Raw genomic sequence first — 174,193 nt, 5'->3', positions numbered from 1 at the left:
GTGCGAATGGGTGTCTGCGCAGGGGCTACTGCCCCATCTTTACGGCGCCGGGGGGGGGGGGGTGGTGTCCGGACGCCACCCCCGCCCGCCGCCCCGTCCCGCTCACCCCTGCGTGTCCCACGCGAACACCGACCCCGTCCGTGCCGCCATCACGCACGGGTTGGGGAAGGCCTGCGTGTACTCCACCGGCTGTCCCCGCCACTGCCCGCGCGCGTGGGCGGTCACCGGGGCGTAGATCATCGGGCAGTGGGTGTCCCGCAGCGGGATGTCGGCGATGCGGCCGTCCGTCGCGTCGAGTTCCGCGCAGGCGCGGGCCGCGCGGGCGTGGCCCTGGGGCGGGTCGCACAGCAGGAGGGCGCCGCGTGTGGCGCCGGACGGGACACCTGACGGGGCGCCGGGCCGGGCTCCTGACTGGGCGTCGCCTTGGGTGACCGTGAGCAGGAGCCAGTCGTTCGCCGGTTCTTGCGCCGCGGTGGCCTGCGCCGGAGCCGCGCAGGTGAGGAGGAGTGCGGTCGCGGCCGTCAGGAGGCCGGCCCGGGCCGCTCGGGACGTGATGGTGTGGGTCATTCCCGGTGCATCGGCACCGCGGCCCCTGAACCCCAGCCCGGCTCACCCGAACGGGAGCCCGCGGCGGGGCGCCGCCCGGCCAGTTCGAACGCGGCGAGTACGACCCGCGTCTGGTACTCGACCTGGCGTGCGACCGGGATCCAGCGGGCCGCGCAGCCGTCGCGGTAGTCGGCGCAGCCTTCGTCGACCAGCCGGTCCAGCTCGGGCAGGACGCCCGCCGGATCGCCTCCGGTACGGGTCACCAGCTGGTGCAGCAGCCCCGCGGTCCGCAGGGCCAGGCGCCGTCCGGCGAGGCGCAGGGCGACCAGGTGGGCGGTGCTCATCGGCGGCAGGGAGCGCCCCGATCCGTCGTCGGTGTCGGGGTCCCACGCGTCGGCGAGCCTGGGGCAGACCAGCAGGTAGTCGTCGACCGGCGCGAGGAGGTGCGCCGCCTCCGGCACGGTGGCGAGGTGCGGCCGGACCCGGGCCAGGACGCGGTGCAGACGCCGGGTGTCGTGACGCAGGGTGCGGCTCACGGAGCGCAGTACCCCGTCCCGGTCCGCCGGGGACGAGCCGTCCGCCACGGCGGCGACGCCCCACATGGGCGCCTCGACGACCGCGGTGACGGTGCCGTGCCGCCCCGGGTGACACCACGTCGACTCGACGGCGGCCTCGGTGATGGCCGCCGTGAGGTCGCCGCGCCGGGGTGGCGGGATGCGGTAGACGGCGGGACCGAGGTCGGGCCAGTACAGGGTGTCGTAGGCGCCGAGTTCACGGGGGATGCCGAGCCTGGCCGCGGTGTGGGCGATGCGCTGGGCGATGCCCGGCAGGTCGTGGGTCAGCTCGACGAAGCCGCCGCCGACGTCGACGCCGTGCAGGGAGCACTGCAGGAAGGGGCGCAGTTCGTCCTGGAGCGCGAGCAGGGTACGGGTCTCCGGGAGCGCGGCGTGGTCCGGGCCGTGGGGCAGCCATTCGGGCTGCTCCAGGAAGCCGGGCCGGAAGAAGTTCCGGGCATAGCGGCCGAGGGTGTACGGGCCGGACAGCCAGCCCTCGTTGCGGCGCAGCCCGTCGGGGTCGACGCACAGCAGCAGGTTCCAGGTGGCGTCGGCGCCCTCGGTGAGCCGGGCGTCGGCCAGGGCGCGCTCGGCCAGCCGCAGGACCGTGGCGCCGCCCACGGGTTCGTTGGCGTGCGGCCCGGCGACGACGAGGGCCTGGCGGCTGCCGTGGCCGACGGACAGCAGCCACAGCGGGGTGCCCGCGCGGGACGTGCCGACGCGGCGCAGCCGTGCGCGTCCGGGATGACGGGCGACGAGAGCGGCGGCCCGGGCGCCCAGCTCGTCCACGGTCGGATAGCGCAGGAGGGGCGGCAGGGCACACCTCCACGATGCGGACTGACGGTTCACCTGGCGTCCTCGGTGTACGCACAGTCAGTCACGACTCGACGGGTACGTCAACACCATGAAAAGCAACGGGGTTTGCCTCACGGAACAGCACCCCGGACACCGAACCGAACACTGAACCGGACACCGCGCCGAATACCGCACGGAAATGCACAACCCCGAGTGAACCCCAGGCCAGAGCTGTGCTCCCTCCCTTCCTCCGGCTCAGTTCACCGCGAGGCGGAAGGCCATCTGGCCGAAGCCGATCTGGTCACCCTCGCGGACGACGGCCGCGCCGATGACCCGCCGCCCGTTGACGGTGGTGCCGTTGGCGGAGCCCAGGTCGCGCAGCACCCACATGCCGCCCTGACGGCTCAGTTCGGCGTGCACGCGGGAGACCGTCTCGTGGGTCAGGCGCAGCCCGCTCGCCGGGTCGCGCCCTATGCGCAGCGGATGTCCGGCACCGGGGTGCGGCAGCAGCAGCTTGGGCAGCCGCTCGGCCTGCCAGGCCCTGCGCAGCCGTACGCCGAACCCGGACACCGCCTCGACGGTGCCGAACACCAGCCGCGACACCCGCCCCTCGGTGGGCAGGTCGGCGGTGAGCAGGGCGAGATCCTCCAGGCGGCGGGCGGCGAGCGCCAGCTCCATCCTGCGGATGAACGTGTCGTGCGACAGCCGACCCATGGCGACACCGTCCCGGAGCACCTTCAGCGCCTTGTCGCGCTCCGCGTCGGACAACCGCGCGGGGTACGTGTTGAACTCGAAGGACGACGTCACGCTGGTGATTGTCGGTCAGCCGGGCCGGAGTGTCCAGAAAACGGGAAACGGCCGCCACGCGCGCACCGCGCACGCCCTCGCCCTCGCCCGCGCCCTCGCCCTCGCCCGCGCCCTCGCCCTCGCCCGCGCCCTCGCCCTCGCCCTCGCCCTCGCCCGCGGAGCGCAGCACGACATGCGCCGCAATCGGGGACTTTCAGCAGCGCAGAGATCACTTTTGCAGGACCATGGACGGGCTACATCACGGTGAGCAGACGAAGGGGAACCGTCCGTGCAGTTCGAGGTGTGGGCACCGCAGGCCGGCCAGGTGACGCTGACGTGCGACGGCGTCACGCGCGCGTTGGAACGCGATCCGGAGCGGCCGGGGTGGTGGTGCGGTCGGGCCGAGGCGCGCGACGGCTCGCGGTACGGCTTCGCGGTGGACGACGGCCCGGTTCTGCCGGACCCGCGTTCGCGCAGGCAGCCGGACGGACCGGACGGGCTCAGCGCGGTCGTCGACCACGGACGGTACGCGTGGCGTGCCGAGTGGGGCGGGCGGCCGCTGCCCGGCGGTGTGCTCTACGAGCTGCACGTGGGCACCTACACGCCCGAGGGCACGCTCGACGCCGCCGCCGAGCGGCTCGGCCACCTGGCCGGACTGGGCGTCACGCACGTCGAGTTGCTGCCGCTGTGCCCGTTCCCGGGCCGGCACGGCTGGGGGTACGAGGGTGTCTCGTTGTGGGCGGTGCACGAGCCGTACGGCGGGCCCGAGGCGCTGAAACGGTTCGTCGACCGGGCCCACGAACTGGGCCTGGGCGTGATCCTCGACGTGGTGCACAACCACCTGGGCCCGTCCGGCAACTACCTGCCCGCCTTCGGCCCGTACTTCACCGACACCCACCACACGCCCTGGGGCGTCGCCGTCAACCTGGACGCCCCCGGCTCGGACGAGGTGCGGGCCTATCTGGTGGACAGCGCGCTGGCGTGGCTGCGGGACTACCGGGTCGACGGACTGCGGCTGGACGCGGTGCACGCCCTGGTGGACACACGCGCGTGCCACTTCCTGGAGGAACTGTCGACGGCGGTGGACGGCCTCGCCGCCGACCTGGAGCGCCCGCTGTTCCTGATCGCTGAGTCCGACCTCAACGACCCGCGGATCATCACCCCGCGCGCGGAGGGCGGCCTGGGCGTGCACGCGCAGTGGAACGACGACTTCCACCACGCCCTGCACGCCGCGCTCACCGGGGAGTCGCAGGGCTACTACGCCGACTTCGCGCGGGTTCCGCTGGCGGCGCTCGCCAAGACGCTGACGCGGGGCTACTTCCACGACGGCACCTACTCCAGTTTCCGGGGCCGCGGTCACGGCCGCGCGCTGGACCGCGGCCGGGTGGCCGCCCACCGGCTGACCGGCTACAGCCAGACCCACGACCAGGTCGGCAACCGCGCCCAGGGGGACCGTTTGGCCGCGCTGGTCTCCCCGGGCCTGGCGGCCTGCGCCGCGACGCTGACGCTGACCGCCCCGTTCACACCGATGCTGTTCATGGGTGAGGAGTGGGCGGCCGGCACCCCGTGGCAGTTCTTCACCGACCACACCGATCCGGAACTCGCCCAGGCGGTACGGAGCGGCAGGCGGCGTGAGTTCGCCGCGCACGGCTGGAAGGAGGAGGACGTGCCCGACCCGCAGGACCCGGCGACGCGCGAAAGGTCCTGCCTCGACTGGTCCGAGCCGGAACGCGAGCCGCACGCGCGCGTACTGGACTGGTACCGCCGGCTGATCGCGCTGCGGAGCCGGCAACCGGACCTGACCGACCCGGACCTCGCCGACACCCGGGTGGCGTACGACGCCGAGGCGCGCTGGCTGGCGTTCCGGCGCGGCGACATCCGGGTGGCCGTCAACCTGGGCGCCGAACCGGCGGCGATCCCGCTGGGCTCCCGCCCCGCGCGCGTGCTCGCCGCGTGGGAGCCGGTGCAGGCGCCGGGGGCGGACGGGGTGCTGCGGGTACCGGGCGAGTCGAGCGTCGTGCTCGTACAGGAGTGACGGGCGCTCAGGACGGCTCGTCGTCCGTGCCGTCCCCGCGCAGCTCCGTCACCCGTTCCAGCATGATCGGCTCCCAGGCGCGCCGCAGCCGGGTCCTGAGCAGGGGCAGTGACCCGGCCGCCGGCGCGGAGGCCCGGCCGGAGAGGGCGGCGGCGAGGCGGACGAGGGTGTCGCAGCGGGCCAGCCACAGGCCGCGCAGGCACGGCCGGGCGCCGTAACCGGCGAGGGTGGCGGCGCGGACGGCGGCGGGCGAGCCCACGGAGAGCGCGAGCCCGGCGATGTCCTCGGCCGGGTCGCCGAGGACCGCGTCGGTCCAGCCGAGGACACCGCGCACCCGGCCGTCGGCGTCGACCACGAGGTGCTCGCCGGCCAGTCCGTGGTGGACCAGGACCGCCGCGCCGGGCTGGGCGCCCAGCTGGACCGTCGCCGACCGGGTGAGCCGCTCCGGCCTCGCGGGGTCGAACTCGTCGGCCTCGGCGAGGCGCCGGGCGGCGCGCTCGGCGGCCTCCCGCAGCGTCTCCAGGGAACGCGGGGCGGCCCGGGGCACACCGAGGGTCTCGGCCTGGCGGACCGGCACCTCGCGCACCCCGGTGAGCAGCGCCGCGAGGTCCGCCTCGCCCAGGGCCGACACGTCGTGGTCCTCGCCCGACCCGCCGGGCACCTTGGCGTCCAGCGTGTAGGTCAGGCCCGGCGCCCACTCGCCGTGCGCGACACTCGCCGGCACCGCGACGGGGACGTACGGGCGGACCAGCTCGCGCAGGCGCAGTTCGCGTCGCCGCCGTACCGCGGTCTCGCGGTCCGGGGCCAGGCGCAGCACATGCCGGGTGCCGACCCACCAGGTGGCGGGTCCGGCGCCCTCGGCGACGGGCCGCACGTCGGGTTCCGCGTTCTCCCCCAGCAGGGAACGGACCAGTCGGCGGACGGTGTCCGCGGTGGGTGTCGGTGCCTGGGTCATGGTCGCGCCGTCGTCTTCCGGGTCTGCCGGGGCGTGGGGTCCGTCTGGGCCGGTCACTCCACTGTGACCATCTCCCGGGTGGTGTCGTTGAGGCGCCGGCCGCCGTCCTCGGTGACCGTCACGATGTCCTCGATGCGTACCCCGAAACGGCCGGGCAGATAGACGCCGGGCTCCACGGAGAAGCACATGCCGGGCACGAGGTGCCGCTCCTCGCCCTCGATCATGTACGGCGGCTCGTGCGTGGTGACGCCGATGCCGTGCCCGGTGCGGTGGATGAAGTACTCCCCGTACCCGGCGCCGGCGATGACCGCGCGGGCGGCCCGGTCGACCTCCTGGCAGGCGACGCCGGGCCGCACGGCCCCGAAGCCCGCCTCCTGCGCCTCGCGGACGAGGTCGTGCACCCGTCGCTCCTCGTCGGTGGGCGCGCCGACGTGGACGGTGCGCGAGGTGTCGGAGCCGTACCCGTCCTTCAGGCCGCCGAAGTCGAGGACGATCATGTCGCCGTCCTCGATGACGCGGTCGCCGACCTCGTGGTGCGGGTTGGCGCCGTTCGGGCCGGAGGCGACGATGGTGAAGTCGACCTGGGAGTGCCCGAACCGCCGCAGCAGATGGGCGAGGTCGGCGGCGACGTCGGACTCGCGGCGTCCGCCGAAGCGCACCTTCCGGATCTCCTCGAACGCGGCGTCCGCGGCCGCTCCCGCCGCCGCCAGCAGTTCCAGCTCCACCGCGTCCTTGACGGCGCGCAGCATGGGCAGCGCGTCGGTGAGCGAGGCGTACGAGGTGCCGGGCAGCGCCCGCTGGAGGGCCAGCAGGTGCATCGCCCAGGCGTTGTCGCTGATGCCGAACCGTCCGGAGCCGTCGAGGAGGGCGGCGGTGGCGGCGTAGGGGTCCTTGCCGTCGGTCCAGTCGCGCAGGGTCAGGGCGGGCGCGCCGGCGGCCTTCGCGGCGTCGGGGGCCTCCAGTGCCGGGACGACGAGGACGGGGTCGCGGTCGGCGGCGAGGACCAGCAGGGTGAGCCGTTCGGTGGCCGCGGTGGGCGCGTAGCCCGTGAGCCATACGAGGTCGGGCCCCGGCGCCACCAGCAGCCCGGCCAGTCCGGCGTCGGCGGCCGCCCGCGCGGCACGCTCCATCCGGGCCCGGTAGTCGTCGGCGGTGAAGGGAGCAGCGGGCGCGCTGCCGGTCATCCGGGCCTCCCGGGGCAACAGGGGTGAAGGGACTACGGGCAGCATCCTGCCCCCGGCGAGGGAGCGACGCGAGCCGATTGGCGTTGATCAACCACTGTCACTAATGGTTGGATACAGTCCAAGCGTTAGACCCAGGCGTCGGACAGCGGCGTCGGATGCAGACGGGGACAGCGGCGTCGGAGACAGACGGTGGATACGAACGTCGGACACGAGGTGCCCTTCGGCACCCGGAGGGGGACTGCACCGTGCTCGTACTCGCGCACATCAGCGATCTGCACCTGGACGGGAGCGCTCGGGCGCTCGGGCGCGCCGAACGGGTGCGCGACCGGCTCTGGGGACTGCCGGGGCGGGTGGACGCCCTGCTGGTGACCGGGGACATCGCGGACCACGGCACGGAGGCGCAGTACGAGGAGGCCGCCCGCGTCCTGGGGCTGCGCGACGGCACCGCACCGTTCCCCGTGCTCACCTGCCCCGGCAACCACGACAGCCGCGGTCCCTACCGCAAGGCCCTGCTGGGGCGGCCCGCCGCGGACGGGCCGGTCAACGAGGCGCGGGTCTTCGACGGCGGTGCGGTGCTGATGTGCGACTCCAGCATCCCGGGGAGCGACGAAGGTGAGCTGGACGAGGAGACGTACGGCTGGATCGAGGCAACCCTCGACGGACTCGGCGGCGACCGTCCGGTCCTGCTCGCCTTCCACCACCCGCCGACGGCTCTGCACCACCCCCAGCCCGACTCCTGCCGGTTGGGCCGCCCCGAGCGCCTCGCCGCGCTGCTGGACCGCCGGCCGGAGATCGCCGGGCTGATCACGGGACACGCACACACGCCCGCCTCCACGGTGTTCGCCGGACGGCCGCTGGCGGTCGGCCCCGGGGTGACGTGGACCCTGCGGCTGCCCTGGGAGGGCGAGCAGGCGGCGGACCGGGACGCCCCGGTCGGGCTGGCCTATCACGTGCTGGACGACACCGGACGGCTCACGAGCCACTTCCGTACCGTCGCGTGACGGCGGGGCGGGGCGGGCGACACGGGTCAGGTGAGCCGGATCAGGTGAGCCGGATCAGGTGAGCCGGATCAGGTGAGCCGGGTCAGGTGACCACGCCCGGAACGGCCGTCAGCTGCTGGTAGCCGCCGCTCTCGTGGCGCACGGTCACCTTGACCTCCTTGCCCGGCCGGGCGCGGGACACGGCGTCGGCGAGGTCGGCGGCCGAGTCGACCCGGGTCGTGCCGAACGCCAGGAGCACGTCGCCCCTGACCAGGCCCGCCGCGTACCCGGGGCCGGGCACGTGGACGCCCACGACCAGGGCCCCCGGCTTCTCGTCGTCCACGGCCTCCACACCGAGGGTCGCGGCGGCCGGCGCCGGCGGCGGGAGTGCACCGGCCGACGGTCGCGCCGAGGCGGCCCGGCTGTCCGTCGGCGTCCCCGCTCCCTGTCCCGGGGCGCCCGCCTGTCGTTGCAGTTCGGCGAGTCTGCTCATGCCGATCACCGTGGCGCCCATCATGCCGAGTCCCACGCCCGCCAGAAGCAGGACCGTCGCGGCGAACACCCCGAGCGATAGGGTGGTGAGCCGCCGCCGCCGCCGGCGTCGGCGCCCGGGGTGCGGGCGCCGGACGCCGTCGGGCGCGGTGCCGGGCCCGGGTTCCCGACCGGGCATCGGCTTGGGTCGCAACGCTGTCTGTTCCATGGATCGCCTCCGGCAGGTGCTCTACCCGGCGCACCGGCGCGTGACGAGCCACGAACGAGTGAGACTGACCGACGGTCAGCCGAGCACGGGCAGCGCGGAGCACCTCGGAACGGGAACGGCCGGGACCCGGCCCGGTACGAAGCCGTGAGTGCGCCCGGCCAGGTACTCGGCCTTGTACCGCGGCACCTCCCGGTGCCAGTTGAGGATGCCCGCCATCCAGTTCTGCAGGTCGGTCACATAGCCCTGCATGACGGCCCGCGCCTCGTCCGACAGCTGGAAGTCGTCGTAGACGATGGGCAGTTCGTGCGCGACGACGTGCTCGAACTGGCGCATGCGCTGGTTGATCAGGTCCTGGACGACGCCGAGGGCGGCCGGGTAGTCGACGCCGAAGAAGTTCTGCACCACGAGGATCGCGTTGTGGATCTCGCCCTCGTACTCGATCTCCTTCTGGTAGGAGAAGACGTCGTTGAGGAGGCACGCGTAGTCGATCGCCGCGTTCTCCAGGGAGCGGACCGGACCGCTGCGGTAGACCTCGGGCGGTACGGCCGGGCCGTGTCCGGCGCGGCACAGGCCCAGGGTGAGGTCGGAGCCGAAGGTGGCGCGCCGCATCTCCAGGTAGTCCACCGGGTCGGGGACCCGGTTCTGGATCTGGTTGGCCAGCTCCCACACCCAGGCCTCGGTCATCTTGTCGACGGCCACCTTCAGCGGGCGTCGCTCCTCGGGTGTCATGCCGGCCGTCGTACGTGCCCACAGGTCGATCAGGGAGCGCTCCATGGCGTTGACGGGCGGCGGGACCGGCTCGGCGTCGAGCGGCATGCAGGCCGACAGCCGGGCCGTGGTCAGCCGGGCGGCGGCCAGGTCGCGCCGGTGACCGTAGACGAGCGGGTAGTAGTCGTCGCCGTAGGTCCCGAAGGCCAGCCAGTCGGAGGCGAGGTTCAGCTGCTCCTGGGTGGCGTCCGGGTCGAGGCCCGCGGCGCACAGGGGGAGGTCGCAGCTCGCGAGCTTGTCCTGGTCCCAGACGCCCTCGCTGAGGATACCGATCGCCTGCGACCACTCTGACAGGTGCCGTCGCGCCCCGTCGAGGGCCGGGCTCAGCTCCAGCGGGTACGGCATGCGGATGTCGGGGATGATCGAGGGCCCGACCTTCTGGTACGGCACGTACGTGTACGGGCGCGCCCGCTCGGCACCGGCCGCGGCGAGCAGCGCGCCGACGTCCGCGGCGGAGGTGCCGGGGCCGGTCAGCGCCTGCCAGCCGGCGGTGGGGCGGGCGCCCTTGTTCATGTACCGGCTGGAGCGCATGTGCCATTCGTGGCCGCCGGACTGCCAGTCCTGGAGGCCCTTGGCGTACAGCCCGACGGCGGTGACCTCGGCCGGGGTCAGGCCGTTCTCCAGGGCCGCCGCCGGCACCTCGGTGAACGCGGTGTGCTCGAACTGGTGCAGCCGGGAGGTGAGGACGTCGTTGACCAGTTCGGCGGCCTCCTGGGTGGTGCAGCCGAAGAAGGTCTCCAGGACCAGCACCCCGTTGCTCAGCTCGCCCTCGTCCTCGACCTCCCGCTGGTAGGAGAAGAGGTCGTTGCGCAGGTGCACGGCGTCGGAGAAGGTCTCCATCAGCACCCTGAGCGGCCGGGACCCGGCGACGGCGGCGGGCACCTCGGCGGTCGCGTACTCCACCAGCCCGGCCGACCAGGGGGCACCGCCCACCTTGCGGCGCATCTCGATGTACTCGACGGGGTTGGCGATCCGCCCCTCGTTGATGTTGGACAGCTCCCAGAGGGACTCGTTGAGCAGGTGCTCGGTGGCGACGGCGAAGCGGTGGCGCCAGTCGGCCGACATCGCCGGCACCGTGCGCCTCCAGAGGTCGGCGAGGCCGGCCTCGACCGGGTTCTCCGGCTCGGGCATGTCGGTGGTGAGGTCGAGCGGCATGAACAGGGGGAGCCGGTCCAGGTGGGCCTTGCCGCCGACGCGGTCCTGGCTGCGTTTGAACTTCTCCAGGAAGTGGTCGTCGAAGAAGAAGACCCACACGTACCAGTCGGTGATGAGGGAGAGCGCCGGCCCGTCGCAGTCGGGGTGGGTGTAGGCGCAGAGCAGGCCGTAGTCGTGAGCGTCGAGGTCGGACTGCTCCCAGACCCCGGAGCCCTCCAGCATGCCCATCTCGCGCGCCCACGTCGCCGAGTGGGCGCGGGCCTCGTCGAGATGCGGATTCAGCCGCGCGGGATGCGGCATGTAGAAGTGTGGGAGTTCGAAGGGCTGTTGCGTCATGGCCGGGCACTACCCACGGCCCTCCGGGGGCATCCGCGGGTTGGGACATGATCACACCATCGCGTGAATCCGGGCGGAACGCGGGAACTTTCGCCCGCTCGTCCTCTCGGGGGCGCGGGCGGGGTTTCGCCGCCTCCCGACGCGGACGCTCAGCGCCGGACCTGGATCAGCGCGTGCGTCCCACTCGTCCGCCAGCGCTGCTCCCCGCTCGCCACCAGCGCCGCCTCCGTGTCCGCGGACAGGCCGGTGACGACGTCGGACTTCAGGGTGCGCAGTGCGGCGACGGGGCCCGGGAAGTAGGCGGTGGCGTCCGCGAAGGACGTGGTCGGGGGCCACCAACGGTCACCCACCAGGCGGCGGTAGTTCAGGTCGCCCTTGAGGACGGTGACCGTGGCCGCCGCGAACTCCCCGCGCAGGTCGTCGGGCATGTCCGCGTACGGCAGCGGGGCGCAGGCGAAGGGGTGGGCGCGGACGGTGACGCGGCCGTCGGTCAGCGCGGTCCACAGCCGCTCACCGTGGACGGCCGCCGCGCCACCCGCCCCGATGAGCCGCCGCAGCGCGTCGAGCAGGTCGGCGGGCGTGGCGTCGGAGACGTAGTACGGATACGGCTTGAGGTGCAGGACCGCCCGGTCGACGCGGCCCTCGTCGAGTAGGTGCGAGACGAGGAGCAGGTCGGGGACGAGTTCACGGCCGGCGTTGTCGGCGACCAGGCACAAGGTCCTCGGGCCGGGCGTGCCCCGTCCGGCGGGCGGGAGCAGCGACCAGAGCGTGTCGCTGTCGTCCGCGACCAGGGCGGGTACCCGGTCGTCGGTGTCGGTACCGCTGTCGGAGAGGCGGAAGCCGAGGTCCGCGCGATTGCCCCAGAGCGAGCCGTGCAGCAGGGCACGCGTGCGGTCGTCGGCGGGCAGGTCGGCGAGGCCGTCGAGCGCGGCGAGTTCCTCGTCCGTCTCCGGCGCGTCGAGTTCGGCGAGCTTGGCGGGCCGGAAGGGGTCGACGCCCTGCCAGGTGCCGGGGGCGAAGTGGCCGACGGCGTCGAGGAGCCGGCGGTAGAAGTGGCTCTCGGCCCACAGCCAGGGCACGTCGAACCAGGAGCGGCCGGCGTACGCGTCCATTCCCCAGTCCGCCCAGCGGTCCCGGTCGCGGGCGTCGGCACCGGCGGGCAGTGGCTCGATCACACCCTCCAGGCAACTCGTGAGCAGGGCGTCGAGCGCCCGTTGCCGTTCGGGGCCGTAGGGGAACGCCTCCCGGACCTGCCGGATGATGGCGGGGTGCCGCTCGGCCAGCACGCCGTGGGGGAAGGACCCGGGCTCGTCGCCGACGATGACGGGGGCGGGCTCGGGCGGGGTGTCGGGCATGCGCCTCACCGTATCGCGCGGCCTGGGGCGGGAGGGCGGACCCGGCCGTGTCCCGGCCGGGGGCCGGCCACACACTCCGGCGGGAGCCGCACCGCGCCCCGCCAGGGCCCGGCCGAACCCCCCGGCGGGAACCGCACCGCGCCCCGCCCCGCCAGGAGCCGGCCACGTCCCGGCCGGCCACTACCGCCGGGTCAGAGCCCGCCCGTCTCCCGCTCCAGGCGGGCCGCGAGCGTGAGGTAGCGGGCGCGTCGGGTCACCGGCACCGTGCCGCGGATCAGGAGGTGCCACATCCCGGCCAGGCGGCGGGGCTGTCGCGCGGCCGGTTCGAGGGTGCCGCCCACGACGCGGGTGCCGACGATGGAACAGACGAGGGTGTGGGCCACGGAGTCGACGTCGATGTCCGGATGCAGGTCGGACTGGCGGACGGCGTCCACGAGGCGGGAGGAGGCGATCTCCCGCCACTCGGTGAAGGGGTGCGGCAGCGGCGGCCGTACCGGCACGCCCCCGGTGGCGAGCCGCAACCCGGCGCGCAGGACCGGCCCCTCCTCGCAGAGCCTGGCCATGCCGAAGGTGAGGCGCATCAGCGCCTCCAGGGAGGTGTAGCCCCGGCCGTCCAGCTCCTTCGCCAGTCCGCGCGAGGTCAGGGACTGGAGCTCCATGATGGCGTGGGCGAGGTCTTCCTTCGCCGCGAAGTGGAAGTACAGGGCGCCCTTGGTGACTCCGGCGTGGGCCACGATCTCGCTCAGGCTGGTCGACTCGTAGCCGTGACGGTCGAACAGGTCGGCGGCCGCCCCGAGAATCGTCGCGCGGGTCTGTTCGGCGCGTAGCTGCCTCGCCATCGGCTGAACTCTCCTGGGCTGGAACTCAACAGGCCGTGCCGCCTGTATTAACCCCCTGTACACGATAACTCACCGTCAGGTCCGCCTTCTTCGCGACCCCGCCGACAACGGCCCGGCCGGCCTTTCGAGGCGCGGTCCGGGCCGCCGTACGGCTCAGTCGCCGGTCGCGATGATGCTGTGCGGTGGTCGACCCCTCCCAGCGGCTCTTCTGCTCGCTCATCGGCGGCCCGGCCTCCCCGGGCACACGGGCCACCTCCAACCTGGGCGGGTTCCTCGTCGGGCTGCTCCTCGGTTGCGTCGGCAGCTGCCTGGTCTCCGGCCGACGGCCCGACCAGGAGCCGCGCCGCGACCGCCGACGCCGCAGGAAGGAGGCCCGGGCCGGGCGTACGGCCCCTCGGCCCCTCGGCCCCTGGAACAGCGGGCGGGCGGACCCGGCCGGCACCGAACCACCGGCGTCCGCCCCGGCACGCGCCCGGGGCCGGACGCCGGCCTTCCGTACGCACTCGCGCTTCCACCACACCTCACCGGTGCTTCGCCCGCCCCGTTCATCACGATGCGGCACCGACAACTCGCACCTGATCGCTGATCACTTGACTACCGGCCGTCACTCACGATTTGCTCCGGCCAGGCGAGATTCACCCGGTTGGCGTACCGAAACACGGCTCCGGTCCACCTCGCCCCGTTCCTCCTGCTCGGCCGCACAGCGAGGTGCCCCAACCCCCATGAGTACATCTCCCCCGCCCACCCACTCCCCCGGACGCCTCCGTGCCGCGGCCCTCGCCGCGGCCGTCTGCCTGCTGGCGGCCGGCTGCTCCGCCCTCGGCGGGGAGGAGGACGGCTCGGCCGCGGACGGCGCGAGCGGGTCCGGTGCCGACCGGATGAAGATCGTCATGGTCACCCACGGCGGTGAGGGCGACGCCTTCTGGGACCGGGTGCGCAAGGGCGCCCAGGCCGCGGCCGACAAGGACGGCGTCGACCTGACGTACGCCGGCGACGCCGACACCACCGACCAGGCCGACCTGGTGCGGGACGCGATCCGCGACAAGGCCGACGGCATCGCCGTGACCCTGGCCAAACCGCAGGCGATGAAGGGGCCGGTCGCCGAGGCCAAGGCGGCCGGCATCCCCGTGGTCGGCCTCAACTCCGGCATCGACGCCTGGCGGTCCACCGGGCTCCTGGGGTACTTCGGGCAGGACGAGAGCGTCGCCGGCCGGGCCGTCGGCGACAAGCTCAACGACCTCCGGGCCCGGCACGCCCTGTGCGTCATCCACGAGCGGGGCAACGTCGCCCTGGAGGCCCGCTGCGCCGGCGTGAAGAAGACCTTCGAGGGCGAGACCGAGATGCTCTACGTCGAGGGCACCGACATGAAGGCGGTCGGCGCGGCCGTCACCGCTCGGCTGCGGCAGGACTCCAGCATCGACGAGGTCGTCATGAACGGCGCGGCGTTCGCCCTCACCGCCGTCGAGTCGGTCGACGAGGCGGGCAGTAGCGCCCATGTCGCCACCTTCGACCTCGACGAGGACCTCGTCGCCGCGGTCAAGCGCGGGGACGTGCAGTTCGCGGTGGACCAGCAGCCCTACCTCCAGGGATATCTCGCGGTGGACGCGCTCTGGCTGTACCGCACCAACGGCAACGTCAGCGGTGGCTCAGTGGCACCCGTACTGACCGGCCCGGCGTTCGTGACCCGGACGAACGCCGACGCGGTCGCGAAGTTCGCCGCCGGGGGCACCCGGTGACCGGGCACCGCGGCCGCCGGCGCCCGCGCACAACCGCCACCCTCCCCCACTGATCGCCTAGGACGACGATGTCTGCACGGACAGGTGCCCGGCGCCGCCTCGGCTCCATACGTCTCTCCCTGATCCTCCTGGCCCTCGTCCCCGGCGTCACCCTCGCCGCCGTGTGGGGGGTGACGACGATCCAGATGTTCTCGGAGGGCCTGCGGCTGCGCGCGCAGACGGAACTGAACCGCGACACCGGAGCCATGGGCACCGAGGCGGCGCTCGCGCTGCAGAAGGAGCGCAGTCTCTCGGCCGCCCATCTGGCCGAACCCGGCGGCGACCGGGCGGAACTGGACGCCCAGCGGAAGAAGACGGACGAGGCCGTCGCCCAGCTCGTCGGCCAGTCCGACGCGATCGAGAGCGCGCCCGCCCGCGTCTCGGACCGGCTCTACTCGGTGCTCGGCTCGGTGGGCAGCCTGGAGTACTACCGCAATCAGGTGGACGACCCCAGCGACATCACCTCCGACCAGGCGCTCGACCAGTACGCCTCGATCATCGACGAGCAGATCCACGCCTTCCAGGAGCTCTCCCAGGTCGACGACGGCGACCTCACCTCGCAGGCCGGACCGCTGGTCGCCCTGGAGCACGCGGCGGAGCTGGTGTCCCAGGAGGACGCCCGGCTCACCCTGGCCTGGCCGTCCGGCCGGATGGACGAGGAGGAGTGGGCGCAGTTCGCGCAGTTGGTCCACACCCGGCGCTGGCTCGTCCAGGACCAGATCGTCCCCTCCCTGCGCGGCAGCGCGAAGGCGCAGACCGAGCGGATCCTCGCGAGCCCCGAGTGGCAGACCCTCGGGGCCGTCGAGGACCAGGTGCTGGCGGCCCGCGCGGCGGACGGCGACGACCGGATCGACCTGCCGGACGCACGGCATCGCTGGACCGCCGCCCTGGACAAGGTCTCCGACCAGTACGCGGCGCTGATCCGGCAGCAGACGGACGGGCTGCTCGACCGCAGCGCCGACGAGGCACGCGGGCTGCTGATCACGGCCGCCTCGCTCAGCGCGGGTGGTCTGATCGCCCTGGTGCTGAGCGTCGCCATGTCCTGGCGCATCACCCGCTCACTGTCCCGTCGGCTGCGCGGTCTGCGGCTGGCCACCCTGAGCCTGGCCGAGGAACGGCTGCCCGACGTGGTGGCCCGGCTGGAGCGGGGTGAGAAGGTCGACGTGGAGTCGGCGACCCCGCCGCTGGACTACGGGCGGGACGAACTCGGGCAGGTCGCGCAGGCGTTCAACACGGCGCAGCGCACCGCCGTGCACACCGCCGTCGAACTCGCCGACACCCGGCGCGGCTTCCAGAAGGTCATCCTCGGCATCGCCCGGCAGAGCCAGAACCTCGTCAACATGCAGCTCGGCAAGCTGGACGCGCTGGAGCGCGAGCACACCGACCCGGAGATCCTCAAGGGCCTGTACGAACTGGACTCCACGGCCAGCCAGTTGCGCCGCTACGAGGAGAACCTCGTCATCATCAGCGGCGAGCAGCCCCGGCGCACCTGGCGCGAACCCGTCGCGCTGGTCGACATCCTGCGCAGCGCCGTAGGCGAGGTCGCCGAGTACCAGCGGGTGGAGCTGCACACGGACGAGGAGGTGGCCCTCGCGCCACCCGCGGTGGCCGACGTGATCCACCTGCTCGCCGAACTCATCGACAACGCGACCGCCTACTCCCCCGCCCCTCATCCGGTCGGGGTGCGGGCGGCGCTGGTGGCCAAGGGCCTGGCCGTGGAGATCGAGGACCGCGGGCTCGGCCTGTCGGAGGAGGACTACGACTCGTTCAACGCCCAGTTGGCGGTGCCCCCGCAGTTCGACGTGGTCGCGCTCGCCGACGACCTCCGGCTCGGCATGTTCGTCGTCGCCCGGCTCGCGCACCGGCACGGCATCACCGTCACGCTGCGCTCCTCCCCGTACGGCGGGACCACGGCGATCGTGCTGATCCCGCACGAGGTCGTGGTGCGCGAGCCGCTCGACGCAGCCCACGGGCCCGACCGCACGGCGGCTGCGGAAGCACCCGAAGCCGCTGCGTCCGGCGTGCCCGAGGCGTCCTCCGTGACTGGGACGTCGTCCGTGTCCGGGGCGGACCCCGCTCCCGCGAAGCGGCCCGCACGACCGGTGCGGCCCGTACCCGCGAGCCGGCCCGGCGACACCGCCCCCTCCGCGTCCTCCGCTTCCTCCGCGTCCTCCGCCCCCTCCGCCCCCTCCGCCCCCTCCGCTTTCGAGCGGCACGGCCTGGCCCCGCTGCCCCGCCGGGTGCCGCAGACCAGCCTGGCCGCCGAACTGCGCGGCGAGGACGCCGTGACCGGCCGGGACGGACCGGAGGGCACGTCCGACGACGACGGCGACTTCACCGCCGAGCGCGCCGCCTCGTCCCTCGCCGGTTTCCGCAGCGGCACCCTGCGGGCCCAGGCCGATGACGCCGAAGCGGGCGCCACCGGCACCGAACCCGACGAGCAGGTACTCTCCTCCGCCGCCCCCTCGACCCCGACCGCAGACCGCCGACCGCCGACGAAGGACCCGCGATGACCCGACCCTCCCCCGCCACGCACACCGAGCTGGACCAACTGCTCACCGGACTCGTGGAGCGGGTCGCCGACGTCAACCAGGCGGTGGTGCTCTCCGAGGACGGACTGGTCGTCAGCAAGTCCACCGGCTTCCTGCGCGACGACGCCGAGCGGCTGGCGGCCACCGCGTCCGGCCTGATGAGCCTCAGCAAGGGCGTCAGCATGGACTTCCGCGGCGGCCCCGTGCGCCAGGCGCTGATCGAGATGGCCAACAGCTACCTGATCCTCACCTCCGCGGGCGCGGGCGCCCACCTCGTCGTGCTCACCGGCCCGAACGCCGACGTCGGCGTGGTGGCGTACCAGATGAACATGCTGGTGAAGAAGATCGGCGAGCACCTGAGCGCGGCACCGCGGGCCACCGCCGGCCCCGGCGAGTGACGTGACCGGAGGCGACGCGGGCGGCCGGCTCGTACGGCCGTTCACCCTGACCGGCGGCCGGACCCGGCCCAGCCGCGCCGACTTCACCCTCATCACCACGGTGACCGCGATCGACCCGCAGCCCACGCGGGCCGCGCGGCCGCAGCCCGAGCATCTGCGGATCCTGCGGGTGTGCGCCGAGCCCGTCGCCGTGGCCGAGGTCGCGGCCCGCCTGGACCTGCCGGTGAGCGTGGTCGTCATCCTGCTCTGCGACCTGCTGGAGGCCGACCGGATCACCGCCCGGCCTCCGCACCCGGTCTCCCGAGCCACCCCGGACCTGGACCTGCTGCAGAAAGTGAGGGACGGCCTTGGCCGGCTCTGACCGCGCCGCTGAGGCGCCCACGGCACCCGCTCCCCCGGCTGCCGCCCCCGAAGCCGTGAAGATACTGATCGCCGGCGGTTTCGGCGTCGGCAAGACCACCATGGTCGGCTCGGTCAGCGAGATCGCCCCGCTGCGCACCGAGGAACCGCTGACCGCGGCGGGACTGGACGTCGACGACCTCGCCGGCATCGAGGAGAAGCGGGCCACGACCGTGGCCCTGGACTTCGGGCGGATCGGCATCGGCCGGGAACTGGTGCTGTACCTCTTCGGTACGCCCGGTCAGCAGCGGTTCTGGTTCATGTGGAACGACCTGGCGATCGGTGCCCTCGGCGCCGTGGTCCTGATCGACGTGCGCAGGCCCGAGTCGAGCTTCGCGGCCATCGACTTCTTCGAGCGGCGGGGCATCCCGTTCGTCGTCGGCGTCAACGGCTTCCACGGACGGCACCCGTACCCGGCCGAGGAGATCCGGGAGGCCCTGGCACTGCCGGAGCACGTGCAGGTGCTGTTGTGCGATGCGCGGGAGCGGGCCTCCTGCCGGGACGTCCTCATCGCCCTGATCGACCAGCTGATCGACGCCGCGGCCGGGGCCGCGGCGTCGTGACCGGCGTACGGCGGGTCAGACCAGACCCGCCGACCCGAGCCACTCCTTGGCCACGTCCAGCGGGTCCTTCTTGTCCAGCTGCACCTGGGCGTCCAGGTCGAGGAGGGTCTCCGTGTCCAGCTTGGCGGAGACCGCGTTGAGTGTGTCGACGCCCTCCTGGGAAAGCCCTTCCTTGTGGACCAGCGGTGTCACGTTCGCGTATCCGAAGAGGTTCTCCGGGTCCTTCAGGACGACGAACTTCTCCTTGATGATGGTCGGGTCGGTGGTGAAGACGTCCGCCGCCTGCACGGTGTTCTTCGTCAGCGCCGACTGGGTCAGCGGACCGCCCGCGTCGAGCGCCTTGAAGGACTTGAACTTCAGCCCGTACACGGACTCCAGGCCCTTCAGCCCCTGCTGCCGGGTCTGGAACTCGGGCGAACCGCCGATCACCAGGTCCGGCGCGATGTCCTTGAGGTCGGCGAGGGTCGACTCGGCCGTGAGCCCGTGCTTCCTGGCGGTCTCGGCGTTGACGCTGACCGAGTCCTTGTTCTCGGCCGGCGACGACTCCAGCAGCGTCAGCTTCTTGTCGAGCTGGGCCTTGGCCGCGGTGTTGACCGCCTCGGTGGACTTCTGCTCCGCGTCCGGGTCAAGGTAGGCCAGCAGCGCGCCGTTGTACTCCGGCAGCACCGTGACCGAGCCGTTCTTCATCAGGCCGTACGTCGTCTCGCGGCTGCCGATGTTGTGCTTGTAAGTGACCTTGAGGCCCTTGGCCTTGAGCGCCTCGCCGTAGATGTCGGCGAGAAGGGTGCTCTCGGCGAAGTTGTTCGAGCCGACGACGACGGTGCCGGCCTCCGCCTTCTCCCCGGCGAGGGGGTTGTCGGAGGTGTCGTCGGAGGAGGAACAGCCCGCGAGCAGCGCCGCCGCGGCGGTGAGCGCGACGGCCGCCGCGCCGGTGTGCCTCGTCCTGGACCTGCTGCTCTTCGCGGTAGAAGTCATCCATCGATCCAAACGAGCCACTTGTCGGTCAGTCAAGAACGGCCTGGTTACGGTTTCTTTCACAACGGCGTTCGATACCGCGTTCGAGGTCATGTTCCGGCGTCAGCGCCTGCGCACCCCCGGCGACACGGCCAGCCGTTCCGCCGCCCAGAACACGGCGAGCGTGACGAGCGCCAGGAGCGCCACCAGGGTGGCACCGCCGACCACCTTCTCGTAATCGCGCTGGTAGAGCCCGTCGATGATGTACCGGCCGATCCCGCCGAGACTGACGTACGCGGCGATGGTCGCCGTCGACACGACCTGGATGGCCGCCGAACGCAGACCGCTGAGGACCAGCGGCAGGGCGACGGGCAGTTCGACCCGCAGGAGGATGCTCGACTCGTGCATGCCCATGCCGCGCGCGGCGTCCACCGGGGAGGGGTCGACCGAGCGGACCGCCTCGTAGGTGGTCACCAGGATCGGCGGGACCGCGAGTACGACCAGCGGGACCATCACGGGCAGCAGGCCGATACCGACCACGACGGCGATCAGCACCAGCAGACCGAAGCTGGGCAGCGCGCGGGCGGCGGTGGCGACGAAGGCGACGGCGTTGCCGCCGCGTCCGGTGTGCCCGGTGAGCAGCCCGAGGGGCAGGCCGATCGCGGCGGCGAGCCCGAGGGCCATCAGCGTGTACTGGACGTGTTCCAGCAGGCGCTGCGGGATTCCGTCGTAGCCGTGCCACTGGGCACCGTCGCTGAAGAAGGCGTTGACGAAGTGGAGAACGTTCACCGGGCGACCGCCTCCTCCGGCGTCCTGGGCGACTCCGCTCTCTCCGGCTCGGACCGCTCCTGCCGCACGGCGGCCTCCTTCGGGCGCCTGCCCTTGCCGCGCGGCATCCAGGGCGTCAACAGGTTGCGGACCAGCACGAGCGCCGCGTCGCACAGGATCGCCAGTACGGCGGTGGTGAGGACGGAGTTCACCGCGAGTTCGGGACGGCCGTACTTCTGGGCGTCGGCGAGCAGGTTGCCGAGGGCGCCCTGGTTGCCGATGAGGGCACCGACGCTGACCAGGGAGATGCTCGCCGACACGGCCACCCGGAGCCCGGCGAAGATCGCGGGCACGGCGATCGGCAACTGCACCTCGAGATAGCGCCGTACGGGCCCGAAGCCCATCGCGGTGGACGCGGCCAGGGTCTCCTCGGGCACCGACCGCACGCCGTCGACGATCGCCGGAACGAGCACCACCAGGCTGTACACGGCCAGCGGGATCATCACGGTCAGCTCGGTCTGGCCGGTGTAGTCGATGAGGACGACGAAGACGGCCAGTGACGGGATGGCGTAGAACACGGTGGTCACGCCGAGCACGGGCGGGTACAGCCAGCGGAAGAGCACACAGAGCTGGGCGATGGGCAGCGCGAGCAGCAGCCCGGCCAGCACCGGCAGCAGCGCCTCGCGCAGGTGCAGCCCGATCAGGCCGAAATAGGTGTTGCCGAGGTCGCTCGGAATGTCGAAGAAGCCGTTCACGGGCCGACCTTCGTGACACCGGCGGGCCCCGCCTGCGGCGCGTCGCCCATCTGCGCGTCGCCGGTGTCCCCGGCGCCGTGGGCGGTGCGGATCGCCTCGCCGATGGTCTGCTGGGAGACGACGCCGGTCACCCGGCCGTCGGCGTCCACGGCGACGGCCCAGCCGGTGGGCGAGAGTACGGCGCAGTCGAGCGCGGCTCGCAGTGAGTCGGCGCCGGGCACGAACGGCCGCCCGTACGACAGCAGCCCCTCCACCGCGATGTCCCCGGCGGTCAGGTCCCGCGGTTCGGCCCAGCCCAGCGGCCTGCCCTCCGCGTCGGTCACCAGCAGGTAGGGAGCGTCCGGCGCGGCGAGTTGCTCGGCCGTGGCGTCCACGCCCACGACCCGGTCGCTCGTCAGCTCCAGACCGGCCGACGGGAAGAAGGACAGCCGCCGGATGCCGCGGTCGGCACCGAGGAAGTCCTCGACGAAGTCGTCCGCGGGGTCCGACAGCAGCTCGGCGGGGGGCGCGAACTGGGCGAGCCGGCCACCGGTGCGCATCACGGCGACCATGGTGCCCAGCTTGATGGCCTCGTCGATGTCGTGCGTGACGAAGACGATGGTCTTGCCCAGCTCCTCCTGGATGCGCAGGAGTTCGTCCTGGAGCCCCTTGCGGACCACGGGGTCGACGGCGGAGAACGGCTCGTCCATGAGCAGCACGGGCGGGTCGGCGGCGAGCGCCCGCGCCACGCCGACGCGCTGCTGCTGGCCGCCGGAGAGCTGGTACGGGTACCGCTTGCCGAGTGAGGCGTCGAGTCCCACCCGCTCCATCAGCTCCACCGCGCGTTCGCGGGACGCCTGTTTGCCCCAGCCGATCATGCGGGGAACGGTGGCTATGTTGTCGATGATCGTCCGGTGCTGGAAGAGCCCGGCGTTCTGGATGACGTATCCCATCGACCGGCGCAGCGTGGTGACCGGCTGCTGCTGGAGGTCCGCGCCGTCGAGGAGGATGGTGCCCTCGGTGGGCTCGACCATTCGGTTGATCATCCGCAGGGTCGTCGTCTTGCCACAGCCGGACGGCCCGACGAGGACCGTGATCGAGCGATCCGGTATCTCCAGCGACAGCCTGTCGACCGCCACGGTGCCGTCCGGGTACCGCTTGGTGACTGATTCCATCCGTATCAAAACGCCGAATACCCTTCGGTGGGGCGGAAAGTTCTGGCCAGGTCGCTACGGGTCGTTGCCGGAAGAGTCTAGACGTCCGATGTCGCGGACCCGTGGTGACCGTGTGAGACCCCGCCCCAGGCCGCCACGGGCAGCCCCGCCGTGCGCAGCACCCGGCGCTCCGCGTCCACGGCGAACACCTCGCACCCCTCGCGCGCCGCGGCCCACGCGACGCCCTCGGCACCCACCGCGAACGCCGCCGTGGCGACCCGGCCCGGGCACGCCCAGTTCGCGCAGGGTGCGGAGGACCGCGCTGGTCATGCCGGGCGGCCCGCAGACGTGGACGTCCCGTTCGGCGATGTCGGGGACGAGCGCGGCGAGGTCGCGGGGGCCCAGTCGGTCGGGGACGGCCGGTCCGGTGACCAGGTGCAGTTCGGCTCCCTTGGCGTGGGCGAGGTCGCGCAGCTCGTCGTAGAGGACGGCGTCGCGGTCGGTGGCCACCCGGTGCACGAGGACCGCCCGGCCGGGCAGTTCCTCCAGCAGGGCCCGGACCGGGGTGATGCCGACGCCGCCGGCGATCAGCAGCGTGTCCGGGCGGGTGCGGTACAGGGCGGTGAAGGCGGGTGGGGGGCGCTCGGGACTGTGGTCACGGCATCGAGCTTCACCCGCCCGACCTGTCGTTTACCTGTCGGGCGACTTTCCAGTACTTATCGATCACGGTACGGCGGCCCCCGCCCTCTGGGGTGCGGGCGGCCGGTGGCGCAGTATGAGCGGGTGGAAAAAGTACGACTCCTCGTGGTGGACGACGACCCGCCCATCGCCGACCTCGTGGCCACCGTCGCCCGCTACGAGGGCTGGGAGGCGGTCACCGCCAACTCCGGCGAGCAGGCGCTGCGGCTGGCCGGTGGCTTCCGGCCGGACATCGTGGTGCTGGACCTGATGCTGCCGGACGTCGACGGCTTCGGCGTCCTGGAGCGGTTGCGCCGCTCGGGCACGATGGTGCCGGTGGTGTTCCTCACCGCGCGCGACGGCGTGGCCGACCGGGTGGCGGGGCTGACCCGGGGCGGAGACGACTACCTGGTCAAGCCGTTCGCGGTGGAGGAGCTGATGGCCCGGCTGCGGACCGTGCTGCGGCGCAGCGCGGGGCCCGGTTTCCAGCGGTCGGTGCTGCGGGTGGCGGACCTGACGATGGACGAGGACACCCGTGAGGTGCGCCGGGGCGAGCGGCGGGTGGCGCTGACGCCGACCGAGTACGAGGTGCTGCGCTATCTGATGCGCAAGTCACCGACCGTGCTGACCAAGGCGCAGATCCTCGACCACGTGTGGGAGTACGGCTTCGGCGGCCGGTCCAACGTCGTGGAGCTGGTCGTCAGCCGACTGCGCCGCAAGCTCGACGACACGGACGACACGGACGAGTCCGGTGAGCCACTGATCCGGACGGTGCGGGGCTTCGGGTACGTGATCCGGCAGGCGGCCCGGTGATACGACGGTGGTGGCACGCCTACCGCGGGCTGCGGCTCGGGACCCGGCTGGCGCTGGGCCTCGGGGTGCTGTCGCTGGTGGTGTTCGCCGTGGTCGGCACGGTGCTGACCGCGTACATGCGGGACTATCTGGAGCGGCAGCTCGCCGACCAGATGAAGCTGGTGCAGGTCGTGCAGTCCAAGGACGCGGCGGAGCACGGCACGGTGCGGCGCAAGCCGTACTACGGCTGGTACACGGCCGTCTACGACGTCTCCGGTGCCTCGGCGGACCTGCGCACGCCCGCCGAGGTGCCGGCCGACAGCCGTGCGCTGACCGCCCTCGCGCAGACCATGGCCCGCTCCGACGAGGACCTCACCCGCACCGTGCGGATCGACGGGCACGGCCCCTACCTGCTGCGGGCCTGCGAGGTGGAGCCCGGAGTGGTGCTGGTGAGCGCCGCGCCCATGGGGGACGTCGAGGACACCGTGGAACAGCTGATCACGGTGCAGGTCATCGCCTTCGGCCTCGCGCTACTGGCCCTGGTGGTGCTCGGGCGGCGGATGCTCCGGCGCGGGCTGAAACCGCTGAGCGACATGGCGAGCACGGCGCACGGCATCGCGTCGCACAACCTGACCGAGTCGGCCGCCCGGCTGCCGCTGCGCGTGGCCGGGCGGGACGGCGGCCAGGAGGTGGCGGAGCTGCGGACCGCGTTCAACACGATGCTGGAGCACATCGACGACTCGCTGGCGGTGCGCGCCGAGGCCGAACAGCGGCTGCGCCGGTTCGTCGCGGACGCCTCGCACGAGCTGCGCACCCCGCTGATGTCCGTACGCGGCTACGCAGACCTGTTCCAGTACGCGGCGGCCGACGCGCCCGGGGAACGGGAGCGGCATCTGGCCCGTCTGCGCGCCGAGGCGGCCCGGATGGGTGTGCTCCTGGACGACCTGCTGCTGCTCGCCCGGCTGGACGCGGCCGAGGTGGAAGCGCCGCTGCGCTGGGAGGACGCGGATCTGACGGAACTGGTACGGCAGGCGGCCGACGCCTTCCGCGCCGGTCACCCGGAGCACCCGCTGGCGGTGACGGCCGGTCCCGCGGTGGTGAAGCTGCGTCTGGACCCGCGGCGGATCCGGCAGGTGCTCGACAACCTGCTGACCAACGCGGCCGTGCACACCCCGGCGGGCACGAAGGTCTCGGTCGCCGTGGCCGTGACGGCCGACGCGGTCCGGGTGGCGGTCGCCGACACGGGGCCGGGCATCCCGGCCGCCGACCGGGAAAGGGTCTTCGACCGCTTCTACCGCGTCGACAAGGCCCGCAGCCGCGACCGCGGGGGCAGCGGACTGGGCCTCGCCGTGGCCGGTTCGCTGGTGCGGGCGCACGGCGGGACGATCGAGCTGGGCGGCGAGCCGGGCACGACGGTGTTCACCGTGACGCTCCCGGCCGCCGCGCCCTGAACCGCGGGTTCAGCCCTCCGCGGGCGCCAGCCGCAGCGCGATGCTGTTGATGCAGTACCGCTGGTCCGTGGGGGTCGGATACCCCTCACCCTTGAACACGTGCCCGAGGTGCGAACCGCACCGTGCGCACCGCACCTCGGTGCGCACCATGCCGTGGGACCGGTCCTCGATCAACTCGACCGCGTCGGTGTCCTTCGGGTCGAAGAAGGACGGCCAGCCGCAGTGCGACTCGAACTTGGTGGTGGACGTGAACAGGTCCGCACCGCAGGCGCGGCAGGAGTAGACGCCCTCGGTCTTGGTGTCGGTGTACTCACCGGTGAAGGCGGGCTCGGTGCCGGCCTGGCGCAGGACGGCGTACTCGGCCGGAGCCAGCTCCGCGCGCCACTGCTCGTCCGGCTTCTCGACGTCGTACGGCATGAATCCTCAGCCCCTTACTTACCCGTGCTCGACAGCTGGTCCAGGATGCGCGGTCCGAGGTCCGTGACGTCGCCCGCGCCCATGGTGAGAACGAGATCACCGGCCTTCGCCATTCCCGCGACCACCGCGGGCGCCCCGTCCTTGTCGTGGACCGGCGTGACGTCCGCGCCCGCGGCGCGGGCCGCCTCGATGATCAGCTCGCTGGTGATGCCGGGGATCGGGTCCTCGCGGGCCGGGTAGATGTCGAGGACCACCGACGCGTCCGCCAGCGCCAGCGCCTGGCCCATCTCCTTGCCCAGCTCCTGGGTGCGGGAGAACAGGTGCGGCTGGAAGAGGACCAGGATGCGGGCGTCGCCGACCGCGGCGCGCATGGCCTCCAGGTCCGCCGTCATCTCGGTGGGGTGGTGCGCGTAGGAGTCGACGACCTGGACGCCGGCCGCCTCGCCCTTGAGCTGGAGGCGCCGCTTGACGCCCGTGTAGGCGGCCAGCGCGGGGGCCAGCTCGGCGGCGGGGATGCCGAGGGCCACGCCCGCCGCGAGGGCGGCGACCGCGTTGTGGGCGTAGTGGCGGCCGGGGACGGAGACCGCGAAGGTCAGCTCCGTGCCGTCCATCACCACGGTGACCTCGCTCTTCAGGCCCTGCGGGACGACCGACAGGATCCGCACGTCGGCGTCCTCGGACTCCCCGTACGTCACCGTCCGCACCGACCCGGCCAGCCGCCGCGTCAGCTCCCGGGCGCCGTCCTGGTCGGCGGCGATCACCAGGGTGCCGCCGGGGACGATCCTGTCGGCGAAGGTCTCGAAGGACGCGTAGATCTCGTCCATCGACGCGTAGTTGGCGTGGTGGTCGAGTTCGACGTTGAGGACGATGGCGACCTCGGGGGCGTACTTGTGGAAGCTGCGGTCGCTCTCGTCCGCCTCGGCCACGAAGATCTTGCCGTCGCCGTGCAGGGCGTTGGAGCCGGGCGCGTCCAGGTCGCCGCCGATCGCGTACGACGGGTCCAGGCCCAGCTCGGACAGGGAGACCGCCAGCATGGAGGTGGTGGTGGTCTTGCCGTGCGTGCCGGCGACGGCGATCGGGCGCAGGCCGTTCATCAGCGCGGCGAGGGCGTCGGAGCGGTGCACGACCGGGATACCGCGTTCGGCGGCGCGCGCCAGTTCCGGGTTGTCCCCGCGGATCGCCGACGACACGACCACGCAGCTGGCGTCGTCGGCGAGGTGCTCCGCCGCGTGCCCGACGTGCACGGTGGCGCCGAGCGCGCGCAGGGCCTCGGCGGTCGCGGACTCCCGGGCGTCGCTGCCCGCCACCTCGGCGCCGCGCTGGGCGAGGATCTTGGCGATGCCCGACATTCCGGCGCCGCCGATGCCGATGAAGTGCGGTCGGTCCATGGCGGTAGGAAGGCCGGGTGCCATGCGCTGTTCTCCCCAGAGGTGCGGCGGGTGGTACGAGAGGTGGTGCTTGCGAGCGGTGGTCGTGCTGGTGGGCGCGCCCCCGGCGCGAGTCCTGGAGCGCGGCCCCAGCCTATGCCTTGCTGTGGGAGAACAGTTTCAGGACCGGTACGCCGACCTTGTGCCGGGCCCGCGAGGCCCAGTCCCGGTGGAAGAACTCCTCCACATAGTGCGGATCGGTCAGGACGATCACCTCGTCGGCGCCGATCTCCAGGACCAGGGACTTGAGCTCGTCGAGCGGGTGGTCCTCGATCAGGCGGCCCTCGGCCTCGGCCCCGGACGCGCGCAGGGCGGTGAGGGACACCTCCAGTGCGCGCTGCCCGACGCTCTGCGCCTCGTGGCCCTCGGGCGTATCCCCCTCGCGCACCGCGTCGTCCAGCTCGCCGAGCGCGACGTCGTCGATGGCTCTCAGCAGCCTGTCCGCCTGATCGCCTCGCGGCTGGAGCAGCACGTGGAAGGCGACCGCCTCCTCCCCGTGCAAGGTCGTGACGAACTCCACGTCGGCGGACGTCAGGGCCTTCTCGATCATCAAAACGCTTGTGAACACTCTGGCGCCCCTTCTCCTTCGAGAGACCGTCGGGCCCACCCTCCGTAGGCCCTACCGGTCCCTGCGGAAACCATCCTGCCCCGTGATCGCACGGGTACTGCCGGATTCAGTGTGCCCGGCGCGGACTAAGCGGAACGAGAGAGTCCACCGATTCCCTCAGTCACGCCGGTACCGGGTGAAGAGAAAGCCCTCCTCCTCGAGCAGTGACGCGAGCGCGAACCGCCGCGGAACCTCGACCGAGGGCCCGCCCGCGATGCGCTGCGCGTCACCCGCGGTGAGCATCGGCGAGACGGTCAGACACAGCTCGTCGAGCACTCCGGCCGTGACGAACTGCCCCAGCAGCCGTGGACCGCCCTCGGTCAGCAGCCGGGTGTGACCGAGGGCGACGAGCGCGTCGACGGCACGGGCTGGGTCCACGCCGACGCCGTCACCGGCGATCACCACCCGGGCGCCGGCCTTCTCGGCGGCCGCGATCCGGTCCGGGGCCGCGGCCGCGCCGGTCAGGATCAGGGTCGGCACCAGCGGCGAGGTGAACAGCGGCAGGGAGAAGTCCAGCTCCAGACTCGCGCTGACCACCGCGATCGCCGGCGCGGGGCTCTGCCCGGCCGCCCGCCGCAGCTCCGCGAACTCCGCACGCGAGCGCGCCGGGCGGTACCCCTCCTGACGTACGGTCTCGGCGCCGGCGACCACCACGTCCGCCAGGGCGCGCAGAGTGCCGAAGACGCGCATGTCGGCCGCGCTGGAGATGGGCTGGGACCGGCCGTCGTGCTGGGCGGCGCCGTCGAGGGTGGAGACCATGTTCGCCCGCAGCCACGCCCCCGGCCGCCCGTCCTGCCCGGGATAGGCGTAGGCGGCGGCCAGCTCGGCGAGGCTCCACTCCCGATCGGTCCCGTCGGGGCCCGGGCCGACTGTCTGATCGGTCACAGGGGTCACGGGTGGCACAGGTGTCACGGGGAACAGGCGTCGCATGCCGTGCAGTGTTCCACGCGGCCGGAACCCGAACCGCGCGGTCGGCGACCGCGCGACCGCGGGCAGTCGTGCCGCCAGGGGCGGGCACGGGTGGGCGCGGCGGCACCCCGGAGCGCCGGGCCGCGCACCCCACTCCCGCCCAGCCCCCGCACCGGGCCACCGAACGACGCACGGACCGCGCACGCCCAACCGTGCACCCCACCACCCCCGCACCCGACCCCCGGCCCCCGGCCCCTGCACAGACACCATCGCCCCGACCCACGTCACACCCCGCACGGCGACCGCCACCCCCCGGACAGGCCCTACCATGGACCCCCGTGTCGTCCTCCTCCCCCGCCCCCGGTTCCGCCCCCTCCGGTCGCCCCCCGATAGCCGGGACGGCGCCCGCCGCCGCCCCGCTGTCCCTGTGCGCCCGTGAGCCGCACGTCCCCGCGGACCGCCTGGTCGCCGAGATGGTGCCCCCGCCCCGCTTCGACTCGGTGCGCTTCAGCACCTACATCCCGGACCCGAACCAGCCCAGCCAGAGCGAGGCCGTACGCGTCCTGGAGGACTTCGCGACCGGACTCGACGGGGCCCCCGCCGCCACCGGCAGGCGCGGCTTCTTCGGTCTCGGCCGGAGCAGGGCCCCGAAGCCCCCCGCCGGCCCCCGCGGCGTCTACCTCGACGGCGGCTACGGCGTCGGCAAGACCCACCTGCTGGCCTCCCTGTGGCACGCCACCCCCGCCGAGCCCTCCCGCAAGGCGTTCGGCACCTTCGTGGAGCTGACCAACCTCGTCGGCGCCCTCGGCTTCCAGCAGACCGTGCGGACGCTTTCCGGGCACCGTCTCCTGTGCATCGACGAGTTCGAGCTCGACGACCCCGGCGACACCGTCCTCGTCTCCAGCCTGCTCGCCCGGCTCGTCGAGGCGGGCGTGGCGCTCGCCGCCACCTCCAACACGCTGCCGGGCAAGCTCGGCGAGGGCCGCTTCGCGGCGGCCGACTTCCTGCGCGAGATCCAGGGTCTGTCCGCCCACTTCCGCGCCCTGCGCATCGACGGCGAGGACTACCGCCACCGCGGTCTGCCCGAGGCACCGGCGCCGCACTCCGACGAGCAGGTGACCCGCGCGGCCCAAGCGACCGAGGGCGCCTCCCTGGACGGCTTCCCCGCGCTCCTCGACCACCTCGCCCGCGTCCACCCCAGCCGCTACGGCGCCCTGACCGACGGCCTCTCGGCCGTGTGCCTCACCGGGGTGCGCCCGGTGCCGGACCAGTCGACGGCGCTGCGCCTCGTGGTGCTCGCGGACCGGCTTTACGACCGTGAGGTGCCCGTCCTGGCCTCCGGACTGCCGTTCGACCGGCTCTTCAGCGAGGAGATGCTGAAGGGCGGGTACCGCAAGAAGTACTTCCGGGCGATCTCCCGGCTCACCGCGCTGGCCCGGGACGCGGCACGGCTCGTCGACACGCCCTGAGAACGGCCGGAACGGCCTGTTCCCGCCAATTCACCCGCCAATTTCAGGCTCTCTTCAGCTAGTAACGCTACGTTAACCCTGCAAAGCTCTTTGCAGGGTTAACGTAGTTCTTGACCGTGCATTGACCATGCGTTGGGATCGCATTGACCTTGCGCCGGCCACGTGTCGGCACATGCCAGTGGCGTGAACTGCCTGGAGGGGGGCGTATGTCGCGACGCACGACGGCCCGGACCGTGGTTCCGCTCCTCGCCGCCGTCCTGATCGCCCTGGTGGTCTTCGCACACAGCGCACCCTTCGCATCCGCGCATACAAGCCGTGATGCCGTGGCCAATGCCCACCCCGGAGCCACCCTCTCCGGCATGGGACCGCACGACGAGATCGTCACCTGCCACGACGCGGGCCGGTCCGGGAACCCGAACGGTTCCCCGCGCGTCCGCGACCGGCACCGCACTGCCACGGCGCCCCAGCCCGACGCTCCGGAACGCCCGATCCTGCGGGAGCGTGGCTCGGCGGTGCCCGAACCCGCCCTGTCCGGCCGTGCGGCCGGACACCGGCCGAGACCGGCTCCGGACCACTCCCCGGCGGCACTCCAGGTCTTCCGCTGCTGAGGGACCGGAACACATCCCCACCTCTGTCCTGCCCATCCGACGCGCCCCCCACAGCGCGCCAGGAGGAATCACCGCATCATGCAGCCCCTCATCGACAACGCCCGCACGTACGGACAGCGCCCTGAGGAGTTCGCCGGGCACGCCCAAGGCCAGTCGCCCGAAGTCCTGTTCATCACCTGCTCCGACTCCCGCGTCGTCCCCGCCCTGATCACGGGCGCCGGTCCCGGCCGGCTCTTCGAGCTGCGCACCGCGGGCAACATCGTCCCGCCCCACGGCGCCGAGCGCCCCTCCGGCGAGGCCGCCACCATCGAGTACGCCGTGGAAGTGCTCGGCGTCACCGACATCGTGGTCTGCGGCCACTCGCACTGCGGCGCCGTCGGCGCGCTGGTACGCGGCGACGACCTGAGCGCCGTACCCGCCGTGCGCGACTGGCTGACGCACGCCGCGGACGAGCCGAAGCCCTGCGACCCCGCCGACCCCACGGTCGCCGAGGCCGTGCAGCACCACGTCCTGGCACAGCTGCTGCGACTGCGCTCCTACCCCTGTGTCGAGCGGCGGCTGACGGACGGCCGGCTGCGGATGCACGGCTGGTACTACGAGGTCCACACCGGGGTCGTACGCGAACACCACGCGGACACCGACACGTTCGAGACCCTGTGAGCACCGGCATGAAGGTCATATCCGAGAACCCGCGATCCGGGAACTCCCGGAAGTTCCCCCATCTGCGGCAGGACTTCGCCGCCTCGCTCGTCGTCTTCCTGGTCGCCCTCCCGCTGTGCGTGGGCGTCGCCGTCGCCTCCGGTGTCCCGGCCGAACTCGGCCTCGTCACGGGCATCGTGGGCGGCATCGTCACCGGCCTCCTGCCGGGCAGCAGCCTTCAGGTGTCCGGTCCGGCCGCGGGCCTGACGGTGCTGGTCTTCGGCGCGGTCGACGAGTACGGGCTGCCCGCGCTCGGCGTGATCGTGCTGGCCGCCGGTCTGATCCAGCTCGCGATGGGCGCCCTGAAGCTGGGGCGCTGGTTCCGGGCGATCTCCCTTTCGGTCGTCGAGGGCATGCTGGCCGGCATCGGCCTCGTGCTCATCGCCGGCCAGCTGTACTCGGCGGCCGGTCTCGACGCCCCCGCCTCCGGCCTCGACAAGATCATCGGGCTGCCCGGGGCCGCCGCCGACGCGCTGGGCAGCAGCGAGGCGCTCGTCTCGCTCGCCCTCGGGGCGGGCACCGTCGCGGTGATGGTGCTGTGGAAGCGGCTGCCGAAGCAGGTGCAGACCGTGCCGGGCGCGCTCGCGGCGGTCGGTCTGGCCACGGCGGTCACGGCGGTCTTCGGACTGTCGGTGGCGACCGTCGAGGTGAACGGCCTGCTGGGCGTGATCCAGCCGCCCGGTGCCGACGCCTTCGGCGAGCTGGCGAGCGTGGGCATCCTCGGCACGATCGTCGCCTTCACCCTGATCGCCTCGGCGGAGAGCCTGTTCAGCGCCGCCGCGGTGGACCGGCTGCACAACGGCCCGCGCACCGAGTACAACAAGGAGCTGATGGCGCAGGGCGCGGGCAACACGGTGTGCGGCCTGCTCGGCGCGCTCCCGATGACCGCCGTCATCGTGCGCAGCTCCGCCAACGTGGGCGCGGGCGCGCGCACCAAGGCGTCCCGGGTGCTGCACGGCGTGTGGCTGCTGCTGTTCGCCGCGCTGCTGCCGTCCGTGCTGGCCCTGATCCCGCTGCCCGCACTGGCGGGCATCCTGGTCCACGCGGGCTGGAAGCTGATCCCGTTCCGCGGCATCGTGTCGCTGTGGCGGGGACACCGGGGCGAGGCGCTCATCCTGGTGGTCACGGCCGTGTCGATCGTCGCGGTCAACATGTTCGAGGGCGTGCTGATCGGTCTGGCCCTGTCCGTGGTCAAGACCGCCTGGGAGGCTTCCCACCTCAAGCTGGAGGTCGTCGACAAGGGCGCCGGCCCCATCCAGGCGCACCTGTCGGGCAACGCGACCTTCCTGCGGCTGCCGAAGATCCTGGAGAGCCTGGAGGCGCTGCCGCAGGACCGCCCGGTCGAGCTCGACCTGTCCGGGCTGCACCACCTGGACCACGCCTGCCGCACCGCGCTGGAGAACTGGGCCGAGCGGCACAGCGCCACCGGCACGGACCCGGTGAAGGTCACCGAACCGACGACGGCGGCCGTGTAGCCCATCGAGCAGTCCCGTCGATGCGCGGGAGGCCCGGTCCGGGGCATGGCCTCGGACCGGGCCTCCGGCATATCGTGACAGGAGTAGGCGAAACGGCCCTCTGGGCGAGGAGGTCGCCATGCTCCAGGAACTGCTGACCGCGGCTGCCGCCGCCGGAAGCGCCGGAGTGCTGTACTTGGCGTCGGCGGCGCGGATCGTCAAGCAGTACGAGCGCGGGGTCGTCCTCCGGCTCGGCCGGCTCGCCGGTGAGGTGCGGCAACCCGGCTTCACCATGATCGTCCCGGTGGTGGACCGGCTGCACAAGGTCAACATGCAGATCGTGACGATGCCGGTGCCCGCCCAGGAGGGCATCACCCGGGACAACGTGACCGTCCGCGTGGACGCGGTCGTCTACTTCAAGGTGGTCGACGCCGCCTACGCCCTCATCCGCGTCGAGGACTACAAGTTCGCCGTGTCCCAGATGGCCCAGACATCGCTGCGGTCCATCATCGGCAAGAGTGACCTGGACGACCTGCTGTCCAACCGGGAGAAGCTGAACCAGGGCCTGGAGCTGATGATCGACAGCCCGGCCATCGGCTGGGGCGTGCAGATCGACCGCGTCGAGATCAAGGACGTGTCGCTGCCCGAGACCATGAAGCGCTCGATGGCCCGGCAGGCCGAGGCCGACCGCGAGCGGCGGGCCCGGGTCATCAACGCCGACGCCGAGCGCCAGGCGTCCAAGGTGCTCGCCGAGGCGGCGCGGGAGATGTCGGAGACGCCGGCCGCGCTGCAACTGCGGCTGCTGCAGACGGTGGTGGCGGTGGCCGCCGAGAAGAACTCGACACTCGTGCTGCCCTTCCCGGTGGAGCTGCTGCGGTTCCTGGAGAATCCGCAGCGGGCCCCGCTGGGCGGGACCCCGGAGCGGCCGGCCGGCATGTGACGCGTGTAGCGCGCGTGGTTCCCGGGAAACGTGCCAGGTGATAGACACAGCGGGGTCACAATCCTGTCCGCCAGCAGGAAGGCCGCCCCATGTCCAGTTCCCTGTCCGGTCGCGACACGACCCGACGTCAGGTACTCGCCCGCACCGGCGCGCTCGGCGCGGGCATCGCCTTCACCGGAGCCCTCTCCGAACTCTTCGCCGGCACCGCCGCCGCGCAGTCCCCGGGCCACACCGGCTACGGCCCTCTGGTCCCCGACCCCGACGGCCTGCTCGACCTGCCCAGAGGGTTCCGCTACCGGGTCCTGTCCCGCGAGGGCGACGAGCTGCGCTCCGGCGAGGGGCAGGTCCCGTCCAACCACGACGGCATGGCGGCCTTCGCCGCGCGCTCCCGGGGCCGCCACGGCGGCGTCCACCTCGTGCGCAACCACGAGAACCGCGCCAACGGCAGGATCCCCGTCCCGACGGTGCGGGGTCTGACGTACGACCCGGAGGGCAAGGGCGGCTGTACGACCCTGACCCTGGACTCCCGCAACCACGTCCGCGACGAGCGGGTCGCGATCGCCGGCACGGCGGTGAACTGCGCGGGCGGTCCCACCCCCTGGCACACGTGGCTGACCTGCGAGGAGACCGAGGAAAAGGCCGGCACCAACGGCTACACCAAGGACCACGGCTTCATCTTCGAGGTCGACCCCGTCGATCCGCACCGCACCGGCGCGGTGCCGCTGACCGCGATGGGCCGCTTCCAGCACGAGGCGGTCGCCGTGGATCCGCGGCGGGGCGTCGTGTACGAGACGGAGGACGCGTTCGAGCGGCCGTTCGGTCTCTTCTACCGGTTCCTGCCCGAGAAACCGCTGGGCGGTACGGGCTCGCTGCGGGCCGGCGGCCGGCTCCAGGCGATGCGTGTGCCGGGCGTGCCCGACCTGTCCTCGATCCAGGAGACGGGCGCCTGCTTCGACGGCATCGAATGGGTGGACGTACCCGACCCGCTGGCCGTCGAGACCCCCATCCGGCACCAGGACTTCGGCCGGGGCGGCATCACCCACGCGCAGAAGCTGGAGGGCTGCTACTGGGGCGGGCGCAGCGTCTACTTCGTGTCGTCCTTCGCCCACAGCGACGAGGGCTCGGCGGGCGACCACTACGGCCAGATCTGGCGCTACGACCCCGAGCGGCGCCGGCTGACCCTGGTGATCGTCTTCGGCCCGGACACCGACGTGCAGCTCCCCGGCGAGTCCCCGGACAACATCTGCCTGGCCCCCAGCGGCGGCCTCATGGTCTGCGAGGACGGCAGCGGCGCCCAGCACGTCTACGGCGTGACCAGGCGCGGCGAGGTGTACGAGATGGCCCGCGGCGCCCAGAACACCGGAACGCCGGAGGAACCGGAGTGGGGTGAGTTCGCCGGGGTCACCTTCTCCCCCGACGGCGACACGATGTACGTCAACTGCTACACGCCCGGGACGACGTTCGCGGTGACCGGCCCCTGGCGCAGGTAGGCGCGGGCGACCAGAGGCGCACCGCCCGGTCACTGAAGCCGCAGCTACGGGGTACTCGGGGCCACATGACGGAGAACCCGCAGGTCAACGGCTCGTACTGGCTTCAGACGGCACCGGGCGGTGCGCCGCGCCCCGCCCTCGCGGAGGACCTCGACGTCGATGTCGCCGTCATCGGCGCCGGCGTCGCCGGTCTCAGCACCGCCTGGGAACTGGCGCGGGCCGGGCGCAGTGTGGCGGTGCTGGAGGCCGGGCGGGTCGCCGCCGGCGTCACCGGCCACACCAGCGCCAAGCTGACCGCCCAGCACACGCTGATCTACGACAAGCTGCGCCGCACCCGCGGCCCCGAGGGCGCCCGCCTGTACGCCCGCTCGCAGTCCGAGGCGATCGAGCACGCCGCCGGGATCGTGGCCGAGCTGGGCATCGACTGCGACTGGGAGACCCGCAGCGCCTACACGTACGTCCGCGACGCCGGCCGCGTGGACGAGCTGCGGGCCGAGGCGGCCGCCGCGAAGGAGGCGGGGCTGCCGGCGTCGTTCGTGACGGAGACGGCGCTGCCGTTCCCGGTCGCGGGCGCGGTCGAGGTCACCGGACAGGCGCAGTTCCATCCGCGCAAGTACCTGCTGGCCCTCGCCGAGGACCTGGAGGCGCACGGCGGGCGGATCTTCGAGAACACCACGGTCCACGGCCTGGACGAGGGCGAGCCGTGCCGCGTGTCGACCGTGGCGGGAGCGACGGTCACCGCCCGGGACGTCGTGGTCGCCACCCACTACCCGATCTTCGACCGGGCGCTGCTCTTCGCCCGCCTCTCCCCGCGCCGGGAGCTGGTCGTCGCCGGGAGCATCGAGGCGGACCGCGACGTCGACGGCATGTACATCACGCCGGACGAGAACACGCGCTCGGTCCGTACGGCGCCCCTGGACGACGCGGGCGACGGCACGGGCCGCCGGCTGCTGGTCGTCACCGGGGAGCACTTCACGCCCGGCACGGGCGACACCCGGGAGCGCTTCGACCGCCTGTCCGCCTGGGCCGGCGAGCACTTCCCCGGCGTCGACCTCACCCACGCCTGGGCGACGCAGGACATCGACCCGACCGACACCGTGCCGATGGTGGGCCCCCTGCACCCGGGCGCGCACCACACGTACGTCGCCACCGGCTTCGGCGGCTGGGGGCTGAGCGGCGGCATGATGGCGGGCCGGCTGCTCACCGCGCAGATCAGCGGCGAGGAGTGCGCGTGGAGCGAGCTGTACGACCCGCGCCGGCTGCGCACGGCGGTGCGTGAGGCGCCGGCGTTCCTCAAGACGCAGGCCGAGGTCGCCCGCCACTTCGTCGGCGACCGGCTCAAGCCTTCCCCGCCGGTGGACGCCCTGCCGCCGGGCGAGGGTGCCGTCGTCCGGGCGGGCGGTGACCGGCTGGCGGTCTACCGGGACGAGGCCGGCGCGCTGCACGCCGTCTCGCCGCGCTGCACCCACCTCGGCTGCCTGGTCAACTTCAACGCGGCGGAACGCGCCTGGGAGTGCCCCTGCCACGGCTCCCGCTTCGGCACGGACGGCAAGGTGATCGAGGGCCCGGCGACGAAGCCGCTGGAGCAGCGGGACATCTGACCGCCGCCGAGGGGTCCTGACCCGAGAGGGTGACCCCTCGGGCACGTCACTCCCCATAGTCATACATACAGAACAACGCACTCATACGTTCGTACGGTGATCACTCTCGTACGACGTGCAACCACCCTGTGTGCCCTGGGCGCCGTCCTCGCCGCCTGCGGGACCGCCGAGGCCCCGCAGATCCCCCGCCCGGCCCCGGCCGCGTCCTCCGCCGCACCGTCGAAGCCGGCCCCGTCCCGGCCTCCGACGCTCGCCCCCGGCCCCGCGGGCCTGACCCCCGTCTTCGAGCACGGGCCGCGCGTGGACGGCAGGACGGTCGCCCTCACCTTCGACGCCGACATGACCGCCGACCAGGGGCCGCGTGCGGCGGCGGGCGAACGGTTCGACAATCCGCAGCTGATCGCGACCCTGCGGGAGCTGAAAGTGCCCGCCACGGTCTTCATGACCGGCCGGTGGGCCGAGGAGTACCCGGACCAGGCCCGGTCCATCGGCCGGGACCCGCGGTTCGAGATCGCGAACCACTCCTACAGCCACTACGCCTACACCGACGACTGCTACGGCCTGCCGAACGTGTCCGAGGAGCGGATGCGCTCGGACGTGGAACGGGCGTACGCGGCCTTCCGCGAGGCCGGGGTACGGAACGCGATGCCGTACTTCCGCTTCCCCGGCGGCTGCTACGACAAGGCTGCCCTCGGGGAACTGACCGCCACCGGCGTCACCGCCGTCCAGTGGGACGTGGTGAGCGGCGACGCGTTCGCGACGGACGCCGACGCGGTGGCCCGGCAGGTGCTGGACGGGGTGCGGCCGGGGTCGGTCGTCGTCATGCACTGCACCCGCAGTGCCGCCCCGGTGACCGAACAGGTGGTGCGGAAGGTCGTGCCCGAGCTGCGCCGCCAGGGCTACCGCTTCGTGAAGGTCTCGGAGCTGATCGGCGCCGCGAACGGCCGCGCCTGACGGTCCTACCCTGGAGAGATGAGCAGCGACGAGGACACCGGTCTTGACGACTACTGTCTGATCGACGCGACCCGGCCGCCCAAGGCCGACGGCCCGCCGTACGCGATGGGGGTCCCCCCGCTCGAGCGCAGTCGAGAGTGGGGGAGCGTGCTGTGCCGGGAGCCGACGGAGTACCCCGAGTCGTACAAGGGCATCACCTTCTGCCCGGTCTGCGAGTGGCAGGAGGCCCAGCGCACGGCCTGCTCAGGCTGATCTGCGCGAGCAGTACCCAGGGCCCGCGCAGACCGTACCGACGGCCGACGCCGTCCAGCCGTAGCTCGCGTTGCATGGGGTCATCCTCTCGTGCGCCCGGGACTTGGCAGACTGGTGGGCGTGAGCAACGAGCCGACGACTCCCGTCCCCGACAGCCCCTTCCGCCCCGAACCCGGCGACCGCGACCTCGCGCCGCAGTTCGTACTGCCCCTGGTCGTGCGCATCGAGCGGGCGGCGCCGCCGCCCCGTACCGACGCGTTGGAGACCGCGGCCCGGGCGGTGCTGTCGATGCTCGGCGACGAGCGGTCGACCGGCGACGGCGCGTGGGCGCGGGTGATGCGGGACTGGCAGGACGCGCGTATCCGCAAGGTCGTGCGGCGGGCGCGGGGCGCCGAGTGGCGGCGGGCCGAGGCGCTGCCCGGCATCACGGTCACCGGCAAGACGGCCCAGGTGCGGGTCTTCCCGCCGGTCCCGCTGGACGGCTGGCCCAAGGACCTGGCCCGGCTCCAGGTCTCCGGCACCGACCTCGACGACCCGGAGCCGCCGGTCGACGCCGGCCTCTCCGCGCCGGTGCTCTGGATGAGCCCCGACCTGGACATGTCGGCCGGCAAGGCGATGGCCCAGGCCGGACACGGCGCGCAGCTCGCGTGGTGGCAACTGTCGGACGGCGAGCGGGCGGCGTGGCGCGACGCGGGCTTCCCGCTGGCGGTGCGCACGGCGGACCCCGGCCGCTGGCGCGGTCTCACGACGAGCGGCCTGCCGGTGGTCCGCGACGCCGGGTACACGGAGATCGCACCGGGGTCGTGCACGGTGGTGGCGGACCATCCGGCGCTGCGGTAGACGGCTGGTCCGTCGAGACGGGCGAACAGCGGCGTCGGCCTGTGCGCCGTGACATCGTGGTGCCATGACCATCGACGTTCGCCCGGCCTCGGTCTTCGAGGACGTCCGGACCCTGCTCGGTCCGAAGTCGCCGACGTCCAACGTCTGCTGGTGCCTGAGCTACCGCGTCCCCTCCAAGGTCAACAACGAACTGCGCGGCCCGGCCCGAGGAGCCTACGTCGCCGAGCTGTGCCGTACGGGCCCCCCTCCGGGGGTGCTCGCCTACGACGGTGCCGAGCCGGTCGGCTGGGCCGCGGTCGCACCACGTGCGGACACCTCCTTCGCCCGCAACCGCAAGATCCCGCACGTGGACGATCTGCCGGTCTGGTCGTTGTGGTGCGTCCGCGTACGGCCCGGTCACCGGAAGAAGGGGATCTCCCACTCCCTGATCGCCGGGGCGGTCGACTTCGCCCGCGCCCAGGGCGCGCCGGCGATCGAGGCGTATCCGCTCGACAACGGGGACGCCAGGGTCGACGTGACCATGGCGTACGCCGGGCTCCGCAGGAACTTCGAGCGCGCGGGGTTCGTCCACGCCGCCGACACCACGTCGGTGCTGGCCGGCCATCCCCGGGTGCTGATGCGGCTCGCCCTGCGCTGACGGTCCGGCGCCGCCGCGAACCTCAGATGTTGCTCTGAACATGCCGGGCCCGGGGTTCGGGCCGGGCCCGGTGGGCGATATCCCCGTCATGTTCGCAGGAGGGGGACGAACCATGGAGCGGATGACGGGTACGGCGCGTACGGCGCGACTGGGAACGGGTATCGGGTGGCGTCCGGAGATCGCGGACGTCGTCGAGCGGATGCGCGGCATCGACTGGGTCGAGGCCGTGGCCGAGAACCTCTGCCCCGGGCATCTGCCCGACTCGCTGCTGCGGTTGCGCGAGCGCGGGGTGACCGTCGTGCCGCACGGGGTCTCGCTCGGGCTCGGCGGCGCCGAGCGGCCGGACGCGGGACGGCTGGCGGCGCTGGCCGAGCGGGCGGAGGTGCTGGGGTCGCCGCTGGTCACCGAGCACATCGCGTTCGTCCGGGCGGGCGGGCCGCTGACCGCCTCCCCGCTCCTGGAGGCGGGGCACCTGCTGCCCGTGCCGCGCACCCGCGACGCCCTCGACGTGCTGTGCGAGAACGTGCGCATCGCGCAGGACGCGCTGCCCGTGCCGCTCGCCGTGGAGAACATCGCCGCGCTCGTCTCCTGGCCGGACGAGGAGCTGACGGAGGGGCAGTTCCTGTACGAGCTGGCCGACCGGACCGGGGTGCGGCTGCTGATCGACGTGGCGAACCTGCACACCAGCCACGTCAATCTCGGTGCGGACCCGGCCGAGGCGCTCGGCGAGCTGCCCCTGGAGGCCATCGCGTACGTCCATGTCGCGGGCGGCTTCGAGCGGGACGGCGTCTGGCACGACAGCCACGCCCACCCCGTTCCGCAGCCGGTGCTCGACATCCTGACCGACCTCGCCTCGCGCGTGGCGCCGCCGGGCGTGCTGCTGGAGCGCGACGAGGACTTCCCCGAGGGCGAGGAGCTGGCGGCGGAAGTGGAGGCGATCCGCGGCGCCGTGGAGAAGGGACGGGCGGCGGGTACGGCGCCCACCGCCTCGCCGCGGCAGGTGATGGCTACGGCGCCCACCGCCTCCCCGCAGCAGGTGATGGGCACGGCGCCCACCGCCTCCCCGCAGCAGGTGATGGGCACGGCGCCCACCGCCTCCCCGCAGCAGGTGATGGGCACGGCGCCCGCCGGAGGCGGTGCGGCGGCGTCGCGAGCCGCGCGTGACGGGGCCGGTGCCGGTGACGCCGTACGGCAGCGGCTCGCCCTCGCACAGGCCGCGCTGCTGTCCGCGCTGGTCGCCGGGACGCCCGTGCCCGAGGGATTCGACCGGGTGCGGCTGGGGGTGCAGGCGCGGGCGCTCGCCGGGAAGCGGGCCGACGTGGTCGCGAAGGTCGCGCCCGAGCTGCCGGTGATTCTCGGCGCGGGGTACCGGCCGTCCTTCCTCGCCTATGCGCGGAAGCGTCCGATGACCGGTGGCTACCGGCGGGACGCCCTCGACTTCGTCGAGCACCTGGTGCGGGCCGGCCGGCCGCTGGACGCCGAGGTGCGGATCGAGTTGCGGGAGTGGTGGCTGGAGCGGTCGGGGCCGGTGCCGCGTTCGGAGCGTCCCGGGGTGCGGTGGGCCCGTGCGACCAGGCGTGTTCTGCTGCGCCGGTGATCCGGTGGCGGATCCGCCGGGGCAGCACCAAACGGAACGTCACATACCCACAACACTGCGTCCCGAAATGTGAACAGGGCATGGCGCCGGCGAAGGCCCTTGGCATAGAAGTACGGCATGTTCTGGGTCCTTCTCCTCCTGTCGGCCTGGGCCGTCGCCGGTCTGGCGTGCCTGCGGCTGTGTCTCGCCGCCGTGCGCGCGGCGGCCGTCGACGCGCACGCCGTCGGCCGGGAACACGCGCTGACGCTGTACGAGGCGGCGTTCCTGTCCGGTGGCCCGCGCAGGGTCGCCGACCTGACGCTGGTCTCCATGGCGCGCCAGCGCCGGCTGCTGCTCGCGCACACCGGCTGGGCGACCGTCGTGGACCCGTGCGGGCGGGACGAGATGGAGCGGTCGGTCATAGGGGCGATAGGGCCCGGGGGGCAGTCCCGGATAGCGCCGGTACGGGCCACCGCGGCGACCGCGGACCCGGTGCGGAGCCTGGCCGACCGGCTGGTCGGCGCGGGCCTCGCCGTGCCGGACGGCGCCCGCGGTGTCGCCACCGGGGTCCGGCGGGTGCGGGTCGCCGCGGTGGCCGTGTGCGCGCTGGGCGCCGCCGCCCTGGCGCTGCCGCTGCCCGCGGACCAGCCACGCCTGCTGATCGCCCTGTGGTTCGCGCTGCCGCTCACCCTGACCCTGGGGTGCCTCGCCATCACGCGGATGGAGGTCCACCCGTACTCGCACTGGGCCTCCCCGGCCGGCCAGCGGCTGATCGGCGCCCTCGTCCGGCACGCCGACGGCTCGGCGGACGACCGTACGTACCTCACCTCGGTCGCCGTACGGGGCGTCCACGCGATCGGCGAACCGGACCTGCGCGCGGCCTTCGCCCACCGCGAGGAGTACGCCGTCGAGGACCACTGGGAGCGCCGGGCCTGACCCGCCGGGGGGCGTACGGAGGCACTCGGCGCCGACACCCGCGGGCGGTGCTTGCCCTGACCGGTCGCCGCACCAAACATCCCTTGTGTCACACCGTGCACCGAAGGGATACGCGATGCGAGCTGCCGCCCTCTACTCGGCCGCCGGGTCCTTGCTGCTGACCACCCTCGCGGCCGCGCCGGCGGAGGGGACTCCGGGCGGGCCCGGGGACGCCGAGGCGCGCGGCACCGCCGTGGCCGCCGAGCGCGCGGCGGCGGCCGGCGTCGACTTCGGCGGATGCCCGGAGGCGGAGGACCTGCCGGGCGGCATGCGCTGCGGCACGGTCGCCGTGCCCCTGGACTACGCGCGTCCCGACGGGAAGCGGATCCGGCTCACCGTCAGCCGGGTGCGGGCCACGCACAAGGACCCGGACAACAGCAAGCGCAAGGTGCCCGGGCAGGGCGCGCTGCTCTACAACCCGGGCGGTCCGGGAGCCTCGGGGCTGTACTTCCCGCTGGTCGGCATGGTCCCCCAGTGGAAGCGGATCGCGGCGGCGTACGACCTCGTCGGGTACGCCCCGCGCGGGGTCGCGCCCTCCGCGCCGCTGTCCTGCCAGGACCCCGGGAAGTTCTTCAAGGGCCCCCGGCCGGCGCCCACGCGGCCCTCGGACGCGTACAAGAAGGAGCGTGCCGCCGAGGCCGAGGAGTACGCGCGCGGCTGCGCCGAGCGGCACGGGGACGCGCTGCGGCACTACCACTCCCTCAACAACGCCCGTGACCTGGAGGTCGTACGGGCCGCGCTGGGCGAGAAGCGGCTCACGTTCATGGGCGCGTCGTACGGCACCTACCTGGGGGCGCTGTACGCCGATATGTTCCCGTCGCGCGTGCGGCGGATGGTGTTCGACTCGGTGGTGAACCCGGACCCGGAGCAGGTCTGGTACCGCAACAACCTGGACCAGTCGGCGGCGTTCGAGGACCGCTGGACGGACTTCAAGGAGTGGACCGCCGAGCACGACGCCGTGTACGGGCTCGGCACCACGCCGCGCGAGGTGCAGAACAGCTACGAGGAGGCGAGCGCGCGGCTCGCGGCGGAGCCCGCGGGCGGGACGGTGGGCCCCGCGCAGTTGCAGGGGGCGTTCCTGAAGGCCGGGTACTACGACGACTACTGGCCGCACCGGGCCGAGGCGCTGTCGGCGTACCTGAAGGGCGATCCGCAGCCGCTGGTCGACCAGGCGGGGACGCGGACCGAGGAAGGGGCGGTCGGGGCGGAGAACTCCAACGCCGTGTACACGGCCGTCGAGTGCAACGACGCGTCCTGGCCGACCGACTTCGAGGTCTGGGACCGGGACAATACGCGGCTGGCGCGCCGGGCGCCGTTCGAGACGTGGGACAACGTGTGGACGAACCTGCCGTGCGCCTACTGGCAGGCGCCCCGGCAGCGCCCCCTCGACGTGCGCACGGGGCCGGGTGAGCTGCCGCCGACGCTGGTGCTGGCCGCCGAGCGGGACGCGGCCACTCCGTACGACGGCGCGCTGGAGCTGCGCCGGCGGCTGTCGGGCTCGGTGCTGGTGACCGAGCGGGACGCGGGGACGCACGGCGTCGCCGGCGGCCCGAACGCCTGCGTCAACGGCCACCTGGAGGCGTACCTGCTGGACGGCCGCCTCCCGGCGCGGGACACGTCGTGCGCCCCGCGCCCGGAACCGGAACCGAGGCCGGCGGCCGAGCCGCAGGCCGGATCACCCGCGGCGCCGGCGGCCTGATCGGGCGAGCCCGGCCACCAGCTCCGCGACGTCGTTACGGCGCCCCGTGCCGCATCTCCCAGGGGGCGACCCCGGACCCCCGGCCGACCCCACGGCAACGTCCGCCGATCAGGCGAGCCCGGCCACCAGCTCCGCGACGTCCTTGCGGCGCCCCGTGTAGAACGGGACCTCCTCTCGGACGTGCATCCGGGCCTCGGAGGCGCGCAGGTGGCGCATGAGGTCGACGATGCGGTACAGCTCGTCGGCCTCGAAGGCGAGGATCCACTCGTAGTCGCCCAGCGAGAAGGAGGCGACCGTGTTGGCGCGCACGTCCGGGTAGCCGCGGGCCATCTTGCCGTGGTCGGCGAGCATGCGGCGGCGGTCCTCGTCGGGCAGCAGGTACCAGTCGTAGGAGCGCACGAACGGGTAGACGCTGATGTAGTCGCGGGGTGTCTCGTCGGCGAGGAACGCCGGGATGTGCGCGCGGTTGAACTCGGCGGGGCGGTGCAGCGCCATGTTCGACCAGACCGGCTCCAGGGCACGGCCCAGCCTGGTGCGGCGGAAGAGGTTGTACGCGTCCTGGAGCTGGTCGGCGGTCTCGGCGTGCCACCAGATCATGAGGTCGGCGTCGGCGCGCAGACCGGACACGTCGTACGTGCCGCGGATCGTCACGTCCTTGGCGGCGAGCTGGTCGAACAGCTCCTGGACCTCGTCGGCGTAGCCGGCGCGGTCCTCGGGCAGCACGTCCTTGAGCTTGAAGACGGACCAGAGCGTGTAGCGGATGACCTCGTTGAGGTCCTTGGCCAGCTTGCCCTTGTTGGGGATCCGGTCGGCAGCGGGGGTGGAGGCGGCGTCACTCATGACCCTATTCTCCCGCTCCGCCGTGCAGGCTCCGCACCGGGTGGGCGGTGAGCCGCTCCACACCGCGCGGGTCACCCCGGAGCTGGTCCACGGCCGCGTACGCGCTCGCGATGCTCGCCGGGATGCCGACGCCGTCGTACGCCGCGCCGCACACCGCGAGGCCCGGGAGCCTCGCGACGTGTTCGCGGACGCGGGCCACGCGCGCGTGGTGGCCGACGGGGTACTGGGGCAGGCCGTCCTGCCAGCGGGTGACGCGGGTGGCGACGGGCTCGGCGGTGAGGCCGGTGGCCTCCCCGAGGTCGTGCCGGGAGACGGCGACCAGGCCGGCGTCGTCGCGGCCGAGGATCTCGGTCTCGCCGTACCGGCCGACGGAGGTGCGCAGGACGACCAGGTCCGGGTCCTCGTCGGCGATCCAGCCCCACTTGCGGGAGGCGAAGGTGGACGCCTTGATGGTGCGCCCGTCGACCGGCGGCACGAGGAAGCCGCTGCCCTCGGGAAGCGCGGCCGTGTCGGAGCGGCGGTAGGCGAGGGAGATCAGGGCCATCGAGGCGTACTCCACCGCGGACAGCTCGGCCGCGGCGGCGGGCGCCTCGGCACGCAGCAGTTCGGCGGCGGGGCGGGCGGGCACGGCGACGACGACCGCGCCGGCGTGCAGCACCCGGTCGCCGGTGACGATCCGCCAGCCGTCGGGGCCGGTGCGGCGCAGCTCCGTCACCGGCGCGTGGGTGACGATCTCGGCGCCCCGCGCGCGCAGCGACTCCGCGACCGCGAGCGGGAGGGTGCCGATGCCGCCCTCGATGCCCATGAAGACGGGCCCGCTCGCAGGGGAGGTGGCCGTCCGGCCCTGGAGGGCGCGCACCGCCTCGGTGAGGGAGGTGTGGGTACGGGCGGCCTCGAAGAGCTGGGGCACGGCCGAGCGCAGGGAGATGCGGTACGCGTCACCCGCGTAGACGCCGCCCAGCAGTGGTTCGACGAGGCGGTCGACGACCTCGCGGCCGAGGCGCGCCGCCACGTACTCCCCGACGGCCACGTCGTCGCCGACCTCGGTGCGGGGCAGTTCGGCGTCGCGCTCGATGCGGGCGAGGCCCTCCTCGGAGAGGACGTCGACCAGAGCGGCGGCGGTGCCGGGGACGCCCATGACGTGGCCCTTGGGCATGGGGCGCAGGGCGCCGCGGGTCCACAGGGAGGCCGACGCGGTGGACGGTGGCTGGAGGCGGTCGGCGAGACCGACCTCGCGGGCCAGGCCGACGGCCTCGGGGCGGCGGGCCAGCATCGACTCGGCGCCGAGGTCGACGCGCACTCCGGCGATCTCACCGGGCAGCAGCTTGCCGCCGACGCGGTCGGAGGCCTCCAGCACGGTCACCCGTGCGCCGAGCTCCAGCAGCCGGTGGGCGGCGGCCAGTCCGGCGATTCCGGCTCCGATGACGACGACATGCCCCGTGTCCGCGGGAAACTCACCCGCGGGGCTCTCGCTTGCGCACATGCTCCCCAGCGTCTCAGACGGCACCGACACCGCCGCCGGGCCGGGTGGCCCGGCTGCCCGGCTGCCCGGCGGCCCGGCTGCCCGGCTGCCCGGCCAAGGGGCCCGGAGCAGGTCGCGCGGGTCGAGACCGTGACCTCTTCGGAACCGTTCCGCGCCAACGTCCGTGCCCCTCCCCACGTCCAAGGAGCGTCAGTCGCCACGACCCTCGGGGGTACCCGCCATGCACGCACGACGATCAGCACGACGACCAGCACCGCGATCGGCACGACGTTCCGCACCGCCCGCCCGCGCCCTGGCGGGCCTGCTGCTGGCCGCGGCCCTCGCCCTCACCGGATGCACCGGGGCGAGCGGCGGCTCCGACTCGGGAGGCGGCGCCAAGGAGGCCGCGGCCCAGGGTGGCTCGCGGGCGGACGGCCCGGCGGCCGGGGACCGGGCCGGTGCCGCGGGCGGCGGGGCCGACGGCGCCGAGGCGACCGCGCCGCCGAAGCCCGCCCCGGCCCACATCATCCGCACCGCCTCCCTGACCGTGCGGGTCGAGGACGCCCCCGAGGCCCTCGACGCGGCCCGCACCGCGACCGAGAACGCCGGCGGCTATGTCGGTGACGAGACCACCACCCGGGACGAGGAGGGCCACGAGCGGACCGAGGTCGTGCTGCGCGTGCCCGTGGAGCGCTACGAGGAGGTGCTCGACGAGCTGGAAGGCGCCGGAGAACTCCTCGAGCGCAGTGCGAAGGCGGAGGACGTCACCGACCAGGTCGTGGACGTGGACAGCCGCGTCAAGTCGCAGCGCGCCAGCGTGGCCCGCGTCCGCGAGCTGATGGACCGGGCGACGAAGCTGAGCGACGTGGTGACGCTGGAGGGCGAGCTGAGCACCCGCCAGGCGGAGCTGGAGGCGCTGCTCGCCCGGCAGGCGGCCCTGAAGGACCGCACGAGCCTGGCCACCATCACCCTCTCCCTGTCCGAGACGCCGGTCGAGCGGGCGGCGGAGGACGACGACCCCGGGTTCACGGACGCGCTGGCAGGCGGCTGGGACGCGTTCGTGACGATGCTGCGCTGGCTGGCGGTGGCGCTCGGCGCGGTGCTGCCGTTCGCCGCGGTGGCGGCGCTGCTGGTGCTGCTGTGGCTGCGGCTGATACGGCCCCGGCTGCCGCGCCGCCCGGCACCGGTGGCGGCACGCGGTGAGGAGCCCGGTGGGCAGGACTGAGATGCCCCGCCCCCGTAGCGTGTTCGCATGGGAATGAGCGCTGCGAGTGGCACGAGCGGTACGGCACGGGCGAGGGAACGGCTGGTCGTGGTCGGCGGTGACGCCGCGGGGATGTCCGCGGCGTCACAGGCACGGCGGCTGAAGGGACCGGACGAGCTGGAGATCGTGGCGTTCGAACGCGGCCACTTCACTTCGTTCTCGGCGTGCGGCATCCCGTACTGGGTCGGCGGCGACGTGACCGACCGGGACCAGCTGATCGCCCGGACGCCCGAGGAGCACCGCGCGCGCGACATCGACCTGCGGATGCGCACCGAGGTCACGGAGATCGACGTCGCCGGCGGGCGGGTGCGCGCGCGTGACGTCGATTCGGGGGCGGAGTCCTGGACGCCGTACGACAAGCTCGTGATCGGGACCGGTGCCCGCCCGATCCGTCCGGAGCTGCCGGGCGTCGACGCGCCCGGCGTGCACGGGGTGCAGACGCTGGACGACGGGCAGGCGCTGCTCGACACGCTGGCGCACACGCGCGGCCGTCGCGCGGTGGTCGTCGGCGCCGGGTACATCGGCGTGGAGATGGCCGAGGCGCTCATCAACCGCGGCTACGCGGTGACCGTCGTCAACCGCGGCCGGGAGCCGATGTCCACGCTCGATGCGGACATGGGCCGCATGGTGCACGAGGCCATGGAGGGACTCGGCATCACCATGGTGAACGGCGCCGAGGTCACCAAGGTGCTCACCGGGGACGACGGCCGGGTGCGCGCGGTGGCCACCGAGGACGCCGAGTTCCCGGCGGACGTGGTGGTGCTCGGCATCGGCGTACGGCCCGAGACCGGGCTCGCCGAGGCCGCCGGGCTGCCGCTGGGCGCTCACGGCGGGCTGCTGACCGACCTGGCCATGCGGGTGCGCGGGCACGAGAACATCTGGGCGGGCGGCGACTGCGTGGAGGTGCTCGACCTGGTCTCCGGGCAGGAGCGGCACATCCCGCTCGGCACCCACGCCAACAAGCACGGCCAGGTCATCGGCACCAACGCGGGCGGCGGCTACGCCACCTTCCCGGGTGTGGTCGGCACGGCGGTCAGCAAGGTCTGCGACCTGGAGATCGCGCGGACCGGGCTGCGCGAGAAGGACGCGCTGCGGGCGGGGCTGCGGTTCGTGACGGTCACCATCGAGTCCACCAGCCGCGCCGGCTACTACCCGGGCGCCTCCCCCATGACGGTGAAGATGCTCGCCGAGCAGCGCACCGGGCGGCTGCTCGGCGTCCAGATCGTCGGCCGCGAGGGCGCGGGCAAGCGGGTCGACATCGCCGCGGTGGCCCTCACGGCCGGGATGACGGTGGAGCGGATGACGGTCCTGGACCTGGGCTACGCGCCGCCCTTCTCACCGGTGTGGGACCCGGTACTGGTGGCCGCCCGGAAGGCGGCGCGGGCGGTGCAGCGGCAGGCGTGAGCACGTCTCCGGCCTGAGCAGACCCCAGGGGCTCCAGGCCTGAGCAGACCCCAGGGACCCCCGCCTGAGCAGGCCCTGGCCCGAGCAGCCCCCCGCCTGAGCAGGCCCCGGTCCGCAGAAAGGCCCGCCACGCCGCCCGCCACGCCGCCCGCCACGCCGCCCGCTACGCCGTGCCGTTGATCCGGTCGATGGCCTGCCGGGCCTGCTCGGCGGGGGGCCGCGCCGGCAGGGACGACACCGACGCCGGGGTGGTGACGCGTGCCGGGGCGGTGGCCGCGGGCCCCGGAGCGCTCACCGCGGGCGGCTGCTCACCGGCCGGCCTGGCGTGTGCCGCGCCCCGCGCGGAGCGCAGCCGGTGGCTCACCGCCTCGTCGAGTGTCACCGGCCGCTGCATCTGCGCGGCCAGCCGCCCGGCCTCCTCACCGAGCCGGGCGACGTCCTCCCACGGCAGGCGCAGCACGAGGGCGACCTCGGCCTCGCCGTCGGGCAGGGCGTGCATCGCCGGAGCCGGTGTGACCCGTTCGTTCATCGCCTGTTCCTCACGTCGTCCCCGCGTCCCGCCTTCCCCGGGCCGCGGGCGGTTGAGAGGACATACGCAGACCCGGACGCGGGCGTTCAGGGGACGTACCGATTCACCGTCCGGCAGACGGGCAGTAGTGTCTCGTGGTCATCCCCGTCCATGACGTGAATCCGGCGCGCCGTACGCCCTGGGTGACGTACGCCCTGATCCTCGCGAACGTCCTCGTCTTCCTGTTCACCCCCGGTACGGCCGGTTCCCTGACGGGCGAGGGCAGTCTCGCCCAACTGTGCCGCCTGGAGGCCTTCCTCGACCAGTACGCGGCGGTGCCGCAGGAGTTGCTCCACCACCGGTTGCCGCGGCTGGTGCCGACGGGTGACACCGGAGTCGGCCCGCGGGGGCCGGGCTGCGTGATCGGGCCGCCCGACTACGACAAGTCCCCCGAGCTGAGCGTCCTGACGGCGATGTTCCTGCACGGCGGCTGGCTGCACCTGCTGGGCAACATGCTCTTCCTCTGGATCTTCGGCAACAACGTCGAGGACCGGCTGGGCCACGTGCGCTACCTGCTCTTCTACGGCGTCTGCGGCTACGCGGCGACCTACGGCTTCGCCCTCCTCAACTCCGGCTCGGGCGCCCCGCTGATCGGCGCGTCGGGCGCGATCGCCGGGGTGCTCGGCGCCTATCTGGCGCTGTATCCGAAGGCCCGCGTCTGGGTCCTCGTCCCCTTCCTCATCTTCCTGCCGCTGCGTCTGCCGGCCTGGATCGTGCTGGGTTTCTGGTTCGGGCTCCAGGCGGTCTACTCGTCCGGCGGGGCCGTCTCCGACGCGGGCACCGTGGCGTACGTGGCCCATGTCGTCGGCTTCGTCGTCGGCATGGTGATCGCCTGGCCGCTGCGGCGCGGCACCCCGCCCCCGCCCGAACCGCGCGGGCTGCTGTTCGGGCGGCGGGCGCGGCCGGGGTGGTGACCACCGTCGGTGTCGCGGTCAGGCGTGGGAGGGCTCTTCCGTGACCACGGGCTCCGGGGACCAGCGGATGCGGGTGCTGCACAGCGACACGGCGACCGCCGACGCGGCGACGGCGCCCATGCCCCACGTCAGGTTGCTCGCGCCCGCGATGAAACCGATGAGCGGCGGGCCGGCCAGCAGACCGGTGGTTCCCATCGCGGCGACCAGGGTCAGCGCGTCCGAACCCTGCCGCGCGGCGGCGGCGTAGACGCAGGGGGTCACGGCCGCGATGCCCAGACCCATGCACGCGAAGCCGGCGAGGGCGGGTGCGACGCCGCCGCTGACCAGGGCGACGGCGAGCCCGGAACCGGCCACCGCGCTGCCCAGGAGAACGACCCGGCCGTCTCCCCAGCGGGCCCGCCAACCGTCGGCGAAGAGGCGGGCGACGACCATCATTCCCGAGACGACGGCGATGCCCAGGGGGGCGAGTTCCGCCGACGCCTCGGCGACGTCCTTCAGGTAGAGGGCGGACCAGTCGTTCATGGCGCCTTCGGCGACCGTGCCGAAGACCATGGCACAGCACATCCACAGGGCCGGGCGGGAGGGGACGGTCCAGCGGCGGCGGCCCGGCCGCTTCTCCGTCCGCTCGGCGGGAACGGTGGGATCGGCGCGTGCCTCGTCGTCGAGCAGGCCCGTCCGCGCGGACGCGCCCAGTACCGCGAGAAGGACGGCGGCCACGCCGAAGTGCGCTGCGACCGACCCGGTCGCGGCGGTCATGCCGGAGGCGAGCAGCGCCGCGAGCAGCGATCCGGCGCTGAACGTCGCGTGCAGCTTCGCCATGGTGTTGCGCTCGTGCCGTGCCTCCAGGGCCGCGCCCTGCGCGTTCATGGCCACGTTCAGGCAGCCCACGAGGACGCCGTCGACGCACATCACCAGCAGGGCCACCGGGTAGTTCGGGGCCGCCGCCAGGGCGAGCAGCAGCAGGGCCAGGCCGGACTGGGAGAGAAGGGCGAGCCGCCGCGCGCCCAGGCGTCGCATCAGCCACGCCACCACCGGGAAGGACACGGCCGCGCCGACCCCCGCGGCCATCAGCAGCACCCCCACCTCGGCCGCGGTCAGGTCCAGGTCGGACTTGACGGCCGGGATCCGGGCGGCCCAGGTGGCGTACTGGAAGCCGAGGGACAGGAACAGCGCGGCGATCGCCAACTGGCCGCGGAGGAAGGGGTCGTGAAGACGGGACACGCGCATCAGCTCACTTCGCGCAGGGACGGGGATGCGGGCGGGGAGGAGGGCTGGGGCGCGAGCGGTACCGGCCTGGACATGTAGACGGCGTCCGCGCCGTAGTCGCCGGCGGCCACCACGCCGGGTCGGGGTACGAAGCCGCGCGCCGACCAGAACCGGTCGGTGCCGCCGACGGCGACCAGGGAGATCCGCTCGTCCCCGCGCGTGCGGGCGGTGCCGGTGAGGTGGTGCAGGAGGTGCCGCGCCAGCCCTCTGCGGCGCAGGCCGGGCGCCACGACGATGTCGTGCAGATGGAGGTTCCCGGGCGGGAAGGCGGCCGCGGTCTCCTCCACCCGCTCCAGGTTGGGGTAGCGGTGGAGCGGGTAGGGCAGGGCCAGCACGTAGCCGGCCGTACGGGGGCCGACGTCCACGACGAAGCACGTGCCCGGCGACGCCGCCGCCCGGGACTGCAGCGCCGCCCGGCCCTCCGAGAGGCCGAGTCCGCTGTAGGCGTCCCGTTCCAGCGCCACGACGGCGTCCCAGTCCCGGTCGGCGATCCGGCGGACGCGCACGGTGTCATCCATCGGCCGCGCCCCCGTCCGGGCGGCCCGTCCAGGCGTACGGGAGCGGGGCGAAGCCGTTGAAGCCCAGGGTGGTGTAGCTGGTCGCGTAGGCGCCGCTGGACAGCACCCAGACCGGGTCGCCCGAGGTCAGCGCCTCGGGCACCTGGACGAGTGCCTCCTCGTGGGAGTAGGCGTCGTCGCTGTCGCAGGTGGGTCCGGCGACGACGGCCGCCACCCGCGGGCCGTCGGTGTGGCCCGGGAAGACCAGCCGGTACTGCAGCGCGTCCATCTCGTACAGGCCGTTGAACTTGCCGCAGCTCAGGTACAGCCAGTACTGCCGCTCGCCGTCCGCCCCGCGGCGCCGGGTGAGGCGGGCGACGTGCGCGCGGATCGCCCCGTGGTCGGCGACCAGGTGCCGTCCGGGTTCGATGACGAAGTCCAGGGGGCCGCCGTGGATCCGGCGCAGTTCGTCCGTCCCCTCCCGGATCACCGCGAAGATCTTGTCCAGCGGTGGGTCGAGGGGCGTGCCGTGGCGGTCGCGGTAGCCGAGCGCGGGCAGGCCGCCGCCGAGATTGACGTGGTCGACGCGGATGCCGCGCCGGCTCAGGGCGCGCAGGGTGTCGCCCAGGTCCTCCAGGGCGGTGTGCCACGCCTCGCCCGTCATCTGCTGCGAGCCGACGTGCACGGACAGTCCCGCCGGGACCAGCCCCGCGTCCCGGGCCCGCTCCATGACGTGCACGGCGTCGCCGGGTGGGCAGCCGAACTTGTGGCTCAGTCCCCACACGGCGCCCGTCCCGCCGGTCGCCACCCGGCAGAAGACGCGGGCGCCCGGGGCGTGGACGGCCAGGGCGGCCACGTCCTGGAGGCTGTCGGTCGCGAAGGTGCGGATGCCGAGCCGGTGGGCGTCGGTGATGTTCCGGTCGGACTTGACGGTGTTGCCGTAATGCACGCGCTCGGCCGGCACCCCGGCCCGCAGCGCCTGTTCCACCTCGCCGGGGCTCGCCGCGTCGGCTCCGGCGCCCCTGCGTGCCAGGGCGCCGAGGACCTCGTCGACCGGGCAGGCCTTCATGGCGAACCGCACGTGTACGCCGGGCAGTTCGCGGCACAGGCTGTCGTAGCGCCGCTCGATGCCGGTGAGGTCGTAGACGATCCGGTCGTCGGTCGCGGCGGCGAGGGCGGCGGCCAGGGGCTCGCTGAGATCCGCTCTCATCTCCGTGCTCATCGCGGCGCTCACCCCTCCCGCCCGGGCGGGAGGGCGAGAGGCGTGGCCTTGGCCGCGCCGACCAGGCCCTCCCACGCCTCCGTCAGGAGCGCGAAGTCCGCCATGTCGCCGCGCGCCTCGTCGAGGAGGCGCTCTCGCCGGGTGGCCAGGAGGTCGGCGATGTCGGTGTACCGGCCGCCGAGGCGCCGGTAGGCGGCGTCGAGGGTGTCGAGCCGGCGGACGTTCTCCGCCGGGTCCAGGCCGGTGCTCCGGCGGGCCAGGGCGGCGACGGCGGCGGGGCGGGCCCTGCCGTGCCGGTCCAGCAGCGTGTCGCCCGCCTCGGCCATGCGGCCGTAGACGAAGTGGAAGTGCAGCATCGACAGGAGGAACTTGGCGAAGCGGGTCTGGTAGGCGAGGAAGCCGGGTCCGGTCCTGCGTTCGCCCGTGTGGTAGTTGACGATGTTCCGGTTGTGCAGCACGCCGGGCAGACCGGCGTCGTGCACGAGGTGGATGAGGAAGTAGTCGCTGCCGATGGTGTCCCGGGCGGGCGGCAGCGGCACCCGCTCGCTGACGCTTTCGCCGTGGAAGGCGATGTTGCACATGTCAACCCGCATGGGGTCGACCAGCGTCAGCAGCGAGTGGTCGGCCACGAAGGGGGCGGTGCCCGCGCCGCGGAAGGAGTCCTCGACCAGCTCCCGTTTCTGCTCGGCGGACCAGTGTCCGGGCGCCCAGAGGGAGACGACGTCGTGGTAGACGCCGGGGTCGGTCTCGCGGATCTCCGCGATGTCCACGGAGAGTTCGCCCACGAAGGAGCTGCCCACCATGGCGACCCGCCGGTCCATCAGGGCCGCCGGCAGGGTCGACTCGGTGACGACGGGTACGGCGTCCGCGGCCCGTCTGCCGATCGACAGCAGCTCGTGGTGGACGGGGAAGACCGTACGGCCGTCCACGCTCTGGTACCGGCTGTCCGAGTCCCTGCGGTGGACGGACTCGCAGCCGAGCGCCGCCGCGATCAGGAAGGCGCGGTTGGTGCAGGCGCCGTAGGACAGACCGTCCGGGAGCATCAGGTCGAGGAGCAGGCCGGGTTTGGCACTGCCGGAGTGCGCCGTGACCCGTTCCAGGAAGTCGCGCTGGGCGGCCTCGTCGAGGTGGTGCGCCGTGATCCGGGGGTGCGCTGGCAGGCGCCGTACGGCCTCGGCGTGGGCGGCGTGGACCGGGGGCGGGCAGGAGTCGAGGACCAGGAGGTGGACATCGATGTCGAAGTGGTCGGCGGCGTAGGCCGCTTCCTCACCGAGGGCGGAGATGGTGTCCGGGCAGGGCCGGTTGGTGGGAAGGGTCAGGCAGACGCTGCGCATGCGGCATCCCCGGTGGCCTCGTCGGTCGCCTCTTGCGTGGCCTCTTCCGGCGCCTCGGTGCTGACGGCGCCGGTGTCCGCGTGCCAGGACTTCAGGCCAAGCAGCCTGGCCCCGAGTCCGTTCAGCTCGGCGGGTTCGTAGCGCTCGGACTCGTGCCGGTGGGCGTCGCCGAGGAGCGTGGCGTTCCAGTCGGGGGTGGCGAGGGTGCGCCAGGAGTCGACGCGGGAGTCGCGCAGCTTCCGGTGGGTCTCCAGCGCGGGCATCATCGACAGGTACTGGACGGCGCGCACGCCCTCGCCGGAGACGTTGGGGGCCACGCCGTGGGCCAGCAGACCGTTCCAGATGAGCAGGTCGCCGGCTTCCAGGTCGGGCCGTACGACGGGCATGTCCTCGCGGTCGATCGCGGGGCGGATCGGGTCGCGGTCGTCGGGCTGGAGGGCCTTCCAGCGGTCGAAGTGCCGGAACAGGTCGGGGCAGCACTGGAAGCCGCCGTGGTCCGGCTTGGTGTCGTTGAGAGCGATGATGCCCTGGACCCGCTGGGGCAGGACGCCGAGGGAGGTGTCGACGTCCCAGTGGAGTTCGATGTCGAAGCCGCGGTCCGGCTTGTCGATGAGGGCGCGGTCGCGGTTGCCGGTGTTGGGCGGGTTGAGGTTGAGCCGGTCGAGGGTGACCCACAGCTCCTCGCAGTCCCAGACGTCGACGAAGGCGTCGTAGACGCGCTGGGTCTGGCGGCTGTCCCAGATGAGCTGGTGGTGGTACGCCTCGACGAAACCGTAGATGTGCAGCTCCCGGTCGAGGTCGGAGCGGTAGGGACGCTCCTGGTACCAGGTGTCGGGGCGGTCGGGGTCGAGTCCCTGGAACTCCCAGGCGAAGTCGAGCAGTCGACGGGCGGAGGGGGCGGGTATCGCCTCCTTCACCACTACGTATCCGTAGGTCTGCCAGTGGGCGAAGTCCTCCTCGGACAGCACCCGCAGCGGACGCGTCTTGCGCAGGTCGCGCAACTGGGTGCGGGCCAGGTAGGTGTCGGCGTCCGCGCTGAAGTAGGGGAGGTCCGACGGGGCTCGGTGGAAGTAGGAATCGGGCGTCGCCATGTGGTGCTCCAGATCCTCGCCGTCGCCCCGTGCGGGCAACGGCGGTGTGCGCGACGGAGGTCGGGCCGTCGCACATGAGGTCGGTGGGGGCAGCTGAGGGCCGCTCGCGGGCGGAGCGGGGCGACGGGGGCGGCTCGGTGGGACGGGCTCCCTGGTCAGGGGATCGCCCGGTCCGCGCCCCCGTCCGAAACGGTCGTCTCGTCCGGGGTGGTCGTCACGGAAGCGGAAGTCGCCCGGCGTACGAACGGGGCATCACATGTGCCCCTCGCCGAACTCGTGTCTCACAATGGACTAGACCAAGGAAAGGTGTCAACACCCGTTTCCGTACGCCCAGTTGTTACTTCCGAGTTCGAAAACGCCCCTCTTGACACGCCTGGTTAACCTGAGCGCGCACCCATTTGGTCTATACCAAGAGCCACCATCTGAAAGGCGCGATCGATGGCCTCCAGCAAGCACAGCGGCGGCGAGTTGCGCCGGCTCGCGCTCTCCGTCCTGCAACCGGGCTTCGTGGGCACCGAGGCACCCGACTGGGTCCTGCGCGCCATCGGGGACGGACTGACCTCCGTCGTACTCTTCTCCCGCAACATCGTCTCCGTCGAGCAGGTCGCCCGGCTCACCGCGCGACTGCGCGCGGAGAACCCGGAGTTGATCGTCGCCATCGACGAGGAGGCGGGCGACGTCACCCGCATCGAATCCGCGACCGGGTCGACCCGGCCCGGCAACTTCGCCCTCGGCACCGTCGACGACACGGAGCTGACCGAGGCCGTCGCCGCCGACCTGGGCCGGCAGCTGCGCTCCGCCGGGGTGAGCCTCGACTACGCGCCGAGCGCGGACGTCAACTCCAACCCCGACAACCCGATCATCGGCGTACGTTCCTTCGGCACCGACCCGGACGTGGTGTCCCGGCACACCGCCGCGTGGATCCGAGGGCTCCAGTCGTCCGGCGTCGCCGCCTGCGCCAAGCACTTCCCCGGTCACGGGGACGTCGCCGTCGACTCCCACCACGACCTGCCGGCCTACGGCGCCGGGCGGGACGAGATCGCCGCCCAGGCGCTGCCTCCGTTCCGGGCCGCCGTGGCCGCGGGGGTCCGCGCGGTCATGAGCGGCCACCTGCTGGTGCCGGCCCACGACCCCGACCTGCCCGCCACGCTCAGCCGCCGCATCCTGCAGGGCCTGCTCCGCGACGAGCTGGGCTTCGACGGCCTGATCGTCAGCGACGCCATCGAGATGGGCGCCGTCACGGCCCGCCACGGCATCGACGGCGCCACGGTGAAGGCCGTCGCCGCCGGGGTGGACGCCGTCTGCGTCGGCGGCGAGAGCGCCGAGGAGACCACGGTCGACCTGCTGGTCAAGGGGCTGGTCACCGCGGTGACCGCCGGGGAGCTGCCGGCGGAGCGGCTGGCCGAGGCGGCGGGCCGGGTGAGGGAGTTCGCCGACTGGTCGGCCGGGCTGCGGGCGGCCGGGTCCGCCGTGGAGACGGCCGGGGACGGTATCGGTCAGGTCGCCGCGCGCCGCGCCGTCCGGGTCGCCGGGGCCGTACGGGACGCCCTGCCGCTGACCGCCGCGCCGCACGTGGTCGAGCTGGCCCCGGTCACCAACATGGCCATCGGCAAGGAGACCCCGTGGGGCGTCGCGGTCCCGCTGCGGGAGCGGCTGCCGGGCACGACCTCCGTGCGGGTGCGCGGCGAGGAACTGGAGCAGGGGACGGTCGCGTTGGAGAGCTGCGCCCTCGAACCGGCCGCGGGGCGCCCCCTGGTGATCGTCGCCCGCGACGCGGCCCGGCACGCCTGGATGGACCGCGCCGTCACCGGCCTCACCAGCGCCCGACCGGACGCGATCGTGGTGGAGATGGGCCTGCCGGGCGCCACCATCGCCGGCGCGGTCCGGATCTTCACCCACGGCGCGAGCGCCGCCTCCGGAACGGCCGCGGCGGAGGTCCTCACCGGCACGCCCTCGCGCTGAGCCGGGCCGCCGCGCGGCCCGACGTGCACCGAAGACCGGCTCCGGACGCCCGGCCGAGGTGGCGCCCCTCGCAGCGGGGCGTGGGACGGGAGCCGGCCGTGGCGCCGCTGCGGGACGGCACTGGCGGCCGTCCCGCACCGGGGCTTCACCCACGGCCGGTTCAGCGACGTACTGCTCGCCGAGACGGGACCCGGGCCGGCCCGCCTCCTACGCCCCCGGTGTGGTGCCCCGGCGTGCCCCGGCGCCTCGGTGGCCCGCACCGCTCCGGGCGTCCGGCGACCCGCACCGCGTCGGCGACCGTGGGCGAGCTGCCGGACTCGCCGGTGGGGCCGGCCGGTGGCGCGGAGGCGGAGGCGGCACCTGGCGTCGGGCGTCGGGCGTCGGGTGAGACGCTCGGCGCCCGTGGGCGCCGGGCGGCCCGGCGTCGGCGCACCGGCGGCCGTGGGCGGGCTGCTCTACCCGCCGGTGGAGACGACGGCCCCGCGAAGTGCGAAGGCGGCGCCGGGCGCCGGGTGAGACACTCGGCGCCCGTGGGCGCCGGGCGGCCCGGCGGTCCGAGCGCCGGGGGGTGGTCAGCGCGCGGTCTGCGTGTGCACGTACTCCACGAGGCGGGTCAGCGCGTCCGGGTCGGTGTCGGGCAGGACGCCGTGTCCGAGGTTGAAGACGTGGCCCTCCAGGTCCGCCGCGGCGTCCAGGATCTCGCGGGCCTTGGTCTCGACGGCCTGGGAGGTGGAGAAGAGGATCGCCGGGTCCAGGTTGCCCTGGAGCGCCTTGCCGGGGCCGACGCGGCGGGCGGCCTCGTCCATCGGGACGCGCCAGTCGACGCCGACGACGTCCGCGCCGGCCTCGCCCATGAGGCCGAGGAGTTCGCCGGTGCCGACGCCGAAGTGGATGCGCGGCACGCCGTACCCGGCGACGGCCTCGAAGACCTTGCTGGAGGCGGGCATCACCGAGCGGCGGTAGTCCGCGGGGGACAGCGCGCCGACCCAGGAGTCGAAGAGCTGGACGGCGCTCGCGCCCGCCTCGATCTGCACCTTGAGGAAGGCGGCGGTGATGTCGGCGAGCCGGTCCAGGAGGTCGGCCCACAGCTGCGGGTCGCCGTACATGAGCGCCTTGGTGTGCTCGTGGTTGCGGGACGGGCCGCCCTCCACGAGGTAGCTCGCGAGGGTGAACGGCGCACCCGCGAAGCCGATCAGCGGGGTGGCGCCCAGCTCCTGGGTCAGCAGGCCGAACGCCTCGGTGACGTAGGAGACGTCCTCGGGGGTGAGGTCACGCAGCTGTGCCAGGTCCGCGCGGGTGCGGATCGGCTTCTCGACGACCGGGCCGACGCCCGGCTTGATGTCGAGGTCGATGCCGATGGCCTTGAGCGGGACCACGATGTCGCTGAAGTAGATGGCCGCGTCCACGCCGTGCCGGCGCACCGGCTGGAGGGTGATCTCCGTGACCAGTTCCGGTCGAATGCAGGACTCGAGCATCGGGATGCCCTCGCGCACCTTGCGGTATTCCGGCAGTGAGCGCCCGGCCTGCCGCATGAACCACACGGGGGTGTGCGGCACCGGCTCACGCCTGCACGCCTTGAGGAAAGCGGAGTCGTACGTGGCGGTCGGCTGCTTGCCCGCGGGGCTCTGGTTGGCACTCACACCGGCAAGTCTCGCATGTCGCCCCGACAGCGCCCGACCTCGGGTGGGGCGGCTCCCGCGCGCCCCGCGGGACCGCGTGATCCGGACATCGCGTCCGCACGCGGGTGTCCCTCCCTGCGCCGAGGCGCCGTTCCCTTTAATCTTCCCCGCATGGCTGCGGCTCAGGGACGACTGTCGGACGACGCTGGCGGAATGGACGAACCGAAGGGTACCGAGGAGGAGGCCCGGCATACGGGGAGCACGGCACCGCCGGCCTTCACGGCCGCCGTCGACGCGCTCAGGGCCGCGCGGCTCCGGCCGCAGATCGAGGTGGAGGCGGTGCCCCCGCCGAAGCGGCTCGCCCCGTACGCGTACGCCCTGGAGGCCGCGGTCGTCGACGGGGACGACGACCTGGCGGACGGGCGGCTGGTGCTGCTGCACGACCCGGCCGGGCACGACGCCTGGCACGGCTCCTTCCGGCTGGTGACGCTGGTGCGTGCCGAGCTGGAGCCGGAGATGGCCGCGGACCCGCTGCTGCCGGACGTGTGCTGGTCCTGGCTCACCGGCGCGCTCCAGGCGCGCGGGCTGACGTACGGGGAGCCCAGTGGCACGGTCACGCGGGCGAGCTCCCACTACTTCGGGGGGCTCTCGGCGCGCCCGTCCGCCTCGCAGATCGAGATCCGGGCGTCCTGGACGCCGCGTGAGGGGCTGGGCGGCGTACCGGACACGGCGGCGCACCTCGCCTCGTGGTGCGATCTGCTGGCGCAGGTCGCGGGCCTGCCGCCGGCCGCGCCGGGCGACGCGTCGATCGTGACGCTGCCGCAGCGGCGCGGACCGCAGTCGCGCTGAGCTCTCCCCGACCCCTTACCGCTTGCTCCGTCACGGCGCCCGTCCGGCTCGGGAAACGTTCCGTCACTTTGTCGACACGGCCACTTTCGGCCTCGTATCGACAAAGTGTGAAACCGTTCGGTCTTCGAATGATCGACCGCGTGTCCGAATTGCTCGGATTGTTACTCACCAGATCGTGATCATTCTCTAAAGGCGGACGGGTTCGGTGCCGAAGACGACTGTGACCTTGAAAGCACGGTTCGTCCCGGCTTCACCCCCACGAGCCGGCCCCGTCCCGCCCCCCAGGAGGCCTGGTGTCCGTTCTCCTCGAGCAGCCTGCAAGCCTGGTCGCCTACCGCCCGAACAAGCCGACCGCCATGGTGGTCGTGGCCGACCCGCGCGTCCGTTCCACCGTCACCCGCCATCTGTGGGCCCTCGGTGTGCGCGACGTCATCGAGGCCTCGTCCGTCGCGGAGGCTCGTCCCCGCATCGGCAACCCCCGCGACATCTGTGTCGCTGACGTCCATCTCCCCGACGGCTCCGGTCTGACCCTGCTGTCGGAGACCCGCGCCGCGGGCTGGCCCAACGGCCTCGCCCTGTCCGCCGCCGACGACATCGGCGCCGTACGCAACGCCCTCGCCGGCGGCGTCAAGGGCTACGTCGTCACCGGCACCCGTACCAACGTCGGGCTCCCCACCCGGCCGGGCGCCGCCCCCATCGGCGCCGCCGCCGCCCGCCTGCACCGCCGCCCCCCGGGTGCCCCGAGCCACCCGGGCGGCTACCGCGAGCTCTCCGGCCGCGAGGTGGAGGTGCTGCGACTGGTCGCGGAAGGCCAGTCGAACAAGGCGATCGGCGTCTCGATGGGCCTGTCCGCCCTGACCGTCAAGAGCCACCTGGCCCGCATCGCCCGCAAGCTCGGCACCGGCGACCGCGCCGGAATGGTCGCCGTGGCCCTGCGCACCGGCATCATCCACTGACCGCCGCCGATCCCGACCGCTCCCCCACCCTCCCCGCCTTCTTCCCCGCCTCCCCGCTCACCTCCCTCGCCTCCGCCCCAGTCGATCTTTCACCGACCTGACTGGTTTACGACCCCCCGGCGCCCGCCGACGGAACGTTCCGTCGGCGGGCGCCGTCGATCCACCGATACCCTTGACAGGTGACCGACGCCCACGAAACCGCAGCAGACCTTTCACTGCGAACCACCGGAGGCGCTCCTCCGGACGACGCCGGATCTTCTGCGAGTCAGGCGCCGACCCCCTTGCTGGAACCACGCGAGGGCATTCCGCAGGTGATCGCCGACGCGGCCGCCCTCGCCGAGGTGACCGCCGCCTTCGCCGCCGGCCGCGGCCCCGTCGCCGTCGACGCCGAGCGTGCCTCCGGCTACCGCTACGGCCAGCGCGCGTATCTGGTGCAGTTGCGCCGGGAGGGCGCCGGGAGCGCGCTGATCGACCCGGTGGCCTGTCCCGACCTGTCCGGGCTGGGCGCGGCGCTCTCCGACGTGGAGTGGGTGCTGCACGCGGCGACCCAGGACCTGCCGTGCCTGCGCGAAATAGGGATGGTGCCCACCCGCATCTTCGACACGGAGCTGGCCGGGCGGCTCGCCGGGTTCCCGAGGGTCGGCCTCGGCGCGATGGTCGAGAACGTGCTGGGCTTCGTCCTGGAGAAGGGTCACTCGGCCGTCGACTGGTCCACCCGCCCGCTGCCCGAACCGTGGCTGCGCTACGCCACGCTCGACGTCGAGTTGCTCGTCGACCTGCGCGACGCGCTGGAGAAGGAGCTGGACCGGCAGGGCAAGCTGGACTGGGCCCGGCAGGAGTTCGACGCGATCGCGTCCGCCCCGCCGCCCGAGCCCCGCAAGGACCCGTGGCGCCGTACGTCCGGCATGCACAAGGTGCGCCGGCGCCGGCAGCTCGCCGTCGTGCGGGAGCTGTGGCAGACCCGGGACCGCATCGCGCAGCGCCGCGACGTCTCCCCCGGCAAGGTGCTCGGGGACGCGGCCATCGTCGAGGCGGCGCTCGCGCTCCCGGTCAACGCGCACGCCCTGGCCGCGCTGAACGGGTTCGGACGGGTCAATCGCAGGCAGCTGGAGCAGTGGCAGGTGGCGGTCGACCGGGCCAGGGGCCTGTCCGAGTCGCAGCTGCCGCAGCCCGGTCAGCCGGTGACCGGTCCCCCGCCGCCGCGGGCGTGGGCCGACAAGGACCCGGCCGCCGCGGCCCGGCTCACCGCCGCGCGGACGGCGGTGACGGCGCTGGCCGAGCGGCTGAACATGCCCCAGGAGAACCTGATCACGCCGGACACGGTGCGCCGGGTCTGCTGGGAGCCGCCGGCGCCGGTCGACCCGGAGACCGTGGGCGCGGCCCTCGCCGGACACGGGGCCCGGCCCTGGCAGGTGGAGCAGGTGACGCCCGCGCTGGTGACGGCGCTGACGCAGGACGTGTCGTAGACAGGGCGTGTCCAAGACAGAGGGTGTCCAGGACAGGGCGTGTCGGAGAGCTGAGCAGGGCGTGTCGTCGGCTGATCAGGGCGTGTCATGGAGGAGGCGGCGGCGAGATCCGGCCAAGATCCAGGGGTGGAGCGGTGAACCGGCGGTGTGACCTTCGCCGCTCCGGCCAGGGGGACTGGGCAGCTACGTTACTCATAAGTAGCATGGGCCTGAGCGCGCGCTCAGTACTTGCGTGCCGCAGCAGTGCCATCCCGCACCCTGGAGGAGAGCCATCGTGCCTCGTACCGTCAGGGACGTCGTCCTCGTAGACGGCGTCCGCACCCCGTTCGGCAAGGCGGGCCCGAAGGGCATCTACCACGAGACCCGCGCCGACGACCTGGTCGTGAAGGCGATCCGGGAGCTGCTGCGCCGCAACCCCGGTCTCGACCCCAAGAAGATCGACGAGGTCGCCGTCGCCGCGACCACGCAGATCGGTGACCAGGGCCTGACCATCGGCCGCACCGCCGGCATCCTGGCGGGCCTGCCCACCTCGGTCCCGGGCTACTCGATCGACCGCATGTGCGCGGGTGCGCTCACGGCCGTCACCTCGGTGGCCGGCTCCGTCGCCTTCGGCGCGTACGACGTCGCCGTCGCGGGCGGTGTCGAGCACATGGGCCGCCACCCGATGGGCGAGGGCGTGGACCCGAACCCGCGGTTCGTCAGCGAGAAGCTGGTCGACGAGTCCGCCCTGTTCATGGGCATGACGGCGGAGAACCTGCACGACCGCTACCCGACGATCACCAAGCAGCGCGCCGACGAGTACGCGGTGCGCTCGCAGGAGAAGGCCGCCAAGGCGTACGCCAACGGCAAGATCCAGGCCGACCTGGTGCCGGTCTCGGTGCGCCGCACCAACGAGGAGGCCGGTGAGACGGGCTGGGGCCTGGTCACCGCCGACGAGCCGATGCGTCCGGGCACCACCATGGAGAGCCTGGCGGGCCTGAAGACGCCGTTCCGCGTGCACGGCCGGGTCACCGCGGGCAACGCGGCCGGTCTGAACGACGGCGCCACCGCGTCCCTCATCGCGAGCGAGGACTTCGCCCGCGAGAACAACCTGCCGGTCAAGATGCGCCTCGTCTCGTACTCCTTCGCGGGCGTCGAGCCGGAGGTCATGGGCTACGGCCCCATCCCGGCGACGGAGAAGGCCCTGGCCCAGGCCGGCCTGTCCATCGACGACATCGGCCTGTTCGAGATCAACGAGGCCTTCGCCGTCCAGGTCCTCGCGTTCCTGGAGCACTACGGCATCGCCGACGACGACGCGCGCGTCAACCAGTACGGCGGCGCCATCGCGTTCGGCCACCCGCTGGCCTCGTCGGGCGTCCGCCTGATGACGCAGCTGGCCCGTCAGTTCGAGGAGCAGCCGCACGTCCGCTACGGCCTGACCACCATGTGCGTCGGCTTCGGCATGGGCGCGACGGTCGTCTGGGAGAACCCGCACTTCGAGGGGGACAAGTGAGCACCACCGCAGAGCTTCTGAAGGGTGCGGCCGAGCTGTTCCCCGGCGAGGTCGTCACGAGCGCCCACGTGCGCCACTTCGACCTCCCCCTGGGCGCCGGGCGCTTCGCGCTCATCACCCTGGACAACGGCCACGACCACACCAAGCCGACCACCCTCGGCCCGCAGTCGCTGGCGAACATCGACGCCGCGATCGACCGGGTCGAGAAGGAGGCCGCGGACGGCGAGATCGTCGGCGTCGGCGTCACCGGCAAACCGTTCATCTTCGCGGTCGGCGCCGACCTCAAGGGCGTCGAGCTGCTCAAGCGGCACGAGGACGCGCTGGCCATCGGCAAGGGCGGCCACGACGTCTTCAAGCGGCTGGCGAAGCTGGCCGTGCCGACCTTCGCGTACTACAACGGTGCCGCGATGGGCGGCGGCGTCGAGATCGGCCTGCACTGCGCGTACCGCACGGTGTCGGCGGCCCTCCCCGCCTTCTCCCTCCCCGAGGTCTTCCTCGGTCTGGTCCCCGGCTGGGGCGGCTGCACGCTGCTGCCGAACCTGATCGGCGCCGACAAGGCCGTCTCGGTCGTCATCGAGAACAGCCTGAACCAGAACAAGCAGCTCAAGGGTGAGCAGGTCTACGAGCTCGGCATCGCGGACGCGATCTTCGAGGGCGCGGACTTCCTGGAGCAGTCGCTGATCTGGACGGCGTCCGTCCTCAAGGGCGAGATCGCCGTCGAGCGTCCGGCGATCGACCGCGGCGAGGCCTGGGACCAGGCCGTCGCGCGCGGCCGGTTCATCACCGACTCCAAGGTGCACGGCGCGGCCCCGGCCGCCTACCGCGCCCTGGACATCATCGCCGCCGCCAAGAACGGCGACCTCCAGCAGGGCTACGACGCCGAGGACCAGGCGCTCGCCGACCTGATCATGGGCGGCGAGCTGCGCTCCGGCATCTACGCCTTCAACCTGGTGCAGAAGCGGGGCAAGCGCCCCGCCGGTGCCCCGGACAAGTCGCTGGCCCGCCCGGTCACCAAGGTGGGTGTGGTCGGCGCCGGCCTGATGGCCTCGCAGCTGGCCCTGCTCTTCCTGCGCCGTCTGGAGGTACCGGTCGTCCTGACCGACATCGACCAGGAGCGCGTCGACAAGGGGGTGGGCTACGTCCACGCCGAGATCGACAAGCTGCTCGGCAAGGGCCGTGTCAACCAGGACAAGGCGAACCGGCTGAAGGGCCTGGTCTCCGGCGTCCTGGACAAGGCCGAGGGCTTCGCGGACGCGGACTTCATCATCGAGGCCGTCTTCGAGGAGATGGGCGTCAAGCAGAAGGTGTTCGCCGAGGTCGAGGCGGTGGCGCCCGCGCACGCGATCCTCGCCACCAACACCTCGTCGCTCTCCGTCTCGGAGATGGCGTCGAAGCTGAAGCACCCCGAGCGTGTCGTCGGCTTCCACTTCTTCAACCCGGTCGCGATCCTCCCGCTCCTGGAGATCGTCCGCGGCGAGCAGACGGACGACGCCTCGCTGGCCACGGCGTTCGGCGTCGCCAAGAAGCTGAAGAAGACCGCGGTACTGGTCAAGGACGCCCCGGCGTTCGTGGTCAACCGCATCCTGACCCGCTTCATGGGCGAGATCCAGAACGTCATCGACGAGGGCACCCCGGTCGAGGTCGCGGAGAAGGCGGTGGAGCCCCTCGGCCTGCCGATGTCCCCGCTGGTCCTGCTGGAGCTGGTCGGCCCCGCGATCGGCCTGCACGTCTCGGAGACCCTCAACCGGGCCTTCCCGGAGCGCTTCACGGTCTCCCCGAACCTCAAGGCGGTCGTCGAGGCGGGCAAGCGCGGCTTCTACGTCTACGACAGCGGCAAGCCCGAGCTGGACCCGGAGGTCGCCGCACTGCTCAAGCAGGGCGACTCGGTCCTGACCGAGGAGCAGGTCCGCGACCGCGTCCTGGACGCGGTGGCCCAGGAGATCGGCCTCATGCTCGACGAGGGCGTCGTCGCCGAGGCCCAGGACATCGACCTCTGCCTGATCACCGGCGCCGGCTGGCCCTTCCACCTGGGCGGCATCACGCCGTACCTGGACCGTGAGGGCGTCGCCGAGCGGGTGAACGGGAAGCGGTTCCTGGAGCCGGGCGTGGCGAGCGTGCCCGCGTAGTCTCCGCCCGTGTCGTCTCCGTACGACGAAGAGAGGGCCCCCGCTGCGAGGCGGGGGCTCTTTCGCGTGCCGTGGGGCCGGTCAGTAGCCGTGGGGCGGGTCAGTAGCCGTACGGCGTGGCGCCCGCCGTGACGTGCACGACGGCGAAAGGGACCGGGGTGGCCGCGGACTCGTTGCCGACCGCGTCCACGGCGAACCCCGTCTGGTACTGGATCGCGTGCTCGACGTCCACGCCGAGCCCGCCGTCGGCGCGCTCGCGCTCCCTGCGGCCGAGGAAGTGGACGTAGCTGTCCGCTCCCTGCACCACCGTCAGATGGGTCAGTCCCGCCACGGGCACGAAACGCGGCCCGCTCCAGTCGGTGCCGCCCGCGACGGTCTCCGTCCAGCGCACCAGACCGCAGTCGGCGGGCACGTAGGGGCTGAGCCGGCCCGCCCCTGCCGAGGGTGAGCCAGTCGCCGTGGGCCCGTCCGGACGCACCACCCCGGCCCCCTCCACGGTGCCGGGCCCGACCTGGCGGGCGGCGCCGACGGGGTCTGCCGACCTTCTCCGCATGGCCTGGTGCACCTTCCTGAAGCCCGCTGTGTCACGGACGGGCCCCGAGCGCGGAACATCATCTGCCGGTCGTTCACCAGTTCCCCCGGGCTCGGCCACCGGGCCGTCGAGGGCCCGTCAGACGGCTTGCCAGGGACCGAGCGCGAGGCCCGGTTCGTCCTCGCGGCGGGTGAGGCGGAGCTGTCCGGTGGACGGGGAGAGCGTCGCCGCCGCCAGCCGGCCGTCGGCGTCCAGCGCCAGCGACACCACCGCGTCGGCCGGCAGCTCCGGACCCGACTCCGTCCACGCGGCGCCGAGCGCCTCCTGCTCCGAGGGGTAGGCGGCGAAGGCGACCCGGCCGCTCGTCGAACGCTGGGCGAGCAGAGTGCAGTCGTGGCCGTCGATGACGCACCGGACGGCGGAGACGGGGCCGGGGCCTGCCGCGGTCACCAGCGGCATCGGCTTCTCGCCGGGGCGCCAGGCGCACAGCTCGCCGGTGTCGTCGTCGGTGAAGAGGACGGTGGTGTACTCCTCGGAGGTCGCCAGCGCGCGCAGGGTGCCCGGGCGGACCGCCGCGTCGACGCCCTCTCCCATTACCAGCCGCGCGCCCGCCTGCTCCTGCCGCCAGTGCCGGATGCCGCCGGTGACGGCCGCGTAGAGCTCGACCCTGCCGGACTCCCCCGTCACGGCCGCGGGCGCCTCCTGGACGCCGCGCCCCTTCAGGTCCCGCCACGGCTCCCAGCCGCCCTTCTCCTTCTGGGCCACCATGCTCATGCCGCCGCCCCCGTTGCGGACGAAGACATGGGCACGTCCCTGCGCGTCGACCGCGACGGCCGGTGTCCCGGTGCGGTCGCCCTGCTGGTTGGGGTGGCCGGCCGGCTGCCAGTCCAGGGGCGCGAGCAGCGGCCGGAAGTGCGTGGTGTGCACGAGGTCGGACCGGTCGGTACCGACGGGCCGCCAGGCGACCAGATGGGCATAGCCGTCGGGGCCCCGGCCGACCGCGAGGCCGGGGTGCAGTTCCTGGTCGCCGCCGAGCCTGCGCGGCGCCTCCCAGGGCCCGGCGGGCGCGCGTTCGGCACGCCACAGGGCGGCACCGTCCGACGGGAGGTAGACACTGAGGCGGCCGTCGCGGCCGAGGAGAAGCCAGTCGCCGTTCACCACTTCACTCTAAGCGCGGCCGCCGGGTCCACGTCGATCGGGTACGGCCTGCGCGACAGAGCCGTGCGACCCTGACGGCATGGACGACAACGGCATGGACGACGCCGCTCCCCTGCTCGTGATCGTCGACGCCGCGAACGTCGTCGGGTCGGTGCCCGACGGGTGGTGGCACGACCGGCGCGGGGCGGCGGAGCGGTTGCGGGACCGGCTGGCGGCGGGCGGCGTGCCGGGGCGGGCCGGCCCGGTGGAGGTCGTCCTGGTCGTCGAGGGCGCGGCTCGGGGGGTGGACTCCGTGCCCGGCGTACGGGTGGAGTCGGCGCCCGGCAGTGGGGACGACCACATGGTCGACCTGGTCGCCCGGGCCGCCGGTGACCGTCCGGTCCTGGTCGTGACGGCCGACCGCGAGCTGCGCCGCCGGGTGACCGGGCTGGGCGCGGAGGTGGCGGGGCCGCGGACGGTACGGCCCGCGTGACGGCGCCCCCACCGGCGTACGCGGACCGGCCCCGCGGCCCGCGAGCGGGGGCGCGGGGCCGCAGCCGGAGCCGAGCGGGGGCGCGGGGCCGCAGCCGGAGCCGAGCGGGGGCGCGGGGCCGCAGCCGGAGCCGAGCGGGGGCGCGGGGCCGCAGCCGGAGCGGGAGCCGATGGGCCTACGGGGTGTTCCCGCCGGTCGGCCCGGAAGGCCCGGGCGAGCCGGCCGGTGCCTCCTCGCCGCGGTCCAGGCGGCTGTGGGAGCGGCTGTAGAGGAAGTACACGACGACGCCGATCGCCATCCACACGCCGAACCGCACCCAGGTCTCGGCGGGCAGGTTCAGCATCAGCCACAGCGAGGCGCCCACCGACACGATCGGCAGCAGCGGCACCAGCGGGGTGCGGAAGGCGCGCGGCAGGTCGGGGCGGGTCCGGCGCAGGATGATCACGCTGACCGCGACGATGACGAACGCGAACAGCGTGCCGATGTTCACCAGCTCGGCCAGCTCGCTCAGGCTGGTGAAGCCGGCGACGATCGCGATGATCACGCCGAGCAGGATGGTCGGCCGGTACGGCGTCCGGAACTTCGGGTGGACGCGGGAGAAGAAGCGCGGCAGCAGCCCGTCGCGGCTCATCGCGAAGAACACCCGGGTCTGGCCGAGCAGCAGGATCATGCACACCGTGGTCAGGCCGACGGCGGCGCCGAAGCTGATCACACCCGCGAAGAAAGGGTGCCCGGTGGACTTGAAGGCATCGGCGAGCGGGGCGTCGATGGACAGCTCGCTGTAGTGCTGCATGCCGGTGACGACGATCGACACGGCGACGTACAGCGCGGTGCAGATGAACAGGGAGCCGAGGATGCCGCGGGGCATGTCGCGCTGCGGGTTCTTCGTCTCCTCGGCGGCCGTGGCGACGATGTCGAAGCCGATGAAGGCGAAGAAGACGACCGAGGCCGCGGTGAAGATGCCCAACACGCCGAAGTTGGCCGGCGCCCACCCGAACATCAGCTGGATCAGTGGCGAGTCGAGGCCCCCGCCCGCCTCCACCGGCTGCGCCTTCGGGACGAAGGGGTCGTAGTTGGAACCCTTGATGAAGAAGGCACCCGCGATGATCACGATGAGGACGACGGTCACCTTGATGGCGACGACGACCGAGGTGACCCGGGCCGACAGCTTCATGCCGAGGACGAGGATGCCGGTGAGCACCAGCACCAGGACGGCGGCGAGGATGTCGAAGCCGAATCCCTCGGCGCCGTCCCGGCCACCGAGCGCCGCGGGCATCTGCCAGCCCGCGTTGTCCAGCAGGGAACGGACGTACCCCGACCAGCCGACGGCCACCACCGCCGTGCCGAGCGCGAACTCCAGGACCAGGTCCCAGCCGATGATCCAGGCGGGCAGTTCGCCGAGCGACGCGTAGGAGAAGGTGTACGCGGAACCGGCGACCGGGACCGTCGAGGCGAACTCCGCGTAGCAGAGCGCGGCGAGCGCGCAGACCACGCCGGCGACGACGAAGGCCAGGGCCACGGAGGGCCCGGCGTTGTTCTTGGCGACCGTGCCGGTCAGTACGAAGATGCCGGTGCCGATGATGACACCGACACCGAAGACGGTCAGATCCAGTGCGGACAGGGATTTCTTGAGCGCGTGCTCCGGCTCCTCCGTGTCCCGGATGGACTGCTCGATCTTCTTGGTCCTGAAGAGACTGCTGTTGCTCACGGGTACCTCCGAGCTTGTCGTCCCCGACATGATCGAGAGGGGGGCCTACTGCGTATGCCCCGGCGTGAGCGGATTCACACGGATGGGCAGGTTTCACCACCCGTTGCGGTGGTGAAACCTGCCCATCCGGTCGTACGTCAGTCGCGCGCGGCCTCCACCGGGTCCACCCCGGAGCGCTCGTACCGGCCGTCGAGCTTGGCGACCAGACCGGTGACCTGGCGGGCGATGTCGGGGGCGGTGAGTCCGATCTCGGCCATCACCTCGGCGCGGGAGGCGTGGTCGAGGAAGCGCGGCGGGATGCCGAAGTCGCGCAGCGGTACGTCGACGCCCGCGTCGCGCAGGGCCTGGGCGACGGCCGAGCCGACGCCGCCGACGCGGGAGTTGTCCTCGACGGTGACGACCACGCGGTGCCGCTCGGCGAGCGGGGCCATGGCCTCGTCGACGGGCTTGACCCAGCGGGGGTCGACCACGGTGGTGGAGATGCCCTGCTTGTTCAGCAGGTCCGCCACCTCCAGGCACATCGGCGCGAGGGCGCCGACGGAGACCAGGAGGACATCCGGGGTGTCGGTGCCCGGGGCGCGCAGCACGTCCATGCCGCCGACTCGGCCGACGGCCGGCACGGCGGGGCCGACGGCGCCCTTGGAGAAGCGGACCACGGTCGGCGCGTCGTCCACCTCGACGGCCTCGCGCAGCTGGGCGCGGACCTGGTCGGCGTCGCGCGGGGCGGCGAGCCTGAGGCCGGGGACGACCTGGAGGATCGACATGTCCCACATGCCGTTGTGGGAGGCGCCGTCGGTGCCCGTGACACCGGCGCGGTCCAGCACGAACGTCACGCCGCACTTGTGCAGGGCGACGTCCATCAGCACCTGGTCGAAGGCGCGGTTGAGGAAGGTGGCGTACACGGCGAAGACCGGGTGGACCCCGCCGTGGGCGAGACCGGCCGCGGAGACCGCGCCGTGCTGCTCGGCGATGCCGACGTCGTAGACGCGGTCGGGGAAGGCCTTGGCGAACCTGTCGAGGCCGACCGGCTGGAGCATGGCCGCGGTGATGGCGACGATGTCCTCGCGCTCCTCGCCGAGCTTGAGCATCTCCTCGCCGAAGACGCTCGTCCAGTCGGCGCCGGAGGTGGAGATGGGCAGGCCGGTGTCGGGGTGGATCTTGCCGACGGCGTGGAAGCGGTCGGCCTCGTCCGCCAGGGCGGGCTGGTAGCCGCGGCCCTTCTCGGTGAGGCAGTGCACGATGACCGGGCCGCCGAAGCGCTTGGCGCGCGTGAGTGCGGACTCCAGGGCCTCCAGGTCGTGGCCGTCGATGGGGCCGACGTACTTGAGGCCGAGGTCCTCGAACATGCCCTGCGGGGCGATGAAGTCCTTCAGACCCTTCTTGGCGCCGTGCAGGGTGTCGTAGAGCGGGCGGCCGACGACCGGGGTGCGCTCCAGGACCTCCTTGGTGCGGGCCAGGAAGCGCTCGTAGCCGTCGGTGGTGCGCAGGGTCGCCAGGTGGTTGGCGAGGCCGCCGATGGTGGGGGCGTAGGAGCGCTCGTTGTCGTTGACGACGATGACGAGCGGGCGGTCCTTGGCGGCGGCGATGTTGTTCAGCGCCTCCCAGGCCATGCCGCCGGTGAGCGCGCCGTCGCCGATGACGGCGACGACGTGGTCGTCGCGCTCCAGGACCTGGTTGGCCTTGGCGATGCCGTCGGCCCAGCCGAGGACGGTGGAGGCGTGGCTGTTCTCGATGACGTCGTGCTCGGACTCGGCCTGCGAGGGGTAGCCGGACAGGCCGCCCTTCATCTTCAGCTTCGAGAAGTCCTGACGGCCGGTGAGCAGCTTGTGCACGTAGGACTGGTGGCCGGTGTCCCAGAGCACCTTGTCCTTCGGCGAGTCGAAGACCCGGTGCAGGGCGAGGGTGAGCTCCACCACGCCGAGGTTGGGGCCGAGGTGGCCGCCGGTCTTGGAGACGGCGTCGACGAGGAAGGTGCGGATCTCCTCTGCCAGGCGGCCCAGCTCTTCCAGGCTGAGCCGGTCCAGATCGCGAGGTCCCGTGATGCGGGTCAGCAGCGGCACCCGTGCCTCCTTGCAGTAGAGCTGTTGCCGGGCCTGCCCGAGTCTAATGTTCCGCCGTGGCGGAACGTGTCCGGGCGGTGCGTCGTACGTCACGCGTTCGGCCTTACCCATCGGCGGTCCGTTCTACGACTGCCCCGCCGCCCGAGATCCTCGGCGCCCGGCCACGCGTCGTCGTCCCGTGCACGGCGCGGGCGGGCGGCCCATCGCCCGCCCGAGGGCTCAGCTCGGGCGGGCGGTGGGGTGGTGCGCCCGGGGCGGGCGGCGCGTGACTACGCGCGCCCCGCCGTCTTCTGGGTCTTGCGGGTGACCGCGTCGATGACGACGGTCGCCAGCAGCACGCCACCGGTGATCATGTACTGGACCGGCGAGGCGATGCCCTCCAGGGCGAGGCCGTACTGGATCGAGACGATGACCATCACACCGAGCAGCGCGTCCCAGGTGCGGCCGCGGCCGCCGAAGAGGGACGTGCCGCCGATCACGGCCGCGGCGATGACGTTCATCAGGAACTCACCGGTGCCCGCGCCCTGGTTGGCGGAGGCGATCTTCGACGCGACGAAGAGACCGCCGATCGCGGCGAAGGTGCCGGCGATCGCGAAGACCGAGATCCGGACCAGCTCGACGTTGATACCGGCACGGCGGGACGCCTCGACGCTGCCGCCGAGCGCGAAGACCTTGCGGCCGTAGGCGGTGCGGCGCAGCACGAAGTCCGTGAGCAGCAGGAACGCGAGGAAGACCACCACGGCCAGCGGCAGGCCCTTGTACTGGTTGAAGACGATCGCCACGACGAAGGCCAGGATCGCGAGCAGCACCGTGCGGACGATGATCTCGTTCAGCGGCCGGGACGGCACGCCCGCGGCCTCGCGGCGGCGGTTGTCGAAGAAGGCGGAGAGGAAGTACCCCGCGGTCACGACGATCGCCAGGCCGTAGGCGGCCGCCACATCACTGAAGTAGTAGCTGGTCAGCTTGACGACGATGCCGTCGGAGTTCAGGTTGATGGTGCCGTTGCTGCCCAGGACCTGCAGCATGAAGCCCTGCCAGAACAGGAGTCCGGCGAGCGTCACGGCGAAGGCCGGGACGCCGATGCGGGCGAAGAAGAAGCCGTGGATGGCGCCGGCCACCGTGCCGGTGAGGATGGCCAGTACGAGGGCCAGCACCTCGTTCATCCCGTGCGTGATGTTCAGCACCGCGAAGGTGGCGCCCGCGACACCGCTGACGGAGCCGACGGACAGGTCGATCTCGCCGAGCAGCAGGACGAAGACGATACCGACGGCGATCATGCCCGTGCCGACCATGGCGACGGACATGTCGGAGAAGTTGCCCGCGGTGAGGAAGTTGGAGTTCAGGCTGGTGAAGATGGCCCAGATGACCAGCAGACCGACGACGACCGGGATGGACCCGAGGTCACCGGCCTTCATCTTCCGCTTGAACTCGCCGAGGTAGCCGGCGAAGCCCTGCTCGCGCACCAGCAGCCGCGGGTCGACGACGGTGGCCGCGGCGGAGGCGGCGTCGGGGTTCTCCACCGCGTGGTCCTCGGCGGGGGTGGAGGTCTTGTCGATGCTCACTTCTTGATCTCCCCATTGGTGCGCGCCGCACGACGGGTCACGGCGTTCTCCGTGGCGCCCGTGATGGCGGAGATGATCTCTTCCTGCGAGGTCGACTTGACCTCGAAGACGCCGTTGTTGCGCCCGAGGCGCAGGACGGCGACCTTGTCGGCCACCGCCTTCACATCGGCCATGTTGTGGCTGATGAGGATGACGGCGTGGCCGCGCTCGCGCAGCCGCTCCACGAGGTCGAGGACCTGGGCGGTCTGCTCGACACCGAGGGCGGCCGTGGGCTCGTCGAGGATGACCAGCTTCGGCTCACCGAGCATCGACCGGGCGATCGCCACGACCTGGCGCTGACCGCCGGAGAGCGAGGCGATCGGGATGCGGACGCTGGGGATGCGAATGGACAGCGTGTCCAGCAGCTCGCGGGAGCGGCGCTCCATCTCCACCTCGTCCAGGACACCGCGCTTGATGACCTCCCGGCCCAGGTAGAGGTTGCCGACCACGTCGATGTTGTCGCACAGCGCGAGGTCCTGGTAGACGGTCGCGATGCCCAGGTTCTGGGCGTCGTGCGGCCTGTTGATCGAGACGGCCCTGCCGTCCCATTCGATGGAGCCCTCATCGATGGGGTGCACGCCGGCGATCGTCTTGACCAGCGTGGACTTTCCGGCTCCGTTGTCGCCGACCAGGGCGACCACCTCACCGGCGTGGACCTCAAGCTCTACGTCGGTGAGCGCCTGGACGGCACCGAATCGCTTGGAGACCCCGCGCAACGCCAGCACGGGCGTAGCGGACACGTGAACCATCTCCTTCGCCGCCTGACCCGGCGGGAGGTTGTGCAGAAGTTTTCTGGGGGGTGTTCCGTCCGGCGCCCCGCCTAGCTTGCGGGGCTGTTGACGCGGGGCGCCGGAGGAAGCTGCGGGCAGCCGGTCCCGTACGCGCTCAGGCGGTACGGGAGGCGGGGCTGCTTACTTGAGACCGATCTTGTCGCACGCCGCCTTGTACTTGCCGCCACAGATCTCGTCGATCGTGTAGAAGCCCTCCTTGATGACGGTCTCCTTGATGTTCTCCGTGGTCAGCGAGACGACCGGGACCAGCGTCGTCGGGATGCCCTTGGTGCTGGCGCTGTCGGCCTTGTCCTTGGCGATGGAGTCGAGCGACTTGCCCTGGGCGAGGGCGACGGCCATCTCGCCGGCGACCGCGGCCTCCTGCGGGTAGGACTTGTAGACGCTCATGTACTGCTCACCGGTGACGATGCGCTGCACGCCCGCGAGTTCGGCGTCCTGGCCGGTGACCGGGACGTCGGAGATGCCGGCGGCCTTGAGGGCGGTGATGATGCCGCCCGCCATGCCGTCGTTGGCGGAGTAGACGCCGACGATCTTGTCCTTGCCGATGGCGGAGATCGCGCCTTCCATGTTGGCGTTGGCGTTCTCCGGCTTCCACTCCTTGGTGTCGTAGGAGCGGCCGATGTCCACCTTGCCCTCGAGGACGGACATCGCGCCCTCCTTGAACTGGGCGGCGTTCGGGTCGGTGGAGGACCCGTTCATCATGACGATCTGGCCGTCCTTGGCCTTGTCGCCCAGCGCCTTGAGGAGGGCCTCGCCCTGCGTCTTGCCGACGGTGACGTTGTCGAACGAGGTGTAGGCGTCGATCGGACCCTCGGCCAGGCGGTCGTAGGCGACGACCGGGATGTCGGCCTGCTCCGCCTTGGTGATCGAGCCGGCGATGGCCTTGGAGTCCACCGCGTCCACGATCAGCACGTCGACCTTGTTGGTGATCATCGTGTCGACCTGCTGCGCCTGCAGCGTGGCGTCCTGCTTGGCGTTGGCGTAGACGACCTCGCCCTTGTTGTTCGTGAGCTCCTTGACCTTCTTCTCGATCAAGGGCTTGTCGAACTTCTCGTAGCGCGCGGTCTGGTTCTCCGGAAGGAGCAGACCGACCTTGATGTCGTCGCCCTTCTTCTCGGCGGAGTCCGAGGAGTCGCTGTTCCCGTCGGACTCCGCGGCGCTGCCGCAAGCGGCGAGCGAGACCGCCATCGCGGTGGTGACAACGGCAACGGCGGCACGACGCATACGCGTGTTCACTTCACTAACCTCCCTGACGAGGCCGCGTCGTTGCGGCCGAGGTGGCTGGAAGTCAACTCGGCCACACGTGCGACGTCAAGAAGTAAATCCTTAACGAGATGACAACGGTGCCATCCGTGCTCTAAGTGAAGGCAGGGGTGGCCGCCGGCAGAGCGCCGGTCGCACTTCCGTCCAAAAGGGTTGAATCACCCATCTCGCTGAGGGCGAGGGCGAGCGCTCCGAGCACCTCCGCACGCCCCCCAAGTGCCCCGGGAAGCACGGAGAGTTGACGTGCCGCGCTGGGGATCGCGTAGCGGCCGACGGACTCCCGGATCGGGCCGAGCACCAGCTCACCGGCCTCGGCGAGATCGCCGCCGAGGACGACGCGGCTCGGGTTGAGCAGGTTGCAGAGGTTGGCGACTCCGCTGCCGATGTGGCGGCCGACGTCGGCGATCACCCGACGGCAGCCCGGGTCGCCCTCCCTCGCCAGCCGCACGACGCCTTCCATCGTCAGGTCGGTGCCGTGGCTCGGCTGGAGCAACGGAAGCACGTAGCGTGCGGCGGCGAAGGTCTCCAGGCAGCCCCGGTTTCCGCAGCGGCAGACGGGGCCGGCTTCGTCGAGTGTGATATGCCCGATTTCGCCCGCCGTGCCGCCGGGACCGCGGTAGATCTTCCCGTTGATCACCAGGCCCGCGCCGACGCCGCTGGCGACCTTGATGTACGCCAGGTCCCGCACCCCCCGGCCGCTGCCCCAGACCAGCTCGCCCAGGGCGCCCAGGTTGGCGTCGTTGTCCACGTGCACCGGCACGCCGAGCCGCCCCCGCAGCTCCTCGGCGGGCCGGGTGCCGCCCCAGCCAGGCAGGATGGCGGTCGAGCCCAGCGTCCCGGACTCCACGTCGATCGGGCCGGGCACGCCGAGGCCCACTCCGGCGATCTTCGTGCGGTCGATGCCGGTCGCCGCGATCAGCCGGTTGACCAGCTGCTCCGCCCGGTCGAAGCCCTGCGCCGAGGACGCGTCGACGTCCAGCGGCTCGGATTCCTCGGCGAGTACCTGGTGGGCGAGGTTCCCGACCGCGACCCGCAGATGGGTGTGCCCGAAGTCCACGCCGATGACGATGCCGGCGTCCCCGCTCAGCGAGACGCTGCGGGCCCGGCGGCCGCCCGCCGAGGTGGGCGTGACCTCGACCGTTCCGCCGTCCTTCAGTTCCCTCACGATGTTCGAGACCGTCGCCGCGGACAGGCCCGTCGTCCTCGCGATCTCCGCCTGCGTGAGCGACCCGGCGAGCCGTACCGCTCGTACGACCCGTTCCAGGTTGGCTCGGTGCAGCGACGACTGCGACCCGGGAGTCTCCACGACGACCTCCTGCGCGAGGGGCCGCTTCAATGAGGCCCCTTCCATGTCCAACTAGTGAACTCTAAGCTGAGCCGTTAGGGTCCCCTCCCGTCAAGAGGTTGAACCGCATCCGGGTGTCCGGCACACCTAGGTCCTGACCGCACACATGCGCGCATGCCGCCCCCGTTCGTACGGGAGCGGCATGCGCGGCGGGCGGGAGCGCTACTTCAGGGCACCCGCCGTGAGCCCCTGGACCACCTGGCGCTGGAAGATGATGTACGCGGCCAGGACCGGCAGCATCGCCATCACCAGGCCCGCGAACAGGCCCGACCAGTCGCCCTTGTAGCCCTGGCTGACCGCCAGCTGCACCAGGCCCTGGGTGAGGACGTGCTTGTCCGGGTCCGTGTTCAGCACGGTCGGCAGCATGTACTGGTTCCACTGCCCCAGGAAGTTGAAGATCCCCACGCTGATCAGGCCCGGCTTGGCCATCGGCAGCATGACCTGGAAGAACGTCCGGGAGTGCGAGGCCCCGTCCACGAACGCGGCCTCCGCCACCGAACTGGGCAGGGTGCGGAAGAACCCGGTCAGGAAGAACACCGTGAAGGGCAGCGAATAGGCGATGTAGACCAGGATCAGCCCGTGGATGGTGTTCAGCATCCCCATGTTGTTCACCACGTAGAACAACGGGACCAGCGCGAGCATGATCGGGAAGCTCATGCCGGCGATGAACAAGTAATAGATGAACCGGTTGCCCGGAAAGTCGAACCGGGCCAGTACATAGGCCGCCATGGAACCCAGCACCAGGGTGCCGACGAGCGAGCCGCCCACCACCATGACGGTGTTGAGGAAGTAGTCGCTCATGTGGGCCTGGGACCAGGCCCGCGACCAGTTGTCGAAGTTCAGCTTGTCGGGGAGCGACCAGGGCGAGCCGAAGATGGAGGCGTCGTCCTTGAAGGAGGTCATCACCGCCCACACCAGCGGCATGCCGACCATGATCGCCCAGATGACGAGCACGCCGTGGGAGAAGACGTTGAGGGTGGTGCCCTCCTTCTTCCCCTTGCGGGGCCCGCTGGGCGGTGCGCCGCCCTTGCGGACGGGCGCGCCGGACTCGGCCGGTACGGGGGCGGGGGTATCGGTCGTCTTCATCTGATCAGTACTCCAGCCGCTCGCGCCGGCCCAGCCGCATCACGACGGCCGCGAAGGCCAGCGTGACGACGAGGAGGGCGACGCCGATGGTGGTGGCGTAGGCGGCCTGACCGTCCCGGAACGCCTTCTGGTACACGTACAGGACCATCACGGTGGTCGAGTAGTCGGGTCCGCCGGGCCCGGTCGTCATGATCTGCACGACCGCGAACGACTCGGCCCCGAGCGCGAGGATGCCCATGTAGACCCAGCCGGACTGCACGGTGTCCCACAGCAGCGGCAGGGTGACCTTGAAGAAGGTGGTGGCGCGGTTGGCCCCGTCCAGCAGCGCGGCCTCGTACAGCTCCCCCGGGATGGAGGCCATGCCCGCGGAGAAGAGGACCACGAAGAAGCCGACGGTGGACCAGACGAGCACCGCCATCACGCACCACAGGGCGATGTTCGGGTCACCGAGCCACAGCGGCTGGACGGAGTCCAGGCCGATGCCGCGCAGCAGGGAGTTGATCGCGCCGCTGTCCGGGTTGTACGCGAACTGGAACAGCAGGGCGACGATCGCGATGGAGAGCACCTGCGGGAAGAAGTAGACGATCTTGTAGAAGCCCGAGCCGCGGACGCCCGTGATCGCCGGGCCGCCCCGGCGGCGGCGTCCGCCCACATTGATCATGAAGGCGAAGAAGAGCGCCAGGCCGAGGGTGACCAGCGGCACCAGCAGGGCGAACATCACGCTGTGCTGCAACGACTTCCAGAAGATGTCGTCGTCGAGCATCCGCGAGTAGTTGTCGAAGCCGACCATCGAGAACTCGGGACTCAGGCCCGTCCAGTCCGTGAACGAGTAGTAGATGGACTGGATGAACGGCCAGATGACGAAGAGCGCGTACAGCCCCAGGGGAACCGCCAGGAACCCCACGATGAACCGGTACTTGCCGTGCTGCATTGCTACCGACCCCGATCTGCGCGCGGGTGGCGCCGCCAGGGCCCGCCCGGCGCGGTGGCGCCGGACAGGCCCTGGTGACGCGTCCTCACTGGTGCTTGTAGTGCTTGATCGACGAGTCCTTGGCGGCGTCGTCGGCGTAGCCCTGGATCTTCTTGATGGTCTCGGCCGGGGTGAGCCGGCCGGCCATCATCTCGCCCAGGCAGGAGACGCCGATCTTCTCCTTCTGGAGCTGCACGTACCAGTCCTGCATACGCGGGTTCACCACGTTCTCACCGGCCAGTTCCAGCGCCGCGACGCCGGACTTGAGACCCGGGGTCAGCTCGATGCCGTCGGTGCCGCCGTTGTAGGCGCTCAGCGACTTCACCTTGCTGGTGAAGTTCTTCGAGGAGGCCTCGCTGAGCATGATGCGCAGCTGCTCCATGCCGCCGGCGCCGTTGGCCGCCGTCGCCGGGACGATGAAGGGCTCGCCGCCGGAGGCCCACATGGTGCCGAAGGGCATCTTGTCGGAGTCGTCGATGCCGGGCGGGGCGGAGACGGCGAGCCCGAAGTCGGCGGGGATGACCTTGGCCGACTCGTTCTCCACCCAGGAGCCGTTGGGGATGAACAGGGCGTCGCCCTTGGCCCAGGCGGTCTGCGACTGGATGTGATCCAGGCCCGGGGTGCCCTTGAGGATGTAACCCTTCCTGTACAGCTCGTACCAGGCCTCGAAGACCGTCTTGACCGCCGGGTGCTTCCAGGCGTTCGGCTCCAGGTTGTCGATGGCGTTCAGTACCTCGACGCCGCCGACCTTGGCGATCATCGGGGACATCGAGAAGGGGATGTAGTACGGGTACTTGCCCGCGTACGTCCAGCCGGCCATGCCCTTCTTCTTGGCCTTCTCGCAGACCGCGAGCATCTCGTCCCAGGTCTTGGGGTATTCCGCGTCGAGGGAGTCCAGGGCCTTCTGCGAGTACCAGTTGCCGTACACCGTGTAGGCGTAGTACAGGATCCAGACCGGGTCCCCGTCGAACTGGCCCATCTCCACGATGCCGGGGCGCAGCGTGTCGCGGACCTTCTTGTTCGGGTCGTCGTAGGACGGGGCGTCCAGCAGCGGGGTGAGGTCGGCGAGCTGCTTCTTGCCGACCAGGACGCCCATGTCCATCTGCTCGGCGCCGGAGTTGTCGACGAGGTCGGGCGGGTTGCCCCCGTTGAAGCGCGGCTGCAGGGTGGACTGGATCTTCTGGGTGGCGGAGAACTTCACCCTGGCCTCCGGGAAGGCCTTCTCGTACAGCTTCACGGCGTCCTCGGCGTACTCCTTGCCGAAGCCTCCGTCGAAGAGGACGAACTCCATCTGGGCGCTGTCGTTGACCGCGAGCGGGTTCTCGGCGGACTTCTTGCCCGCCTCGGCCTTCTCCTGGTCGTCCCCGCCGCCGCTCGCGCAGGCGGAGAGGAAACTCATGGTCGGTACGGAGATCAGGCCGAGCGCGGCGGACCGCTTGATCAGATCGCGGCGGCCGACGCCTTTACCGTTGTTCTCGGCGGAAGTGGATCCCATGCTCAAGTCCTCGCCTTCTCCAGGACTCAGGCGGTGAACCGGATCCTCCCCGGCACCGCGATCGGGTCACGCTGGGTCGTGCAGGAAATGCGGATACTGCTGCGGGTACTGCTGCGGGTACTTCATGTCGGTACTGCGTGCGGGTACAGCGGTGTGAACACTGCCGTCCGGGCGCTCTGGCGGTCCCTTTTCGCTGTTCCCCCCGGTTCCCCCCAATGGCCGACAGGTATAGTCCACTTCCCGCCGGCTGAGCAAGATCGAATGCAAGGTTGGCGGTACGTCTTTTCCGAGTTGAGACCTCCCGGAAATATGAGCGGCCTGTGTACCACTTGCCGGAAGAATCCCCGGCATAAGCCCCGAACGCCACATCCAACACCCTTGACATCACATGCCACTTGACCCCTACTGGTCCTTGCGCAGTTGAGTTGACAACGTTGTCCCCAGCGCAGGGAGGGTGGCCAGGGCATGCAGTACAGAGTTCGGCACAGATGGGGTCCGGCGGTCGTGATGACGACCGCCCTCGCTTTGGCGGTGGGTTCGCAGGGTGCGGCGGTCGCGCTGCCCGCCGCGCCCGCCGAGACCGACCGGGAGTTCACTTCGTCGTTCGAGGCGGACGACCCGGTTCCGGACTGGCTCAGCACCGTGGACACGGGCCCGGACGGCAGCAAGCGGTCCGCTGGCGTGGACGGCGGCTACAGCACCGGCATACCGGGCAACGTGACCGGCCACGTCACCGATGTGCGGGCCAGTGCCGAGAACACGGGCGGCGGGGAGGTGAAGGAGAACCTCGTCGACGGCGAGCCGGGCACCAAGTGGCTGACCTTCGCGAAGACCGGCTGGGTCGAGTTCGATCTGGACGAACCGGCGAAGATCGCCAAATACGCCCTCACCTCGGCCAACGACCACGCCGAACGCGACCCGGCGGACTGGACGCTGAAGGGTTCGGCGGACGGCGGGAACTGGCAGACGCTGGACACCCGCTCCGGGGAGTCCTTCGGCGAGCGGTTCCGGACGAAGACGTACGACCTCGCCGAGGCCGCCGAGTTCCGGCACTTCCGGCTGGAGATCACCAAGAACAACGGCGCCGGCGACGCGCTCCAGCTCGCCGACGTCCAGCTGGCCACCGCCGCCACCGACACCCCCGTCCCCGCGGACATGCTCTCCCTCGTCGACCGCGGCCCGAGCGGCTCGCCGACCGCGAAGGCGGGCGCCGGCTTCACCGGCAAGCGGGCCCTCAAGTACGCCGGCCGGCACACCGCGGACGGCCGGGCCTACTCGTACAACAAGGTCTTCGACGTCGACGTGAAGGTCGACCGCCGCACGGAGCTGTCGTACAAGATCTTCCCGTCGATGGCGGACGGCGACCTCGACTACGACGCCACGAACGTCTCCGTCGACCTCGCCTTCACCGACGGCACCTACCTGAGCGACCTCAAGGCGACGGACCAGCACGGCTTCCCGCTGACCCCGCGCGGCCAGGGCGACGCCAAGATCCTCTACGTCAACCAGTGGAACAGCGTGAGGTCGGGGATCGGGTCGGTCGCCGCCGGCAAGACCGTCGACCGGATCCTGGTGGCGTACGACTCCCCCAAGGGCCCGGCGAAGTTCCGGGGCTGGCTGGACGACGTGGCCATCGAGCGCGCGAAGCCGGAGCGGCCGAAGGCCCATCTCTCCGACTACGCGCTGACCACCCGGGGCACCAACTCCAGCGGCAGCTTCTCCCGCGGCAACAACTTCCCCGCGACCGCCGTACCCCACGGCTTCAACTTCTGGACGCCGGTGACCAACGCCGGTTCGCTGAGCTGGCTGTACGACTACGCGCGCGGCAACAACGCGGACAACCTGCCGACGCTCCAGGCGTTCGGCGCGAGCCACGAGCCGAGCCCGTGGATGGGCGACCGGCAGACCTTCCAGGTGATGCCCTCGGCCGCCTCCGGCACCCCGGACACCGGCCGCGAGGAGCGTGAGCTGGCCTTCCGGCACGAGAACGAGACCGCCCGGCCGTACTACTACGGCGTGCGGTTCGAGAACGGCCTGAAGGCCGAGGTGGCGCCGACCGACCACGCGGCGATGATGCGCTTCACCTACCCCGGTGACGACGCGAGCGTGGTCTTCGACAACGTCAACGGCCAGGCCGGCCTGACCCTGGACAAGGAGAACGGCACCTTCCAGGGCTACTCGGACGTCAAGTCCGGGCTGTCCACGGGCGCCACCCGCCTCTTCGTCCACGGCGAGTTCGACTCCGAGGTCACCGGCGGCGACGCCGGCGGCGTCAAGGGCCACCTGCGCTTCGACGCGGGCAAGGACCGCACCGTGACCCTGCGCATCGCGACCTCGCTGATCAGCGTCGACCAGGCGAAGGACAACCTGCGCCAGGAGATCCCGAAGCGTGCCTCCTTCGACAAGGTCAAGCGCGACGCCCAGAAGCAGTGGGACAGGATCCTCGGCAAGGTGAAGGTCGAGGGCGCCACGCAGGACCAGCTGACCACCCTGTACTCCAGCCTCTACCGGCTCTATCTCTACCCGAACGCGGGCCACGAGAAGGTCGACGGAAAGTACAAGTACGCCTCCCCGTTCTCCAAGGCGCTCAAGGAGGACATCCCGACGGAGACCGGCGCCAAGATCGTCGACGGCAAGGTCTACGTCAACAACGGCTTCTGGGACACGTACCGGACCACCTGGCCCGCGTACTCCTTCCTGACCCCGTCCAAGGCCGGTGAGCTGGTCGACGGCTTCGTGCAGCACTACAAGGACGGCGGCTGGACCTCGCGCTGGTCCTCCCCGGGCTACGCGGACCTGATGACCGGCACCTCCTCCGACGTCGCGTTCGCCGACGCCTACGTCAAGGGCGTCGACTTCGACGCGAGGGCTGCGTACGACGCGGCCGTCAAGAACGCCACCACCGTGCCCCCGTCCTCGGGCGTGGGCCGCAAGGGCATGGCGACCTCGCCCTTCCTCGGCTACACCAGCACCGAGACGCACGAGGGCATGTCGTGGGCGCTGGAGGGCTACCTCAACGACTACGGCATCGCCAGGATGGGCGAGAAGCTCTACAAGGAGACGGGCCGGCAGCGCTACAAGGAGGAGTCGGCGTACTTCCTCAACCGCGCCCAGGACTACGTCAACATGTTCGACTCCAAGGCCGGCTTCTTCCAGGGCAGGGACCTGGCGGGCGACTGGCGCGTGGACTCCGACAAGTACGACCCGCGCGTGTGGGGCCACGACTACACGGAGACCAACGGCTGGGGCTACGCCTTCACCGCCCCGCAGGACAGCCGGGGCCTGGCCAACCTGTACGGCGGCCGGGACGGTCTCGGCGACAAGCTCGACGAGTACCTCGCCACCCCGGAGACGGCCTCCCCGGAGTTCAAGGGCTCCTACGGCGGTGTCATCCACGAGATGACCGAGGCGCGGGACGTCCGCATGGGCATGTACGGGCACTCCAACCAGGTCGCCCACCACGCCCTGTACATGTACGACGCGGCCGGGCAGCCCCACAAGACGCAGAAGAACGTCCGCGAGGTGCTCTCCCGCCTGTACACGGGCAGCGACATCGGGCAGGGCTACCACGGTGACGAGGACAACGGCGAGCAGTCGGCCTGGTTCCTCTTCTCCGCCCTCGGCTTCTACCCGCTGGTGATGGGCAGCGGCGAGTACGCCATCGGCTCCCCGCTGTTCACCAAGGCGACCGTCGAGCTGGAGAACGGCCGCGAGCTGGTCGTCAGGGCGCCGAAGAACAGCACGAAGAACGTCTACGTGCAGGGCCTGAAGGTCAACGGCAAGCGCTGGAACTCGACCTCGCTCCCCCACTCGCTGATCGCGAAGGGCGGCGTCCTGGAGTTCGACATGGGCTCGAAGCCCTCCTCGTGGGGCACCGGCGAGAACGCGGCACCGGTGTCGATCACCAAGGACGACGAGGTGCCGACCCCGCGCGCGGACGCGATCGAGGGCGAGGGCGCCCTGTTCGACGACACGTCGGCGACCGAGACGGCCGTGACGTCGGTGGACCTGCCGGTGTCTCAGAAGGGCGCCAAGGCCCTCCAGTACACGCTGACGTCGCCGGCCGACGGTGCGAAGGCCCCGGCGGGCTGGACGCTCCAGGGTTCGGCCGACGGCACGACCTGGCGGACGCTGGACGAGCGCTCGGGCGAGTCCTTCGCCTGGGACCGGCAGACCCGGGCGTTCTCGGTGAAGTCGCCGGGGACGTACGCGAAGTACCGGCTGGTTCTCGACGGTGAGCACACGCTGGCGGAGGTGGAACTGCTGGCGTGAGGGGGAGCGTGACCGTGGAATGACGGTGCGGGGTACGCCGGGTGACCGGCGTACCCCGCAAAAGGTTGTACGCCCCACGTTGCGCTTGCGTACCTCTTCTGTACCGCTCCTGTCCCCCGCCGTAAATCTGATTGACGTGTGAACGTCATGTGTAAGGATCACGAAGTACCCGGGGATCAGGCGGACTTACCCGTCCGTGATCCCTTTCGCATGACCAAATGGAGGACCCACGTGGCCAAAAGCTCCGGCCTGAACACGCGTCGCGCCCTGGCGCGTGCCACGGCTGCGGCGCTCACCGCCGCTCTGGTGGCGACCGGCACCAGTGCCGCTGTCGCCGCCGACAAGCCGGGACCGACCGCTTCCCGGGCGCCCATCGACGTGAAGCCGTCGGGTGCCGAGAGATACAACGCCTCCGCCCTCCCCGGCGACGCCCCGGTCAACGCCCTCTACGGCGTGGACCGCGACGGAACTCTGTGGGGCTACCCGCCCACCATCGAGACCGACGACGACGGCATCGACTCCGCCTGGTACTCCGGCTACGGCTGGGAGTGGGCCCGCTTCATGACGCAGGTGGACCACGACGCCGACGGCTCCTCGGACGGCCTCTGGCACGTCACCGACGGCGGTCAGCTCTACTACGCCCAGTGGGACACCGAGGGCGACCACAAGTTCGTCGGCAACGGCTGGAACATATACAACCAGCTGTTCTCGGGCGCGAACCTCGGCGGCGCCGCCGCCGACGACCTGATCGCCCGCGACAAGTCCGGCGTCCTGTGGCTCTACCTCGGCTACGGCACCGGCACACTGACCAAGCGCTACCGGGTCGGGGGCGGGTGGGACACTTACACCCACATCACCGGCAAGGGCGACCTGACCGGTGACGGCAAGGCGGACATCGTCGCCAAGGACGGCTCCGGAGTGCTGTGGCTCTACAAGGGCACCGGCAACTACAAGGCGCCGTTCACGTCCCGCACTCGCATCGGCGGCGGCTGGAACACTTACAACAACATCGTCTCTGTCGGCGACATCGACATCGACGGCGTCACCGACCTGATCGCCCGGGACAAGAACGGCGCGCTGTACCTGTACAAGGGCACCGGCTACGCCAGCTCCCCGTACGAGTCCCGCGTGAAGATCGGCAGCGGCGGCTGGAACGCGTACCGCATCATGTTCTGAGCGTGGCACGCGAGGTCTGACCGAGCACACGGACGAGGGCCGCACCCCCACGACGGGGATGCGGCCCTCAACTGTTGTACCGTTCCGCCTACTTGCGGATCAGGCTGCGCAGCACGTACTGCAGGATGCCGCCGTTGCGGTAGTAGTCCGCCTCGCCCGGGGTGTCGATGCGGACGACCGCGTCGAACTCGACACCGGTGTCGGTGGTGACCTTCACCGTGCGCGGGGTGGTGCCGTCGTTCAGCTCGGTGACGCCGGCCACGGAGAAGGCCTCCTCGCCGGTCAGGCCGAGGGAGCCGGCCGTCTGGCCCTCCGGGAACTGGAGCGGCAGGACACCCATGCCGATGAGGTTCGAGCGGTGGATGCGCTCGTAGGACTCGGCGATGACGGCCTTGACTCCGAGGAGCGCGGTGCCCTTGGCCGCCCAGTCGCGGGACGAGCCGGAGCCGTACTCCTTGCCGGCCAGGACGACGAGCGGGATGTTCTGCTCGATGTAGTTCCGCGAGGCGTCGTAGATGAACGACACCGGGCCGTCGGCCTGGGTGAAGTCGCGGGTGTAGCCGCCCTCGGTGCCCGGCGCGATCTGGTTGCGCAGGCGGATGTTGGCGAACGTGCCGCGGATCATGATCTCGTGGTTGCCGCGGCGCGAGCCGTAGCTGTTGAAGTCGCGGCGCTCGACGCCGTGCTCCGTCAGGTACTTGCCGGCCGGGGTGTCGGCCTTGATCGCACCGGCCGGGGAGATGTGGTCGGTGGTGACCGAGTCGCCCAGCTTGGCCAGCACCCGGGCGCCGGAGATGTCCTCGACCGGGGCCGGGTCCATCTGCATGCCCTCGAAGTACGGGGGCTTGCGCACGTAGGTGGACTCGGTGTCCCACTCGAAGGTGTCGCCGGTCGGGATCGGCAGCGCCTGCCACTGGGCGTCGCCCGCGAAGACGTCGCTGTAGGACTTGGTGAACATGTCCTCGCCGATGGCACTGGCGACGACCTCGTTGACCTCGGCCTCGGTCGGCCAGATGTCCTTCAGGTAGACCGGGTTGCCGTCCTGGTCGGCGCCCAGAGCGTCCTTGGTGATGTCCACCTTCATGGAGCCCGCGAGCGCGTACGCGACGACCAGCGGCGGGGAGGCCAGGTAGTTCATCTTGACGTCGGGGTTGATCCGGCCCTCGAAGTTGCGGTTGCCGGAGAGCACCGAGGTGACGGCGAGGTCGTGGTCGTTGACGGCCTCGGAGACCTCGTCCGGCAGCGGGCCGGAGTTGCCGATGCAGGTGGTGCAGCCGTAGCCGACGAGGTTGAAGCCGACCTTGTCGAGGTACGGGGTCAGACCCGACTTCTCGAAGTAGTCGGTGACGACCTTGGAGCCCGGGGCGAGGGTGGTCTTGACCCACGGCTTGCGGGTCAGGCCCTTCTCGACCGCCTTCTTGGCCACCAGGGCGGCGGCGACCATGACGTACGGGTTGGAGGTGTTGGTGCAGGAGGTGATGGCCGCGACCGTCACCGCACCGTGGTCCAGCTCGTAGGTGGTGCCGTCGGGGGCGGTGACCGGGACCGGGTTGGACGGCACGCCGTTGGTGATGGCCGGGGCGTCGGAGGCCGGGAAGGACTCCTGGCCGGCCTCGTCCACGCTGTCGACGTAGTTGCGCACGTCCTGCTTGAACTGCTCGGCGGCGTTCGCGAGGACGATGCGGTCCTGCGGGCGCTTCGGGCCGGCGATGGAGGGGACGACCGTGGAGAGGTCGAGCTCCAGCTTCTCGGAGAAGTCCGGCTCGGCCTTCGGGTCCAGCCAGAGGCCCTGCTGCTTGGCGTACGCCTCGACGAGGGCGACCTGCTGGTCGCTGCGGCCCGTCAGGCGCATGTAGTTCAGCGTCTCGTCGTCGATCGGGAAGATCGCGGCGGTGGAGCCGAACTCCGGCGACATGTTGCCGATGGTGGCGCGGTTGGCCAGCGACGTGGCGGCGACGCCCTCGCCGTAGAACTCGACGAATTTGCCGACGACGCCGTGCTTGCGCAGCATCTCGGTGATGGTGAGAACCAGGTCGGTGGCGGTGGTGCCGGGCGTCAGCTCGCCGGTCAGCTTGAAGCCGACGACGCGCGGGATCAGCATGGAGACCGGCTGGCCGAGCATCGCGGCCTCGGCCTCGATACCGCCGACGCCCCAGCCGAGGACGCCGAGGCCGTTGACCATGGTGGTGTGCGAGTCGGTGCCGACCAGGGTGTCCGGATAGGCCTTGCCGTCGCGGGTCATGACGACGCGGGCCAGGTGCTCGATGTTCACCTGGTGGACGATGCCGGTGCCCGGCGGGACGACCTTGAACTCGTCGAAGGCGGTCTGGCCCCAGCGCAGGAACTGGTAGCGCTCCTTGTTGCGGCCGTACTCCAGATCGACGTTCTGCTTGAAGGCGTCGTTGGTGCCGAACTTGTCGGCGATGACGGAGTGGTCGATGACCAGCTCGGCCGGCGCCAGCGGGTTGATCTTCGCCGCGTCACCGCCCAGCTCCTTGACGGCCTCACGCATGGTGGCGAGGTCGACGACACAGGGCACGCCGGTGAAGTCCTGCATGATCACGCGGGCCGGCGTGAACTGGATCTCCTGCGACGGCTGGGCCTGCGAGTCCCAGCCGCCGAGGGCGCGGATGTGGTCGGCGGTGATGTTCGCGCCGTCCTCGGTGCGGAGGAGGTTCTCCAGCAGCACCTTCAGGCTGTAGGGAAGGCGCGCGGAGCCCTCGACCTTGTCCAGCCGGAAGATCTCGTAAGACTCGTCGCCCACCTGCAGTGTGCTGCGGGCGTCGAAGCTGTTCGCCGACACGACAGTCTCCTTCATTTATGTGCGCGTACCACCGCATCCTGCCGCCACGCCGCCCTGGCCGATCCGCTAAGGTTGGGCTAAGTTAGGTAACCCTTACCACCAGGCCCGATAGCGGCGTGCGACTGCGGTGCGCCTCGGCAGATATCTCGATGTCGAGATAACTCTAGTACATGGGGGCGAGCTGGTCATGCCCGGGCGCGGTGTGGCGTACGCCCCACCCCGCACCCGCCCCGAGTGACCCGCACGGCCATCACTACGCAGAACGGGGGTATCCGAGTCGCGCCGGGAACATCCCGGCGCGACTCGGAAGGAGGCACGATGCCCCTCACGTTCCGCAAGAGCTTCCGGATCCTCCCCGGAGTACGACTGAACATCAACAAACGTTCCTGGTCCATCACGACCGGCGGCAGGAACGGCCCGCGCCACACCCGCAGCAGCACCGGACGTCGTACGACATCGATGGATTTGCCCGGACCTTTCGGATGGCGGCGCACCCGCTCGACCAGGCATCATTGAGACGCCGTTGACGGCCCATCACCCCAACGGGCCCGCCGAGAGGCGCCATCTCATATCTGAGATAGCCTCAACCTCATGGCAGACGACTACCTCGTACGCATCGGCAAGCTCATCCGTGACGCCCGGCAGCACCGCGGCTGGACGCAGTCACAGCTTGCCGAGGCGCTCGGCACAAGTCAGAGCGCCGTCAACCGCATCGAGCGCGGCAACCAGAACATCAGCCTTGAGATGATCGCCCGCATCGGCGAAGCGCTGGACAGCGAAATCGTCTCTCTCGGCTACGCGGGCCCGATGCACCTGCGGGTGGTCGGCGGCCGGCGCCTCTCCGGCGCCATCGACGTCAAGACCAGCAAGAACGCCTGCGTGGCCCTGCTGTGCGCCTCGCTGCTCAACAAGGGGCGCACGGTGCTGCGCCGGGTCGCCCGCATCGAGGAGGTCTACCGCCTCCTGGAGGTGCTGAACTCCATCGGCGTACGCACCCGCTGGATCAACGACGGCACCGACCTAGAGATCGTGCCGCCGGCCGAGCTGGACATGGAGGCCATCGATGCCGAGGCCGCTGTCCGCACCCGCTCCATCATCATGTTCCTCGGCCCGCTGCTGCACCGCATGGACCGCTTCCGGCTGCCCTACGCCGGCGGCTGCGACCTCGGCACCCGCACCATCGAGCCGCACATGATCGCGCTGCGCCGCTTCGGCCTGGACGTCGCCGCGACCGAGGGCCACTACCACGCGGTGGTCGACCGCACCGTCCGCCCGGTCCGCCCGATCGTGCTGACCGAACGGGGCGACACGGTCACCGAGAACGCCCTCCTGGCCGCCGCCCGCCACGACGGCGTCACCGTCATCCGCAACGCCTCCTCCAACTACATGGTCCAGGACCTGTGCTTCTTCCTGGAGGCCCTCGGCGTCCGCGTCGAAGGCATCGGCACCACCACCCTCACCGTGCACGGCATGCCGGTCATCGACGCCGACGTGGACTACTCCCCCTCCGAGGACCCGGTCGAGGCGATGAGCCTGCTGGCCGCCGCCGTGGTGACCGAGTCGGAGCTGACGGTCCGCCGCGTCCCCATCGAGTTCCTGGAGATCGAACTTGCGGTCCTGGAGGAGATGGGCCTCGACCACGACCGCACGCCGGAGTACTTCGCCGACAACGGCCGTACGCGGTTGGTGGACCTGACCGTCCGGCCGTCGAAGCTGGAGGCGCCGATCGACAAGATCCACCCCATGCCCTTCCCGGGCCTGAACATCGACAACGTCCCCTTCTTCGCGGCCATCGCCGCCTCCGCGCAGGGTCAGACCCTCATCCACGACTGGGTCTACGACAACCGCGCCATCTACCTGACCGACCTCAACCGCCTCGGCGGCCGCCTCCAGCTCCTGGACCCGCACCGCGTCCTGGTCGAGGGCCCCACCCGCTGGCGCGCCGCCGAGATGATGTGCCCGCCCGCCCTGCGCCCCGCCGTGGTGGTCCTGCTGGCGATGATGGCCGCCGAGGGCACGTCGGTGCTGCGCAACGTGTACGTCATCAACCGGGGGTACGAGGATCTGGCCGAGCGGCTGAACTCGATCGGGGCGCAGATCGAGATCTTCCGGGATATCTGAAAGCTCTAAGAAAAAGTAGCGCGAATCCACCTCCTGACCTGCACGTATGCGAGCCAGGAGGGGACTCGGCTTCGCCTGTGGGTCTCAGGGACGTTTGGGCCGGGCCGGGATACTGTCGATGTCAGGGGCAGGCGGGCGGATTGCCCGGCACTGCCCCGCACTGCCCCGCACTGCCCCTACCGCTCCCCGGCCGTCATAATGGAGGCATGTCCGCCAGCCCACAGCACCCGCGCCGAGCGGCCTCTCGGACGCGGTCGCCGAGGATCTCGCGCTGTACCGGGAGAAGTTCCGCCGCCGTCTGCCGGAGTCGCTGGACGAGCTGCGCGGGCCGACGCACGGTGTCGTGGATCTGCCGCTGCACGTGGCCTGGTCGGGGATGACCTCGTACGACCTGGGCAAACCGCGCCAGCGCATGGGCCTGTACCGCACCGTCCTGCACGAGGGCCTATAGGACGGCCTGCCCCGCTACCTCAACCAGGACCTGCTCCTCGAGCTGTGGCCGGTACTGCGAACCCTCGTCGGCCGCAGCGTGCGCGCCGTATAGGAAGACGCCTTCCCCCAGCTCGCCTCCCGCACCCGGGCAGCCGCGTGACGGACATGCCCGAGCTGCACACGCGGCTCCTGGCGGATGTGATCGCCCTCGGCTCCCGGTATCCGCCGGTTCTCACCGGCGGGTACGCCGTGCGGGCGCACCACCTTGCCAACCGCCCAAGCCAGGACCTCGACGTCGCCATTGAGAACCCGGTGCCGATGGCCGACATCGCCAGCACGCTCCGCGCCGGCTGGAAGCCCGCGGCTGGGAAGTGCACGCGTTGGAAATTGCCCCGCTGCCCGCCCGCTTCACCGTGTCCGACCCGGCCACCGGGCAGGACTGCGAGGTCGACATCCTCAAGGAGAACTTCTGGCGGCCCGTCGCCCAGAGCCCGTACGGGCCCGTCCTCTCGGGGGAGGACGTGGTCGGAACCAAGGTCCGTGCCCTCGCCGACCGCGGAGCGCCCCGCGATCTGATCGACGTGTTCGCCGCCTCCCGCCCCTGGACCAATGCCGAGCTCGAGGAGTTCGGCCGCCGCCACGCCCCTGCTGGCCGACTGCTCCACCAGCATCATCTACCGCCAGTAGCCCGACCAGCTCGCCGCCGCTACATCTCTGCTCGGCCTGAGCGGCGTCGAGAGCCAGGCGGTGTCCGCCCTGACCAAGGGCCGAGGTCTGTGGAAGGTCGCCGGCCGCTCCCTCACCACCCACCGCATCCTCCACCCGGCTGAGCGGGAGCTGTTCGACACCGACGTCCGCATGGCGGCCAAGGTCCGTGAGTTCACGAATACCGACGCCCTGATCCCCGTGAACCGAAGGGTGGTATAGCGATGACGAGCGTAACCGAGGGGTGACTCGTGGCACCCAGGACTCGATATCAGTCGAATGTCTCGCGGGCATCCAGGGCGAACCCGGGTCGTCCAACACAAAACCCGCACGCACGCATGAGGCTCAACGGTCGCTCGAGATCGAACATCAGTCCAGGCCTCCGGCACATGTACGACCTGTCGTCAAGTCGTGTCGCAAGAGTGGCCAATGTGTGGCGTGATGCCACCATTCCCCTTGAATCGTAAGTATGCCTACGCACATGATCTGTCGACTCCGAGCGACACTTGTCGGACGAATTGCAGCCCACTCAACCAGCCTAGGAGACATTTTGAGAGCCAAGAAGGTCATAGCTTCGACCGCGCTCCTGTTCGCTGCCCTGGCGATTACGCCCAGCACGGCTAACGCCGCCCTGAGCGAATGCAACTCGAACAACATGTGCCTGTGGGGCAACAACGACTTCGCTTGGCTGATCGGCGAACGCGCCCACGGGCAGAGCTCGTTCGCCAACCTGAGCGGCGAGAGGAACGACGAGATGGACTCCTGGGCCAACCGCTCTGCGAGCTACGATGGCTGCATGGCTGGCAACGCCAACGGCGGCGGGGACAAGCAGGGCATGCGCAGGGCCAGCAACGACAACAACGTCTCTCCCTTGAACAGCGACGAAGTGTCGTCGTTCCGAACCTCAGGCGGTTGTTGAGTTGATTAAGGCCGTAGATGCCACGCTGATCCGGACCAGGGGGGTCTGCAAAGCTTATCGCTCCCAAGTGGAGACTGTGTGGGCCGCGCGGGATGTGGACTTCGAAGCACGACCGGGCGAGTTCGTGTGCATTTACGGCGCCAGCGGTTCGGGTAAGTCGACCCTGCTCAATCTGCTGGCAGGTCTGGATCTCGCCGATACCGGCGAGATCCAGGTCGGCGGCGTCGAGGTGGGGGGCGCCGGTGATAAACAGCGAGCTGAGCTCAGGCTCCGCACTGTGGGCGTCGTGTTCCAGGACCACAACCTGATCCAGGAATTCACAGCAGCAGAGAACGTCTCCCTGCCCCTGGAAGCACTCGGCCTACCGACCGCACAAGCCCGCGCAGAAGCCCTGCGGCAGCTGGCACGAGTCGGCCTTCCCGGCCTGGAGGACCGGTTTCCCTCACAGCTCTCCGGCGGGCAACGCCAGCGCGTAGGTGTGGCGCGCGCCCTGACCGGACAGCGCGCGGTGCTCCTGGCGGACGAGCCGACCGGAGCACTGGACTCCACTGCCACCCAAGAACTGTTCACCTTGTTCCGCACGCTGTGCGACGAGGGCGTACTGGCCGTGATCTGCTCACACGATCCCCGCTGCCGGGACTACGCCGACACCGTCTACGAGGTCGTGGACGGCCGACTGGAGAGTCGTTCGTGAAGCCTCGTTCCGCGGAGGCCGCTGCCGGACAGCAATTGCGGCTGGCCTTCCGGCTGGCACGGCGGCTGGGACGTTCGCGCGCCCTGATCCGCTCCACCCTGACGGTGTTCGTCGCCGCAGTCTTCGTCATGACGATGTTCATCGTGCTCAGGACCCTGTCCCTGTCCGGAGCACAAGTCGCCGACCGGGACATGGGCCGGTTCGATGCGTCGGTGGGCTACGGCAGCATCCAGCTCCCGCCCGGGGACGACACATTCGCGCCAGAGCTGCGAGCACGCCTGCAACAGGCAGGCATCACCGACGCGTTGGTTTCGCTCAGCGCCTTCGACGTCCAGCTCGACACCACGCCGGCACGCAATGTGACCATGTTCGAGGCCGACTGGAGCTCCAACCCCTACCCGCGTCGCTACGACCTTCAGTCCGGACGTTGGGCGACCGGTCCGGGCGAGGTCGTCGTCACCGAGCCCCACGACGTACGGACCGCACCGGGCGAAGAGCTGACCGTGCTGGGAGACGTCCGCCTCAAGGTGGTCGGCACGGCCGACGACCGTAATGCCAGCACCACGAACCTGCTGGCAGGCCCTGGCACGTGGGCGGCGTTGGACGAGAACCTGGTCGAAGGTTTCCCCATCCTGGCTACCCAGCCCCTCCTCCTGTGGTCGGGCGCCGAACCCAAGAGCGCAATCACGGCGTTCAGCGCCGCAATCCGCAACTGGGAGAAAGAGCAGAACCGAAAGTCTGAGAGTGACATCGCCGTCGCCAACACGCTCTCCCTGCGGGAAGAGGGCAGCGGCGAGGGATTCTGGATCGAGAAGACCCCAGCCGGCTACACGGTCCCAGCCCTCCTGGTGCCGCTGGGCGCCGTACTACTGGTGTTCGGTCTCAACGACCGGCGCTTTCGGCGCACCGCCGGCTCCCTGACCTCCCTGGGCATCTCCCGCCGTACCGCAGCGGCCGGCGTCACTCTCGCCACGCTGGCCTGGTCCCTTGTCGCGGCGACCGCAGGAGCCGCAGCCGGTCTCGGCGCGGGCGCGGCTGCCCGCCTCCTCGTCTCCCACCTGAGAGAGCGCCCGGCCGGTCCCATCGACGGACTCGCCGATCCCGTCCTCCGCCTGCTCATCCTGATCGTGCTTACCTCCCTGGTCGCAGGGGTGGCACTGGCACGCGACGACCACCGCCACGCCGCGGCGCCGCCCATCCGCGACAAGACCGTCCGCACCACGGACGAAGTAGCCACCTCCAAGACGTCCCGTCGCATCCGGGATACCCGCCAGGTACTGGCAGTGATCGCCTGGTGCGCCACAGCCGTCTACGCCGTCCGTGTCGATTCCCCGGCTATGGCCATGACCCTGACCGGCTTGGTGACCGTCGCTGTGCTGCTGGTCATCCCCGAGGCGTTCGCACTGACGCTGAAGTTCATCCCCGAGAAGGGTCCCCGCTCCCGGCTCGCCCGTCGGCAGCTGGCCGCCGACTCGCGCCGTGCCTCCGCCTCCCTCGCAGTCCTCACGGTCCTCTTCGGAGCTTCCCTAGGATTCCTCGCCCTGCTGGACACGCTGCTGCGCACGGCTGACACGCAGAGGCACCCCGACGTGCTGTCCGGCCAGATCCTGCTGGCCGACAGCACCAGTGACCGCTTCGCCCCCACGAAGTCCGTACTACGGGCCGCAGAGGCAACCGGCCTTTTGGACGGCCACCCCCGCTTCGAGATCGCTCCCGCCTACACCATGGACAGCGACAACGTCACCCGTTCAGCCACCCGGCCGGGCAGCGACACCATTTTCCTCACCGTGAAATCCCCTGCCGACGCTGAGCGCCTGCTCGGGCGTTCCCTGGGCCGTGATCAGTTGGCCACCCTGACCGAGGGAGGCTTGCTCATCTGGTCCGATGCCCCGGGCGCCCCGGAAGGCACCTCCGCACGTACCAGCCTCGTCGTGCACCAGGACGACAAGACCCTTGGCCGTACCCCAGAACTCCCGATGGTCGCGGTGGACGCGGCACCGACCCAGTGGCGGGCCGGCAGCGACGGCATCATGCTTCGAGCCACCGCGAGCGAGCTTCGGCTACCCATGCCCTCTCAGGGACCGATCATGATCACCGGTCTTGCGGACACCCAGACCGAAGCCGTTCAGCAAGCCCTCATCACCTCCGGGCACGACGGACGTGCAGCACGGATCTACGTGCCCCCCGAGCCGGCCGTCGCACCGGCGGCGCTGCTCGCCACCGCGGTCGCGCTGGTACTCCTTGTCCTGGCCACAGTGCTGACGGCCATCCGCGGCCAAATTCGCACTCTGCGCGGCTACATGGTCGGCCTCACAGCCCTGGGACTTCCCCCCGCCTGGACTCGGCGCATCCTGCTCTACCAGCAGGCAGCCCTCATAGCGGTCAGCACCCTGCTTGGTCTTGTCATCGCCTTGCTGCCTACCGTGATCATCGCCAACCGGATCTCCGGCTTCGTCCTGAGCGTTCCCTGGGCGCAGTTGGCCACCCTGCTCGCGGCCATTTACCTCGCGGCCCTCCTGGCCGCCACTCGTTCGCTTCTCCGACTCCGGGCACAAAGAGAAGGCTGATCGTTTCGCGGGTTGGCGGGAAGTGCACAGTGACCGTGAGGGTGCGGTTGGAGACGCGGAACCGGCGTGCACAGCGCGCGAGGTGACTGCGCCAGGGCGAAACAGATGCTGAGGCAGCAGTCGGTGGTGGGTCGGGGTCACGCTTGGGTGCCTGCCTACCTTGCGCCATGGGTCCCCACGGTGTCGGCGGAGCCGCCGGCCCGGTCGGGGTGCTCAAGGGTGTTGGTGTAGCGGAGTGCGGCAGTGATCGAGATTCCGAACAAATCACAAATGCGTCGGACGTCCCCGCCGGTGGCGTGGATCTCCTGCAGGATGCGGTCCTCCCGCAGCGCCTGGGGCTTCAACTGGGCTGCGATCCACGGAAAGTTTCGGCCGACGGATGTGGTTCGTGGCGCGGTCCTCCGGTTGATGAAGAGGTGGGCATTGAGAGTCGCGGGCCAGGTCGTCGCCCGGTGGTCGAGATAGGCGGTCAAGCGGGTCAGGACCGGGCCGGCCAGCGGAATTGTTCGGTCCGGCAGGGTGAGGCGTGCGTCCCGGATGTCGGTCAACTGCATCCCGGCCAGCTGCGGGCTGGTCACCGCGTGGAAGGCAACGAGCGCGACGGCCAGGGCCACGGCGGGGTCGGATGAGTTCAGTGCCCGGCGGATGGCATCGCTGTCCAGCGGGTGGGGGACCGTGGCATTGGTGGGTGTGATGGGGAGCCCACGCGTCGGGTCAGTAAAGATCATCTTTCGGTCTTTGAGAACCTTGAACAGCGAGCGGAAGCCTTGTTCGGCGAAGTTGCGCTGCGCCCCTCTGGTTGGGAGAGCGGCGACGAAGTCCTTGCGGCTGACCTCAGTCAGGGACTGGCGCCCCGTTTCCGCCCACGTTCACAGGATGGGGGCTCATGCCCAGAATGTGCAGGTGGGCGGTCTGAGGGTGCCGGGCCCGCCTGCGCGGCGCTTGCCGACTGCCTTCGATCATGACGACCAGCCACGTCTGGAGCTGGGTCACCATCGTCTGCGGCAGGTCGGCGGTGTGCTTGGCGAAGTAGTGCCGTACGGCCAGCGTGCGGTCGTCGATGATCAGGTCGGCCGCGGTCAGGATCTCCAGGGTCGACAGCGCGGTGCCGCCGATCCGTGGCAGTTCGAGGAAAGTCACTGGCGTGGATCCTCACTCCCGGGGTGTCCTGAAGGGCGTGCAGGAGCTTCAGGGAGCGTTTGGCCTCGTGAAATCTTCTCTGCACCCTTTGTCGCGAAGACCCCAAGGCTGCGTTTGGCATCTTCAGCTCGCCTGGATCAAGATCCAATTCACTCAGGGCGCGATGAACGGGCAGACAATCTCGCCGTCGATGATGGCCCTGATGCGTAAATGCGTGCACCGGGTCGTGGGAGCAGGTTCCAAGGTCCGCATAGCGGTCCGGAGCGCCTACACCAGGGCCGCGTGACTCCTGCTCCGTTCGGCTTGTGCAACAACCGTGCGAGATAATCTCCGAGAGGTGTCATTTACGCAAGTCAGAGGCTTTGTCTATGCGTTCCGGATATCTGAAAGCCGTCGAAGTCAACGCCGTTACACCCCTTGCAGGGCCGGGCCAGGTCCCCCGGAGTCTGCCGACGGCCTCCTCAACCGTCGGACAGGCTCCGTACGACCGTAGGGGGCGTGGTGGCACCTCTGGGACTTTTCTGGGACGCACGGGGTGCGACGCGGGCGGGGCCGGAGGGACATGTCGTCCCTCCGGCCCCGCCGTGCTGCCTGGGCCCCGCCGGCCTCCGCGCGGGACCGGTTGTCCCGGGGGCTCAGGCGGTCGGTGGGTCCGCCGGTCAGTAGGCGGAGTCGACGTTGTCCATGGAGCCGTACTTGTCGGCCGCGTAGTTGCAGGCGGCGACGATGTTGGCGACCGGGTCGGTGATGGAGTTTTTCGTGCCCTTGACGTGGTAGGCATCGAAGGTGGGCTGGATCGTCTGGAGCAGGCCCTTCGAGGGGATGCCGTTCTGGGCGTTGATGTCCCAGTTGTTCTGCGCGTTCGGGTTGCCGGACGACTCGCGCATGATGTTGCGGTGCAGGCCGTCGTAGGTGCCCGGGATGTTCTTGGCGTCCATGACGTCCAGGGCGGTGCGGATCCAGCCGTCGAGGTCGTCGCCGTGCTTCTTCTCGCCGGCCTTGACGATGGCCTTGATCTTGTCGGTCTGGACCTGGGTCTGCGCGGTGGATGCCTTGGCCGGCTCGGCGGCGTGTGCCGGGCTCGGGGCGAGGGTGAGGGTTACGGCGGCGGCGCCCGCAGCGGCGAGGGAGGCCACGGCGGACTTGCGGAAGTTGGGGCGGCGCATGATGGCGTGCACGGGTGTACCTCTCCATTCGGGAACGTGATGGGGAGGCCGACGGGGGGTCGGCGACGCGGTGTCCGCGTTGGACGCGGCTTCGCGTCATCAGGGCCGGTGTCTGGATCACGGACGGGCTCTTCCCGTCCGGTCCCGGCGCTCGGCTCCCCGGTACGCCGAACACACTGCGGAACGCTCCGGCGCCGCGACAAGTGTGTGACCTACTACCCCGCTTCGCAGACCGGCCACGTGGCTCGCCCGGACGGTCGGCGACCACGCGGGCGAGCGGCCGTCGGGCGCCTACTAACCCCGGCCCCGTGTGACGTGAGCCCTGTGCGCGCCCTCACAGAGCCGGCCACCCAGCGGTGATCTCTCGTCACCCTGCGGAGGCAGGTGCCTCACTCGACGAAACGGCGCAGTCACCTTTCGGGGTCGCCAGGAAGGCCGGCGTTCCGGTACGGGGCGAGGTGGTGCACGGGGACGCGCGTGACGAGGGTGAGTCAGTCGGTACGCGCAGAATTCCGCGCCCGCCGCGGCCGGGGGACGCGCCTCAGCGGGACCGCGTGCCGAGGTCCGCGCGCAGGTCGTTCAGCACCGTTTCCTCCTCGGCCCGAACACCGCACTCGGCAAGAGCGACGGCCGAGGCCGGGCCCCGGGGGCAGCGGGCGGGCCCTTCAGGACCGGGGCCCTCAAGGCCGGGGCCTCGGCCAGTGTGGTCACCGCTGCCCGGTATGCCGGCGCCGTGTACCGCCACGGCCGCCAGGGGACGCTTCGCGCCGGTGACGTGGCGCTGCAAACCCCGCACCCCGTCGAAATCACCGTGGTAGAGGAGGCGGGTCGTGGGAGTGCTCTGGGTCTTTGCGCCCGAGTCGGAGCGCAACCCGGGCCGCCGCCCCGGTAGGCAGTGGCCCGAGTCGTACCTGCCCGCGAACAGCTGACCAGGCTGTACGCCGGCCCGGCCCGCGGCGAGCTCGCGGACCGGGCCGGCATGGGCGTGGGCGCCGCGGGGCCGTCGAACAGGGCGGCTGGGTCAGTCCGTCATGTTGCCCATCTTCCAGACGGTCATGGACTTCTTGACGACGCTGCCGTCGCCGAAGAGGCGCAGGCCGAGGGCTGGCCTCCTCAGCCTGCCGTCAGCTCCACCAGGGCGCGGTCCATCGCGGTGTTGAACTCTTCCGGCGACAGCGGCAGACGGGCCTTGACGTCCCGGCTCCACTGGTCGGCGAGGACCTCGGCGGAGCCCGCCTCGACACCGTCGAGCGCCGCGTCGGCCAGTCCGACGGCGCGATCTTGTCCACGGGCCAGCCCGCCGCCATGTCGGTGTCGGCCAGGCCGAGGTGCACCGCTGTCACGAGCGTGCCCTGCTCGGCGAGCTCTAGGCGGACGCCGTTGGTCATGGCCCAGACGGCGGCCTTGGTCAGGTGGTAGGCATTGGCGCCCTTGCCCCCGAACCACGACGTGGCGGAGAGCACGTTGACGATCGCGCCCCCGCCGTTCCTGGCGAGTGCCGGAGCGAACTCCCGGATCATTGCCAGGTGGCCGAACACGTTGGTATCCAGCTCGTGCCGTACCGCGTCCAGGGAGCCGGTCACCAGGTCGGTCACCGTCTGGATCCCGGCGTTGTTGACGAGCAGCGAGACGTCCGGGGCGGCTTCGGCGGCGGCTCTCACGGATGCGGGATCGGCGATGCCGAGGGGCAGCACCTCGACCCCGGGCAGCTCCACGGTCTCCGGCCGGCGGGCCGTCGCGTAGACCTTGCGGGCACCCCGTTCGAGCAGGCGCTGGGCGAAGGCGCGGCCCAGGCCGCGGTTAGCGCCGGTGACAAGGGCAACTGAGTTGTTGATGTCCATGCCCGGTGCGCTAGAACCTGACGTTGACGTCAGAGGCAAGGGCTGGTCGTCAGGCGGGGGGAGAGGAGCCACCATGACCGTCACGGAGCCAGCGGCCGAGCGGCTGGTCCGCATCGGCGAGGTGGCGCGGGGCGCCGGCGTCTCGGTACGCGCCGTGCGCTACTACGAGGAGCAAGGGTTGCTCATCGCGAGGCGCAGCCCCTCCGGACAGCGCCTCTACCGGCAGGATGCCGTCGCCCTGGTCCGGTTCTTCCAGCAGATGTACGCCGCCGGCCTGACCAGCCGAAGGATCACGGAACTCCTCCCGTGCTGGGACTCCGGGCACACCGACGCCGAGCAACGAGCCATGCTGCGCACCGAGCACGACCGCATCCAGGCCAAGGTCGACGACCTTCAGGCCGCCCTGGACCGCCTCGACGAGGTCATCGCGATCACGGACACGCACCCGTAGCGCGATGGCTTCGGACCGCGCAACAGCGATGTACGGCTGGAGTATCAGCCCTTGTCGGAAGGTTCGCTCCCCGCTTCCGCGCCGTCTCGGGGCTGCCACAGGTCGCTTCCCTCGTACTTGCTCCGGAGCAGGGGAATCACCCCGCTCGGAATGCGGAACCCCTTCGCCCAGGAAGGATCGATGGCGTGGCCGTAGACCGTGGTGAGCAGGAAAGGCTCCCCTCCTGTCAGCACGCCCATCGCCTGTAGATCTCTCGACAGGGTGCCGATCGGTTGGGTGAAGCCGCGAAGTCTGCGTGTCTCGTCGTAGCCGGCAAGCTCGTACACCGTCTCCCGGTCCACGAACCCGCCGTTCGCCGCAGCCGCAACGATTGCTTTGACTCGGGATGGATAGCGCCTCATCAGCTCGTCCATGAACGCCGCCAGCGAATCCGCCGTCCAGGCTTCGCCTTCGGAGTCCTTGTCGGCCGATGCCTCGCCCAGTTGCTCCAAGTCGCGCACCGAGCCCTCGTCCACATTCAGGTCGAGGAGTTCCTTGGCCCAGCGGAGCAACTCGCTTGGAGTGAGCATGTAAAGTCCCACGCCGGCCTGCTCCCGCAGTTCCTGAAGGAGTTCGGCACGGGGGCGGGGCGGGATGTCGTATCCGCGGTTGGTCCACCAGTCCTTCTTCACGTCCCCCGTGACCAGCAGAACGTCGCACCCGCGATGTCGGGCCTCCTCCATGAGCTGGACCCACACGAGGTAGTCACCGGCAGCCAGCTCGGGTTCCTTGGTGCGGAAGTCCTCGTGCCCCGGCGGTATCCCCTCGTCGGCGCGCTCCTGCGCCTCTTTCACGGCCCTGTCGTATTCGTCCGACGACAGGGGCTCGCCGACCCGGCTGTGCAGAAGCGGTTCGAGGGCGTTGAGCACCGGGTCAGTGTGAGTGGTGGCAGTCTCCTTGAGTGCGTCGCACTCGGCCTGCGCCCGGATGAACTTCTTGAGGCTGCCGGCTGCTTCGGCGAGCTCGGCCAGATCTCCGTCAGTCCGCTCCACAGCCTCTTCGTTGTCCTTGAGCTGGACGGCGGTCAGCCAGGTGGTCACGGCTGTCCGGGCGGCGTTGACCGCCTCGTCGAGCGCGGCGCTCGCCTCATTGGCCTTGGTCGCGTGGTGATGGCGTACGGTCGGCGACTCGCGGTTACGCCAGAACTCCGTGAGCACCTGGTGTGGAATCCACAGGCGCTCGCGGAGCCTGGCGAGGGCGGCAAGAGTGTCCCGGCGGGTGCTCTCGTTCGAGCGGTAGAGGTTGAGCAGCACATTGGTGTCGAGCACGATCAGACCGGAATCGAAGATCCGCTTGTAGTCGGAGCGGAGTGGGCTGCGATGGGCCGCGTCGCAGTCGAAGACGCCCCGGACTTGCGGCTGGTCGGACGTGGTGTGCGATGCTGCCATGAAAACGCTCCCCCGGGATCGTCAGGCGCATCAGCCCTCCCCGGCTGGGTGCGCGGGAGAAAGTCTAGGGCCGGATCGAGCCCTCATTGTGCTGAACGCTTCAGGCGCACGAGCTGACACCAGTGTCCATCTGCCGCCCATTGCATCCGACACGAAGTCGCGCTGGTCAGCGCTGCGGCCCGGGTGGGGGGCGGCAACCAAGGTGTGATGGCGTGGGCTTGGGCGGTGTTCCTGGCGGTCACGGTGTCGGCCTACTGAGTCTTCCTGCCACTCGCCGCCCCTCACGCAGATGTCTGACCTGGGGTTTCTCTGTGACTCGTATAGAATCGCAGTCTCCGCCCCCGCTGTGACGCCTACGATGCGCCAGCCCTCCGGCGGCTCCGGATCACATCGTGCGGCAAGGGAATCATGCGCCTGTCCAGCTACCTCAAGAGGGCCGCCACAAGCGCGGCCACGATACCCCTGCTCGCCGGGTGCACGGGAGAACAGGACGCGGTCGGGGTCGTGGACCAGGCCGCAAAGAGGCCGGCCTCCTGGACGGACCTGCCGGTGCGGACCGGCGCACGGGATGTCGTCCACACGAACACCGACGACCGGTCGTACAAGGTCAGGGTCACGGTCAAGAGCCTGGTCCGGGGTTCGCAGAAGGACATGCGGGGGGCGCGCGTGGACGAGGAGCTGAAGGGCATGGTCCCCCACTACCTCACCTTCGAGGTCACCAACACCGGCCCGAGGAAGCTCCCCGACGCCTACATGGTGGACAGCAACTTCGCGCTGAACGGCACCGACTGGGAGCGTGGGGAGGAGGTCTACCTGAGCGGCGGCAAGCCGGACGGGAGCGACCTGCCCTGCGCGGACACCGCGCCGGAGACGCTGGCGCCCGGCGACTCGTACGACACCTGTGTGACCTACGCGCTGCCCGAGGGGGTCGGCGTGCTGTCGCTGTCGCACCTCGCCGACGGCTACCTCGATGAGAGCGGGGCGGTCGCCACCTGGCCTGTCGAGGGCGGCCTGAAGGCGGCGTCCGCAGAGCTGGCGGAGCCGGGCGACATCGTCCGCGTCCGGTGGGACGACCGCGAGGACGGCGTCCTCGAACTGCCCGCGACGCTGGTTTCCGTACGCCGGGGCAGCGCGGCCGACCTCGCGGGACTGGACCTCGACCTCAACGAGAACGAGCGACGCGGTGTCCCGTACTACGTGTCGGTCACGTACACCAACCCCGGGCCGGAAGACCTCTACGCCGACCAAGCCGACCGCGTCCGCCTGCTCACCGAGGGCGGCCGGCAGATACAGGGGAAGACCCCCTTCGGCCTCGACACGAGGATCCCCGGCTGCCCCTCCGACTGGGTCGCCCGGATGATCCCGCCGGGCGACAGCGTGACGGAGTGCAGCATCCACCTGGTGACGGACGAGGACGACAAGCCGTTCGCGGTGGGCTTCGCGGAGGCGGACAGGCCGGGACTGGTGACTTGGCGTGCTCCCCTCCACTGAGGCAGCCGGGGAGCCGGCCGACCTGCCGCCCGTCTTCGCGAGCGGAGCCGTCAGTCGAGCTCTTCGGGCCCCTCACGGGGGGGTATACCGCCTGGCGATCCCAACCGTGCTCCGGTATACGCCGTCGTCGATGGACAAGCACTACAGGCACTTCGACCTGGGGCTCAGTGCCCCGCCCGAGGCGCGGGGTGCCCGACCGTTCGGGAAGGGCACCCCGCTGAATCCGCTCCGCTTAGAGCAGCAGTACCCCTGCGGCTCCAATCACCATGCCGCATCCAGCAAGCACCAGGACCTTCTTACGGCGCCCTCGGTGACGGGCTTTCGGTTCGCCCACGAACTGCAGAAGCAACGCCACGAACCCGATGACGGCCGAAACGGCAAGTAGTACGTAAGCGGCATTACTCGCCATTCAGCACTCCTTGAGAAGACAGGCTACGGTGCCGATAGTCGCGGCCGGAGCCGTGGCAAGAGAGATACCGTCGGCTACGAGCGCAACCGGGCCAGTAGCCACTGCGGCAGCGACGGTGGCCACCCCTCCGACGACTCCAAGGACGCCGATCGTCCACTCACCGGCGCTGGCCAAACCTGTGGGGTCAGTGTTGTTGACGGGGTCGCCGGCGGCGTAGAGGTAGGGGTTGGTTTCCTGGCCGGAGGGGTCGGGCTGGGTGAAGCGGCCGAGGGTGGGGTCGTAGTAGCGGTGGCCCATCTTGTACAGGCCGGTCGGGTCGGCGTACGCGCCTGCGTAGCGGTACGGCTGGGGGGACGGCCTCCGTCGGTGTCGTGCGCGGCAGGCCGGTGGGGCCGTACGCGTACGTGTGCGTGCGCTTGCCCGTGTCGTCGGCGAGGCCGAGGCCGAGGACGTTGCCGGTGGCGTCGGTGAGATAGTAGTAGGACTTCCCCCCAGTCGTCATGGAGTTCAGCGTGCCCGCCGGTTCGCGGATGAATCCGGTGTCGACGCCGTTCGTGATCGGAACGACGATGGGATACGCCGCGATCTACCCCACTGATGCCATCGAGGCACATCGAGCGTTCATCGCCCGGCGCCGGGCTCTGCGGCCTGCCGACGAATACCGCACCGTCACCCCTGAGGAATGGGGAGAGTTCCTCGGACACTTTGAGCGCCGCAAGCTCGCCCTGGGCGACTGCGGCCGCGCATACGGAACCGACTGTGCTCACGAACACGCTTGCGTCCGATGCCCCGCCCTGATCGTCCACTCGACAGAACGTCCCCGGCTTGTCGAAATCCGCGACAACCTCCTCACGCGCATCTTGGAAGCCGAAAGGGAAGGCTGGCTCGGCGAGATCGAAGGGCTGCAGAGCAGCCTGACCCATGCCGAGGAGAAGCTAGCCCAACTCGACGCCCAGATCTCCCGGAAGCAGGAGTCTGTCGACCTGGGAATCCCTACCTACCGGGAGGTCGTTGCTCGCACCACTGCGGCGGCCACCCCGCCGGGGCCTGCGTGACTGAACGGCTGTCAATCCGGCGTGCTCAGCGGACACCGCCACAGAACGCGGCGCTTGGACGAGCTTCGTCCACGCGGATGATCTACACCACCCCGGCCCCGGCCACGGGCCACGTTCTACGGGCGGCGGGCCAGCAGGTGGGTGTCGAGGAAGCCCCGCTCGGACGCTGGGTCGTGGAGCAACCGAGCCACCGTGACGAGTCCGGCCCCGGCCAGCAACTCGGCAAACTGCTCCGCCGGCCAGCTATAGGCAGGCGCCACCTTGTGGTCGAAGCGGACCGGCTCCGGCCCTTCGGTTCCGAAGAATGACGCCAGGAGCAGGCCCCCTGGTGCCAAGACACGCACCTGCTCAGCGAGAAGCGCGGGCAATTCTCCAGGTGGGGTATGGATCATCGAGTAGTGGGCCAGCACTCCGCCGAGCGCGCCGTCCTCGACAGGCAGGGCCTCCATTCGTGCTTCATCGAACCGCAGCACCGGATGGGCCCGCCGGGCGTGGGCGACCATAGCCGGGGAGAGGTCGAGCCCGAAGGCGTCCAACCCCAAGTCGTGCAGCTTGGCGGTCAAATGGCCGGGCCCGCACCCGACGTCGGCTGCCCGCAGGTTCCCCGTGGCACGCACGAACTCGGCGAAGGTGCCGATCATGTTCCGCGCGAACGGCTGCGTCTCCAACCGATTAGCGAACATCGATGCATACAGTTCGACGACCCCGTCGTAGGCCGCCCTGGTCTCGTCCTGGTGTTGCAACACGGGAAGGAAACTAACACCCGCGCCGTTCACAGCAGTTCTCCGGCCCCATACCGGCCCCTTCCCCGCAGGACTGATCGTCCTGTCACCTGACCACGGGACGCCCCGGTAGTTCGGAGAACACACCCCAAGCACCATGGTGGCGCACCGTCTGGCCGCTGCCCTGGTACCTCACCTGCCTGTCCACCCTGGCCTGGGCCGTCCTGCGCGCCTGCGAGAAGGCCTCGCAGCGCCCGCCCGACGAGGACACCCTCCCGGAGCACTGGGACCAGGCGGCGTAGGGGCTGTCGGCCGTACGCACGAAGCCGAGAAGTATCGCCGTCCGAACGGCCAGGGTCGGCTGCCGAACTCCGCCCGCCGACGGCACCGCGCACCTCAGCTCGAAGGCGACGGGCGGCGCGGGGGCGGCACCGCCCGCAGCAGCTCCCACAGCGGCCGGGAGCCCGACGCCCACACGGCGAGCGTCTGGCGGTCGACGACGTGCAGCCGCTGCTGCTTGGCGAAGGCCACAGCCGGACCCGTCACCCGGCCGTTCGTGACGATCACCGCGACGTCCGCCCCGTGCACCTGCCGGGCCGTCCCGTTGAGCACCTGCAGATCCGGTGTGCCCACCGCCGAGCCCTGAGCGCCGTTGCGGCGGTGCTTGCACTGGATCACCCAGCGCCGCCCGAACGGATCCGTGGCCTTCACATCCGCGCCCAAGTCCCCGCGGCCGCCGACCCGCTGAGCATCCCGGCAGCCGTCCCGCCGCCGCCCTCGTGCCGGACACCACCGGGACGAGCGGGCTGCGCCTGGTCACCTCGGCCGACGGATCCGAGTACCTCGGCATCAGCCTCGACCCCACGGCGGGCCGCCTCGTCGTCGACCGGACCCGCGCCTCGTCGGACGCGCGGGCACGGGGAGGCACGTACACCGCGCCGTGCCCGGCAGCGGCACGCCCCCACGCGCCCGTCGAGCTCCGCGTGATCGTGGACCGTTCGATAACCGAGGTCTACCTCGCCGACGAGCAGGTCCTCACCCTGAGGCTCTACCCGTCCGCCGACGGACCGTGGCGGTTGCAGTCCCGCACGACAGGCGCAGGGCACGGCGAGTTCGCCGTCGCGGCCTGGAAGCTGACCGCGAGTGACCTTCTCCGGGAAAGCCCAGTTGGCGGGCCGGGGAGCACAGGGCGCCTGATTCCCGGGCCGCACAAGCCCCGAAGGACGGCTCACCCTAGATACGCCTCAGCAGGGCCCCGCGCCGAGGTCTGTGAGCAGGTCGTCCAGCACCGTTTCCTCCTCGACCCGGACACCGCACTCGGCGAGAGCGATGGCCAGTGCCGGGTCCCAGGGAGTTGCAGCGGGCGGGCCCGTTAGATCCGGGGCTTCGGGCACCGCGGTCACGGCTGCTCGGTATGCCGCCGCCGTGTAGCGCCACGGCCGCCATGGGACGCTTCGCGCCAGTGCTGTGGCGATGCGCATCCCGCCCCAGTCGAAATCGCCGTGATAGAGAAGGCGGGCTCCCTGCGAAGACTGGTCGCGCAGCAACGTGAGCGCGGCAGCCGACGGTTGCCCCTGGAGGCACACCATGGGCGGGCACGCCCGGCCGAGGGTGTGGGCGGCAGCGGACAGTACCGCGGGGTTCTCGCAGATGTGAACGGTTCCCGTCGGGGGAACCGAGGCAACCGGTGCACGGCCGGTGAGAGAGCGGAGGGTCAGCACTGCAGGCTCCCCGGCGTCGGCCAGCCAGTCGAGGGCTGGGGTACCGCGCAGGTTGAGGGTGAGGACGGTCGATGACAGGTCGTCCTTGAGCAGGCCTGCCGAGGCCCACGCCTCCCGCCGCCACTGTGCCCCGGAGCCGTCGGGGAAGCCGGTGAGGCAACGGATGCCGGACAGGACGAGAGTGGCGAGCGGCGTCCCCTCGTCCAGGGCATGGGCGCCCGAGAGGTTCCGTGCCGCGAACGTCGCCCGCGATGTCGGGGGTGACGCGGGCAGTGCACGCAACGCGCGTACGGCGGCCTCCACCAAGGGGGCCGCGGCCTCCGGCGTGCGGGCGAGGCGTCGCACGAGACCGTCAGCGCGGATCCGTTCGGCCCAGTGGGCCAGCTCCGCGTCGAGGATGCTGAGCGGGGAGTACGCCTCCTCCCAGGCCCGTTCCTCTATGTTCCGTGTCTCGGCGTGAAGCACGACCGGGCCGGCGAGGGCGACGACGGCCGCCGCCAGTCCGCCGGGGCTGACACCGGAGCGACGCAGGATCTCATCCACCGTGTCGAGGCGAATGCCGAGGGAGCCGCTTGCTCGTGGTGCCCGTCCCAGAAGGCGTTCGGCGGCGCGCCGTTGGGATTCCTCGGGGTCGGACAAGGTGACGGAGCCGGTGAGCGGCCGGCCGCGTGCCATCCGCTGCCGCACACGGTCCACGAACCAGGTGAGGCCGGGATCGCCGAGCAGGCGTCCGAGGCGCTCGGTGTCGACGACGGTCCGGGCTTCTGCCGGTGCAGGCCCCCTCGGTACCGCGTCCGCGGTCGCGTCTGGCGGTGTCGTGCGTCCGGGCGCCGCCCGGCCTCCGTCGCGGTCGGGCGGGGGTGTCGCATGGTTCACGTCGTCCACATCGCCCCCTGTCCGTTGGCACCGTCGACCACGGCGGTCCGCCCTGGCTCACGGGATGGACCCACAGGTGTGTCGGGCCACTCGCCGGAGTCTCCGGCACCGGCAGCCGCCGCGGACGCGTCCGCCCGGGCACCAGGCTCTCTGCCGTGCCGCCGTTCGCTGCCGTCCCATTCCCACCGCGTCACCAGTACGGCGTCGATGTCGTCGACGCGGGAGAGCTGGGCGATGGCGATACCGGGCACCTGGGGGTAGCAGGCCCATTCACGTTCACTGGTCATGACGACGTCGAGGTCGAAGGCGCGCAGCAGACCGAGGCACTTGGCGCGTGAGTCGTCGTCGACGCCGGCGAACGCCTCGTCTAGGGTGACCAGGCGCGGGGCGTGCGCGCCGCCCGCGCTCGCGTAGTGCGAGGACGCGGCGGCGAACAGGGGCACGGATGCGGCCAGCACCCGCTCCCCGCCCGAGGCGGGACCGGTGGCCGGAACCCACTTGCCGTGCTGGTGGCGTTCGACGCCGAACTCGTGCCAGGACCGGTAGTCGAGGGCGGCGGTGAGGTCCTCCAGCCAGCTGCCGGCGCTGTCGTCGGCCTGCCGGTGGGCGATCTGCTCCTGGAGGAACGCGCCGACTGCGACCCGGTCCTCGGGCGACCAGGCGTCGGCCGACTGACGCAGCCGTTCGCGGGCCTGAGCCAGTCCCTGCGGAGCCCGGCGGGACGCTCTCCACACCAGCCGCAGCTTCATGCCCGTGGAGGTCGGGCGCTCCTCCAGCTCCCTGTTCATGGCGGCCACCTGCCGTTCGGCCGCCCCGATCAGTTCCTGGAGCGTCCCGGCGACCTCGGTGATCAGATGGGTCTGGAGGATCTCGCGCTCGCGTGCGGACAGGATGCGGGTCAGTTCCGCGACTTCCACGGCCAGCGCCTCCGCGAGTTCGGGCACGGCCCGTTCCCGGCCCTGATAGACAATGTCGACCCGCATGCCGTCCTCGCTCGGGCGGGCCGTGGCGGTGTGACCGTGCCGCGACAGCGCGTCCTGGAGCCTGCCGAACTCCTCACTCAGCCGCTTCTGCACGCGCTCCCACGCCGCGTCGGTGTCGTCGATCGCGGAGAGCCGGGACTCCACCGCCCGCGCGAGGGCGACGGCGGGGGTCGCTGCCCACACCCCTCCGCCGTCGTCCGGTACATCGATGTCGGGCAGCGCGACGGCGAGCAGCCCCGTCGCGGCGAACCGCTGGAGCGCCGCGACCGCTTCCTCCCGCGCGGCGGTCGCCTCGGTGACGTCCTCGGTGAGCCGCTCGATACGTCCCTCGGCGCGGCTGGCCCGCCGGTCGGCGTCACCGTAGTCCGCCCGGGCCTGCCGCTGCTCGTGCTCGCAGGCCTGGGCCGCCTCGGCCGTCTCCTCCAGTTGCTTCTGCAACTCGGCGACGGCCGCCCCGACGGTGGAGCGGAGCGTCGTGAGGTGTTCGTCCGCCGCCGCGGCCGACCGAGCCGCCTCCGTGGCGCGCTCCGCGAGGTCTGACACGAGGAGTTCGGCCCGGCCGGTCTCCTCCCGCTCACCGGTCACCGCGCGCTCGGCCTCCACGCGTTCGCGCAGTGCCGGCCACAGGGCCGCCAGGAGGGCGGTGTGGTCGGCGAGCGCCTGGCGCACGGCGCCGAGTCCGGTGTGGTCGACGGGGAGGTTCAGTGCCGTCGCGGTGTCGGCGAGTTCGGCCGCCGTACGATCGGCCCGCTCCGCCGCCGGAGCCAGTTCCGCGGCACGTTCGTCCCGTCGGACCCGGGCCCGACGGACCGCTTCGGCCGCGGCGGTGACGCCTGCGTGGGCGTGCCGCAAGTCGTCGTCCTCGGGCAGTGCGGCGAGTTCGGCGTCCAGCACGGCACGGCGCCCGGCCACGGTGCGGGCCTCCTCGGTCAGCCGTGCCCGCTCCGCCGTCAGGCCGTCGATATCGGCGCGCACTTCCCGGATGCGGACGCGGCGTGCCTGCTCCCGTGCCCCTTCCCCCACGTACTGGGCGCTGTCCTTGGCCCAGCTTCCGGTGAGCGCCCCGACGCGGAAGCGCCCGTCCCGGCAGACCCAGGTGTCGTGACCGCCGGCCTCCCAGGATGCCTCGCCGGACCCGTCGCCGTCGCTCGCGGCCAGCCCGATCGAGGCGAGCAGGCGCGCGACCGTCTCTTCCCCCACGGCGGCGGCCCGTGAGTCCGCAGGGTCGACGGCCGGGCACAGCGCGCGGTCGAGGCCGGTCCCGCCGAGCAGCCCGGCCGGGTCGAGCAGTACGTCGTGTCCGTCCGCCGCGACCGCGGATCCGTCCGGCCGTACCCAGGCGTCGAGGAGCCCCGACGCCTGCAGCGCGGCTTCCAGTCCCGCGCGGTCGGCCCCGGTGACGTGTGGGCGGAAGTCGACGAGCCGCCACAGCGGGGCGCCGGGGTCCTGGTCCCGTACGCCAGGTGTGCGGGTGGGAGGAGCCGCGGGGCCGCGCTCCCCGCCTGATTCGAGGACGGTCAGTTCCTCCACCGCCAGTCGCTGCCGCTCCGCCGTCGCCGCCTCGCGGTGGGCCAGTCCGGCCGCCCGGTCGGCCAGGCGGGAGGCGGCGGCGCGATGCGCCTCGCTCGCCGCCGTACGGGCCGGCATCGGGCCGTCAAGAGAGTTCGACCAGTCCTGTACGGCGTCCAGGACCCCGGGCAGTCCAGGCACCCGCAGCTCCGCACACCCGGAAAGACGCTCTCGCACGGCCACGACCAGCGCCCGCCCCTCCCGGGCGACGTCCTCCTCCGCCTCGGCCAGTCGCTCCTCTCCGTGCACGACCTCCTCGTCGGCCTCGTCGACGCGCAGCCGAGCGGCACGGTGCCGCTCCTCGGCCTGCTCGGCCCGCGTGGCGAGGTCCGCCACGTGCTCGACGGCGCGATGCCTGCTCGCGGTCGCCTCGTCCGCCTCCCGGCGCAGAACCGCGCCGGGGGCTCCCTGCGTCCTGGGTAGCTCGAGCCGGGCGGCTGCGGCGCTCTCGGCCACCCGGTCCCGGATCCCGTCCAATGCTTCCCGGGCTGCTGTGAGCCGGTTGTCCGCGGTGGCGAGCCGGCCCAGGGCCCGGGTGTGTGCCTCGGCCGCCGTACGCCGGTCCGCCTCGGCCCGCTCCAGGTCTGCCGCCGTACGGGAGGCGTCGTCCGCCGCCCGGTCGAGCGCGCGGGCGTCGCGCATCTCGGGCCGGGACCGCAGTGTGGCGTCCTGGGCGGCCAGCCGTGCGGCCCGCTCGTCGAGGGCGGTGCCCCTGGCCGCGGCCTTCTCGCGGTCCGACGAGGCCCGGTCCCGGTCCTCCTGTGCCCTGGCGAGTTCCCGTTGCAGGGTCTCGTACCGGGAGTGTTCGCGGCGGGGCAGGCGGGCGCGGCGCCGGGAGGCGAGGCGGGCGTAGCGGCGGTAGTGGTCGAGGAACGCCGTGGACGCCTGTTCGGCCTCGCGGGCCGCCCGCAGTTCCTCCTTCTCCTCGTCCAGCGACCGGAAGGCCTCCGCCGCGTCGGCGACGACCGCCTGGTCCATCGGCGGGAGTGCCTCGGTCAGTGCCCGGGACAGGGCGGCCTCGCTGGGTCGCTTGGACAGCTGGGGCTGGCGCAGCTGGATCAGGAGGTCGACCAGGGCGCCGTAGCGCCGCTCCCCCAGCCCGAAGAGGGCTTCGTCGACCGCCCTGCGGTAGGCCTTCGCCGTGTCGTACACCATGCCGTGGGCGCCGATGGCCTCGGCGAGCCGGTCCCGGGACAGTGCCGTCCCGGTCGCGTCCAGCAGGTCGAGGCCGGCGCCGACCCGCTGGCCGGTGACCGCGAACCAGTGGCGGGCGATGCCACGTCCGGCGACCGCCTTGAGTCCGCACAGCAGCGTGCGGAAGTGCGCCTCACCCGTGCTGCCGTCGAGTCGTCCGAACTCGATCCAGGTGTAGCCGAGCCGTTCGGGGTGCGGGTGCGCGCCGCCCAGGAGGAGGTTCCACTCCATGCGCTTGCCCGGGTCGCCGTCGGGTTCGACGCGACGGGCGGAGAGGTCGCCGTCCAGGAGGAACGGCAGAGTGAGGGCCAGCACCTTCGACTTGCCGGTGCCGTTGTTGCCGCGCAACAGCAGCCGGCCGTCGCGGAACCAGAACTCCTCGACGTCGTAGTGGAAGAGATCGGCGAGTCCGATGCGCAGCGGCCGCCACCGGCCGGGCACGGGAGCGGGCAGCGCGGGGCCGGGCGACTCGGGTCCGGGGAGCTCGGTCACGGAGCGGTTCACCTTTCGTCCTGCACGGGCTGCACTGGTTGTTCCGTCGTGGCGGACCTGCGGGCCCGTCCGGGTTCCCTGACCACGGGTTCGCCGACCGCGTACCGCGCGAGGGCCGGCCGCGGTACGACGCTCCCTTCGGTGCGCTCGGCGAGTCCCAGCGCCACCAGCCTGGCCAGCGCCTGCTCGACGAGTTCGGGCTCCGCTCCCGGTTCCCTCGCCGACTTGGACCAGAACCCGCCGTGTTCTGCGGCCAGTTCCCTTACGCGGACCGCCAGTTCCGCCGGTTCGACGGGCCCGTCCGCCCGTGCCAGGTGTCCCGCCAGCAGCAGGGTGATGTGGCCGTGGGTGCCCTGTTCCGGCATGCGCGCGTCCGTGAGGTCGTCCATCGGGTCGACCATGGCGATGCCCTCGGCCCGGACCTCCGGGACCAGTCCCGACAGCTCGTTGATGCGGGCGGTGATGAAGCCGCGCTGCCGGGTGAGATAGGCCAGTTCGTCGTCGGTCAGGTCGTCGTAGTACAGCACCGGGTCGTCCAGGAGGACGCGGGTCAGTTTCCAGCGGATAGCCCGGAACCTGAGCTCGTCGCTGTCCAGCACGGTCGACGCGGTCATCTCCAACAGGCGCTCCTCGAAGCCGTCGGCCTCGACCATGGAGGGACCTCGCAGGGTCGCGGGCATCCCGGCCAGCACGCGCCGCCGCACGTCGTACAGCGCGTCGCCCGATCCGCTGACGTAGGCGTCCTCGTCGCCGACGACCCGCCGCAGCACGCCGAGCCGCAGCAGCAGACGGACGACGGCCGCGAGGTCGAGGCGCTCGTCGCGCCGCTCCAGAGTGAACGTAATTCCGGCAGCGACGAGTTCGGGATCGGCGGCCGCCAGGACCACCTGCTCGGCAAGGCGTCCGAGCGCCACCTGCGACTCGCCCCGTTCCAGCGCGGCCAGGGCCAGGCAGAGCAGGACGTAGCGGCGGCGGGTGAAGGGCAGGGCGCTGCGGGCGGCCTCGCGTGCCGGGTGTGTGGCGTCGGTGAGGGTGCCCGGCGTCTTGCGCAGCCGGGCGGCGTCGGCGTCCGTGCGCAGCGTCCAGCCGACGTTGCGTTCGAACCACCCCCGCAGCTCGACCGCGTGCCGGCGCACCAGCTTGAACTCGTCCGCATACGGTCCGTCGGCCGTGAGCAGCGGCTGCTTCAGCAGGGCTCGCGCGGCCTTCTGGAAGTCGGCCTGCCGCTGGCCGTCGAGGACCTCGGCCAGGGGGCCACTCATCGGTCCTCCGTGAGTTGGGGAACGGTGTCCCGTCGCGGGGCGGGGAGGGAAACGGGTGCCGATGGCGGTGCGGCCGCGCGGTCGCCCTTTCCCACCGTGAGGTCGACGATGTCGATCAGGTGATCGGGGCCGCTGAACACACCGTCGGGAGTGCGCACTTCGGCTGTCGATCCGTCATCGAGGGCGGTCAGCCGAATCTCCATCGAACCGTCCCCGCTGGTGGCGACCGTGGTGATGATGCCCGGCCGCCAGGTGGCGAGCGCGTCGCCGAGCAGCCGCAGGAACAACTGGAAGGCATGCGGGTCGAGTACGCCGAGCCGGGACAGCCGCACCGGTCCGTCCGTCACGAGACGGTCCCGTGCCCGTCTGGTCTCCTCCGTCTGCCGGGCGGCGATCTCGGCGAGCCGGCGCTTCGCCTCGCCCCGGTCGGCCACCCGGCGCGGCTTGCCGCGTCGTTCATAGCTGCCGGTGCGACGCAACTGGGGGCTGATCCTCAGCGGCCGCGCCTCGCTCCACGGGGTGGAGGCCGGCTCAGGGGAGGCCGTCCGTTGGGCGAGGGTGTCGGCGTCGACGGTGAGGTGCCGGGAGGAGTGCAACCCGAACGCCACGCGCCACAGCCGGTGCCGTGCTGCGTCGTCGGGTGCCTGGGCGAACCAGCGCGCGAGGGTGCGGAAGTCGGCCGAACGGTCCGAGCGTCCGGCCCGCCGCTCGTTGAGCTGCCGTACGACGGCCAGAAGCTGCGGGATCGAGTTGAGCGCCCGCCCGCGCAGGAGCCTGGCCTGCGACTCCCGCCCCTCCTCCGACACGAACCACTCGGCGAGCCCGGACCACCGGGCGGCCCACCTCTCGTACGCCACCGCCTCCGCCCGCTCGGCGTCCTCGGGAGCGGCGTCGGCGGCCTCGCGGGCGGCGGCGAGCCGCAGCAGCGGACCGACCCGCTCCTGCTCCTCCAGCTCTCCGATGAGCAGGGCGATTCGCCCGCCGAGGGTGATGAAGTCCTGGATGAACCGCTCCAGGTACTGGATCAGCCGGTCCTTGTAGGCGAGGAACGCCTCGACCTCGATGTCGTGCAGGTCGATGGTGCGCTGGAGCGAGCCCATGAAGGCGCGGGCGTTGTCGGCGAGGTCGGTGAACCGCGCCGTCAGCACGGACAGGGCGACGTATGTCTTGGCCGGGTCAGGCTCTTCCTCCGCGGCGATCACCAGCAGCGCACGCAGTTGCGTGACGATGTCGTGCAGCGCGACCGCCTGGAGTTCGCCGCGCCGCCCCAGCACTTCGTCGTACCTCCCCAGCGCCGCCTCGGCCGCCTCACCGGCCCGGGTGAGCTGGTAGATGAACCGCCTGCGGTAGAAGTCCTCGACCGCCGTCACCCGCGCGTGATCGGGGTCGGCCCGCAGGTTGCCCCACTCCACGAGCTTGTCCAGCGCCTGCGCCACCGCGTCCGGGTCGGCGGGCCGGCTCCCCGCGTCCAGGGCGGCGTACACGTCCTCCGGCCGCAGATGCACCGCGAACCGCTCCTTGGCGGCGAGGAACGCGCGCATGACCTGGCGGTAGAGGGGGGCGTTGGGAGCGGTGAGGTGGGCGAACGGAGAGTAGTCACTGGAGGTCATCTCGTCTCATTCTTCCACCGCGGTCCCGAGCTCACATGGGAGTTGCGAACACGCGCTCCGCACAGACCGTCTTGCCCGGACCTCCCGGCCGGAGGCGCCGGCCCCAGCGGGTGGCGAGACCCGTGACCAGCAGCAGCCCTCGGCCGCTGGCGTCCTGTGGGTCGGGAGCGGTCAGCGTGTCCGGTTCGGGTGGTGTGCATTCGGTACGGGTGTCGGTGACCTCGATCCTGACCGTGCGGGCGGGATCGCTCGCACGCAGGAGCAGATGGAAGTCCCGGTCGGGGACGTGGCCGTGCTGTACCGCGTTGGCGGCCAGCTCACCGACGATCAGCACGATCTCCTCGTGCGGGTCGGTGCCGTACGGGATTCCCCAGGCGTCCAACCGGTGTGCGGCCAGTCGGCGGGCGAGGCGGGCTTTCCGGGGGGTGGAGGTGAAACGCATCTCGAAGGTGTGGTTGAAGTCGTCACTGAGACAGGCGGGTTGAGAGGCACTGATGTGGCTGGGGAGTTGACTCGTCATGCCGACAACGGTGTCTTCGGTCGCATAGCGTGACCAGTGGTGACGCACCGACGCGGCCCGTTGTACGCGCTGGGGCGGTACGGGTACGCGGTGCGCGGCGCGACGAGGCCGCCGGGGCGGCGTTGGGCCAGGGAGGCGGTAGCGATGACCGAGGTTGCACGCGAGGGGACCGACACGGTGGTGGCGGACGACGCGGGACAGGCGACGGCGGACACGTCCGGCCAGGCCGTGGTCGTCGCGTTCGGACAGACACTGAAGACGCTGCGGGTACGGGCCGGGCTGGAGCGGGAGGAGTTCGGCCGGCGGATCGGGTATTCGGCGTCCACGGTCGCGTCGTACGAGCAGGGGCGGCGGATCCCCTCGCCCAGGACCATCGAGCGCGCCGACGAGGTTCTGGACGCGGGCGCGGGTTGCTGACGGTGTGGAAGGAGCAGGTGGAGCGGGCTCAGTATCCGGTCCGTTTCCAGGGGATGGCAACGCTGGAGAAGGAGTGCATCGAGCTGCTCATGTACGACGCGCTGATCGTCAACGGCCTGCTCCAAACCGAGGAGTACATGCGTTCTCTGCTTGGTATGAGGCGCCCGACCCTGACCCAAGAGACGATCGATCAGCGGGTGACCGCGCGGCTGGCACGACAGGACATCTTCGACCGGCAGCCCGCGCCACTACTGGGGTTCGTAATGACCGAGGCGGTGTTGCGCCAACGCTACGGCGGCAAGGCCGTACTGCGCGGCCAGTTGGAGTACCTCCTTCTGATCGGACAGAAACGGAACGTCGAGATGCAGATCATGCCGCTCGACTGCGAGGACAACGCGGGCGTGAACGGGCCGTTCACCGTCGTCACTCGGAGGGACGCCAACAGGTTCGTCTACTCCGAGGCACACGCCATCAGCTCACTCGAAGCCGACCCTGAACAGACGGTTCTCGCCGCCGCACGCTATGGGATCATCCGATCGCAGGCTCTCAGTCCGAGGGAGTCCTCGCAGTTCATCGAGAAGTTGCTGGGAGAGCTATGAACACCGCCGAGTCCGAACTCACCTGGTTCAAGAGCAGCTACAGCGACACCGAGGGCGGCCAGTGCGTCGAGGTCGCGGCCGGCACCGGAGTCATACACATCCGAGACTCCAAAGCCGTGGCCGGACCCGCCATCCGTGTGTCCCGTAAGGCGTGGGTGGGGTTCGTCAGGGAGGCCTGACGGCCGTACTCGCGGGCGAGGCGCCGCGGGTCCGTGTCGCGGTAGCGCTGCCGACGGACGCGCGGGGGATGACGTCGTCGCGGGCACCGACGATGGCGAGCCTCTGACCCTGGTGAGTTCGGCGACGGTCGCCAAGTAGTACATGACCTGGCTGGGGCCTCGCCCTCGTCGCCGGCGGCCCGCTGACGACCACGGCCGGTCGGGCACTTGCCCGCGGAACGTGCGACCTGCGGCGCTGGGGTTCCCTCGGAGACTCATATATCGTCTCCCGATATCGGGGACCGTAAAGTGCGGGCCTCGGTCGCCGAGGAGCGCGCCATGAGCAAGCCATCGACCGCCACCGGCCTGCCGGACGAGTTGCGGCGCAGGCTCGGCGTGCCCGACGCCGTGGTGGTCGGCCTCGGTTCGATGATCGGCGCGGGGATCTTCGCCGCGCTCGCCCCGGCGGCACAGGCGGCCGGCTCCGGTCTGCTGCTGGGCCTGGCCCTGGCCGCCGTGGTCGCGTACTGCAACGCGACCTCCTCCGCCCGGCTGGCCGCCCGCTACCCGGCCTCCGGAGGCACCTACGTCTACGGCCGTGAACGCCTGGGTGACTTCTGGGGCTACCTGGCCGGCTGGGCTTTCGTCGTCGGCAAGACCGCCTCCTGCGCGGCGATGGCGCTCACGGTCGGCTCGTACGTGTGGCCCGGGCAGGCGCACGCGGTCGCGGTCGCGGCGGTGGTGGCGGTGACGGCCGTGAACTACACGGGGGTGCAGAAGTCCGCCCTCCTCACACGCGCGATCGTCGCGGTCGTCCTCGCCGTGCTCGCCGCCGTGGTCGTCGCCGCCCTCACCTCCGGCGAGTCCGGCGCCGGGCGGTTGCACATCGGCTCGGACGCCTCCTTCGGCGGAGTGCTCCAGGCGGCGGGCCTGCTGTTCTTCGCCTTCGCCGGGTACGCGCGCATCGCCACGCTCGGCGAAGAGGTCCGCGACCCCGCCCGCACCATCCCCCGGGCGATCCCGCTCGCACTCGGCATCACCCTGGTCGTCTACGCCCTCGTCGCCCTGGCCGTTGTGACGGTGCTCGGCACCGAGGGACTGGCGGACGCCACGGCGCCGCTGTCGGACGCGGCAGAGGCCGCGGGCGTCGGCCTGCTCGCGCCCGTCGTACGGGCCGGCGCCGCCGTCGCGGCGCTCGGTTCGCTGCTCGCGCTGGTCCTCGGGGTGTCCCGCACCACCTTGGCCATGGCCCGCGACCGGCACCTGCCGCACGCGCTCGCCGCGGTCCACCCGAGGTTCAAGGTGCCGCACCGGGCCGAGCTGGCAGTCGGCGCCGTGGTGGCCGTGCTGGCGGCGACCGTGGACGTGCGCGACGCGATCGGGTTCTCCTCCTTCGGCGTGCTGGCCTACTACGCCGTCGCCAACGCCTCCGCCTGGACCCTCGCCCCCGGCGAGGGCCGCCCGCGCCGCCTGGTCCCCGCTGTCGGCCTGACCGGCTGCCTGGTACTGGCCTTCGCCCTGCCGTCGGTCTCGGTCGTCTCCGGGGCCGCGGTACTGGTGGCCGGTGGCGCCACCTACTGGGTACGCCGGTCGATCACCGCCCGCAGGCGGTAGGCGCAGCCCGCCCGCAGGCCGTAGGGGCAGCCCGCCCGCAGGCCGTAGGCGCAGCCCGCCCGGGCGGGCACCGCGCGGCCCGGACCCCGCGCCGTCGGCTGACAGCCGACGGCAGGCGACCGGCGACCAGCGACCAGCGACCAGCGACCAGCGACCGGCGACCAGCGACCAGCGACCAGCGACCAGCGACCAGCGACGGCTAACGACCAACGACCAACGACCAACGACGGCTAACGGCCGACGGCCGACGGCCGACGGCGACAGCCAGGCGCTCCTACGGCATCTCCGCGCCAAGGACCTCCCGGGCCAGTTCCGCCAGGGCCTTGCGGTCCTCGGCGAGGGCCTGCTTCCCGGCCTCCGTGGCGCGGTAGACCCGCCTGGCACGTCCGTCGACGACGCGCTGCTCGGAGACCAGAAGCCCGTCGGCCTCCAGTCGGTGCAGCGTCGGATACAGCGTGCCGGGGCTGATCCGGTAGCCGTGACGGGCCAGTTCCTCGGCCATCCACGCGCCGTGGATCTCGTCCTCGCACGCGTGGTGAAGGATGTGCAGCCGCACCGCGCCCCGCTGGAACTCCCGCACCGTGGCCCACCTCCGACAGTGACGAATCCGATATCGGGGCCCGACTCTACGCCCGGGGCCGTCCTGGCGAACCGATGCCTCAGTGGCCGCCGGTGAGCTGTCCGGCCAGCCGCTGGCGCATGTCGGCGCTGGGCTCGTTGAGGCCGGTGAAGGTGACCTTCTTGCCGCGCTGGGCGTACTTGGTCTCGATGGCGTCCAGGGCGGCGACGGAGGAGGCGTCCCAGATGTGGGTGCCGGACATGTCGATGACGACGTCGTCGGGGTCGTCCTTGTAGTCGAACTGGTGGACGAGGTCGTTGGAGGAGGCGAAGAACAGCTCACCGGTGACCGAGTAGACGACCTGCTTGCCGTCGGGGTCGACCACGCCGGAGACGTTGGCCAGGTGGGCGACGCGCTTGGCGAAGATGGTCATCGCGGTGACGGAGCCGACGACGACGCCGATGGCGAGGTTGTCGGTGGCGACCACGACGACCACCGTGATCACCATGACGACGGTCTCGCCCAGCGGCATGCGCCTGAGGGTCCTGGGCCGGACGGAGTGCCAGTCGAACGTACCGACCGAGACCATGACCATGACGGCGACGAGGGCCGCCATGGGGATGTCGGAGACGACCGGGCCGAAGACGATGCACAGCACCATCAGGAAGGAGCCGGCCAGGAAGGTGGACAGGCGGGTACGGGCGCCGGACACCTTCACGTTGATCATGGTCTGGCCGATCATGGCGCAGCCGCCCATGCCACCGAAGAAGCCGGTGACGATGTTGGCAATGCCCTGGCCGACGGACTCGCGGGTCTTGTTCGAGCGGGTGTCGGTGATGTCGTCGACGAGCTTGGCCGTCATCAGCGACTCCATCAGGCCCACCAGCGCCATGGCGAGGGCGTAGGGCGCGATGGTCGTCAGCGTGTCCATGGTGAACGGGACGTCCGGCAGGCCGGGAACGGGCAGCGAGGAGGGCAGCTCGCCCTTGTCGCCGACCGTGGGGACGGCGATCCCGGCCGCGACGGTGATCACGGTCAGCACGATGATGGAGACCAGCGGCGCCGGGACCACCTTGGTGACCTTGGGGAAGAACACCATGAGGGCCAGGCCGGCCGCGAGGAGCGGGTAGACGGCCCAGGGGACGTCGTGCATCTCCGGCACCTGCGCGATGAAGATCAGGATCGCCAGGGCGTTGACGAAACCGACCATCACCGAGCGGGGGACGAACCGCATCAGCCTGGCCACACCGAGGGCGCCGAGGATCACCTGGAGGACACCGGCCAGGATGACGGCGGCGACCAGGTAGCCCAGCCCGTGCTGGTGGTTGAGGGGGGCGATGACCAGGGCGACCGCACCGGTGGCGGCGGAGATCATCGCCTTGCGGCCGCCCACCACGGAGATCACGACCGCCATGGTGAAGGAGGCGAACAGTCCGACACTGGGGTCGACACCGGCGATGATCGAGAAGGAGATGGCCTCGGGGATGAGCGCCAGGGCCACGACCAGGCCGGCCAGCACCTCGGTGCGCAGGACCTTCGGAGAGGCAAGCCAGTCGGGCTTGGACATGCGGAACCTGGGAGCTGCGGACAGCGGTGAGGACATGCAACCGTTCCTGTTCAGGCGCACGCGTCCGTTGCCGCTGGACACACGCGCGGGGCGTACGTGATCCCACCTGGGTGCGGAATCCCCCGGCGGTCCGGCCGCTTCGGCGGGGGCCTTGCCGGACGAGGCGGCAACCCCTCGGCCGCCGGTCGGGCATCATTGCCTGGAAGTCTTGGTGCCGTCAGAGGCCCGTCGGGGCCTGTGCCGCGGCGGTTCCGCCCCTACCGCGCACTGAGCCGGCGGGGACGAACACGCCCGCAACTCTACCCTGACGTGAGGGCAGGGTGCGAACGGACGACCGAGGGAGATGGCTCAGCGATGACGGAACACCGGCAGATGCAGATCGGCCAGGTGGCCGAGCGGACCGGTCTGTCGCTGCGCACCATCCGTCACTACGAGGAGGTCGGCCTGGTCGTTCCCTCGGCCCGCAGCAAGGGGGGCTTCCGGCTCTACACGGCCGCGGACGTCGACCGGCTGATGGTGATCCGCCGCATGAAGCCGCTCGATTTCTCCCTGGACGAGATGCGAGACCTGCTGGAGATCACCGACCGGCTCGCCGTTTCCGACGGCCCTCCCACCGGAGAGGAGAGGGCGCTGCTGCGGGAACGGCTGGACTCCTACCGGAAGGTGGCCGACGCGCGCTGCGAAACGCTGCGCGCCCGGCTGGCGATGGCCGAGGACTTCGCCGCCACGCTCCAGCAACGGCTGGCGAACGAGTCCGGAAGTCTGACCCAGCGGTAGCGCGTCGTCGCTCCCACGGGGAAGCCCGGCCCCTCGCATGGCATTTCCCGCTTTTCCTACAGCGCTACTGTCGAGCCGGTGTGAATTCAGATTGGGTAAGTATCGCAGAAACCGTTCACTCGACTGCCGCGCATCCGACGGAGTAGGCAGACGTTACTTCGGATATGACAGAGGAATACGGGGAATTGGTGACGCTCGGGCCATACATCTACAGGCCCGGCAGAAACCACTGTCCGTCACCGAGCGACGGAACCCTGACCAGAGGCGGGCTCCCCGTCCCGCTCCGTGTGACCGAGCCCGTACTCCAACGCTTCCTCGACGTCATGGCCGAGCTGGAGACCAACCTCGCCGAGCGCTGGGGACGGTCCCAGACGTCCCTGACCTGCACACGGGCGGAGTGACCCGGGCGTCGTGTACGAGGAACAGACCCACCATCACATGCCCTACGGCGAAGGCTCCTTCCGGTCCGCGGGCGGCCCCGGCCGGCACCGGGCGCCCGAGGCAGCGTTCCAGGAGACCCTGGTCCCGCCGGAACCCGGCTGGGACCCGGCCGAAGAACTCGCGTTCCTGCTCCAGGACGCGATGGAACAGCGCACCATTGTTCACGGAACGACGGAAACGTCGGCGATCGCCCCCGTGCCGGGCACGCCACTGAGCAATCTGCAGGAAATCACGGCGGAACTGCCACCGTTGAGAGAATCCCCCGCGAGCCACCGCAGAGTCCGCAGGACGAAGGTGAGCCGGCTGCGCGCCGCGAGTCTTTTCGTCGCGGCGCTCGCCGCGGTCATCGCGGCCTCCGTGAGCCTGTTCGGCGGCATGGTGGCCTACGAACCGCTGCGCCTGGCAGCCGTGACCCGCACTCGCGGCAGCGTCGTGTCCTGGTGGCCGCTGCTGGTGTACGGGCCGTGGCTGGTGGCGTCGCTGGCCGTCCTGCGGTCCGCGCTGCACCAGCGTCGCGCGGTCCACTCGTGGGCCGTGGTCCTGCTGTTCTCCGCCATCGCGATGCTGCTGTGCATCGCCCAGGCACCCAGAACACTGGGCGACGCTGCGGCCGCGGCCCTGCCGGGGCTGGCGGCGCTGGTCTGCTTCCAGCAGATCGTCCGCCAGATCACGCTCACCCGTCCGCCCCGGCGAGCGGTGCCGCGCCACCGCCAGCGCCCCCCGTCCACGCCGGAGCCGGGCGACGACGCGGAGGGATCCGCGGCCCCGGACGCGGTGTCCCTGCCCAGCCAGCGGAGGCATCCCCTGCGCTCGCCGCGGTCCGACACCGGGGCCCGGAAGCGGCCCTGACCGGGCGGGTCCCGCACCGGCGGTCGGTCGGTGCGGGACCCGGGCCCGTCGGCCTCGGCCGGTCAGCCCTCGGTCAAAGTCACGTCCTGGCCGTGCCGTGCGTGGAAGCTCGGGAGCGGCAGACCGCCCATGGGCCGCAGCTCCATCAGGGTCGCCTCCACGTGGGCCGCGCCGGGCTTCAGGGCGTTCCCGGAGGGCCTCCCCGTGTTGACCCAGCGGTGCTCCAGGCCGTCGCAGACCGCGCGGGTACCGCCGATGCCGTACCGGACGGACGACTCGCTCTGGCTCACGGTGGAGCTGACGAAGACGGGGCCGGTGCCGGCGGTGCACCGGTAGGTGCCGGAGACGGTGACGGTCCCGTCCGCGGCGAGACGTCCGGTCGGGTCGACCGTCACCGACTCCGTGACGTGACGGGCGTCGTGGGGGGCCGCGGTCGCGGCGGGGGCGGCCAGCAGGAGCAGGGCGCCGGCGGCCGTGGCGAGGGCCGCGGAACGTACGGGCATGGGGGACCTCCCGGTCGGTCGGAATGGGGGTTCCACTGGTACCCGGCGGACGGGCCGACGGCGGTGACCGTCACCCCTTCGGTGGCGAGTCCGCGCCGGCCGTCGTGGAACCGTCGCCGGGTTGTCCGGGTGTTGTCACGCTTGCCGCCCGGGTATTGGCGATGACGTCCCGCCGGGCGCACGGTCTGTACATGCGACGGTCCCGAGGACGGGACGGTCTCCCGACGTGGAGGTGCGCCATGTGTACCCACCGGCCTTCCTGCCCCGCAGCCGGCTCCCCGGCCGCGCGGAGCGTGACCGCGCACGTCGTCGCCGCCCACCCCGAGCAGGGGTGGAACCTGCTGTGCGACGGCACGATCGTCTTCGACGACACCGGCGAGCTGCGGCCCGACGGCCGGGTCGTCGCGCCGCACCGGGTGAGCGCGGGGCGCCTGGCGATGGCGGCCTGAGCGCCCCGCGGGGCAGCGCTCAGTCCTTCTCGGCGACAAACTCCCGCAGCAGGGAGGCAAGCAGCTCCGGCCGGTCCTCGGCGATCAGCGTCCGGACGTCCTCCACCTCCACCAGCCGGCCCCTGGGGAGGAGTCCGGCCAGGCGTCGGCCGTGGGCGCGCGGGGCATCAAGAGGTCCTCGATCGCCCGGACGACGAGCGCGGGCCGGTCGAACCTCCGCGGTCCCCGGGCCGCCTCCAGCAGTTCGTCGCGGCGGACGTGGGTGGTGTGGTGCCGGAAGCCGCGCCGGACGGCCGGGCGGTGCGCAGCGGGCGCAGCCGGCCGTCGGCGACCGCGTCCGGCACGGGCCGTTTGGTGAGCGCGCCGCTGCCGACGGGCAGGCGGCGCAGCGGTTTCAGCCCGAGGACGCGGGCCGGCAGGGGCACTCCCCCGGGTGTCCGGCAGGCGAGGCCGATCAGCCTTCCGGGCAGCCCCGCGCTCAGTTCGATGTCCGGCATGCCGGAACTCCGGAGCGGGCGCGGGATTTACGGCGGTGGGGCCTCAAGGCAGTACGGCGAACCCGTCGAGTTCCACCAGCGCCCGTTCGTCCCACAGGCGTACGACCTCCACGACCGCCATCGCCGGGTAGTCGCGGCCCGCCAGCTCGCGCCAGGTGCGGCCGAGGCCGGCGGCGTGGGTGCGGTAGGCGGCGACGTCCGTGGCGTAGACGGTGACGCGGGCGAGGTCCGCGGCGGTGCCGCCGGCGGCGCGCAGGGCGGTCAGCAGGTTGGTGAGGGCCAGCTCGAACTGGGCTTGGAGGGTGTCTCCCGTGATCTTGCCGTCGGTGTCGAGGGCGGTCTGGCCGGCCAGGAACACCACGCGGGTGCCGGTGGCGACGACGGCGTGGGAGAAGCCGGTGGGCGGGGAGAGTTCGGGCGGGTTCACCCGTTCGGCGGTCATGTCCCGGCCTCCTTGGTCGTCGAGTCCGGCGTTCGGTACAGCTCCTTGGCGATGATGCCGCGTTGCACCTCGCTCGCGCCCTCGTAGACGCGGGGGGCGCGCACCTCGCGGTAGAGGTGTTCGAGGAGGTGGCCGCGGCGCAGGGCGCGGGCGCCGTGGAGTTGGACGGCCTTGTCGACGACGTACTGGGCGCTCTCGGTGGCGAGGAGTTTCGCCATCGCGGCGCGCCGCGGGACGTCCGGTGCGCCCTCGTCGTACGCCGTCGCCGCCGCGTACACCATCAGGCGGGCCGCCTCGGTGCGCAGGGCCATCTCGGCGACCTGGTGGGCGACGGTCTGGAGGTCGCACAGCTTGCCGCCGAAGGCGTCGCGGGCGGCGGTGTGCGCGAGGGTGGCGTCCAGGGCGGCCTGTGCCATGCCGACGGCGAAGGCGCCGACGCTGGGGCGGAACAGGTTGAGGGTGTCCATGGCGACGCGGAAGCCGCGGTCCGGCTCGCCGAGCACGTCGTCCGCGGTGACGGGCACGGCGTCGAAGTCGAGGGCGCCGATGGGGTGCGGGGAGAGCATGTCGAGGGGGGCGCCGGTGAGGCCGGGGCGGTCGGCGGGCACGAGGAAGGCGGTGACGCCGCGGGCGCCGGCGCCCGGGGTGGTGCGGGCGAAGACGGTGTAGAAGTCGGCCCCGGGGGCGTTGGAGATCCAGCACTTCTCGCCGGTGAGCCGCCAGCCGGCCCGGCCGTCGGACGGGGTGTCCGGGCGCGCGGCGAGCCTCAGCGCCGCCGCGTCCGAGCCGGCGTCGGGCTCGCTGAGGGCGAAGGCGGCCACCGCGCTGCCGTCGCTCACCCGGGGCAGCCAGCGGGCGCGCTGGGCCTCGGTGCCGTGGGCGTGCACCGGGTGGGCGCCGAGGCCCTGGAGGGCGAGCGCGGTCTCGGCCTCGGTACAGGCGTGGGCGAGGGACTCGCGCATCAGGCACAGGTCGAGCGCGCCCGAGGTGAACAGGCGGGGCAGCAGGCCGAGGGCGCCGAGCTCGGTGAGGAGGGCGCGGTTCACACGGCCCGGTTCGCCCTTCTCGGCCAACGGGCGCAGCCGTTCGGCGGCGAGGGCGCGCAGCTCGGCGCACCAGGCGAGTCGTGCCGGTTCGAGCGAGAATGCGGTCATCGCCGGTCCCTTCCCCTGCTCCCCTGCCCAGCTCCTCGGCGCTGCTCCGCCGACCGCCGGGCCACATCGGAGGTTATCGCGCACCGTTGACTGCCGTCACCAACACGATACGCTCGTTGCGCGAGCCCACCACGACAAAGGGGGCGAACCGCCATGGCAGATCCGCACCGCGCGGAGCCGCACCGTTCCGCCCACGTCGACACCTTCGCGCGCGAGCACCTCCCTCCCCCGGACCAGTGGCCCGAACTCCGCTTCGACCTGCCGGAGCTGCGCTACCCCGCCCGGCTGAACTGCGCCGCCGAGCTGCTCACCGGCCCGGCCGACGACCGCCCGGTCTTCCGCACCGCGTCCGGCGACGACTGGACCTACGGCAGGCTGCGGGCCCGCGTGGACCTGCTCGCCCATCTCCTCACCGGCGACCTCGGCGTCGTCCCGGGCAACCGGGTGCTGCTGCGCGGCCCCACCACCCCGTGGCTGGCCGCCTGCTGGCTGGCGGTGCTGAAGGCGGGCGCGGTGGCGGTCACCGTACTGGCCCAGCAGCGCCCGCACGAGCTGCGTGCCGTCTGCGAGATCGCCCGGGTGCGCCATGCCCTGTGCGACGTCCGGGCCGTCGACGACCTCGCCAAGGCGGAGATTCCCGGACTGCGGATCACGACGTACGGCGGGGACGCGCCCGACGACCTGCTGACGCGTACCCAAGCCGGCCCGGTGCCCGGCACGCCGTACCCGGCCGTGGACACGGCGGCCGACGACGTGGCGCTGATCGCCTTCACCTCGGGCACCACCGGGCGCCCCAAGGGCTGCATGCACTTCCATCGCGACGTGCTGGCGATCGCCGACACCTTCTCCAGGCACGTACTGAAACCGCGCCCCGACGACCTCTTCGCGGGCAGTCCGCCGCTCGGCTTCACCTTCGGGCTCGGCGGGCTGGTGGTCTTCCCGATGCGGGCCGGGGCGAGCGCGCTGCTCCTCGAACAGGCGGGCCCCCGGCAGCTGTTGCCCGCCGTCGCCGAGCACCGGGTGTCGGTCCTGTTCACCGCGCCGACGGCGTACCGCGCGATGCTCGACGAGCTGGACGCGTACGACGTGACCTGCCTGCGCCGCTGCGTCTCGGCGGGCGAGAACCTGCCCGCGGCCACCTGGCGAGCCTGGCACGAGCGCACCGGCCTGCGCGTCATCAACGGCATCGGCGCCACCGAGCTGCTGCACATCTTCGTCTCCGCGGCCGACGGGGACATCAGGCCCGGCACGACGGGTGTTCCGGTGCCGGGCTGGCAGGCGCGCGTGCAGGACGTGAACGGCGCGCCGGTGGCCGACGGGGAGCCCGGGCTGCTGGCGGTGCGCGGGCCGGTGGGCTGCCGGTATCTCGCCGATCCGCGGCAGCGGGAGTACGTGCGCGACGGCTGGAACATCACCGGCGACACCTACGTCCGCGAGCCCGACGGGTACTTCCGGTACGTGGCGCGCGCCGACGACATGATCATCACCGCCGGGTACAACATCGCCGGACCGGAGGTGGAGGACGCGCTGCTCCGGCATCCGGACGTGGTGGAAGCGGCGGTGGTGGGCCGGGCCGACGCCAACCGCGGACAGGTCGTGGTGGCCCACGCCGTACTGAAGGAGGGCGCCCAGCGGGACGCCGACGCGCTGCGCGCGTTCCTCCGCTCCGAGCTGGCGCCGTACAAGTGCCCGCGCGAGATCGTCTTCCTGGAGGCGCTGCCGCGCACGGCGACGGGAAAGCTACAGCGTTACCGGCTCCTGGCCCCGCCCGGTCGTCTGGGAAGTGACCAGGCGTAATGCCGAGGACATAAGATGATCAACGTGTCCGACCAGCACGCGCAGCACACCCCGAGATCCCTGATCGTCACGCTCTACGGCGCGTACGGACGCTTCGCGCCGGGCCCGGTTCCCGTCGCCGAGCTGATCCGGCTGCTGGCCGCGGTCGGGGTGGACGCCCCCTCCGTGCGCTCGTCGGTGTCCCGGCTGAAGCGGCGCGGGCTGCTCCTGCCCGCTCGTACGGCCGAGGGCGCCGCCGGGTACGAGATCTCCACCGAGGCACGGCAGTTGCTGGAGGACGGCGACCGGCGCATCTACGCCACGGCACCCTACGAGGACGAGGGCTGGGTGCTCGCCGTCTTCTCCGTGCCCGAGTCGGAGCGGCAGAGGCGGCACGTGCTGCGCTCCCGCCTGGCCGGCCTCGGCTTCGGCACCGCGGCCCCCGGCGTGTGGATCGCCCCGGCCCGCCTGTACGAGGAGACCCGGCACGCGCTGGGCCGCCTGGGCCTGGACTCGTACGTGGACTTCTTCCGGGGTGAGCACCTGGGCTTCACGCCGACCGCCGAGGCGGCGGCACGCTGGTGGGACCTGGCCGCGATCGCCAAGGAGCACGAGGCGTTCCTCGACCGCCACGCGCGCGTGCTGCACGACTGGGAGCGCCGGGCCGACACCCCGCCCGAGGACGCCTACCGCGACTACCTCCTCGTCCTGGACTCCTGGCGCCACCTGCCCTACGCCGACCCGGGGCTGCCCGACCGGCTGCTGCCCGAGGACTGGCCGGGCAGACGCTCGGCGGCCGTCTTCCGGGACCTGCACGAGCGGCTGCGCGACGCGGGCGCGGTCTACGCGGCGCCCGGGGAGCCCGGGGAGCCCGGGGAGCCCGGGGAGCCCGGGGAGCCCATGAACTCTGGCGAGTGACTCGCGTCACACTTCTTCGCGATCAGGGAACCCTCAGCCTTCTCAGATCCTCTTCTCAGGTTTCTCACCTACCGTGCGGACGCATGAGTCTCGCGCGCAACTTGAACCGGGCCCTCACCGCCACCACCGGCCTCCAGGTGCGGAGAGCACCCCAGGCGGCGAAGGGGAAGAGGTCCGCCCCGCCGCAGCCCGCGGAGCGGCCGGCGGCCACGTACCGATGTCCGTCGGCCGAGGAGCTGGCGACCGACCGGCTGCTGCGGCGGCCCGTCTTCATCATCTCGTCCATCCGCTCCGGCTCCACGCTGCTGCGCATGATGCTGGGCGCCCACCCGCGGCTGCACGCCCCGCACGAGTTGCACATCGGCCGGCTGGAGGTCACGTGCGCCAACTGGTTCTCCGAGCGGGCGATGGGCGCGCTCGGTCTGGAGCGAGGTGACCTGGAGCACCTGCTGTGGGACCGCGTCATGCACCGAGAACTGGTCAAGGCGGGCAAGGACTTCATCGTGGAGAAGACCCCGGCCAACGCGTACATGTACCGGCGCCTCAAGGACGCCTGGCCCGACGCGCGCTTCGTCTTCCTGCTGCGCCACCCCGAGTCGATCGCCCGTTCCTGGCACGAGACCGACCCCGTCAAGCGGCCGCTCGACACCGCCGTCACCGACGTGCTGCGCTACATGACGGCCGTCGAGGAGGCCCGCACGGCGGACGCCGACGGCTTCTCCGTGCGCTACGAGGACATCACCGACGACCCCGGGCGCGAGATGCGCCGCCTGTGCGAGTTCCTCGGTGTCGACTACGCGCCGGCCATGCTGAACTACGGCAAGAAGACCGGCCGCGAGCTGGTCCGCGGACTCGGCGACTGGCGCGAGAACATCCGCACCGGCACCGTGCAGCCGGGGCGCGCGCTGCCGAAGGAGGACGAGATCCCGGAGCGGCTGCGCCCGATGTGCGCGGCCTGGGGCTACCCGTCCTGACGCGGGCCGTGCAGCGCCAGCCTGGGCTTGGGGGCGTCGGTGCGTCCGGTCACCGGACGGCGGCTGCCCGCCCGGTACGGTGCGGGCCACACGACACCCGGCCCCTCGTAGCCCTGCTCGGCCGCCGCGTGCAGCGTCCAGTGCGGATCGTAGAGGTGGGGCCGGGCGAGGGCGCACAGGTCGGTGCGGCCGGCCAGGATCAGCGAGTTGACGTCGTCCCAGGAGGAGATCGCCCCCACGGCGATCACCGGGACGCCCGCCTCGTGCCGGATACGGTCCGCGTACGGCGTCTGGTACGACCGCCCGAACTCCGGCCGCTCGTCGGCCACGACCTGCCCCGTGGACACGTCGACGGCGTCGGCGCCGTGCGCCGCGAAGGCGCGGGCGACCGCCACGGCCTCCTCGGCGCTGGTGCCGCCCTCGGCCCAGTCGGTGGCGGAGACGCGGACCGTCATGGGCCGCTCCTGGGGCCACGCCGCGCGTACGGCGTCGAAGACCTCCAGCGGGAAGCGGAGCCGCTTCTCCGGTGAGCCGCCGTAGGCGTCGGTGCGGTGGTTGGTGAGCGGGGAGAGGAAACCGGAGAGCAGATAGCCGTGGGCGCAGTGCAGTTCGAGCAGGTCGAAACCGGCCCGGGAGGCCCGGACGGCGGCTGCGGTGAACTGTTCCCGGATGTCCGTCAGCTGTGCCCGGGACAGCTCACGCGGGATCTGGCCGCCGGGCTTGTACGGCAGCGGGGAGGCGGCGACGAGGGGCCAGTTGCCTTCGGAGAGCGGTTCGTCCATGCCCTCCCACATCAACCGGGTCGAGCCCTTGCGTCCGCTGTGCCCGAGCTGCACGCCGATCGCGGTGCCGGGCGCCTGCGCGTGCACGAAGTCCGTGATCCGCTTCCACGCCTCGGCCTGCCGGCCGGTGTACAGCCCCGCACAGCCGGGGGTGATGCGGCCCTCCTCGCTGACGCACACCATCTCGGTCATCACCAGCGCGGCACCCCCGAGGGCCCTGGCCCCCAGGTGGACCAGGTGGAAGTCGCCGGGGACGCCGTCGGTGGCCGAGTACATGTCCATCGGGGAGACGACGACGCGGTTGCGCAGGGTCAGGCCGCGCAGCCGGAACGGGGTGAACATCGGGGGCGTGCCGGGCGGGCAGCCGAACTCGCGCTCGACGGAGCCGGTGAAGCGGGCGTCGCGCAGCCGCAGGTTCTCGTGGGTGACGCGGCGGCTCCGGGTGAGCAGGTTGAAGGCGAACTGGCGGGGCGGCCGGCCGAGGTACCGGGGGAGGTCCTCGAACCACTCCAGGCTGGCCCGGGCCGCCCGCTGGGTGGAGGCGACGACGGGGCGCCGCTCCGCCTCGTAGGCGGCGAGTGCCTTGGGGAGCGACGGCTGTTCCTCCAGGCAGGCGGCGAGCGCGAGGGCGTCCTCCACGGCGAGCTTGGTGCCGGAGCCGATGGAGAAGTGGGCGGTGTGGGCGGCGTCGCCGATCAGGACGGTGTTGCCGTGCGACCAGCGTTCGTTGACGACCGTGCGGAAGGTGGTCCAGGCCGACTTGTTGGACCTCAGCGGCCGGCCGCCGAGAGCATCGGCGAAGATCTTGGCGCAGCGTGCGGTGGATTCGGCTTCGTCCAGTTCGTCGAAGCCGGCCGCCCGCCAGACCTCCTCGCGCATCTCGACGATGACGGTCGACGCGTCGGCCGCGTACGGGTATCCGTGCAGTTGGATCACGCCGTGCTCGGTCTCGGCGATCTCGAAGCGGAAGGCGTCGAAGGCGAAGTCGGCGGCCAGCCAGACGTAGCGGCAGCGGTGTCCGGTGAGGGTGGGCCGGAACACCTCGCGATGGGCCTCGCGGGTGGTGCTGTGCACCCCGTCGGCCGCGACGACGAGGTCGTACTCCTCCGCGAGCCGGACCGGGTCCGGGGCCTCGGTACGGAAGCGCAGCTCGACGCCGAGGGCGTGGCAGCGCTCGTGCAGGATCTCCAGGAGGCGGCGGCGGCCGAGGGCGGCGAAGCCGTGTCCTGTGGAGGTCTGGCGGGTGCCTCGGTGGACGATGTGGATGTCGTCCCAGCGGACGAAGTCCGCCTGGAGGGCCGCGTAGACCGCCGGGTCGGCGTGTTCGATGCCGCCCAGGGTCTCGTCGGAGAGGACGACGCCGAAACCGAAGGTGTCGTCGGGGGCGTTGCGCTCCCAGACGGTGACCTGGCGGTCGGGGTCGAGGCGTTTGAGGAGGGCGGCGGTGTAGAGGCCGCCGGGGCCGCCGCCGACGATCGCCACGCGGTGGGGGCGGTCGAGGCCGTTGCGCGACTGCGGGTGCGTCGTGGCTGGTCGCGCCCCGCGGCGGAGCCGCATACCGACGCTGCCCCGCGCCTTGGGAGTCGGCATCCCTACCGTCCGTTCCATTTCGGAGCGCGCTTCTCCGTGAAGGCCGCGTGGAACTCCGCGTAGTCCTCGCCGTTCATCAGGAGGGCCTGGGTCGAGGCGTCCAGTTCCACCGCTGCCGCCAGCGGCATGTCCAGCTCCGCGGTGAGGAGGGCCTTGGTCTGCGCGTACGCCAGGGCCGGGCCGTCGGCCAGGCGGCGGGCGAGTGACTGGGCGGCCTCGTCGGCGCGGCCCTCGTCGGTCAGCTCGCTGATCAGGCCGATCCGCTCGGCCTCGGGCGCCCGGACCGGTTCGCCGAGCATCAGCAGCCGGGTGGCGTGGCCGAGGCCGACGACGCGGGGCAGCAGGTAGGCGGCGCCCATGTCGCCGCCGGACAGGCCGACGCGGGTGAAGAGGAAGGCGAAGCGGGCGGACGGATCGGCGACCCGGAAGTCGGCGGCCAGGGCGAGCACCGCGCCCGCCCCCGCCGCGACCCCGTGCAGGGCGGCGATCACCGGGAACGGGCACTCCCGTACGGCACGCACCACCTGGCCCGTCATCCGGTTGAAGTCCAGCAGCTGGGCGGTGTCCATGGACAGGGTCGCGCCGATGATCTCGTCGACGTCACCGCCGGAGCAGAAGCCGCGTCCCTCCCCGGCCAGCACCAGCGCCCGCACGGACCGCTCCCGGGACAGCTCGGCGAGCAGGTCCCGCAGGTCGGCGTAGGCCTCGAAGGTGAGCGCGTTGAGCTTGTCGGGGCGTGCGAGGGTGACGGTGGCGACGCCGTCGGTGCGATCGACGCGCAGGTGCCGCCAGTCGGGGGTGGGGGCGGTGGAGCCGGTGAAGGGACTCATGACGGGCGGCCTCCTAGGGCGGGCACGGCCTCGGCCTCACTGAGCGCTACGTCTGGCTGCATGTCGATACGACTCGAAGCTATCACCTCTTCGTGACCGTCGTCACGAGCACGCGATAGAGGGTCCGCCGGAAGTCACCGGACGTCAATAGCGCGGTAACAGCGGGAGCATCCGGGCGAGCGACGGCGCTCACCTGGGCAGGCAGCCCGGTACCGGGGCCGAAGGTCCCGCGAGGTGCCCGTCGAACGGCTCTGCCGGGCGGCGCCGTACCATTCATATGGTTGAAAGCAGGACAGGACGACAGCCTGCTCCGGAACGGACCAGCCGTGCACGATCGCTACCATGCCCCCGCCTCCTGGCGCATCGCACTGCCGCACTCCGCCGCGGCCGTGCCGGTCGCGCGTGCCCTGGTGCGTGCGGCACTGGCCGAGCTGGAGCACACGGCCGACGGCGACACGGCGGAGCTGCTCACGGCGGAGCTGGTCGCCAACGCCGTCGAGCACACGGCCGGCGGGTCGCCGATCGAGCTGGTCGTGGAGCTGTTGCCGACCGGCTGTCAGGTCGAGGTGCACGATCCGGACCCGCAGCCGCCCGGTGACCTCACCCGTCCCGGTGTGGAGCCGCCCGACCCCTGGCAGGAGCACGGGCGCGGTCTGCTGTTGATCCGCGCCCTCAGCTCGTCCTGCGGCCACCGGCCCACCGGGTCCGGCAAGGCCGTCTGGTTCAGGCTTCCTGCGGTACCCGCTCAGCGCCGCTCTCCGGAGTGACCTCCGCCCGGGCCAGGCGGGAGTGCCGGCACCCGTAGGCGGTGTACACCAGCAGGCCCACCGCGAGGAACACCGCGAACTGGAGCCAGGTCGCCGCACCCGTCTCGTAGATCAGGTACAGGCAGAAGGCGACCCCGAGCAGCGGCGTCACCGGGTAGAACGGCACGCGGAAGGTACGGGCGAGGCCCGGCTCGCGGCGGCGCAGCGCGATCACGGAGACGTTGACGGCGGCCATGGTGGCCAGCGTGCCGATGGTGCACAGGTTGACCACCGCGTCCAGCGGGGCGAAGGCGGCCGGGAGGGCGAAGACCACGCCGACGATGAGCGTGCCGGCGACGGGCGTCGCGGTGCGCGGCGAGACCTTCTCGAAGACGCGCGGGATCAGACCGTCGCGGGACATGGACATCAGGATGCGGGTCTGGCCGTACATCACGGCGAGCACCACCGAGGCGATGGCGACGACCGCGCCGAAGGCGACCACGCCGCCACCGATGGTGGAGCCGGTGACCTCGTTGACGACGTACGACAGCGCGGCGGGCCGGTCGCCGACCGCGTCACCGCCGACGGCACCGATCGCGGCGACGGCGACCGCGCAGTAGAGCAGGGTGACCAGGCCGATGCAGACCAGGATGGCGATCGGGATGTCCCGGCGCGGGTTCCTGGCCTCCTCACCGGCCGTGGTGATCGCGTCGAAGCCGATGTACGAGAAGAAGGCGGCGGTGGTGCCGGCGCCGATGCCGCCGAGGCCCGCCGGGGAGAACGGGCTGAGGTTGCCGTCCTTGAAGGCGTAGAAGCCGATGGCGCAGAAGGCGACCAGGACGGCCAGCTTGAGGACGGCCATCGCGGCCGTGGCCCGGGCGCTCTCCCGCACCCCGCGCACCAGGAGGACGCAGGCCAGGGCGATGACGATCACCGCGGGCAGGTTGACCGCGCCGCCGTCGCCGGGGCCCGCGGAGAGCGCGTGCGGCAGTTGGATGCCGAGGACGCTGTCGAGCAGTTCGTTGACGTACTGGCTCCAGCCGACCGCGACCGCGGAGACGGACACGCCGTACTCCAGAAGCAGGCACCAGCCGACCAGGAAGGCGGTCCGCTCGCCGAGTCCGGCGTAGGCGAAGGAGTACGAGGAGCCGGAGACCGGGATCGCGCCGCCCAGCTCGGCGAAGGCGAACGCGGTGAAGACGCAGGTGATGGCGGCCAGCACGAAGGAGACGACGACGGCCGGGCCGGCCTCGGCCACCGAGTCGGACAGGCCGACGAAGATGCCGGTGCCGACGATCGCGCCGACGCCGAAGCAGACGAGCTGGAACAGCCCCATGGTGCGCTTCAGGCCATGGCCTTCGCGGTCGGCGCCCGATTCGGCGACGAGGAGGTGGGGGGATTTGATACGGGAAGCGGGCATTGCGGGTGGTGCTCGTTTCTGGTGGTGCGGGGGCGCGACGGTGGTCGCGGCCGGCGGCACCGGAAGGGGTGGCTCCGGGCCGCCGGTCAGAATAACGGGCTCGGCGGACGCATCGGGTCCGGCCGGCCGCCTTGTCAGGCCAGCGTGGCGACCAGGACCGCCTTGATGGTGTGCAGGCGGTTCTCCGCCTCGTCGAAGACGACCGAGTGCGCGGACTCGAAGACCTCGTCCGTGACCTCCAGGGAGTCGAGTCCGTGGGCCTCGAAGATCTCCTGGCCGACCTTGGTGCCCAGGTCGTGGAAGGCGGGCAGGCAGTGCAGGAACCTCACGTCCGGGTTGCCGGTGGCGCGCAGGACGTCCATGGTCACCGCGTACGGGGCGAGGGCCTTGATCCGCTCGGCCCAGACGTCCTTGGGCTCACCCATGGAGACCCAGACGTCGGTGACGACGAAGTCGGCGCCGCGCACGCCCTCGTCCACGGTCTCGGTGAGGGTGATGCGCGCCCCGCTCGACTCGGCGAGCGCCCTCGCCCGGTCGACGACCTCCTGGGCGGGCCAGTAGGACTTCGGGGCGACGACGCGCACGTCCATGCCGAGCAGGGCGCCGGTGACCAGGTAGGAGTTGCCCATGTTGAAGCGGGCGTCGCCGAGGTAGGCGAAGGTGATCTCGTGCAGCGGCTTGTCGCTGTGCTCGGTCATGGTCAGCACGTCGGCGAGCATCTGGGTGGGGTGCCAGTCGTCGGTCAGGCCGTTGTAGACGGGGACGCCGGCGAAGGAGGCCAGCTCCTCGACCTTCTGCTGGCTGTCGCCCCGGTACTCGATGCCGTCGAACATGCGGCCCAGCACGCGCGCGGTGTCCTTCACGGACTCCTTGTGGCCGATCTGCGAGCCGGCCGGGTCGAGGTACGTCGTCGAGGCGCCCTGGTCGGCGGCGGCGACCTCGAACGCGCAGCGGGTGCGCGTCGAGGTCTTCTCGAAGATCAGCGCGATGTTCCTGCCCTGGAGATACCGTGTCTCGGTCCCGGCCTTCTTCGCGGCCTTCAGCTCCGCGGCCAGATCGACCAGGCCGCGGAACTCGTCCGCGGTGAAGTCGGTCTCCTTGAGGAAGTGGCGGCCGGCGAGGGCGGTCGGGACTGTCGCCATGGGGGCGCTCCAGAGGTGCAGGGACGGGGACTGACTCCTGGAAGTCTATACGACCGGATGAATTTCTATACGGTCCACTGTGCGGCCACCTATCCAGCCCCCTCCATGCAGGGCCCCTCCATGCAGCCCCCTACACGGGCTCCCGCTCCACCGGACAGCTCATGCAGCGCGGTCCGCCCCGGCCCCGGCCCAGCTCGCTGCCCGGGATCTCGATCACCTCGATGCCCTGTTTGCGCAGGTGGGTGTTGGTGGTGGCGTTCCGCTCGTAGGCGACGACGACGCCCGGTTCGACGGCCAGGACGTTGCAGCCGTCGTCCCACTGCTCGCGTTCGGCGGCGTGGACGTCCTGGGTGGCGGTCAGGACCCGGATCTCGCCCCGGCCCAGGGCCGCGGCGATCGCGCGGTGCATGTGCTCCGGCGGATGGTCGGTGACCTTCAGGTCCTTCTCCCCCGCGCCCGGCTCGATGGTGTACGAGCGGAGCATGCCGAGCCCGGCGTACTGAGTGAAGGTGTCGCCGTCCACCATGGTCATCACGGTGTCCAGATGCATGACGGCCCGCCGCTTGGGCATGTCGAGGGCCACGATCGTGCGTGCGGAGCCCGCCGCGAACAGTTTGTACGCGAGCATCTCGACGGCCTGGGGGGTGGTGCGCTCGCTCATGCCGATGAGTACGGCGCCGTTGCCGATGACGAGGACGTCGCCGCCCTCGATGGTGGAGGGGTAGTCGGCCTGACCCTCGGACCAGAGGTGGAACGTCTCCTCGCGGAACAGCGGGTGGTGCCGGTAGATCGCCTCGAAGTGGACCGTCTCGCGCTGCCGGGCGGGCCAGCGCATGGCGTTGATGGAGACGCCGTCGTAGATCCAGGCCGACGTGTCCCGGGTGAAGAGGTGGTTGGGCAGCGGCCCGAGCAGGAAGTCGTCCAGCTCCATGGCGTGGAAGCGCACGGAGGTCGGCTCCGGGTGCGCGTCGAGGAACTCCCGCTTGGTCATGCCGCCGACCAGGGCCTCGGCGAGTTCACCGGCGGGCAGGGTCTCGAAGGCGGCCCGGAGATGGTCCGTGGCCAGCACTCCGTACTCCTTCTCGTCGAAGACCCGGTCCAGGACGAGCCGCCGGGCCGCCGGGACGTCGAGGGTCTCGGTGAGCAGGTCGCCGAAGAGGTGCACGGCGACTCCGCGGTCGCGGAGCACGTCGGCGAACCCGTCGTGCTCGGCGCGCGCCCGGCGCACCCACAGCACGTCGTCGAAGAGAAGGGCGTCCTTGTTGCTGGGGGTGAGCCTTTTGAGCTCCAGATCCGGCCGGTGCAGGATGACGCGGGTGAGCCGCCCGGCTTCGGAGTCGACTGTGAATCCCATGTCTCCATCCTGACCATTCGGGCGCCTGTTCACCCCCTGCTTGGGCAGACCCGTGCGCCCGGTTCAGCCGCCGGGCCGCGGCTGGAGCAGTTCCGGGCGGGCGAGCGGGCGGCGGGTGGCGTGGCCCGGGTCCAGGGTGGCGCGGGCGACGATCCAGCCGGACAGCGCCCGGGGGTCGGCCGGGTCGACGGGTACACGCAGCCAGCGGTCCAGGGTCCGCGCGAGGCCCTCGACGAGGCGGCGTCCCGGCGCGGTGAGCCGGGCACTGCTGGGAGCCCGGTGGCAGTTCGGTCCCCGGGGCGGACCCGGCGGCGGCGAGGGCGAGTTCGGCGTACGGATCGGCTAGAGGGCGGCCCAGACCGCCGTGTCGTCGTCGGCGGCGTCCGGCGCGGCGGGGCGCCGGCCGGTGCCGCCGGACGGCGGCAGGCACGCTCCGCCGGCGGCGAGCGCGGCCCCGTGCTCGCCGCCCCAGTAGTGCGGCACGATGCGCAGTCCGCCGCGCAGGGCCGTCACTCCGGCGGAGAAGCGCCCCACGAGCGCAGAGAAGCCCGGTTCGCGAACCCCTGTGTCGTGAATGAAGACGACCGCCGTCATGTGCCCCCCGTGACCCAGGTGAAAGTTCGTGTACGACTTCCGATGCACCGTCAGGTCATTTCTATGCTGCAGAGGTTGGAGCTGCCCTGCGACGGACGGTCGGAACGCGGAGCCGCCGAAACAGGGGACCGTCGAACAGGCCTGCCACCGGATGGCCGCCGGACCAACGGGGGAGACACATGAGCCCTGACGCGATGATCACGCACTTCGTGGGTGCCTCGGCTCTCGTCCTGGTGGTCGCCCACGCGGCCGGCTGGCTGGCCCGTCGGCTGAGGCAGCCGTACATCGTGGGCCAGCTGTCGGCGGGCATCGCGCTCGGCCCCTCCCTGCTCGGAGCGCTGGCACCGGACGCGTACGCGTCGCTGTTCCCGGCGGAGATCGGCCCGGCGCTGACCGGCTTCGCCCAGTTCGCGCTGGTGGTCTTCCTGTTCGCGGTGGGCTACGAACTGGATCTGAAGATGCTCGGTGCCCGTGCCCGCGCCTCGCTGACCGTGGCGCTGGCCTCGTTCGTGGTGCCGATGGCCGTGGGCTGCGGGGGCGCGCTGCTGTTCCGGGAGCAGTTGCACGGCCTGGGCATGCCGCGTGACCTGTCCCCCGCGATGGTGGTGTTCGCCGGGGTCGCCCTGTCGATAACGGCGGTGCCCGTGCTGACGGCCATCGTGCGGGAGAACGGGTTGTCCCGGTCGGTGCCCGGCGTGGTGGCGGTCTCCGCGGCCGGGGTGCTGGACGCGGTCTGCTGGACCGTGCTGGCGGCGGCGCTGATGGACAGCGGCGGCTCCGGGACGGCGCTGGACTGGCCGTGGCGGGTCGCGCTCGCCGTCGGTTTCGTCACCGTGATGGCGGTCGCGGCCCGGCCGGTGCTGCGCCGGCTGCTGTGGCGGACACGGATGGAGCCCTCGCTGCGGCTGGCGCTGCTCATCGGCTTCGCCCTCGGGTCGGCGTGGGTCACGCACTCCCTCGGGCTGCACGTGATCTTCGGTGCGCTGCTCGCCGGGGTGGTGGTCCCGCGCGAGGAGGGCGGCACGCTCGACCCGGATCTGCTGCGGCCGCTGCACGACGTCAGCTCGCTGCTGCTGCCGTTCTTCTTCGTGATCTCGGGTCAGTCCGTGGCGCTGAACAGCATGGACGGCACGGGCTGGGCCGTCCTGCTGGTGGTGACCGTGCTCGCCGTCACGACGAAGATCGGCAGTGGGGCCCTCGCGGCCCGGCTCGGCGGTCTGGACCGGCACGACGCGCGGACCGTCGGCGTACTGCTCAGCGCGCGCGGCCTCACCGAGTTGATCGCCCTCAACGCGGGCCTCCAGGCAGGCCTGTTGAGCGCCCCGCTCTACGCGGTGCTCGTGTTCATGGCGCTCGCCACGACCCTGTTCACCCAGCCGCTCCTGCTCCTCACCCGCCGCTTGGCCGAACGGGACCGAGCGTCACGGCCCTCCTCCCCCGCCCCCTTCGCACCCCCGCCGTCCCAGGACGGGACGACGACGGCACCTGCGGACGTGGGCTAGGCAGGGCCTGTCCGACGGGCCGTGCCGCGGACGCGGGCGGGGCGGGCCGGCCCGCCCGCACCGACGCGGTGCCGTGACTCCGGCGGACCGCACCGCCGGGCAAGGCGCCCCCGCACCCCGCCCGGCCACCCGCGGCTACAGCGGCATCGGGGCCATGTCGCACTCGATGCGGCGGCGCTGGCGTGCCGCGGCGAGCCAGGGGTGGTCGGCGCGGACGGCGCCGGTGAAGCCCTCGACGGCCCTGCGCCGCAGCGCCGCGGACTCCAGTTCGAGGCGGACGTAGCGCGAGTCGCCCCACTCGGGGAACTCGGTGTCCAGCGGGACGGACTCGACGGTGACCGTCCAGCCGAGCGGCTCGAAGAGGCGGCGTACGAGGTGCCGTACGCGCGGGAGCCCCCAGGAGGTTGTTCCCGGGGGCTCCGGCAGGACGACGGTCACACCATCGCACAGGGCTGGTGACCGGCGCCTTCGGTTATTCGGGGGGCAGCGTCACCGCGTCACGACAGCTGCGACTGGACCTGGGAGGAGATCAGCTCCAGGTGGTCCAGGTCGTCGAGGTCGAGGATCTGGAGGTAGATCCGCTGCGCGCCGGCCTCGGCGTAGCGGCCGATCTTCTCGACGACCTCGTCCGGGGAGCCGGCCAGGCCGTTGGCCTTCAGCTCCTCGACCTCGCGGCCGATCACGGCGGCCCGGCGGGCCACATCGGCGTCGTCCTTGCCGACGCAGGCGACCAGGGCGTTGGAGTAGGTCAGCGCGTCCGCCCGGCGGCCGGCCTCCTCGGCGGCGGCCCGGACGCGGCCGAACTGGCGCTCGGTGTCCTCGAGCGAGGCGAAGGGGATGTTGAACTCGTCGGCGTACCGGGCGGCCAGCCGCGGGGTACGGACGGCACCGTGGCCGCCGATGAGCACGGGGACCTTCGCCTGCGCGGGCTTGGGCAGCGCGGGCGACTCGGTGAGGTCGTAGAACCTGCCGTGGAAGTCGAAGGACTTGCCGGCCTCCGTGGCCCACAGACCGGTGACGATCTCCAGCTGTTCCTCGAGGCGGGCGAACTTCTCCTTCGGGAAGGGAATGCCGTACGCCCTGTGCTCCTCCTCGAACCAGCCGGCGCCCAGGCCCAGCTCGACCCGGCCGCCCGACATCTGGTCGATTTGCGCGACCTGGATGGCGAGGACGCCGGGCAGCCGGAAGGTGCCGGCGGTCATGAGGGTGCCGAGCCGGATGCGCTTGGTCTCCCGGGCGAGGCCGGCGAGGGTGATCCAGGCGTCGGTGGGGCCGGGGAGGCCGTCCACGGAGCCCATGCGGAGATAGTGGTCCGAGCGGAAGAAGGCGTCGAAACCGAGGTCCTCGGTGGCCTTCGCCACGGTGAGCAAGGTGTCGTATGTGGCCCCCTGCTGGGGCTCGGTGAAGATACGGAGATCCATGTCTCCATCCTGCCTGCTCGGCGGGGGAGCGTCGCACAGGCCCCGCCCGTCGGCCCGGCGCGTTCCCGGCCCTCGGCGGGTGATTCAGCGTCAGTCCCGGGCCTGTTGCGGGGGCGGCCCAGTGACCGGGCCGGACGGTGATCGTTTGCCGGGGCGGAGCCGGATCGCCCGGCGTCCGCGCCGGGCGGTGTGCGCCGGCGCGCCACCAGTGCCGGCCTCCCCGGTGGGGGCCTCGGGGCCGAGGAGGCCATCATGTCCGAAGAGACCGTGCCGCAGGAGGGCGGGGCGGACGCCCGGCCGAAGGGGCTGCTCCAGCAGATGGAGGAACTCATGGCGGCGCTCAGCGCGGACCTGTCGGCTCTGGACGCCGACCACCTCCAGTCGGCCGGGGGCCAGGAGCGGCAGGCGGGGGTGGAGGGGCACGCCGGGTGAGGCGTGCGGGGGGTGCGGTCGGCGGCTCGCGGTGTCATGGCTAGCCGGCCTCCCGCTCCGGTAACCCCGCGTCGCGGTCCGCCAGTTTGCGCAGCATCTCCATGACCCGGTCCCGCGACTCGTCCGCCGCGTCGATCGCCTCCATGCACTGCCAGTACGTGGCCTCGTCGTCCGCGGCGCAGGCGATGCCGACTAGGGCGATGCCGGTCTCCCCCAGCAGCGTGCCGAGGCGCATCAGGGCCTGGCGGGCGTCGCCCAGTTCGGTGAGCTGGGCGGCGCGCAGCTCACCCGGGGCCAGGCCGGGGGTGCGCAGCACTCCGCAGCCGCGGCCCGCCAGCTCGGTCAGTCCCAGTGCCTCACCGCGCAGTTCGGGTGGTCCGGAGACCGCCAGTCGGCTGCCGATCGCCTGTGCCAGGGCCTGCACCTGCCACACCTCCGTCAGGATGTCCGGCACCTCGCCGCCGGCTGCCAGGGCCCGCCCACTCGTCACGATGAGCCGCACAGCGTCCATGCGCTGCCCCCGTCTGTTTCCGACGCGCTCAGGGCGCGTCCGCCCGAACTCCGTTGCCCACTACCCAGAGTGAAGGCATGTGGGGCGAAAAGCCAGAGGAAGGCGGAAATCTTCGGACAACAATTTGATATCTGGCCGGTTCGCGACTGCGGAGAGTAATAGTGGAGTGTGCGGCTCCCCTCAGCTCTCCCGGTCCTTCCGCACCGGGAACCGGAGTTCGTTCCGCTCGATCTTCGCCGCCAGCGCGGCCAGCGGGTCGACGTCGAGCACTTCGCAGATCTGGAGCAGATACGCCAGCACGTCGGCGACCTCGTCCCGGACCCGGTGCGCGGTGTCCGGGTCGGTCATGACGCGGGCCGACTCCTCGGGCGTCAACCACTGGAAGATCTCGACGAGTTCGGACGCCTCCACGCTGAGCGCGGCGACGAGGTTCTTGGGCGTGTGGTACGGCTGCCAGTGCCGCGCCGCCGCGAACTCGGCCAGCCTGCGCTGCAACGCCACGAGGTCCGGGGCGGGGTGAGGATGATCGGTCACGTGCCCAGGTCTACCACCGTGACGCCGTCCGTCCCGGCCGCCCAGGCGGCATCGGCGACCGCCGCGACGAGGCGGATGTGCCCGCGGTCGCACATCCGGACCGCCAGCCGGAGCAGTTCCGCGCGCTGCCGCACGTCCAGGCCGCGGTCGAAGCCGTCGGTGAGGACGGTGAGCGTCTGCAGCGCCGCGGGCACCTCGCCGGCCGGGTCGACCTCCAGCACACCGGGGCCGGTGAACAGCACCAGGGCGAGGGCGAGGTAGCGCAGCTCGCCGTAGCCGAGGCGCGCGAGGCCGGTGCGGGTGCCGTCACCCCGGTCCAGCAGCGCGCGCACCACGCCCCCGGCAACGGGCTCGGCCAGGACGTCCGCGACGGGGCCCGCGCATCCGGCGCGCACCGCCGCGACGAACTGCGCGTGCCGCCTCCCGCACTCGGCGCGGGTGCGCCACAGCACGTCGGCCAGGTTGTCGCACCCGCCGAGCAGACGCCCGGAGCCGGTGGGCACGGGCTCCCGCATCCGGCCGGGCCGCGGATCGCAGGCGAAGACGGAACGCAGGGCGACGACCATCTGCTCGGCCGCGGCCAGCACCCTGCGCTGCCCGTCCGTCTTGCCGGCCACCCGCAGCGGCAGCAGCGGCGTGCCGAGCCGGTCGTCCGGCAGCGGGGCGCGGGTCACCGGCGCGGACCCGGCCGTGTGCCAGGCCGCCTGCACGGCCCGCCGGCCGGGATCGCGCAGGGCCGTCTCCAGCAGTACGACGCCGTCCGCCGTCAACCGCTCCCCCACGATGCGCAGTTCCGGTTCCGCCTGTACGGCGACGTCCAGGTGCACCGGGCCCGCGGCGCCGTCGGCCGTGCAGCCGATGCGGAAGCCGCGGCGGTGCTGGGCGTCGGGCCGGGCCCGCTCCGGCACGCAGGCGGCCGGGTCGGGGAACACCGCGCCGAGCTGAGCGCCGCCCCCGAGCCTGGCCAACGCGTCGTACGCCCGGAGCGCACTGGTCTTGCCGCTGCCACTGGGCCCGGCGAGCACGGTGAGCGGCCCGAGCGGCAGGACGGCGCGCCGGTGCCCGGCGAAGGCGGACAGCCGCAGCTCCGTGATGCGGGGCCGGTCCGGGTGGGGCGGGGCGGAAGGGACGGACACCGTTGACGCAGTTGACACGGCCATATGCGGACCGTAGAAGCCCGGCCCATGACGAACCGTTCCGCCCGGAGGACGTTCCTACGATCGGGGGACGGCACCGTCAGGGCCGGGGCCGCCCGTCACACCTGGGGGTTCGGACAGCGTCCCCGGCACATGGCCCCGCGCGCCCCGCCGGTCCCGTCACCCCCCGGGAACCTCCGCCGCGTCCTCCATCAGCCCGTTCACCTCGGTCCCGGCCGGCGTCAGCAGGAAGACGTTGCGGTCGACGCGGTGCATGCCGCTGGCCAGACCGAAGACGACGCCCGTACTGAAGTCCAGTACCCGCTTGGCGACCTCGGTCTCGGCGCTGGTCAGGTCCAGCAGGACCGGAATGCCCGCCATGAGGATCTCGGCGACCTCGCGGGCGTCCGCGAACACGTTGACCCGCAGGACGACGAAGCGGCGACGCGTCTCCGTCTCCGCCTCCGGCATCGCCCGGTGGCCGACCGCGGACGGCCATGCGTCGCGCCCGCGCAACGGAACGACCTGGGCGAGCCCTTCCCACTGTTCATCGGTGACGTCGTGGCTGTTCACCGGCTCCCCCGATTTCACTCGCCTTCATTGCCTGCACCAGCCAATTCTTACGCCAAGTCACCCGTTCGGCCCAACAGCGACACGGTTCGCGACGCTCCGTGTCCGGTGATTGCCACCGAGGCCGCCGGGGTACTCAGTTCCGGCCGCCCGCACGCACGGGCGCTGTAGCCGTGCCGACACCTGAAGGAGAGCCCATGGGTGCGCTGGACCTGCCCGAACCCGTCACTCGTGAGGGGGCGCCGCCGCCGGTCGACACCGTCGCGCTCCGAGCCGCCCTGAGCGAGCGGGTCGACGGTGAGGTCCGCTTCGACGCCGGAAGCCGGGCGGCGTACTCCACGGACGCCTCGAACTTCCGGCAGACGCCCATCGGTGTGGTCCTCCCGCGCACCCCCGAGGCCGGCGCCGAGGCGGTGGCCGTGGCGCGGGAGTTCGGTGCGCCGGTGCTGTCGCGGGGCGGCGGGACGAGCCTGGCCGGACAGTGCACCAACGCGGGTGTGGTGCTCGACTGGTCGAAGTACTGCACCCGCGTGGAGTCGGTGGACACCGATGCCCGTACCTGCGTCGTGCAGCCGGGCATCGTGCTGGACGACCTCAACCGGCAGCTCGCGCCGTACGGGCTGCGCTACGGGCCCGAGCCCGCCACCCACGCCAACTGCACCATCGGCGGCATGATCGGCAACAACTCCTGCGGCGCCACCGCACAGGCGCACGGCAAGGTCGTCGACAACATCGCCCGCCTGGAGGTGCTGCTCTACGACGGCACCCGCTTCTGGTGCGGCGAGACCGGCGACGAGGAGTACGCCGGGATCGAGCGGCAGGGCGATCTGCGGGCGACCGTCTACCGGCGCCTGCGCGCCCTGCGCGACACCTACGCGGACGAGATCCGCCGCCGGTTCCCGGACGTCCCGCGCCGGGTCTCCGGCTACAACCTGGACTCACTGCTGCCGGAGTACGGCTTCGACGTCGCCGGGCTGCTGGTGGGCAGCGAGTCGACGCTGGTCACCGTTGTGCGGGCGGAGCTGGAGCTGGTGCCGGTGGTGAAGGAACGAACCCTGATGGTCCTCGGGTTCGACACCATCGACAGGGCCGCCGACGCGGTGCCGGACATCCTGCCGCACGAGCCGATCGCGCTGGAGGGCGTCGACGCCCGGCTGATCCGCGACGAACGGATCAAGCGCCTCAACGAGAAGGCGCTGGCCGAGATGCCCGACGGGAACGCCTACCTGCTGGTGCAGTTCGGCGGCGACACCGTCGAGGAGGCGACCGCGCGGGCCCACCGGATGCTCGACGCGGTGCACCGCTGCGAACACGACGCGGACTGCTCGTTCCTGGACGACCCGGCGAACCAGCAGGCCCTGTGGCAGGTCCGCGAGGCCGGACTCGGCGCCACCGCGCACATCCCGGGCAAGCCCGACACCTTCGAGGGCTGGGAGGACTCGGCGGTCGCCCCGGAGAAGCTGGGCGACTACCTGCGGCGGCTGCGCGCGCTGTTCGAGGAGTTCGGTTATCTGAGCGACACCGGGCCCAGCCTGTACGGCCACTTCGGGCAGGGCTGCGTGCACACCCGGATCCCCTTCGACCTGTACACCGCGGACGGGGTGGCGACGTACCGGAGGTTCATGGAGCGGGCGGCCGACCTCGTCGTCGAGTTCGGCGGGTCGCTCTCCGGCGAGCACGGGGACGGGCAGAGCCGGGGCGAGCTGCTGCCGCGGATGTTCGGGGACGGTCTCGTCGAGGCGTTCGGGCGGCTGAAGGCCGTCTTCGATCCGCTGGACCGGATGAACCCGGGGAAGGTCGTCGCGCCGTACGGGCTGGACGAGAACCTGCGACTGGGCGGTGACTGGGCCCCGTACGAGCCCCGCGACCTGCGCTTCCGGTTCCCGCACGACGGCGGGTCGTTCTCCCAGGCGGCCAATCGGTGCGTGGGCGTCGGGAAGTGCCGGCAGCACACCAGTGACGGCACGGTGATGTGTCCGTCGTACCAGGTGACGCGGGAGGAGGAACACTCCACCCGGGGCCGGGCCAGGCTGCTGTTCGAGATGCTCGACGGGCACGGGGACGGCGCGATCCGGGACGGCTGGCGCTCGGAGGCGGTCAAGGACGCCCTCGATCTCTGCCTGGCCTGCAAGGGATGCAAGAAGGACTGTCCGGCGGACGTGGACATGGCCACGTACAAGGCGGAGTTCCTGTCCCACCACTACGAGGGGCGGCCGTGGCGCAGGCCGCGCTCCGACTGGTCGATGGGCTGGCTGCCCGCGCTCGCCCAGGCCGTGGGCCGCACCCGGCTCGCACCGGTGGTCAACGCGCTCACGCACGCTCCGCTGCTGTCGAAGGCCGCCGTGCTGGCGGCGGGGGTGGCCGACCGTGAGGTGCCGCTGTTCGCGGAGCAGACCTTCGAGCGGTGGTTCGCCCGCCACGAGCCGTACGGCGACGGGCGGCGCGGGACCGTGCTGCTGTGGCCGGACACCTTCACCAACCATTTCCATCCGCACATCGGACGGGCGGCGGTACGGGTGCTGGAGCACGCCGGCTGGCGGGTGGAACTGCCGTCCGAGCCGCTGTGCTGCGGGCTGACCTGGATCTCCACCGGACAGCTCGGGATGGCGGAGAAGGTGCTCACCCGGACAGTGCGCGGACTGGCGGAACACGTGCGGGCGGGCGGTCTGGTGGTGGCGCTGGAGCCGAGCTGCACGGCCGTGTTCCGGGCGGACGCGGCGGAGATGTTCCCCGGCGACCAGGACGTGCGGCGGCTGGGCGAGCAGACGGTGACGCTGTCGGAGCTGCTCACCGAGCACTCCCCCGGCTACGAGCCGCCGCGGGTGCCCGGCCGGTCCGCGAAGGCGCTGGCGCAGGTGCACTGCCACCAGCACGCGATCATGGGCTGGGAGGCCGACCGGGAACTGCTGCGCCGGGCCGGGGTGGACGCCGAGCGGCTGGACTCCGGCTGCTGCGGGCTGGCCGGCAACTTCGGCTTCGAGCGCGGCCACCTGGACGTCAGCGAGGCCTGCGCGGAGCGGGTGCTGCTGCCGCGGCTGCGGGAGGAGGACGAGGGGACCGTCGTACTCGCCGACGGCTTCAGCTGCCGGACGCAGATCCACGAGTTCGACAGCGGCGGCCACGAGGGCGTGCACCTGGCGGAGCTGCTGGCCTCGGCGCTCCCCGGCGCCCCGGGCGACACGGACGTTTCCGGCAGCGCGTACGGCACGGCGCCGGGCGCCCGGCCGGTGGCCCCGGGGCGGCGGGCCAGGGTCCTGGCCCTCGCGGGCACGGGGCTGGCCGCCGTCGGCGCGGCGGCGGCACTGGCGCGAGGCCTGCACCGCCGCTGAATCGGCACACCTGCTCGCGGCCGGGAGCCCGGCCGCGAGCGTTCAGGCAGCCCGCTCCTGCCGGCTGGCCAGTGCCCAGATCACGAACACGTCGATCGCCATCACGATCAAGGCCCAGACGGGTGCGTACGGCAGGAAGAGGAACTGGGCGACCAGGCTCAGCGAGGCCAGGAAGATGCCCGCGAAGCGCGCCCAGGCCATGCCCTTGAGCAGGCCGTAGCCGGTGACGAGCACCACCGCGCCCAGGATGACGTGGATGATGCCCCAGCCGGTGAGGCTGAATTCGTAGACGTAGCTGCCGACGCGGGCGTAGACGTCGTCCTCAGCGATGGCCGCGATGCCCTGGAGGACGGCGAGGGCGCCGTTCAGCAGCAGCAGTACGCCCGCGAAGACGACGCCGCCGGTCACCCAGCCGCTGGTGCGGTCCGCCGACCGCGGGGCCGCTGCGCCGTGCGTCGGCCTGCCGGGAGAAGGTGCGGCGTGCTGGCTCATGAGCGGAGTCCTTTCCGTTGTCCCCCGTACGGGTCTGCCCCCACCGGCGCCCCCGGGCGCCGACAGGTCCCTCCGAGCCTGCGGGCACCCGGCTCCCGCGGCCATACGGGTCCGCCGCACGGGTGAAGCCGGTCCGGCCGCGTCGCGGTCCCCGGAACGGAAGCGTGCGCGTGCGGCCCTCCCCCGTCTCGCGTTTACTGAAACGCACATGCGAACGCGCACGGCGGACCGTCGGACCAGGAGGGCCCGTGACGACTCATCCCGCGCCGGCGAACGCGGTACCGGCCCGGGCCGAGCAGTCACTGCGGCGCACCCTGCTCAGCCCCGGCTATCTGCGGCTGTTGCTGCTGTGCGTACTGCTGGGCGTTCCCATCGCGCTGGCCTGCTTCTTCTTCGTCGGTCTCCAGCACGAGTTGCAGCACTGGGTGTGGACGTCACTGCCCGAGGCCGCCGGGTACGACGCCCCGCCCTGGTGGTGGCCGCTGCCCGCACTGGTGCTCGCCGGGCTGATCCTGGCGCCGATCGTGACCCGGATGCCGGGCGGCGGCGGCCATCTGCCGGTGAACGGGCTGGGCGGCGCGCCCGTCGGCCCCCGCGCGCTGCCCGGCACCGTCCTGGCGGCGCTCGCCACGCTGCCGCTCGGTGTGGTGCTGGGCCCCGAGGCCCCGCTGATGGCCGTCGGCAGCGGGCTCGCCCTACTGGCGGTGCGGCGGGCGGGCGCGGCCGACGACCCGAGGGCGAGCGCGATCCTCGCGACCGCCGGCTCCACCGCCGCGATCTCGACCATTCTCGGCGGCCCGGTGGCGGCGGCGGTGCTGCTCATCGAGGGCGCGGGGCTCGCCGGTGCCCAACTGGTCGTGCTCCTGCTGCCCTGTCTGCTGGCCAGCGCGACGGGCGCCCTGGTCTTCACCGGGTTCGGTCAGTGGACCGGCCTGAAGATCGGCGCGCTCACCCTGCAGGACGTGCCGCCGAGCGCCAACCCGGACGCGGGTGACTTCCTGTGGGGCGTCCCGACGGCGGCGCTGATCGCGGTGCTGATCACGCTGGGCCGCGAGCTGGGCCACCGGACCGTCTCCTGGACGCGGCACCGCACGGCCCTGCGCACCGTCGCCTGCGCCACGGCGGTCGGCGTCTGCCTCGCCGCGTACGCCCTGATCACCGGCCGTTCCCCGGCGGAGGCGGCGCTGTCCGGGCAGGCGACCCTGGCCCAGCTAGCCGCGGACCCGCACGCCTGGTCCGTGGGCGCGCTGGTCGCGCTCGTCGCCTGCAAGGGGCTGGCCTGGGGCATCGCGCTGGGCAGTCTGCGCGGCGGCCCGATCTTCCCGGCCGTGCTGCTGGGCACGGCGACCGCCATGGCCTGCTCCGGCCTGCCCGGTTTCGGCGCGACCCCGGCCCTCGCCCTCGGCATCTCCGCCGCGGCGGCCGCGGTGACCGGGCTGCCGCTGGCCAGTTCGGTGCTGGCGGTGCTGCTGGTGGGCGGGGACGCGTACGACCAGATGCCACTGATCGTCACCGCGTCGGTGGTCGCCTTCGTCGTCACCCAGCTGGTCCGCCGGACAGAGCCGGGAGCGGGAGCGGAACCGCCGAAAGCGGCGCCGGAGACGGCACGGTGACCGAGCGCCGGGCCACCACCACGAGGGCGGGCGGCACCCGCCCGGGTACCGCCTGGCGCGCCGCCCGGCCCTGGCTCGTGCGGGCCGGCATCGCGGCGGCCACGGTCGTGGCCTACTTCCTCCTCCCCCTCGACCATCTGGGCCCGCAGCGTCCCGTACTGAGCTGGCTGCTGTTCGCCCTGGTGCTGACGTTCGTGGCCGCGATGCTGCTCCGCCAGATCCGTCACGTCCTCGTCGACCGCCCGGAGACCCGGCCCGGTGTGGTCATCTCCCTGCTGATCGTCCTGTGCGTGCACGTCTTCTCGGCCACCTACTACGCCCTCGCCAAGCAGCCGGGCGAGTTCACCGGTCTGCGCACCCGCCTCGACGCGCTGTACTTCACCGTGGTCACGCTCGCCACCGTCGGCTACGGGGACATCACCCCCCGGGGCCAGGCGGCGCGGATCGTGACCGTCCTGCAGATCGCCTACAGCTTCGTGTTCCTCACCGCCGCCGCGACCGCGCTGACCACACGGGTGCGCGACAGGGTGGTCCGGCGGACCGAGCGGGACCGGCCCGGCTGACGGCGGCCGGAAGCGCGGGCCGACGGGTGTTTCCGCGAAACCGAGGCCTGTTCGCCGGGCCGGGCGGCCCGGAGGCCCGCTTGTCACCACCCAGGTGGGAGCACTACTGTCGCCACGCCTTGGTGAACGGGAAATCCGGTGTGATGCCGGTGCGGCCCTCGCCACTGTGAATCGGGAAGTCCGGCTCCGGCCCTCGCGGGCAGCCACTGGGTACTTGTACCCGGGAAGGCGGAGCACGGGCGGTGGTACCCGTAAGCCAGGAGACCGGCCAAGGCGCGTCGTCCATCCACGAGGTGCTGGAGAGGGTCTGCTGAGCCATGCACATAGCCGAGGGCTTTCTGCCACCGGCGCACGCGATCGCCTGGGGTGTCGCGTCCGCGCCGTTCGTCGTCCACGGAGTACGGTCACTCACCCGTGAGGTCAGGGAGCACCCGGAGAGCACCTTGCTCCTCGGCGCCTCCGGCGCCTTCACGTTCGTTCTGTCGGCCCTGAAACTGCCGTCCGTCACGGGCAGTTGCTCGCACCCGACCGGCACCGGTCTGGGTGCCATTCTCTTCCGGCCGCCGATCATGGCGGTGCTGGGCACCATCACCCTGCTCTTCCAGGCGCTGCTGCTGGCACACGGCGGGCTGACCACGCTCGGCGCCAACGTCTTCTCGATGGCGGTCGTGGGCCCCTGGGCCGGCTACGCCGTCTACCGGCTGCTGCGCCGCTCCGACGTGCCGCTGATGGTCGCGGTGTTCTTCGGGGCGTTCGTCGCCGACCTGTCGACCTACTGCGTCACCAGCGTGCAGCTGGCGCTGGCGTTCCCTGACCCGAGCAGCGGATTCCTGGGCGCGCTCGGCAAGTTCGGTTCCATCTTCGCGGTCACGCAGATCCCGCTCGCGGTGAGCGAGGGCCTGCTCACGGTCATCGTGATGCGGCTGCTGGTGCAGTCCAGCAAGGGCGAACTGACGCGGCTGGGCGTGCTGTTGACCAAGGCCGGCAAGAGCAGCACCGACGAGCCGGAGGCGGTGTCCCGATGAGCCGCAACGCGAAGATCAACGCCCTGCTGCTGCTCGCCGTGGCCGCGCTCGCGGTGCTGCCGCTGGTGCTGGGTCTCGGCGATCACAAGGAGGAGCCGTTCGCCGGTGCCGACGCCGAGGCGGAGACGGCGATCACGGAGATCGAGCCGGACTACGAGCCGTGGTTCTCGCCGCTGTACGAGCCGCCGTCCGGGGAGATCGAGTCGGCGCTGTTCGCCGTGCAGGCCGCGATCGGCGCGGGTGTGCTGGCCTACTACTTCGGGCTGCGCCGGGGCCGGCGGCAGGGCGAGGAGCGGACGGCGGCGGCACTGCGGGACGCTCCCGAAGGGGACTGAGTGCTGCCGATCGACGCGGCGGCGCACAGCAGTCGCTGGCGCCGCCGCCATCCCGTGGACAAGGCCGTGCTCGGGCTGGGGCTGACCGTCCTCGCGATCTCGCTGCCGCCCTGGCCGGGCGCGGCGCTGGTCCTGGTGACGGCGCTGGCCCTGCTGCTCGGCCCGGCGGGAGTGCCCGGCCGCCGGCTGTGGCGGGCGTACCGCGTGCCGTTGGGCTTCTGCGTGACCGGGGCGCTGCCGCTCCTGGTGCAGGTCGGGGGCCCGGACGGGTTCCTGACGGCGGCGGACGGCGGCCCGGTGCGCGCCGGTGAGCTGCTGCTGCGTACCTCGGCGGCCTCCCTCGGGGTGCTGCTCTTCGCGTTCACCACGCCGATGTCCGACCTGCTGCCCCGCCTGGTGCGGGCCGGGGTGCCCGCGCCGGTGGTCGACGTGGCGCTGGTGACGTACCGGATGAGCTTCCTGCTGCTGGACTCCGTGCGCCGGGTACGGGAGGCGCAGGCCGCGCGGCTGGGCCACACCACCCGGGCCGCCGCCTGGCGTTCGCTCGGCGGGCTCGGCGCCACGGCGTTCGTGCGGGCCTTCGACCGGGCGGCACGGCTCCAGTCGGGGCTCGCCGGGCGCGGTTACGACGGCACGCTGCGCGTCCTGGTGCCCGAGGCCCGCGTCTCCGCGCCCTTCACGGCGGCGAGCGTCGCGCTGCTGGCGGCGCTGGCCGCCCTCACCCTCGTACTGGAAAGGCCGCTGTCGTGAGCGAGACGATCGAGAGGGGCGAGGCGGCCGCGTCGTTTCCGGTCGCCCTGCGGGGCGTGTCCTTCGCGTACGAGGAGGGCCCGGCCGTGCTCGCCGGCCTGGACTTCGCGGTGCGCGAGGGGCGGGCGCTCGCGCTGCTGGGCCGCAACGGCAGCGGCAAGACCACGCTGATGCGGCTGCTCAGCGGCGGACTCAGGCCGCACGCGGGGTCGTTGGCGGTCGACGGGGAGCCGGTGACGTACGACCGCAAGGGGCTGACCCGGCTGCGGACCACGGTGCAACTGGTGGTGCAGGACCCGGACGACCAGCTGTTCGCGGCGTCGGTGTCGCAGGATGTGTCCTTCGGGCCGCTGAACCTGGGCCTGTCCGACGCGGAGGTCCGCTCCCGGGTCGAGGAGTCGCTCACCGCGCTGGACATCGCCGCGCTCGCCGACCGCCCCACCCACCTGCTGTCCTACGGCCAGCGCAAGCGGACCGCGATCGCCGGGGCCGTCGCGATGCGCCCCCGGGTGCTGATCCTCGACGAGCCGACCGCCGGGCTCGACCCGGATGGCCAGGAGCGGCTGCTCGCCACCCTGGACCGGCTCCGCGCGGGCGGCACCACCGTGGTGATGGCCACCCACGACGTCGACCTCGCCCTGCGCTGGTCCGACGACGCGGCCCTGCTCACCCCGGCCGGCGTGCACGCCGGCCCCGCGGCCCCGACGCTGGCCCGCGCCGAGCTGCTGCGGCAGGCCGGGCTGCGTCTGCCGTGGGGCGTCGCGGCGGCCCGGCTGCTGCGCGCGCAGGGCCTGTTGACGGGCTCTGCGGCGGGCCCCCGAACGGCGGAGGAGCTGGCCGCCCTGACCGACTGACGGGGCGGCGGCCGGGGTGGCTCGGGCTCAGCGCGCCGAGTCGCTGTACTCCGCGTCCCGGGCCGCCTCGGTCGTCTCCTCCTCGGGCCACTGCCGGGTGCCGCGGCGGCCGGGGAGGACGGCGAGGACGATCACGGTGCCGGCGGCCATGATGATTCCGCCGACGAGGCTGGTCGTGGCGACACCGTGCGCGAAGGACTGGTTCACGGCGTCGGCCAGGGCCTGCGCCTGCTGGGGACCGGCGGCGGGGTCCGTCGCGAGGCGCTCGGCGACGGCCAGCCCGCCGCCCACGGAGTCCTGGGCGGTGTCCAGCGCGGCGGCCGGGAGCCGGTTGCCCACCAGGTCGGCGAGTTCGTCCCGGTAGGCGGTACCGAGCAGGGAGCCCAGCACGGCGATCCCGAGCGAGCCGCCGAGTTCCAGGGCCGTGTCGTTGGCGCCGCCGCCGACGCCCAGCTCGCTCTCCGGGAAGGAGCCCATGATGGTGTCGGTGGCCGGGGACACGCTCAGCCCGATCGCGAGGCCGAGGAGCAGCATCGGGGCCAGGAAGTCGGCGTACGTCGAGTCCTTCTCGATGAGGACCAGGAGGAGGACACCGGCGGTGCCGATCACCATGCCGGACCCCACCATCGCCTTCACGCCCAGCCTCGGCGTCAGCTTCCCGGTCGCCGCGGCGCCGACGAACACGGCCCCGGCCAGCGGCAGCAGGCGCACGCCGGTCTCCAGAGCGCCGTAGCCGAGCACGAACTGCAGGAACTGCGTGGCGTAGTAGATGGCGCCGTAGGTGCCGAAGAAGAAGAACAGCACCGCCAGCATCGAGCCGCTGAAGGGCCGCAGCAGGAACCTGCGCACGTCCAGCATGGGGTGCGGATGGCGCAGCTCCCACCACACGAAGGCCACCAGGCCGAGGCCCGCGGCGACGGCCGCGGCGACCGGGCCGGCGCCCCAGCCGAAGTGCGGGCCCTCGATGCTCGCGTAGACCAGGCTGCCGACGGAGACGATGGAGAGCAGGCCGCCCACGTAGTCGATCCGGCCCATGCCGGCCGCCTTGGACGGCGGTACGAGGATCAGCGCGCCGACGACGGCGGCGACCGCGATGGGGACGTTGACCAAGAAGGTGGAGCCCCAGGCGTGGTCCTCCAGGAGCCATCCGGCGACCAGCGGACCGACCGCGATGGCGAGGCCGGAGGTGGCGGTCCAGGCCGTGATGGCGCGGGCCCGCTCCCCCTTCGGGAAGACCGCGACCAGCAGGGACAGCGTGGCCGGCATGACGACGGCGGCGCCGACGCCCATGATCGCCCGGGCCGCGATGACCAGCCCGGTCTCGTCCACCAGACTGCCCATCACCGAACCGCCGGCGAAGATCACCAGGCCGGTGATCAGTGCGCCTCGGCGACTGTACTTGTCGCCGATCGAGCCCAGCACCAGCATCAACGCGGCGTACGGGACGGTGTAGCCGTCGATGACCCACTGCAGGTCGCTGCTGCTCAGGCCCAGGTCGGTCGTCATGTCCGGCGCGGCCACGATCAGGGACGTGTTGGCCATGACCACGATCAGCAGGCTCAGACACAGCACGAGGAGCGCCCACCAGCGCCGCGTGTAGGGCCCGGTCATCTTGTCGACGGGTGTGGTGGCTAGGAGGGGCATGGGGGGCTCCCGGGAAAAGAGGGCAAGCGAGCGAGGGGCAAGTTAATTGCCCATTGATGTGCAGACTGGTGACAGAGTAGTTTGTTGCACAGTGGCGTGCAAATATCAGGGAGGCCCGGCCGACGGGTCTCGGCCCGGCCGGTCACTGCCGACGGGTCTCGGCCCGGCCGGTCACTGCCGACGGGCCCCCTGCCAACGGGCCCCTCCCAACGAGCCATTTCCACCGGGCGCACCTCGCGTCAAGCGCCCTTTCCGAACGAGGTACCGACGTGACGAGCACACGCGCCCGCATCCTGCGAGCGGCCGAGCGGGAGCTGGGCCGCGACCCCGACAGCAGCCTCACGGAGATCGCCGCGGCCGCCGGCGTGGCACGCCGCACCCTCTACGGCCACTTCGCCGGCCGGGACGCCCTGGTCGGAGGGCTCGTCGAGGAGGCCGCGGATGCGGTACTGCACGCCATCGGCGGCACGGACGCGCCGGCCCCGGACGACGATCCCGCCGTCGCCCTGGCCCGGTTCGTCCTCGGTCTGTGGCCGATAGGCGACCGCTACGGCACGCTCATCGCCGTCGCCCGCCACCGCGGCCTCGGACCGGAAGGGGTGAGCGCGATCCTCGCCCCGGCCCGTGACAGGCTCGCCGGCATCCGCCCGTGGTCGGCGCGCGGGCGTCTTCCACACCGCCGTGCCGGCCGGTGTGCTCGGCGCGGCGCTGGAGGCGCATCTGTTGGCGCTCCTGGGCTGCGTGCGTTGCGGGGTCTGGGACGACGACGGCACGGACGCCGCCGTGGCCGCGCTGATCGTCGCGGGGGTGGACGCCGACACCGCGACAGGGGCGGTGCGTGCTCTGCACGGCGAGGGGTGACGGGGGCGAGGCCTGCTCGCCGTACTGGGTTGGGGGTGCACGGGCGAACCCGCCGGGTCACGGGGTGGGCGAACCTGCCCTACGGGGATACGGGCTTGGCCTACGCGGCTACGGGCGGCGGCCCCTCCAGGGATACGAGCCGCGGCCCCGACGGGGACACGGGCCGCGGCTCACTCGTCCGCGACGCCCTCCGCGGTCACCGTCGGGGCCACGTCCTCGACCACCGTCCGGGCCCGTTCCTCCGGTACGCCGGCGGCGATGAGCTGGGCGGTCGCGACGCGGGTGCCGTCGTCCTCCAGCGCGCCGGTGTTGACCTGCTCCAGCAGCGCGACCGTCATCGCCTCCAGGCCGGCGCTCAGCACGGCGGGCGGCAGGTGGCCGGGGAAGACCCCGTCCCGCTGCCCCCGCTCCAGGATGGCGGTGACCTCGGCGCGGGCCGGGGCCAGGATCTCGGCCACGCGCTCCACGCCCAGGTCGTGCCGGGCCAGCGCCAGCAGCATCCGGTAGCGGTCACCCACGGGCCACATCAGCAGTACGAAGTGCGCGAGCGCGCGCTCGGCGGGCTCGGCGGGCCCGACCCGCTCCGCCCCGGCGGCCATCGCGCTCCGCAGCACCTCGGACGCCTCCTCGGCGAGGGCCTCCAACAGCGCCGCGCGCCCTGGGAAGTGGCCGAAGAGGGTCCGCCGTACGACACCGGCGGCACGGGCCAGTTCCTCGAGGGTGGTGTCCGGGTTCCGCCCCAGTTCCCGGCGGGCCGTGGCCAGGATGCGCGCCCGGTTGGACCGCGCGTTGCGTCGCTGCGGCTCACGGGCAACGGACTTGGTCACGGGGAACCTCTGGGGCGGGAGCGGTCGGGCTGTGGGGGCGTCCATTCTGGCACGGGGACGGCGGCCCGGCCCGACCGGTGGCGCGCCCTCCCCCGCGCCGGAATGACACGCTCGTGGCCGACGGCCGAGGGGTCGACGGCCGCGTGACCGACGGCCGAGGGGTCGACGGCCGCGTGACCGACGGCCGAGGGGTCGGCGGCCGAGAGGTCGGCGGCTCCGCAACCGGTTGACCGCGACCGGTCACCCGCGCCCGGCCCGGTCCGCGCCCTTGGCCGACCGCCGCGCGGTGGCGAGCGCGGCGAGCACCGTCCCCACCGCCACGACCAGCAGCCCGCGCAGCCACACCTCGGCCTCGATCTGCGTGGCGAGCGCCACGCAGGACAGGGCGCCCAGCACGGGGAGCACGGTCGGAGCCCGGAAGTGGTCGGCCTCGCCCGGGTCGCGGCGCAGCACGAGTACGGCCGTGTTGACCATGAGGAAGACCACGAGCAGCAGCAGGACCAGGGTGGACGCCAGGGTGGCGACGCTGCCGGTGAGCGCCAGGAGCATCGACAGCAGGGTCGTGACCGCGATCGCGGCCCACGGCGTACGGCGGCCGGGCAGCACCTTGGCCAGCGCGGCGGGCAGCAGCCCGTCCCGGGCCATGCCGTAGGCCAGGCGGGAGGACATGATGCCGGTGAGCAGCGCGCCGTTCGCCACGGCGACGAGCGCGATGGCGCTGAACAGCCGCGTCGGGACGCCGCCCGCCGCCTCGACGACCTCCAGCAGCGGCCCGCTGGACTCGGCCAGCCGGGCGGTCGGCACCGCCACTGACGCGGCGAGGCCCACCAGCACGTACACCGCGCCCGCGGTGGCGAGGGCACCGAACAGGGCGCGTGGGTAGGAGCGCCGGGGGTCGCGGGTCTCCTCGGCGACGTTCACGGACGTCTCGAAGCCGACGAAGGAGTAGTACGCCAGGACGGAGCCGCTCAGGACTGCCGCCGCGGCCCCCTTCTCCGGTGTACCCAGCTGACCCAGCCGCCCCAGGTCGCCGTCACCGCGCAGCAGCAGCCAGACGCCGAGGGCGACGATGACGAGGAGACCGCCGACCTCGACGACGGTGGCGGCGACGTTGGCGCGGGTCGACTCCTTGATGCCCCGCGCGTTGACCAGCGCGAGCAGGGCGAGGAACAGCACGGCGACGAGTCCGACCGGCAGCGTCACGAAGGCGGAGAGGTAGTCGCCCCCGAAGCCGCGGGCGAGCGCGGCCACGGAGACGATGCCGGCGGCGAGCATGCAGAAGCCCGCGACGAAGCCGGCGAACGGCCCGAAGGCGCGGGTGGTGTAGTGGGAGGCGCCGCCCGCCCTCGGGTACTTCGTGGCCAACTCGGCGTAGGAGGCGGCGGTCAGCATCGCCAGCAGCAGGGCGGCGACCAGCGGCACCCACACCGCTCCGCCGGCGTCGGCGGCCACCTGCCCCACCAGCACGTAGACCCCGGCGCCGAGCACGTCACCCAGGATGAAGAAGTACAGCAGCGGGGTGGTCAGGGTGCGCTTGAGTGCCGGGCTGTCCTGCGCGTCCGCGGGCCGTTGCTTTCCGAGTCTCGCCATGGCGTCCCAGGTTTCCCGCAGAACGGGAAACACGCCACGATCTTGCCGCGCACCGCGCCGGGAAAGCGCTCGGGTGGGTGGCATGTGCCACCCACCCGATGCGCCGACACGCCCTCAGCTCTGCGGACGGCTGCCGTGGTTCGCGCCGTTCTTGCGGCGGGCCTTCTTCTTACGACGTCGCTTCGAGGACATCGAACGCTCCTCTCCCTTTGCTTTCACGTGCTATCCACCGGTTTGTCGCCCCGATGGATCACAGAGCCCCTTTCCCGTCGACGCGGCGGCAAACTCCCCGGCGCGAAATGCACACGGGTGGCTCACGTCACGGCTGTGAAGCCGGAGCGTCCGGCCGGGACCGGACGGGCCCCACGGACGCCGCCCTCCTTGAGGTGGAGACGGCTCCTCGTCTCGTGCGGTCGCACCAGGGGAAAGTGACGGCAGGCGCACGACGCCGCGAGGGGCCCCGCCCGCGAGTCCTGCAAGGTACCCAGGATCGGATGCGGAGATCCCAGAAACGGTGGCTGCCTTCCTGTATCGCATGGGCCGTACCGCCTTTCGGCAGCGCCGGCTCGTGGCACTGCTGTGGGCGGTGATCCTCGGCGCGGCCGGGGCCGGCGCGGCCAAGGCGCCCGCGGCCGGCGACGACGGCACGTCCTTCATGCCCGGCACGGCGTGGTGTTCGGGTCGGAGCCCAAGGCGCTCCTCGCCCGCCCCTCGGTGCCCCGCCGGGTCGGCCAGGACGGTCTGCGCGAGGTCCTGGAGATGGTGAAGACCCCCGAGCAGGGGATCTTCGACGGCATGTACGAGGTGCGTCCCGGCCAGTTGGTGCGGGTCGACCGCTCAGGCCTGACGAAGCGCACGTACTGGGCGCTAAAGGCCCGCGAACACACCGACGACCTGGCCACGACGGTGGACACGGTCCGTGGCCTGCTCGAGGACATCGTCGAGCGCCAGACCGTCTCGGACGTGCCGCCGTGCTCGCTGCTCTCGGGCGGCCTGGACTCCTCCGTGATCACCGCGCTGGCCTCGCGCGCTCTCGCGGGCCGGGGCGAGGGCCCCGTCCGCTCCTTCTCGGTCGACTTCGAGGAGCACGGCGCCGAGTTCGTCGTCGACCCGGTGCGCGGCTCCTCCGACACCCCGTTCGTGCACGACCTGGTCAAGCACGTGGGCGCCGACCACAGCGAGATCATCATGAACAGCGGCGAGCTGGCGGACCCCGCGCTGCGGGCCAAGGTTCTCCAGGCGCTGGACCTGCCGCCGGCGTACTGGGGCGACATGTGGCCCTCCCTGTACCGCCTCTTCCAGTCGGTCCGGGAACGCTCCACCGTCGCGCTCTCCGGCGAGTCCGCCGACGAGGTGTTCGGGGGTTACCGGTGGTTCTTCGACAACGAGGCGGTCCGCGCGGACACGTTCCCCTGGCTCACGTCCGCGACGGGGAAGTACTTCGACGGCAAGTCGCTCTTCGACCCCGGTCTCATCCAGAAGCTGGACATGCCGGGCTTCCTCAAGGACAGCTACGCGTCGATCGTGCAGCGGGTGAAGAGCCCCTACCCGACCACCCAGGACCCGGCGTACGAGCTCGGCCTGCGCGCGGCCCTCCACGAGGTGCTCGCCGACTCCTCTTCCCCGGTGCTCCCGCTGCTCGACACCGCCGCGACCAAAGCCCTGCTGGGCCGTCCGGTCGGGGACATGAGCGCGCAGTACGACCGTTCGGGTCTGGAGATGGCGCCGGGGCTCAACTCCTGACTCTCCGCCTACGACATCGAAAAGGCCCTCTGACCCGCCCCTCCGGCCCGGCCCCCGACCTACGGCTCCACCTCCCGCCGCACGGCACCCACAGCCCCGGCGCCCGCCCCCGCGCGAGCCCCCCGTCAGTCGCGGGGGCGGGCGTCGGCCGAGGTGTAGCCGCGCTTCACGACGAAGCCGAGAAGCTGCTCAAGCAGACCGGGAAACCGCGCCTCCAGCTCCTCCAGGCGCAGCGAGTTGTAGCCGCCATCGCCAGCCTCGGCCTCTACACGTACTTCGTCCCGGTCATGGCCACCGGCGCGACGGGAAGCGTCGACAACATCACCCCGTACCTCTGGGCCTGGGGCATCGGCGGCGTGCTGGGCAGCGTCCTCGTCGGATCCCTCGTGGACAAGGTCCGCCGGCCCGCCACCCTGGTCGTCGGCATCCTGGCGATCCTCACCCTCTCGCTGCTCGCCTTCCGGATCACCGCCTCCATCACCCCGCTGCTCGCGCTGATCCCCATCGCGGTCTGGGGCGCGGTCGGCTGGGCGCTCCAGGTCCCCCAGCTGAACGACCTCCTCGCAGCGCGCGGGGAACGCGGTGGCCCGGTCGCCGTCGCCCTCAACGAGTCCGCCCTCTACCTCGGCAGCGCGATCGGCTCCGGCCTCGGCGGCGCGGCCTTCGGCTGGAGCGGTTCCGTACTCCCGCTCTGGGCGGCGGGCTTCGCGGCGGCGGCGAACCAGCACCGCTGCCCAGACCTCCGGACGACAAAAGCGCAGGTCAGGACCCATTGCCAGCAGATTCGAGGATCGCCACACATTCCACATGTGAAGTCATCGGAAAGATTTCGGCTTGCGCGAGTCGCGGAAAGGGCCAGGTCAGAACCTCTTGCCGGCGCGCTGTCCCGTGCGTGGACGTCCAGGGCGTCAAACGAGCGTCATGCCCAACAGTCCGCGGGGCCGGTGGGCCCGGCTGACGACGGCATTGGCGTTCGAGCGTGTGGGCGATTTAGGCTGCGTCGGTTCGCGCCGTTCACGGCGGCAGCCCATCGACGGAGAGGAAAGCCGATGATGCAGCAGGCGTCGGCTACCGACCCAGCTCCCGGGCGCCGCCCCGAGTTGGTCCCTGACCCGGATGTGGAGGCGGCCCGGATCGCGGCGGTGCGCCGCTACGACATCCTCGACACTCCCCCCGACGGGGCGTTCGACCGGGTGGCGGCGATGGCCGCCCGGCTCTTCGATGTGCCGGTGGCGACCGTCACAATCGTGGATACCGATCGCATCTGGTTCAAGGCCGCCCACGGCCTGGAGGGTGTCGCGGAGATCGGTCGTGACCCGGGCCTGTGCGGCTCGGCGATTCTGCGCGATGACGCGATGGTCATCCCCGACACTCTCCAGGACCCCGTCGCGGTGGACAATCCGCTGGTCGCTGGAGAGATGGGGGTGCGCTTCTACGCCGCCGCACCGATCATCACTCCGGAGGGGCACCGGCTGGGTACGGTCAACGTCCTCGACACCCGGCCGCGTGCGATCACCGAGGAGGACACTGCCACGCTCGCCGATCTCGCCGCGATCGTGCTGGACGAGATGGAGCTACGGCTGTCGGCGCTGCGCGCCCTGCACGACGAGCAGGCCCGCCGGGAGGCGGAGAAGCGGCACACCGAGGCGGAACGGGCGCGGGCCGAGGCGGAACGGGCGCGGGCCGAGGCGGAGCGGGCGGCGCGGGAGAAGGCGGAGCAGGACAGGGCCGCCATCGCCGCGTTCGCCTCCACCCTCCAGCGCACCCTGCTGCCCCCGGCCCTTCCCGTGGTGCCGGGCCTGGAACTGGCCTGCCACTACCGCACCGCCTCGGCCCACGACGTGGGCGGCGACTTCTACGACGTCTTCCCCCTCGACGGCGGGCGGTGGGCGTTCTTCCTCGGTGACGTGTGCGGCAAAGGGCCCGAGGCGGCGACCGTCACCGCCCTGGCCCGCCACACCCTGCGCACCGCGGCCCAGATCAACGCCGAACCCGTCACCGTGCTGAGCGCGCTCAACACCATGCTGCTCACCGACGTCACCGCCGGCCACCGCTTCTGCACCGTCCTCTTCGGCCTCCTTGAGCCCCGGGAGAACGGCGGCTTCACCGTCACCGTCGCCACCGGCGGCCACCCGCCGGCCTACCACGTGCGCCCCGACGACAGCGGCGCCGTCCGGGTGCGGTCCGTACGCCCCCAGGGCGGGATGCTCGTCGGCGCCTTTTTCGAGGCGCCCTTCGCCCAGACCGCGTTCTCGCTGACGGCCGGGGAGAGCCTGTTCCTCTACACCGACGGGCTGATCGAAGCCCGTGACACCGAAGGCGCCATGCTCGGTGAGGACGGCCTGACCGGCTTCCTCCACCAGCGCACCGGCCCCGTCACCGCCACCTCCCTGGTCGAGGACAGCATCACCTTGCTGGCCTCGCTGCCCGACGGGGCCGGCGACGACGTGGCTCTGCTGGCCCTGTCCGTCCCCCACCCTCACACCACACCCGACGGCAGTGTCGCCGCCACCGCCCACACCGCCGCCACGCCCGACCACTTCGGCCAGGAGTGATGACCGACGTGACCGACACGCTGCAGCTGACCGTCCAGCACCCCCACCCCGGCCTCGCGATCGCCACAGTCCTCGGCGACGTGGACACACGCACCGCGGACACCCTGCGCCGCGAAGCCTCGGAGATCATCCAGCCAGGATGTCCGCACCTGGTTCTGGACCTGTCACGGGTCCGTTGTTGCGACTCCGCCGGCCTGAGCGCGCTCATCGGCCTCTGGCACGCCGCCCGGGCGGCGGGCGGTGCACTCAGACTCGCCGACGTCCCCGACCGCCTGATGCGGATGCTCGTCCTCACCGGTGTCGACGCGGTCCTGCCGGTCCACGCCACCGCCGCCGAAGCAGTCACCACCATGACCGCCGGCCTGTTCACCAGCGCAGGCGAGCACGGCTCGATCACCCGCGCCTCCGCCGACGGCGGGACCGATGAGCCGACCGGGTGCAGCGCGCGGCCTGCGACAGCGCTCACAGCCTCTCCGCCGAACTGAGCTGATCGCGCCGACCCGCCAGAGGGCTTCTGCCGGCGATCGCGGCCTGCCCTCCTGCCGTTCGCCCTCAAGAATCGTCTCCGTCGAATCCGGCGGCTCGGAACTGTCGACGTGTTGCTGATGAAAGACGGGGCGGATTTGCGAGTCAGAGTGCCGCCGTATCCGAGGCATCCGTTGCCTGCCGGGCCTGTTCGGCGTCCTGACGCTCCGTGTCCAGGCAGGTGCCCGGCAACCGTCGGTCACTGGTGAGGATCGGCGTGGAGCAGGTTGGGGTCAGGACGACGTGTCCGTCACGCGCACCGCTCAGTCCAGCGCCAGGTGCATACGCACGATCAGGCCCGACGGCGGGTTGCGCATCTCGACCAGGTCGCACAACTGGTGGATCATCCAGACGCCACGGCCGCCGGCCGGGGACAGCGGATCGGGACGGCGTCGGCCGACGAGCGCGTCCGTGAGCCGTCCGCGGTCCCTCACTTCGGCGATCAGGGTGTCGGCCGTGCGCCACAGCCGCAGGATGCCCTGCCCTCCGCCGTGTCGCGCCGAATTGCCGATGGCCTCGTTGACGACCAGTAGCCAGTCGGTGTGTCGACGAGGGGACAGGCAGGAGGTCTGTGCCCAGCGCCCCGCGGCGTCGCGGACATCGGCGAGGTCCTGCTCCGTGAAATGCAGGACGAGTGGATCCGCCGGCTCCTCCAGGGGCCTGTCGCAGTCGCCGCACACTGTCCGCGGGTCCTCGTAGCGCGGGCTGTGCAGGTAACCGTCCGTGTCTCCGACAACCGGGTGCGTGCGGTGTGCCTCCGCCAGCACCCGCTCCGGCAGGGCGGTGTCGTAGGGGCACAGGATCGTGACAGGCCGGCCGGCGAACGCCAGGTTGATCAGCGCCTCGTGGCGAGTCGCTTCTCGTGCCTCCGCTTCGGTGCGCCCGACCCAAATCGGTTCGCCCACGATGGACGGCCGCCGTTGGGGGTGACGGTCGGCGAAGTCCACGAGCATCGACAGGATGCGCCCGGGGTTGCGTCCGGCCTGCCGCATGTCGACGAAGGTGACGCTTTCCCTTTCGTCACCGACGGCTTCCCTGAGCAGCTGCAGTCGTGGACCGGGAACAGCGACCAGAACAGGGCGTCCGCCGGTCGCCTCCGCCCGGACGAACTCGCCCACACCGTGGAGGTAGTCCTTCTCCGTGGTGTAGAAGAGAGCAGGGTGGTGGAAGACCGGATCGACCCGGCTCGCCGCCGAGGTCGGTGTGTTTGTCGTCACTGGCCGACCTCATGCAGGTCGGTCCCCAGCTCGGGGAAGAGCTCCAGCATGCGGTGGAGCGCGGGCGGCGCACCGACGAGTCGCAGCGGTGTCCCGGAGGGGCGTCGCCGCGCGGCGTCGGCGATCTCGGCCAGTGCGGCGACGTCGAGGTGGTCGAGGGAGGACAGGTCCAGGGTGACGTCCTGCGCCGGCGAGGCCGCGAGAGCGGCTGACGCCGAGGCGGCCGCACGGCGGCTCTCGTAGCCTGCCGATCCGGACAGACGGAAGCCGGGCCGACCGGCCAGAGGCGTGACCGACAGCCCGGGGCGGGCGTGGGAGCGAGGCACGGCGCCCGCCCGCGTCAGGTGGGCGCCCGTCAGCACGTCGAGGGCATCGGGTGCCAGCAGGCGCCGGTCGTAGAAACACCAGGCCAACAGCGGCAACTGCTCGAAGACCTCGTGGTGAATCCGCAGCTCGTATTCCAGCAGGCGCTCCGCGCCGGCTATGCGCCGGGCACCCCAGGACATCTCGCCGATCACCCGCAGGTTGCCAAACCCCTGACCGAGGGCGGCCTCGACTGCGCGCCCCCACAGACCGATCATGGCGTCCGGGTCGAACCGGTCCCCGCTCAGGTAGGTCTCGTCGGCGGTGGTCACCACGAGCTGTCCGCGCCGGACCGCGGAGTCGGCATCGATGCCGCGGTCGGCGAGCGTGCGCATCACGAGGCCGGGGTCGGTGGCATCCGCGAAGTACTGCACCTGCTCGCCCCTGTCGAAGCCCGCGCGAACGAAGGGCACGAGGTGAGCGGCCCATTCGTCGTCGGTGGAATACTCCACCGCCACGTGACGGTCCGCTGCGGCCTCGCCGTCGTGCGATCCGCATACGGCGTGCATCAGATTGCCCTCCCTTCCCGCGTGATTTCGTTGCCCGCCATGGGCGTCTGGCACCCTAACGCAGGACCCGGAAGACCCGGGAATCCTCAGTCCCACACATGACCGGTCCTTCAGCGTCACGGTGGAGCGGCGGTGCCGTCATTCGGTCGTGCCGGCGCTGTCGCCGGCCCTGTCTGCGGCGAGGGCGGCCAGCGCGTCGGCGACCGTGTCGAGGATGGGGAGCAAGTCGCAGATGCCGGTCATGGTCACCAGGCGCGTGAGACGGTCGGGGACGCTCCCGACACGGAGCGGACCACCAGCCTCCCGGGTGGCGTGAAACTGGACGATGAGGAAGCTGAGGCCGATCGAGTCGACGTTGTCGGCCTGGGGCAGGCCCGGAGCGAGGTGCGGAGCACCTCGTTCCACAACGCTCGGCGCCTGCACGCAACGGGGCGCGATGAGCAAATCAACATCACCGGCGACAACGACGACGGCTGTGCGCTCACCGGCGTATCGGACGGTTGTGCCGAGGATGTCGGTCACGTAGGACGTCACTCCTGGCCGGACGGCTCTGGTGCGGCGTGGCGAGAAACGGCGGGGGTGTCGCCGCCGTCCCGCTGCTGATCGATCAGCGAGGCCCAGCTCAGCAAGATCGAGCGAGGCATCAAGGCACCCAGCCGTGATCTCGCGCGACTGAGCGACGCCGCACTCCGTGCCGACGGGACACCGATCGCCCTGAGCACCCCTGCCGCTGTCGATTCACCTGCTGTGGCGGCGCCGGGCCGGGTCGAGGAGGAGAACTGGATGATGCACTTGTCACCGGACGGCCCGAGCCGCCGGGAACTTCGCTGTACTGCCCCGAGAAGACCACCGTGCCCACCTACGAGACCCTCCACCGCTTCACCGTCGGCCTCCAGTACCTCACCCCGCCCAGCGCCGGCGCTCCCGCCGCGTCGTCCTGAACGCCTTCGTGCCCGATCCGCGCCCCAGCACCGCCAGTTCCGTCCTGAGTTACGGAAAGAGCACGAGTCACCAAAATCCCTGAGCCGGAGATGCCGAACCCGGACGCCAGTTCCCTGCTTCCGGGACTGCCGTGCGGGTTCGGCCTCCATGCCTGAGTCAGAGGGGTGCGCGTGTCTGTCCGGGCGTACGCCCGCTCATCCGGTACACCGGTGCCAACTGGCTACTTTTTCCCTTTCGTTGCCACGGTTCCCTTCCGCGCCCCAGGTGTCTGCCGTGCCGGCTGGCGGTTCGGCACCGCAGGACGGTTGCTGGTGCTCAGGCCTGTCAGGGGTTGGGACAGGGGCCCGGCGTGGGAGTGAGTGAGGCCCTGGTGCCGCTGACGATGACGTGTACACCGGTCAGCAGTTTGACGTGCAGGGCGTTGACGACGATGCCCTTGCCGTTGCCGTACGGCTTCTGTTCGTTGAGGATCACGGAGCCGACGAGAGGGATGGTGATACCGGTGTTCGGGGCGGGATGCGCTGTGATCGTGACACCGGCCACCTTCGTGTCGGTCAGGACGGAGCTGCCGCTCAGGGATACCGGCCCGATACCGTCAGGCGTCACGCTGCCGGTGGCGGTGGCGGTAGCGGTGATCTCCTTCGCGGAGATCGTCCCGCCCAGCAGGCTCACCTGCGCGGTTGTGGCTTTCGCCGTGGCGGTGCGGGCACCGTTCGTGCCGACAGCTCCCTTTGCCGATGTCTGGATGACTCCGAGGGAGCCGAGCGAGCCCAGCGAGGCGTTGAGCAGATCGGCGTCGTCGGTCCCCGGTTCCTGTGTGCAGGTGACGTCGGACGGCGCGATGGGCGGCACCGCGTCGATGACAGCGTCGACCTTGGCGCTGTATGCGTGCGCGTCCATCAGCAGAGAACCGAAGGTGACGGTGGCGCAGCCCGGGGCTTTGATGCCGACACGTTCGGTGGTGGCTGCCGCGCAGAGGGTGTACGAGGCCCCGCGGGCCGAGGTCACCTCGACCTGGACGGTGCAAGCGTCCTGTCCGTCCGCGAGGTTTCCGGTGGCGGTGAGCCTGTCGTTGTCCGGGGAGATGCTGACGACGCCGGCACCGCAGGTGGTCGTGGCGGTGGATGGGTCGGACACGACCAGGCCGGGAGGCAGCTGCTCGGTGAAGGACCAGCCGTTCTTGGCCGCCTTCTCGCTGGTGTTGGTAACTGTGAGGGTGAGCGTGCTGTCCGCCCCGGCGGGCAGGGACGTGGGGCTGAAGGCGATGTCGAGCTGGGGGGTGGCGTCGAGGAGCCGCACGTTGTCGAAGGCCCCGTCGTTGCCCGAGCCGCTGGCCTGCGCGTTGATCAGGCGGATCCCGGCCGAGGGGCCGGAGAACAGCACGGCGTTGTTGCCGGCGTAGGTGCCCACCGAGGTGCCGTTGATGACCTGGTCCGGGTCGGTGCAGGGGTTGATCGGCGTGGTGAACGTCGGGATCGCGGTGTCGCCGTCGAGCAGGTAGAACTCCAGCAGTGGGTGAGCGGCGAAGCAGTTGCGTGCGGCCGCGTCGACCGAGAAGGTCAGGAACCGGTTCGCGCCCTCGAGCGGGATGGGCTTCACCGTCTCCAGCTCGACCTTGCCGGCCCCCGGATTGCCTTCGGTATAGGCAGCGACGGCATGGTTGGTGGCCGGGTCGCCACCGGACCACTGTCCGAGTGCGCTTGCCATGGATTCCAGCGGCCCCCAGAACGGGCCGCAACCGCTGCCGGGCGGGCCGCTGTCGGGATTGAGGGGAGAGACGATCCACCCGTTGCATCCGGTCAGCCACGCCGGGTCGGCGGTGTACGTCTGGGAAAGCGGGGATGTCCCGGTGTAATCGGTGATCAGCCGAGGGACAGCGTCCTGCTCGTACTCGAAGTCTTCTTCGAACACGACAGCGGGCGCCTGGGGAACGCCGGGACTGCCCGGCGCAGTCTCCCGCGCCTGGGCAACGGTGGCCGGGCCAGTGAGAACCGCTCCCACGGCCAGGGCCATCACGGCTATGAAACCGGTGCCGTGCAGTGCGCGTCCGCGCGACCCGCTTCCTGCCGCAGCTCTTCTTGACGGTAATCGCCTGTACATCTGTGTGTCCCTTCGTCGCGTGGCCGGCTGTCTCCACGACCGGCGATGCCGAGCCCTGTCGATGCCGGACAGGTGCGTACCCGAACACCCGGCAGGATGCCGTCTCCAGGAATCTCAGATCCATGATCTGATCGGAATCGGGCACACGTGGCCACCGGTGTACCGGAGCCTGCCTGTGGTCGGGACAGTCTGGAGCTGTTCGAGCACCGCCCGCAGGGGCGCGCGCACAAGCGCAGGATGCACATCCGGCGCGCGAACGTTCACACTCCGGCGCGCCCCTCAGCATCACGAGGTTTGGACTGGCTGGTCCTCGGTCTCACCGGCTCGTCGACCGCCGTCGGCGTCACCACCGCTCCGCAGTTCCTGCCCCTGCTGCTATTCGGCCTGTACGGCGGCGTCCTCGTCGACCGCCTGCCCAAGCGCCCGATACTCGCCGCCACCCAGGTGGCCATGGCCCTCACCGCACTCGCGCTCGCCCTTCTCACCCTGACCGGCCGGGTCCATGTCTGGCACGTGTACGCCGCCGCGTTCCCCGTGGGCCTCGCGACCGTGCTCGACAACCCCGCCCGCCAGTCCTTCCTCTCCGAACTGGTCGGCCCGGAACTGCTGCGGAACGCCCTGGGCCTCAACTCCGCGAACTTCCAGTCCGCCCGGCTGATCGGTCCCGCCGTCGCGGGGCTGCTGATCACGGGCGTCGGCACGGGTTGGGCGTTCCTCCTCAACGGTGTGTCCTTCGCCGCGCCCCTGGCCTGCATGATGCTGATGCGGCGCCGCGAACTGCACCCGGTCGAGCGCGCCCCGAACGGCAAGGGACAGCTGCGCGAGAGCCTGCGTTACGTCGCCGGCCGCCTCGACCTGGTCTGGCCCATCGTCCTGGTCGGCTTCTTCGGGACCTTCGCCCTCAACTTCCCCGTCCACCTCACTTCCCCGTCCACCTCTCCGCCTTCGCCGACGACGTCTTCCATGCCGGTGCGGGCGCCTACAGCCTCTTCAACACCCTCGTCGCGACGGGCTCCCTGGCAGGCGCGCTGCTCGCCGCCCGACACGAGAGAGCACGGCGAAGGCTGCCCTTCCTCGCCGCGCTGGCCTTCGGCGCACGGGGGACCGTGGCCGCCGTGGCGCCGACCCTGTGGAGCTTCGCGCTGCTCATGGTCCCCATGGGCCTGTTCGCCATGGTCGTCAACGTCACCACCAACGCCACCATGCAGACCTCGACCGCCCCGACGTTCCGAGGCCGGGTCACCGCGCTGTACATGATGGTCCTCCTCGGCGGCGCGCCTCTCGGCGCTCCGGTGGTCGGCCTGGTCACCGACACGTTCGGCGCCAGGCTCGGCCTCGGGGCGGCCGACGCGGTGGCGGCTGTCACCGCGACGGCGACCGGCCTTCTCCTGGTCAGAGCCGCCGGCCATCGGCTCGCGTTCGGGTGGAGCCGCCGCGTCCGCGGGCCCGGGGCGGACCCCGAAAGGCGGGCGAGGGAGCCGACCTGCCCGCGTGACCGGCGTCCGCCCACCAGCGGAACGGACGCTCGGTCCCCTTCGGCCACGCCTTGCGCGCCCGTACCCGCCGACCGGTGCGGACCACCCGTCGGCCGGGCGCGGCAGGATCAGCTGACGGCGTTCAGGGCCGCGTCAAGCCGGGCTGTGGCGTCGGCCGCCACCGGCTCCAGGGCGGCCAGGCCCGTGAGGGTGACCATGGTGCCCGGGTCGAGGGCCTGGACGAGCGTGGTGTCGCCGTCGCGGCGGACGACGACGTTGCAGGGCAGGAGCAGACCGATGGAGCGGTCGGCTTCCAGTGCCTGGTGGGCGAGCGGCGGGTTGCAGGCGCCGAGGATCAGGTAGTCCTCCATGTCGTGGCCGAGCTTTTCCCTGAGGGTGGCCTTGACGTCGATCTCGGTGAGGATGCCGAAGCCCTGATCGGCCAGGGCCTTGCGGACGGCGGAAACGGCCGTGTCGAAGTCGGCGTCGAGACGGACGGTGCGGTCGTAGGGCACGGATACCTCCGGATGGTTCGGAACGCTTGCTTCCCCCATGCCCCGATGGGTACCCGCGGGGTGCGAGGCGATGCCTTGAGCGGGGTGGTCCCCCAGCATGGAATACCCCCCTAGGTATAGCTGTTAGGGTGATGTGAGATACCCCCCGGGGTAAAGCATCCGAGAGGAGTCGTGAGCCGTGTTCTTCGTCGACACCCTGGAGTTCGAGGGTCTGGGCAACCGCAGCTATCTGGCCGGCGGACCCGGTGCCGCGGTGGTCATCGACCCGCCGCGCGACATCGACCAGGTCATCGCCGCGGCGGCCCGCCGGGGGGTGCGCATCGCCTTCGTGGCCGAGACCCACGTCCACAACGACTACGTCACCGGCGGCCTGGAACTGGCCCGCGTCACAGGCGCCCAGTACCTGGTGCCGGCTGGGGCGCATGTGTCGTTCGCCCGCACCCCCGTCGCCGACGGTGACACATTGACCGTGGACGAAGGGCTGGTGCTGCGGGCGATCTCCACCCCCGGGCACACCCCGCACCACACCTCCTACGCCCTCACGGAGGGCGGGCGCGGTGTGGCGGCGTTCACCGGCGGGGCACTGCTGATCGGCGCCGTGGGCCGCCCCGACCTGGTCGAGCCGCGGCTGACCGAGCAGCTGGCCCGCGCCCAGTACGCCTCCGCCCACCGGCTGGCCGACGAGCTGGACGACGAGGTGCCGGTCCTGCCCACCCACGGGTTCGGCAGCTTCTGCTCCTCCTCCCAGGCCGAGGGGGACGCGACCACGATCGGCAAGGAGCGCGAGACCAACGACGCGCTGACCCTGGACGTGGACACCTTCGTCGCCCAGATGCTCGACGGCCTGGACGACGTACCCGCCTACTACGCGCACATGGGCCCGGCCAACACCGCGGGCCCCGCACCCGTCGACCTCACCCCACCGAGGCGTGCCGATGCCGAGGAGATCGCCTCCAGGCTGGCCGCGGGCGAGTGGGTGGTGGACCTGCGCAGCCGTATGGCCTTCGCCGAGGGGCACGTGGCCGGGTCGTTCAACTTCGAGGGCGAGGGCAAGCTCGCCACCTACCTGGCCTGGCTGATCCCGTGGGGCAAGCCGGTCACCCTGCTCGCCGACACCCCCGCGCAGATCGCCGACGCGCAGCGGGAGCTGGCGCGGGTGGGCATCGACCACCCGGCCGCCGCCGCCACCGGCGACCCGGCCGGCTGGGTCCGCGAGGGCGAGCAGCTCGCTTCCTTCCCCCGCGCCCGCTTCGCCGACCTCGCCGACGTCCGTGAGCGCGGCGACGAGGTGGTCGTGCTGGACGTGCGCCGGAACTCGGAGCATGCGGGCGGCTACATCGAGGGCTCGGTCCACATCCCGATCCACGAGCTGCACGGCCGTATCGGCGAAGTACCGCCCGGAACGGTCTGGGTGCACTGCGCCGGCGGGATGCGCGCGGCGATCGCCGCCTCCCTGCTGGACGCGGTCGGCCGCGATGTGGTCGCCGTCGACGACGGCTTCGACGCCGCGACGGATGCCGGGCTGTCCCTGGCCTCCGGCTGACTTCCGACCGTTCCCTCGCAAGGAAGGAAGCGTGTGATGTCCCTCTTTCGCCGAAACGGGCCCCGCGTCACGGTCGACGAGGCACGCAGCCGCACCGGCGGCGAGCAGCCCGACGCGGTCCTGCTGGACGTCCGTGAGACATCCGAATGGACCGCGGGCCACGCCCCGGGCGCCGTCCACGTACCGCTGACGGAACTGGCCACCGACGCCACCCTGCCGACCGTGGCGGAGGGCCGGCCTCTGGTGGTGATCTGCCGCAGCGGACACCGCTCCCAGCAGGCGGCGCATCTTCTCGCCGAGCGCGGAGCGCAGGCGGTGGACGTTGAAGGCGGCATGAACGCGTGGGCCGCCGCCGGGCACCCGGTCGTCGACGAACGCGGGAACAGCGGCCGGATAGCGTGACCGTACTCGTTCTCGCCCTCGTCGCCGGGGCCGTCATCGGTCTCGCTCTCGGCGCCCTCGGCGGTGGTGGCAGCGTCCTTGCCGTACCGGCACTGATCTACCTGCTCGGCTTCACTCCGGCCGCCGCCACCACCGCCAGCCTGATCATCGTCACCGCCACCTCCGTCACGGCCCTGTACGCCCACACCCGCGACGGGAACGTGGCGTGGAAGACAGGGGCGCTGTTCGCCGCGGCGGGCATCGTCCCCGCCTTCCTCGCCGGGGCCGTCGCCGGGAGCCTGCCCGAAGCGGTACTGACGTCGGCGTTCGCGGTCATCGCCGCGCTGGCGGCCCTGCGCATGCTCCGCCCGTCCGCGTCGGAGCCGCCGGACCGGATGCGTCCCGGCAAGGCGGCCGGCGCTGGTGCCGGACTCGGCGCCGTGACGGGTTTCCTGGGCGTCGGCGGGGGATTTCTCGCCGTGCCCGCCCTCGTGAGCGTCCTGGGACTGACCATGCGGCGGGCGGTGGGCACCAGCCTGCTCGTCATCACGGTGAACTCCCTGGCCGCGCTCGCCGCTCGCACCGGCACCAGTGGCGGGCTCCACTGGGAGATCATCGGCCCCTTCACCGGAGCCGCGATCCTCGGCGCCTGGGACGGCAAACGCCTCGCGACGAAGATCTCCGGCACCACCCTTCAGAAGATCTTCGCCGGCGTCCTGCTGGCGGTGGCGGCCTTCATGCTCGTAGACGTCCTCGTCTGAGCGGCCACACCGTGCCCGACGTGCTCACATCAAACCGCGATCGACCGCCCCACCCCGCCCCTGCCCAGATCTCCGGGGGCCGTCCCTGAGCTGGCACCGCCGGTCCAGAACCGCCGTTCTTCCGGTCGCCACCGCTCGATCCACACCACTTCCCAACAGATAAGGAAGACTCCAGCCATGACCACCCCCACCGCCCTCGCCACCGACGAGGCGCGCACCCGCCTGCACGAGCTGACCGTCATCGACGTGCGCACCCCGGGCGAATACGCCGGCGGCCACCTCCCCGGCGCGCTCAACATCCCCCTCGACCAGATCCAGCGCGCGCTGCCCGACATCCGTCACGCAGCCGAGCACGGCGACGTCCTGGTCGTCTGCGCCTCGGGCGCCCGCTCCGAGAACGCCGGCCGGATCCTCGCGGAGCACGGCGTCACCACCGCCACCCTCTCGGGAGGCACCGGCGCCTGGACCGCCGACGGCCACGAGCTGCACCGCCCCCAGGGCGCCGCGCGCGCTACGTGGGCCATGGAGCGACAAGTGCGGCTCACCGCGGGAGCGATCGTGCTGCTCGGCCTGCTGCTCGGGCTCGTCGTCCACCCCGCATTCCAGTTCCTCTCCGCTGCCATCGCGAGTGGTCTGGTCTTCTCCGCCCTCACCAACAGCTGCGGCATGGCCGCCCTGCTCGCCAGGCTCCCCCACAACCGTCCCCGCGCCGCCGACCTCCACAACACCCTGGCCGCACTGCGCAACCGCTGAGTTGCGCGAGAGGGGGAGGGGCAGGGATGCGGAGCCTCACCCCTCCCCCCTTTCGCTTGCCAGGGCGTGCGGCCAACAGCCCCCTGCCCTCGCGCGGACGGCTCAGCACCGACGGCAGTGTGGGGGTGCCCTCGAAGGCCGGGTCAGCAGCACCGAGCGCCACGTACAGCACGCCGCCGAGGACCGATGTGCTCTACGGAGACACCAGACCCGCCGGGAAGGTCCGGCCTCGCAGGCAGCGCCTGCGGCCCGGGTCGAGACGGTCCTCCCCCAACGCCGCACGAACATCGGAACCGACACCCCCAGGGCGTGGACGGCCGGCAGCGCCCCGTCCGTGCAAGCGGTCGCCTTCTACGCCCGCCACGGCCAGGGCGGAGCCGGGATCGGCGACGCCCAGAATTCCGCCAGCTCATACGCCGTGCCCAGCGCGGACACCGACACCGCCGAGCCCGGACGGCGCCCGCCTGCGGCCAGCGCCGTCCGGCACGGGCCGAAGCCCT

The 174,193-nt window shown here is 71.9% G+C and carries 147 protein-coding genes, 12 pseudogenes and 1 riboswitch; of the genes and pseudogenes, 78 read left to right on the top strand and 81 right to left on the bottom strand.

The genetic code is table 11. The features are described from left to right. Positions 1 to 102 precede the first annotated feature (102 nt). The 3 genes from ACIQ1J_RS14290 to ACIQ1J_RS14280 form a co-directional block, all read right to left on the bottom strand. Entirely contained in the window at positions 103 to 567 is a 465-nt protein-coding gene (locus tag ACIQ1J_RS14290) for an SSI family serine proteinase inhibitor (RefSeq protein ID WP_403556998.1), read from the bottom strand. Then, on the bottom strand, positions 564 to 1,889 hold the full coding sequence (locus ACIQ1J_RS14285) for a M14 family zinc carboxypeptidase (protein ID WP_403557196.1): 1,326 nt from the start codon (positions 1,887 to 1,889) through the stop codon (positions 564 to 566). The genes ACIQ1J_RS14290 and ACIQ1J_RS14285 overlap by 4 nt, the downstream gene beginning before the upstream one ends. 261 nt (positions 1,890 to 2,150) lie before the next feature. Then, the gene (locus tag ACIQ1J_RS14280) at positions 2,151 to 2,702 is read right to left on the bottom strand and encodes a DUF1707 and FHA domain-containing protein (RefSeq protein ID WP_210964554.1); all 552 of its coding nucleotides are present in this window, start codon (positions 2,700 to 2,702) and stop codon (positions 2,151 to 2,153) included. 268 nt (positions 2,703 to 2,970) lie between these two features. Here ACIQ1J_RS14280 and treZ point away from each other — a divergent pair, with 268 nt between their 5' ends. Beyond that, complete coding sequence (treZ, locus tag ACIQ1J_RS14275; protein WP_403556997.1) at positions 2,971 to 4,716, top strand: malto-oligosyltrehalose trehalohydrolase; 1,746 nt, start codon at positions 2,971 to 2,973, stop codon at positions 4,714 to 4,716. Between the two features lie 7 nt (positions 4,717 to 4,723). On the opposite strand, the gene ACIQ1J_RS14270 is transcribed toward treZ, so the two are convergent. Together ACIQ1J_RS14270 and ACIQ1J_RS14265 are read right to left on the bottom strand one after the other, a co-directional pair. Next, positions 4,724 to 5,671, bottom strand: coding sequence for an aminoglycoside phosphotransferase family protein (locus ACIQ1J_RS14270; protein ID WP_403556996.1), 948 nt, complete (start codon positions 5,669 to 5,671; stop codon positions 4,724 to 4,726). 53 nt (positions 5,672 to 5,724) lie between these two features. Next, positions 5,725 to 6,855: an aminopeptidase P family protein gene (locus tag ACIQ1J_RS14265; protein WP_403556995.1), complete on the bottom strand. Its 1,131-nt coding sequence runs from the start codon at positions 6,853 to 6,855 to the stop codon at positions 5,725 to 5,727. 245 nt (positions 6,856 to 7,100) lie between these two features. Between ACIQ1J_RS14265 and ACIQ1J_RS14260 the strand changes: the two genes are divergently transcribed. Then, entirely contained in the window at positions 7,101 to 7,856 is a 756-nt protein-coding gene (locus ACIQ1J_RS14260) for a phosphodiesterase (protein ID WP_403556994.1), read from the top strand. 82 nt (positions 7,857 to 7,938) lie between these two features. Here the strand turns inward: ACIQ1J_RS14260 and ACIQ1J_RS14255 are convergent, their stop codons facing one another. The 4 genes from ACIQ1J_RS14255 to ACIQ1J_RS14240 form a co-directional block, all read right to left on the bottom strand. Further along, the gene (locus ACIQ1J_RS14255; RefSeq protein WP_403556993.1) at positions 7,939 to 8,535 is read right to left on the bottom strand and encodes a PDZ domain-containing protein; all 597 of its coding nucleotides are present in this window, start codon (positions 8,533 to 8,535) and stop codon (positions 7,939 to 7,941) included. Positions 8,536 to 8,610: 75 nt separating this feature from the next. Then, the gene (gene cyc2, locus ACIQ1J_RS14250; RefSeq protein ID WP_403556992.1) at positions 8,611 to 10,794 is read right to left on the bottom strand and encodes a germacradienol/geosmin synthase Cyc2; all 2,184 of its coding nucleotides are present in this window, start codon (positions 10,792 to 10,794) and stop codon (positions 8,611 to 8,613) included. Positions 10,795 to 10,943: 149 nt separating this feature from the next. Continuing rightward, positions 10,944 to 12,149, bottom strand: a complete 1,206-nt coding sequence (locus ACIQ1J_RS14245; protein ID WP_403556991.1) for a damage-control phosphatase ARMT1 family protein — start codon at positions 12,147 to 12,149, stop codon at positions 10,944 to 10,946. Between the two features lie 191 nt (positions 12,150 to 12,340). Then, positions 12,341 to 12,988, bottom strand: a complete 648-nt coding sequence (locus ACIQ1J_RS14240) for a ScbR family autoregulator-binding transcription factor (protein ID WP_403556990.1) — start codon at positions 12,986 to 12,988, stop codon at positions 12,341 to 12,343. Positions 12,989 to 13,710: 722 nt separating this feature from the next. On the opposite strand from ACIQ1J_RS14240, the gene ACIQ1J_RS14235 reads away from it, so the two are divergent. From ACIQ1J_RS14235 to ACIQ1J_RS14215, 5 genes are all read left to right on the top strand, one after another. Further along, positions 13,711 to 14,724, top strand: coding sequence for a substrate-binding domain-containing protein (locus tag ACIQ1J_RS14235; protein WP_403556989.1), 1,014 nt, complete (start codon positions 13,711 to 13,713; stop codon positions 14,722 to 14,724). Between the two features lie 68 nt (positions 14,725 to 14,792). Next, positions 14,793 to 17,276: a nitrate- and nitrite sensing domain-containing protein gene (locus ACIQ1J_RS14230; RefSeq protein WP_403556988.1), complete on the top strand. Its 2,484-nt coding sequence runs from the start codon at positions 14,793 to 14,795 to the stop codon at positions 17,274 to 17,276. After that, positions 17,273 to 17,692 carry a roadblock/LC7 domain-containing protein gene (locus ACIQ1J_RS14225; protein WP_121749797.1) on the top strand — a complete coding sequence of 140 codons (420 nt, stop codon included), beginning with the start codon at positions 17,273 to 17,275 and terminating at the stop codon, positions 17,690 to 17,692. The genes ACIQ1J_RS14230 and ACIQ1J_RS14225 overlap by 4 nt, the downstream gene beginning before the upstream one ends. A 1-nt stretch (position 17,693) precedes the next feature. Further along, positions 17,694 to 18,053 carry a DUF742 domain-containing protein gene (locus tag ACIQ1J_RS14220; protein WP_210964544.1) on the top strand — a complete coding sequence of 120 codons (360 nt, stop codon included), beginning with the start codon at positions 17,694 to 17,696 and terminating at the stop codon, positions 18,051 to 18,053. Further along, positions 18,040 to 18,654, top strand: coding sequence for an ATP/GTP-binding protein (locus ACIQ1J_RS14215; RefSeq protein WP_210964543.1), 615 nt, complete (start codon positions 18,040 to 18,042; stop codon positions 18,652 to 18,654). The genes ACIQ1J_RS14220 and ACIQ1J_RS14215 overlap by 14 nt, the downstream gene beginning before the upstream one ends. Before the next feature lie 15 nt (positions 18,655 to 18,669). Here the strand turns inward: ACIQ1J_RS14215 and ACIQ1J_RS14210 are convergent, their stop codons facing one another. From ACIQ1J_RS14210 to ACIQ1J_RS14190, 5 genes and pseudogenes are all read right to left on the bottom strand, one after another. After that, positions 18,670 to 19,629 (bottom strand): ABC transporter substrate-binding protein, encoded by a 960-nt coding sequence (locus tag ACIQ1J_RS14210; RefSeq protein ID WP_403556987.1) that lies wholly within the window; start codon positions 19,627 to 19,629, stop codon positions 18,670 to 18,672. 102 nt (positions 19,630 to 19,731) lie between these two features. Next, on the bottom strand, positions 19,732 to 20,397 hold the full coding sequence (locus tag ACIQ1J_RS14205) for an ABC transporter permease (protein ID WP_403556986.1): 666 nt from the start codon (positions 20,395 to 20,397) through the stop codon (positions 19,732 to 19,734). Further along, entirely contained in the window at positions 20,394 to 21,131 is a 738-nt protein-coding gene (locus ACIQ1J_RS14200; protein ID WP_403556985.1) for an ABC transporter permease, read from the bottom strand. Before ACIQ1J_RS14200 ends, ACIQ1J_RS14205 begins: the two co-directional genes overlap by 4 nt. Next, positions 21,128 to 22,294, bottom strand: coding sequence for an ABC transporter ATP-binding protein (locus tag ACIQ1J_RS14195; protein ID WP_403556984.1), 1,167 nt, complete (start codon positions 22,292 to 22,294; stop codon positions 21,128 to 21,130). The genes ACIQ1J_RS14200 and ACIQ1J_RS14195 overlap by 4 nt, the downstream gene beginning before the upstream one ends. Positions 22,295 to 22,534: 240 nt before the next feature. Then, a pseudogene (locus ACIQ1J_RS14190) lies at positions 22,535 to 22,909 on the bottom strand (oxidoreductase); the annotation flags it as partial. 138 nt (positions 22,910 to 23,047) lie between these two features. Here ACIQ1J_RS14190 and ACIQ1J_RS14185 point away from each other — a divergent pair. Continuing rightward, on the top strand, positions 23,048 to 23,755 hold the full coding sequence (locus ACIQ1J_RS14185; protein WP_403556983.1) for a response regulator transcription factor: 708 nt from the start codon (positions 23,048 to 23,050) through the stop codon (positions 23,753 to 23,755). Continuing rightward, entirely contained in the window at positions 23,752 to 25,185 is a 1,434-nt protein-coding gene (locus ACIQ1J_RS14180) for a sensor histidine kinase (RefSeq protein ID WP_403556982.1), read from the top strand. The genes ACIQ1J_RS14185 and ACIQ1J_RS14180 overlap by 4 nt, the downstream gene beginning before the upstream one ends. Before the next feature lie 9 nt (positions 25,186 to 25,194). Here ACIQ1J_RS14180 and msrB read toward each other — a convergent pair whose 3' ends face one another. The 4 genes from msrB to ACIQ1J_RS14160 all read right to left on the bottom strand — a co-directional run bounded on the left by msrB (position 25,195) and on the right by ACIQ1J_RS14160 (position 28,566). Further along, the gene (msrB, locus tag ACIQ1J_RS14175) at positions 25,195 to 25,602 is read right to left on the bottom strand and encodes a peptide-methionine (R)-S-oxide reductase MsrB (protein ID WP_403556981.1); all 408 of its coding nucleotides are present in this window, start codon (positions 25,600 to 25,602) and stop codon (positions 25,195 to 25,197) included. A 14-nt stretch (positions 25,603 to 25,616) separates the two neighbouring features. Next, complete coding sequence (gene murC, locus ACIQ1J_RS14170) at positions 25,617 to 27,014, bottom strand: UDP-N-acetylmuramate--L-alanine ligase (protein WP_403556980.1); 1,398 nt, start codon at positions 27,012 to 27,014, stop codon at positions 25,617 to 25,619. Between the two features lie 109 nt (positions 27,015 to 27,123). After that, a complete protein-coding gene (locus tag ACIQ1J_RS14165) occupies positions 27,124 to 27,597 on the bottom strand; it encodes an indole-3-glycerol phosphate synthase (protein WP_403556979.1) in 474 nt (157 codons plus the stop codon). Between the two features lie 156 nt (positions 27,598 to 27,753). Next, positions 27,754 to 28,566: a pyrimidine reductase family protein gene (locus tag ACIQ1J_RS14160; RefSeq protein ID WP_210964535.1), complete on the bottom strand. Its 813-nt coding sequence runs from the start codon at positions 28,564 to 28,566 to the stop codon at positions 27,754 to 27,756. A gap of 317 nt (positions 28,567 to 28,883) precedes the next feature. Here ACIQ1J_RS14160 and zapE point away from each other — a divergent pair, with 317 nt between their 5' ends. The 14 genes from zapE to ACIQ1J_RS14090 all read left to right on the top strand — a co-directional run bounded on the left by zapE (position 28,884) and on the right by ACIQ1J_RS14090 (position 43,739). Continuing rightward, a complete protein-coding gene (gene zapE, locus ACIQ1J_RS14155; RefSeq protein WP_403556978.1) occupies positions 28,884 to 30,014 on the top strand; it encodes a cell division protein ZapE in 1,131 nt (376 codons plus the stop codon). 206 nt (positions 30,015 to 30,220) lie between these two features. Next, entirely contained in the window at positions 30,221 to 30,622 is a 402-nt protein-coding gene (locus ACIQ1J_RS14150; RefSeq protein ID WP_403556977.1) for a hypothetical protein, read from the top strand. Positions 30,623 to 30,700: 78 nt separating this feature from the next. Next, the gene (locus ACIQ1J_RS14145; protein WP_403556976.1) at positions 30,701 to 31,282 is read left to right on the top strand and encodes a carbonic anhydrase; all 582 of its coding nucleotides are present in this window, start codon (positions 30,701 to 30,703) and stop codon (positions 31,280 to 31,282) included. 8 nt (positions 31,283 to 31,290) lie between these two features. Continuing rightward, positions 31,291 to 32,796 (top strand): SulP family inorganic anion transporter, encoded by a 1,506-nt coding sequence (locus tag ACIQ1J_RS14140; RefSeq protein ID WP_403556975.1) that lies wholly within the window; start codon positions 31,291 to 31,293, stop codon positions 32,794 to 32,796. Between the two features lie 118 nt (positions 32,797 to 32,914). After that, on the top strand, positions 32,915 to 33,715 hold the full coding sequence (locus ACIQ1J_RS14135; RefSeq protein ID WP_403556974.1) for a slipin family protein: 801 nt from the start codon (positions 32,915 to 32,917) through the stop codon (positions 33,713 to 33,715). Between the two features lie 89 nt (positions 33,716 to 33,804). Continuing rightward, on the top strand, positions 33,805 to 35,205 hold the full coding sequence (locus tag ACIQ1J_RS14130; protein WP_403556973.1) for a PhoX family protein: 1,401 nt from the start codon (positions 33,805 to 33,807) through the stop codon (positions 35,203 to 35,205). 65 nt (positions 35,206 to 35,270) lie between these two features. Further along, positions 35,271 to 36,806 carry an FAD-dependent oxidoreductase gene (locus ACIQ1J_RS14125; protein ID WP_403556972.1) on the top strand — a complete coding sequence of 512 codons (1,536 nt, stop codon included), beginning with the start codon at positions 35,271 to 35,273 and terminating at the stop codon, positions 36,804 to 36,806. 96 nt (positions 36,807 to 36,902) lie between these two features. After that, positions 36,903 to 37,760: a polysaccharide deacetylase family protein gene (locus ACIQ1J_RS14120; RefSeq protein WP_403556971.1), complete on the top strand. Its 858-nt coding sequence runs from the start codon at positions 36,903 to 36,905 to the stop codon at positions 37,758 to 37,760. 18 nt (positions 37,761 to 37,778) lie between these two features. After that, entirely contained in the window at positions 37,779 to 38,012 is a 234-nt protein-coding gene (locus tag ACIQ1J_RS14115; protein WP_403556970.1) for a hypothetical protein, read from the top strand. Positions 38,013 to 38,132: 120 nt separating this feature from the next. After that, entirely contained in the window at positions 38,133 to 38,852 is a 720-nt protein-coding gene (locus ACIQ1J_RS14110; RefSeq protein ID WP_403556969.1) for a peptidyl-tRNA hydrolase, read from the top strand. Positions 38,853 to 38,916: 64 nt separating this feature from the next. Beyond that, on the top strand, positions 38,917 to 39,489 hold the full coding sequence (locus ACIQ1J_RS14105; RefSeq protein ID WP_403556968.1) for a GNAT family N-acetyltransferase: 573 nt from the start codon (positions 38,917 to 38,919) through the stop codon (positions 39,487 to 39,489). A 112-nt stretch (positions 39,490 to 39,601) separates the two neighbouring features. After that, entirely contained in the window at positions 39,602 to 41,086 is a 1,485-nt protein-coding gene (locus ACIQ1J_RS14100; protein ID WP_403556967.1) for a DUF692 domain-containing protein, read from the top strand. Positions 41,087 to 41,203: 117 nt separating this feature from the next. Further along, on the top strand, positions 41,204 to 42,001 hold the full coding sequence (locus ACIQ1J_RS14095) for a TIGR04222 domain-containing membrane protein (protein WP_403556966.1): 798 nt from the start codon (positions 41,204 to 41,206) through the stop codon (positions 41,999 to 42,001). A gap of 115 nt (positions 42,002 to 42,116) precedes the next feature. Beyond that, positions 42,117 to 43,739, top strand: coding sequence for an alpha/beta hydrolase (locus ACIQ1J_RS14090; protein WP_403556965.1), 1,623 nt, complete (start codon positions 42,117 to 42,119; stop codon positions 43,737 to 43,739). Positions 43,740 to 43,847: 108 nt separating this feature from the next. Here the strand turns inward: ACIQ1J_RS14090 and hemQ are convergent, their stop codons facing one another. Next, positions 43,848 to 44,579 (bottom strand): hydrogen peroxide-dependent heme synthase, encoded by a 732-nt coding sequence (gene hemQ, locus ACIQ1J_RS14085; RefSeq protein ID WP_210963697.1) that lies wholly within the window; start codon positions 44,577 to 44,579, stop codon positions 43,848 to 43,850. Between the two features lie 4 nt (positions 44,580 to 44,583). Next, complete coding sequence (gene hemG, locus ACIQ1J_RS14080; protein WP_403556964.1) at positions 44,584 to 46,062, bottom strand: protoporphyrinogen oxidase; 1,479 nt, start codon at positions 46,060 to 46,062, stop codon at positions 44,584 to 44,586. A 220-nt stretch (positions 46,063 to 46,282) separates the two neighbouring features. Between hemG and ACIQ1J_RS14075 the strand changes: the two genes are divergently transcribed. Together ACIQ1J_RS14075 and ACIQ1J_RS14070 are read left to right on the top strand one after the other, a co-directional pair. Beyond that, positions 46,283 to 47,266 (top strand): DUF4349 domain-containing protein, encoded by a 984-nt coding sequence (locus tag ACIQ1J_RS14075; RefSeq protein ID WP_403556963.1) that lies wholly within the window; start codon positions 46,283 to 46,285, stop codon positions 47,264 to 47,266. 27 nt (positions 47,267 to 47,293) lie between these two features. After that, entirely contained in the window at positions 47,294 to 48,709 is a 1,416-nt protein-coding gene (locus tag ACIQ1J_RS14070; RefSeq protein WP_403556962.1) for an FAD-dependent oxidoreductase, read from the top strand. A 163-nt stretch (positions 48,710 to 48,872) separates the two neighbouring features. Here the strand turns inward: ACIQ1J_RS14070 and ACIQ1J_RS14065 are convergent, their stop codons facing one another. Then, positions 48,873 to 49,238, bottom strand: coding sequence for a hypothetical protein (locus tag ACIQ1J_RS14065; RefSeq protein ID WP_403556961.1), 366 nt, complete (start codon positions 49,236 to 49,238; stop codon positions 48,873 to 48,875). A 134-nt stretch (positions 49,239 to 49,372) separates the two neighbouring features. Between ACIQ1J_RS14065 and ACIQ1J_RS14060 the strand changes: the two genes are divergently transcribed. Then, positions 49,373 to 50,191 (top strand): rhomboid family intramembrane serine protease, encoded by an 819-nt coding sequence (locus ACIQ1J_RS14060; protein WP_403556960.1) that lies wholly within the window; start codon positions 49,373 to 49,375, stop codon positions 50,189 to 50,191. An 18-nt stretch (positions 50,192 to 50,209) separates the two neighbouring features. On the opposite strand, the gene ACIQ1J_RS14055 is transcribed toward ACIQ1J_RS14060, so the two are convergent. Genes ACIQ1J_RS14055 through ACIQ1J_RS14035 form a run of 5 tightly spaced genes read right to left on the bottom strand, consistent with a single transcriptional unit; the run spans position 50,210 to position 55,601 of the window. Continuing rightward, positions 50,210 to 51,418, bottom strand: coding sequence for an MFS transporter (locus tag ACIQ1J_RS14055; RefSeq protein ID WP_403556959.1), 1,209 nt, complete (start codon positions 51,416 to 51,418; stop codon positions 50,210 to 50,212). Then, a complete protein-coding gene (locus ACIQ1J_RS14050; RefSeq protein ID WP_403556958.1) occupies positions 51,418 to 51,975 on the bottom strand; it encodes a GNAT family N-acetyltransferase in 558 nt (185 codons plus the stop codon). The genes ACIQ1J_RS14055 and ACIQ1J_RS14050 overlap by 1 nt, the downstream gene beginning before the upstream one ends. Next, complete coding sequence (locus ACIQ1J_RS14045; protein ID WP_403556957.1) at positions 51,968 to 53,176, bottom strand: type III PLP-dependent enzyme; 1,209 nt, start codon at positions 53,174 to 53,176, stop codon at positions 51,968 to 51,970. Before ACIQ1J_RS14045 ends, ACIQ1J_RS14050 begins: the two co-directional genes overlap by 8 nt. A gap of 8 nt (positions 53,177 to 53,184) precedes the next feature. Further along, positions 53,185 to 54,510: a DUF6271 family protein gene (locus tag ACIQ1J_RS14040; RefSeq protein ID WP_403556956.1), complete on the bottom strand. Its 1,326-nt coding sequence runs from the start codon at positions 54,508 to 54,510 to the stop codon at positions 53,185 to 53,187. Next, positions 54,492 to 55,601 carry a phytanoyl-CoA dioxygenase family protein gene (locus ACIQ1J_RS14035; protein WP_403556955.1) on the bottom strand — a complete coding sequence of 370 codons (1,110 nt, stop codon included), beginning with the start codon at positions 55,599 to 55,601 and terminating at the stop codon, positions 54,492 to 54,494. Before ACIQ1J_RS14035 ends, ACIQ1J_RS14040 begins: the two co-directional genes overlap by 19 nt. Before the next feature lie 438 nt (positions 55,602 to 56,039). Here ACIQ1J_RS14035 and ACIQ1J_RS14030 point away from each other — a divergent pair, with 438 nt between their 5' ends. Then, positions 56,040 to 57,563, top strand: coding sequence for a glycoside hydrolase family 3 protein (locus ACIQ1J_RS14030; RefSeq protein ID WP_403556954.1), 1,524 nt, complete (start codon positions 56,040 to 56,042; stop codon positions 57,561 to 57,563). A gap of 572 nt (positions 57,564 to 58,135) precedes the next feature. On the opposite strand, the gene hemE is transcribed toward ACIQ1J_RS14030, so the two are convergent. Continuing rightward, positions 58,136 to 59,203, bottom strand: coding sequence for a uroporphyrinogen decarboxylase (gene hemE / locus ACIQ1J_RS14025; protein WP_403556953.1), 1,068 nt, complete (start codon positions 59,201 to 59,203; stop codon positions 58,136 to 58,138). Positions 59,204 to 59,353: 150 nt separating this feature from the next. On the opposite strand from hemE, the gene ACIQ1J_RS14020 reads away from it, so the two are divergent. The 5 genes from ACIQ1J_RS14020 to ACIQ1J_RS14000 all read left to right on the top strand — a co-directional run bounded on the left by ACIQ1J_RS14020 (position 59,354) and on the right by ACIQ1J_RS14000 (position 66,071). Next, entirely contained in the window at positions 59,354 to 60,031 is a 678-nt protein-coding gene (locus ACIQ1J_RS14020) for a DUF3000 domain-containing protein (protein WP_403556952.1), read from the top strand. A 293-nt stretch (positions 60,032 to 60,324) separates the two neighbouring features. Next, on the top strand, positions 60,325 to 60,987 hold the full coding sequence (locus ACIQ1J_RS14015) for a response regulator transcription factor (RefSeq protein WP_003972894.1): 663 nt from the start codon (positions 60,325 to 60,327) through the stop codon (positions 60,985 to 60,987). Between the two features lie 179 nt (positions 60,988 to 61,166). After that, on the top strand, positions 61,167 to 62,453 hold the full coding sequence (locus ACIQ1J_RS14010; RefSeq protein ID WP_403556951.1) for an HRDC domain-containing protein: 1,287 nt from the start codon (positions 61,167 to 61,169) through the stop codon (positions 62,451 to 62,453). 274 nt (positions 62,454 to 62,727) lie between these two features. Then, positions 62,728 to 63,945, top strand: coding sequence for a thiolase family protein (locus ACIQ1J_RS14005; protein WP_403556950.1), 1,218 nt, complete (start codon positions 62,728 to 62,730; stop codon positions 63,943 to 63,945). Further along, complete coding sequence (locus ACIQ1J_RS14000) at positions 63,942 to 66,071, top strand: 3-hydroxyacyl-CoA dehydrogenase NAD-binding domain-containing protein (RefSeq protein WP_403556949.1); 2,130 nt, start codon at positions 63,942 to 63,944, stop codon at positions 66,069 to 66,071. Before ACIQ1J_RS14005 ends, ACIQ1J_RS14000 begins: the two co-directional genes overlap by 4 nt. A 100-nt stretch (positions 66,072 to 66,171) precedes the next feature. On the opposite strand, the gene ACIQ1J_RS13995 is transcribed toward ACIQ1J_RS14000, so the two are convergent. Both ACIQ1J_RS13995 and ACIQ1J_RS13990 read right to left on the bottom strand, forming a co-directional pair. Next, entirely contained in the window at positions 66,172 to 66,624 is a 453-nt protein-coding gene (locus ACIQ1J_RS13995) for a hypothetical protein (protein WP_403556948.1), read from the bottom strand. 117 nt (positions 66,625 to 66,741) lie between these two features. Then, positions 66,742 to 67,761 carry a hypothetical protein gene (locus ACIQ1J_RS13990; RefSeq protein WP_403556947.1) on the bottom strand — a complete coding sequence of 340 codons (1,020 nt, stop codon included), beginning with the start codon at positions 67,759 to 67,761 and terminating at the stop codon, positions 66,742 to 66,744. A gap of 94 nt (positions 67,762 to 67,855) precedes the next feature. Between ACIQ1J_RS13990 and ACIQ1J_RS13985 the strand changes: the two genes are divergently transcribed. Next, positions 67,856 to 68,233 carry an NTP pyrophosphohydrolase gene (locus tag ACIQ1J_RS13985; RefSeq protein ID WP_403557195.1) on the top strand — a complete coding sequence of 126 codons (378 nt, stop codon included), beginning with the start codon at positions 67,856 to 67,858 and terminating at the stop codon, positions 68,231 to 68,233. 175 nt (positions 68,234 to 68,408) lie between these two features. Here the strand turns inward: ACIQ1J_RS13985 and ACIQ1J_RS13980 are convergent, their stop codons facing one another. The 9 genes from ACIQ1J_RS13980 to ngcE form a co-directional block, all read right to left on the bottom strand. Then, a complete protein-coding gene (locus tag ACIQ1J_RS13980) occupies positions 68,409 to 69,971 on the bottom strand; it encodes an amino acid permease (protein ID WP_403556946.1) in 1,563 nt (520 codons plus the stop codon). 107 nt (positions 69,972 to 70,078) lie between these two features. After that, positions 70,079 to 72,001: a 1-deoxy-D-xylulose-5-phosphate synthase gene (gene dxs / locus ACIQ1J_RS13975; RefSeq protein ID WP_403557194.1), complete on the bottom strand. Its 1,923-nt coding sequence runs from the start codon at positions 71,999 to 72,001 to the stop codon at positions 70,079 to 70,081. Between the two features lie 269 nt (positions 72,002 to 72,270). Then, on the bottom strand, positions 72,271 to 73,563 hold the full coding sequence (locus tag ACIQ1J_RS13970; RefSeq protein WP_403556945.1) for a sugar ABC transporter permease: 1,293 nt from the start codon (positions 73,561 to 73,563) through the stop codon (positions 72,271 to 72,273). After that, entirely contained in the window at positions 73,560 to 74,351 is a 792-nt protein-coding gene (locus ACIQ1J_RS13965; protein ID WP_210963677.1) for an ATP-binding cassette domain-containing protein, read from the bottom strand. The genes ACIQ1J_RS13970 and ACIQ1J_RS13965 overlap by 4 nt, the downstream gene beginning before the upstream one ends. Positions 74,352 to 74,513: 162 nt before the next feature. Beyond that, positions 74,514 to 75,617: a sugar ABC transporter substrate-binding protein gene (locus ACIQ1J_RS13960; protein ID WP_403557193.1), complete on the bottom strand. Its 1,104-nt coding sequence runs from the start codon at positions 75,615 to 75,617 to the stop codon at positions 74,514 to 74,516. Between the two features lie 133 nt (positions 75,618 to 75,750). Beyond that, positions 75,751 to 76,962, bottom strand: coding sequence for an ROK family protein (locus ACIQ1J_RS13955; protein ID WP_403557192.1), 1,212 nt, complete (start codon positions 76,960 to 76,962; stop codon positions 75,751 to 75,753). A 201-nt stretch (positions 76,963 to 77,163) separates the two neighbouring features. Further along, positions 77,164 to 78,087 carry a carbohydrate ABC transporter permease gene (locus ACIQ1J_RS13950; RefSeq protein WP_403556944.1) on the bottom strand — a complete coding sequence of 308 codons (924 nt, stop codon included), beginning with the start codon at positions 78,085 to 78,087 and terminating at the stop codon, positions 77,164 to 77,166. 4 nt (positions 78,088 to 78,091) lie between these two features. Further along, a complete protein-coding gene (locus ACIQ1J_RS13945; RefSeq protein WP_210963674.1) occupies positions 78,092 to 79,018 on the bottom strand; it encodes a carbohydrate ABC transporter permease in 927 nt (308 codons plus the stop codon). An 85-nt stretch (positions 79,019 to 79,103) separates the two neighbouring features. Next, positions 79,104 to 80,552 (bottom strand): N-acetylglucosamine/diacetylchitobiose ABC transporter substrate-binding protein, encoded by a 1,449-nt coding sequence (ngcE, locus tag ACIQ1J_RS13940; protein ID WP_403556943.1) that lies wholly within the window; start codon positions 80,550 to 80,552, stop codon positions 79,104 to 79,106. A 465-nt stretch (positions 80,553 to 81,017) separates the two neighbouring features. On the opposite strand from ngcE, the gene ACIQ1J_RS13935 reads away from it, so the two are divergent. After that, positions 81,018 to 84,824 (top strand): GH92 family glycosyl hydrolase, encoded by a 3,807-nt coding sequence (locus tag ACIQ1J_RS13935; RefSeq protein ID WP_403556942.1) that lies wholly within the window; start codon positions 81,018 to 81,020, stop codon positions 84,822 to 84,824. A 231-nt stretch (positions 84,825 to 85,055) separates the two neighbouring features. Next, complete coding sequence (locus tag ACIQ1J_RS13930; protein ID WP_403556941.1) at positions 85,056 to 86,000, top strand: FG-GAP repeat domain-containing protein; 945 nt, start codon at positions 85,056 to 85,058, stop codon at positions 85,998 to 86,000. A gap of 88 nt (positions 86,001 to 86,088) precedes the next feature. Here the strand turns inward: ACIQ1J_RS13930 and acnA are convergent, their stop codons facing one another. Beyond that, complete coding sequence (gene acnA / locus ACIQ1J_RS13925) at positions 86,089 to 88,803, bottom strand: aconitate hydratase AcnA (protein WP_403557191.1); 2,715 nt, start codon at positions 88,801 to 88,803, stop codon at positions 86,089 to 86,091. A gap of 318 nt (positions 88,804 to 89,121) precedes the next feature. Here acnA and ACIQ1J_RS13920 point away from each other — a divergent pair, with 318 nt between their 5' ends. The 8 genes and pseudogenes from ACIQ1J_RS13920 to ACIQ1J_RS13885 all read left to right on the top strand — a co-directional run bounded on the left by ACIQ1J_RS13920 (position 89,122) and on the right by ACIQ1J_RS13885 (position 96,241). Beyond that, positions 89,122 to 89,319: a DUF4236 domain-containing protein gene (locus tag ACIQ1J_RS13920; RefSeq protein WP_079160105.1), complete on the top strand. Its 198-nt coding sequence runs from the start codon at positions 89,122 to 89,124 to the stop codon at positions 89,317 to 89,319. Positions 89,320 to 89,394: 75 nt separating this feature from the next. Continuing rightward, positions 89,395 to 90,924, top strand: coding sequence for a UDP-N-acetylglucosamine 1-carboxyvinyltransferase (locus ACIQ1J_RS13915; protein WP_210963669.1), 1,530 nt, complete (start codon positions 89,395 to 89,397; stop codon positions 90,922 to 90,924). Positions 90,925 to 91,195: 271 nt separating this feature from the next. Next, positions 91,196 to 91,468: pseudogene (locus tag ACIQ1J_RS13910) on the top strand (transcriptional regulator). Positions 91,469 to 91,521: 53 nt separating this feature from the next. Next, positions 91,522 to 92,000, top strand: a pseudogene (locus ACIQ1J_RS13905) (nucleotidyl transferase AbiEii/AbiGii toxin family protein); the annotation flags it as partial. Next, positions 91,993 to 92,283: pseudogene (locus ACIQ1J_RS13900) on the top strand (ATP-binding protein); the annotation flags it as partial. The pseudogenes ACIQ1J_RS13905 and ACIQ1J_RS13900, both read left to right, overlap by 8 nt. A gap of 328 nt (positions 92,284 to 92,611) precedes the next feature. Beyond that, positions 92,612 to 92,980 carry a peptidase inhibitor family I36 protein gene (locus ACIQ1J_RS13895; RefSeq protein ID WP_403556940.1) on the top strand — a complete coding sequence of 123 codons (369 nt, stop codon included), beginning with the start codon at positions 92,612 to 92,614 and terminating at the stop codon, positions 92,978 to 92,980. Between the two features lie 67 nt (positions 92,981 to 93,047). Then, a complete protein-coding gene (locus tag ACIQ1J_RS13890) occupies positions 93,048 to 93,674 on the top strand; it encodes an ABC transporter ATP-binding protein (RefSeq protein WP_403556939.1) in 627 nt (208 codons plus the stop codon). Further along, complete coding sequence (locus tag ACIQ1J_RS13885; RefSeq protein WP_403556938.1) at positions 93,671 to 96,241, top strand: hypothetical protein; 2,571 nt, start codon at positions 93,671 to 93,673, stop codon at positions 96,239 to 96,241. The genes ACIQ1J_RS13890 and ACIQ1J_RS13885 overlap by 4 nt, the downstream gene beginning before the upstream one ends. Positions 96,242 to 96,396: 155 nt before the next feature. On the opposite strand, the gene ACIQ1J_RS13880 is transcribed toward ACIQ1J_RS13885, so the two are convergent. Both ACIQ1J_RS13880 and ACIQ1J_RS13875 read right to left on the bottom strand, forming a co-directional pair. Continuing rightward, positions 96,397 to 96,969 (bottom strand): hypothetical protein, encoded by a 573-nt coding sequence (locus ACIQ1J_RS13880; protein ID WP_403556937.1) that lies wholly within the window; start codon positions 96,967 to 96,969, stop codon positions 96,397 to 96,399. A gap of 106 nt (positions 96,970 to 97,075) precedes the next feature. Continuing rightward, positions 97,076 to 97,381 carry a hypothetical protein gene (locus ACIQ1J_RS13875; protein ID WP_403556936.1) on the bottom strand — a complete coding sequence of 102 codons (306 nt, stop codon included), beginning with the start codon at positions 97,379 to 97,381 and terminating at the stop codon, positions 97,076 to 97,078. A gap of 163 nt (positions 97,382 to 97,544) precedes the next feature. Between ACIQ1J_RS13875 and ACIQ1J_RS13870 the strand changes: the two genes are divergently transcribed. Next, a complete protein-coding gene (locus tag ACIQ1J_RS13870) occupies positions 97,545 to 97,667 on the top strand; it encodes a hypothetical protein (RefSeq protein ID WP_403556935.1) in 123 nt (40 codons plus the stop codon). Between the two features lie 373 nt (positions 97,668 to 98,040). Here ACIQ1J_RS13870 and ACIQ1J_RS13865 read toward each other — a convergent pair whose 3' ends face one another. Next, entirely contained in the window at positions 98,041 to 98,559 is a 519-nt protein-coding gene (locus ACIQ1J_RS13865) for a transglycosylase SLT domain-containing protein (RefSeq protein WP_403556934.1), read from the bottom strand. Positions 98,560 to 99,660: 1,101 nt separating this feature from the next. Further along, positions 99,661 to 100,388: pseudogene (locus ACIQ1J_RS13860) on the bottom strand (SDR family oxidoreductase). Positions 100,389 to 100,461: 73 nt separating this feature from the next. Here ACIQ1J_RS13860 and ACIQ1J_RS13855 point away from each other — a divergent pair. Then, positions 100,462 to 100,839, top strand: coding sequence for a MerR family transcriptional regulator (locus tag ACIQ1J_RS13855; RefSeq protein ID WP_403556933.1), 378 nt, complete (start codon positions 100,462 to 100,464; stop codon positions 100,837 to 100,839). Positions 100,840 to 100,883: 44 nt separating this feature from the next. On the opposite strand, the gene ACIQ1J_RS13850 is transcribed toward ACIQ1J_RS13855, so the two are convergent. Beyond that, entirely contained in the window at positions 100,884 to 102,266 is a 1,383-nt protein-coding gene (locus tag ACIQ1J_RS13850; protein ID WP_403556932.1) for a PIN-like domain-containing protein, read from the bottom strand. A gap of 408 nt (positions 102,267 to 102,674) precedes the next feature. On the opposite strand from ACIQ1J_RS13850, the gene ACIQ1J_RS13845 reads away from it, so the two are divergent. Both ACIQ1J_RS13845 and ACIQ1J_RS13840 read left to right on the top strand, forming a co-directional pair. Then, the gene (locus ACIQ1J_RS13845) at positions 102,675 to 103,757 is read left to right on the top strand and encodes a hypothetical protein (protein WP_403556931.1); all 1,083 of its coding nucleotides are present in this window, start codon (positions 102,675 to 102,677) and stop codon (positions 103,755 to 103,757) included. Between the two features lie 130 nt (positions 103,758 to 103,887). Next, entirely contained in the window at positions 103,888 to 104,142 is a 255-nt protein-coding gene (locus tag ACIQ1J_RS13840) for a hypothetical protein (RefSeq protein ID WP_403556930.1), read from the top strand. A 24-nt stretch (positions 104,143 to 104,166) separates the two neighbouring features. Here ACIQ1J_RS13840 and ACIQ1J_RS13835 read toward each other — a convergent pair. Then, positions 104,167 to 104,722: pseudogene (locus ACIQ1J_RS13835) on the bottom strand (RHS repeat-associated core domain-containing protein); the annotation flags it as partial. Between ACIQ1J_RS13835 and ACIQ1J_RS13830 the strand changes: the two are divergent. Further along, positions 104,667 to 105,221: an integrase gene (locus tag ACIQ1J_RS13830; protein ID WP_403556929.1), complete on the top strand. Its 555-nt coding sequence runs from the start codon at positions 104,667 to 104,669 to the stop codon at positions 105,219 to 105,221. The pseudogene ACIQ1J_RS13835 and the gene ACIQ1J_RS13830 sit on opposite strands and share 56 nt — an antisense overlap. A 116-nt stretch (positions 105,222 to 105,337) precedes the next feature. Here the strand turns inward: ACIQ1J_RS13830 and ACIQ1J_RS13825 are convergent, their stop codons facing one another. Continuing rightward, positions 105,338 to 105,967 carry a class I SAM-dependent methyltransferase gene (locus tag ACIQ1J_RS13825; RefSeq protein WP_403556928.1) on the bottom strand — a complete coding sequence of 210 codons (630 nt, stop codon included), beginning with the start codon at positions 105,965 to 105,967 and terminating at the stop codon, positions 105,338 to 105,340. A gap of 372 nt (positions 105,968 to 106,339) precedes the next feature. Continuing rightward, positions 106,340 to 106,714: pseudogene (locus ACIQ1J_RS13820) on the bottom strand (restriction endonuclease); the annotation flags it as partial. 8 nt (positions 106,715 to 106,722) lie between these two features. On the opposite strand from ACIQ1J_RS13820, the pseudogene ACIQ1J_RS13815 reads away from it, so the two are divergent. Beyond that, positions 106,723 to 106,995: pseudogene (locus tag ACIQ1J_RS13815) on the top strand (GH32 C-terminal domain-containing protein); the annotation flags it as partial. A gap of 192 nt (positions 106,996 to 107,187) precedes the next feature. On the opposite strand, the gene ACIQ1J_RS13810 reads toward ACIQ1J_RS13815, so the two are convergent. Genes ACIQ1J_RS13810 through ACIQ1J_RS13790 form a run of 5 tightly spaced genes read right to left on the bottom strand, consistent with a single transcriptional unit; the run spans position 107,188 to position 116,170 of the window. Next, entirely contained in the window at positions 107,188 to 108,540 is a 1,353-nt protein-coding gene (locus ACIQ1J_RS13810; protein ID WP_403556927.1) for a TIGR02679 family protein, read from the bottom strand. Continuing rightward, positions 108,537 to 112,778: a TIGR02680 family protein gene (locus ACIQ1J_RS13805; protein ID WP_403556926.1), complete on the bottom strand. Its 4,242-nt coding sequence runs from the start codon at positions 112,776 to 112,778 to the stop codon at positions 108,537 to 108,539. Before ACIQ1J_RS13805 ends, ACIQ1J_RS13810 begins: the two co-directional genes overlap by 4 nt. An 8-nt stretch (positions 112,779 to 112,786) precedes the next feature. Continuing rightward, on the bottom strand, positions 112,787 to 114,040 hold the full coding sequence (locus tag ACIQ1J_RS13800; protein ID WP_403556925.1) for a TIGR02678 family protein: 1,254 nt from the start codon (positions 114,038 to 114,040) through the stop codon (positions 112,787 to 112,789). Further along, complete coding sequence (locus ACIQ1J_RS13795; protein WP_403556924.1) at positions 114,037 to 115,650, bottom strand: TIGR02677 family protein; 1,614 nt, start codon at positions 115,648 to 115,650, stop codon at positions 114,037 to 114,039. The genes ACIQ1J_RS13800 and ACIQ1J_RS13795 overlap by 4 nt, the downstream gene beginning before the upstream one ends. Positions 115,651 to 115,681: 31 nt before the next feature. After that, the gene (locus tag ACIQ1J_RS13790; RefSeq protein WP_403556923.1) at positions 115,682 to 116,170 is read right to left on the bottom strand and encodes an ATP-binding protein; all 489 of its coding nucleotides are present in this window, start codon (positions 116,168 to 116,170) and stop codon (positions 115,682 to 115,684) included. Between the two features lie 144 nt (positions 116,171 to 116,314). On the opposite strand from ACIQ1J_RS13790, the pseudogene ACIQ1J_RS13785 reads away from it, so the two are divergent. The 3 genes and pseudogenes from ACIQ1J_RS13785 (at position 116,315) to ACIQ1J_RS13775 (ending at position 118,958) form a co-directional block, all read left to right on the top strand. Beyond that, a pseudogene (locus tag ACIQ1J_RS13785) lies at positions 116,315 to 117,186 on the top strand (helix-turn-helix domain-containing protein). Further along, the gene (locus ACIQ1J_RS13780; protein ID WP_403556922.1) at positions 117,183 to 117,365 is read left to right on the top strand and encodes a DUF397 domain-containing protein; all 183 of its coding nucleotides are present in this window, start codon (positions 117,183 to 117,185) and stop codon (positions 117,363 to 117,365) included. Before ACIQ1J_RS13785 ends, ACIQ1J_RS13780 begins: the two are co-directional and overlap by 4 nt. A gap of 318 nt (positions 117,366 to 117,683) precedes the next feature. Continuing rightward, positions 117,684 to 118,958: an APC family permease gene (locus ACIQ1J_RS13775; RefSeq protein WP_403556921.1), complete on the top strand. Its 1,275-nt coding sequence runs from the start codon at positions 117,684 to 117,686 to the stop codon at positions 118,956 to 118,958. A gap of 274 nt (positions 118,959 to 119,232) precedes the next feature. On the opposite strand, the gene ACIQ1J_RS13770 is transcribed toward ACIQ1J_RS13775, so the two are convergent. Both ACIQ1J_RS13770 and ACIQ1J_RS13765 read right to left on the bottom strand, forming a co-directional pair. Continuing rightward, positions 119,233 to 119,538 (bottom strand): PadR family transcriptional regulator, encoded by a 306-nt coding sequence (locus ACIQ1J_RS13770; protein ID WP_403556920.1) that lies wholly within the window; start codon positions 119,536 to 119,538, stop codon positions 119,233 to 119,235. Positions 119,539 to 119,617: 79 nt separating this feature from the next. Then, a complete protein-coding gene (locus ACIQ1J_RS13765) occupies positions 119,618 to 121,120 on the bottom strand; it encodes a SulP family inorganic anion transporter (RefSeq protein ID WP_403556919.1) in 1,503 nt (500 codons plus the stop codon). Positions 121,121 to 121,438: 318 nt separating this feature from the next. Between ACIQ1J_RS13765 and ACIQ1J_RS13760 the strand changes: the two genes are divergently transcribed. Together ACIQ1J_RS13760 and ACIQ1J_RS13755 are read left to right on the top strand one after the other, a co-directional pair. Then, complete coding sequence (locus tag ACIQ1J_RS13760) at positions 121,439 to 121,861, top strand: MerR family transcriptional regulator (RefSeq protein ID WP_403556918.1); 423 nt, start codon at positions 121,439 to 121,441, stop codon at positions 121,859 to 121,861. Between the two features lie 438 nt (positions 121,862 to 122,299). Further along, entirely contained in the window at positions 122,300 to 123,151 is an 852-nt protein-coding gene (locus ACIQ1J_RS13755; protein ID WP_403557190.1) for a hypothetical protein, read from the top strand. Positions 123,152 to 123,213: 62 nt separating this feature from the next. On the opposite strand, the gene ACIQ1J_RS13750 is transcribed toward ACIQ1J_RS13755, so the two are convergent. After that, positions 123,214 to 123,654 carry a DUF6299 family protein gene (locus ACIQ1J_RS13750; protein WP_403556917.1) on the bottom strand — a complete coding sequence of 147 codons (441 nt, stop codon included), beginning with the start codon at positions 123,652 to 123,654 and terminating at the stop codon, positions 123,214 to 123,216. A 239-nt stretch (positions 123,655 to 123,893) separates the two neighbouring features. Between ACIQ1J_RS13750 and ACIQ1J_RS13745 the strand changes: the two genes are divergently transcribed. Then, positions 123,894 to 124,103 (top strand): DUF5999 family protein, encoded by a 210-nt coding sequence (locus tag ACIQ1J_RS13745; protein ID WP_403556916.1) that lies wholly within the window; start codon positions 123,894 to 123,896, stop codon positions 124,101 to 124,103. A gap of 167 nt (positions 124,104 to 124,270) precedes the next feature. On the opposite strand, the gene ACIQ1J_RS13740 is transcribed toward ACIQ1J_RS13745, so the two are convergent. The 3 genes from ACIQ1J_RS13740 to ACIQ1J_RS13730 are packed head-to-tail and all read right to left on the bottom strand — an operon-like array spanning position 124,271 to position 126,196. After that, on the bottom strand, positions 124,271 to 124,600 hold the full coding sequence (locus ACIQ1J_RS13740) for a hypothetical protein (RefSeq protein ID WP_403556915.1): 330 nt from the start codon (positions 124,598 to 124,600) through the stop codon (positions 124,271 to 124,273). Between the two features lie 43 nt (positions 124,601 to 124,643). Then, positions 124,644 to 125,042: a RidA family protein gene (locus tag ACIQ1J_RS13735; RefSeq protein ID WP_403556914.1), complete on the bottom strand. Its 399-nt coding sequence runs from the start codon at positions 125,040 to 125,042 to the stop codon at positions 124,644 to 124,646. Further along, on the bottom strand, positions 125,039 to 126,196 hold the full coding sequence (locus tag ACIQ1J_RS13730; RefSeq protein ID WP_403556913.1) for an acyl-CoA dehydrogenase family protein: 1,158 nt from the start codon (positions 126,194 to 126,196) through the stop codon (positions 125,039 to 125,041). Before ACIQ1J_RS13730 ends, ACIQ1J_RS13735 begins: the two co-directional genes overlap by 4 nt. Before the next feature lie 90 nt (positions 126,197 to 126,286). Here ACIQ1J_RS13730 and ACIQ1J_RS13725 point away from each other — a divergent pair, with 90 nt between their 5' ends. The 3 genes from ACIQ1J_RS13725 (at position 126,287) to ACIQ1J_RS13715 (ending at position 129,864) form a co-directional block, all read left to right on the top strand. Further along, positions 126,287 to 127,993, top strand: coding sequence for an AMP-binding protein (locus tag ACIQ1J_RS13725; protein WP_403557189.1), 1,707 nt, complete (start codon positions 126,287 to 126,289; stop codon positions 127,991 to 127,993). A 15-nt stretch (positions 127,994 to 128,008) separates the two neighbouring features. Next, positions 128,009 to 128,890 carry a PaaX family transcriptional regulator C-terminal domain-containing protein gene (locus tag ACIQ1J_RS13720; RefSeq protein WP_403556912.1) on the top strand — a complete coding sequence of 294 codons (882 nt, stop codon included), beginning with the start codon at positions 128,009 to 128,011 and terminating at the stop codon, positions 128,888 to 128,890. 83 nt (positions 128,891 to 128,973) lie between these two features. Beyond that, on the top strand, positions 128,974 to 129,864 hold the full coding sequence (locus ACIQ1J_RS13715) for a sulfotransferase (RefSeq protein WP_210963965.1): 891 nt from the start codon (positions 128,974 to 128,976) through the stop codon (positions 129,862 to 129,864). Here ACIQ1J_RS13715 and ACIQ1J_RS13710 read toward each other — a convergent pair. Further along, complete coding sequence (locus ACIQ1J_RS13710) at positions 129,852 to 132,236, bottom strand: bifunctional salicylyl-CoA 5-hydroxylase/oxidoreductase (RefSeq protein WP_403556911.1); 2,385 nt, start codon at positions 132,234 to 132,236, stop codon at positions 129,852 to 129,854. The genes ACIQ1J_RS13715 and ACIQ1J_RS13710 overlap by 13 nt on opposite strands. A 2-nt stretch (positions 132,237 to 132,238) precedes the next feature. Continuing rightward, positions 132,239 to 133,066 carry an enoyl-CoA hydratase family protein gene (locus ACIQ1J_RS13705; protein WP_403556910.1) on the bottom strand — a complete coding sequence of 276 codons (828 nt, stop codon included), beginning with the start codon at positions 133,064 to 133,066 and terminating at the stop codon, positions 132,239 to 132,241. A gap of 326 nt (positions 133,067 to 133,392) precedes the next feature. On the opposite strand from ACIQ1J_RS13705, the gene ACIQ1J_RS13700 reads away from it, so the two are divergent. Further along, positions 133,393 to 133,833: an ATP-binding protein gene (locus ACIQ1J_RS13700; protein WP_403556909.1), complete on the top strand. Its 441-nt coding sequence runs from the start codon at positions 133,393 to 133,395 to the stop codon at positions 133,831 to 133,833. Here the strand turns inward: ACIQ1J_RS13700 and ACIQ1J_RS13695 are convergent. The 4 genes from ACIQ1J_RS13695 to ACIQ1J_RS13680 form a co-directional block, all read right to left on the bottom strand. Further along, a complete protein-coding gene (locus tag ACIQ1J_RS13695; protein WP_403556908.1) occupies positions 133,790 to 135,232 on the bottom strand; it encodes an amino acid permease in 1,443 nt (480 codons plus the stop codon). The two genes, ACIQ1J_RS13700 and ACIQ1J_RS13695, sit on opposite strands and share 44 nt — an antisense overlap. 134 nt (positions 135,233 to 135,366) lie before the next feature. Next, on the bottom strand, positions 135,367 to 136,374 hold the full coding sequence (gene argF, locus ACIQ1J_RS13690; RefSeq protein WP_403556907.1) for an ornithine carbamoyltransferase: 1,008 nt from the start codon (positions 136,372 to 136,374) through the stop codon (positions 135,367 to 135,369). Positions 136,375 to 136,504: 130 nt separating this feature from the next. Then, positions 136,505 to 137,728 (bottom strand): arginine deiminase, encoded by a 1,224-nt coding sequence (locus tag ACIQ1J_RS13685; RefSeq protein WP_210963971.1) that lies wholly within the window; start codon positions 137,726 to 137,728, stop codon positions 136,505 to 136,507. A 342-nt stretch (positions 137,729 to 138,070) separates the two neighbouring features. Further along, a complete protein-coding gene (locus ACIQ1J_RS13680) occupies positions 138,071 to 138,262 on the bottom strand; it encodes a hypothetical protein (RefSeq protein ID WP_403556906.1) in 192 nt (63 codons plus the stop codon). 239 nt (positions 138,263 to 138,501) lie between these two features. Between ACIQ1J_RS13680 and ACIQ1J_RS13675 the strand changes: the two genes are divergently transcribed. Beyond that, positions 138,502 to 139,824 carry a cation:proton antiporter gene (locus ACIQ1J_RS13675; RefSeq protein ID WP_403556905.1) on the top strand — a complete coding sequence of 441 codons (1,323 nt, stop codon included), beginning with the start codon at positions 138,502 to 138,504 and terminating at the stop codon, positions 139,822 to 139,824. Positions 139,825 to 140,073: 249 nt separating this feature from the next. On the opposite strand, the pseudogene ACIQ1J_RS13670 reads toward ACIQ1J_RS13675, so the two are convergent. Both ACIQ1J_RS13670 and ACIQ1J_RS13665 read right to left on the bottom strand, forming a co-directional pair. Beyond that, a pseudogene (locus tag ACIQ1J_RS13670) lies at positions 140,074 to 140,199 on the bottom strand (hypothetical protein); the annotation flags it as partial. A 122-nt stretch (positions 140,200 to 140,321) separates the two neighbouring features. Then, entirely contained in the window at positions 140,322 to 141,245 is a 924-nt protein-coding gene (locus ACIQ1J_RS13665) for an LLM class F420-dependent oxidoreductase (RefSeq protein WP_403556904.1), read from the bottom strand. 252 nt (positions 141,246 to 141,497) lie between these two features. Between ACIQ1J_RS13665 and ACIQ1J_RS13660 the strand changes: the two genes are divergently transcribed. Next, on the top strand, positions 141,498 to 141,677 hold the full coding sequence (locus ACIQ1J_RS13660) for a hypothetical protein (protein WP_403556903.1): 180 nt from the start codon (positions 141,498 to 141,500) through the stop codon (positions 141,675 to 141,677). 40 nt (positions 141,678 to 141,717) lie between these two features. Here the strand turns inward: ACIQ1J_RS13660 and ACIQ1J_RS13655 are convergent, their stop codons facing one another. From ACIQ1J_RS13655 to ACIQ1J_RS13640, 4 genes are all read right to left on the bottom strand, one after another. Further along, a complete protein-coding gene (locus ACIQ1J_RS13655; protein ID WP_210963975.1) occupies positions 141,718 to 142,188 on the bottom strand; it encodes a DUF6099 family protein in 471 nt (156 codons plus the stop codon). Between the two features lie 180 nt (positions 142,189 to 142,368). Next, complete coding sequence (locus ACIQ1J_RS13650) at positions 142,369 to 142,722, bottom strand: nucleotide pyrophosphohydrolase (protein WP_403556902.1); 354 nt, start codon at positions 142,720 to 142,722, stop codon at positions 142,369 to 142,371. Then, complete coding sequence (locus tag ACIQ1J_RS13645) at positions 142,719 to 143,882, bottom strand: ATP-binding protein (protein WP_403556901.1); 1,164 nt, start codon at positions 143,880 to 143,882, stop codon at positions 142,719 to 142,721. The genes ACIQ1J_RS13650 and ACIQ1J_RS13645 overlap by 4 nt, the downstream gene beginning before the upstream one ends. A 156-nt stretch (positions 143,883 to 144,038) precedes the next feature. Continuing rightward, complete coding sequence (locus tag ACIQ1J_RS13640) at positions 144,039 to 144,431, bottom strand: cell division protein SepF (RefSeq protein ID WP_307852253.1); 393 nt, start codon at positions 144,429 to 144,431, stop codon at positions 144,039 to 144,041. 194 nt (positions 144,432 to 144,625) lie between these two features. Here ACIQ1J_RS13640 and ACIQ1J_RS13635 point away from each other — a divergent pair, with 194 nt between their 5' ends. Then, positions 144,626 to 147,757 carry an FAD-binding and (Fe-S)-binding domain-containing protein gene (locus ACIQ1J_RS13635; protein ID WP_403556900.1) on the top strand — a complete coding sequence of 1,044 codons (3,132 nt, stop codon included), beginning with the start codon at positions 144,626 to 144,628 and terminating at the stop codon, positions 147,755 to 147,757. 42 nt (positions 147,758 to 147,799) lie between these two features. On the opposite strand, the gene ACIQ1J_RS13630 is transcribed toward ACIQ1J_RS13635, so the two are convergent. After that, positions 147,800 to 148,249 carry a hypothetical protein gene (locus ACIQ1J_RS13630; RefSeq protein WP_403556899.1) on the bottom strand — a complete coding sequence of 150 codons (450 nt, stop codon included), beginning with the start codon at positions 148,247 to 148,249 and terminating at the stop codon, positions 147,800 to 147,802. 248 nt (positions 148,250 to 148,497) lie between these two features. On the opposite strand from ACIQ1J_RS13630, the gene ACIQ1J_RS13625 reads away from it, so the two are divergent. The 6 genes from ACIQ1J_RS13625 (at position 148,498) to ACIQ1J_RS13600 (ending at position 153,389) form a co-directional block, all read left to right on the top strand. Next, positions 148,498 to 149,862, top strand: a complete 1,365-nt coding sequence (locus ACIQ1J_RS13625; RefSeq protein ID WP_210963981.1) for a chloride channel protein — start codon at positions 148,498 to 148,500, stop codon at positions 149,860 to 149,862. Between the two features lie 77 nt (positions 149,863 to 149,939). Continuing rightward, positions 149,940 to 150,425 carry a potassium channel family protein gene (locus tag ACIQ1J_RS13620; RefSeq protein ID WP_403557188.1) on the top strand — a complete coding sequence of 162 codons (486 nt, stop codon included), beginning with the start codon at positions 149,940 to 149,942 and terminating at the stop codon, positions 150,423 to 150,425. A 103-nt stretch (positions 150,426 to 150,528) separates the two neighbouring features. Then, positions 150,529 to 150,713, top strand: a riboswitch (cobalamin riboswitch). Between the two features lie 29 nt (positions 150,714 to 150,742). Continuing rightward, positions 150,743 to 151,450, top strand: a complete 708-nt coding sequence (locus ACIQ1J_RS13615) for an energy-coupling factor ABC transporter permease (protein WP_403556898.1) — start codon at positions 150,743 to 150,745, stop codon at positions 151,448 to 151,450. Then, on the top strand, positions 151,447 to 151,785 hold the full coding sequence (locus tag ACIQ1J_RS13610; RefSeq protein WP_310870628.1) for an energy-coupling factor ABC transporter substrate-binding protein: 339 nt from the start codon (positions 151,447 to 151,449) through the stop codon (positions 151,783 to 151,785). Before ACIQ1J_RS13615 ends, ACIQ1J_RS13610 begins: the two co-directional genes overlap by 4 nt. Then, the gene (cbiQ, locus tag ACIQ1J_RS13605) at positions 151,786 to 152,535 is read left to right on the top strand and encodes a cobalt ECF transporter T component CbiQ (protein WP_403556897.1); all 750 of its coding nucleotides are present in this window, start codon (positions 151,786 to 151,788) and stop codon (positions 152,533 to 152,535) included. Further along, positions 152,532 to 153,389: an ATP-binding cassette domain-containing protein gene (locus tag ACIQ1J_RS13600; RefSeq protein ID WP_403556896.1), complete on the top strand. Its 858-nt coding sequence runs from the start codon at positions 152,532 to 152,534 to the stop codon at positions 153,387 to 153,389. Before cbiQ ends, ACIQ1J_RS13600 begins: the two co-directional genes overlap by 4 nt. Positions 153,390 to 153,416: 27 nt before the next feature. Here ACIQ1J_RS13600 and ACIQ1J_RS13595 read toward each other — a convergent pair whose 3' ends face one another. Next, on the bottom strand, positions 153,417 to 155,033 hold the full coding sequence (locus ACIQ1J_RS13595) for an MFS transporter (RefSeq protein ID WP_403556895.1): 1,617 nt from the start codon (positions 155,031 to 155,033) through the stop codon (positions 153,417 to 153,419). Positions 155,034 to 155,302: 269 nt separating this feature from the next. On the opposite strand from ACIQ1J_RS13595, the pseudogene ACIQ1J_RS13590 reads away from it, so the two are divergent. Together ACIQ1J_RS13590 and ACIQ1J_RS13585 are read left to right on the top strand one after the other, a co-directional pair. Continuing rightward, positions 155,303 to 155,389, top strand: a pseudogene (locus ACIQ1J_RS13590) (hypothetical protein); the annotation flags it as partial. Positions 155,390 to 155,657: 268 nt separating this feature from the next. Next, positions 155,658 to 155,894 (top strand): hypothetical protein, encoded by a 237-nt coding sequence (locus tag ACIQ1J_RS13585; protein ID WP_403556894.1) that lies wholly within the window; start codon positions 155,658 to 155,660, stop codon positions 155,892 to 155,894. 170 nt (positions 155,895 to 156,064) lie between these two features. On the opposite strand, the gene ACIQ1J_RS13580 is transcribed toward ACIQ1J_RS13585, so the two are convergent. From ACIQ1J_RS13580 to ACIQ1J_RS13570, 3 genes are all read right to left on the bottom strand, one after another. Further along, complete coding sequence (locus ACIQ1J_RS13580; protein ID WP_337304565.1) at positions 156,065 to 156,721, bottom strand: helix-turn-helix domain-containing protein; 657 nt, start codon at positions 156,719 to 156,721, stop codon at positions 156,065 to 156,067. 240 nt (positions 156,722 to 156,961) lie between these two features. Further along, positions 156,962 to 158,311 carry an APC family permease gene (locus tag ACIQ1J_RS13575; protein WP_403556893.1) on the bottom strand — a complete coding sequence of 450 codons (1,350 nt, stop codon included), beginning with the start codon at positions 158,309 to 158,311 and terminating at the stop codon, positions 156,962 to 156,964. A 114-nt stretch (positions 158,312 to 158,425) separates the two neighbouring features. Beyond that, positions 158,426 to 158,503 (bottom strand): 50S ribosomal protein bL37, encoded by a 78-nt coding sequence (locus tag ACIQ1J_RS13570; RefSeq protein ID WP_370443954.1) that lies wholly within the window; start codon positions 158,501 to 158,503, stop codon positions 158,426 to 158,428. A 477-nt stretch (positions 158,504 to 158,980) separates the two neighbouring features. On the opposite strand from ACIQ1J_RS13570, the gene ACIQ1J_RS13565 reads away from it, so the two are divergent. Continuing rightward, the gene (locus ACIQ1J_RS13565; RefSeq protein WP_403556892.1) at positions 158,981 to 160,054 is read left to right on the top strand and encodes an asparagine synthetase B family protein; all 1,074 of its coding nucleotides are present in this window, start codon (positions 158,981 to 158,983) and stop codon (positions 160,052 to 160,054) included. Between the two features lie 125 nt (positions 160,055 to 160,179). On the opposite strand, the gene ACIQ1J_RS13560 is transcribed toward ACIQ1J_RS13565, so the two are convergent. Then, positions 160,180 to 160,827: a hypothetical protein gene (locus ACIQ1J_RS13560; RefSeq protein ID WP_403556891.1), complete on the bottom strand. Its 648-nt coding sequence runs from the start codon at positions 160,825 to 160,827 to the stop codon at positions 160,180 to 160,182. A 276-nt stretch (positions 160,828 to 161,103) separates the two neighbouring features. On the opposite strand from ACIQ1J_RS13560, the gene ACIQ1J_RS13555 reads away from it, so the two are divergent. Further along, complete coding sequence (locus ACIQ1J_RS13555) at positions 161,104 to 162,609, top strand: PP2C family protein-serine/threonine phosphatase (protein WP_403556890.1); 1,506 nt, start codon at positions 161,104 to 161,106, stop codon at positions 162,607 to 162,609. Then, complete coding sequence (locus ACIQ1J_RS13550; RefSeq protein ID WP_403556889.1) at positions 162,609 to 163,094, top strand: STAS domain-containing protein; 486 nt, start codon at positions 162,609 to 162,611, stop codon at positions 163,092 to 163,094. Before ACIQ1J_RS13555 ends, ACIQ1J_RS13550 begins: the two co-directional genes overlap by 1 nt. Positions 163,095 to 163,397: 303 nt before the next feature. Here the strand turns inward: ACIQ1J_RS13550 and ACIQ1J_RS13545 are convergent, their stop codons facing one another. The 4 genes from ACIQ1J_RS13545 to ACIQ1J_RS13530 form a co-directional block, all read right to left on the bottom strand. Beyond that, on the bottom strand, positions 163,398 to 164,351 hold the full coding sequence (locus ACIQ1J_RS13545) for an anti-sigma factor RsbA family regulatory protein (protein ID WP_403556888.1): 954 nt from the start codon (positions 164,349 to 164,351) through the stop codon (positions 163,398 to 163,400). Beyond that, positions 164,348 to 165,166, bottom strand: a complete 819-nt coding sequence (locus ACIQ1J_RS13540; RefSeq protein ID WP_403556887.1) for an MEDS domain-containing protein — start codon at positions 165,164 to 165,166, stop codon at positions 164,348 to 164,350. The genes ACIQ1J_RS13545 and ACIQ1J_RS13540 overlap by 4 nt, the downstream gene beginning before the upstream one ends. Positions 165,167 to 165,361: 195 nt before the next feature. Further along, complete coding sequence (locus tag ACIQ1J_RS13535) at positions 165,362 to 165,745, bottom strand: STAS domain-containing protein (protein WP_403556885.1); 384 nt, start codon at positions 165,743 to 165,745, stop codon at positions 165,362 to 165,364. Between the two features lie 744 nt (positions 165,746 to 166,489). Beyond that, a complete protein-coding gene (locus ACIQ1J_RS13530; protein WP_403556883.1) occupies positions 166,490 to 168,076 on the bottom strand; it encodes a choice-of-anchor P family protein in 1,587 nt (528 codons plus the stop codon). Between the two features lie 486 nt (positions 168,077 to 168,562). Between ACIQ1J_RS13530 and ACIQ1J_RS13525 the strand changes: the two are divergent. Next, positions 168,563 to 169,760, top strand: a pseudogene (locus ACIQ1J_RS13525) (MFS transporter); the annotation flags it as partial. A 108-nt stretch (positions 169,761 to 169,868) separates the two neighbouring features. Here the strand turns inward: ACIQ1J_RS13525 and ACIQ1J_RS13520 are convergent. Beyond that, on the bottom strand, positions 169,869 to 170,255 hold the full coding sequence (locus tag ACIQ1J_RS13520) for a DUF302 domain-containing protein (protein ID WP_403557187.1): 387 nt from the start codon (positions 170,253 to 170,255) through the stop codon (positions 169,869 to 169,871). Between the two features lie 178 nt (positions 170,256 to 170,433). Between ACIQ1J_RS13520 and ACIQ1J_RS13515 the strand changes: the two genes are divergently transcribed. The 4 genes from ACIQ1J_RS13515 to ACIQ1J_RS13500 all read left to right on the top strand — a co-directional run bounded on the left by ACIQ1J_RS13515 (position 170,434) and on the right by ACIQ1J_RS13500 (position 173,693). Next, positions 170,434 to 171,798 carry a rhodanese-like domain-containing protein gene (locus tag ACIQ1J_RS13515; RefSeq protein WP_403556881.1) on the top strand — a complete coding sequence of 455 codons (1,365 nt, stop codon included), beginning with the start codon at positions 170,434 to 170,436 and terminating at the stop codon, positions 171,796 to 171,798. 36 nt (positions 171,799 to 171,834) lie between these two features. Continuing rightward, positions 171,835 to 172,200 (top strand): rhodanese-like domain-containing protein, encoded by a 366-nt coding sequence (locus ACIQ1J_RS13510; protein WP_403556879.1) that lies wholly within the window; start codon positions 171,835 to 171,837, stop codon positions 172,198 to 172,200. Then, positions 172,197 to 172,940 (top strand): sulfite exporter TauE/SafE family protein, encoded by a 744-nt coding sequence (locus ACIQ1J_RS13505; RefSeq protein ID WP_403556877.1) that lies wholly within the window; start codon positions 172,197 to 172,199, stop codon positions 172,938 to 172,940. The genes ACIQ1J_RS13510 and ACIQ1J_RS13505 overlap by 4 nt, the downstream gene beginning before the upstream one ends. A 177-nt stretch (positions 172,941 to 173,117) precedes the next feature. Then, positions 173,118 to 173,693, top strand: coding sequence for a rhodanese-like domain-containing protein (locus ACIQ1J_RS13500; protein WP_403556875.1), 576 nt, complete (start codon positions 173,118 to 173,120; stop codon positions 173,691 to 173,693). Positions 173,694 to 174,193: the final 500 nt, after the last annotated feature.

Origin of the sequence: Streptomyces sp. NPDC097107 (assembly GCF_044762405.1) — a bacterium.
Taxonomy (GTDB): Bacteria; Actinomycetota; Actinomycetes; order Streptomycetales; family Streptomycetaceae; genus Streptomyces; species Streptomyces thinghirensis.
This window is presented reverse-complemented; position numbering and strand designations above follow the sequence as displayed.

Excerpts from the sequence above, each read along its gene's own strand:
- ACIQ1J_RS14290 (WP_403556998.1), bottom strand. The coding sequence starts at position 567 with ATGACCCACACCATCACGTCCCGAGCGGCCCGGGCCGGCCTCCTGACG.
- ACIQ1J_RS14270 (WP_403556996.1), bottom strand. The coding sequence starts at position 5,671 with ATGACCCAGGCACCGACACCCACCGCGGACACCGTCCGCCGACTGGTC.
- ACIQ1J_RS14265 (WP_403556995.1), bottom strand. The coding sequence starts at position 6,855 with ATGACCGGCAGCGCGCCCGCTGCTCCCTTCACCGCCGACGACTACCGG.
- ACIQ1J_RS14255 (WP_403556993.1), bottom strand. The coding sequence starts at position 8,535 with ATGGAACAGACAGCGTTGCGACCCAAGCCGATGCCCGGTCGGGAACCC.
- cyc2 (WP_403556992.1), bottom strand. The coding sequence starts at position 10,794 with ATGACGCAACAGCCCTTCGAACTCCCACACTTCTACATGCCGCATCCC.
- ACIQ1J_RS14245 (WP_403556991.1), bottom strand. The coding sequence starts at position 12,149 with ATGCCCGACACCCCGCCCGAGCCCGCCCCCGTCATCGTCGGCGACGAG.
- ACIQ1J_RS14240 (WP_403556990.1), bottom strand. The coding sequence starts at position 12,988 with ATGGCGAGGCAGCTACGCGCCGAACAGACCCGCGCGACGATTCTCGGG.
- ACIQ1J_RS14235 (WP_403556989.1), top strand. The coding sequence starts at position 13,711 with ATGAGTACATCTCCCCCGCCCACCCACTCCCCCGGACGCCTCCGTGCC.
- ACIQ1J_RS14230 (WP_403556988.1), top strand. The coding sequence starts at position 14,793 with ATGTCTGCACGGACAGGTGCCCGGCGCCGCCTCGGCTCCATACGTCTC.
- ACIQ1J_RS14225 (WP_121749797.1), top strand. The coding sequence starts at position 17,273 with ATGACCCGACCCTCCCCCGCCACGCACACCGAGCTGGACCAACTGCTC.
- ACIQ1J_RS14210 (WP_403556987.1), bottom strand. The coding sequence starts at position 19,629 with ATGACTTCTACCGCGAAGAGCAGCAGGTCCAGGACGAGGCACACCGGC.
- msrB (WP_403556981.1), bottom strand. The coding sequence starts at position 25,602 with ATGCCGTACGACGTCGAGAAGCCGGACGAGCAGTGGCGCGCGGAGCTG.
- murC (WP_403556980.1), bottom strand. The coding sequence starts at position 27,014 with ATGGCACCCGGCCTTCCTACCGCCATGGACCGACCGCACTTCATCGGC.
- ACIQ1J_RS14160 (WP_210964535.1), bottom strand. The coding sequence starts at position 28,566 with ATGCGACGCCTGTTCCCCGTGACACCTGTGCCACCCGTGACCCCTGTG.
- ACIQ1J_RS14150 (WP_403556977.1), top strand. The coding sequence starts at position 30,221 with ATGTCGCGACGCACGACGGCCCGGACCGTGGTTCCGCTCCTCGCCGCC.
- ACIQ1J_RS14145 (WP_403556976.1), top strand. The coding sequence starts at position 30,701 with ATGCAGCCCCTCATCGACAACGCCCGCACGTACGGACAGCGCCCTGAG.
- ACIQ1J_RS14140 (WP_403556975.1), top strand. The coding sequence starts at position 31,291 with ATGAAGGTCATATCCGAGAACCCGCGATCCGGGAACTCCCGGAAGTTC.
- ACIQ1J_RS14135 (WP_403556974.1), top strand. The coding sequence starts at position 32,915 with ATGCTCCAGGAACTGCTGACCGCGGCTGCCGCCGCCGGAAGCGCCGGA.
- ACIQ1J_RS14130 (WP_403556973.1), top strand. The coding sequence starts at position 33,805 with ATGTCCAGTTCCCTGTCCGGTCGCGACACGACCCGACGTCAGGTACTC.
- ACIQ1J_RS14125 (WP_403556972.1), top strand. The coding sequence starts at position 35,271 with ATGACGGAGAACCCGCAGGTCAACGGCTCGTACTGGCTTCAGACGGCA.
- ACIQ1J_RS14115 (WP_403556970.1), top strand. The coding sequence starts at position 37,779 with ATGAGCAGCGACGAGGACACCGGTCTTGACGACTACTGTCTGATCGAC.
- ACIQ1J_RS14105 (WP_403556968.1), top strand. The coding sequence starts at position 38,917 with ATGACCATCGACGTTCGCCCGGCCTCGGTCTTCGAGGACGTCCGGACC.
- ACIQ1J_RS14100 (WP_403556967.1), top strand. The coding sequence starts at position 39,602 with ATGGAGCGGATGACGGGTACGGCGCGTACGGCGCGACTGGGAACGGGT.
- ACIQ1J_RS14095 (WP_403556966.1), top strand. The coding sequence starts at position 41,204 with ATGTTCTGGGTCCTTCTCCTCCTGTCGGCCTGGGCCGTCGCCGGTCTG.
- ACIQ1J_RS14090 (WP_403556965.1), top strand. The coding sequence starts at position 42,117 with ATGCGAGCTGCCGCCCTCTACTCGGCCGCCGGGTCCTTGCTGCTGACC.
- hemQ (WP_210963697.1), bottom strand. The coding sequence starts at position 44,579 with ATGAGTGACGCCGCCTCCACCCCCGCTGCCGACCGGATCCCCAACAAG.
- hemG (WP_403556964.1), bottom strand. The coding sequence starts at position 46,062 with ATGTGCGCAAGCGAGAGCCCCGCGGGTGAGTTTCCCGCGGACACGGGG.
- ACIQ1J_RS14075 (WP_403556963.1), top strand. The coding sequence starts at position 46,283 with ATGCACGCACGACGATCAGCACGACGACCAGCACCGCGATCGGCACGA.
- ACIQ1J_RS14070 (WP_403556962.1), top strand. The coding sequence starts at position 47,294 with ATGGGAATGAGCGCTGCGAGTGGCACGAGCGGTACGGCACGGGCGAGG.
- ACIQ1J_RS14065 (WP_403556961.1), bottom strand. The coding sequence starts at position 49,238 with ATGAACGAACGGGTCACACCGGCTCCGGCGATGCACGCCCTGCCCGAC.
- ACIQ1J_RS14055 (WP_403556959.1), bottom strand. The coding sequence starts at position 51,418 with ATGCGCGTGTCCCGTCTTCACGACCCCTTCCTCCGCGGCCAGTTGGCG.
- ACIQ1J_RS14050 (WP_403556958.1), bottom strand. The coding sequence starts at position 51,975 with ATGGATGACACCGTGCGCGTCCGCCGGATCGCCGACCGGGACTGGGAC.
- ACIQ1J_RS14045 (WP_403556957.1), bottom strand. The coding sequence starts at position 53,176 with ATGAGCACGGAGATGAGAGCGGATCTCAGCGAGCCCCTGGCCGCCGCC.
- ACIQ1J_RS14040 (WP_403556956.1), bottom strand. The coding sequence starts at position 54,510 with ATGCGCAGCGTCTGCCTGACCCTTCCCACCAACCGGCCCTGCCCGGAC.
- ACIQ1J_RS14035 (WP_403556955.1), bottom strand. The coding sequence starts at position 55,601 with ATGGCGACGCCCGATTCCTACTTCCACCGAGCCCCGTCGGACCTCCCC.
- ACIQ1J_RS14030 (WP_403556954.1), top strand. The coding sequence starts at position 56,040 with ATGGCCTCCAGCAAGCACAGCGGCGGCGAGTTGCGCCGGCTCGCGCTC.
- ACIQ1J_RS14020 (WP_403556952.1), top strand. The coding sequence starts at position 59,354 with ATGGCTGCGGCTCAGGGACGACTGTCGGACGACGCTGGCGGAATGGAC.
- ACIQ1J_RS13995 (WP_403556948.1), bottom strand. The coding sequence starts at position 66,624 with ATGCGGAGAAGGTCGGCAGACCCCGTCGGCGCCGCCCGCCAGGTCGGG.
- ACIQ1J_RS13985 (WP_403557195.1), top strand. The coding sequence starts at position 67,856 with ATGGACGACGCCGCTCCCCTGCTCGTGATCGTCGACGCCGCGAACGTC.
- ACIQ1J_RS13980 (WP_403556946.1), bottom strand. The coding sequence starts at position 69,971 with ATGTCGGGGACGACAAGCTCGGAGGTACCCGTGAGCAACAGCAGTCTC.
- ACIQ1J_RS13965 (WP_210963677.1), bottom strand. The coding sequence starts at position 74,351 with ATGGTTCACGTGTCCGCTACGCCCGTGCTGGCGTTGCGCGGGGTCTCC.
- ACIQ1J_RS13960 (WP_403557193.1), bottom strand. The coding sequence starts at position 75,617 with ATGCGTCGTGCCGCCGTTGCCGTTGTCACCACCGCGATGGCGGTCTCG.
- ACIQ1J_RS13950 (WP_403556944.1), bottom strand. The coding sequence starts at position 78,087 with ATGAAGACGACCGATACCCCCGCCCCCGTACCGGCCGAGTCCGGCGCG.
- ACIQ1J_RS13945 (WP_210963674.1), bottom strand. The coding sequence starts at position 79,018 with ATGCAGCACGGCAAGTACCGGTTCATCGTGGGGTTCCTGGCGGTTCCC.
- ngcE (WP_403556943.1), bottom strand. The coding sequence starts at position 80,552 with ATGGGATCCACTTCCGCCGAGAACAACGGTAAAGGCGTCGGCCGCCGC.
- ACIQ1J_RS13935 (WP_403556942.1), top strand. The coding sequence starts at position 81,018 with ATGCAGTACAGAGTTCGGCACAGATGGGGTCCGGCGGTCGTGATGACG.
- ACIQ1J_RS13920 (WP_079160105.1), top strand. The coding sequence starts at position 89,122 with ATGCCCCTCACGTTCCGCAAGAGCTTCCGGATCCTCCCCGGAGTACGA.
- ACIQ1J_RS13915 (WP_210963669.1), top strand. The coding sequence starts at position 89,395 with ATGGCAGACGACTACCTCGTACGCATCGGCAAGCTCATCCGTGACGCC.
- ACIQ1J_RS13880 (WP_403556937.1), bottom strand. The coding sequence starts at position 96,969 with ATGATCTTTACTGACCCGACGCGTGGGCTCCCCATCACACCCACCAAT.
- ACIQ1J_RS13870 (WP_403556935.1), top strand. The coding sequence starts at position 97,545 with ATGAACGGGCAGACAATCTCGCCGTCGATGATGGCCCTGATGCGTAAA.
- ACIQ1J_RS13855 (WP_403556933.1), top strand. The coding sequence starts at position 100,462 with ATGACCGTCACGGAGCCAGCGGCCGAGCGGCTGGTCCGCATCGGCGAG.
- ACIQ1J_RS13850 (WP_403556932.1), bottom strand. The coding sequence starts at position 102,266 with ATGGCAGCATCGCACACCACGTCCGACCAGCCGCAAGTCCGGGGCGTC.
- ACIQ1J_RS13845 (WP_403556931.1), top strand. The coding sequence starts at position 102,675 with ATGCGCCTGTCCAGCTACCTCAAGAGGGCCGCCACAAGCGCGGCCACG.
- ACIQ1J_RS13840 (WP_403556930.1), top strand. The coding sequence starts at position 103,888 with ATGGACAAGCACTACAGGCACTTCGACCTGGGGCTCAGTGCCCCGCCC.
- ACIQ1J_RS13830 (WP_403556929.1), top strand. The coding sequence starts at position 104,667 with ATGGAGTTCAGCGTGCCCGCCGGTTCGCGGATGAATCCGGTGTCGACG.
- ACIQ1J_RS13800 (WP_403556925.1), bottom strand. The coding sequence starts at position 114,040 with ATGAGTGGCCCCCTGGCCGAGGTCCTCGACGGCCAGCGGCAGGCCGAC.
- ACIQ1J_RS13795 (WP_403556924.1), bottom strand. The coding sequence starts at position 115,650 with ATGACCTCCAGTGACTACTCTCCGTTCGCCCACCTCACCGCTCCCAAC.
- ACIQ1J_RS13790 (WP_403556923.1), bottom strand. The coding sequence starts at position 116,170 with ATGACGAGTCAACTCCCCAGCCACATCAGTGCCTCTCAACCCGCCTGT.
- ACIQ1J_RS13780 (WP_403556922.1), top strand. The coding sequence starts at position 117,183 with ATGAACACCGCCGAGTCCGAACTCACCTGGTTCAAGAGCAGCTACAGC.
- ACIQ1J_RS13775 (WP_403556921.1), top strand. The coding sequence starts at position 117,684 with ATGAGCAAGCCATCGACCGCCACCGGCCTGCCGGACGAGTTGCGGCGC.
- ACIQ1J_RS13765 (WP_403556919.1), bottom strand. The coding sequence starts at position 121,120 with ATGTCCTCACCGCTGTCCGCAGCTCCCAGGTTCCGCATGTCCAAGCCC.
- ACIQ1J_RS13760 (WP_403556918.1), top strand. The coding sequence starts at position 121,439 with ATGACGGAACACCGGCAGATGCAGATCGGCCAGGTGGCCGAGCGGACC.
- ACIQ1J_RS13755 (WP_403557190.1), top strand. The coding sequence starts at position 122,300 with ATGCCCTACGGCGAAGGCTCCTTCCGGTCCGCGGGCGGCCCCGGCCGG.
- ACIQ1J_RS13750 (WP_403556917.1), bottom strand. The coding sequence starts at position 123,654 with ATGCCCGTACGTTCCGCGGCCCTCGCCACGGCCGCCGGCGCCCTGCTC.
- ACIQ1J_RS13745 (WP_403556916.1), top strand. The coding sequence starts at position 123,894 with ATGTGTACCCACCGGCCTTCCTGCCCCGCAGCCGGCTCCCCGGCCGCG.
- ACIQ1J_RS13740 (WP_403556915.1), bottom strand. The coding sequence starts at position 124,600 with ATGCCGGACATCGAACTGAGCGCGGGGCTGCCCGGAAGGCTGATCGGC.
- ACIQ1J_RS13735 (WP_403556914.1), bottom strand. The coding sequence starts at position 125,042 with ATGACCGCCGAACGGGTGAACCCGCCCGAACTCTCCCCGCCCACCGGC.
- ACIQ1J_RS13730 (WP_403556913.1), bottom strand. The coding sequence starts at position 126,196 with ATGACCGCATTCTCGCTCGAACCGGCACGACTCGCCTGGTGCGCCGAG.
- ACIQ1J_RS13720 (WP_403556912.1), top strand. The coding sequence starts at position 128,009 with ATGATCAACGTGTCCGACCAGCACGCGCAGCACACCCCGAGATCCCTG.
- ACIQ1J_RS13715 (WP_210963965.1), top strand. The coding sequence starts at position 128,974 with ATGAGTCTCGCGCGCAACTTGAACCGGGCCCTCACCGCCACCACCGGC.
- ACIQ1J_RS13710 (WP_403556911.1), bottom strand. The coding sequence starts at position 132,236 with ATGCCGACTCCCAAGGCGCGGGGCAGCGTCGGTATGCGGCTCCGCCGC.
- ACIQ1J_RS13705 (WP_403556910.1), bottom strand. The coding sequence starts at position 133,066 with ATGAGTCCCTTCACCGGCTCCACCGCCCCCACCCCCGACTGGCGGCAC.
- ACIQ1J_RS13695 (WP_403556908.1), bottom strand. The coding sequence starts at position 135,232 with ATGCCCGCTTCCCGTATCAAATCCCCCCACCTCCTCGTCGCCGAATCG.
- argF (WP_403556907.1), bottom strand. The coding sequence starts at position 136,374 with ATGGCGACAGTCCCGACCGCCCTCGCCGGCCGCCACTTCCTCAAGGAG.
- ACIQ1J_RS13685 (WP_210963971.1), bottom strand. The coding sequence starts at position 137,728 with ATGGGATTCACAGTCGACTCCGAAGCCGGGCGGCTCACCCGCGTCATC.
- ACIQ1J_RS13675 (WP_403556905.1), top strand. The coding sequence starts at position 138,502 with ATGAGCCCTGACGCGATGATCACGCACTTCGTGGGTGCCTCGGCTCTC.
- ACIQ1J_RS13665 (WP_403556904.1), bottom strand. The coding sequence starts at position 141,245 with ATGGATCTCCGTATCTTCACCGAGCCCCAGCAGGGGGCCACATACGAC.
- ACIQ1J_RS13660 (WP_403556903.1), top strand. The coding sequence starts at position 141,498 with ATGTCCGAAGAGACCGTGCCGCAGGAGGGCGGGGCGGACGCCCGGCCG.
- ACIQ1J_RS13655 (WP_210963975.1), bottom strand. The coding sequence starts at position 142,188 with ATGGACGCTGTGCGGCTCATCGTGACGAGTGGGCGGGCCCTGGCAGCC.
- ACIQ1J_RS13645 (WP_403556901.1), bottom strand. The coding sequence starts at position 143,882 with ATGGCCGTGTCAACTGCGTCAACGGTGTCCGTCCCTTCCGCCCCGCCC.
- ACIQ1J_RS13635 (WP_403556900.1), top strand. The coding sequence starts at position 144,626 with ATGGGTGCGCTGGACCTGCCCGAACCCGTCACTCGTGAGGGGGCGCCG.
- ACIQ1J_RS13630 (WP_403556899.1), bottom strand. The coding sequence starts at position 148,249 with ATGAGCCAGCACGCCGCACCTTCTCCCGGCAGGCCGACGCACGGCGCA.
- ACIQ1J_RS13615 (WP_403556898.1), top strand. The coding sequence starts at position 150,743 with ATGCACATAGCCGAGGGCTTTCTGCCACCGGCGCACGCGATCGCCTGG.
- ACIQ1J_RS13610 (WP_310870628.1), top strand. The coding sequence starts at position 151,447 with ATGAGCCGCAACGCGAAGATCAACGCCCTGCTGCTGCTCGCCGTGGCC.
- ACIQ1J_RS13595 (WP_403556895.1), bottom strand. The coding sequence starts at position 155,033 with ATGCCCCTCCTAGCCACCACACCCGTCGACAAGATGACCGGGCCCTAC.
- ACIQ1J_RS13575 (WP_403556893.1), bottom strand. The coding sequence starts at position 158,311 with ATGGCGAGACTCGGAAAGCAACGGCCCGCGGACGCGCAGGACAGCCCG.
- ACIQ1J_RS13570 (WP_370443954.1), bottom strand. The coding sequence starts at position 158,503 with ATGTCCTCGAAGCGACGTCGTAAGAAGAAGGCCCGCCGCAAGAACGGC.
- ACIQ1J_RS13560 (WP_403556891.1), bottom strand. The coding sequence starts at position 160,827 with ATGGGTCCTGACCTGCGCTTTTGTCGTCCGGAGGTCTGGGCAGCGGTG.
- ACIQ1J_RS13555 (WP_403556890.1), top strand. The coding sequence starts at position 161,104 with ATGATGCAGCAGGCGTCGGCTACCGACCCAGCTCCCGGGCGCCGCCCC.
- ACIQ1J_RS13550 (WP_403556889.1), top strand. The coding sequence starts at position 162,609 with ATGACCGACGTGACCGACACGCTGCAGCTGACCGTCCAGCACCCCCAC.
- ACIQ1J_RS13510 (WP_403556879.1), top strand. The coding sequence starts at position 171,835 with ATGTCCCTCTTTCGCCGAAACGGGCCCCGCGTCACGGTCGACGAGGCA.
- ACIQ1J_RS13500 (WP_403556875.1), top strand. The coding sequence starts at position 173,118 with ATGACCACCCCCACCGCCCTCGCCACCGACGAGGCGCGCACCCGCCTG.